Source organism: Dokdonia sp. Dokd-P16, from assembly GCF_003095655.1.
Lineage (GTDB): Bacteria > Bacteroidota > Bacteroidia > Flavobacteriales > Flavobacteriaceae > Dokdonia.
Genome location: NZ_CP029151.1, coordinates 2,649,642 through 2,880,327 on the forward strand (window position 1 = coordinate 2,649,642; position 230,686 = coordinate 2,880,327).

A 230,686-nucleotide genomic window follows, 5' to 3' on the forward strand; every position below is an offset into this window, starting at 1 on the left:
TACCAAAAAGTAGCAGATAAAGGCTATGAGTCTGCAGATTTATTCAAAAGGTTAGGAGATTCTTATTATTTAAATGCACGTTATGACAAGGCCTCTATTTACTTCGGTAAGCTGATAGAGCAATTTCCTGAAGCAGCAGAAGCAGAAGCTTACTTTAGATATGCACTCTCTTTAAGAGCAACAAAAGACTATGCATTATCAGATAGAATGATGTCTAGATTTTTTGATATCAAGGAAGATGATAAAAGAGCAGTCTTATTCAAGGAAACTCCAGATTATTTAAGGGAAATAGATTACCAAAAAGGTTCTTATGAAGTTTCAAAAACCAAGATTAACTCTGGTTATTCAGACTTTGGTCCTATGCTTTATAAGGACAAACTTATCTTCGCTTCTAACAGAGATACAGGATCTTTTACAAAGCGTATACACAAGTGGAATGGTCAGCCATTTTTAAACTTATACCAAGTAAGTTTGAATAAAGTTGATCAAGATGCTGGCAATAGATATGTTGAAAAGTTTAGCGCCCATTTAAATACACAGTACCATGAGAGTACCCCTGTATTTACAGAAGATGGTAAAACTGTTTACTTTACTCGTAATAATTATAATAACGGGAAGTATAGAGAAGATAATGATGGGACAAATAAGCTTAAGCTTTATAAAGCATCACTAGTTAATGGTAAATGGACAGATTCTCAAGAGCTTCCATTTAATAGTGATGAGTATACAGTAGCTCACCCGGCGTTAAGCGTGGATGGCAGTCGACTGTATTTTTCATCTGATATGCCTGGAAGTTTTGGACTTTCTGATTTATGGTATGTATCTATAAATGATGATGAAACCTATGGAACACCTGTAAATCTAGGTAGCGGTATTAATACGGAAGGTAGAGAGTCATTTCCTTTTATTAGTTCGGAAAATGATATTTATTTTGCATCAGACGGTCATCCTGGATTGGGAGGTTTAGATCTATTTGTTACTGCTTTAGGTAAAAATGGAGAAACTGCAGAAATACTTAACTTAGGAGAGCCTGCAAATACCTCAAAAGATGATTTTGCCTTTGTAATAAATAGTGAGTCTAATACTGGGTTTTTGTCATCTAATCGTGGTAACAGAGGAATAGATGATGATATTTATATGCTTAAGCAAATAAAGAAACCTTCTGCTCCTTGTGATATTTTATTATCAGGTATTGTTACAGATAAAAATACAGGAGCTTATCTTGAGGGTGCAACAGTAAGTTTGTATGACACGAACAATAATTTGTTCAAATCTGTTGTCACTGGAGCATCTGCAGCGTTTGCTTTCATTCCTGATTGTGATAAGATTTTCCTTATCAGAGCAGAGAAGGAAGGATACAATACTTCGGAGAAAATGGTAACCACGCCTAATGTTTCTTCTGAAATAGAAGAGATATTACAGTTAGAAAAAACATTAAAACCAGTGGTTCCTGGAGATGATATTGCAAAAATATTAGACCTTAATCCTATATACTTCAACTTTGATAAGTATGATATACGTCCAGATGCAGAGGTAGAGCTTGCTAAGGTATTAGTATATATGGAAACTTACCCTTCTGTGCGCATAGACGTACGATCTCATACAGATAGTAGAGGTAGAGATGCGTATAACCTTAATTTATCACAAAACAGAAATGTTTCTACTAGAGACTGGCTTATTTCAAAAGGGATAAGTGCATCAAGATTGACCGGAAAGGGATATGGAGAAACACAGCTTGTTAACGACTGTGGTAATGGTGTACGTTGTAGTAAGGAGCAACATCAATTAAATAGACGTAGTGAGTTTATAGTAGTAAGTAATTAGTACTAAAATCTCATATATTAATAATAAGAGCGCCTCAATAGAGGCGCTTTTTTTATGAGTTATTTGTATTTTTACAAAGCTTATGAAAGAAGAATTAGTCATCCTTGTGGATGAAAATGACAATCAAATAGGGCTTATGCCCAAAATGGAAGCTCATGAAAAAGCTGTGTTACACAGGGCTTTTTCCGTGTTTGTTTTTAACAGTAAGAATGAACTTATGTTACAGCAACGAGCATTACACAAATACCATAGTCCAGGACTCTGGACAAATACTTGCTGCAGTCACCAGCGTGAGGGGGAAAGTAATGTAGAAGCCGGTATGCGACGTCTTCAAGAAGAAATGGGCTTTTCTGTATCCTTAGAAGAGACTATCTCATTTATTTACAAAGCTCCTTTTGATAATGGTCTTACAGAGCATGAGCTAGATCATATCCTAATAGGTCATTCTGAACAATCTCCGGCTATCAATGAAGATGAAGTTGCGGCTTGGAAATGGATGGATCTAGAAGATGTGAAAACTGATATTGCAAATCATCAAGAACTATATACAGAGTGGTTTAAAATCATTTTTGATAAATTTTATACCCACATTAAGCGATGAGAATAACTGCACATAGAAAAGCGCATTTTAATGCCGCTCATAGATTGTACAGAGCAGACTGGGACGATGCAAAGAATATGCAAATATTTGGGAAGTGTAGTAACCCTAATTTTCACGGTCATAATTATGATCTCACAGTTAGTGTAAGTGGGGAAATTGATCCTGAAACAGGATTTCTCATTGACCTTAAGATTTTAAAAGATATTATAAAGGCAGAGGTAGAGGATTATTTAGACCACAAGAATCTTAATCTTGAGGTTCCAGAATTTAAATCTTTAAATCCGACAGCCGAAAATATAGCGGTTGTGATTCATAAAAAGATTAAAGCGGTTTTAGATCCTAAATTTGATTTAGAGATCACCTTATATGAGACGCCTCGTAACTTTGTAACCTATAAAGGCGAATAACTATGGCATTAAAGATAGGAGATAAGGCACCTGGTTTTACGCTTAATAATCAAGACAACGAGTCAGTAATTGTAGACGAATTGATAGGGAAGGTACCTATGGTAATCTATTTTTATCCTAAAAACTTTACACCTGGTTGTACTGCTCAAGCTTGTAGTTTTAGAGATCAGTACCAAGATTTTACAGATGCAGGAGCAAAAGTATTTGGCATAAGTGCAGATAGCGTAGAAAGTCATAAACGCTTTAGAGCAAAGCATAATTTACCATTTGATACGCTTTCAGACGCAAATAATAAGGTGCGTAAAAAATATGGTGTAAAGAATGAACTATTGGGTCTACTGCCTGGTAGAGAAACTTTCGTAGTAGATGCAAGTGGAATTATAAAGATGCGTTTCAATAGCATGATGGCTGCAAAACATATACCTAAAGCACTTGCAGTTATTAAAGGATTATAAGTCAAAGCACTTTTTCGCGAAAGCGTAACTATTAAATATCAACACAAAAATAAAAGGGAGATGCTTAGCATCTCCCTTTTTATGTTATATAGACTTTACAAAATCTAGAAATACCTTTTTATGTAAATCTAAATCTAAATCTGGTGAGAGAGAAGCTCTCACGATGTAATCTTTATCACCTTCTTTAGTGGTTCCTTGCGTCGAGGTAGCTGGAATAGTCCAGTAACAGCCTTTAAGCTGGCCGTAGCTTACACAAAATTTACTTTCATTAGGAATCTCTGTAATCATTAAGTTAATAAGCTTAAGATTAAGAGCTCTTTTGTATTGCTCTCTCTCCACGTCATTAGCTCCCTTAGTAGGTAAATCTAGAGAAAATACCGAAGGAGTAAATCCTTGTGCGGCTAGCTCTTCTGATACAAAATTGATTTTTGCACCCGGAAGTTCCTTTTCTATAAAGGTTACAAACTCACGAGTGTTTACATAAGCCGCTGCAATACGCTCGTTCATAGAAGGTAACTGTGCCGCTAGAATCTCATATTGTAAATCTGTCGCCTCGTTATCGCAAAGCTCAAGGTGAAAAAAGATGCTCTTAATGAGGTCTTCTGCTTTATTGTTTACTACGCAATAGCCTGCAGTACATTTACCGCCACTTGGAAATTTTGATCCGCTGGCATAAGAAATGGTGCGTACAGTAGATAGTATTTTATCTTCTCCTAAGAAGTGAACATTAGGACAAAACGTTTGATCGAGAATAAAAACAGGGTCTATTGCTGTTTCTCCAGTAGGCGTAGTGCGCTTTTTACTAAGCGCTTCTTTTAGTTTTAAAAGATCTGGAACTTCTACCCTTGGGTTCGTTGGTATTTCTGCAATAATATAAGGTACTGCATCCTGTGCAGCTATTTTAGTAAGTACAGTGTCTATGCTCTGTACCATATCATTATCACCATCAACAGGAAGATCCACAACTTCTACATTATCAAGGCAAGCAGCAACGCGTCTAGATTGATCATTTGTACCACCATAACAGTTAGGAGGGACAATAAATTTAATCTCCTTTCCAGGATGTTTATTGATAGCGTCATCCACTAACCCCATCATGATAGCATATTGTATAGAAAGTCCGCTAGAAGCCACGAGAGGCTCTGTATCGGTTCCATTTACTTCTTTAATGAGTTCGTGTACACGTGCTTTATCTTTTGCTACATTACCAGCCGTATATTTAATCGGAGCATTATGCACCAATGATGTTAATGCTACTAACGAATTTGAAGGTGTCATGGCAATAGTTTCCCTTCTACGCACGTGTTGAATATCTGAAACGTAGTCGTGATTGTCCTCACCGTTTATAACGAGCAAACTACCTATATTTTTATATACACTTACGTGAAAATCAATGCTGTTTGCTATAGGTTCTGCTTTTATTTGGTTCTTTTGCGAGAGATAAACAGTACTTCCGTCAAAAGCCGAAATATCTTCTGGACTGTCCACTTGGTTAAGTTCAAAGTGATAACCGTAAACGCGTTTCAGGGCTTCTACATCAAAAATAGCAGGAAGTTTTCCTGTGTAGTTGATTTGCGTCTTTTTACCGTCTAATAAATTCTTTCTCAGCACGGCAAGTACTGGAACAGTAATAGAATCAAAGCTAATAACGCTGTCTGATTCTAGGTGTAATAATCTCGCAACGCTCCATTCTAGAATACTAGAAAGTGGGTGGCCTAACCTTATGTAATCATAGGCTGTTGGAAGATTTGCAAGAGCAACAGTAGTTGCATTTTTCTCATTGTATAAAGCTTCAAATTCATCTAAAAACTCAGATTTTGCAAGCGTTTCATTATAAATATCCAATCTATGGGTAGTAAGATCTATCCAGTCGTTGGGCATATTATCGAGTACTTCTTTGATGTAGTGTAACATTTATAAGTTTTAAAAGTGTGTATTCATTACTTGAAGACACCTTGAATATTAAATTTTTTAAAAGATAATTTTAGACGCTTTTATCGGCTATTCCTAACAATAAAGACGGTTAAATAGTGCTAGTCTCTATTAGTATAAATGTGGTCAATTATAAATACTGTAGACCGTTCATTTACCTGAAAAATCAAGTAAAGTGTGAGCAGATAAAACGATTTTACAAAAGTATGCGAGTCATTTGCAATAGCAAAGACTCGCACAGTGAATTATTATTTTTTAATGAAGGTTTAACAATGAAATGACTTAGCTAGTAAATAGCCTAGGTATGATACATTGAAAACTTACAATGATGGTTGTTATCTAATCTTTGATCATTGGCAGTTCGATAGATGATGCATGTACCGCCGAGTGATGCACGTTATTATGTGCTACAACACCTTCTTTTTCATCATAATTATTTCCCCCAGTATTGAGATTGCGAGCAAAACGCGGGAAGTTACTACTTGAGATTTCTACACGAATGCGATGTCCTTTTTTAAAATAATTACTTGTAGACATCGGCGTAAGGTCTAATTTATATATTTCGCCCTTTTTCATAAATACCTCTTTGTCATATCCTTCTCGGTATCTTGCACGCTGTATCGTTTCATCCAAATTGTACGCTCTCCCGTCTGGATAAACATCAATCAGCTTGATAGTAAAGTCGGTGTCTTTCACATCAGACGACACGTATAATGTACTATTTATAAAACCAGATACTTCTACGCCTTCTTCTAATGGATCTGTAGTATACACTAAGATGTCATTTCTAGTTTCCATTTGTTGTTGGTCAAAAGCGCCACCTTGAACGGCATTTCCTGTACAACATACATTACCACCATAAGAAGGAACTGGTTGCATAGGGTCATATGTAAACCCATCTGCATTATCCGAAGTTGCTTTAGTAGTAGATAATGTCCCATCTCCAAAACGGCTATTGGCATTTCCATTACTATTTAAATAATAGGTGGTAGGTTCAGCTTTTTTAGGAGGCCAGGTTTCGGCAGCTTGCCACTTATTACTACCCATGGTATAATACTGAACTCTAGGTGTTTTTTCTTTAAAGTCATTTTTCTCACCCTTAAGCCATAAATCAAACCATCCATAAATCTGCTCTTCATAATTGAGTGTTGCATCACCTACGCTGCGCTCACCCACAATGGTATTTTCTGTTGCTCTTGTGTATGCACAATGTAGGGTAGGAGCAATAACGAGATATTGATTATCTCTCACAGTGGCATCCTTAGTATTATTTCTAACGTGGTTAAATAACGCTAGGTTAGGAGTAATGGAAACATCATACCAAGAGGCAAACCAGAAACTAGGTACACCAATATCTTTGTTATCATGATAGATACCTCCTTCAAACCATGCCTTATCATTAGGTTTGCGACGTATCATTTTGTCAAAAATCTCGTTCTTACCGTTGATGTTTTTTAAAATATCTTGAATAGGTAAGTGCTTCAAAGCCTCCGCCATATCTACTGGCGGGTTTTCTGGTGCTAGATCATAAAATCGTGAAATTCTTATTAAATCCTCTTGTCTCGCTCCTTCAGGAATACGAGGTTTAAATTTATCATGTTCCACGCCGTACAACCATGAGAAAAAGAGCATTTGCTCAACACCACCGCGATACCAGTTTCCTTGTTCTTGAATATCACCTATTCTTCCTACGCCAGCTCCATAACCTTGTGGTACCATAGCTGCATGAGAAGGATGATCTAGTGCTGCAACCGCCATTTGCCACTCAGCAGTAGAGGAGCATCCTAGTGTGCCAATTTTTCCGTTAGACCAGGATTGATTTTTCATCCATGTAAAGGCATCATACCCATCTGTGAGCGGTACGCCTAGAATATCCCATTCCCCTTCAGAGTAGTATCTTCCTCTTTCGTTTTGAACTACGTAGGCATATCCTCTTTTTACAGCTTCTAGCGCTCTTTCGGCAGTTCTTGTTCTTTGTTTTCCGTCACCCCAAGAATTAAAATTATAGGGAGTTCGCGAGAAAATAATAGGGACCTTACCACTCGTCTTTGGTCTATAAATATCAGTAGCGAGGCGTATGCCATCACGCATGGGCATCATGACTTTTTGATCTACAATAGCTATTTGTTCAAGTTCGGCGAGTACATCGTTTTGTGCGTAAAGGGTGTCGATCGATATCATAGACATCGCAAGCGCAAGAAATAGAAAAAACGTAATTTTCTTCATCGTATAGGGATATTAGCTTGTAATAAGGATTACAATAATTAATCAATAAATATGATTCTAAATATACAATGAATTTATTGGTGCTTATAATTTTTGTGGTAACAAGTGTTTAGTTTTGAGGGTAGTAAGGTGTCACTCCTCCCTAATCAAAGCAATTGCCTCCTTAATATATAAATCGCTATCATAGTGCAGCGCACGCTCTTTTAACTCGTGATCTAGTCGTAAGCCTTTACGTTGTACGCCGCGATCGTCCGGATAGAAAGCGCCCACTGCTGTAAAGTCAATTTTAGTACCGTCCATGAGTGGTACTTCGTTTCTATTCATAACGGCCCCAAAGGTTTGCTCACCCATGGTAATACAATTAGGTGATGCTTGGATTGCCATTCCTATCCATTCTGCCATGCTTGCTGTTGTTCTGTCTACTAGTAAAATCACTTTCCCTTTAAAGTAGTTCTTGTTTTTCTTTCCCGCTTTAAATGGGTCTATGATAAAGCTTGTAGCTGCATTTGCTCCATAGTTTCCATAAGCAGGTTTTTCGGCGGTTAGCGTTTTCAAAAATGTTGTTCTATCTGGATACAGATACTTCGCTATATATGCAGTACTTATATTCCTCGGATAGTTACGTAGATCTATGATAATACCTTTAAATAGTTCAAAATCACGAAAAGCTTCTTTCAGTTGGTTTTTATCAATGTTGTATAAATTTATATACCCAATCTTATCACTTACTATTTTCCAGTCCTCGCTCGCAGTAGGCTTTAAGCGCTCATACTTTTGGTAGGGATATGCTAATGGGCTTAGTTGGATATACTGCTCTTTGTTTTGACCATTTGTTTTTAATATACTAACAAGAATAGAATCCTTAGTCGATGCCAGTAAATAGGTTTTTTCAATAGCGCGTCTTAGATGATTCTTGTTTGAAGCACTTATTACATCAGAAAATTTGGTGTTGTAATAGGTGTCTAGTTTTTCTCCATTCACGGCATAAATTACGTCGCCTTTAGTTAATGAGTCCTCTTGAAATATCTTTGTATCGTACACAGACGTAATCACAAGGGAATCATTAATAATCTTTCCTCCAAAGTTTGGAAACTTGTCTAATGAATCTAGCGTGTAGCTATATTGATAATTGGAATGCGAATCGTTGAGCTTGCTAAATAAATGCTCCTTGGCTTTTTCAAAATTCTCCTTGCCTTCAGCGCTAAAAGCTGGTATTAGTTCGCTAAGAGTTTGTTCCCACGGTGTATCGGATAGGTATACATTCACATTCCAGTAATTCATCGTATTCCAGAATGAAGCAAGGAAGAGTAGCCTATGTGCGTCATTAGTGTAATCAAAATCTGCTAAAGCACTGTCATTACTAAAATCAATGGAACTGCTTAGTTTTTTAATATCAGCATAATGATTTTTATAGTTGGCGTTATTTTTTAAGTCGCTAAGTAGTTGCGATAGCTGCACACTATAACCAGACTCATTAATCCACTTAAAATTATAATTTTTGGTAAAAAGCTCTTGTTTAAAGTCCTCTTTTATGTCAAAATCTGAGGTTCCATAACTTTCTATCCAAGCAATCATTTCCTTGTCAAAAGCTTCCTTTGTAACTATTGAGGACAGTTTTTGATATTTCTTAATAAATTCTTTATTGACGTTATAGGCGCCGTTACTTATATCTGGGTGGTAATATTTTAGTAAGCCCCAGATTTTAATAAAATGATCCTCTTTTTCATGTTCCTCTATTTGACTAAATGAACTGGTAAGATTAAAGCAGAGTAGGAGTACTAAAATATATTTCATGAAGGTTTTAATTGTTACAGGTACGCTTTCGCGAAAGCGTAATTACTTAAACAGCAATGAGCTGATGAGTAAAAATTTTTCTATTCATTTTGATTTCTCACTACATCACCTTTTTTTAATGTACTTGCATCTACGGCATTGTCAAATGTATACTCGGTAGATATGAGGCCATTAGTTGCAGATGGAATTCTAACGTTAAAATGTAGATGCTCGACAGTGGTAAAACCCGTCATTCCACTAATCGCGATGGGTTGACCTTTTTCCACATAATCACCAAGCTCAACGATTGCTCCTTCATAGTTTAAGTGTACATATTGAGAGTACAAACCACTGTCAGGATGGTAAACGGTTAGGTAATTACTTCTATCATTATCTCTCCATTGCTGGCTTGTGCCATGATCTTTGTATTTATCAATTAATCCTACCACATATCCATCATCTACACTTACGATGGTATCTCCTATGCTTAGATCAAAATCAATTGCATACTTACTCGTGATTTTGTTATGAGAAAAGCTGTTGTTAAAGCCTTGTATGATTTTGTATTGTTTGCCTTTTGGAAAAGGTAATCCTATGCTGCTTTTATTAATTTTACGCTGTAAATCCCCATATTCAATGCTGTATTTTGGTTTTACAGTAGATTCTACATCAGGATAATGAATCTTAATGATGGTGTCTTGCTGTTTTCTCAAGGTTACATGCCCGAATAGTGTTGCTAGGTCAGGATACGTAGCATCTTTAACAAGCCTGACGCTTATGGGACACATAAGAGGGTTCTTTAATTGAAAAGATATGGTGTCATTTTCATACGCATCTCTAAAGCTTAATTTAGCAGAGTGCTCCAATTTAGGGAAATTATCTAGGCTATTGCAAGCTGCAAGGCAAACGATAGATAGTAAAAGAATAAGTTTTTTCAATGTTGATTTTCTTTAATGGGTTAGAAATATTTTAATCGCTGTTGTTCATAGCGTAATATTCTTTTTTTGTCACTAATTTTCCCATGTTGTAGAACTTTTCAGACCGAATACTTCCGTTGAAAATATTGTATTCACTCCAAACACTATCTTTTATGTTGTCTCTATAATATCCTTTCGTTTGAAGCCCTTTTGTTGAGGTATGATACTTTTCATATACACCATTAAGTGCTCCTTTCTTGTACATTCTTTTTATGTACAACACGCCGCCATTAGTAAATCTTGATACTAAACCATTTAGGGTATCTTTAGAATAATTTTCAATAGCATATAAGGTTCCATCTTTTAAATATTTTTTCCATTCTCCCTCTTTTAAACAGTTAACAATTTTACCCTCTAGTTTACTTGGGCCAAATACACCTTTGGGGCAAGGAGTACCATCTTCATTAACATAATTAAAAGATCCTTGAGCATAGCAGTAACTAGATAAAAGGGTAATTAAACACAGTAACACTATTTTCATTTTAATTAATTTTTTTAGTAATACAGTTGTCAACAAGTGGTAATTTATTGGGTGAATTTTAATTAAAATCAACTACCAAAGTCTGTCCATTTCTAGCATTATAATACATTATAATAGGTGTCTCAGAAGGTGAAGATCCTCCTACCCAAGAAGGAAACATATTGATGTTTGAATCAAGAGGTAACGTTAGCTCAGTTCCATCATCATTTACGGAAACAGACGACTCATTAAATTGATAAATCAAACCGTTATGTGCGACAATTCTAAGACCAGGCAATAAATTATTTCCCGTAAGGATTAACGTGTCATTATAACTATAATTTGTTTGATTAGAAGATATAATTTCTGGTGCATTTTCTGATAGGACATCGAGATTAAAAGGAGAAACAGATTTTACTTGGCCATCAACTATATATTTTAGTTTGTAGTCTATTGCGGTTACAATATCTGTAGGAAATTCAAATTGAAATGAGGTGTTTAATAAATTATTATTCTCGTAAGTAGTATAGTTATATGTCGCGATTTCATAACTATTAGTATCATTCTCTAAAATTATACTTGAATTTGGAATAGATAAATCTACATAGGTAGTCCTTACATAAGGAGTTGCATTACTATAATATCTAGTAGCAATGTCACTAGTGCTAATTGCGCTATTCACAGTATTAAATGATATCCACTTAGTCATTACAGTATAAACATTAGAGGTTTGATCCTCTGCTGTTACAGTGTATTGTATGTCACTATTAAAGTTTTGAGGTTCACTACTATCAGGTGAGATTGTAGCACCATCTGATATCGTAATTATAGGCGATACATATGATGGGTTTTTATCAGTTTCTATCTCAATTGTTAAAGAAGCATGATCGATTACTCCATCAAATACTTCGTCATCAATATTCAGTTGAAAACTTAAAATTTTCTTTTCACTCGCTATTGGAGTATTATTGGTGATTACAGTATAAGTTGTCTGTTCTCCATTCTCTGCCGTAACAACATATGTGATATTTTGACTAAAATCTTGAGCACTTGACGGGTTTGGTGATATTGTTGCGTTTTGAGAAATAGATATTTCAGGAACCAAAGTACTATTGGTCTCAAGTGCAACAGTGGTAAGCGTAATTGTTTTACTTTGTTCATTAATTACTCCATTAAAACCATCTCCATTTGAAGTGATTTTAAATGAGAGGATTTTATTTTCTGAACTCAAATCTGGACCCTCGTCCTTAGAGCAATTAATTAGTAATAAGCTTAGTATTAATAGTAATGATGCTTTTATTCTCATTTGTTAATTTTAAATAATTATTTAATTTTTTTATTATCTAATAGAAAGGACTTTGCAGATTTTCTTTGGATAGATACCAGTGATAATCCTCTTTACATTATCGTGTTCTGATATATAATCACCAGAATAGTCCAAATCAAAATTTAAGTACAGATTGACATTGTTTTGTTTTTCTTGAAGCTCCAGATGTTTTATAAATTGTGAAAACAATCTTTTTCTTGCGGTTGTACTTTTAATAATTGGTGGGATTTTTAAAAAGAAGTACAAGGTGTGATATAATCTTACTTTTTTTCTCAAGCAATTAATAGATTTCTGTTCAATAGCGTTTAAATAATTATTGTCTTCATGCATTGTGATAAAAAATTGCGTAATTCCATAATTTGAATAATCAAGTCGTGTGTATTCAATATTAATATCATCAAATTTGAAATTCAGAACCTCCTTCTTTTGAGAGTATGTAAGAGTAGTGATAAAAGAGAATAAAACTAAAAAGAGTGATTTCATAGATTATAGTATGATTGTTGTTGACAGTCAAATATATTGACTAATGTAATTTAATTACAAGGTGTTGTGAATAGCGTTTTTGCTTGCATATATTATTCATGATGTGTCTGAACTAATTTCTTCTTTTTTATTTTTTTTAGCTCTTCTCAATCTTTTTCTTTCGGCACGCTTTCTTACTCTACTTTCCTTTTTATCTTTTAGAAATGCAACGTTGGTTTTCTGGTCAATAACACCCGTAATATCAACGTCATAATTAAGGTCTTTTAAGTTAGACTGCAAAGAGGTTAATTCTTCTGTGGTAAGCTTGGTAAGTCTACAACTCACCTCTTTATATTCTTTGGTCAAATCTTCATTTACAACATAACAATAACATTTTTTTGAAAATGATCTTTCTTTCTTATAAGTGCTTTGAGACTTCACCTGATAAGAGAAAATTAATAGTAAAGTAAGGAGTATAATATTTTTCATGTATTTAATTTTCAATGATTATAATAACGTTTCTAGCTCAAAGTAAGCTTGAAAGTATGGACAGAGCAATACTCCGTAGTCTATGTTTTAATTAAACTAATTCTAAATGACACACTATCAAACATCCTAGTTCTATCATTAGACGCTCAATCTTGGAGAATTTGTGATTTTGAGGATTTCACCCTTTTTTGGATGCTTGATTTTCTTAGCTAAAAAGTAAATACAGAGTCCAATTAAACTTAGTCCAATTATAAGAGTTCCTGTAGTTCCAAGCAATTCTCCGGTAGATGCAATTATTTTCTTTAACCAGGCTCTTCTTCCTGTTATTCTCACAGTTCCTCCACTTTCTGCTTCTACTGCAGCGGCATAAGATGCTACAGTGAAAATTGAAATTATACCTAGAATAACTAGCTGAGGTATGATTTGTTTAAAAACAGAATAATTTTTTAACTCCGTTCCTTTCAAGTTGGCCTTTAAATAGTCACTAATTTCTGAATAGACATCTTTATCAAGTTGGAATTCTTCGTCGGTGGTTTTGTCATCCTTAAAATTTAATTCTATAGTAACATCTGTATCAATAAATACAATCTCTTTTAAATCTTCATAATGGATACTGTGTACCGCTCCTAAACTTTTTGAATCGATAAGGTCATTGATATTTGAACCCTTAGTTAAATCAGTTATCCATATAGCTTTTTCATTGGCTATTAGGTATTTGTCTAATAATTCAGTTTGTGAGATAATCCAATATTTCATTTGTAGTTAGTTTTTTATAATTGCGTATTCTATTCTCGTGATTGTAATGCTGTTTTTACAATCATTTTATCCCCCCTAAAACAACCCAAAAAGCTTTTTTCTTTTAGCAGTGTTAGGTCTATTAATTTCCAATATATCTGTCACTGCGTGCTTGTCAAAGCCATCAAAAAGCGCTTCTACGCCTTTTTTAATCTTTACATTAACTTCCTCGGTATAGAGAGGGATTAATGAATAAAAGTCAATGGTTTTGTTTGCCAACTTTAGAGAATGGAAATCCTCGTTAAATACTATTGTAGGTAAGAGTACCATGGTGTTAAGCTTTGTGTTTGGGGCAAAAGGCTCAGCGGGGTTACCATTGGGTATGGTGTGTCCGTAACCAACCCAAGTGTTGTATTCGTGAGGGAATCTAGCTATTTGTTTTAACCATCTAATAGGCCAGTAGTTGTTTTCATCCTTAAAGTCTTCTTCAGAGATTTTCCATTCAGCCGGTAGACAAATACTTATTTCTGCATAATCGCAATCTATAACATCCTCTGGTGTATTCATTGCCTTATCACTCATGCCAGAAGTAACGAGTGTATGAAATGGTCTTTTTTCTGTAGGTTGTACCCAGTGTACATCAATATGAACTTGATCTGATATAAGCTCATGAAACACCATATGGATCTCTCCAATATGCTTTTCAATATGATCTGATATATCATCTATATGTTCTCCTCCAGAAGCTAACTCAAAATCATTTCTATTAGACGCTGTATAACGATAAATAGGCGCACCTGATTCAGATTTTTCCATGTTGTTTAAGGTTGATTTTTTGTTTAGTTCTTTGTTGGGTGAAAATTTCTATCTCAATTTTATAGACACCTCTTTTGATGAAATATTAAATTTATCCATAATACTAGCTATTCGCTGAATACATCTTGTTGCGGAGATATTTATATGAACAAAAAGTAAATCATCATTTAAGTCTTTTACTTTGTCCCATACTTTCCCTTCAAAAGTTTTATACCTACTTGAATGATTAAAGTTTGCATCAATAATTTCCTTTAAAACACTCCATTTTAAAATAGTTTCTTCTCTACTGAATAAGTCAAGTTGGTTGTCCAAAATGAATTCAAAGTCGAACTCTGAATCACTTTTGAGGTGTTTTAGAAATCTCAAAATAACATCCTGCCAGGACTTAACTTTTATCACTTTATCACCAATGGTTAATTCATCTGGCTTGTTACCTTCCGCCATTTCACCCGCATCAGAATCTAATGGAGAAAAGTTTGCTTTTTCAACAAGCTGTGTATTCCAATTTGAGCTCTCTTTTAATTCTTCAGGTAGAGAAAATGTATTAAGCAGCCATTTAATCATATTAGATTGGTGTTCTAATATGCTATGCTCATTCCAATGAGTGTGCTTAACGATGTCCAATCTATAGTTAAGCGATGAAGTTTTAAGCTTTTCTTTCTTCTGTGAAAATGGCTTATTTCCTATTTCACTATTAAACTCTGTAAGTATTAAATTTCCAATATTATGTAAAAATGTTTTATGAACTTCCTCATAGTTATTTCCTAACTCAGTTTTCCATTCCTCACCAATTTTTTGCGGCATAATATGTTCAATAGTAACTTTTTTATTTCGGAAATCTACCGCTACCTTGGTATTGTTCTCTTCAATCTTGCCAAGAATTAGTTTTGAATACTTGCTAAGACCTTTGTAGAAATTCATAGTTTTCAAACTATTACTTAATTCTGTGTCATTCGGGAGCCTTAACCTGTAAATCATGTTAGTGAGCAACTCCATCATTGATTGTTTGCCACGAGCTATATCTGGAATTCGTTTACTTAGTGTAACTATATTTTTATTTTCACCTTGTGTAAGACCTAAAATTCTCCTGCGTATTAAGTAGGTACGTATGGATTGAAGAGTAGTAATTAGTGTCTCATCACTTAATCTGAGGTCGTTAACATCATATTGATGGTATTCTAGAAGGCCTAACACCAATGGTTTAAATGCTTCAGATTTAACGTCGTGAAATATTATTCTAAGCAATTCTTTAATGACTTTATCATTATTGCTGTCGCGAGATATAATATCAGAGTTAATTTCGGTGATAATCCACTTATAGCACTTGACATATCTAACTATGTCATCAATGAAATCATTATGTTTTTCAAAACTTTCATCTACAAAGTCCTTAAATTGTTTGTATAATTCTTTGGTGTTGTTATCACTTACTACTTTTAAGGATGTAGCCTTTTTATACTGTAGATAATCTCTAAAAAATCTCGAACTATTATTATCGAAAGCTTCTTCAATTTTTGGGTGCCATACTTTCTCATAAATGTGTGACTGACTATCACTATCCATTTTAAGCAAAACAAAATTTCTTACTAAATCTGAAAGCGATAATGGTTTGCCTAAGGAATTTAAGGTTTCAAAAATAATTTGTGGGTCTTCACCTTTAAATGGCCTTTCATCAAGGAAGATAACTGCAACGTTCATTCTTTGTATCGCAGTAATATAATGTTCAAATTTTACATCTTGATTAAGCCTCTTTTTCTCACGTATTAGCTTTTTAAATAATTCGTAAGCTATTTTGATTACGCCGGGATTTGCGTCCTCACCATTTACTAGAGATTTATAAGAATCCCAATCTCTGGTCACTTGTTTAAGCTTTATTTTGTCCTGGTATGTTGAAGTATTATTGGTTAGGAAGTTTAAATTGATGAAATCTACCTTATCTTTTTCAGTTTCAGAATCTCTTAATGCGATTAAAAAAATAAGTGTAGTTGTGAGTCTTTGCTGTCCATCGACAATTACTGATTTGTTTGCGAATCCAGACTTTTCCTCTTTAATTACGAGAGTTCCAAAGAAATGCTCGAGTTTGTCTTTTTGCTTTTCATCTAGGTCTGAATCAATAATTCTTGTAACGTCACTAAAATATCTTTCTATTTCAGGCTTTCCCCAAGCGTATGCTCGTTGAAATGGAGGTATAAAAAATGATGTTGCATTTTTTGCTAAAACATCATTTATAGAATGGCTTTCTGTTTTCATATAATGTAGTTTTTTCCGTTGTTATGACATAACAGTCTAGTGAACAAGAAGCAGAATATTAAAAAGAATATACTGACTTTCAGATAATACATAAGAGTCGCAATTTATCTAGCTTCTATTTGACATTCAAAGGATCTCTGTGACATCATGGGCGCTCATAACATCTTATAACAAAATTTTAATTTAAATGAGCTTAAAAGAATGTGCTGGGGCTTGATTGAGATCGATTTTTTTAACTCACTACTTATTGTGAATATTTTTTCTAATTATATTTTTCAAATTCCAAAACACAATCAATTAAATATTCTTCGAAATTTAATTGTATTAGATTTTCGAATTCAATTTCTTTTTCATCTAGTTTTCTTTGATATCCCGAGCTTTCTACAGAAATCCATATTGAATTTAAACTTTTATTTGGGTCTGCATCTACATATAAATAATACTGAGCAGCTTGTAGTTCTATCCAAATATTGAATTCACATTTATATTTATACGGATAGTCGTTAATTTCCTTATTCAATATTTTAAAGTCAAAATCATTCGATGTTTTTGAAATTGATTGTAGTTCACTAATCAAACCGTTCACAACTAAATTTTTAAAATTTTTCTCAAAGTCTATAAGTTCAAATTTTTGTGACAATAGATTATTTTGGTAATCTATTTGATCTTCAACTTGTGTAACCCTTTTATTTTCAACGTAATCATTTAATTTCATAATTTTCATTTTAATTCCCATTTTTAGAATAATTGATGTTGGATTAAACATCAATTATTTTCATTGTCGTATTGTGATAAGCGTTGTGTAAAGTCTGAGCATACCAATACAGTTTTAAAAAAAAATCGTTATTGTGAATAGAACACAAAAACTGTCATCCATTAACTTCAATAAAATAGCAACAAGAAGCCTTCGATATCTCAAATTCCTATACATTTCATTATAAGAATGATATTAGCTCAAACAAACTTTTTTCAACTCAATTTTTTGGGAATAAATTTTTAAATACCTTCTGGAACCATTAGATTTTCAAGTACTTCTTCTCGGTCACAATTTTTCAAAAAGAAGTAAAAAGTAGAATCGATTATCTTGACAGAAGTGGTGCTTATATCATAATCAAATATTGGTGGAGAAATATTCTTTTTGATTTGACTTGAAACAAGATTTCTCAAGAAATAACCCATATCAGAAGGTCTTACATTATCTGATCTATGGTGTATATCCTTTATCTTTTCTTGAATAGACTTTCTTTTTAAACCAAGGGTGATATTGTCAAATGATTCGTCCAATAAGACTTTGATAAAATAATAGGGAATATATAGAGGTACCTCATCAGAGCTTTTTGCTTTCTGTTCAATAAAACTTTCCAAACATCTAATATGGCGGCTCGCGTAATCATTTAATTTTTTTTCAATTGCATTATCTACATTTTCCTTTTTAATTTTTACCAGTTCATCTTGAGTTCTATTAATGTGGGCAGAGTAACAAGATTCTTTGCATATTTCTTGAAAAACTCCAACACTATCAAAGCAACTCTCAATTATATATTCTAATACTGAACTAAAATCAGCATTTAAAAGCGGTAAGCCTACATCTGTAATTTTCGCTAAATCACTCTCTTCCCAAGGTTCAACAGGCACTTCGATAACTCGGTCAACTAAATCTCCATTGAATTGAGATAATCGGTTTTTTTCTCGCCAAATACCTAAGATTATGAAAAGAATATTATAATCTTCAAATATTCGTAAATCTATAGAAAGTTGTTTTTGTACATCTTCTTCTAAGTAATGGAAATTCTCTAATATAATCCTCTTATCAAAATTAATTTCTTTTAATAACTCCGATAAGTCTTGAGCTAATGCAAGATTGTAGTCTACTACTTTAAATGAAACACCCTTTTCCTTTTCTCTTGAAGCAGTTGCCTCTGTTTCTGCATCAGTTCCTCCAAAAAAAGGTATTTTAATTTTTGCTTTTAATCCAATTTTGATCTCACCACCAACAGTAGTCCTTGTGTCTTTTGATTCGATAATGTCGACGTCTAGTTGTCTAACTATTGAATTAAATAAATCTAAAGTAGTTGAAGAAGGTGAACAATTAACTTTTACATACTCACTTTCATCTAAATGTTTGTTTGTCAGGGAAGTTTTTCCTTGCTTAGAAGCTCCATAAATTATAATATGTTTATTTTTCTGTAAGCCTTCCGTAAAGAGGTTGTCAACCTTTGGGCGGACTATATATGTGTCAATTAATTCATTTGAAACTCCAAATACTTGGTTTGTTAATCTCATGTTTTTATTTTTAGTAGCTGGCAAGCCATATAAACGCAAGCCACCATTCAAACCACCCAACCCCAGCAAAACCCAGAAACAAGATGACCTATATTATTAATTATTAAGTCTTGATATTCAAAAAGTAAAATCACTCATTCACTTTCTAAAAAGCTAATCTACAACCTCAAACTCACACTTCTTTACGCATTTCCTCATTTTGGGTAAAAAAATGTAAAATATTTAGTTTCAGCATGATAAATCTTTGTGCTAAGCATCGTCATTTACTTCTATCCAGTAGCCATCTGGATCCTGGAAGTACACTTGCTGGATCCCATCATTACGTACATAATCTTTAGTGGGCGTTCCTCGCCAGTCGGCATAATCTATATTGAGATTTTTAATGTGCGTGATAAAGGAAGCAAGGTCTGCGGTGGCAAGTGCGAGGTGTACAGCTTTGTTAGTGATTACAGTTTCGCCTGGTCTTGGGATGAGGTGCAGCTGCTTGCCATCACCTAGGGCGAGCCAGCGAGTAGGGGAGGCAGAGGCGGTGTTTTCTATTTCGGTAAGCCCAAATACTTTTTGGTAAAAGGCAACAGAGACGGCTACGTCTTGTACAGAAATGGCAATATGATTTATAAAGAAAGTGCTCATGATGATTGGTTTTGGAAGCTAAATATCTTCATTTTTAATGAAATACGCCGCTCCTCACTAGCAATAGTTATCATGGATCGCGGGAGGTGTGAGGTGTCAAATTTTCGCGAAAGCATACCTATTGTTATTGTTTACAAAAGAGCTATAAAATCATGGATTGTGGTTTTAATTCTTGGGATCAATCCGTACTTTGTACCCCTGCTATGGATTCAAAATTAGAAGTATATATTGAGGGCTTAAACGAGGCCCAACGCGCTCCCACACTACATAAAGACGGAGCATTAATTGTAATTGCAGGTGCGGGATCTGGTAAAACGCGTGTGCTTACCTTACGTATTGCTTACCTCATGTCACAGGGAGTAGACGCCTTTAACATCTTATCACTCACCTTTACAAATAAGGCGGCACGTGAGATGAAAAAGCGTATCTCTGATATTGTGGGTAGCTCTGAGGCAAAGAATTTATGGATGGGAACCTTTCACTCCATTTTTGCCAAAATATTGCGTATTGAAGCAGATAAGCTAGGGTACCCGTCTAACTTTACGATTTATGATACCCAAGACTCGCAGCGTTTAATAAGCGCGATTATCAAAGAGCTGCAGTTGGATAAGGATATCTATAAGTACAAGCAGATACAAAACCGTATTTCTTCTTTTAAAAACAGCTTGATTACGGTACGTGCGTATCAAAATGATCCTGAGCTGGTAGAGGCAGATGCGATGGCAAAACGCCCGCGTATGGGGGAGATTTATGCAGAGTATGTAGATCGCTGTTTTAAAGCAGGGGCGATGGACTTTGATGATTTACTACTACGCACAAACGAGTTGCTTAACCGTTTTCCAGAGGTGCTTAATAAATACCAAAATCGTTTTAAATACATACTGGTAGATGAGTACCAAGATACCAACCATAGCCAGTACCTGATTGTAAAGGCACTGTCTGATAAGTTTCAGAATATCTGTGTGGTGGGAGATGACTCGCAAAGTATCTACGCCTTCCGTGGGGCAAACATTAATAACATTTTGAACTTTCAGAAGGATTATGAGAATGTAGCAATGTACCGCCTAGAGCAGAACTATCGCTCCTCAAAAGTGATTGTGGAGGCTGCAAACAGTGTGATAGAAAAAAACAAAACCAGACTGGATAAAACAGTATGGACCGCAAACCCAGATGGTGGTGAGATTATCGTGCACCGCTCTCCTACAGATGGTGAGGAGGGACGCTATGTGGCGAGTTCTATTTTTGAAAATAGAATGAATCACCAGCTCATGAATGGGGATTTTGCGATTTTATATAGAACAAACGCACAGTCACGTGCGATGGAGGATGCCTTGCGTAAGCGAGATATCCCATACCGTATTTATGGAGGGTTATCCTTCTATCAGCGTAAGGAGATTAAGGATGTGCTGGGTTACCTGCGCGTGCTTATTAACCCAAAAGATGAGGAGGCACTCAAGCGTGTGATTAACTATCCTGCAAGAGGAATAGGTGGTACGACCATAGATAAGCTTACGGTGGCTGCAAAGCACTACGGGCGCTCTATGTTTGAGGTGATGGATAAAATAGAACAGCTAGGTCCGTCGATGAATATAAATCGCGGTACACAGACCAAGCTTAAGAATTTTGTCACGATGATTAAGAGTTTCCAGATTCTTAATGAGCAAAGTGATGCCTTTACGGTGGCAGAAACGGTAGCAAAGAAAACGGGACTCTTACAAGAACTTAAAAAAGATGGAACTCCAGAGGGTGTTGCTCGTATAGAAAATATAGAGGAGCTACTCAATGGTATGCGCGACTTTGTAGAGGAGCAAAGGGAACTGGCAGATACTACAGGTTCGCTAGCAGAGTTTCTAGAAGATGTGGCACTTGCCACAAGTATGGATAATGATACCGGTGATGATGATCGCGTGGCGCTTATGACCATACACCTGGCAAAGGGACTTGAGTTTCCATTTGTGTACATTGTGGGTATGGAGGAAGATCTCTTTCCTTCTGGGATGAGTATGAGCACGCGTAGTGAGCTAGAGGAGGAGCGCCGCTTGTTTTATGTGGCACTTACAAGGGCAGAGAAGCAGGCGTACCTTACCTATACAGAGTCTAGATATCGCTGGGGTAAACTGGTAGATGCAGAGCCTAGCCGTTTTATAGAGGAAATAGATGATAAGTATCTGGATTACCAGACGCCTATGATGAGAAACCGCTATAAGTCACTCATGGATATAGATGAGTATGGCGAGGTAGATAAAAGTAAATTACGATTAAAGAAGCCGGTGAGTGGTACGCCACCTAGAGTGGGTAACCCATCACAAGACCAACTACGCAAGTTGCGCAAGATAAGACCCACTAGCGGTGATGAGCCTGTCTCTTCACTCGCAGGAGCGCTGGAAGCGGGAACGGTGGTAAAGCATATCCGTTTTGGTAAAGGGATTGTGGTAGGACTGGAAGGGAAAGGCCAAGATCAAAAAGCAGAAATTAATTTTGAAAATGGCGGCCTTAAAAAGTTGTTATTACGTTTTGCTAAACTTGAGATTGTAAGCTAGTAATTGTATAAGCTGATATAAAACACAAATGCTGACGTCTAATAGATGTCAGCATTTTTTTATGGTGATACCTACGCTTTCGCGAAAGCTAAACAGTAACACTCCCTATCTCGTCATACTGTTTAATACGATGTGCTTAATCTTCTATAGGTAAGTAGAGGTTGATGTATGCGCCTATTTTTTGCTGAACATCGAGGTAGCTCGTTGCATCCCAATCTCCATGACCACCTTCATAAATAGTAAATATATGCGGAACACCAGCATTAGAAAGCGCCGTATCTAGTCGCTGACCATTAGTAAGCGGCACCAGCGGATCTTGATCTCCGTAAAACTGAAGGGTAGGGCTAGCACTTGCAGTCACTACTTTGGCAGGGCTTAATAGTTCGCTGTAATTGGCATTCTCAGGATACGCACTTTCATCAGTAAGTGCGGCTACGTAGGTTTCAAAACCTGGACCGTCAGCATAAAAAGGATCTGTAAAATCTGCAGGACCTACTATGTTGGCTACAAATTTTACTTGGTCATCCACATCATAGGTATAGTCATACATCATCGCAATATGTGCACCAGCACTAAGTCCTATAAAACCATACTCGTTATTAAATTGCAATTCGCTAGCAGTATCATTCAGCTGATTGATAACCGCCTGCACATCCAGAAACTGATTAGGGAATGCCGGTATCGCAGGAGGATCTGCCAGCACGTAATTCATATTTACCACCCCATAATCAGGATGTTGTGATTGTACAAGATTTATAAAAGCAGATACATTTTCCTTATCTCCCTCTGTCCAGCCACCACCGTGTATGAGGATAATCATCTTAGTTTTGGCAGCACTACGTCCTGCAGGTAAATAGATATCATACACCTGCGCAGGGTCATTACCGTAGGGAACATCTGTAAGCGTAATCGCCTCGAGTGCAACAGCTTCTTCCATCTCCGTATCAGGAGTAATGACATCTGTGGTAGTCTCGCCACTATCTGAGCAGCTCCAGCTCATTGCAGTCAGTAAGCATAGGATATATAGTAGTTTCATTAAGATAATTTTAAGGTATAACGCACAGATTTTACTTTTATGTTAAGGTTGCGTTAGTTTCTGCGAGTTATTTTAAGCTTATAAGTAACTTTAAATAAAAAAGTTATGATCAAAGAAGGAACAAAAGTACAGTGGAAATGGGGTAACGGTACCGCAGAAGGAAAAGTAACCGAAACATTTACAGAGAGTGTAACCCGCACTATCAAGGGCAGCGAAGTTACTCGCAATGGAGAGTCTGGTAATAAGGCGCTATACATCGAGCAAGAAGATGGAGATAAAGTACTCAAACTTGAGGACGAAGTAGAGCGCGTAGATTAGGGAAGGTATGCTTTCGCGAAAGCGTGCACGTCATATTAATTGTTACTCGTACATTCACAAAAAAAATACAGCCATGTCAAAGTTTATAAAACTCTACGAAGAGAATCCAAATCCTAAGGACTTAAAGGAAATCGTAAAAATCCTAAAAAACGGCGGACTCATTATTTATCCAAGTGATACGGTGTATGCGCTGGGCTGCGATATTACAAATACCAAAGCACTAGAACGCGTAGCACAGATAAAAGAAGTAAAGCTGGCTAAGGCAAACTTCTCCTTTGTATGTGAGGATCTAAGCAACCTATCTGATTATGTAAAGCAGATAGATACTAAGACCTTTAAAATATTGAAACGAGCACTACCTGGACCTTATACATTTATTTTACCGGGTAACAATAACTTACCTAGCGTCTTTAAGAAGAAAAAGGAGGTAGGAATCCGTGTTCCAGATAATGAGATTACAAGAGCCATCGTAAGAGCATTAGGTAATCCTATTATTTCTACGTCAATCTATGATGAAGATGAGGTGATAGAATATACCACAGATCCAGAATTAATATTCGAGAAGTGGCAAAATCGCGTTGACGTAATTGTAGACGGTGGTTATGGAGGTAATATTCCTTCTACCGTAATTGACCTTACGGGTGATGAGCCTATTCTTATAAGAGAAGGAAAAGGAAGCCCAGAATTATAAAATGTATGGATAATAGATTACTAGTTCAATACCGAATTTCTTTTATCGTTGATTAGATGAGATAGATTCAGATTACTAATATTGTAGATTTAATTATAGGAATTACCATAATGACCGGAGAGGAGATTAAATTACGTCGTAAAGAATTAGGTTTAACTCAATTAGAACTTTCGAAAAAAATTGGAGTCAGTGTTAATACTGTAGTTAATTACGAAAAAGGTAAAACTATTCCAGATAGTAAATTATCACTACTGAATTCTATATTATTAGTTGACGAAAAACCCAATTGTCATTATTCCTCATTAAATGTAAAAACAAAAACAGTTGATTTGATTCCATTATACGATATTGGATCAACTAGAAGAGAAAATTCCAGAGGAGAAATTGGAGAATTCAATCCAATAGAAATGATTGACGTAGGTGATATTCTGAGGGATAGCAAAAGCGCAATGCGAGTTTATGGTAACAGTATGATACCTAATTACCCATCTGGTTGTATAGTAGGGCTAAATGAAGTGAAGGATAATATCATTAATTTTGGTGATGTGTACGTTATTGAGACAATAGATAACAGATACATAAAAAGAATTTATGACGCAGACGATAGCTTAGAATGTTACAGCGATAATATTTCAAAATTTACAGAAGGACCAAGGGCGGGAAAGTATTGTTACGAGACTTTTAATATGCCAAAAGAGAGTGTAATTAGAGTGCACAGAGTGGTGGGTGTTATTATAAGAAATCAAAACGGATCACTGCTTAAATAGCTGTTTATGCATTTATGTCTAACAAAATTGTTGAGAATATATCGGAAAAATAATGATCTTAAAACAATGAAACCCCTATATTAAATAGGGGTTTGCAAAGCTTAACTAAATCTAATTAAAGATTTGGGGTACTTACTAATCTAACCTAAAGACTAGTAAATTATTCGCCAGCCGCAAGTAGGGTAGCAGTTTCTGTAAAGTTGTTGTTGTTGTACGTAAGCTCATCTAAGTTAAGAGTATTAAGCTTTGTAGGAAACTCACCTGTAAAGTTATTGTCAAAAAGGTTAAGCTTCTTTAATTGTGGTAATGCTGCAAGACCGTTAGGGAGTTTACCAGTAAAGTTATTACTACTTAATTGTAAGTCTGTAAGTTTTTCTAATGAAGTGATTGCTACAGGAAGCTTTCCTCTAAAATCATTATTTGCAAGACTTAGTCTTTTTAAGTTTTTTAATCCAGCTACATCGCTCTGTAACTCTCCACTTAAGTTATTAAAGAAAAGATCTAAGTACTCTAAACTTCCCATCGCAAGAATCTCATCAGGGATATTCCCCTCAAGTTTGTTTAAAGCTAAGTTGATTGTTTTAAGACCTTTTATAGTTCCTAAAGAAGCAGGTATCGCTCCTTGAAGATTATTTTTCTGAAGGTTTAATATTTTAAGCCCTGTAAGATTTGATATACTCGCTGGGATTGTACCTGTAAGGTTGTTGTCCTTAAGACTTACCGCAAATACTTTATCTCTAAAGATAGTAACACCCATCCAGTTTTCTGGAGTTTGAGAAAGATCCCAAGAATTTGTCCACTCATTTCCGTTAGTGCTATTGTATAAGTCTACAAGAGCTTGCTTTTCCTTTGGAGAAATTCCTGCAACAAGTATTGATGAGCAGAAAAGAGCTAAGATCACAAGAGTAATATTCTTCATAATGGGGCGGTTTTAATTTACTATACATACGAAAGTATTGTGAAAACCTCTATGAACCGCACAATTAAGACGATAATCGACCAAGTACACTAAATTTTAACATTTAAACGTATAAATTGTGTCTTTAAGCGGTGATTTTGACACCCAAGCGTACTTTTTGAAAACTCATTTGTGTCGTTAAACGAAAAAAGCGACTATCTTGCCGATAGTCGCTTTTCTCTGTAAGAGTAAACTAATGAGATTCTTAGTTTCCTTCTTCTACTTGTACATCTTCTCCAGACATGTTCTTCATTTCTTGCTCAATCATATCGTAAAATTGATCAATCTTAGGAAGTACATATATCTTCGTTCTACGGTTTGTAGATCTGTTTTCTGCAGTACTGTTATCTACTAGCGGTACAAACTCGCTACGTCCAGCAGCAATAAGCTGTGCAGGATTTGCTCCTAGGTCTACTAGCTTTCTTACGATAGCAGTTGCTCTTTTTGCACTTAAATCCCAGTTGTCTATAAGAACACCACCTTTATTATAAGGAACGTTATCTGTGTGACCTTCTACAAGTGCTTCAAAGTTAGGCTTACCATTAATTACAGTAGCAACCTTTCCTAAGATCTCTTCTGCTCTTGAAGTAATGTTATAGCTTCCGCTCTTAAATAATACCTTGTCAGAAAGTGATATAAATACCACACCTTTCTCAACATTGATTTCAATATCTGTATCGTTGATACCTACCTCTTTCTTAAGGCTAGTAACTAGTGCAAGTGTTACACTGTCCTTTTTAGTAAGTGCATCTTGAAGACGGTTAATCTTAAGGTCTTTTTCTTTTAAGCTCTCTAGAGACTTTTCTAAGTTAGACGCTCCTTGCTTTGTAAGCATTGTAAGGTCTTTAGAGCTTTGGATAAGATCATTTCTGTCTTTTCTCATTTCTGCAATGCGTTCCTCTAGTGACTTCACACGAGTAGTAGCACTTGCTTTTTCTTCTAGACATGAGTTTAACTTTACCGTAGCAGAGTTAAGAAGATCTTGAGTTTCTTGTTGTCTTGCTTCAAGCGCAGCATATTCTTTCTTAGAAACGCAAGAAGTAAGTAATAGGGCACTGGTAATACCAGCAATCAATAATCGTTTCATAGTTTGTGTAACTTTTAAATTTGTGATAAATGTACTAAAACGGCAATGCCATAGATACTTGTTAACAGTAATTTATGGTTTGTTACTTAAGTCCTTATACGTGTGCTTTTTCTGTACAAAATAACTCCATATAATAGAGGTTGTATCGGCATAACGTTTAGAAGATACTAGATGAAAGCGTCTTTCTAATAGCGCAGGTAAGTGTAAATAGAAACTTAAATGAGCCTTCAATATAGCCAAAAGATGCTTAGGCTGCCCAGATAATAGAAACTTTAGTGCCGCAATACCGTCAAGCACGAGCCTTGATAGTATGATAAATAGTGCTTTAAATCCTTTAATATTTTTGACAACATTAAAGAGGGTATTCCTAAAATTATAAAATGTTTTCTTCGGGTTTGCAGAGGGTAATGTTGCTCCGCCTAGATGATACACTTCGCTATCACCACACGCAAGTATGCGATATCCCTTGTTTTTAATTCGCCAGCATAAATCTATTTCTTCTTGATGAGCAAAGAATATTTCGTCTAGTGCTCCTGCTTCCCAAAAGGTAAATGCTCTCACAAAGAGACAAGCTCCGCTAGCCCATTGTACATCTATGGTAGCATCATATTGTCCTGTATCTTCCTCGCAGGTGTCAAAAAGTCTACCTCTACAATATGGATATCCTAACTTGTCTAGAAAACCTCCAGCTGCGCCTGCATATTCAAAGTGCGTAGGTTTTTTTAAATCTTTAATTTTAGGTTGTGCCGCAGATACCCTAGGATCGTCAAAAAGAGCAATCATAGGTGCTAGCCAGCCCTTAGTCACTTGCACATCACTATTAAGGAGTACATAAATATCTGCCTTTATAGTCTTAAGTGCGTCATTATAGCCTTTTGCATAACCACCGTTTACAGCATTCTTTATAATGTGAACGCTAGGGAAGTATTCTTTTACATAACCTATAGAGTTATCTGTACTTGCGTTATCGGCTACATAGATAGTTGCGAGGTCTGCGCTATGCTCAATAATTGTGGGAAGGAATCGTTCAAGTAGTTCTTTTCCGTTCCAGTTTAAGATGACGATGGCTGTATTCACGTTGCAAATAAAAGGTTTTTATGGGATTCCGCTTTCGCGAAAGCGTACTTATTTTACTTGTCGCTCATAATCTGGTAGTGATCGCAAGAAGTCATAACGCTCTGCAACTGTGTCTACTTGGCAATAATAATGAGAAAGTCCGTTGCTCACCATTAGGTAATCTGCTTGTAGTTGCAAATTATAACGAGCAATCTGGTCAAAGGTTTCTTGGGTGATTTTTACAGCAGGAGCTTTACACTCTACAATAAGTAGGAGGGTGCCGTCTTTATTAAAAATGACAATGTCATAACGTTTGCGAGTATTGCCTACTTTTATTTCTTTCTCTACATTAATAAGACTCAGCGGATATCCTTTTTCGGTAAGGAGCCATTGTAATATGTGTTGTCGCACCCATTCTTCGGGAGTAAGTACCAAGAACTTTTTACGAATGACGTCAAAAATATACCGTTTGTTTTCGCTACTTTTGAGTCTGAAAGAGTATGCAGGAAAAGAGAGTTGTTGCATACCACAATAGTACGAGTTCTGCAGGAAAACCCAAAGGTGAAGCACGCAAAAAACATAGTTGAAGACATTAAAAAAGGAATCATAAAACCTATTTACTTTTTAAGTGGGGAAGAGCCTTATTTTATAGATCAAATCTCAGATTATATAGAGCACAATCTACTCGATGAAGCCGAGAAAGGTTTTAATCAAGTGGTGCTTTATGGTCGTGATGTTACCATAGAAGATATTGTAGGTAATGCTAAGCGCTACCCTATGATGGCAGAGCGCCAGGTGGTAATTGTAAAGGAAGCGCAAGATCTCTCGCGCCAGATTGAGAAGCTAGCAGATTATGTGAAAAACCCACAACCTACAACGGTACTTGTGGTGGCTTATAAGTATAAGAAGTTAGATAAACGCAAAGGACTCGCAAAAGCCCTAAAGGAATACGGAGTTCACTATGAAAGTAAGAAACTCTATGAAAACCAAGTAGGCGACTGGTTACGTCGTGTTCTTATAGATGAGGGCTATCATATCCAACCTAAAGCAGCGCAAATTCTAGTAGATTACCTAGGTAATGATTTAGGTAAAGTAGTTAATGAACTCAATAAGTTGATGCTTATTCTTCCTAAAGGAAGCGAGATTACACCACAAGCTATAGAAGAGAATATCGGGATCAGTAAGGACTTTAATATCTTTGAGCTACGCAAAGCAATCTCAGAGAAGGATATTGTAAAAGCACAGCGCATTGCACAGTATTTTACACAGAACCCTAAGGATAACCCGCTAGTGTTGACGGTGAGCCAGCTGTTTAGTTTATTTGCGAGTATTCTCAAATATCACGGGCTTCCTCAAAAGGATAAGACTACGGTGGCTAGAGCACTCGGGGTTTCTCCATTTTTTGTGGGAGAATATATTACTGCAGGTCGCAATTATCCTATGAAAAAAGTAAGTGCATGTATCTCCTTAATAAGAGAAGTAGATGTAAAGAGTAAAGGAGTAGGAGCAAGTGCCTTTGCAAGTAACGACTTACTAAAAGAGCTGCTTGTAAAAATCATGAATTAAGATTTTACAAGCAGCTCTAAGAATTTTTTGAAGTGTGCGCTAGCTTATTCTGCTGCGATAACGCTTATTTCTACATTTACATATTTAGGTAGATTTGCAACCTCTACCGTTTCTCTTGCAGGAGCTGTAGCTTCATCAAAGTACTTTCCATAAACGCTATTGATCTTCCCGAAATTTTCCATATCACTTATAAAAATGGAAGTCTTCACCACGTTTTCAAAAGTCATTCCAGCCTCAGTAAGAATCGCTTTTACGCTTTGCATTACAAGTTCAGTTTCTTCTTCTATGCTTCCTTTAAATAGTTCGCCTGTTGCAGGTATGATGGCAATCTGTCCACTTGTGTACAGCATTCCGTTTACTAATGTTGCTTGATTGTAAGGGCCTATTGGAGCCGGAGCGTTTACTGTGGTGATTATTTTTTTCATGAGTAATGGTATTTAGTACGCTTTCGCGAAAGCGTGATTATACATTTTGTACTTATAATTGTTGATCTGGCGTACGGCGTTTGTCGTATTTAATATCACTAAGTAAGTTACCAGTAATCCCGATAAAGAAATTCCAAGAAGTTCTACTAGGATCTGAATTTACAGGAGGAACCCAACTGAAACGCATGTTCCAACTCTCAAGATCACGAGCAAAATTAAGTGAGGTAAAAGTGATACCTGGGTTTGCAAGATCATATCCAGTAGATCCACCTACCGTCCATCTATTTCCTAATTTTATATCTCCGCTTATCACGATAGAGTGGGAGCTTACATCGTTTTGACGAGCATTATTTGCGTATCCTACTTGATAACCAAAGCGTAAATTCCATGGAATTTTAAACCTATAAAATTCAATCTCTTTTTCTTCTTCGTCTTCTGGCTCTCGATTTCCAGCGTTTGTGTTTCCAGTAATGTCAACGCCTTTACCTAATAAATCATCTGGGCGTCCACCACCTGCAAAGGTTTCGTTTTCTGTTCGATCTGTATTTACGCCAGCCTTAGCATCTTTGTCAAAATCTCTACTAGAAAAACTGTACCCAAAACTCGCCTGGCCACTGGTAAGTCTAAAGAGGCTACCTCCATTATTTATGTTAAGCGTGTTTATGCGCTGGTTTGCACTATTAAGTGCGTAGAGGTCTAAGTTTGCACTGAAGTTGATGTCAAGTTTCTCTTGTATAATAGGAACAGATCCGTTTACAGAAATTGGAGAGAGTTTAAGATCATCTGCAGCAAAATTATAGGAAGTCCTTATGTTGAGGTTATTGATGAGTTTTATTTTCTTGGGTTCTGTATCTGTGCTATCCTTACTCCGTACTTTTGCTTCTAGTGTGTTTGCAAGACTAAACGAGAGCGAATTAGAAACGCGATTACTAGGGGCACCAAAGAATCCTCCATCAAATCTTGAATACTCTACTTCTACATTTTGAGGATCTGTCACGTCATTAGGATCAGGTCGAGTGTAGGTCTCGTAAAACTGATCAAAAGCAGGAGTGTATGACCAGCTTAATGATGGTCGTACTACGTGACGTATAGTTTGAATCTTGCTTGTTTCCTTAAAATTAAAAGTTCCGTAAACTGTGGTACCTAGACTTAAACCTCCTCTGTAGGTTCTATAAGCATCAAAACCATTTACAGTATCTCGTACAACAGTATTGGTTTCTTCGTCAAAATTTTGATCTATCGTCTTAAATACCCAACTTTCCTCAAGACTACCACTTACCGAAGCACTGATGTAGTTAAAGAGTTTAAAGTTGGTTGCAATAGGAATACTATGTCTTATACCGGTTTCTGCACCTTCAAACATGGCAGCTGTAAAAAACTCATCGTCGTTTGTTCTAAAGCGGTTATCTGCTCTCAAAGCATAACTCAAGTTCAAATTCTTGATAAGCCCTTTTTTTGATCCAGACTTACCAGCAAAAGGATAAATTCTATCTACGTTAAGTTGGGTAGTAGGAAGTGACATGGTGATTTCTTCCGTTCGTGAGTTTTGGCTGTGAGTTGCTGCAACAGTAAGATTTACAGGAACTGTACCAGGAAACGTACGAGAGTAAGAAACAGAAGAGCTAAAGTTGTTATTTAAGAAGTTACCAGTGTTTGCTTGATTAAGTGATTGTCTATAAAAGTTACTACTACCTAAGTTTACAGAGGCCGAAAATCTACTGTTAGGGCTAGACTTCGTGTCCTGACTGTGATTCCAGCGTATGTTATACGTATTAGTCTCAGAAAAGTCTGGAAGGCCACGCTCACTAAACAAAATACGCTCAGAGCTAAAGCTAAACCTACCATTGTACTTATAACGCACCTTATAATCTGTATCTGCTCTAAAGGCATAACTACCGTTTGTGTAATAATCACCCGTAAGCTCTAGATTAAAATACTCGCTAAGCGCAAAATAGTAACCACCATTTGTAAGAGAATATCCACGTTCTCTGCTTTCTCCAGGTCCAGGTAGTATAAAACCAGATACGCTTGTTTCTTTTTCCATAGGGAAAAAAGCAAAAGGTAGACCTATAGGAGTAGGAACATCTGCGATATACATATTAGTAAGTCCGGCAACAAGTTTCTTGCCAGGTACAAATTTTACTTTACGAGCTAGAAAATAATATTCTGGATTATCAAGATCTTCAGAGGTAGATATCTTTACGTTACTCATAAAGATTACAGAATCATTTACTCTCTTACTGCGCTCTGCTTTTAAATTTATTTGCTGTCCGCCAGCTTTTTCTACACGCGAACCATAAATAAGAGCTCGTTGTGTGTCAAAATTAAATTTTATAGAATCTGGCTTAACTTGATTAGGACCTTGAACAAAAAAGGGAATTTGAGAATAATTTCCTGCAGAATCTTTAATTCCTCGAGCAAAAACGGTGTTAGTTTCATAATCGAGAATAATCTCTCCTGCGTTTATTTTCATATCCTCATACACAATCTCAGCCTCGTTATAAAGGTAGATTTTCTTTTTGCGTTGTGATATGCGCTGGTAGTCTGTTGCCTTGTAAACAACCTTATCTGTAAGAGTTTCTGGCTTTTGTTTTATAGAATCTTGTATTGTTCTGGTAGTATCTTCTATAGCAACTACGGTAGGAGTGATAGAATCAAGCCTCGCAAAACCTTCAGTTGCCGTTTGAATCAACGTAGTATCCCTTGCAGGTACGCGTCTGGCATCATTCTTGGATGGGAGTTCTTGTGCACTTACCGTAAGCAATGGTAGCAGGCAAAGAGAGAGTACAATAAGAAAGTGTGCAGTTTTTGTTTGCAATGCGATTAGCCTATTTTTGTGCAAATAATTATCAATTAAAGTGTCAAAATTACGTATATTTTTTTCGGCTACAGCCCTAGAAATGCAATTTTGAAAATAACAAGCGTGTAAAGCACGTTACCTATTTACAGAGATCAATTTAATACCTAACGTTCAAAAGAGTCATATTTGATATAAATGATGCGTAAAAAAAACATATTTAATATTTATTTAACAACTATGCTGCTTGTAGGTAGTTGTTTTTCAGGCGCTTTCGCGAAAGCGCAATCCAATAATTCTTCTAAAAAATTTAAAGTCGTTCTTGATGCGGGACATGGAGGAGGCGATAGTGGTAACCGTGGAAATGGATACTATGAGAAAAACATTGCCCTTAATGTTGTCTTAGCATTAGGAAAAGAATTAGAAAAGCAGTCTGATGTCGAAGTAATTTATACTAGGAAAACAGATGTTTTCTTAGAATTATGGGAGCGAGCAGATATTGCAAATAATGCAAATGCAGACCTTTTTATAAGTGTACATTGTAATTCCCACTCCTCACAAGCAAAAGGAACAGAAACTTTTGTACTTGGTATAGACGGTAACGCTAAAAATATGGCAATTGCCAAAAAAGAAAACTCAGTAATCTTACTGGAGGAAAACTATGAGAAGCGATACGCAGGTTTTGATCCTAATAGTCCCGAAACGAGTATAGGTCTTGAACTCATGCAAGAAGAATACCTAGATCAAAGTATAAATCTAGCAAGCTTTGTAGAAAATGAATTTACAGGAAGCGTGAAGCGCAGCAGTCGTGGTGTAAAGCAAGCGATTTTCTGGGTATTGCACAGGTCTGTAATGCCTAGTGTGCTTATAGAAACAGGTTTCCTTACTAATAATGAGGAAGGGAAGTTTTTAAACTCTAGTGCAGGTCAAGAAAAAATGGCCAAAGCAATAAGTAAGGCAGTTACTAATTATAAGAAAAGTATACAGATAAATGAGCGTGTAGAGATTGCAGATCATGTAGTGGAAACTCCAAGTGCTCCGGTTGTTGCTACGAAGTCTAAGGTGGTAGAGGGCGTAACTTTTAAAGTACAACTGGCAGCGAGTAAACGTAAGCTAGAAACAAAGTCTTATAATTTTAAAGGACTTAAGTCAATAAGCCGTTCTAAAGATGGTCGTTTGTATAAGTATTATTATGGCGCAACCTCAGATTATAATTTAGCTCACAAGCAGCTGCAAGAAGCAAAAAGTAAAGGATACAAAGAGGCCTTTATCGTATCTTTTAATAAAGATAATATTAAAGTGCCGCTCAATCAAGTGTTAAATTAGTCTTATACGTAAGGACTGCCTTTAACAATTGACCTACATTTGTTTTAACCAATAAGCATCTTATTTAATGTCTAAAGAAATAAAAACCGCCATTCTAGTTATTGCAGCATTGCTGCTTGTAATATTTGGCTACAACTACCTCAAAGGCAATAATCTTTTAGATAAAAGTAAAATCCTTTATGCAAAGTATGATAACGTAGAAGGACTAGCGCCATCTTCACAAGTTACCATTAACGGATTACCAGTAGGTAGAGTAATGTCTATAGACTTTGCAGATAGTAGCGGTAAGCTAGTAGTTAAGTTTGTAGTGGAAAAGGATTTTGAGTTTTCAAACAATAGTCTTGCTAGAGTATATGGTGGAGGGCTTATAGGTGGTAAATCACTGGCAATTGTCCCTTCTTATGAAAAAGGTAGAAATGCAAAGACTGGAGATACCTTGCCAGGTGAAATGGGCGAAGGGATTATGGAGCTTGTAAATGAGCGCCTTACTCCATTACAAAACCAAGTTGAAAAAGTAATAGGAGATACAGATTCACTATTAGTTAATGTAAACTCAGTATTAGATAGAGATACAAGAGCCAACTTAAGAGATGCCATTGCAAACTTTACAGCAGCTTCTCTTGAGATGAAAGGGATATCTAAATCTGTAAATGGATTGTTAGCTTCTAATCAAGATAAATTAGATCGTACAATCACTAATCTAGATAAAATGAGTGGCAACTTTGCAACTTTATCAGATTCGCTTTCTAAAATTCAAATGGGACAAATGGTTGCAGATTTAGAAAAAACTATCGCAGATTTCCAAGAATTATCTAATAAGTTAAATTCTCCTGAAGGAACCGTAGGTAAACTTTTGAATGATGACCAACTTTACTTAAATTTGGATCGTACAGCAAACCAGATGGGAGATCTTCTTCAAGATATGAAGCTTAACCCAAAACGTTATGTACATTTTTCACTCTTCGGGAAAAAGCCAGGAGAGTATACTCCGCCTAAAGATTCGTTACAGTAGGCGCGAGCTTAACTAACGAATTTATATGCAATACGTACAAAACATCATTTTTCTCATTGTTCTAGTTTTAGGAGTTGGTTTTTTTGTTAAAAACATCAAGAAACTTCTACGTAATATTAATCTAGGAAAGGACGTAGATCGATCCGATAACAAGCCAAAACGCTGGCGAAACATGGCAAAAATTGCCTTGGGTCAGTACAAAATGGTAAAGAGACCAGTTTCTGGAATTTTACACGTAGTTGTTTACGTAGGTTTTATCATTATCAATATTGAAGTCCTCGAGATTATCATAGATGGACTTTTTGGTACTCACAGAATTTTTAGTTTTCTAGGCGGACTTTATGACTTCTTAATTGGAAGTTTTGAAATTCTTGCATTTCTAGTACTGGTTGCCGTAATTATTTTCTGGCTTCGTCGTAATGTGATGAACATAAAACGATTCATTAGTTCAGATCTTAAAGGATGGCCTAAGGCAGACGGTAATATCATCTTGTACTTTGAAGTGGTATTAATGGGTTTATTTCTTACAATGAACGCCGCAGATTTACAATTACAATTAATGGGAGCAGATCATTATGCTTCGGCAGATGGTAGTATCACAGGTGCATTCCCAATAAGTAGCTTTATTGCGCCACTTTTTGAAGGAATGTCTGAGAGTGCTCTTATAATAGTAGAGCGCGCAGCGTGGTGGATACATATTGTTGGTATCTTAATTTTCCTAAACTACTTATACTATTCTAAGCACCTACACATCTTACTGGCATTTCCAAATACTTGGTATGCTAAGCTGAAACCACAAGGAGAGTTTAATAATCTTAAGGCTGTAACAGATGAGGTTATGCTTATGATGGATCCAAATGCAGATCCTTTTGCAGCCCCAGCCGAAGGTGCAGAAGAAGTTGAGGTGGGTAAATTTGGAGCAAGTGATGTGACAGATCTTAACTGGGTACAACTTATGAACTCATATAGCTGTACAGAGTGTGGTCGCTGTACAAGTGAATGTCCTGCAAACCAAACTGGAAAGAAATTGAGCCCTCGTAAAATCATGATGGATACGCGTGACCGTCTTGAGGAAGTAGGTAAAAATATAGATGAAAATAATGGAGTATTTGTGATGGATAACAAGCAATTGCTTGATGATTATATCACAAAAGAGGAGCTTTGGGCCTGTACTACCTGTAATGCTTGTGTGGAGGCGTGTCCTATAGGTATCGACCCGTTAAGTATTATTATTGATATGCGTCGTTACATGGTGATGGAAGAAAGTGCAGCGCCTACAGATTTAAACAACGCGATGACAAACATCGAGAATAATGGAGCGCCATGGCCGTTTAACCAGATGGATAGAGGTAACTGGATTAATGAAGCATAGATATTTTATAATTGTAGGGTTATTGTTGAGTTTCGCTTTCGCGAAAGCGCAATCTCCTACAAAGAATTATAAAATAGATAGCTTACAATTTAAAATGTACACCCGTCTTTTTGTAAATGAACAGTTACAAATAGACAGTGTTACCGTAAAAAAAATTTTTTGTGATTATTGTAGTGACTCTCAAATGAGTGTGCTACGTGAAGAAGCAATGAGGCAATCCCTTATAGAGCGCTATAATCCGAAATATAATAAACCAGGAGAACACAGACTGGCCCTTTATGTGAGATTCAGTAAAGAAGATTTTAAGAATTTAAACGACAACCATGAATAAAGAAGACGTAGACAAGATGTTAAGTGAGAAACTAGAGGATGGTGAACACGTAAGTCCGGTGCTTCCTGAGGGAGTTAAAAATTACTTAATTGACATAGATGGTACCATTACGGAAGATGTTCCTAATGAGGAGCCAGAACGTATGGGCACATGTGAGCCATTTCCAGATGCGCTTAAAACATTAAATAAATGGCATGATGAAGGCCATATTATTTGCTTTTTTACCTCTAGAACAGAAGAGCACAGAGCAGTTACCACAGAATGGCTTAACCGTCATGGGTTTAAATTCCACAGCTTACTTATGGGGAAACCTAGAGGAGGTAACTATCACTGGGTAGATAATCACTTAGTAAAAGCAACTCGTTATAAAGGTAAGTTTACAGACCTTATCGAGAAGAAAGTAACTATTGAAGTTTTTGAAGATTAATTAAATACCGTTTTTTACACGGAATACAAGAATATGAGCGAGACACTTAAAGTACCCACTATGGCCGAGTATGTGGCGCTAGGAAAACAACCAGAAGTATTATTTTGGGTAGGTTGTGCAGGAAGTTTTGATGATAGAGCAAAGAAGATAACAAAGGCTTTTGCACGTATCTTAAATAAAGCAAATGTAGATTTTGCAGTATTAGGAGCAGAAGAAAGCTGTACTGGAGATCCAGCAAAACGTGCTGGGAACGAATTTTTATTCCAGATGCAAGCGGTAACAAACATTGAAGTGTTAAACGGATATGAAGTTAAGAAAATAGTAACGGCTTGTCCACACTGTTTCAATACACTTAAAAACGAGTATCCATCATTAGGTGGTAACTATGAAGTTGTACACCATACACAGTTTTTAAAGTCATTACTAGATGATGGCCGTCTTACGGTAGAAGGTGGTAAGTTTAAAGGAAAGCGTATCACTTTTCATGATCCTTGTTATTTAGGTCGTGCAAACGGTGTATATGAAGCGCCAAGAGATTTATTACGTAAACTTGACGTAGAGCTGGTAGAGATGCGTAAGTGCAAGACTAACGGTTTATGTTGTGGAGCTGGTGGAGCGCAAATGTTCAAAGAACCAGAACCTGGTAATAAAGATGTAAACATAGAGCGTACGGAGCAAGCACTCGAGGTAAAGCCTGATATTATTGCTGCTGGATGTCCTTTCTGTAATACAATGATGACAGATGGGATAAAAGGTAAAGAAAAAGAAGGAAGCATCGAGGTAATGGATGTTGCCGAAATGATAGCAACTGCCGAAGAATTATAGAGGCTATGAATAATAAGGATAAACCTAGTCAGAAGCCGGATTTGTTCGATAAGGTCGTTCATGTTATAGCTACTCCTGGCAGTATTGTACTCCTTATTATTATTGTTAGACTCACATATCGATACTTTAAGTACGATAGTTTAAGTTTATTTTAAAGCGGATTAATTTCCGCTTTTATTTTTAAAAAAATATAAAAATGCTCGTAGATTTTAATTCACTTTCTGACTCATCGAGAATCTGGTTATATCAATCTGATCAAAAATTTACAGAAGAACAAGTAGCTCAACTAGAGAAGGATATGGCTACTTTTTTAACAAGCTGGACTGCTCACGGAGCAAGTCTCAAAGCTGGTTTTGAAATTAAGTACAACCGCTTTATTGTTATAGGTCTAGACCAGTCTGAAGCTGCTGCAACTGGATGCTCAATTGACACACAGGTGCGCTTTATCATAGCGCAACAAGAGGAGTTAGGTGTAGATCTGTTGGATAAAATGAATGTGACCTATTATCAAAATGATCGTATTCATTATAAAACACTTCTTGAGTTTAAGAAGATGGTTAAAGATGGTGCGGTAAGTAAAAACACTATAGTTTTCAATAACCTTGTTGCAAATGTAGGTGAGTATAAAACTAATTGGGAAATTCCAGCAATAGATAGCTGGCATTCTCGTTTTCTCAAGAAAGGTAAATAGAGGTAACTTGAGGTTCTTAAGATGTTGTTAAGATTTGCACGCTTTCGCGAAAGCGTACCTCAAACCCTTTACTTTTATATTAGAATGTAATAAGCGCTATCTGGCGTCGTTATTGCAGTCGTTACTACAATTTAAAATTTTGCATTTATGGCGCCTAGACGCATTATCACCATATTATTCTTCTTATTTGTTTCCGTAATTACTTATGCTCAAGAGCGATACCCGCTCTATGCAAATGACATTATTGCTCAGCGTAAATGGGTAGATTCTGTTTATATGCAAATGACGCCAAAGGAACGTGTAGGACAGTTATTTATGGTTGATGTATTCTCTAGTGATCCAAAGGCTAAAATTGATAAGATCAAAAAGCTTATCAAAGAAGAACACATAGGCGGACTTATATTTTCTAAAGGTGGGCCTATGCGTCAAGCAAAACTCAATAATGAGTTTCAAGAATTGGCAAAAACGAAGCTGCTCATAGGGATGGATGCAGAGTGGGGACTTGCGATGAGATTAGATAGTACCTACGCTTTTCCTTGGAATATGACGCTAGGAGCTATACAAGATAATAATATCGTAAGGAAAGTAGGAAAGCGTATAGGAGAGCATTCTAAGCGTTTAGGGGTACACATTAATTTTGCTCCAGTGGTAGATATTAATATCAATCCCGCAAATCCTATTATAGGAAATAGATCTTTTGGCGAAGATAAAATCAACGTTACAGAAAAAGCAATTGCCTTCATGGAAGGAATGCAAGAAGCTGGGGTCTTAGGAAGTGCAAAACACTTCCCAGGTCATGGTGATACAGATAAAGACAGTCATAAAACGCTACCTACGCTTAACTTCACTAAAGAACGCCTCCAGAGTGTAGAGATGTATCCATATAAGCCAATTATTGAGAATGGTATTGCGAGTATTATGGTTGCACACCTTAATGTGCCAGCGCTCGTTCCAGAAGTAGGAGTGCCTACGAGTATCTCACCTACTATCGTGACAAAAATGCTTAAGGAAGATTACCGCTTTCATGGGTTGATATTTACAGATGCTTTGAATATGAAAGGCGCTGCAAATTTTAAAGAACCAGGAGATATTGATCTTGCAGCATTTGAAGCTGGAAATGATATTTTATTGATAAGTGAAGATGTCCCTTCTGCATCTGCCAAAATTATGAAGGCTCTTGAAACAGGTAAGATTACCGAAGAGAGACTAGCGCACTCAGTTAAGAAGATTTTATATGCTAAGTACAAAGTGGGCTTAAACAAATACAAGCCTGTTGTTACAAAATATCTTCTAGATGATCTCAATGCTCGTATAGATGATGTGGTTTACAGCGAGGCTATAGAAAATGCAATAACCGTTACTAAGAATAACAATAATGTACTTCCTGTTGTAAACATTGACCAAAAGAAAATTGCTTATTTAGGCTTAGGTGATGATGATGGATCTGCATTTAAATTTCAACTACGCAAGTATGCGCAGGTGGATGAGATAAAATCTAAAACACTCGAAGCTGCTCAGAAAGAATTACAAGATTTTAATTATGTCATTATAGGTTTTCACAGATCTAATGCAAACCCTTGGAAGTCCTATAAATTTTCGGCAGAAGAGATTAGATGGATTACAGAGATTGCAAAAACTAAAACTGTGGTTTTAGACCTTTTTGTAAGGCCTTATGCAATGCTAGATTTGCAAAATAGCGCAGATATTGAGGCTATAATTCATAGTTATCAAAATAGCCAGCTAGCGCAAGAGAAAAGTGCCCAACTTATTTTTGGAGCTATACCTAGTAAAGGACGTTTGCCAGTATCTCTAGGTAAAACGCCTATAAGAACCGGTTTACAATCTGGAACATTAAGAAGACTTTCATATGGAATTCCAGAAGAGGTAGGAGTAGATGCAGATACGCTTAATATCAAAATAGACTCGCTAGTGAATCTAGGTATTAAAAGAGCGATGATGCCAGGCGCCCAGGTGCTTGTGGCACGTAGAGGGAAAGTGATTTATGATAAGAGTTTTGGATATCATACCTATAATAAAAAGCGTGCTGTGCGTCCAGAAGATATGTATGACATCGCTTCTATGACAAAAATTCTTGCTTCCTTACCGTTATTAATGGAGCTTGAGAGTGAAGGGGCTATTGCGTTAGAAGATAAACTAGGCGCTTTAATTCCTGCACTTAAAGGAAGCAATAAGGCAAATATCACACTCAAAGATGCGCTATCACACTATGGAAGATTTAAGGCGTGGATTCCTTTTTATATAAGTACCCTAGACTCTGTTACAAAAAAGCCACTTGATGATTATTATAGCACAGCATACTCAGAAAATTATAATATCAAAGTTGCCGAAAAAATGTACCTCCGTACAGGATACGGCGATACACTAGTTAAGAAAATCGCAGATAGTGATCTTCGCTCTAGACTATCCTACAAGTACAGTGACCTTCCTTATTATTTGATGAAAAAATTTCTAGAAGATCATTACAATGACAACCTTGACGAAATTACAAGATCTCACTTCTACAACGCATTAGGAGCAAATTTTACTGGCTACAGACCATTGCGTAAGTATGAGAAAGATATGATAGTACCATCAGAAAATGACTCCTACTGGCGTAACCAGAAAGTACAAGGCTATGTGCATGATATGGGAGCGGCTATGCAAAGTAATATGGGTGGTCATGCTGGTTTATTTTCAAACTCAAATGACGTTGCCAAATTGATGCAAATGTATCTTCAAAATGGATATTACGGTGGTAAGCGCTACTTTTCAAAAGAGACCATGGAGCGCTTTAATACCTGTTATTACTGTGATAATAATGTGAGAAGAGGCGTAGGTTTTGATAAGCCACAGCTCAGCGGTGGTGGTCCTACCTGTGGTTGCGTGCCTATGACGAGCTTTGGTCATAGTGGTTTTACGGGAACTTACACTTGGGCAGATCCAGAAAACGAACTTGTATATGTCTTTCTATCTAATAGAACATTCCCTACAATGGATAACCGCGCACTCATAAAATCTGGTTTAAGAACCCAGATTCAAGAAGTCATTTATAATGCTTTAATTGATTAAATTTGTCGTGCTATTATATACTCGTATTGTAAGTGATATGATGTGAGTACGCTTTCGCGAAAGCAAAAAGAAATCTACCAAAAATCCTGTTATGAAAATTGCAATTGTCTGTTACCCAACCTTTGGAGGAAGTGGAGTGGTAGCAACAGAACTAGGAATCGCTTTATCAAAAAGAGGTCACGAAGTACACTTTGTAACGTATAAGCAACCTGTACGCCTAGCTTTATTAAATGACAATATTCATTTTCATGAGGTAAACGTTCCAGATTATCCACTTTTTCATTATCAGCCATATGAGCTAGCGCTTTCTAGCAAGTTGGTGAAAATCATCAAGAAAGAACAAATAGATATTTTACATGTACACTATGCGATACCTCACGCATATGCAGGCTATATGGCAAAGGAAATGCTCAAGCAAGAAGGTATTCATGTACCTATGGTAACTACGTTACACGGTACAGATATTACACTTGTAGGTAGTCATCCATTTTATCGTCCTGCAGTAAGTTTTAGTATCAATAACAGTGATGTTGTAACTTCAGTTTCAGAAAGCTTAAAACAAGACACACTGAGACTCTTTGAAATTACTAGAGAGATTGATGTGGTGCCTAATTTTATAGATTTTGGAGCAGAGACAGACACCTTTACAGATTGCCAGCGTGATTTGATGGCAAACGAAGGGGAGCGCATTGTTACACATGTGAGTAACTTTAGAAAAGTAAAACGTATCTCAGATGTGATTGAGGTGTTCTATCGTTTGCAGCTAGAAATTCCTTCTAAGCTACTTATGGTAGGTGAAGGCCCAGAAAGAGAAGCTGCAGAGGAGCGCGTAAAAGAACTTGGTATAGAAGATAAAGTACGCTTCTTAGGTAACAGTAATGAAGTAGATAAAATTTTATGTTTTTCTGATTTATTCCTGCTGCCATCTGAAGCAGAAAGCTTTGGACTTGCGGCGCTAGAAGCTATGGTAAATCGTGTGCCTGTGATTTCTAGTAATGCAGGCGGTATTCCAGAAGTAAATGTAGATGGAGTGACTGGTTACTTATCTAACGTAGGTAACATTGCAGATATGGCTCAAAATGCTATCAGAATCTTAGAAGATGATGATACGCTAGAGAAGTTTAAAACCAACGCAAGAAAAGAAGCGGCCAAGTTTGATATACAAAACATTGTGCCGCTTTATGAATCTCTTTACAAGAGAGCTTTAGAGGAAGTCTCTTAATTAAAATAGGTAACGTATTCCTAACGCTACGTCAAATTCAAGGCTGTCATCAAAGTCATTAAGTATTCCTACTTCTGGTCTAAAATCTAGAGATAATAGTAATGGGATATCAAAACGGTACTCAATACCGATGTCTCCTGCTGCATTTAGAAAAAACTCATTATCATCATCGTCAAAGAATGGAGCATCATTGTCTACATCAAAAGCACCTACAGAAGCTCCCACACCAGCATACCAGTTAAAACCGCCATCAATGTTCCATACCCACTGGTAAATCCCAGTTCCTTTTACTGCGTCAAAGTTATTTCCTGTTCTCCAAGCTAGTCCTAATTCTAATCTGTTATTTTCACTTAAAGCTCTTTGGTAATTTACTTCTGTACTGAATCCGTCATTGTCTCCAATTCTCAGTCCTATTGCATTAGGAGAGATATCTTGAGCATAAATTATTCCACTTAATCCTAGAAAAAGTAGGGCAGTAACTAGTGTTTTTTTCATTGTAATTGTTTGTTTGAATTGGCAAAACTATTAGTAATTATATAGTCATAACGTTAAGGGCTACATAAAGTTTTAGTTACTTTTATCTTAATGGAAATTAGTTTGAAAAAATTAGAAATCGAGTTTGATGGAGAGTTACATGTAGATCAACTACATAAAATTATCTATGCAACAGATGCATCTGTTTATCGCAAGATTCCGCTTGCTGTTGCATTTCCCAAAACTGTAAATGATATAAAGAAGTTATGCGCTTTCGCGAAAGCGCAACAAATTACCCTCATTCCAAGAACGGCGGGAACCTCCCTTGCAGGACAATGTGTGGGCGAGGGTATCGTAGTAGATGTGTCTAAGCATTTCACAGAGATTATTCACTTTGATAAAGAAAAGCAGCAGGTAACGGTACAACCTGGTGTTATAAGAGATGAGCTCAATTTATTTTTAAAGCCTCACGGTTTGTTTTTTGGGCCAAATACTTCTACAGCAAATAGATGTATGATAGGAGGTATGGTGGGAAACAACTCATCTGGAACCACCAGTATCAAGTATGGTGTCACCAGAAATAAAGTAGTTCGATTAAAAACGGTATTATCAGATGGTAGTGATGCTATTTTTGAAGAACTAGATGCAGTTGGCTTTCGCCAAAAATTGAACCTTGACAACTTGGAAGGTTCCATTTACAAGACTGCGAATGATTATTTTTCTCAAAGTGCCGTTCGCAGTGAGATTAAAGAGCAGTTTCCAAAACCTGAAATCCATCGCCGAAATACGGGTTACGCACTTGATGAAATTGCTAATGCCGCACCATTTGAGGAGAACGGAAAACCTTTTAATTTCTGTAAACTATTATCTGGAAGTGAAGGTACACTTGCATTTACCACAGAAATCACCTTGCAGTTAAACGTGCTGCCGCCTGCTTTTGGCGTTATGGTAGCTGGACATTACAAAGATTTAGAATCATGTTTACAAGCGGTAGTTCCTGCCATGAAGCATGATTTATATACTTGTGAGATGATGGATAAGGTGATTCTAGATTGTACAAAAAACAATCGTGAGCAAGAGAAAAACAGATTTTTTATAGAAGGCGATCCAGCAGCAATATTAATGTTTGAGTTAAGGGATGCTACTCTTGAAGGAGCCATGCAGCAAGCAGAAGCCCTTATAGATAGTTTGCAGCTAGATGGGCAAGGGTATGCATATCCTATATTACAAGGAGACCAAATTGCACAAGCGATGGATTTGCGCAAAGCTGGTCTTGGCTTGCTGGGGAATATGATAGGAGATAGAAAGGCCGTGGCATGTATAGAAGATACAGCAGTAGCGCTAGATGACCTTGCTCCATACATAAGTGAATTTACTGCGCTCATGAAAAGACATGAACAAGATGCCGTGTACTACGCTCATGCTGGCGCTGGAGAGATACACTTGCGTCCTATTCTTGATTTGAAAACGTCGCAGGATGTAGCACTTTTTAGACAGATAACTACAGACGTAGCGCATCTGGTTAAAAAATACAATGGCTCGATGAGCGGCGAGCATGGAGATGGTATCGTACGCGCAGAGTTTATCTCTATGATGGTAGGTGATGAGAATTATGAGGTAATGAAAGCTGTAAAAAAAGCTTTTGATCCCCATCAAGTATTTAATGCAGGAAAAGTAATCGATGCTTTCCCGATGGATGAAAGCTTGAGGTATGAAGTAGATCGTAAGGAGCCAGTGGTGGAGACGCTCATGAATTTTGAGGATAACCAAGGAATTCTAAGACTCGCCGAAAAATGTAATGGAAGCGGCGATTGCAGGAAATTACCAAGCGCTGGAGGTGCGATGTGCCCTAGTTATAGAGCAACACGAGATGAGAAGGATACCACTAGAGCAAGAGCAAATGCGCTAAGAGAGTTTCTAACTACATCAGATGAGCCTAATAAATACGACCACACAGAATTAAAGGAGGTCTTTGACCTTTGTTTGAGCTGTAAAGCCTGTGCTAGTGAGTGTCCTAGTAATGTGGATGTAGCTACATTAAAAGCAGAGTTTGAGTATCAATATCAGAAAACTAACGGGAGCAGCCTTCGTACAAAACTGTTTGCAAACACGACAAAAATCAACAAACTAGGAGCATTTTCTCCTAGAATATATAATACGTTACTTCGTATAACTGCGGGTATAGCAAAAGCTAGTTTAGGTATAGCAAAAGAGCGAAGTCTACCTTTATTAAATGTATTTTCAGATCCTGTAGGAGTATCTGGTATAGCTCATACTAGTGTCAATCAGAAATTCAAAAGTGAAACTAAAGTCATTTTATATATTGATGAGTTCACTCAGTATCTAGATGGAAACATTGGTCAAGATGCATTAACGTTGTTACGTCGCCTTGGTTATGAGGTGGAAGTTGTGAAAAGCCATGATAGTGGGCGCTCTTACATTTCAAAAGGATTTCTTGAGGAGGCTAAGACACTGGCAAATAAAAATATAGAGCTTTTTAAAAATGTAGACAAGGATACTGTAATTCTAGGTATTGAACCTTCGGCTATTTTGTCATTTAGAGACGAGTATCTTAGGCTTGCAGATGATGTGGAGATGGCCAAAAAGCTTTCGGAACAATCATTTTTAATTGAAGAGTTTTTACATAGTGAAATCAAACGAGGAGTTATTACCTCCAAGCAATTTTCGGCGAAAGCTAAAAGATTGAAAATTCATGGTCATTGTCATCAGAAAGCACTTTCTTCTGTGTCACATACTTTTGCCATTCTTAACCTTCCTTTAAATTATACTCCTACTATTATACCTTCGGGTTGTTGTGGTATGGCGGGCAGTTTTGGGTATGAAAAAGAACATTATGGGGTGAGTATGAAAGTGGGTGAGCAAACGCTATTTCCTGCTGTAAGAAAGGCTAGTAATGATACCATTATCGTTGCAAACGGTACAAGCTGTAGACATCAAATTAAGGACGGTACTGCACGTGTAGCTGTGCATCCTATAACGGTATTAAATGATGCGCTTTTAGTGTAATTTTAAATAAAGCTTTGATAGTATTCTATTAATTAAAAATATCTGGTTGGAACATGTTAGGCTCAAGGAGAACTTTTGAGGTATTTTGAGGCTTGTTATTTTGATTTTCTCTGTAGTAATTGAGGCTCCATTTGCGATTATTATACTCTAGGTAGCTCAGATTTTCTATCCAATCACCACTATTTAGGTAAAGTGTACTTCCTTTTTGATTGTGTACTAATCGCTTTGCGGGTTGATGTATATGACCGCAAATAACGTAATCAAATTTGTTTTCGATAGCGAGATCTGTTGCTGTTGTTTCAAAATCTTTGATAAACTTCACTGCTCCTTTTACACTGTTTTTGATCTTTTTTGAGAGAGAGTATTTCTCCCTCCCCATACTTATAAGCCATTTGTTAAGAAGCCTATTAAAGAGAATCAAAAAGTCATAACCCCAGCCGCCTAGTTTTGCAATCCACTTAGTGTGCTGTATAGAAACATCAAAAACATCACCATGAAAAAACCAAGCTTTTTTACCGTCTAGATTAAGCACAAGTTTATCGATAAGGTGAATATTTCCCATGGTAGCATCGCTAAATTTTCTGAGCATCTCATCATGATTACCCGTGATGTAATATACGTGTGTTCCTTTAGAAGCCAGTGTGATTATTTTCTTTATGACCTTGAGGTGCTCCTTAGGGAAGAAACGTTTTCTAAACTGCCAGATGTCAATGATGTCACCATTTAAGATGAGTATTTCTGGTGCGATGGAGTTTAAATATTGGCAGACTTCTGCAGCATGGCAGCCATAAGTGCCTAGATGTATGTCTGATAGTACAGCAATTTCTACGGGTCTTTTCACCGAGATTGTTTTGCTTGTAAGATCTTTAGATTTTTAAAAATTGTAGTAAACTAGACGTTAAGAAGTATAAAAGTTATAGTTATTTAATAGAGACCAAGTTAATTAATCATTAAGTCAGTTTTTAGCTTTTGATTATGGCCTTTTCAATTTACATTTGTTAAAAACACATACGATGGCAGGTAATACGTACGGAACTATATTTAAGGTCACAACTTTTGGTGAATCACACGGTAAGGCTATAGGTGGAATTATAGATGGATGTCCCGCCGGTTTAAGTATTGACTTTGATGCGATTCAGCATGATTTAGATCGTCGTAAGCCTGGTCAATCTAAAATTGTAACACAACGTAAGGAGCCAGATACCGTAGATTTCTTATCAGGAATTTTTGAGGATAAAACAACAGGAACACCTATTGGGTTTCAGATAGTAAATACTAATCAAAAATCTAAGGATTACGGTCACATTAAAGATACTTACAGACCTAGTCACGCAGATTACACCTATGATAAAAAGTATGGTAACCGTGATTACCGTGGCGGAGGAAGATCTTCGGCTAGAGAAACAGCTAGTCGCGTTGTAGCTGGAGCTATTGCAAAACAATTTTTGAAGGGTATATCATTTCACGCATTTACTAGTGCCGTGGGAGATTTATCTATGGATACACCATATCAAGATCTTGACTTTAGCGAGATTGAAAAAAATGATGTTAGGTGTGCAGATGCCGATTTCGCGAAAGCGTGTGAAAAAAAAATTAAAGAAATAAAAAAACAAGGTGACACCATAGGAGGTGTTATAACTTGTGTAATACAAAATGTGCCTGTAGGTCTTGGAGAGCCAGTTTTTGATAAGCTTCATGCAGAGCTAGGAAAAGCAATGCTATCTATAAATGCTGTAAAGGGATTTGAATACGGAAGCGGTTTTGAAGGAGCAACTATGAAAGGAAGTGACCATAACGACCATTTTAATACAGACGGAACTACTAAAACTAACCTGAGTGGCGGTGTTCAAGGAGGTATTTCTAACGGGATGGACATTTACTTCAAGGTGGCATTTAAGCCAGTTGCCACTGTAATGCAAAAGCAAGAAACTATAAATGCCGCTGGGGAAGTAGTGGAAATGCAAGGAAAGGGAAGGCACGATCCGTGTGTAGTACCTCGTGCAGTGCCTATTGTAGAGGCGATGGCAGCACTTGTTATTGCAGATTTTGTACTACGAAATAAATCTATTAGATTGTAGAAATAAATTTACGAGGAATGGTAGGTAGTAAAGCTGTTTGCCTCCGAGGGATTTATAGTATTTTGAAATAAATTTAAACATCACATAGTCAACTCACTAGTTGGGTTTTCATTCAAGAAGGAACTACTACCTATGAAAAAATTAGCACTACACTGGAAGATTATTATTGGTTTAATTTTAGGTGTGGTTTGGGCACTAGTGTCTTCTTCGGTAGGATTAAGTGATTTTACAATTAATTGGATTGCTCCTTTTGGGACTATTTTTATCAATCTTTTAAAGCTTATCGCAGTTCCTTTAGTTCTGTTTTCTATCATAGCTGGAGTTGCTGGTATAGGTGATCCTTCTAGTCTGGGTAGAATGGGTGGTAAAACATTACTAGCATATCTTATCACAACATTACTAGCTGTAGGACTAGGATTAACTCTTGTAAACATAGTAAAGCCTGGAGCGCTTGTAGATCAAGAAAGTCGTATAGATAATAGAATAAGCTATGAGCTATGGGCTCAAGAACAAGGTGTAGAAATTAAGGATGGCGTAAATTATTTACAAGATCCTCAGTTTATGGAACGCGCAGGACGTGTAAACGAACTCGTAAAATCTAAAGGAGAAGATGCTACTGTTGCAGAAAAAATGAAAACTGCAAATGCGACTAAAGACGCTGGTCCTTTACAGCCTCTTATTGATCTTGTGCCTCAAAACTTCTTTAAAGCACTTACTGATAATGGTTTAATGTTGCAAATTATCTTCTTTGCCATATTTTTTGGGATTAGCTTGTTGTTTATTCCTAAAGAAAAGTCTGGACCAGTCATTAAACTAGTAGATAGTGTGATGGAGGTCTTTTTAAAGATGGTAGATTTTGTAATGCAAGCTTCGCCATTTTTTGTGTTTGCTTTATTAGCGGGTGTCATAAGTAAGATGGCGGGTGACGATATAGGTAAGGTGGTTGAAATATTTAAAGGACTTTCATGGTATTCACTTACAGTATTCTTAGGCTTAATGCTTATGGTATTTGTGATGTACCCACTTATTATTAAAATCTTTGTGCGTACTATTCCTTACAAAGGCTTTTTCAAAGCAATGGGACTTGCACAAACTACAGCTTTTTCTACCTCAAGTAGCGCTGCGACACTTCCTGTAACGATGGAGTGTGTGGAGGATAATCTAGGAGTAGATAAGAAAATAACAAGTTTTGTACTCCCTATAGGTGCTACAGTAAATATGGATGGTACCGTTTTATATCAAGCCGTAGCTGTAGTTTTTCTTGCACAATTACACATGATTGACCTTACTATAGGGCAACAACTTACAATCGTGCTTACTGCAACGCTTGCCTCAATAGGATCGGCCGCGGTACCTAGTGCAGGACTTGTGATGCTAATTATTGTTCTAGGTTCTGTAGATTTAAATCCAGCTTGGATTGCAATAATCTTTCCTGTAGACCGTATTCTTGATATGTGTAGAACAGTTGTAAATGTTACTGGAGATGCAACGGTTTCTTCTATAATTGCAAAAACGGAAGGAATGCTCAATTATGATGATACTGTAAATCCAGACGACGCCTTTAATCCTGATAAATAGGTAGTTAGGCGAAAAGTTGGCTTATGAAAATAATGTAGGGGAAATCTTCATTACTTTCATAATCCCAGACTACTTCATTGTAAATTAATCACTTAGCTATGATATATAAAATCATAGTTATGAAAGTCTTTACGTGTTTATTGTTGCTTCTAGCAACTACATTTTTACATGCTCAAGTGGGCATAGGTACCACGACACCATCTAACGCTGCTATGCTCGAAATAAGCGGCGTTACTACAGCTGGTGCGTATAAAGGGTTTATTCCTCCTAGAGTGGCTACTACAGCAAATCAAGCAAGTATTGCACCCACCACTACAGATATTGGTCTTATGGTTTTTGTGGAAGAAACTGGCTGTCTAGACTTTTGGACTGGTACCGCATGGGAAAGTATTTATTGCTCAGGCGGACCTTCAGACATTTGGATTAATGAATTTCACTATACAAATAGCGGTACAGATGTAAATGAGTTTATAGAGATTGCGGGCCCTGCAGGCTTAGATATCTCTGGGTACTACTTGGTGAGATACCGTGCAGATACGGGTCAGCCTTATGGTGTAATTCTAACGCTCTCAGGTACCATAGATGATGAAGAAAATGGCTACGGGGCTTTATCTGTAGATGCCAATTTAAGAAATGACACCAGCGGCTTTGCGCTAGTAGGCCCTGACGGTAAGGTTATACAGTTTTTGAGTTATGAAGGGACTATCACAGCTACTGGTGGTCCAGCAAACGGACTTACATCCATTAATGTGGGTGTCGTAGAGACTACAAGTACAACAGCAACACAATCTATACATCTTACAGGAACAGGTAATTCTTTTATAGATTTTGCTTGGAGTACAAGTGCTGTAGGTCAAAGCACAGCGGGAGTAAAGAATATAGGACAAACTTTTAATTAGAAGATTATGAGTTTTTCAAAACAGTGTTTGTGTGTAATTGGAGTAATTTTCTATTCATATGTTTCAGTAGGCCAAGTAGGAGTTGGAACAAGAAATCCATCAGAAAAAGCAATGCTCGAGGTAAGTAGTCAAGTAGATGGTGTGGGAGCTTATTTAGGCTTTATGCCGCCACGAATTCCATCTGATGCAGCTAGAGATGGTATACCAACAACTATAGCAGATAAAGGTATGATGGTCTATGTAGAAGCTACTGGATGTATTGATATTTTTAATGGTGAGTTTTGGGGACATATAAAGTGTGCTTCAGAAATTCCCGCGAGAACAGATATTTGGATAAATGAGATACATTATGAGAATATAGGTACAGATACGGGAGAATTTATTGAGATCGCAGGAGCCGCCGGTTTAGATATAAACGGATATTCCATTGTGCTTTATAATGGTAATAATAACGCTGCTTACGATACCCAGTTTTTATCAGGACTTATCGCTAACGACACGGGGAATGGTTTTGGTTTTACAGTTATTAACTATCCACCTGGTGGAATTCAAAATGGTGGTCCACAGCCAGATGGGATCGCGCTTGTAAATCCAGCGGGTAAAGTTATTCAGTTTTTAAGTTATGAAGGTGCGTTTACTGCTACTGCTGGAGTGGCAGCGGGAATAACTTCGGTAGATATAGGTATAGAAGAAAATACAGATACACCCATAGGTGAATCTCTACAACTCTCAGGTGGCCCCGGAAGTGTGTATTCAAATTTTAATTGGACTTTGCCCTCCACAAGTACTTCTGGAGCAGTTAATAATGGTCAGAGTTTTAATTGATGATTGAGAAGTACTAGATAACTATAGTCTTAATACATTATATAAATTTATAATTATAGATCGCTCTTTGATTTTTATAATTGAACACTTTCTTAATAAAATGTTAGTGTGATGTACGTCTTAATTACAATCAATAGTCTCAACTATTGTTACAGTTATATTGTATTTTTAAACGGTATAAATTCACACCTTATGATCATAAAAAATGGCATCCTTCTATTATTTCTTTTTACAGCTATTGTGAGTTGTAAAGAAGCAAATCAAAGAAATCAAGACTTAGAAGGTGATGTTGAACAAACAGAGTCCTCTTCTCAGAAAGATATAGAAACTACAAAACTGAAGTGGAGTGAAGAGTTTAATGGTACTGCAATAGATACCTCGCAGTGGAATTACAAGACAGGTGCTACTGGATGGGGTAATAATGAATTACAAAATTATACAGATGGGAGTAATGTTGAGGTTGCAGACGGATCTCTCAAAATTATTGTAAAGAAAGAGGGCGAAGGTCAAAAAGTAGGCGATTATACCTCTGCTAGAATAACTAGTACTCAGAAAGTGCAATACGGTCACGTAGCCATCAGAGCAAAAATGCCAAATTATAAAGGAAAAGGTATCTGGCCTGCATTATGGATGCTGGGCGCAGATATTACAGAGATAGGATGGCCACAATGTGGGGAGATCGATGTGATGGAGTATGTGAGCAAGAATCCAGATCAAGTATTACAAACCATACATAGCATTGCAAATAACCACTCCAATGGAACGCAAATTTCAACAGATTTTATTGCGCTTCCTACTATTGAAGAGGAGTTTCATATTTATGGATTGTTGTGGAAAGAAGACCAACTTCAATTTTATATAGACAGCCCAGATAATATCACGCTTACCATAGATCGTCCAGAAGATTATAATAATGAAAACTGGCCTTTTATGAAGGAGTACTATTTTATACTCAACATTGCCGTAGGAGGTAATCTTGGAGGTGAGGTAGACGACCTTATTTTTCCAGCAGCAATGGAAATAGATTATGTACGTGTTTACGAATTAGACTAAGAGATTTACGCTTTCGCGAAAGCGTGCTTAAAACAACAACATGAACAACATTCATACGATTGCCTTTGATGCAGATGATACCTTATGGGTAAATGAAACCTTTTTCCGTGATGCCGAAGATGAGGTGTGTAAATTACTGAGCCCCTATATTAACTATGAGTCTTGCCAACAACGGCTTTTTGAAATGGAAATGCGTAATCTCTCACTTTATGGATACGGGATAAAACCCTTTACTTTATCACTAATTGAATGTGCGCAAGAAGTTTCTGAAGGGAAGGTGACTAATGAGATTATTGCAAGTATTATAGATATAGGTAAAGAGATGCTTAATGCTCCTGTAAACCTTATTGATGGCATAGAAGAGGTGCTGGACCAGCTTTCTGATAAGTATAAACTTGTAGTGGCTACTAAGGGAGATCTTCTAGATCAAGAGAGGAAATTAGAAAAATCTGGACTTTCAAAATATTTTCATCATATAGAAGTAATGTCAGATAAGCAGCCGGCAAATTATCTCAAGCTTGTAAAACACCTTGATATAGACCCAACATCTTTTCTTATGATAGGTAATTCATTAAAGTCTGACGTGCTTCCCGTCTTAGAAATAGGAGGGCATGCATTTCATATTCCTTTCCATACTACATGGGCGCATGAGCAGGTAGATATAGAGATTACTCATGAGCGTTTTAAGTCATTTAAAGCTTCTAGCGATATTCTCAAGTATTTATAATCGCTATTTTATAAGAGTCATTTTATGAGTTACTCTTCATATTTATGAAGATTATTGATGATGTGGTAAAATGAATTAATTAATTCCGCTTTCGCGAAAGCGAGACCTATCTTTTTGCTAACTTTAGATAAATCTCAACCTAAATATGATGAATTTTCACACACGTAAATGGATAAAACCAGAAGATCTAAATCCCAATGGAACACTCTTTGGCGGAAGGCTGTTAGAATGGATTGATGAAGAAGCAGCACTTTATGCTATCATCCAACTTGAAAATCCTAGGACGGTTACAAAGTATATGAGTGAGATAGACTTTCGCTCTAGTGCAAAAAAAGGTGATATTGTAGAAATAGGGATAGAAGCTACGGCGTTTGGTACTGCATCTCTCACTTTGAGATGTGAGGTGCGTAATAAGATGACTAGAGAAATTATTATTAGCATTGAGCGTATTGTAATGGTAGGTCTAGATGAAGAAGGAAAGGCGCAGGCACATGGTAAAACCCAAATAGAGTTTGTAAAAGATAGGCTAGACAAATAGCAGGGCATAAACAGTATTGTTAATACGACCGTATTCTGTTAATGTTATCTAAAATTAATCTTGCTCATTGCAGTCAATTGTTATTTTCGGAGTACTTTAAACAAACTCCATGAAAAGAATACTACTCCTTTGTCTCATTGCTACCTTTTTTAATGTTCAAGATTCTTTTGCACAACGCAAAGAATTAAGAAAACGTAAGTCAAAAAACAAGAAAGAGCAGGTTGCAACTCCTAAGAAAGCTGATAAGGATGCAATCAAATCATACACAGATGTAATTACAAAAGAAGCAGTAACAGATTCTGGTTTATTTCAAGTACATAAGGTTAAGAATAATTTCTATTATGAAATCCCATTTACGGCGCTTGAAAAAGACATGCTATGGGTCACTCGTATAGCTCAAATCCCTAATGGATTAGGTGGAGGATACATGAATGCTGGTTCAAAAACAAACGAGCAAGTTGTACACTGGCAGCGTTTTCAAGATAAGGTCTTACTTAAGATAAAGTCATACACCAACATTGCAGATAGCAGCAAGGCGATAAGTAACTCTGTACGTGTGAATAATTATGAGCCTACATTATATGCTTTTGATGTAGAAGCTTTTAATCAAGACTCTACTGCCGTAGTAATTGATGTAACAAAATTATTTTCTACAGATGTAAAAGCGATTAGCCCGCTATCTGGGCGTTTACGTAAAGAATACAAAGTAAAAAAGCTTGATGGTAGCCGTAGCTTTATCAATAGTGTTAAGAGTTTTCCAGAAAATATAGAAGTGAAGCAGGACTTTACTTATGATGCCTCAGAGCCACCTACAGAACGTTCTGCAGAGAGTATCAGTCTTCAGGTAAATCAATCTATGATTTTACTTCCAGAGGTAGCAATGCAACCTAGATTGTATGATTCACGTGTTGGTTTTTTTACTGTAAATCAGTTTGATTATGGAAGCGATGCTTTAAAAGCAGATGAGAAAACGTATATACGTCGCTGGAGACTAGAGCCTAGTGATCCAGAAGCGTATAAAAGAGGTGAGCTGGTAGATCCAGTAAAGCCTATTGTCTACTACTTAGATCCAGGAACGCCAGAAAGCCTTAAAGAGTACATTAAACAAGGAATAGAAGACTGGCAAAAGCCTTTTGAAACTGCAGGATTTAAAAATGCAATTATTGCAAAGGATGCTCCTACACCAGAAGAAGATCCAGATTTTAGCCCAGAAGATATAAGATACTCTGTGGTGAGATATGTCGCGAGCACTACGCGTAATGCAGTAGGACCAAGTGTATCAGATCCTCGAAGTGGTGAGATTATAGAAAGTGATATTATTTGGTATCATAATCACCTGCGTAGTTATAGAAATAGATACCTCCTTGAAACTGGAGCAGCAAATCCAAGCGCAAGAACCTTAGATACTCCAGAAGAAGAGATAGGAGAGATGATGCGTATGGTGATTGCTCATGAGGTAGGTCATGCATTAGGTTTTCCTCATAACATGGCAGCAAGTTATGCGTATGATGTAGAATCCTACAGAGACGGAGCTTTTACTCAAGAAAATGGGATAGCAGCTAGTCTTATGGATTATGCTAGATATAATTATATAGCGCAGCCAGGAGATACAAACATCCGTTTTGTGCGCCAGATGGGACCTTATGATCATTATGCGACTAACTGGGGTTATCGCTGGTTACCAGAAGCTTCTTCGCCGTTAATGGAAAAAGCAACTCTTAATAAATGGATTCAAGAAAAAGCTGGAGATCCCCGTTTTAAATTTGGACGACAGTCTAGTAGTTTTGATCCGCAATCACAGACGGAATCTATAGGTAATGATCCTGTTAAAGCTAGTACTTACGGAATTAAGAACTTGCGTTATGTAGCACAAAACCTTCCAAGCTGGACGTCAGATAAAACAAATGATTATGGAGATCTAGAAGAGCTTTACGGAGAACTAGTAGGTGTTTATAGCAGATTTGTAGGTCATGTGGTTACAAATATAGGAGGAGTTTTTGAAGATATTAAAATGCCTTCACAATCTGGAGTAGTGTATACTCACCTAGATAAAGCTGCACAGAAGGAATCTATGAGCTGGTTACAAAACAATCTTTTTGAAACTCCTACATGGCTAGTAGATCCAGCAATCATGCAAAACATAGATCACGCTGGATATGCAGAAAAGGTAAGAAGAACACAATCACGCTATCTTAATAGAATCTTGAGTTTTGACAGAATAGGTCGTCTTATAGATGCAGAGACTACGCAAACAGAGTATTATAGTGCTCTAGAAATGCTTTCAGATCTTAGAAATGGTATTTGGTCTGAGACTAGCAGAGGCACTTCGGTAGATCTTTATCGTCGTAATTTACAGCGTTCTTACTTAGATAGAATGGAGTTTTTAATGACAGATCAAGGTCCTAGAGCTAGATCTGGAAGATCTGGTTTTGAAGGAACTCTATATTACGATGTGAGTGTATCAGATGTAAGGCCACTAGTAAGAGGTGAGTTAGGTAAACTGCGTAGCAAACTTCGCGCAGCGCGTAATAGTAGTGTGAATACAGTTACAAAATATCACTATGAAGATGCCATTGCACGCATAGAGCAATTGCTAGATCCTAAATAAAATTACTCACAGTCAAAATCGATGTCGAGTACTTTGAGACCATAGTTCTTTGCATCATAATTAAAGTGCCACCACTCGGTACGAATAGGTGAGAACCCAAATTTTTTCATAACAGACCATAACTGCTTTCTATTTGCAGTTATGGTCTCATTATGTGGATGATCTATATGAGCAGCTTTCCCAAAAAAGTCATAGTCACTCCCCATATCTAGCGGAGTGCCATCTAGCTTAACAATAGTCATATCTATGGCAGCTCCACGATTATGTATAGAGCCACTACCATAGGGATTTCCTACGTAACCTGGATTAGGATAAATTTCCCACATTTTTTTCTGTACAGATAATGGCCTGTAGCAATCATACAGCTTTACCATGTAGCCTAACTCACAGAAGTAGTTATTTGCATCTACAAGCGCCTCTGCCACCTCGGGTATGAGTAAGCATTGCACACAGTCATAAACTGTTTGTTTTAAAAAATTATCATCTGTTGCATAACGTACATCGTATGCAAAAGTGGAGTCAAACTGGTCTATATTTACCAGCGGGCTTTCATCATCACTTTGGAAGGTCAGAAAAAAAAGGGCCGATACTACTAAAAAAAGCGTGCGATACATTCTCATACTGGAAAATTACGATTAATTTGGTTTTTTTCACGCTTTCGCGAAAGCGTAATTTCATAATACTACATCTTACATGATAGATTTACCTCAAATAAAGACAAAGAGGCTTGCAGTACACCTCACTACAAATGCCGAAAAACTTGTAAAACAAGGGCATCCGTGGATTTTTGAAAATAGTATCGCAAAGCTTAATAAAGCTGGAAGTTCTGGTGACATCGCTATTCTTTTTGATAATCGATCAGATAAAGTATTTGGAATAGGATTGTATGATCCAGATTCTCCTATACGAATAAAGGTTCTCAGTAATGTGCCGGCAACCATAAATGAAGAGTTTTTTAAAATTAGAATAAAGGAAGCATTCTCTTTGAGAAAACAACTATTGAGGACAAACACCAATAGTTATCGTCTCATTTTTGGCGAGAATGATGGTTTTCCAGGGCTCATTGCAGATGTTTATGACGATGTCATTGTTGTAAAAATTTACAGCGCCATTTGGTTTCCATACCTAGAAGAAATATTACCTGAGCTTATCGAAACCTCAAAAGCAAATACGATGGTATTGCGCTTAAGTCGAAATGTGGCCAAAGGTAAATCACATGGGTTTACAGATGGACAAGTGATCTATGGAACGCTCAAAAAAGAAGTAGTTCGTTTTGTGGAACACGGTGTGAAATTTTCGGCAAACGTGATTCATGGGCATAAAACAGGTTACTTTCTAGACCACCGTAACAATAGAAAAAGAGTAGGAGACATGGCTAAGGGTAAGACTGTGCTAGATGTCTTTAGCTATGCAGGAGGATTCTCTGTACATGCACTTGCAGGAGGAGCAACACAGGTGTTGAGTCTTGATATTAGTGCTCAGGCATTACAAGTTGCTTTAGATAATGGTAAACTCAATAAGCATGCAGGTAAACATAAAATTCTTGCTATAGATGCCTTTGTAGGTTTACAGCAACTTATAGATGCAGGTGAGAAGTATGATATCGTTGTGATAGACCCACCAAGTTTTGCAAAGAGCGCAAAGGAAGTAAATACAGCAAGAAATAGCTACGCTAGACTTGCTCAATTAGGAACCAAACTAACAGCCAAAAAAGGGATGCTTGTACTAGCTTCTTGCTCTTCTAGAGTAGAAGCAGAGGCATTTTTTGATATCTGTGAGCTCAATATTAAAAAGGCAGATCGCAAGTTTACGGTGGAAGGTAAAACTTACCATGATAGCGATCACCCTATTAGTTTTCCTGAAGGAGCATATCTTAAGTGTGGTTATTATAGATTAAATTAATTAAGATTATGGCTTTAAGATTCTTAGTACTTGTTATTTGTGTTTCATTTTTTTCTTGTAAAAAGGAAAAACCTATAGTGCCTACAAGTATTGAGAATCTTGTTCTCATCCCAATTCCTGATCAAGTTGTTGCAGCTAATTATGGTTTTCTATTTGATCAAGAAACAGTTGTTACTAGCGATACGCTGCCAGAAATTAAAGCGATAGCTTCTCAGTTTAAAAAAATATTAAAGAATACTGCTTTTCCATTAGCCTTAGATAAAGAGGTAGATGAAAATGTAGTTTCATTTAATATTGTGTCTAGTGATAGTATTTCTTCTCCAGAGGGATATGTGCTGGAGATAGATAATAATAGGTTATCACTAGCTGGATCTACACCTATTGGTGTGTTCAGAGGTATGCAGACCTTATTGCAAGTATTACCAGATGCTCTTATCGCAGGAAAGCAGATTGATAGTTTGGTAATCCCAGGAGTGAAAATTGTAGATGCACCGCAGTACGAGTATAGAGGGATGATGCTAGACGTTGCACGTCACTTTTTTACTGTAAATGAAGTAAAGCGTCTCATTGATCAAATGGCATTTTATAAACTCAATAAACTACACTTACACTTAACCGATGATCAAGGGTGGCGTATAGAAATAAAATCATGGCCTAAACTTACGGAAATAGGAGGGAGCTCGTCTGTGCGTAATGAACGCCCTGGATTTTATACTCAAGAAGATTATAAATCGATTGTAGCTTATGCTCAGTCAAAATTTATTACGGTGATCCCAGAGATTGACATGCCTGGACATACCAATGCAGCACTGGCATCTTATCCAGAACTTAACTGTAATGGTAAAGCTACTAAGTTATATAAGGGAATGCGTGTAGGTTTTAGCACCTTGTGTGTAGATAAAGATATTACATACACATTTGTAGAAGATGTGATAAAGGAAATAGCAGCAATGACCCCTGGGCCATATATACATCTAGGAGGTGATGAATCTCATGTCACTTCAAAAAAGGATTATAATATATTTCTTAATAAAGTGTTTTCTATAGTTAAGAAGTATAATAAACACGTAATAGGCTGGGAAGAGATAGAAAGTGCTGGTGTAGATAGCACCTACGTAGTACAACACTGGCAAAGAACTACTACCGCATCTCGAGGACTTGCTCAAGGTGCAAAAGTAATTTTATCTCCAGCAAAGCGCATGTACTTAGATATGAAATATACTAAGAAATCACCTATAGGGCTTACTTGGGCAGGAACGGTTGAGGTAGATAGTGCTTATATCTGGAAACCATCACAAATTTTTGAGGATGTACCGCCCTCACAAGTGTTGGGTATTGAATCTCCTTTGTGGTCTGAAACTATAAAATCTACTGGTGATATTGAGTATCTCTCTTTTCCAAGACTCATAGGTCACGCCGAGTTAGGCTGGAGTAAACCCAGTAATTATAATTGGGATTCTTACAAGGAGCGATTAATTAAACATTATAAGAGAATGGATATTCTTGAGATCAACTATTATAAATCTCCAATACTCAAAACTAAAATCAAGCTGTAGTTTTTTTAATCTTATATTCTTTTTGCTGTTCTACAGCCCATGTTACCGCTTCATTTAAGTCAAAGAATTTTTTGATTTTAGACTTAAAGAAAAGGCGTTCTATAAGGATATCAGTTTTTTCTTTTTCATTATATGAGACTACAGCAAACGCACTTACAGAATTACGTGCTTTAAAATATTTAAGCCAGTCTTGAGGTACTAAAGAATATGAATGAACACGATTTGATATGTAAGCTATCTTATTTTCTGCTCCATAATGGTTTTCGGCTAGATGGAGGAGTTCTTGTGCCATCTCCCAGTCAAAGAGCATACCTTCATTAATTTCTGAGATAATAAAGTCTTCAAAGAAATAGTAAGTCCCTGTTTTTAAGATGTAAACATCTTCTAATACGTTGTTGAGGTTTGATTCTGATACTAGCATAATACAAAGATATACTATTGTCAAAATTGTTATTTGACAATAGTATCTTGTAATCGCGTGTATCTGTAAGGCTATCTTTTAAGTCGATTAACTACTCAAATTGAGTAGTTTAAAAACCTATTCACAACCACTAGTGAATCCTGTTGCGTCAAAAGAAGTTTGAACTAGTCCATCTTGATTTCCATTAATTACTTGAATCACAAGGTTATTCATACCACTTCCATCACGTTTAGGGCTGCAGTATTCAAACAAGTAAAAACTATTTGCTTGTGCCGCTACACCATTAGATATATCATTAAATACAGATTCTAGTTCTGCTGCATTAGATGCAAATACACTTTCTGTTTGTCCTATTTTAGAAAGTATGCCTTCATCTATCTCTGAGCCAAGACCTATAGTAAAGAAGCTAACGTCATCATCTGCATCAGAAACAGCATCTACTGCCTCTTGTTCTGTATATCTAGCTGCTTGATCTGTTCCGTCTGTAAAAATTACTACAGAGGCTGCTGCAAATAGTTCTTCGTTTTCAGACACATCAATAATATCATCTGCAATCTCCGCAGCTTTAATTACGGCACCATACAAATCTGTAGATGGATCATTACTTATGTCTTCTGTAATTCCATCTATAGCTTCTTGAAGCATAGTTGCACTGGTAGTAAGAGGTTGTAGCTCGTGAAGTACATCTTCTCCATCAAACCAGTAAATAGCCATTTTAAAAGAATCTGTAGGGATTGCTGGCATCACATTAGATATAAAGCTGCTTGACGCTTGCTTAAGTTCTTGTAAGCTTGTGCTCAAGACACTGTTACTTAAATCTAACACTAGTAATGTATTATTTGAAAAAATCTGAGCATTTGGGGATATTGCTCCTGATGCTTCAGAATTTGAAATTTCATTATAACAATCATCATTACGACCTTGCTCAAAAATTGTAAAATTAGAAGGCGTTAATCCTGCTACTGGACTACCATCACTGCCATTTACTTTAAAGAAAACAGATACCTTTGAAGGTAGTGTGGTAAAAGATTCTTGAATGGTAATATCAAGCTCTTGGGTTCCTAAGTTGAGACAGTCTATATCTGTTGTGCTATTTCCATCGTCGTCCCTTGAACTACAAGAATACGATAAAGAGGTTAAGACAAAAAGAGCAAGTAGTGCGTGTAGTTTCATAAATATTCATTTGTTTGATGTGGTAAGAACGTACGACATTGAATTTTATTTCTTAATATGCTGTAATGAACTATAAATTTTGGCAACTGATATATTGACCTATAAATTTCAAATATTTTATCTTTGGATACGTTAGGTTGCTGTTACGCGTTCGCGAAAGCGTAATTTTAATCAACAATGGCATACTTTATGGTAAATAAGCATAGAAGCCATCACTCTAAAATGTTACATCGACTCACTTACTATTTGAAAAGTACTTTCCCCATATCAATTAAAGCTCTTCCATTATTAGCTTTGCTCTTAGTGTCTCTATGTGCACAAGCTCAAATAGATGCGCCTAGTGCTTCTATAGAAATTAAGGGAAAGCAGCCTAATGATGTGCCAGCGCCTGTGTTTATTGCACCTATGGCAAGAAAAAAGAGTAGTGATGTACAATCTGGTTCTCTTATTTTTAAAAGTAAAATAAAACTTAAAGATCCTTTTAAATCAAATGAGAAAAGAGAGATCAACTTTATGGAAGGCACCGACTTTGCCGAAAAAACCTATACTGCTCTTGAAAACAAGATGAATAATTCTCAAGAAAAAGATATAGAAAAACTTCGTCCAGAATATTTTAGAAATCAAAATTTAGGAGATTTTAAAAGCGGATCCAAATTTGTAAACTTTACATACAGAGATCACGGCGCAGTAGATGGAGATTTAGTGAGCGTGAGTGTAAATGATACAATTGTGCATCCTAGAATATTTCTTGAAGGTCAGTTTCAAGGGTTTTATCTCGACCTGAAAAAAGGATTTAATAAAATAGAAATTAAGGCGCTTAATCAGGGCTCTGTAGGAGCAAATACCGCACAGTTCGTGATGTACGATGATATGAAAAAAGTAATATCTTCAAATACTTGGTTTCTAGCATCTGGTTATACGGCAACCGTTGTCATTGTAAAAGAGAACGACTAGTCTAAGCTTCTTCAAAAGATTGCATCGAGACTAGTTTGTGATACATTCCCTTCTTATCAATAAGCTCTTGATGTTTCCCTTGCTCTACAATTTCTCCTTTTTGCATGACTACAATCTCATCTGCATTTTGAATAGTAGAAAGTCTGTGAGCAATTACAATAGAAGTTCTGTTCTTCATCATATTTTCTAGCGCTTTCTGTACGAGACGCTCACTCTCCGTATCTAGTGCTGAGGTAGCTTCATCTAAAATCATGATAGGAGGATTCTTAAGAACCGCTCTAGCTATTGAGAGGCGCTGCTTTTGACCTCCACTCAATTTATTACCACTATCACCTATATTAGTATCAAGCCCCTTAGGAAGGTCTTGTACAAACTCCCAAGCGTTGGCAATTTTTAATGCATCGATGATTTCTTGATCTGTGGCGTTTTCTTTACCTAGATTAATATTGTTGCGTATAGTGTCATTAAAGAGAATAGCGTCTTGAGTGACTAACCCCATGAGGTTACGTAGAGATTTTTTAGAAATATCTCTTATATCTGTATTGTCTATTTTTATGTTTCCTTCATTAACGTCATAAAAACGAGTAACTAGATTTGCAATTGTACTTTTTCCAGAACCAGATTGACCTACAAGTGCTACAGTATGTCCTTTCTTTACATTAAGTGTAAAGTTCTTTAGTACACTTTCCTCATCATACTTGAAAGAGATGCCCTCTAAATTTATACGACTGTCAAATGTATCTTTACTAATGGCCTTGGGGTTGTCTTTTATAGTTGTTTCAGTTTCTAATACTTCTAGAATACGAGCGGCAGCAGCGTCTCCCTTTTTTACCGAGTAACTAGCCTTTGCAATAGATTTTGCAGGGGTTAAAATTTGATATGCTAATCCCATATAAACAATGAACTGAGCCCCATCTAATCCTCCAGAACCATCTAACACCATATTACCTCCGTACCATAATAAGATTCCGATTACTGTAATTCCCAAAAACTCACTTACGGGAGATGCTAAGTTTTGCCTATGTGTAAGAGTATTGCTGTATTTTTCAAAATTAGTAGTAGAGGTTTGAAACTTAGTTTCCATTCTATCTTCGGCTGCAAATCCTTTTATAATTTTAAGATTGGCTAGTGTTTCTTCAACTAGAGACAAGAAATATCCCTGTTCTGTCTGTACTTGACCTGATTTCTTTTTGAGGCTTTTCCCAATTTTAGAAATTATAAATCCAGCCACAGGTATGAAAATAAATACAAAAAGAGTCAGTTGTGCACTCATAAACAACATAGTACCTATAGCAAAAAGAATAGTAAGAGGTTCTCTTATAAAAAGCTCTAGTATCGATAAGAAAGAATGTTGCACTTCAAGAACATCAGACGTGATTCTTGCAATAGTATCACCTTTCCTTTTTTCTGAGTAGAAACTTAAATTAAGATTGACGATACGGTTGTACATCTTATTACGGATGTCTTTAAGAACTCCATTCCTTAGATAGGTAATGAAGTAGTTTGCTAAGTATCCAAAGACATTTTTTAATAAAAAGGTTGCAATTACAAGTCCAACCATTATACCTAATACATACACGTCACCATGCAGATCAGTTTGCGTATTGATAAAATAGTTAAGAGAGTCATCTAAAAAGCTTTTAAAACTGCTGGAAGATTCAAGAGTAGGTTTTATTCTCACAGGGTCTACTTGTTTAAGTAGCACTGTAAGCATAGGTATAAGCGAAACGAAAGCTAGCGTACCAAAAAGAGCATATAAAATATTAAACAAAATATTTAAAAATCCGTATTTCTTATAAGGAATGGCAAACTTGAGAATCTTCTTAAAATATTCCATAGAGTGTTTCCGCTTGCGCGAAATTTTGAGTTGTTTAAACGCCTAATGCATTTTTTATACCAGCAAGACGTTTATCTAATGAAGCAGAAATTGTGTCATACTCATTTAATGAAGCTAGAGGAGCATTTACACTTATATAAAACTTTACTTTAGGTTCTGTGCCACTTGGTCGCGCGGCAACTTTACTGCCATCTTCTGTATAAAAGATAAGTACATTAGACTTTGGAACATCAATATTAGTGGTTTCTCCAGTAATAAGGTCACGACTTATAGATGATTGATAGTCCTCTACACGTATCACCTTACTTCCATTAATTTCTTTCATAGGCTCAAGACGAAGATCTTTGAGCATTTGTTTGATTTCTGCTGCGCCAGATTGTCCCTTTTTTACAAGAGCAATTAATGTTTCCTTGTAAAAACCGTGTTTTACGTACAGTGTTTTAAGTTTTTCAAACAGTGTTTGTCCTTCTTCTTTTGCTTGAGCAGCAATTGTACATGCGAGTAGGGTAGCGGTTACAGCATCCTTATCTCTTACAAAATCGCCAACCATGTACCCGAAGCTTTCTTCACCACCACCTATAAAGTGTTGGTTAGGATAATCTTCAATCATTTTGGCAATCCATTTAAAGCCTGTAAGTCCTGTTTTGCATTCTACATCATATGCTGCAGCAAGAATATCCATCATAGGTGTAGATACGATGGTGCTTCCTATAAATGGTGATGAGTGTTGATCTGCGCTTTCGCGAAAGCGTTCTAATAAATAATCTGTCATTAAGATCATGGTTTGATTACCATTTAAAATGGTAAGCTTGCCATCATCTCCTCTCACAGCAATCCCTAGTCGATCACAGTCTGGGTCTGTACCTATGACAATATCTGCATTTTTTTCTTCTCCTAGTTCAAGCGCCATTTTAAGAGCAGCAGTTTCTTCTGGATTAGGAGAAACTACGGTAGGGAAGTTACCATCTGGTACTTCTTGTTCTTTTACAATGTTAAGAGTGGTAAAACCAGCTTGTTTTAATGTATCTGGCACGAGTGTGATTGAGGTACCGTGTAACGAGGTGAAAACGATATTTAAGTTCTTTTTTACTTCATTAGTAAGGCCAAAAGATACATTTGCAACACTTGCATCTACAAAGGCTTTATCTACCTCTTCATCCACAAGTTCAATAAGGGAGTCATCTCCTTCAAATTTTATAGCGCTAAAATCAAGCGCTTCAATAATAGCTATTATTTCTGCATCTTGTGGTGGTACAAGTTGACCGCCATCTTCCCAGTATACTTTGTAACCGTTATATTCTGGCGGGTTGTGACTTGCAGTGAGGACAATACCGCACTGGCAATCTAGATGACGCACAGCAAAACTTAATTCTGGTGTAGGTCTAAGATCAGAAAATAGGAATACTTTAATCCCATTTGCCGAAAATACATTTGCAACCACCTGGGCAAGCTCCTTACTATTATGACGGCAATCATAAGCGATAGCAACCTTAATTTTCTTATCAGGAAACTGTTTGTGTAGGTAGTCAGATAGACCTTGAGTGTTTTTTCCCAAGGTATATTTATTAATTCTGTTAGTTCCAGCTCCCATGATACCGCGCATACCGCCAGTACCAAATTCTAGATTTTTATAGAAACTATCTGCAAGCTCATCTGGATTGTGAGCGATATTTTCTTTGATAGCTTGTTGAGTTTCCTCATCAAAGGTCTCTGTAAGCCATGCATTTGCTTTTTCTAAAATAGCGGGATCGTGGTATACCATAAAAATGTGTGTTGTTTACTAACAAAAATACGATTTTGTTATAATTTATAAAGCTCACTACGAGGTATGTCTACGTGTTGAGCTACTAGTTATAAAGTTTCTTTAATATTATATCTCTTTTTATCACGTTTTGATCTTAGTACGAGTTCGCCTAAGAAGCCGGCAATAAATAGTTGAATACCCATGAGCATCGCAACAAGTGATATATAAAATTGTGGTCTCTCTGTAATCAGTCTGCCCGCTCTATGAAAGAATACTTTGTCTATACCTAAGTATCCGGCAAATCCAAAACCTATAACAAACATGAGTACACCTAGTGCTCCAAAAAGGTGCATAGGTCGCTTTCCAAAACTTCCTAAAAACCAAATCGTGAGTAAATCTAAGAAGCCATTTAAAAAGCGTTCCATACCAAATTTAGTCTCACCATACTTACGAGCTTGATGTTGTACTACTTTCTCACCTATGTTTGAAAATCCTGCATTCTTAGCAAGTACGGGTATGTAACGGTGCATCTCACCATATACATCTACAGTTTTGATCACCTCTTTTTTATAAGCTTTTAAACCACAATTAAAGTCGTGTAGTTTGAGTCCGCTTGTTTTTCTTGCTGCGGCGTTAAAGAGTTTGCTAGGTAAGTTTTTTGCAATTACAGAGTCGTAGCGTTTCTTTTTCCATCCTGAGACCAGGTCATACTTATCTTGAATAATCATGCGGTATAGGTCTGGAATTTCCTCTGGATTGTCTTGCAAATCTGCATCCATGGTGATAATTACATCACCTTGAGCAGCCTCAAAACCTGCATGAAGTGCTTGTGATTTACCGTAGTTACGGTTAAAGCGAATTCCTTTGATGTTATCACGCTTTCGCGAAAGCGTTTCAATCACCTCCCATGAAGCATCTGTGCTTCCATCATCTATAAATAGGATTTCATAAGAAAAACCATTGGTTTCCAGAGTTTCTGAAATCCAATGGTGTAGTTCTTTAAGTGATTCTACCTCATTAAGTAGAGGTATGACAACAGATATTTGCATAAATAATTTTTAAGCGTCTGCGTATGGGTTTTCTTTTTTCATTATTAATCCTCCTATTAAAGAGATGATAAATCCAAAAAATAATGACAACATGATCGCAATAGGAATCATAAAGCCAATTTTAGTAAAAGGCTCTTGAAAAGAAATAGTCTGATCAATTTGTGAGTCTGTCATGTCTGGATACATCTCAATCATTTGAGTACGTAGCGCGTCAAGTGCAAGTTCTGAGTAATTAGGTTCGAGAACTTGAGTAAGTACGAGAACCCACAATGCACCTAAGAGTGCTGCTATTAGTGATACCCCAAGACCAATTTTAATTGCTTGGCCCAGTTTTAAAAAGCCACCGTTACTTTCTTTAAACGCTTTTAAAGCTAGAATAATAACGACTACGGTCATTACAAAATTGAGAACTCCTAATGACCAGTGAGGGGCAAGGAAGTTGTCTGTTACGTATAATATTACATTAAAAAGAATGGCTAGTATTCCTAGTACTAGACCAAATTTGAGCATTACATCTTTTGCAGATGTTGGTTTGTCTTCTAATATCATAATAATGGTTGTTTTGGTTATGGTCAGTTAGTAGACAAATATACAATATCGTTACGCCGAGCGCAGAAAAATCGTAACTTCGTGAAATAGGTAATATTTATTTTGAAAAATAGTTGCTCATTTTTAAAATTTATGTAAATTTGCACCTCGAAAAATAGAATAATTTTTAAGTACGATTATAATGAAAGCAGATATACACCCAGAAAATTTTAGAGTAGTAGCATTTAAAGACATGTCTAATGAAGAGGTGTTCTTAACGAAGTCTGCTGCAGATACTAAAGAAACTATTGAGATCGAAGGAACTGAGTATCCTTTAATAAAATTAGAAATTTCTAGAACTTCACATCCATTCTATACAGGTAAAGCTAAGCTTGTAGATACAGCTGGACGTATTGATAAGTTCAAAAACAAATACGCTAAGTTCAAGAAGTAATTTCTTGTTCTTATCAAGTACAAAGCCTCCTTTTATGGGAGGCTTTTTTTGTTGGTTACAACTCATGTTTAAAAGCTGTTTGTTTTTCTTATTAGAGTTGGTGCTGAGTCTATTAGCTCTTCATGTAAATAGCAGTTCTTTGCTTGTTATCACCTCTTATAAGAAGTTAAGCGCAAGCATGAATCAATAGCACTCGTGGCGCTCATTGCATTGCTTCTAGTTAATAAGTAGTTTTCTACACATTTTTATAGAATCTGTAATTATTAAAGGAGTGATAAACCACTACAAATCCTTAAATTTGCAACCTTTACAATAGCAGATAACTATGTTTGATAATTTAAGTGATAAGTTAGATAAAGCCCTACACGTACTCAAAGGTCACGGTAGCATTACGGAAGTAAACGTTGCAGAGACACTTAAGGAAGTGCGTCGTGCTCTTATAGATGCAGATGTTAACTTTAAGACTGCAAAGGAATTTACAAACCGTGTTAAAGAAAAAGCTTTAGGATCTGACGTATTAACGACCTTACAACCTGGGCAGTTAATGGTGAAGCTTGTAAAAGATGAGCTTACAGAGTTAATGGGAGGTGATGCAGAAGGGATTAATCTTTCTGGTACTCCATCTATTATATTAATGTCAGGTTTACAAGGTTCTGGTAAGACAACCTTTTCAGGTAAGCTTGCAAACTTTCTTAAAACCAAGAAAACAAAAAAACCTTTATTAGTAGCCTGTGATGTATATCGTCCAGCGGCTATTGATCAGCTACACGTAGTAGGAGATCAGATTAAGGTAGATGTATATTCTGATCGTGATGAGAAGAATCCTGTAAAGATTGCTCAAGATGGTATCGCTTTCGCGAAAGCAAACGGTCACAACGTAGTAATCATTGATACAGCAGGTCGTCTTGCTGTAGATGAGGCGATGATGAAAGAAATTGCAGATGTACATGCTGCAATACAACCACAAGAGACACTCTTTGTAGTAGACTCGATGACTGGTCAAGATGCTGTAAATACAGCAAAAGCCTTTAATGACATTCTTAACTTTGACGGGGTTATCCTTACAAAGCTAGATGGAGATACAAGAGGTGGAGCAGCAATCTCTATCAAATCTGTAGTAAACAAGCCTATTAAATTTATAGGTACAGGGGAGAAAATGGAAGCGATAGATGTATTCTATCCTTCACGTATGGCAGATCGTATTCTTGGAATGGGAGATGTTGTGTCACTTGTAGAGAGAGCACAAGAGCAGTTTGATGAAGAAGAAGCTAGAAAGCTTCAAAAGAAAATTGCAAAAAACCAATTCGGTTTTGACGATTTCTTAAAGCAAATCCAGCAAGTAAAGAAAATGGGTAACATGAAGGACCTTATGGGAATGATCCCAGGTGCCGGAAAGATGCTCAAAGATGTAGACATAGATGACGATGCATTTAAGCATATAGAAGCAATCATTCACTCCATGACGCCTGGTGAGCGAGAAAATCCTACTACGATTAACGCAAGTCGTAAAAAGCGTATAGGGAAAGGATCTGGTACCTCGGTACAACAAGTAAATCAGTTACTCAAGCAATTTAATCAAATGAGTAAGATGATGAAGATGATGCAAGGAGGCGGAGGCCGCAAGATGATGCAGATGATGAATCAAATGAAATAACAATATCCTTAAAAGGCACCCATAACGGGTGTCTTTTTAATTTATATGAACACAAACTAAACCATAACGCTATTACCTATGACTATTCTTGACGGGAAGAAAACTTCAAACGACATTAAAAACGAAATCAAAGCCGAAGTTGATAAAATGAAAGCAAACGGTGAGAAGGTTCCTCATCTTGCTGCAGTGATTGTAGGTAATGATGGAGCTTCTCTTACATACGTAGGAAGTAAAGTGCGCGCTTGTGAGCGCGTAGGTTTTGAGTCTACTATGGTACGCATGACAAACATGACTAGTGAAATTGAATTGCTAGACAAAATTGAGGAGCTTAATCAGAACGAAGATATTGATGGTTTTATAGTACAGTTACCATTACCTCCTCAAATCGATACTCAAAAAGTATTACTAGCAGTAGATCCGGATAAGGATGTAGATGGTTTTCACCCTACAAACTTTGGAAAGATGTCTCTTGATATGAGTACTTTTATACCTGCAACGCCATTTGGTATTCTTGAACTTATGGATCGTTACGGAGTAGAGACTAAAGGAAAGCATACCGTGGTTATAGGCCGTAGCCATATTGTAGGGAGACCTATGAGTATATTAATGGGACGTAAAGGCTTCCCAGGGAACTCTACTGTTACCTTAACACACAGTCATACTAAGAATATAACGCAAATTACATCACAAGCAGATATCATTATTACTGCACTAGGAGTTCCTGGATTCCTTAAAGCCGAAATGGTAAAGGATGGAGCTGTAATTGTAGATGTGGGGATCACTAGAGTACCAGATGAAACTCGTGAGAGAGGTTACTATATTACTGGAGATGTAGACTTTGAGCCTGTAAGTAAAAAGGCAAGTTTTATCACGCCAGTACCAGGAGGAGTAGGGCCTATGACAATAGCAATGTTACTTAAAAATACCTTGCTAGCTCGTGAGCGTCACAGGGCGATGTCTAAGAAAAAATAATTAAGCATGTCTTGCGGCTCCGAAGAAAATAGGAATCGCAATCATGAGCATGCTCATGATACCTAAGATTGTAACAATCCAGTTATATCGTTTACCAACGAGTCTTGATAAAACATATAACAAAGCTGTTGCAACTCCTAGAATAAGTGGAATCCCAGCAACCGAAGCTGCATTCTTGCTTAAAGTACCATAATCGCCATAGTAGAGCATTGCGGTACAGATGATAATAAAACAGCCCAGAGTGATTAAGTTCCACTTTGGGCTGTTCTTTTTTTGTTTAAAACTCATATTATTTGATGACGTTTACATCTGTAAAGTATAGTCTAAAGCTACCATCTTCACTCTTGTGATCTGTAGCTATCGAAAGTCCCTCAATATTCTTGTATTCTTGAAATGTTGTAATCATTGAGGGTTCGGTAGCATTTCCTTTTCTAAAAACCCATTCGGTGATTACATAATCATCGCCGTAGTAAAAGTCGTAGGCGTCTCCTGGCGTGTAACCTCCTTCATTTCCGTAGAGAAGGGTAAGTTTTTTAGTTTGCTTTCGCGAAAGCGGACTCATTACACTGTCGGTTACTTTTATTGAAGTTCCTTCATCCCAAACAAGTTGATAAGGAGCAAGAAGCCAGTATTTGTCATTTATAAACCCTTGGTCTGCTTGCATAGAGATGCTGTCTACGGTAGCACGATTATAAGAAATGGTATCTCCAGCGGCAATCATAGTCACATCATTTGTGACTGGTTTCCAAGACCATGAACGACTTGCTACAGTAGCGCCGTTGCGATCTACATTAAATGTAAAGTCAAGTTGTTTTACATCTTTCCAGTTTGCAAGACCGTTTGCATAAGCAACTTTTTCTGCCTCTGTGGTTGGTGTGAATGTAGCTTCAACTTCGAGCTTATTCGTATCTTCTATAGTTGTGTTATTTCCCTCTTTACAGCTTAGGATAATTAGAGAAGATGCAAGAAGCATTGAGTATAATTTCATAGTGTTATTTTTGAAGTACAAAAATAACTAAAAAAAGCCCTGTATAAGATTATACAGGGCTTTGCTATATTTAATATAGGTTACTGCACTACAAGAACATTGTCTGTAGCTGTCTTGTTAAGTGGGCAGAAGTAAACATACTCACCTTTAGCAAGTTTTGTTACATTTGAAGTACCTGTTGTATTGTTAGGTACTACTGCAGTTACATAAGCAGTTTTGATGTGATTTTCTGGATTAGAGATGTCTTTTCCTTTAGGTACTAACACAAAACCTACATCTGTACCTACATTGTTATTTGCAATCGAAAATGTGTAAGTTCCTTCACTTACTACTATTTGCTTTTGAGTAAACTCTCCTTTAGTTTGCTCTAATGCGATCACTTTATTTGAGCTTTCCTTCATCATTTTATCTTGCGCTTGTGCAGAGAAAGTTACAGTTAGAATAAGCACGAAAATTGAAATTATTTTTTTCATTGTATTGGATTTTGAGTGTAAATGTTTTTTTTTAAATCAGTTTAGTAATTTCATGGTGGTTATAGTGATCACTAAAGCTTTGCCAATTGAAATTCTTATGCTCGGTTGGACGGAGCTTTATGGAAACGCTTACATTTAAGTAGTAATATTTTTATAATAAAGTAGTAACTATCTGTATATCAAATTAAAATAAAAGTTTTTTTCTGTAATAGATGATCCAATTAAGGTAGTTCTATCGTATATAAAGCTATATAATGGTTCTTAAATGTGTTGAGTCATTTAAGATTGATAAATAGATTACCGCAAGTTTCCCAAATAAATCCCTCATTCTGAATGCGTTTTGAAGAGCAATTCTTCAAAATGCATTCTTTCTTAATATAAGAAACAAAAAAAAGCCTTTCCGTTAGGAAAGGCTTTTCTATTAAAAATTTTGATGCAATTAATCTACTGCATCCTCTACGTCATCTACTGCATTTTCTACTGCGTTTCCTACTTTTTCACCAGTAGTTTTTTCTCTACAACTTGAAAATGAAAGTGTGAAAATTGCGATTGCTGCTAGTGTTAAAAATTTCTTAGTCATTGTTCTATGGTTTATTGATTAATTTGTTTTTATAACTTTTTTCCGGTTGCTAGTCTATAGAGAATGCCTATTACAGCCAGTACGAGTAAAATGTGAATTAAACTTCCTACTGCATCTCCAAATCCAAAGTAGCCTACGAGCCAACCTATAATTAGGAGTACTACAATTAGGGATATAATATCTCTCATAACAATTGGTTTATGGTTATTTGAGAATAAAAGTAGATGGATTACTGAGATCCAGTTGTTTGCTTAACGATATTTAACAAGGCATTCTTAATAAATTGACAATTTCTCTGGAGACGTTGGGGAAATTTATCGTGCTAGTTTTGACTAGTCAACTGTAACGACCACTTTTTAAATCCTGCCTCAAGCTTATGAGCAGTATGTGCTAGTTGCTGTACACTATGACAGCGATTGCGGTAAAGGACTTCGAGCTTTTTACAAAGTTTAGAAAGTTGGCTTACGCGCTCCTCTATATGCTTTTGAAAATAAAGCTTTTTTGAATAGTCGGCAGTTATTGCGGCTTCGGCAATGGACATAGGTAGTGATAGCGCTGTGTGTGAAATAAATACAGATAGATTTGTGGCAAGTTCTTTTTCTGAGGGACAGTTTAAAACACTGTGTTGCAAATTTCCGTTAGACAGCTTTCGCGAAAGCGTAAAGAGATCCATAGCCTCATTGTATAAAGCGAGGCGCTTTATATCAAAAGATTGCTGAAACTTAGATTCTTGAGCTATTTTCATCGTAAAGTAAAAATACAATCAGAATACTTATTGTAAATTTAGTTTATTAAGGAAAATGTTATTTTTGCTTTAAGAATATTGTATTATTAACCTTGAAGTTTAAATTATATGGTGGATGCACTTAATAATCGTATTTTAAAATGTTTGCAAGAAAATGCGAGACAGTCTAATACTGCAATTGCTGCACAGGTAGGAATAAGTTCGCCAGCCGTAGGAGAACGCATAAGAAAGATGGAAGATGCAGGGATTATACTAGGTTATAAAGCAGAAGTCTCTGAGGAAGCTTTGGGGTATCAACTCAAAGCAATTATTACGATAAGAGCTTTTATGGGGAAGTTGAAACCTTTTTTAGAAAATGTAAAAGGATGGGAAGAGGTTGTAAATTGCTACCGTATTACAGGTAATGAAAATATAGTGATGGAAGTTGTGTTGCGCAATCAAAAGCACCTTGAGCAATTTATAGATAGAGTGATATCGTACGGGGAGTCAAAAACACAAATAGTGCTTTCTCACGTAGTTGCTCAAAACCCTATTCTTAAATAATAAAGAAGCTTAATTATTTAAGTTTTCGTCATCACTATCTTCCCAGTTATCATCTTCATCTAGATTATTTAAAAGTGTGTTTGGGTCTATGTTCTTTAATTGGGCCGGATCATCAAAATTTACACCTACGGGATTGAAGAGTCCCCATCTATCAATAATATATTGAGTAGCATCAAAAGTCTGAACCCAGCGAGCAAAAATTGGTCTAAGCATCTCAATAGCATCTCCTAATAAATCGAGATACTCAACATCTTTATAGCCAGAGGCTAATAAGCCTTTTGAATCCTGAATGATTTCTCTAGCCGCCTTTCTTACTACGGTGGCATTTTCCATTTTGAGGTCATAAAGATCTACTCCGTGAGCAGTGGCGATGGCAGATGGAATAAGAATCGCATTATCCATCATTTGTTGTGTATATCGCTGGTAGAGCGCTTTTTTATATTGAGAGTTAGGATTATTATCCTCTAGCTCAATACCTTCTATGATATGCTCGATAAGATGAAGAATTACAACGCCTTGTCTAAAAACAGGAAGCTTGCGCCATTCATCTATTCCGCTTTCATAGTGATTGTTTTCATCTTCGGTCATAAGGAATTATAAGAAGTTGTTTATGTGACCTTAACTTATTTTTTTAATGTAGGTAGGATTACATGTATAAAAGCAAAATTAAATCATTTGTTGCAGTTTAAAATCATAGTTTGTTAAACCCAACTACTTCTCGTTGAGGAGATAAAAATCACCGTTTATAGGCTGCTATTTTTCAGAATTTAATTGTTATCGCATGCATCATGTGTTTATTTTTTGACGCTAATTGAAATATTAAACTTGTTTGTCCTCATATCCTCTGTCTTGTAGGAGTTTTAAGCGTCTTTACGGAGCTCCCTCAAATTGTAAAAGCGCTGTAGAAAAAAATCCAAATATTTCTGCTTTTGTCTTTATAGGAACTCTATCAAATTATGCTATTTTTGTCTATGCAAAATAACGTCCTCATATTAGACTTCGGGTCTCAATACACGCAGTTAATAGCACGTAGAGTGCGAGAATTAAATATATACTGTGAGATAAAACCATTTAATAATCCTCCTAAAGATCTTTCTTCTTATAAGGCTGTAATCCTCTCGGGATCGCCGCATTCTGTAAGAGGAGAAGATGCTCCGCATCCAGATCTTTCAGAAATAAAAGGTAAAAAACCTCTTCTAGGAGTTTGTTACGGAGCGCAATACCTAGCTCATTTTTATGATGGTGAAGTAGGACAATCTAATACTCGTGAGTATGGACGAGCAAAACTTTCTGTAGTAGACGAAGGAGAACTTTTCTTAGAAGGTGTTTATGTAGGAAGTCAGGTGTGGATGAGTCATAGTGATACCATCAAGAAATTACCAGCAGGAGCAAAACGTATTGCATCTACACATGATGTAGAAAACGCTGGATACAAACTAGAGGGAGAAGAAACTTATGGGATACAGTTTCACCCAGAAGTATATCACTCTACAGACGGGAAGCAGATTTTAGAAAACTTCTTAGTGAAAATTGCAGGAGTAGCTCAGACATGGACGCCAGATGCCTTTGTAGATACTACGGTTGCAGATCTAAAAGCAAAGCTTAATGACGATCGTGTAATTTTAGGACTCTCTGGAGGTGTAGATAGTACAGTCGCAGCTACATTACTACATAAAGCAATAGGCAAGAACCTATATTGCATTTTTGTAAATAATGGATTGTTACGTAAGGATGAATATACGCAAGTACTCAAACAGTACGAAGGTATGGGGCTTAATGTAAAAGGTGTAGATGCTTCGGCACGTTTCTTGGAAGCGCTAGAGGGTGAGAGTGATCCAGAGACTAAGCGTAAAGCGATAGGTCGCGTTTTTGTAGAAGTATTTGATGACGAAAGTAAACTTGTAGAAAATGCAAAGTGGCTTGGTCAAGGTACTATCTACCCAGACGTTATTGAATCTGTAAGTGCAACGGGAGGACCTAGCGCAACTATAAAATCTCACCATAACGTGGGAGGATTGCCAGATTATATGACACTTAAGGTTGTAGAGCCGTTGAGAATGTTATTTAAAGATGAAGTACGTAGAGTAGGAGCGAGTATGGGATTATCACCTGAGCTATTAGGTAGACATCCATTTCCTGGACCTGGTCTTGCGATTAGAATATTAGGTGATATTACAGCCGAGAAAGTGCGCATCTTGCAAGAAGTAGATCATATATTTATCAGCGGTCTTCGTGAGTGGGGATTATATGATCAAGTATGGCAAGCAGGAGCGATGTTATTACCAGTAAACTCTGTAGGAGTGATGGGCGATGAACGCACGTATGAAAAATGCGTTGCACTTAGAGCTGTAGAGAGTACAGATGGAATGACGGCAGACTGGGTAAATCTTCCTTATGAATTTTTACAAAAAGTGTCTAACGATATAATTAATAAGGTAAAAGGCGTTAATAGAGTAGTCTATGACATAAGCTCTAAGCCACCTGCTACAATTGAGTGGGAATAATTCTTAACTATGAAAAAATATATTACTGTAATTGCGATAGTTGTTTTTAGCGCTTTCGCGAAAGCGTGCTCAACACCAGCAGCTACAATATCTAGCAATACGGCGATTGTTCAAAAGTTTGTTTCTCATCAGGTAAAAGCTGGAGAAACCATCAAGGACATAGCCAACAAGTTTGGTATTACTGAAAAAGAAATCACTAGGCTCAATCCAGACGCTCGTGAGGAAGTTTATGAAGGCTTGGTATTGATATTGCCATCTACGGCTACTGCTGTTAGAAATGCCGATAGTGTTACTCAGGATAACCTAAAGTTTAAAACACACAAGGTAAAACGCAAGGAAACACTTTATAGCATCTCAAAAAAGTATGGTGTTTCTCAAGAAGTGATAAAACGTTTTAATAAGTCTTTATATAGCGAAGTGTTACGTAAAGGTGATAAACTGCGCATACCTGTCAACTATAGCGAAAATAGTGTTACAGATGCAGTAGTAAATGTGCCGCAAACGCAAGCAGCGTATATAACGCACAATGTAATTGCAAAAGAGACTAAATACGGTATCGCTAGAAAGTATGGAATTACTATAGCAGAGCTTGAGAGTACAAATCCATCACTTAGAGATGGACTTAAAATAGGCGATGAGCTTAAAGTTCCTAAGGCAAATTTTGCAAAAAGCACCATCATAGATAATGATGAGTATGCCTTTTATGAAGTGCAAAAAGGAAACACTTTATACAGTTTATTACGCATTTTTAAACTAGAAGCAGATGAGTTAATCGCACTAAATCCAGCATTAGACGAAGGTCTTAAAGAGGGGATGATCCTCAAAGTGCCTAAGGGAAGTCCAGGTTCTGGTACCCCAACGCAAGCCGTTGCAGTAAACCAAGGAAATCCTGACGTTACTATTCTAGAAGGTGAAAAAGGATCTCTGGTTAATCAATTAACGGATTTCTCTCCTAAACGTGTAGCTATTATGCTTCCATTTGGTGTGGGGCGTGTAAATGCTGGTAATACTGAAGTAAATGAAAATCTACTTAGAGATGATCGTATCCTTAGACTATCACTAGATTTATATAGTGGAATGCTTATGGCAGTCCAAGATGCTAAAAAAGCTGGTATAACCACAATTGTTGATACTTATGACACATCATACAATCGCAAAGATGGCGCGGCAACAAATGCACGTAAAGTAGAAACGATTATACAGTCTAATGATTTTTCTGGTGTTAATGCAGTAATAGGGCCACTTCTAGGTAATAACATAGACAGAGCGTCTTCACTACTCAACGCACGTAAGATACCAGTAATCTCACCTATGTCTAACAAAGTAGCTGGTGGAAATAACATTTTTGTATCAAGACCAGAAGATAATTTGTTAAGTAAAAAGATGCTTTCTTACTTAAAAGCTAATGGGGCAGGAAAAAATATTGTTGTAATAGCAGACAAGAAAAATAGTGCTACATTATCAAAGATAAAGGCAATTTTTCCTAATCTAAAGACGGTAACACCTCGTTCTAACGATAAAGGATATTTCTTGTATCCAGGAGATATCCCAGCACAGCTTTCTAGCGAACTAGAAAACTGGGTGATTGTAGAGACTAACGATGTTCCTTTGATTAGTAGTGTAACCACAAGTCTTAATGGGCAGTTAGGTACTATGAAGGTAGTGATGTTTACTACTGATAGGGGTAATGCTTATGAAAGTGATGAGATACAACATGATCACCTAAAGAATCTCGCTTTTCATTTCCCATCTGCCGAGAGAGAATATAAGTACAGTCAAGCAAAAGCATTTATTGATAGTTATGAAACCATGTATGGAGTGAGTCCAAGCGAATCTGCCATAAAGGGATATGATTTGATGTATGATACTTTACTGCGTCTAGCATACTCATCAGATTTATATGCTGCGGCAGCTACCGGTGTGGAGACAGATTATGTAGAAAACAAGTTTAAGTATAGCTCCAGAGCAAAAGGCGGATTTTCAAATAACGCGGTATATCTTATGAAATATACAGATACATTAGAGCTTGAAGAAGTACCTTTTATAGAAGAATAATTGATAAAATTAAATGATATTAAAAAAGGGATTGACTTGCGTCAATCCCTTTTTTAGTTGTTGTAATAAATTTTTATAATCCTCCGTTTGCTTGTAAATCTTGAATACATAACGCGTCAAAATCTGGTAGTGACGCTGTATTGCTAGTATTAAAGATGGTTGTTACCGTTTGAAAATACATTAAGCAATCCTCAACACTGCAATGTCTACCATTCTCTTCATCATGATGGTCTGATGTGAGTGGTGTTCCACCATTTACTAGTCCAAAAATATGACCGAATTCATGTCTTATGGTAGAAGTCTCTATTAATGTTCTGCTTATGGCTGTTGTAGAGTTGTTTGCAAGTTCTAGAAAGGTTTTTTCATAGATAACCATCGATGTGTTTCTATAGGCAGTTCCTAATACTACAGAGTTGTCACTATCTCCTTCACTACTTTCATCAGAAAAGAATAGCCACACGCCCATTTCATCCCCATTATTAAAAACAGATCTGTTTGCATCTTCTATAGCTACGATGTCATTTATATCATAAGGACCTTCTGTATTTGTTGTAATTGTAGATTCTACCAGTGTAATACCATCTGGTTTGTTAAGTCGCTCTTCAAGAAATGGTATTAATAATTCTATAGTGCTATCCGTTGGTCTAAAACCCTCTGGATATGCTATCTCTACTCGTAGGCTAGTAAACTCATCACTAGATAGTAATTCATTTGCAGAGGTTCCTAGTGGTTGTTTATTTGCAGCATTCTCTGTTGGGTCAGATGATAGTGTAGTAGGATCATCATCGTCACAACTTATAATAAAAAGAAGTGATAGTATTAAAAATGCAAGCTGTTTCAATGATTTCATGTGTATAATGTTCTATATTTATGCCCTTATTAGAACAACAAAAATGATGAAAAAATTATTTATAGCCGTATTTCTCTTTACTTCTTTAGCTGGATACTCCCAGGAGAAAACGTATCACGAGCAAGTTTTGAGATATTTTCAAGTGAATGGTACTGCAGATCAGTATAGTAACGCAACTAATGGCCTTTTTGATTTATTAAAAAATCAATACGCTAGCAAGAATGTTCCAGACGCTGTGTGGAACGAATTAAAGACAGAAACACCTAAACAGGTAGATCGCATCTTAAATATGCTGGTTTCTGCTTATAGAGGAAACTATAATCAAGAGGACATTCAGAATATGCTTGCTTTTTATGAAACGGGTGCAGGACGTCAAATGCTTACAGATAAAACAGCATTAGATTATGAGCAACAGAAAGAAGTAACGGTATTTTATAATACACCTACAGGACAAAAGATCTTAACTGTAGAGCCGGATATTGCTCAGAACATAGGAGAAATATCAGAAATCTGGAGTAGAGATTTATACAGAATGATGGTAGATAAACTTGCCGAAAAAGGATATACTATGTAAGCGTAATTTTCGCTAGATATTCATAATGATCACCTTCTAAAATGAGCTCACAATTGAGCTCATTTTTTTGTGCATACCATGCAAGTCTTTCATAGTCTAGATAAAGCCAGTCAAAGCTAGAGCTCTGCTCGCCTTTATAGCTCATCGAGTACGTGACCTCTCCATAGTAGTCACGATGTGTATCCATCCAGAAGCCTCCATCTTCGTCTTCAAACATAAATGCAATATCTGATCCATCTATAAGTATCTGACCATCTTTATTAAGCAGTGTTTTAAGGTGCTTTAGGTAATCGTCTATTTTTGATATACGCTCAAAAATTCCTGTGCCATTCATGAGTAATAAAAGTGTGTCGTAGGTGTCTTTATGTTCTAGAATATTAGAGTGTACAGCTTTTTTTAAACCACGCTTTCGCGAAAGCGTAACAGCTCCCTCACTAATATCTATTCCAGTAACATCAAGTCCTTGCTCTTGTAACCACAAACTATGACTACCCGCGCCACTACCAATGTCGAGTATAGTTCCCTTAGAAAGTGATAATGCTCGTTGCTCTATCACTGGCATTTCTTCAAAAGGCCTGAATAAATATGGAATAGGGATTACATCATCTTCTGCAATAGAGGAGTGTACCACGATGTCTTCTGTGTACTTGTTTTCAATAAAATCTTGGAGCGCTGCTCCAAAAATATCTACCTCTTTTGCCATAGCTTTATGATTACCTTTGCGTCATGGAAGATTTTATTAAAGCCCTCCCTCAGCTGGCCAAAGATAAGCAGAATGAGAATAAAAAGTTCTTTGCAAAACTGCGCAGTAAACCTCCAAAAAACTTGGACTACATCATGCAAGAACTGCATGAAGATGAGTTTGAAAGAACAGATTGTCTTACGTGTGCAAACTGTTGTAAGACAACGGGACCGCTCTTTACAGATAAGGATATCCAGCGTATCTCAAAACACTTCCGCATGAAGGAATTTGACTTTATTAAAACGTATTTACGTATTGATGAAGAGAAGGATTACGTACTACAAGAAACACCATGCACTTTTCTAGGAGCAGATAACTACTGCTCTATCTATGATGTGAGACCTAAGGCTTGTAGAGAGTTCCCACATACGGATAGAAAGAAATTTCAGCAAATTTCTAAGCTTACTATGGAAAACGTAAAGATGTGTCCAGCTGCTTTTAATATCGTAGAGGAGATGAAAAAGAGAATCAAAGTATAGTTGATATACTTAAAAGTCAAAAGCTGGATATTTTAAAAACTCTTTCCTAACTCAATTCCTCCAAACACTGCAAGAATACCAAGTGTAAAACTTGCAATGGTATACAATGCAAAAGTCATAAAATCTCCAGATTTTAGAAGCACGTGATTTTCATATGCAAAGGTAGAAAAGGTGGTAAAACCTCCGCAAAAACCTGTTGCTAGTAATAATGTAGTGTTACTATTAAGTGTGTTGTTTTTGAGAGCCCATCCTAAGATAATACCTATCAACAAGCTACCTATAATGTTTGCCGCAAAAGTGCCATAGGGTATACCAGAACTAGGGTCATTTATAAACTTCCCTAGAAGGTATCTTGCAATACTTCCAGTACCACCACCTATAAAAACGAGTATAAGAGTTTTCAAGGGAGCTTATTTTAAATCTTCAATTGGCACATAAATTTCAGTAATCCAATCTGCTGGGTTAGGATGATCTTGAGGGTCTGTTACATAAACCTCAAAAGGTTTTTCATTGGAAAGTGTATATCCTTTGTCCTGCACATGTTTCATAGCAGTGCTCCATGCCTCTCCCAGATTTATATAATTACCCACTAGGGTTACTTTTACCGCAGTTACTGTAGGCATATATCCGCTAAAAACGTTTGTATCTCCAGCTACAATGATCTTCTCACGCACAGGTAATGCATTTGTCATAATAACATCACCGTTAGGGAATGTCTCATTGTAAATAGTAAAAGGCATTCCAGTTACTGCAATATTATTTTCAGACATAAATGTAGAGATGCCGTTATAATTTTGAGACATGATAGTAGGTACAGAAGGAGCTTTGGCAGAAGTAGTTCTGTAAAGATAAAAACCTCCACTGTATTGCGTTATTCCATCTATATTAACAGCGTACTTACCTATTTCCTCGCGAGCAGCCGCTTCAAGACCAGTAAGCCCTTGCTCATACATTTCTTGCATATCGGCTTCAAAGTCCATTCCTGTAAAGGCAAAATATACCTTATCCATAAGCGTATGCTCACCTTTAATTCCCCAGGTTGCTATGGTTGCAAGTTGCTCTGTAGTTTCAAATGTCCAGTACACCTCAGGTTTACGTTCACCTCCTGGTGTTTGTAGTGTCATGTCTTGCTTTAATGAAATACCCGGAACAGCTTCTGTAGTAGTCATGCTGCCGTCCACTTCACCTTGCCAGCTGTAAGAAGCTCCTTCACCAGAAGTTTTGTCAGCATAATTAAAAACCATAGTAGGCTCTTCCTTCTTCCAAGGACCCCATTCTTCCCATGTTTTGTACTCGTTTACAATATCGTAAACTACCTCTCTTGGTGCATTAATCTCTCTAGAAGCTTCTATTTGATAAGTGCCATCCTGAGTGCCAAAGTATATTGCTCCAGCAATAACAACTATAAGAATAACGAAGAGTAAAAATTTTAAAAATTTCATTGGTGATGGTTTGGTTTTGCAGTAAAGATAACAAAATTCATCGTGTGGAATTTTGCTATATTTACGTGCACAAATTATTAAATAACTTATGAGTCACAAAGGAATATACGCGCTAGCAATTGCAGCGATTCTCGCAGTAGGATGTGGAGAAGATAATAAGGATGATAACGCTTTCGCGAAAGCGGAAACAACAACTACAGATTTTGATTATACAGTTGGCCAGTTTGCCGATATTAAGATATTACGTTATCAAATTCCAGGTTTTGAAGACTTAACACTTAAGGAGCAAAAGCTGGTGTATTACATGACACAAGCAGGACTTGCAGGACGTGATATCATGTGGGCACAGAATTACCGTCACAATCTTGAGATAAGAAATGCACTAGAGACGATTTATACGTCTGACAAGGTTGCAAAAACAGGAGTAGAGTGGGAGCAGTTTGAAACATTCATGAAGCGTGTATGGTTTGCAAATGGTATACACCACCATTACAGTAACGCTAAGATGAAGCCAGATTTTTCTCAAGATTACTTAAAACAACTACTTACCGAAAGCGGAGCAACACTAGAGGGAGAAGCTTTTGAAGTACTCTTTAATGATAAGGACAGTAAGAAAGTAAACCTAGCCAAAGATGTTGATATCGTACTTGAAAGCGCGATTAACTTTTATGGTCCAGACGTAACGACAGCAGAGGCAGAAGCATTTTATGATGCTATTAAAGTAGATGAGAATGAGCCTATTGAAAAAGGACTCAACACACGCCTTGTAAAAGAAAACGGTAAACTTGTAGAACAAGTTTACAAGAGTGGAGGATTATATGGCGAGGCTATAGATAATATAATCGGTTGGTTAGAAAAAGCACAAACCGTTGCCGAAAATGAGCAGCAAGGAAAAGCTTTAGGACTGCTTATTGAATATTACAAGACGGGAAGCCTTGATACTTGGGATGATTACTGTATCGCATGGGCAACCTCTACAGAAGGAAATATAGATTGGATAAACGGTTTTATAGAAGTTTATAATGACCCTAAAGGTTATAAAGGATCTTATGAGACTGTAGTTCAAATTAAAGATTTTGACATGTCAAAAAAGATGGCAGCACTATCTGTAGATGCACAATGGTTTGAAGATAACTCGCCATTAATGCCTGAGCATAAGAAGAAGGAAGTAAAAGGAGTTTCTTATAAAACAGTGATTGTAGCGGGAGAGGCTGGAGATGCTTCACCATCTACACCTATTGGTGTAAACTTGCCTAACAATAACTGGATACGCCAAACGCATGGAAGTAAATCAGTCTCTCTAGGTAACATAATCAATGCTTATAATAACGCTGGTGGATCTGGACGTCTTAAAGAGTTTGCACATGATGCAGAGGAAGTCGAGCTAGAAGAAGCATATGGACAATTAGGAGATAAGCTTCACACTGCTTTGCACGAAGTAGTAGGTCATGCATCTGGACAGATTAATAAAGGAGTGGGAACACCTAAGGAAACTCTTAAACGTTATAAGTCTACGATAGAAGAAGGTCGCGCAGATCTTTTTGGACTATATTACCTTATGGATCCAAAACTTCAAGAAATAGGACTGGTAGAAGACTGGGAAAAAACTGGAATGGCTGCTTACGATGGTTACATTCGTAACGGATTGATGACGCAACTTATTCGTCTTGAACTAGGAGATAATGTAGAAGAAGCACACATGGTAAATCGCCAGTGGGTGAGCGCATGGGCTTTTGAGCGTGGTGCAAAAGAAAATGTGATTGAAAAAGTAACTCGTGATGGTAAGACCTACTTTAACATCACAGATTACACGAAGCTTCGTACAATCTTTGGAGAATTACTAAGAGAGACACAGCGCATTACTTCAGAAGGAGATTATGAAGCTGCAAAAGCACTTGTAGAAAATTATGGGGTGATTGTAGATCAAGATATCCATAAGGAAGTGCTGGCTCGTAATAGCCAATTCAAAAGCGCACCTTACAGTGGTTTTGTAAATCCTGTAATCGTTCCGCAAATGGAAGGTGAGGAGATTACTGGCTTTACTATTGAGCAACCAGAAAGCTTCGAAAATCAAATGCTTGATTATTCTAGCAAATACGGTCATTTAGATTAAGTATAACAAGTACGCTTTCGCGAAAGCGTAAAACTCAAAACCTCCCATCTTTGAAAAAGGATGGGAGGTTTTTTTATAGTATAATATCAAAAAAAATCTCCACTGCAATATATAGCAGTGGAGATTTTAAATAGTTGGGTAAGTTTATTTTTATAAATCTCTTAGTACTCTACTTACAGCGTGTATTACACCATTTGTAGCTTGTACATTTGTAGCAACTATTGGATTTGCATCGCCATCTGGATCAATAACCGCTGCAGGATCTGCTTGAATAGTCACATCTGCTCCTCCTAATGGAGTAACTGCAGTTCCATCAAGATCTGCAAGATCTTCTGCTCTTACATTTGAATTAGGAATCACATGCAATTCTAAAGTTGCGGCAAGTGTCTCTGTAGGGATATCTGATAAATTCTCTAACTCTAGGTCTGCTAGTAAATCTGCAAAAGCATCGTTAGTTGGCGCAAATACTGTAAACGGTGCAGGTGATGTTCCAAAAGGAGTTTGCAATGCAGCTACGTATCCGAAAGATTCATCTGCAGTTAATGCTGCAACAAGTGTAGAAAAATTAGGATCTGCAGTAGCAAATGTCGTGATATCTGGAAGTCCTATTACGGTGTCAACTACATGAATCACACCATTTACAGTTACAATATCTGCTATAATTACGTTTGAGCTTCCATTAAGCGTTACCCCATCATCTGTATTTACATAGAGACTTATAGGTGCATCTTCGTTTCCTTCAAAAGCAGCGGCTGTATTTACATATCCATTGCTTAATGTTGTAGAAATTGCAACAGCTCCTGGTACCACGTGATTAGATAAAACTTGTGCAAGCACGTCATTATCTACATCTCCAAGCATATTATCACCTAAGAAGGTAGCAAATGCATTGTTAGTAGGCGCAAAAACAGTGAAATCTGCCTCTGTATCACTTAATAAATCTGTAAAGGCTGTATTGCCTTCATCTGTAAGAGCGGCAACTAGTGATGTTAATGCAGGATTTGTAGATGCAAATGTTACGATTGTTGGTAAATCAATTACGGTATCTACAGCATGTATTACGCCGTTATCCGTTACGATATCTGCAGTTGTTACTGTAGATTGTCCATTAAGTACAACACCATCTGTGGTATCTACATATAGACTTATGTTTGCGTTAGAAGAAGGCTCGGTAGCTAGGTTACTTACGTATCCAGTCGATAGTTCGCTAGAAGTAACTGTCGAGTTTAGCACGTGATTTAATAGTACTTGTGTCAATACAGCGTCATCTACATCCTCTAGAGCAGCTCCATTTAAAAATGTTTCAAAAGCTGCATTATCAGGCGCAAATACAGTAAATGTTCCGCTTCCTGCTAGTGTAGCATCAAGATTGGTGCGTTGTAACGCAGCTAGTAAAGAGCTGTAATTTTCATTACCAGAAACAAAGTCGGCAATAGTGTTGCTTTCTCCTTCAATAATGTTTGCATTATCATCATCATCGTTACAAGAAAATGTGATAAAGAGCGTTAAAGCAATAAACGCTAGTTTTGTAATACTCATTAGATTTTTCATAAAAATGTAGTTTTTGATTTTGTTTAATGTAAAATTAAAATGACTAAACAGAATAAACTCCTAATAAATAGTTAAAATGTCAAGATTAACAATTGTTTTAATAATTATAATGGCTCAATATCAGCAGTTGAGCGTAGCGCAAAGCTATAATCAATTTGATGATGAAGGTAAGCGCCACGGGCTATGGCAGAAAACTTTTAATAATGAAAAGCAATTGCGATATACTGGAACTTTTAGTCATGGTCAAGAAGTAGGTACCTTTAATTTTTATGATATTAACGGAGGTCATCCTACGGCCGTAAAAGTATATACGCCAGATTCACCTTATATAGATGTAACTTTTTTTACAACCGATGGAAAAATGGTAAGTAAAGGGAAGATGAATGGTAGAGAACGTATAGGAGAGTGGTTATCATATCATCAAGATGGAAAATCAATAATGATAAAGGAGAATTATGATAACGGGAAGTTAGAAGGAGAGCGTACCGTTTATTTTATGAATGGCTTACTGGCTCAGCAAGAGTTTTATAAGCAAGATTTAAAAGAAGGTAAAGCCACCTATTATTCAGAAGAAAAAAAAATACTCAAGGAATTGCAATATATAAACGATAAGCTAGAAGGCCCAGTTCGATTATATAACGGTTTTGGGCAGCTAGAGGTTGAGGGTATTTACAAGAATAACCGTAAGCACGGTCTCTGGAAGTATTATAAAAATGGTGCTGTAGATAAAGAAATTAAATATCCACGTAATAAAATAGGGGTCCAGTAATCTTAGTGTAAGTTTTCTCTTTAAATATCAACTACTTCTTATGTGAAAAAATGCACTCTTATTGTGTAAATTTGCATCCTCAATTATGAGCTAGAATTATAGCTCTTACAATAGCAAAGTGAAGCTATAATTAGCCGATGTTTTGCAAACATATATCAGATAATGAAAACGGTAGTAGTAGGTCTTAGTGGTGGAGTAGATAGTAGTGTTACGGCTCACTTATTAAAGGAACAAGGATACAACGTGATAGGTCTTTTTATGAAGAACTGGCACGATGATTCTGTAACGATATCTGATGAGTGCCCGTGGCTAGATGATAGCAATGATGCAATGCTCGTTGCCGAAAAGTTAGGAATTCCTTTTCAGACTGTAGATTTAAGCGAGCAATACAGAGAGCGTATTGTAAATTACATGTTTAAAGAATATGAGATGGGACGAACTCCTAATCCAGATGTGCTGTGTAATCGTGAGATTAAGTTTGATGTGTTTATGAAAATTGCACTATCTCTCGGAGCAGATTATGTAGCGACAGGACATTACTGTCAAAAGACTTCGATTGAAGTAGACGGTAAGACAATGTATCAGCTTAAAGCCGGAGCAGACGATAATAAAGATCAATCATATTTTTTATGCCAGCTATCGCAAGAGCAATTGGCAAAGACATTATTTCCTATAGGGCATTTACAAAAGCCTAAGGTGCGCGAGATTGCCTTAGAGCAAGATCTCGTAACGGCAGGTAAGAAAGATTCTCAAGGACTTTGTTTTATAGGTAAAGTACGATTACCAGACTTTTTACAACAACAATTAAAACCTAAGGAAGGTGTGATTGTTGAGGTGATGGAAGATACTATTCCTGAAGTTGCAGGAGGTATGGAGGCTAGTAACGCTTTCGCGAAAGCGGACTTAGAAAACCTTGTAAAAAAGCCAACATATAGCGTTGCCGAAGGAAAGGTGGTAGGAAAGCACCAAGGAGCACATTACTTTACAATTGGTCAGCGTAAGGGACTCGCAGTAGGCGGAACCGTAGAGCCACTTTTTGTAATAGATACAGATGTAAATGAAAATGTGATTTACACAGGTCAAGGAAAAAATCACAGAGGATTATACCGAAAAGGACTCTTTGTAAAAGAAGAAGAAATACACTGGATACGTGAGGATCTCACGCTTGCAGTAGACGAAACTATGGAAGTTGAAGCAAGAATACGCTATAGACAACCACTAGAAAAGGCGACACTTTATAGAGTGGAAGGTGGCATGTATGTAATTTTTGACAATCCTCAAACCGCAATTGCCGAAGGTCAGTTTGTAGCATGGCATCATGGAGAAGAGTGCTTAGGTTCTGGAGTTATTTCGTAACTTACGTACTCATCTTACGGAGCTTAGCTCAACTTCTTGCTTATGAATATAAAATTACTCTTAGTACTCCTATTTATGACGGCTTATGGAAATGCTCAGCAGGATGCTTGGGTATTTTTTGTAGATAAAGAAAACGTTGCGGCAAGCCTTGATAATCCTATTTCTATACTCACACAAGATGCACTAGACCGAAAAGAACTACACGGTGTAGCTATAGATGAACGTGATGTGCCCGTAAATGAAAATTATATCACTCAAATTAAATCTGAGCCTGGTATAACTGTATTAGCAAAATCAAAGTGGATGAACTGTGTCCACGTAAGGGGTTCACTAGCGCAAATCGAAGCTTTAGAAGCATTGCAAATTGTTGATTATATAGAATATGCAGATCGAAGTTTAACAAGACAATCTACTCCATTTGAGTTTTTAAAAGATGATCCTTTACCTCCACAATCACGAGTTACATTTAATTACGGAGCAACAGATAATCAAGTAACTATGCTCTCTGTAGATGAGTTGCATGAGCAAGACTTTACGGGCGCAGGAATGGTGATAGCAATTATGGATTCTGGTTTTCCTGGAGTTGATGTGAATGCAGGATTCTCAAGATTGAGAAATGCAGGGAACTTGCTAGATGGATATGATTTTGTGGGAAGAAATGACGATGAGTTTGAATTTTTAAATAGTAGCCATGGAACTAGAGTAGCAAGTGACATTGTAGGTTTCATAGAAAACCAATTTGTAGGCACAGCTCCAGATGCTGCTATTTACTGTTTTAGAACAGAAGATGTGGCAAGTGAGAATCCAGTAGAAGAATCTTACTGGGTGGAAGCTGCAGAAAGAGCAGATAGCTTAGGAGTAGATGTAATAAATACATCACTAGGATATAGAACTTTTGATAATTCTAATTATGACTACAGCTACGATGACATGGATGGTGAGACTACTTTCATTTCTAGAGGCGCTACACTTGCTTTTGAAAAAGGGATGCTGGTAGTTACTAGTGCAGGCAATAGTGGTACTGGAATGATAAGCGCTCCAGCAGATGCCGTAGGTTCATTTACAGTAGGTGCCGTAAATGCTAGTGGAAATTATGCTAGCTTTAGTAGTATAGGACCGTCAAGTGATGGTAGGGTTAAACCAGATGTAGTCGCAAAGGGAGCGGGTAGTGCAGTTATCGATCAGAATAATAACATTACTACAAATAATGGAACGAGCTTTAGTTCGCCGATAATAGCTGGAGCAATAGCTAGCTTTTGGCAGTCAAATCCAGAGCTTACAAATGCCACTATAATGCAGCTCGTTCGGGAGAGTGCTAGTATTTATGATAATCCAACTGTGCAGTTGGGGTATGGTATTCCAGATTTTGGCGCAGCATTAGAAGAGGTTTTAAGTACCTCAGCGCTTAATGAAGCTCAAGAGTTTAAAGACTATCAAATTTTACCTAACCCAGCATCTGAGATGGCAGTATTAGTATTGCCAAAGGAAGTTACTCAAGTTGAGGTGACTATTTTTGATATTTTAGGTAAGAAGATCACGACCAAACGTATGTCACAACAAGTAAATGCACTTCCTATCTCAACACTTAGAAAAGGAGTTTATCTCATACAAATTAACGATGGTACCTCAATCGTTACTCAAAAATTTATAAAAGCATAATGAATAGAATCACATCCCTATTTAACGTTAAGTATCCACTAGTACAAGGTGGAATGATATGGAACTCTGGCTGGCGTCTCGCAAGTGCTGTGAGTAATGCTGGAGGTCTAGGATTAATAGGAGCGGCTTCTATGTATCCAGAGGTACTAGTGGAGCATGTAGAGAAGTGTAAAAAAGCTACCAATAAGCCTTTTGGGGTAAATATCCCTATGTTATATCCTAACATAGAAGAGCACATGAAAACGGTAGTAGACTACAAAGTTCCTATTGTTTTTACCAGCGCTGGTAATCCAAAGCTGTGGACTAAAGAGTTAAAGAAGCACGGAATAAAAGTGGTGCATGTAGTAAGTAGTGTAAAGTTTGCCTTAAAATCACAAGAAGCAGGAGTAGATGCGGTGGTTGCCGAAGGTTTTGAAGCTGGAGGTCACAATGGAAGAGAGGAGACTACAACATTCACGCTGATACCTATGGTGAGAGAAAAGTTAGATATCCCACTTATTGCGGCTGGTGGTATTGCAACAGGTAGAGGTATGCTCGCAGCAATGACATTAGGAGCAGATGGTGTGCAGGTAGGAAGTCGCTTTGCCGCTAGTGAAGAATCTAGTGCGCATCAATTATTTAAACAAGCTATAGTTGATACTCAGGAAGGAGATACCGTATTAACACTTAAAGAACTTGCGCCTGTAAGACTTATAAAAAATAAATTTTATAAGCAGGTAGCAGAATTATACACTACGGCACCATCAAAGGAGCAGCTGTCACAATTATTAGGACGTGCACGTGCAAAGCGAGGCATGTTTGAAGGAGATCTTGAGGATGGCGAACTAGAAATAGGTCAGATTTCTGGGCTTATACATGATATAAAACCAGCGGGGCAAATAGTGTCAGATATGATAGCAGAATATACTGAAGCAAAGAACGCTTTACTCAATTTTGACAACTGGTAGTGTTATCTAGATGAACTAAAAAATGCTCTGGTTTACCAGAGCATTTTTTTAACTTATAGAGTAATCAGTTATAGTCTAGTTACTCTTCTTTACGTATTGAGTAACTATAACAACCTGCTGTCCTTGAATGCGTCCTTCTATGTGCTCAGGATTATCATGTACAAGATTAATATTACGCATAAACTCTCCACGTTTTGCAGTAAAGTTGGCTCCTTTTACATCTAGATCTTTAATTAAAACAACACTATCACCGTTAGCCAGTCTCGTTCCATTGGAGTCTTTATGAATAATCGTGTTTTCATCTTCTTCTATGTGCTCTCCAGTAGCTTTTGCCCACTCTAACGTTTCTTCTTCAAGATACATCATGTCAAGAAGATCCTGTGGCCATCCTTCTTTGCGTAGTCTTGTAAGCATACGCCACGCTACCACTTGTACTGCAGGTTCTGTGCTCCACATGCTATCATTAAGACATCTCCAATGGTTTACATCTACTTCCTCTGGATTATTAATCTGGTTAATACATGTTTTGCAGGCAAGAATGTCGTCCTCTCTTGGTTCCACGATAAATGGAGAAAGATCGTATTCGTTGCTGCATAGTTCGCAAATAGTGGTGCGTTTGTTAAGTTCTCTTAAGCTCACAGTACTCGGTTTATGGGTTGTAAAAGCAAATTAATTTGCTGTCAATTTAAGGCATTGCCTTGATATTGCTGCGAAGTAACAAAATTTCCGTCTAAGGTGCTTTATTCCCTACGCTCTTTTTCTTGTTTGTAGATCTCACGGCCTAGTTGCGCGAGAAAAGGGATACCTATATTTTCATACTCATAGGTATCATCATTAAAAATTGCATTCTCATTTACTAGGATAGTTGCAGAGAGTATAAAGCGTATGTCATTCTCGGTGTCAACAATGTATGCAGTCTCTGTGAGCGTTCCATATGCATATCCCACTTTATTGTAAATTTTGATATTACTAGGTATATCATCTTTGGAGTCTCCATACATGAAAAACTTAACATAACTATCGTAATACTTTTGGGAAGTATACTTAGCCTCGCGAGGTAATGCTTTCATTGACGATAGTAAACGAGTTCTACTTTCTTCGGTGAGGTCAAATCGTTCTGCTTCGGGAAAGACTTCTGGTGCTATAAGCTTTTTGATTAGTAGATGTTGCTCTTCTAGTGGGAAGTAGTTTTTCTCGCTAAAGTTCATTGGAGATTCTTTTAAAACACCATCTTCTATGTATCCTTTACCTTTGTTAATTCCTTGTATAGTAACTGGAGTAATATCGCTATCTGTTTGATTTTTTAATTCAATTACGTCTTCCGTATATCCTGGAAAGAATTGAATGTTGTTCCTGCTAGCTTTATCAGCATCTGGCGTAGATAATCTATGGGCGATACGGGTGTTGTTTAGTCCTTTTTCGCGCAAGCGGTTATTAATATAATCTCTTCCTAAAATCTCATAAATTCTGTTGTAGGATGCATTGTCACTTACTGCAAAAATCTGTCTAATGTCATCAGACACTGTATGTAAATTGTCGTCATCACCTATAATATATGGGGTATCAAGATGTAGGTTCTCACGTACATCCATAAACTCTGCAGCTAGCAGTGCTACAGGGAGTTTTACCGTGCTCGCAGGGTAAAAATACTGGTCTGTATTTACGTTGTACTCGTAATCTGTAAATACCATCTCACCAGTACTTGACGTATCGATTTGTGTGAACAGTATTTGTACTTCGTGTTTTTTAATATCGCTTACAACGGTTTTTATAAGCTCATTTTTTGAGCTTAATGCTGTCTCGATAGGATTGCTGCAACTTGCAAATATTACTACTATTAATACCCAATATTTCATAGTATAAATGTACTGAGTATTCATAAAAAAGACCAGCTGTTTGCTGGCCTTTGTGATAGTTTTATGTGAAGTTATTCTTTGAGAATAACTTGGTTGCTTATGAGGTCTTCAAAGGTTTCTCGTTTACGTATTAAATGCGCTTCGCCGTTTTTGATCAACACCTCTGCAGGTCTGTAGCGACTATTATAATTGCTCGCCATCGTAAAGCAATACGCACCTGCATTATCAAAGGCAAGAATATCACCTTCAGAAATTTCTGAGATGCGACGGTTGTTTGCAAAAGTATCGGTCTCACAAATATATCCCACAACACTATAAAAACGTTCTCGCCCTTTTGGGTTGCTTATATTATGTATCTCATGCTGGCTTCCATAAAGCATAGGTCGTATTAAGTGGTTAAATCCACTATCTACTTGAGCAAATACTGTTGAGGTTGTTTGTTTTACCACATTTACTTGTACAAGAAATTTACCTGCTTCGCTTACAAGGAATTTACCAGGTTCAAAGGTTAGCGTGAGTGGTTTTCCGTACGCTTTCGCGAAAGCGTTAAAACGTTTCCCTAATTTCTCTCCTAGTTCCTCTATGTTAGTCTCAATGTCTCCTGCTTTATAAGGTACTTTAAAACCGCTACCAAAATCAATAAAAGTAAGATCGCTGAATTTTTGTGCAGCATCAAATAATATTTCTGTCGCATAAACAAATACATCAATATCAAGAATGTCACTTCCAGTGTGCATGTGAATTCCATTGATATTCATTCCGGTATTTTCCACAATGCGCAGTACATGCGGTAGCTGGTGAATACTAATCCCAAATTTACTATCGATGTGCCCTACAGAAATGTTAGTGTTTCCACCTGCCATTACGTGAGGATTCACGCGGATACACACAGGTATTTGAGGATGCTTAGTCCCAAACTGTTCTAATATAGAAAGATTGTCTATATTGATTTGAACACCCATTTGTGCTACCTCCTCTATCTCTGCAAGTGAGACACCATTAGGTGTAAAGATGATGCGATCTGGAGTAAAGCCAGCTAGAAGTCCTAGCTGTACTTCTTGAATAGAAACCGTGTCTAGTCCAGAACCCAAGCTCTTTAGATGCTGTAATATAGAAATGTTGCTTAAAGCTTTTACGGCGTAGTTAAGTCTTAACTGTTTTACATCCTTAAATGCATTAGTAAGTCTATTATATTGTGTCGTAATAGTCTCTGCATCGTATACATAAACTGGACTTCCGTGGGTGTTGACCACGTTTAAAAGATCTCTATTTTTCATCTTAACGTATTTAAAGCAAAATTAGAAGAGTTTTGTAAATTCATAAGATACAATGTCTAGAAATGTTGAACAATAAGGTTAAAAATTGTTCATTATATAACAGTAAGCAGAAGCTTTTGTATTTTTCATACATAAAACAGTGTTATGACTACAGCAATACTCCCCATGTTCCCGCTAGAAATGGTAGCCTTTCCAGGTGAGCCTCTCAATTTACATGTGTTTGAAGATAGGTACCAGCAATTACTACAAGATTGTGAATCTGGAGGAATCACCTTTGGTATTCCCACTTATATAAATAATAGTCTTGCCTATGGTACAGAAATGGAAGTTACACAGGTTGTAAAACGTTATCCTTCTGGAGCTGCAGATATTATCTGTAAGGGCTTGAGGGTTTTTAAACTGATCAACTTTTATAATACGCTAGGAGAACGATTATATGCTGGAGGGGAGGTTACATTTATTGAGGAACGTCAAGAGCCATCTTCTTCTCGTAAAATAAGACTTATTACATTGCTATCTGATTTTTATGATGAGCTTGATATGAAAACTCCTGAAATTAATGTGAACACCATACGAAGTTTTACGCTTGCTCATAAAATGGGATTGACCTTGGAGCAAGAATATGAGTTATTGCAAATATCTTCTGAGGATAAGAGGTTACAATATCTTATAGAACATCTAGAGATAGCATTACCTACACTAAAGTCTGTAAATAGGACTAAAAGACTTATAGCTCTTAATGGACATTTTAAAAACTTTGATCCTTTAGATTTTAAGGATTACAACATACAGTAATCAAGTCAAGATATAGAATATCTCATGAATGATCATATCATTGCGAAATCCTCAATAGTTGTAAAATTATTAAGGATAATGAATAAGATATTGTGAGTTTATTTGGATTTATTACATGTAAATAAGGAGGATTTGTCAATTTCATTAAAGAAATTAATTTTTTTTAGGATTTTAGTTCGCTGCTTTTCAAGTGATTGATTTCAAAAAAAGGATTCCCTTTGTCGGTTTGCGAATAATTATGGGATTTAAATAATTATATGATAAAAATAATAACGAAAACGTTGTAGTGCTATGATTACTATATTTTAATTGTTAAAAAGAGTTAAATTTGAACCAAATGTTAACCCTTATAAACAATCCAAATGAAAAATCAATTCAAATTTAGTGCTATGGCTATCGCGATGATGGCTATTACATTCACATCATGTGAAAAAGAAACAGAAGAAGCTATCGAGAATGATCTTGTAACTGAGGAACTTGTAGCAGAAACTAGAGAAGCCGTAACAGATACAGGTGTTCTAGGCAAAATTAGAGAAGATCTTAAGCTTGATGCAGGTGCAGTAACAAAAGGAGATTTCCACCTTCCTGATGGAACAGTGCAAGAACGTATCTATATAGGCGAGGATATTGTGGTAACAGCAAAGGAGCTTAAAGAAATGACAGCAAACCAAGACACAAGGCAGTTTAGAACAAACAACCTTGTGACTGGAGCAAACAGAACCATAGATATCATAGGATATACTGGTAATGACAACTTCGGACTTTCAACAAAAGGACGTACTGCATTAGAGTGGGCTGTAAATAACTATAACCGTATCTCAGGATCTGCATTACGTTTCCGTCTTACTTTTGGGACTAACTTCAATAACAGTGATATGGTAGTGTATGATAACACTGCAAATAATCCTGGAAAAAGTGGAGGTGTAGCTGGTTTTCCAAGTGCACAAGGGCTTCCTAATAAGTTTGTACAGATTTATGGTCTTGAGGGATCATCTACAAACGTAAATGAGCATGTAATTACACACGAGATAGGTCACTCTATAGGTTTCCGTCACTCAGATTACTATGATCGCGCGAGCTGTGGAAGCGGCGGAGGTGAGTCTGCTGGATCTACAGGAGCAATACAATTATCTGGAACTCCAACAAGAGATTTTGATTCTATCATGCAAGCTTGTTTCTCAAACAATGAGGATGGTGAGTTTAGCTCAAATGATGTAACAGCTTTAAGAGCTATGTACTAAATATTATAGTTTACCCACACTATAGTTTTATATGTAAACACCTCGTCTGTAAAAGGCGAGGTGTTTTTTATGTAACGCTTTCGCGAAAATGTGACAGCATTATTTTACTTCTTCCCGACCATCTGCATGTAGTGCAAAACGTCCACGCTCTTTAGGATGTGTGTGATCATAAGAACTCCAAGGCCAGCCACCAAAAGCCGTCTTTCTAAATTCGGAAATGGCTTCATGAATTTCTTGAGGGCTATTCATTACAAAAGGTCCTTGCTGCGCTACTGGCTCATTGATAGGTTTTCCTTGTAAGAGTAAGAAACTTGCAGTGGTATTGCCGTTTTTTATCTCAAGCTCTTGATCACTTAAAATATCAATACTGTGATTAACGGGTATCTGATTACCTTCTATGGTTACTTCTTTTCCATTATAAAAATATAGAGATCTATTTAGTTGAGCAGCAGCTTCGGGTAACTTCCATACGGCATTTGGTTCCATAGTAATGAGCCAGATGGCTACGTGATTACTAGCATCCATTGCCCAAGAATCTGGAGCAGCATCTGGAGCCTTTACATCATTGTAATCTCCAGATATGAGTTTTATGCTTGTACTTTTTCCATGATCATCTTGTAAGTTATGAATAGGTATGTCTTCATTCCATAGCATTTTGAAATGCGGGTCAACCAGTTTATTCTTTTTAGGAAGGTTGAGCCAAAGCTGAAATAATAACAGCGGATTTTCTTTATCGTCATGCAGTAGCGGAAACATCTCGCTATGCTGTACGCCCTTACCAGCAGTCATCCACTGTACATCTCCATTCCCAAAACGCCCAGCAGCTCCTAGAGAGTCACTATGGTCTGCAAGACCTCTCTCTACAATAGTAACAGTCTCAAAACCGCGATGAGGATGCGCAGGAAATCCTGGTACTGTAGTGCCGTGATACATATTCCATCCCTCTGCGTTGGGTTCAAAATCCATTCCTAGATTACGTCCTTGTAGTGATGCAGCCGGACCTAGCTGCTCATTACCTTTCGGGTAATTATCTAGATGATACGCACAAAAAAGAAAAGGATCTTGGGTTTCCCACTGAAAACCGAGTTGTTTGATTTTTTTAATTGCTGTCATGGTGTTTTGTTTTTACATAGCGTTACAAAGGTATGAATGAATGTTCGGCATTGTTAGCTACAGTAGAATGTCAAATTTAATTAGAGATGTATGTAAATCTGATGTGAGGTTATAATTTCCTTAAGGGCAGGGTATTCAATTTTAATTTTTTTATGTTTTTAACGTACTGTTCTAGACTGTTAAAATCCTTTTCACAACTCTATATAATTAACAAAGATTTCTGACGTTATGCTTAGGGAAGAAACTTAACTTTGAAGTGATGTAAATAGCGTGTTTTGCTTTCGCGAAAGCGTGCTTATTTTACATTTTTTAGTCTATTCCTGATAATGATCAGAACTCATAAAACAACTCTTAACTATGCATAAAATCAAGTACGTACTTGTTGCATTATTTTTATATTCAACTATTGCTGTAGCGCAACAATCGGCAATATATACGAATGATCTTGTACAATTCAATAAGGCACTTTCCTTATATAATAGCAAGCAATACCTAGCAGCGCAAACTCTTTTTGAAGAAGTAAAAGGAGATACAGATGATACAACTGTAAAAGGTGATTGTGCGTATTACATTGCAAACGCGGCAGTGCGACTCAATCAGCAAGGGGCAGATGACCTCATGACTACTTTTGTAACAGAGTATCCTACGAGTACAAAACGCAACAGTGCTTTTCTTGATGTGGCACAATATTATTTTGATAATGGCAAGTTTGCTTATGCTCGTAAATGGTATGATCGCGTAGATGAAAGCACCCTTACAGCAGGAGAAAAGGAGACTTTTTACTTTAATAATGGCTATGCTTACTTTAAAAGTAATCGTTTTGACGAGGCGAAGAAATATTTAAACCGCGTACGTGATTCAAAAAAATATGGAGCGCAGGCTAAATATTACATTGGCTTCATGGCTTATGAGGGTGATGATTATGAGGAAGCAAAAGAGCTTTTTGAAGAAGTAGAAGCAGAGACAGGAGGAGCATATAATGAGGATCTTGCATACTTTAAAGCAGACCTTAATTTTAAGTTAGGGAAATTTGACGAAGCAATTTCAGAAGGGAAGTCTCAGCTAGCAAAAGCAAACCCAACAGAAAAGTCTGAGCTTAATAAAATTATAGGAGAAAGCTATTTTAACCAAAAGAAGTATGCAGAGGCATTACCATATTTACAAGCCTACAAAGGAAAGCGTGGTAAGTGGAATAACACAGATTATTATCAGCTAGGATATACTTATTATAAGCAAGGAGATTATGCAAATGCTATCAATGAATTTAATAAAATTATTGATGGAGATAATAGTGTAGCACAAAATGGATATTACCACCTAGCAGAATCTTACCTAAAATTAGATAAAAAGCAAGAAGCGCTCAATGCATTTAAAAATGCAAGTGAAATGGACTTTAATGCACAAATCAAAGAAGATAGTGGTCTTAATTATGCAAAGCTGAGCTATGAAATAGGTAATGCTTACAAGTCTACACCTGCTGTAATTACAGATTATATAGATGCCTATCCAAAATCTCCAGCTAAGACAGAACTAGAAGCATTACTTATAGATTCTTACATCACCTCAAAAAATTACAAAGAGGCAATGCGCTTGCTAGAAAGCAACAGCAATTTTGATAATAAGGTAGCTTATCAAAAAGTAGCATTTCTTTATGGGCTTGATCTTTATAATGAAGGTAATTATCCAGAGGCTGCTGCAGCATTTAAAAAATCTCTTAAAGAACCACGCGATCCTTTATATGTGACACGTGCGACCTACTGGAAAGCAGAGAGTGATTATGTTGCAAATGATTTTAAAGAAGCAATTATAGGGTACAAGCAGTTTTTAAATAACAGTAATGCTGCAAGTACTCCAGAATATCAAGACATCAATTATAACCTTGCATATGCATATTTTTCTGATAAGCAGTATGAACAAGCAGCGACCGTTTTTGAGTCGTATGCTGCAAGTAATGTGCAAGATCAAACTAAACTTAATGATGCGTATTTACGTCTAGGTGATAGCCGTTTTATAAGCAGTAAATACTGGCCTGCGCTTGAAGCGTATAATAAGTCTATAGCGCTTAACAAGACAGATCAAGACTATGCAACTTTTCAAAAATCGATGAGTTATGGTTTTATAAAAAAGGATGAAGACAAAATAAGCGGACTTCAAACTTTTTCGACTAAGTTTCCAAACTCTACCTATCGCGATGATGCGCTTTATGAATTAGGTAACATTTATGTATCTCAAAATAAAAATGATCAAGCAATTACTGCTTATGACAAATTAGTAAGAGATTTACCTGGTAGCTCTTATGTGTCAAAAGCAATGCTTAAAAAAGCGTTGATACTTGATAATAAAAACAAGTCTGACGAGGCACTCGCACTTTTGCGCAAGGTAGCTGGTGATTATCCAGGGACTCCAGAGGCATTGCAAGCAGTGACTACGGCAAAGCTTATTTATATAGATCTAGGTCGTGTAGATGAGTATGGACAATGGGTGAGTACATTAGATTTTATCGATGTGGAGGATGCAGAGCTTGATGATGCTGCATATGCATCGGCAGAGAAGCAGTATGTGGAGAATAATGTAGGTCAAGCAGAACGACTTTTTGAGTCATACTTGAATGACTATCCTAATGGACAGCATGCATTACAGGCTCATTTTTATTTAGGGCAGCTCGCTTTCGCGAAAGCGGAATACAAAAAAACAATTCCGCATTACCAATTTGTTATAACAAAGGAGCGTAGCGAATTTACAGAGCAAGCTCTTGCACGTTTAGGGCAAGTATATCTTACAGATAAAAACTACACGGCTGCAATTCCGGTGTTAAAACGACTAGAAACAGAAGCAGACTTCCCACAGAATATTGTTTTTGCTCAGTCTAACCTGATGAAATCTTTTTATGAAGGTGAAGACTTGACAAAAGCAGTGAGCTATGCCGAAAAAGTGCTTGGAAATGCAAAAATTGACAATGCAGTAAAAAGTGATGCGCAAATAATAATTGCTCGCTCTTCTATAAAAACAGGTGATAAAGCAAGAGCTAAAACGGCGTATGCTGAGGTTCAGAAAATTGCTACAGGAGCACTAGCAGCAGAGGCTTTATATTATGATGCTTATTTTAAAAATGAGGCTCAAAACTTTGAAGCATCTAATGTCGCAGTGCAAAAACTAGCTAAAGACTACAGCGGTTTTAAAGAGTATGGAGCCAAAGGACTTGTGCTTATGGCAAAGAATTTTTATGCACTAGGAGATGCATATCAAGCAACATACATTTTAGAAAGTGTGATTACAAACTTTGCAGATTATCCAGAAACTGTAGAAAAAGCACGTGGCGAACTAGCAATTATTAAACAAGCAGAAGGAAAAACAAATGCCTCTGTAGAAAAAGGGTAATTGTTGATTAATACATCAACACATCACTTGCTTTATAAATAAGACAAACGTCTAACGAATTAAGACAATACATTATATGAATCGTTCATTCAATACATTATATAACTTAGGACTTGTTGCATTTACAATGCTTCTTGCACAGGTAGTTACTGCACAAGAAGAAGAGTCTACCATAGGTACAGAGGTGGTAAACGTTGTAAAAGCGTATACTCCTACCATAAGTGATGCTTTTAAAGTAAAAGCGACACCTGCGCTTAATGACTCTATCACTACGGCAAAAAAGAAGGTGACCTATAGTATCTTTTCTGTGCCTGTAGCGAGTACGTTTACTCCAGCCAAAGGTAAAGCTGCCGTAGTAAAGAAAACTAAAAAAGAGAAGTTGTATGACAACTATGCAACTGTTGGTTTTGGTAGCTATACATCTGTTTTAGCAGAGCTTTACAGTAATTTTCAAATAAGCCGTACAGAGGATTTTGGTGTCTTTTTAAACCATAACTCTTCTCAGGGCGGAATTGATGGAACCGTAGTAGATGATTATTTTTATGATAGCAGACTTAATTTAAGTTATGGGGCACGCGAGCGTGATATGACTTGGAGAGCAGATCTTGATGCAAAGCATCAAGTATATAACTGGTATGGAATTCCTGAGGAGCTTAAAACAATTAACGGAGCGGGTAACACACCGTTATTTAATGAAGATTTTGACGTGTCTCATTCTTTTCTCACAGCGGGATTAAATGGTAGTGTGAGTTTGCAAGATTCTTTCTTTAAGAAAGCAAATGCTACGTTGAGATATTTTGGTGATGATCAAGATAGCGGCGAACTTAGAGCGGTAGTTGCTCCTACGTTTGAGTTTCCTATTGCGGGAGAGCTTATTACTACTAAAGTAACAGCAGATTATGTAAGTGGTTCTTTTGACAACGCATTTGATACCGCAGATACAGAAATCAATTATAGCTTTCTTAATGCTGGGATTAATCCAAGTCTTGTAATTTTAAGAGATGACCTTGAAGTGACTTTAGGAGTAGAGGCAATGGTGTCGCTAGATACTGAGGCAAGTGAAACAGACTTTTTTGTGTATCCAAAAATTACAGCATCTTACCGAGTGGCTGGAGATTATTTCATTGCGTATGCAGGACTTGAAGGTGGATTACAACAAAATAACTACCATGATTTTGCACAAGAAAATCCTTTTATATCACCTACACTTACTATCAAGCCAACAGATAAACAGTACGACGGTTATTTAGGAATGAAGGGTAAATTATCTGAAGCTTTGAGTTATAACCTACGTGCAAGTTATACGGCAGAGAGTGATAAGGCTTTATTCATTCACAATCCATACTCGCAAAGTGGTAATGGTTTTGGTGCAAATGGATATGCAAACGGAAACTCTTTCTCAATCGCTTATGATGATATTAATACAGTAGGAGTATTTGCGGAGCTTAATTTTGATGTGAATGCAAACTTTAAAATGAAAGTAAACGGTCAATATTATACTTATAACACAGATAGCCAGCAAGAAGCTTGGAACCTTCCAGACTTGCAAGCATCTGTTTTTGCAGATTATCAGATTACAGAAAAATGGTTTGCTGGGGTTAATTTATTTTTTGTGGGTGAGCGCAGTGATTTAGTGTCTAGTAACGATCCTACAGATCTTTTGGTTACAAATACAGTACAAACCTTAGATAGCTATTTTGATGCAAATGCTCATGTGGGATATCGCTTTAATAATCGTTTGTCTGCATTTGCTCGTGTAAACAATATTCTAGACAGTAATTACGAGAAATGGCTTAACTATGAAGTGCAAGGCCTTCAAGGAATGGTGGGGGCTACTTATAAATTTGACTTTTAAAAGCAACCTTTCTGCAAGGACTGCATCTTCCATATAAACCCCTAAGGTTATGAAGAGATTAATAGGTGCACTAGCATTCATTATTATATTAAGTTCTTGTAGTAGTGATGTAGATAGTGCACTAGCAGACTGTAGTGCTGTATCTTGTGCGTCAGGTAATATTATTATACAATTTTTAGATGCCGAAACTGGAGAAGATGTGTTTTTTAACGATACATATTCTTTTGATGAGTTAGTAATTACAGATGTATCGAACAATGCAGACTTCCCTTTTTTTACTGGAATTTCTGCTGATTCACAAATAGCTCAAGTGGCACTTAATGCCTTTTCTGAAAGTCGCTCTAATGTGATATTGCGCATAGCCGTTCCTGATGGCTTTGAAACAGATTTGTCTTTTAACGTGGAGTTTCTAGAGGGAGAATGTTGTAATATAAACAACTACTCAGATGTACAGTTTTCAAATGTTGAAAATGTAGTACAGAGTCAGGGTGGTTTTTTCTATAATGTATATCTTTAGGCCAGTCTGTTATTAAGATATGAGCAGTTATTTAAGATATTAGAGACTATTGAATAATAATTGGCACTGCGAACTTTGTAATCACCAGCGTAAAAACTTGCGTGAGGGTTCTATTTGTAATCTCACAAAACGCAAGCCGGATTTTAATCGCACGTGCTCAAAAAAACTGTTTTCTACAAAATTTAAAAATCGGTTAAGGGAGGTTAACGTTGTTTTTGAGTATGCTAAAGCTGAAAAACACTCAAAGAATATTAGTGTTTTTATTTTTGGGATGTTAGGATTATTCTTAATAGGTGTTGGAGTTTATTTCCTATACTACATGTATACAATACTTGAATCCATGAAATCCCCTGGATATTATGTAATTTTTAAATTGTATGGATTACCTTTCTTTATTTTTATTTTCGCTTATAAGTTTTTATCATATAGCATTAAGATGTATAGTACATACGCATTAAAGCTTCACGAAGAAAAGCTCAAAAAAGATAGAATAGACGCAGTTTTGGAGCTATATAATATTACTTATGATGTAGAGATTGATCTTCACCCCAATTATAGGTCGCCTTCAAGATGCAAAAGTTAATCTTGAGGTTCATAAACCTAGATAAAAATTATCAACGTAGTAGGAGTCTTTTGTATTTTTAAACAAAAAACCAACGATGCGTAAAATTCTATATTCTTTAGCAATTCTTCCTTTATTATTCTCTTGCGAGACTAAGCAATCTGTAGATCTTATTGTCACAAATGCAAATGTGTATACGGTAGATAACGCTTTCGCGAAAGCGGAATCTTTTGCAATCAAAGATGGAAAATTTATAGCAGTAGGTACGTCTAACGACATTACTGAAAAGTATGAAGCTGCTGAAATAATAGATGCTACTGGAAAAACAGTATTGCCAGGACTTATAGACGGCCACTGTCACTTTTATGGATTAGGTCAAAACCTCCAAATTGCAGACCTCGTTGGTACTGAAAGTTATGATGAGGTAATTGCAAAAGTATCTGAGTTTGCAAAGGCAAATCCTGATGCAACAGTCTTGAGAGGAAGAGGATGGGATCAGAATGACTGGGCTGTAAAAGAATTTCCAACTAAAGATAGATTAGATGTTTTATTTCCAGATGTTCCTGTTGTTTTAGAACGTGTGGATGGTCACGCATATTTAGTAAATCAAAAAGCGTTAGATCTTGCCAGTATTGACGCTTCTACAAAGGTAAGTGGAGGAGAAGTAGTACTTGTAGATGGCAAAGTGACGGGTGTTCTTATTGACACACCGCAAACATTAGTTGACGCAGTATTACCACAACCTAGCACTGCCGAAAGTGCTCAAGTCTTACTAGAAGCACAAGAGCTTTGTTTTTCTTACGGCCTAACTACAGTAAACGATGCAGGTCTTAACAAAAACATTGTAGAACTTATAGATAGCCTTCAGCAAGCTGGAAGTTTGCAAATGAGAGTATATGCAATGTTATCTAATAATGAAGAAAATCTAGATCACTACCTAACTACAGGAAAAGTAAAAACAGATCGTCTTAATGTGCGTTCTATAAAGGTGTACGGAGATGGAGCTCTTGGTTCTCGTGGTGCAACAATGCGTGAGGCTTATAGTGATAAGGATGGGCATTTTGGAGCGATGATCACACCATCTGAAGAGATGAATGATCTTGCAAAACGTATCGCCGCTGCAGATTTCCAAATGAATACACATGCAATAGGTGATAGTGCAAATGTTGTCGTGCTTAGAGCTTATGAAAAAGTACTTGCATCTAAAACAGATCCAAGATGGAAAGTAGAACACGCACAAATAGTTTCTAGAGAAGATTTTGGCGTTTTTAGCGATAAGATTTTACCATCGGTACAGCCTACACACGCTACTAGCGATATGTATTGGGCAGAAGATAGAGTAGGAGCAGAGCGCATCAAAGGAGCATATGCATACAAAGACTTATTAAATCAATCTGGAATTGTAATCCTAGGAACAGATTTTCCTGTAGAGCAGGTAAGTCCGTTTTATACGTTTTATGCATCTGTTGCTCGTAAAGATCTTAAACAATATCCAGAAGGTGGATACCAGATGGAGAATGCACTTACTAGAGAAGAAACATTAAAAGGAATGACAATCTGGGCTGCTTATTCAAATTTTGAAGAAGATGAGAAAGGAAGTATTGAAACTGGGAAGTTTGCAGATTTCATCATCATGGATGAAGATATTATGACGGTAGAAGAGGATAAAATTCCTAACTTAAAAGTCGCTGCTACGTATGTAGATGGTGTAAAAGTGTATCAGCAGTAGGCGATACTGCTTTAGAATCCAGGTGAGGCTAGCAGTTTTTTATATTAATCACAATCACACTATAACTCTATGAGCTTCCTTACTGCAGCATGGCGACAGCTTGCCTTTATTAATTATGAGGTAGAGCCTGCTCTTTTAGAACCCTATGTCCCTTATGGAACAGAGCTAGATTTTTATGAAGGCAAATGTTATGTGAGTGTCATTGCCTTTATGTTTATGGATACACGCATAAAGGGTATTAAAATCCCCTTTCACGTAAATTTTGAAGAAGTTAATCTACGTTTTTATGTGCGCAGAAAAGATGGTGGTATTTGGAAACGTGGAGCAGTGTTTATAAAAGAAGTAGTTCCTAAACCTGCGATTTCTATTGTAGCAAACGCACTCTATAACGAGAGCTATGAAACGTTACCCATGCGACATGAGTGGGAAATTACAAATGAAGAGCGTAAGATCTCATATGGATGGAAAAAAGATGGTACCTGGCAGTCTATTGATATAGAGGCTGCTGTAGCTTCACAACCCATCGAGAAGAATAGCGAGATGGAATTTATATCAGAACATTACTGGGGATATGCGAGTCCTTCTAAGTTTAAAACGAATGAGTACGAGGTGACGCACCCGCGATGGAATCATCATCCTATAAAGAAAGCAACGTTTGATATTGACTTTAGCGCAATGTATGGTGCTAAATTTAGCTTCCTGCAAACACAGAAGCCTACCTCTATTTATTTGATAGAAGGTTCGGCAATAACGATTGAGGGTAAAACGGTGATTAAAAAATAAAAAGCATGGCAGACATACATAAAGAAGCACAAGATCACCTTATCGAGATGGCTTATTATAGAATGCCTTTTGGTAAATACAAAGGTTGGTACCTAGTAGATCTGCCAGAATCATATTTTGTATGGTTTAGACAGCAAGGTTTTCCAGAAGGTAAGCTGGGAAGGTTACTTCAAGAAATGATGGAAATAAAAGTAAATGGTCTAGAACCTATGATTAAAAAAATCCATCAAAAATACCCTAGGCCAGCTAATTTAAGGCGCTAAGTTAATACGACTTGTGAATTATAAAAATAGCAGGTCTTTTGTGTAGATCTGGTGCATTAGTTTTCCAGAAAGAAGCATTTTTTGTTACAATATATTCTGTAGGAAGCGTGATGTCACATGCAATACAAACTTGTGTTTCAGGATGAACAGTATTGCAAATGTCTTCTAGCATTTTATTATTGCGATATGGAGTCTCAATGAATAATTGCGTTTGTCCCTGCTCAGAAGATAGTCGTTCTAATCGTTTTAACTCTTGCTTGCGCTGTTGTGCGTCAATAGGTAGATATCCATTAAAAGCAAAGTTTTGACCATTCATACCGCTACTCATCATTGCCATAAGTATAGATGATGGACCTACAAGTGGCACAACTTGGATACCTTTTTGATGTGCAATTTTTACGACTTCTGCTCCGGGATCTGCGACACCTGGAACTCCAGCTTCAGATAGTAACCCTACAGATTCTCCTTGTAAACATGGCTCTAAATAAGATGGAAGCTCAGCAATATCTGTGTATTTATTTAGTGGAAATAATTTTAATGAGGGCTGCGATTTACCTGGAGATATCGCTTTAATGGAGCGACGCGCCGTTTTCTCATTTTCTACGATGTACGTATCTATAAATTCTACTACCTTTTTTACAGAGATAGGCATTACTTCTAGTGCGCTTGTGTCACCTAGAGTAGTGGGTATCAGATATAATTTTCCAGTAACAGTAAATGAACTCATAGGTACGTAGTTTATAGGTTGGGGTTATGGTATAGATTGCAATATAATTACATCGCGGGATATGGGCAATAGTTACTTTTGCAATGTCTATAATTTCTAATGAGATGTATGATGTAATAAATTACGCTAGTTCTTTTGCAATCTGGTCACAGGCTGTATCTAGCATTTCATACACTCTCTCAAAGTCTTCTGCACTTCCATGATATGGGTCTGGAACATCTACTTTTTCTCCATGAAAAACCACATCAAGAATCATTACCACTTTACGGCGTTGCTCGTCAGTAGTTGCTTTCGCTAGCACATCTTCTAGATTGTTTTGATCCATCACATAAATATGGTCAAAATCATTAAAGTCACTTTCAGATAACTGTCGTCCTCTAAGTCCTGAGATATCTACACCATGAGATAAACCTACTTTTACACTCCTAGGGTCTGGCGGATTTCCCACATGCCAGTCTCCTGTGCCTACGGAGTCTACATTAAAATGGGTTGCATCTAGTTTAGATCTTAAAATACCTTCGGCAAGGGGAGAGCGGCATATGTTTCCTAGACAAACCATCAGGATATTTGTAACTGTAGTGGGTGTTTCATTCATTACTCTAAGGTAATTAAATTTATTACGCTTTCGCGAAAGCAAAACCAAAAACCCTAAAAACAGTAAACCCCGACCAAAAATGGTCGAGGCTTACATACACATAGCACAAAACTCAATATTAATGCTCGTTTAAACGGAAATCTGGATAAGCACTCATTCCGTGTTCGTGAGGGTCAAGTCCCTCAATTTCTTCAGTTTCTGAAACTCTAATGCCAACTGTCTTCTTAAGAACAAACAGTATAATAAATGAAGTGATAATACAGAAAACAGCATAAGATCCTACACCTATAAGCTGGCTCACAAATTGAGCTCCACTAGCTAAGCTTCCAAAAATACCCACTGCAAGTGTTCCCCAAATACCACAAATTAAGTGTACTGCAATAGCTCCTACAGGATCGTCTAGTCTTAGTTTGTCTACAAGCGCAACACCAAACACAATGATAGCTCCTGCAATAGCGCCTATGGCAATCGCATCTGTAGGGCTCATTACATCTGCTCCCGCGGTAATACCTACAAGACCTCCTAGTATACCATTTAAAAACATGGTGAGGTCATAGTTTTTATACATTAAGGTAGATACAAGAAAAGCAAATACTCCTCCAGCTGCTGCTGCAAGTGAAGTTGTAACAAGTGTAAGTGAAGTAAGCGCAGGATCTGCAGATAGTACAGAACCTCCATTAAAGCCAAACCAACCTAACCATAAGATAAGTACACCTGCCGTTGCGAGTGGTACATTATGTCCAGGGATGGCTTGTGGTTTACCATTTTCATCAAACTTCCCTATACGTGATCCCAGTAAGAATACGGCAACGAGTGCAGCCCATCCTCCTACAGAGTGAACAAGTGTAGATCCAGCAAAATCATAAAAAGGTGTTTCTAATGTTTGTAAAAATCCACCTCCCCATTTCCAAGAACCAGCGATAGGGTATACAAATCCAACATAAAGTAATACGAAGATCATAAAAGGACCTATTTTAATACGCTCTGCTACGGCTCCAGATACAATGGTTGCTGCTGTTGCTGCAAACATCCCTTGAAAAAGGAAGTCTGTCCAGTAGGTGTAGCCTTCGTTATAAGTAAGATCAAGAACACCTTCTGCGTTAAGAGGTGCATTTAGGCCAAAACCTGCAAAGCCTAAAAACCCATTAAACTCTCCGGGATACATAAGATTAAAGCCTACTAAGCAATAAAGTAGTAGACCTACTGTGATGATAAAAATATTCTTAAAGAGAATGTTGATGGTGTTTTTTTGACGAGTAAGACCTATTTCTAAAAATGAAAAGCCAAGGTGCATGAAGAAAACAAGACCAGTACAGATCATCATCCATACGTTATTTACAGTTAAAATTTCCATAAGTTGTTAATGCTATATTATTATAAGTTTTTAGACTACTTGAGTGTTTGATTTCCTTTCTCTCCGGTGCGTATGCGATAGCACTCACTTATATCTGAGACAAAGATTTTACCGTCACCTACATCGCCAGTACGAGCAGACTCGATAATTGTTTTAATGGTAATCTCCTCAAATTCATTATTTACTACGATGCTTAAATAGCGTCTTTGTATGTCGCTGGTGCTATAGCTCACGCCGCGGTAAACAGAACCTTTTTTTTCGTTACCAAGTCCAGTAACATCCCAATAGGAGAAGAAGTTTACACCTACATCATGCAGTGCTTTTTTTACTGCAGAGAATTTGGATTTGCGTATGATTGCTTCTATTTTTTTCATGTTTTAGGGTATTTAAAATTTATATATGCCTGCTATTAGAAATGAAGATAATGAGCTGTTAGGTTCAAGGTCAGTATCAAGGAAGGTGTCTTCACTTGCACTGTCTAAACGAAATTCTGGTTTGATGGTTAGATCACCTACGGTATAACTTCCAGTAAGAGTAACTGCAAGTACAGATGCATCTCCTTCATCATCATAACCTCCTATGGCTCCAGCACCACCTTCTGCTTCTGCAAAGTATTCTCCTCTCAGTCCTAGTGTAAAGGATTCTGATGTTTTGTATTGTGGATATAGCGCAACACCATAAAATGAAGCTCCGTCTGTATCATTATATGTAGCGTTGAGACCTAGGTAAAAGTCATCTGATAGATCGTGACCAGTAGTAAGATCTACTTGGAACGTACTTTCTGTGCTTCCTCCTTGTTTTCCATATAGAAAGTTAAGGTAAGTGGTTTTATAACCTAATTGAGCGCCTAATGTATAGTCGTTGTCAAAATTAAATTCTGTTGCATCTGTTTGGTTGAGTACACCAAGCATTGCGCTCCAATCTTCAGACAGTGTAAAATCTGCTTTTATACCTGTATGAGAAAATGGTCCATATGAAAACATATAAGACGTAGAGTAGTTGAAGTTAAGAGTGGGAGAGATTACTTCATAACCTAAGAACGTATTGAAATTTCCTAAAGTAAGTTTTACTTTTTCCGAAACATTCCAGTAAACGTATAGTTGGTTTACAATGTTTGAAGAAGGTCCAGATAGGAAAACCGCTTCTTCACCTCTAGGGCCAAAAACTAAATCTGCGACTGCACCTACTTTTCCATTTTCACTTTCAAAAGAGCCTATCACATTTGCCATACCTATTGCAAAGCCATTGCGATTTGCAAAAGAGGTGTTTGGAGCGATAGCATCCTCACCATTTGGTCCAGAAAGATTTTGTCTAAAGTAAGTATCGACGCTTCCCTCTACACTAAATTTTTTCTTTGTTGATTCTTCTTGAGCAAATAAGGAAGTGGTGGTAATGGCCAGCACTAAGAACGTAATAATGAACTTCATAAGAGTGTGATATTTTGTTGATTAGGTCTCAAATGTATCTTAAAATTTAGTTAAGGGTGTGAAATATGCAGGTGTTTTGTAAATTTTTATGGTTTTTTTAAAATGACCCCTATAAAATTAGGGGTGTGGCAAATAAAATGTGATTTTATTGAGATATGTGTTTTGAGGTTATTGCGTTTTTTTTAAAAATCAAGCGTTATTGTTGAGGATATTGTTGATTTTAACAGTATTCATTAAAATAGCTATAACGTTTTCGTGGTTTTTAAGATAATTTAAGAATCAGAATATGATAAAATAACATACCTAATAATGAACTTTTGTGAAATATTAAGTATCTATATTTTATTAATCGTAATAATGAGATGTGATTTTTGACCCTTAGATAAGTAGGATTATCTTGTGAATAAGTAATAATGGTTTTACCATAAAAATGTAGACAATGCTTAAGGATCAGGGATTATATTTAAGAGAATTTGAACACGATGCTTGTGGAGCAGGATTCATTTGTAGTTTAAAAGGAATAAAGTCAAACGACATTATCCACAAAGCACTAGAAATTCTTGAAAAACTAGAGCATCGAGGAGCGGTAAGTGCAGATGGAAGAACGGGAGATGGTGCAGGAATACTTATAGATATCCCTCATGATTATTTTCAAGCGAGCTGTGATTTTGAGTTGCCACAAGAAGGAAGTTATGCAGTGAGTAATGTGTTTCTCCCTCGTAAACAAAATCAACGAGATTACTGTATTTCGGTGTTTGAGAAGAGTCTTACAGATCAAGGCATTCATATTATAGGATGGAGAGATGTGCCGGTAGATAAATCTATCTTAGGTGAGATTGCTCAGGTTTCTGAGCCCTTTGTAAAGCAAATCTTTGTTTCATATGACGGTGGTGATAAAAATCCCGCTTTCGCGAAAGCGCAACAAAAACCCACTCCAGAATTTGCATTCAACTTAAAGTTGTTTACTGCACGTAAAATTGCAGAACACACTATATATGATTCTAAGCTATCTGAAAGTTCATTCTTTTATGTACCTAGTTTTTCAACCAAAACAATCATTTATAAAGGGCTGTTAATGCCTCAAGACATTAAAGTTTATTATAAAGACTTGATGGATCCTAGGGTTGTGACGCGCCTGGCACTTGTGCATCAGCGTTTTTCAACAAATACATTCCCTACTTGGGATCTTGCACAGCCTTTTAGATATATGTGTCATAATGGAGAGATTAATACATTGCGAGGCAATGTAACTCGTATGTACTCCAGAGAAGAACTTATGGAAAGTCCGCTTTTTGGAGAGGATATTAAAGCTGTTCTTCCAGTGGTAATCCCAGGCAAATCTGATAGTGCTTCTATGGATATGGTGGTGGAGCTGCTATTAATGACAGGTCGCTCACTTCCAGAGGTAATGATGATGCTCGTGCCAGAAGCGTGGGAGAAAAATAAGGAGATGTCTCCTGCAAAACGTGCTTTTTATGAATTTAATTCCTGCCTTATGGAGCCTTGGGATGGTCCAGCGTCTATCCCGTTTACAGATGGTAATTATATAGGAGCGGTACTTGATCGTAATGGATTGCGTCCATCTCGTTATTCTGTGACAAAGGATGGCTACGTGATTATGGCTTCTGAAATTGGTGTGGTAGATATTGAGCCTAGCAATGTGCAGTTCCATGGTCGTCTCGAGCCTGGTAAAATGTTTCTAGTAGATATGGCGCAAGGCCGTATCATTAATGATGAGGAAATAAAAGAGGAGATTGCAACGCGTCACCCGTATCAAGAATGGCTTGATGAAAATTTAATTCACTTAAGGGATATTCCTTATAATGAGTGTCCGCTATTTTTAAATGAAGCACCACTCAAGGAGCGTTTGATCACCTTTGGGTACACACAAGAAGATATAAATACCATCATATTACCCATGGCTGCAAATGCTAAAGAACCTATAGGTTCAATGGGTAATGATGCTCCTATTGCTGCGCTTTCAGAAAGACCGCAGCTCATTTATAATTACTTTAAACAATTGTTTGCTCAAGTAACAAATCCGCCTCTTGATGGAATAAGAGAGGAGCTGATTACAGATATTTCTCTAACCCTGGGAGCCGATTATAATATTTTTGACATTAATGCTGCGCATTGTAGAAAACTTAAAATCCAAAACCCAGTTATATCAAAACAAGATTTAGACAAGATTAAAAGTCTAGATGACAAAAACTTCAAAGTAGTTTCTGTACCGATGTTATATCAGGTAGAGAGAGGTCATAATGGCCTCGAGGAGGCACTAGAAAAACTCTTGCAAAACGTAAGCAAGCAGCTTGATGAGGGAGCAAATATTGTTATTCTATCAGATAGAAATACGTCAATTACAGAGGCACCTATACCAGCATTGTTAGCATGTTCTTATGTAAACAACGGACTAGCAACTCATAAGAAGAGATCTCAATTAAGTTTAATTATTGAGTCTGCAGAGCCTAGGGAAGTGCATCACTTTGCACTATTATTTGGTTATGGTGCGAGCGCGATTAACCCATATATGGTAAATGAGATTATAGAAAATCACCCAGAAGATCTTGAGCTTGCTAGTGTAGATGTAGAGGAGGCTATTCAAAACTTCAATAAGGCTGTAGGTAAAGGCGTGCTCAAGGTGATGAATAAGATTGGTATTTCTACACTTAATTCATATCGCAGTTCGCAATTATTTGAATGTATAGGTATTAGTAAAAAAGTAGTTTCAAAATACTTTCCGCGCACAGTGACTAGAATTGAGGGTGTAGGATTGCATCAACTAGAAGGAGAAATAAGTAAGCGTCATACAGCTGCTTACGATAAAAAGGAAATTGCTGCAGACTTACCACTAGAAATAGGTGGTGAGTATAGATGGAGAAGAGATGGGGAGGCGCATTTATTTAATCCGCTTACGATTGCAAAACTTCAAGAATCTGTACGAAGCAATAAGCCAGTAATTTATAAGGAATATGCAGATCGTGTAAATAATCAAGCTAAACAACTAATGACTATTAGAGGCTTGTTTGAGTTTACAAACTATGATCCTATAGATATTGACGAAGTAGAGCCGTGGACGGATATAGTAAAACGTTTTAAAACGGGAGCAATGTCTTATGGATCTATTAGTAAAGAGGCACACGAGACACTAGCTGTAGCGATGAATCGTATAGATGGTAAATCAAATTCTGGTGAAGGAGGAGAAAATCAAGAGCGTTTTTATAAAGATGTAAATGGTGACTGGAAAAACAGTGCAATCAAGCAAGTAGCTTCTGGGCGTTTTGGTGTTACTTCAAACTACCTGACAAATGCTGCAGAGATTCAAATAAAAATGGCTCAAGGAGCAAAACCTGGTGAAGGAGGGCAGTTGCCTGGGCCTAAAGTAAATCCAGAAATTGCAAAAACACGTAATTCTACTCCATATGTAGGATTGATTTCTCCACCACCACACCATGATATTTATTCAATTGAAGATTTATCACAGCTTATTTATGACCTTAAATCTGCAAATAGAGAGGCACGTATTAATGTGAAATTAGTATCAGAAGTAGGTGTAGGGACTGTGGCCGCAGGTGTTGCAAAAGCTAAGGCAGATGTGATTTTAATCTCTGGGCATGATGGAGGTACAGGTGCAACGCCACTTACTTCATTAAAACATACGGGGCTTCCGTGGGAGTTAGGACTCGCCGAAGCACAGCAAACACTCGTTATGAATGATTTGCGTGGTCGTGTGAGGTTAGAGTGTGATGGCCAACTTAAAACCGGTAGAGACGTAGCAATCGCATGTCTTTTGGGAGCAGAGGAATTTGGATTTGCCACAGCACCACTAGTAGCTTCTGGATGTATTATGATGCGTGTATGTCATTTAAATACTTGTCCTGTGGGAATTGCAACACAAAATCCAGAGTTGCGTAAACGTTTTAAAGGAAAGCCGGAGCATGTGGTAAACTTCATGTATTTCGTAGCGCAAGAGCTTCGTGAGATTATGGCAAAGCTTGGCTTCAAGACGGTAGATGAGATGGTCGGGCAAGTACAAAAGCTAGACCGCAACAAGACTATCGATCAGTACAAAGCATTAGGACTCGATTTGTCTCCTATTCTTCATAAAGTAGAAGTTAAGGAAGGGCAATCCTTGAGAAATATCGAAAAGCAAGATCACGATTTAGAAAAGGCATTAGATTTTAAAATTATATCTCAGGCACACCCTGCATTATTCAGAAAAGAGAAAACCACGCTTGATCTTAAGATTACAAATGAAGACAGAGCAGTAGGAGCCATTTTAAGTAATGAGATTTCAAAAATTTATGGAGTTAATGGATTGCCAGAAAATACATTAAAAATCAACTTTGAAGGTTCGGCTGGGCAGAGTTTTGCGGCATTTGCAACGCATGGACTTACACTTTCGGTAACTGGAAATACAAATGATTATATAGGTAAAGGGCTTTCTGGCGCAAAAGTGATTGTAAAAGTACCTGTAGAGGCGACCATTATTCCTGAAGATAATGTCATTATTGGAAACGTAGCATTTTATGGTGCCACTGCTGGAGAGGCTTACATTAATGGAAAGGCTGGAGAGCGTTTTTGTGTACGTAACTCGGGAGCTAGAGCTGTGGTAGAAGGTATAGGTGATCATGGTTGTGAGTATATGACAGGAGGAGTAGCAGTGATTTTAGGAGCTGTGGGAAGAAACTTCGGGGCTGGAATGAGTGGCGGAATTGCATATGTGTATGATGTTGATAGCTCGCTTTCGCGAAAAGCAAACTCAGAAGGCTTAAACTTCTTAAAGGTAGAAGAAACTCAAGACCGTGAGGAGCTTAGACAGTTGGTTGAAAACCATTATAATGCCACACAATCTCCACTAGCACAACGTTTTCTAGAAAATTGGGATGTGGAAATAGGCAATTTCACGAAAGTGTTACCAGAAGAATACCGCCAGGCTTTAATTAGGTTAGAGGAAGAACAAAAATTAGCAAACTAAGAGATGGGAAAAGTAACAGGATTTTTAGAATATAAGCGTAAAGATGAGAGCTATGTAGCTCCGGAGGAACGCTTAAAAAATTATAAAGAATTTACCGTTCCTCTTGAAGAGTCAGATCTCAAAAAGCAGGGAGGAAGATGTATGGATTGCGGGATTCCGTTTTGTCATTCTGGATGCCCACTAGGGAACCTCATACCAGATTTTAACGATGCAGTGTATAAAGGTCGCTGGCAAGAGGCTGCAGGGATACTGCATGCGACAAATAATTTTCCAGAATTTACAGGAAGACTTTGTCCTGCTCCATGTGAGGAGGCTTGTGTTCTTGGTATTAATGAAGACCCTGTAAGTATTGAAAATATTGAAAAAAATATAGTAGAGCGTGCATTTGACGAAGGTTGGATTATAGCGCAACCACCTTTAAAACGTACGGGGAAATCTGTTGCTGTTATTGGATCTGGACCTTCTGGACTTGCTACAGCACAACAGCTCAATAGAGCTGGACATACGGTAACTGTTTTTGAAAGAGACGCAAAAGTAGGCGGATTATTACGTTATGGAATTCCAGATTTTAAGATGGAGAAAAATGTAATAGACCGTCGTCTTGAGGTTCTTGAAGAAGAGGGGATTACCTTTAAAACGAATGCAAATGTTGGGCAAAATATAAGTGTAGAGGCGCTCCAAGATGAGTATGATGCTATTGTACTTTGCGGTGGGGCTACTGTGAGAAGATCTATTCCCATTAAGGGTGCTCATCTCAAAGGAGTGTATCAAGCAATGGATTTTTTAAAACAAAATAATGAGCGTCAAGATGGTCTAAATGATTGGGAAGAAGAAATTGTAGCAACCGGTAAAAACGTTGTTGTAATAGGAGGGGGAGATACAGGTTCTGATTGTATAGGCACGAGTAATAGGCAAGGAGCAAGTAGTGTGACTAACTTTGAGATTCTTAATAAGCCTACTGTAGAGCGACCTACAGAACAGCCTTGGCCATATTATCCTATGCGACTGCGCACAAGTTCTTCACATAAAGAAGGGGTTGATCGTGTGTTTAGTATATCAACCAAAGAATTTGTGGGGGACGCTGCTGGAAATCTAACAGGATTAATTACTTCAGAGGTGGAGTGGATTACTCATGAAAGTGGTAGACGTGAACTAAAAGAAGTTCCTAATTCAGAAAAAAAATGGGAATGTGACATGGCATTTCTAGCATTAGGTTTCACCGGACCAGAAAAAACATTAATTGACCAATTACATCTCGACACAGATTTGAGAGGTAACATTAAGGCAACTGATTATAGCACCAATGTCTCGGGGATATTTGCAGCAGGTGATATGCGTAGAGGGCAATCACTTATCGTCTGGGCAATTTCTGAAGGGCGTCAAGCAGCACATCACGTAGATAAGTTTTTAATGGGAAGTTCTGAGCTTCCATTAAAAGATGAAGAGAGTGATTTGCCTAGGCGTTAACTATGTGTGTTGTTAGTTGTATATTGACATTTCTAACAATAGAAATAGTTTCATGAAAATTCAAAAAAGCACAAAAGGAGAATGGGTGTCAACTTTTGGTGGCGTACTTATAACTACTGGTATTATGTGTATGACATTTGAGGCTAGTAATTATTTTGTATTTGGATTTCTTTTAACGGCTATGGCTGTAACGATTTACGGTATAGTTAGTTCTTCTAGAGAAAAGGCTGCGAGTGACAAGATTAAAAAGAAATAAGTGCTTCAATAGTTTTTATTCATTCCTAAAAATTAACAAAGCCTCTACATGAAAATGTAGAGGCTTTGTTATTATAATGAATTCAAGTTAGAAGTTACACAGAGAGCTTCTTTCCTAAATCTTCTACGTATTTTCTAAACTGCTTATCTGTACTAGCAAGGTTATCTACCGTTTTACAAGCGTGTAATACGGTTGCGTGATCGCGTTGTCCTATTTGAGAACCTATACTTGCAAGTGATGCTTTAGTAAGTTTCTTTGCAAAGAACATTGCGAGCTGTCTTGCTTGTACGATGTGACGTTTACGAGTTTTAGACTGTAGTGTTTCTACATCCATCTGGAAGTAATCTGACACAATCTTTTGTATGTAGTCTATAGATACTTCGCGCTTCGTGTGCTTCACGTAGTTATCTACAATTTTCTTAGCTAGATCTAATGTGATTTCTTTCTTATTGAAAGAAGAGTGAGCAATAAGTGATATAATAGCACCTTCGAGCTCTCTTACATTTGTTTTGATGTTATTTGCAAGAAATTCTACAATTTCTTCTGGCATCTCAACACCATCTTGATAAAGCTTTTGCTTTATGATGGCTATACGTGTTTCAAAGCTTGGGTGTTGCAGCTCTGCGCTTAATCCCCATTTAAAACGAGAAAGAAGGCGTTGCTCAATGTCTTGCATATCTACTGGCGCCTTATCTGAGGTAAGAATTACTTGCTTACCATTCTGATGTAGGTGATTAAAGATATGGAAGAACACATCCTGAGTTCCTGCCTTACCACTTAGTAATTGAATATCATCTACAATAAGAACATCAATAACTTGATAGAAATGTATAAAATCATTTCTGTTGTTCTTTTTTACAGACTCAATATATTGTTGTGTAAACTTCTCAGCAGAAATATATAAAACAGTCTTTGCTGGATATTTATCTTTTATTTGAACACCTATAGCGTGTGCAAGGTGTGTTTTTCCTAAACCTACACCACCAAAAACGAGTAGTGGATTAAAAGATGTTCCTCCGGGCTTATTTGCAACTGCCATTCCAGCAGATCTTGCAAGACGGTTGGACTCACCTTCAAGGAAGTTATCAAAGTTATAGTTAGGGTTGAGCTGTGATTCGATTTGTAAATTTCGGATTCCCGGAATTACAAAAGGATTTTTGAGCTCTGGATTCTTGTTTTTAAATGGAGCATCAACATCTTGAGATTTCATGGCACTACGATTAGCGCTAGGAATCTTTTCTGTAAACGGTTGATTGTTTCCATAAGTGTTTTCCATTCTGATCACATAGACCAGTTTGGCATTTTCACCTAGTACTTTGTTAAGCGCAACTTTAAGAAGTTTAACATAGTGCTCTTCTAGCCATTCATAAAAGAATTTACTAGGCACTTGTATGCTTAATGCGTTATCTGTGAGCTTGACCGCTTTAATCGGTTCAAACCACGTCTTGTATGCCTGGGGTGTAATATTGTCCTGAATAAATGCGAGACAATTATCCCATACAGATTGCGCAGTTAGAGTCATTCGTTGAGTTAAATTATTGGTTGTTTTTTAGTACAGAATGCCTTTTAAAAAGATTATCGTATTGTTGATAATGCCCCTTTTAAAAGCTAAGCAAATATGTGAACAAAAAAAGTAATAAAAAAACGAGTGGAGGGTTGTTTTTTCGCAAATTTTGTTGCATCATATATTAGATTTAAAATTACAAAAAATTAGACCTCCCTGCCGTGAAAAACCATAATACTTTTGTTAAAGTTCGCTACTCAGAAACCGACCAGATGGGCTTTGTGCACCATAGTAACTATGCTCAATATCTTGAAATTGCGAGACTTGAATGGCTAGAACAATTCGGAATTTCTTATAAATGGATGGAAGAAAATGGTGTAATGCTACCAGTTTATAATTTAAATACAACATTTAAAAAATCTGCACTTTTCGATGATCGCCTTAAAATAGAAACCTCACTTAGGGATATTCCTACGGTGCGTATTATGTTCGATTATAAAGTTTATAACCAAAATGAAGAGTTATTAACAGTGGCGAGTACAGAATTGATCTTTATGAATACAAAAACTGGGCGACCTATGAGGTGCCCAAAATACATTTTAGAGAAGCTCTAGTTATTCGTCTTTAAGGAGGTTAATTCCATAGACTTCATTAAAAGCCTCAATGACCTTTTCAGACTCTTTTCTTCGTATGGCGAGATGAAACACACAGTCCATTTCCATCTTCTGTTCGATTATGGTCACCTTATGATCATTTATTAAGCGCATCGCTTTATTGAGTAGAGGATATTCAAATTGTACAGAAAAAGGGATGTCAATTGTTTTCTTTACGATACGAGCATTCTCAAGTGCAAGTTGTGCTCCGGTTCTATAAGCATTGATTAGACCGCCTACACCTAATTTTGTCCCACCAAAATATCGTACCACAACTACAAGCACATTAGTAACATCAAAGGATTGTAGTTGACCATATATAGGGGCACCTGCACTATTAGAAGGTTCACCATCGTCATTTGCGCGGTATTGTTCGTATTCCTTACCTAATACATACGCATAGCACCAGTGTCTGGCTTGGTAGTGCTGTTTTTTAAGTGCATCTATATGTTCCTTGACTTCTTCCTCTGTGGTAACGGGAAATGCATAGCCAAAGAATTTGCTATTACGATCCTTAAAGAGTGTTTCTTCAGAAGGTGATAAAATGGTGTTATAAGTGTCTTTTTGTTCGATATTGTAATTGTTTTAGGTACGCTTTCGCGAAAGCGTAATCACACTACTTTTTACTCTTTTTCATATGTTTCAACACTAAGAAGTTCTGAGCATTTGGTTCAAAACCTGAAATGGTCTTCTGTGTAAAGCGTACGACCTCATCATAATATAGTGGAATTATAGGAGATTGCTCTATAATAAGAGAATCCATCTTGATATAGTATTGCTTGCGCTCATCTATGTCTGTAATGCTCAAGCTTTTCTCATAAAGACTATCAAAAGTCGCACTTTTGAAGTGTGTATAGTTAGGTCCGTTAGGAGTGAAGTTTTTACTATAAAATAAACTCAAGTAGTTTTCTGCATCTGGGTAATCTGCAATCCAGCTTGCACGGAAAGCGTCTAGCTCACCACTACTTTTCATCTGGCGCAATGTAGATGGAGGCATTACATCAATTTGTACTTCCAGTCCTACTTTTTGCAGCTCTCGCTGTATGTACTCACAGATATCAAGATATTGACTATTCGTACCTATAGTGAGTTGTGGCGACTGGTCCCCAGTTTGTGCGATATACTGAGCTACAAGTTCCTTAGCAAGTGTAGGATTGTAGCTGTAGCCTTCAATATTATTAAAACCTGGAAGTCCCTTGGGAATAAAACCGTTTACTGCGGGTTTTCCTATTCCATTACGCAGGTAGGTGATCATTTTCTCGCGATCAAAACCGTAGTTTACAGCTTTGCGTAATAACGTAGATTGCACTTCTGGAGTGTTACTATCTAAAAAGAAACCTATGTACTCAGTGTTGAGCCAAGGTGTTTTTTCAAAATTCACTCGATCTTCATACTTCTCGCGTAGCGTTCCAGAGGCAGTGAGTATCTCATCTTTATAGGAAGGGTCAAGGCTATTTAAAAAATCTATATTACCTTGAGCAAACTGTAAAAATTCGCTTTGCTTGTCTGGTAAAAAAGTAATGGCAACAGCTTCTAGATAAGGGAGGTTATTCCCAGCAGCATCTTTCTCGTAATACAATTCGTTTTTACGAAGTACTAGTTTTACACCTTCTTCCCATCGCTTAAATTTAAACGGACCAGTACCTATTGGGTTTGATCGAAATTCATTACCATAAAAAGTCGTTACTTCCTTAGGAACAACAGAGCAGTATCTCATGCTGAGTAATCCTAAATATGCTGGAAAAGGCTGCTTTAATTGCACTGTAAAAGTGCTATCATTATCTGCCTTATAATGTTCCACATTACTAAGCACCCAACTTCCTGGGGATGCGATAGCTGGATCTGTAAGTCTATCAAAAGAATACACGAAGTCACTTGCAACTACGTTCCTTGTACTATCTACAGTGTAAAAAGCTTCATGTTTATGAAACTTTACATCATCACGTAGCGTAAAAGAGTAGGTAAGTGCATCTTCAGAAATAGACCAAGACTTAGCGATATCTGGCTGCACATTAAGGTCATTATCTAATTGAACAAGTCCATTAAATAGCTGATTTACCGGCCAGATAATAGGTGGATTGCGGGCAAAAGCAGGATCTAGTGTAGAAATCTGGTATTGCTCGTTGTATCTAAACACTTCATGATCTCGCTCTGTACTTTTACTATTTGAGCAGCCTACTGTACACAGACTTAAAAGCACGACAGCAAGCCATGCAGCTGCTGTCATTGTGCTAGATTTTCTTAAAAAAAGATTGTTATGATACAATATGGAAGTGTCTCTTTAATGATATTAATTATTGCGTTATTATTTCTCCCACTCTGTGTGGAAGATTCCCTCGCGGTCTAATCTCTCATAAGTATGGGATCCAAAATAATCTCGTTGTGCTTGTATAAGATTAAGTGGTAATCTCGTTGAAGTATAAGCGTCAAAATAGGTTAACGAGTTTGATACTCCAGGAAGCGGGATACCATTAATAGCTCCGTAAGCGACAAGCTCTCTAGCCGAGTCTACCGTGCTTTGTATTTTTTTGATAAATGACGGGGATAATAAAAGGTTAGGTAATTCTGTATCCTCTGTAAAAGCATCTGTGATATCTGCGAGTAGCTTTGCTCTAATGATACATCCTGCTCTCCATATTTTTGCAATTACTGCAATATCGAGGTCATAACCATATTCCTTAGAGGCATCTGCTAGCTGATGCAAACCTTGAGCATAAGTAATAATGTAAGAGAAGTAAAGCGCCTCTTCTGTAAGCTTTGTTAGCTTTTCTTTATCCATTGTTGCCACTTTTGGGCGATCGTATAGAGAATCTGCAATGGTACGCTCATCTTTAAGTGCAGAGATTTCTCTCATACTCACAGCGATATCGATAGAAGGTACGGGAATACCTAGATCCATCGCGTTTTGTGAGGTCCATTTTCCTGTTCCTTTTTGTTTTGCTTTATCGAGAATCTGATCTACAAGGTCATCACTAGTAAGGGTATCCTTTTCGGCAAAAATCTCTGATGTAATCTCTACTAAGAAGGACTGTAAACGTCCTTCATTCCATGATTTATAAGTCTCGTGTAGCTCTTGATTAGATAAGTTTCCAGCTTTTTTAAGCACGTCATATATCTCAGAGGTAAGTTGCATGAGTCCGTACTCAATACCATTGTGCACCATTTTTACATAGTTTCCAGCAGATTTAGGTCCTAAGTAAGCAACACAAGGTTCTCCATTATATTTGGCAGATACTGCTTCAAAAATGGGTTGTACCGCAGCATATCCAGGTTTGGATCCTCCAGGCATGATACTTGGTCCTATACGTGCGCCTTTGGCTCCTCCAGAAACTCCTGCTCCAAAAAAGTGAATTCCTTTTTCAGATAAGTACGCTTCTCTTCGGTCGGTATCGGTAAAGAAAGAGTTTCCTCCGTCTATGATGATGTCTCCTTTATCTAAGTGTGGCAGTAAACTTTCTATGACAATGTCCACTACTTTGCCAGCGGGAACTAGTAACATGATTTTACGTGGGGATGATAACGCTTTCGCGAAAGCGGATACATCAACCGTAGCATCTACGCGTTTTGGGTCACCGCCTTCTTCTATAAGTGCCTGCACTTTTTCTGGGTCAAGGTCATTGCCCATTGCGCTAAAGCCATTATCGGCTACATTTAATATAAAATTGCGTCCCATTACGCCCAGTCCAACTAAGCCAAAATCGTAAGAATTTTTCATAAGTAAAGTTTCATTCCCCACAAAAGAGCTCAAAAAAGCAACTCAAAATTATCAGTGGGTATTGCTCATCAAAAATAGTGGAAAAATAATTGTTTTTGTGAGTAAGTGGTGGGGAAGTCGGTTGGGAATGGACGAAAGTTTCAATACTTTTGAAGCACCTTAAATAAGTACTTCATATGCGCAAGACAGAGAATCAGTTATTAGTCATTTTTGGCGCTTCGGGAGACCTCACTGCCCGAAAATTAGTTCCTGCTCTATATAAATTATATAAAGACAAACACCTGCCAAAGCATTTTGCCGTACTCGGTGTGGCGCGTAGTTTTATGACGGATGAGGAGTTTAGAAAACGCGTAGCCCTAGAAAGTAAATATCTTGATGATAGTGAGGAGTTTATTGCCGCATTTTCTGAGAAGTTATTTTATGAAGATCTTCATAAAAAGTACGATGTAGATTACCGTGAGCTCAATGAGCGCATACAAGACATCAACACGACGTACCAGTGTGATAATAATATCATCTTCTATTTATCTACACCTCCTAGTTTATTTGAAGCCATTGCAAAAAACCTTACTGCAAAAGGACTTAATGATGAGCGTCTAGGCTGGAAACGACTTATTGTAGAAAAACCCTTTGGCTACAGTCTTGAGACTGCAAAGTCACTTAACGAGGGATTACATAGATATTTTAAAGAATCGCAGATTTATAGAATAGATCATTACTTAGGTAAAGAGACGGTTCAAAACATACTTGTTACTAGATTTGCAAATAGCATTTTTGAACCTTTATGGAATCGTGATTACATAGATCACGTTGAGATTACAAATGCAGAGAGTGGAGGCGTAGAGTCTCGTGGTGGTTATTATGACAAGTCTGGAGCTTTACGAGATATGTTTCAAAGTCACTTATTACAGCTTGTTGCATTAATAGTAATGGAACCACCATTAAGTGCAGATCCAGAAGAAATACGTAACGAAAAATTAAAAGCACTCAAGTCATTACGATTAATGACAGATCCAAAAGTGCTAGAAGAAAATACTATACGCGGGCAATATTTAAGCAGTGAGATAGATGGCGAGCGTGTAAATAGCTATCGTGAAGAAGAAGATGTAGATCCAGATAGTATTACAGAAACCTATGCAGCGGTAAAGTTTTTTGTAGATAACTGGCGCTGGGCAGATGTTCCTTTTTATGTGCGTACAGCAAAGCGTATGCCTACAAAGGTTACAGAAGTTGTGATACACTTTAAATCGCCACACCACCAGATTTTTAAAAACTCAGACATTAATAAGGATAATAAACTCATCATACGTATTCAGCCAGATGAGGGTATCTTAGTAAAGTTTGGTGTGAAAGTACCAGGTCAAGGATTTAAGGTAGAACGTGGTAATCTTGATTTTTACTACTCTAGCTTAGGTGATACAGATATTATGGAAGCTTACGAGCGACTATTACTGGATGCAATGCAAGGAGATGCTACCTTATATTCTCGTGCAGACGAGGTAGAAGCAGCATGGAGATTTACAGACCCTATACTTGAATACTGGACAAATCGAGATGTAAAGATGTATGGATATGCGGCAGGAGTCTGGGGTCCAGAATTTGCAGATGATCTCATAGAAGGTCGAGGCGGCTGGCGTAATCCAGGAGCCCATCTGGCAGATGATCCAGGATACTGTGTGATAGAATAACAATAATGAGTTTTACCCGTATTAACTAGCTTCTGCAGTTGCAGTTATAGAATAGAAAATAATGACACTACATATATCAAAAACAAAACAAGAAGTAGCTCAAGATTTTGCTACTTATTTAATGGAAGCTGCAAGCGGTAAAGAACGTTTTACTGTAGCGCTATCTGGAGGAAGCACTCCGAAAATTGTTTTTGACTTACTTGCAGAGAAGCATAAAGATGCCGACTGGTCTAAGTTTCAGTTTTACTGGGGTGATGAGCGTTGTGTTGCGCCTACAGATGAGCAAAGCAATTACAAAATGACCGTCGATCATTTGTTTTCAAAAATCAATATCCCTGCAGGAAATATACACCGTATCCTTGGCGAAAATAATCCAGAAGCAGAAGCTATACGTTATGCAGAGGTTTTAGAAAGTACGCTCGCTTCAGAAAATGAGGTGCCACAATTTGATTTAGTCATATTAGGGATGGGAGATGATGGTCATACAGCTTCTATATTTCCACATGAAATAGAACTGTGGGACTCGTCAAACTGGTGCGAAGTCGCAACACATCCAGAATCTGGGCAACAACGCGTGAGTATTACGGGCGATATTATCAACAATGCGCAAGCCGTAGCATTTCTAGTTACTGGCGCATCAAAAGAAGAAAAGATAGTGACTATCATTAATCAAGAAGAAGATTTTAGAGACTATCCAGCAAGTCTTGTGTCACCACTCTCTGGAGAACTTCGTTGGTTTATGGATGAGGAAGCAGCAAGTGGTTTAGGCCAATAGATTTACCCGAAAATAATAATATGTTGTCGTAATTTATATCTTATGAAAGTAGCTAGTTGTATTGTCTTTTTTCTTTTTGCGATAACAATACATGCTCAAGATGTAATTACGGGAACGTTACTAGCCACAAAAGATAGTCTAGCCATCGAGAATGCTTCTGTCTATTTTAATAATACTACCATTGGCGCTATATCTAATGCGCAAGGTAACTTCACGATAACAAGAGATAACAACATACAGACAGAACTAATTATAAGTGTTTTGGGTTTTGAGACGCTTATTATCCCTCACAATCAATTAGGCTCTTTAGGAACGCTTTACCTCAAGAAAAGCATCGATTCACTAGATGAAGTGATATTAGATGATGATACTTGGAGTCGCGAGCGCAAATTGAGAGCTTTTAGAAGATATTTTATCGGTCCTCTCGTTAGCGCGAGCGATGTGAAAATATTGAATGAAAAAGATATTCGGTTGAGATATAGCGCTACTAACGGGATGCTATATGCGGACAGCAAGGTGCCTATTAAGATTAAGAATAAAAACTTAGGGTATCTCGTATCTTATGACCTTATGGACTTTGAGGTTACTTATGAGAAAAGTCTCAACGGATTTAATATGGCAAGCAAGTCCTTTTTTGTGGGTACTGTATTTTTTGAAAATATTAAAGAAAAAACGAGCCGTAAGATTTTAAAAAATAGAACTGCAGAATATAATGGCTCATTACTTCACTTTCTAAGAGCCTTACGCGATCATAAACTAGTAAAAGAAAAGTATAGAGTTTTTCTAGGTAAATATGAGACTGCTCCATATGCACCTTTTAAAATAATTCCTACAGATAAAGGGCATGAAGTAACCCTTCTTGAAGAGGATATCCAGATTCTTTATAACCAAGACGAGCAATCTAAACTTGAAGCTACAGCTCCATTTTTGATTGATTCATTTGGAAATCATAGTCCTGTTGATGTCTTGTATACAGGAGGTGCGATGGCAGCACGTAAGGTAGGAGCAATGCTACCTTTGACTTTTGAACTAGCAGAAGAATAGTATGCAGATTTTTTATCTTTCCGCTTAGATTCTTATTTTGAAATTACGCTTTTGCGAAGGCATACTAATCTTCACACAGCACCACTTAATATAGTATTTTTGCAATCTTAAATTTATATTATGATTGCAGTAGATAACCTTGCCGTTGAGTTTAGCGGAGACACACTTTTTGCAGATGTTTCTTTCTCTATTAATGAGAATGATAAAATTGCCCTCATGGGTAAAAACGGAGCTGGTAAGTCTACCATGATGAAAATTATCGCAGGAGCGCTAAAACCTACTCGCGGTAACGTGCGAACTCCAAAGGATGCAGTCATAGCATACTTGCCACAGCACTTACTAACAGATGATGATTGTACGGTAATGGAGGAGGCTTCTAAGGCATTCTCTACTGTTTTTACAATGAAGGAGGAGATGGCTCGTCTTAACAAGGAACTTGAAACTCGTACAGATTATGAGTCTAAGGAATACATGGATATCATCACTAAGGTGACAGATCTTGGCGAGAAGTTCTATGCGATTGAGGAGGTGAATTATGAAGAGGAAGTTGAAAAAGCATTAAAAGGACTTGGGTTTAAACGCGAGGATTTTACAAGACCTACGAGCGAATTTTCTGGAGGATGGCGCATGCGTATTGAGCTAGCCAAAATCTTACTACAAAAACCAGATCTTATCTTACTGGATGAGCCTACAAACCACGTAGATATTGAATCGGTGATATGGTTGGAGGATTTCTTGTTGAATAAGGCAAAGGCTGTCGTTGTGATCTCTCACGACAAGGCGTTTATTGACAATATTACAAATCGTACGATAGAGGTTACGATGGGTCGTATTTACGATTACAAAGCAAATTACTCGCACTATCTTGAGCTACGTGCAGATCGTCGTACGCATCAAATTAAAGCCTACCAAGAGCAGCAAAAATTTATTGCAGATAATCAAGCATTTATAGACCGTTTTAAAGGAACGTACAGTAAGACAAATCAAGTATCTTCTCGTGAGCGCATGCTAGAAAAGCTTACCATTATTGAGATTGATGAGGTAGATAACTCGGCACTAGCATTGAGATTTCCGCCGGCGCCTAGATCTGGAGACTTTCCTGTAAAGGTGAAAGATCTTACTAAAAAGTATGACGATCATACGGTGTTTAGCGGTGCAAATATGGATATCGCTCGAGGCGAAAAAGTAAGTTTTGTAGGTAGAAATGGCGAAGGAAAATCGACGATGATTAAAGCCATTCTAGGAGAGATAGAAGTAGAAGGTGCTTGCGAACTAGGACATAATGTGAAAGTGGGTTATTTTGCTCAAAATCAGGCTGCTTTATTAGATCCAGATCTTACCGTTTTTCAAACAGTAGATGAGGTTGCCAAAGGCGATATGCGCACGCAAATTAAAAATATATTGGGTCGCTTTATGTTTTCAGGAGACAGCCTTGATAAAAAGGTAAGTGTACTTTCTGGAGGAGAGAAAACGAGACTAGCAATGGTGAAGTTACTTCTTGATCCCGTAAACTTATTAATACTGGATGAGCCTACAAACCACCTAGATATAAAGTCTAAAGATGTTTTAAAAGAAGCACTACAAACCTTTGATGGAACACTTATCCTAGTTTCTCACGATCGTGATTTCTTACAAGGACTCTCTAAGAAAGTTTTTGAGTTTAAAGAAAAACGAGTGATTGAGCACTTTGAAAGCATAGATGACTTCTTAAAAAGAAACCGTATTGAAAATCTTAAGGAAATAGATTTAATGAAGTCTTAGGTCACTCTAACTTACAAACCCCTTGATAATTAGTCGAGTACGCTCTAGGTGAGTTTGTAGATTTTATTTTGAATTAGAATATACTTAGCAATAAAACTGTATCATTGAATAAATTATGCTAATTACTTATGCGTCTAAAAACGATATTTCGAGCACGTTCATTTGCCGTTCCTTTAAAGCCATTTACTACGTTATCTTTTCTTGTGAATTCTAGAAAAAGTCGCTCACAGTTGCCTCTATCGCGAGACACCAATAATGAACTAGACAGTCCTGGAGAAAATTTTATAACTAGCTGACTATCTTTAATTAAAATAGTATAAGTTGTGTCTAGTTCTTCTGAGTAGTAATTACCAACATAATCATTGAAATTTATTTCTCCAGAGGATTTTGCTAATCTTTTGAACGTTGAAGTCGTATTATCTTGTTTGATTTCTAATTTTTGAAATTTTTCAAACTTATTTTCTAAAAATGTAAAAGAAAGAGAATTGTCTTCTGGAACTATATAGGTATTACCTTCCTTATTTTTCAATAAATAATCTTGTTCATCCCATTTCTGAAAAACTTTTAGTGTTTTGTTCTCAATAGTGATTTCCATTTCAATGCCTGGTTGTAACTCGTATGCACCTTTGAAAAATTCTAAATCTGTAATTGTAACTTCAATATCTTCTATTTGATTATTAGGTTCCTTTTTTTCTACTTTATTTATAAATAGATTTAAGATTTGATAAGTCTTCTGATATTTTTTAAAGTCATCTCTATTTGCGAAAATTATAATAGATAGATGTAGTTCAGGTACTCTTAAATATTGAGTTTTAAAACCAGCTTTATCTCCTCCATGAGATATAGTTTTATAGCCTTTGTAACTTCTAGGAAATTGACCAAAACTGTAACCTGAATCTCTGCCATCATTGAGTTTACTCTCTGATTGCATTTTATCAATAATTTCTTGATTTCCTTTTCCTAATTTATTGTCATAGAAATTTTGATCCCATAAATATATATCTTCTATTGTTGTATATATACCGCTTGGACCAACGATATCAGAGCGGATTATTTGATTTTCAAATTCACCATATTCATTATGATGGTAACTAAATACCCTGTTTTTTATCAATTTTGTATTGTCATTATAAAACACAGTATTAGACATACCCAGTGGTTTAAAAATATAATGTTGACCAAATTCATCTATCGATTTACCACTTACTTTTTCTATTATTTTTACTAATAAGAAGTAACCACTGTTGCTGTATGAGAATTCTTCTCCGGTGGGGAAGTTTAGTTCTTTCTGAGATTTTATAAGTTTATACAGATCTGCAGGATCAATATTGTCTAGACTATTGATTCCTTTCAAATATAATAATACACCGCTATCTCTAAGACCACTTGTATGATGAATGAGATGTGATAACGTTATAGGAGAAGCATATTCTGGAAAGTCAGGTAAATGTTTCTGAATAGGATCTTCTAGGTTTAATTTACCTTGCTCTTCAAGTAAGAGGATAGAAAAAGCTACAAACTGTTTTGTTATTGATGCTATGTTAAATACAGAATATTCTGTTAATGGAATACTGTGCTCTAAATCTGCATTACCATATCCTTTTTTGTAAATAAGTTTACCATCCTTAATTATGCCTACAGAAGCACCAGGAAGGTCCACATTTCCGTATTCTTTAAATAGAGAGTCAACTTTTGAAATTGAAAAATTTTGACTAAAAACAACAGTCGAAAATAAGATTAAGATAATTTTTAAAAACTTCATTAATTGTTTTTCAAATATAAGTTGCTGAGTAAATATAAGCTTCAATGTTAAGGTATCTCCATACATTCCCTATACTTTCCATTTTAATTAAACTGCTTCCCATCATTTACTTCCACCCAATATCCATCTGGATCTTGGAAGTAGAGTTGGCGCACTTTATCTGGACGTGTTGAAATTTGGTTAGCACTTCCTGGCCAGTCATAGTAGTTGAGATTTCTTTTTTCTATGCTTTCGCGAAAGCGGTCAAAATCACCTACAGCAAGCGCAATATGAACTCCTTTAGGTATTTTCTTATCAAGGCTATCTACTTGAATGATATGCAATTCTTGCGATAATCCTAGTCCAAACCATCTTATATGCGGCTGCTCTGTACCATCTTTAATTTCCTTCAAACCGAAAACCTCTTGATAAAAAGCGACACTTTGATCTAAATCTGTAACGTTAATCGCATAATGATCTATCGCAACTTGAAATCCTGACGCTGAGTCTGAATTAGTGGTTTCTGTGCTTGTTTTTTCTGCACACGAGAAAAAGCATAACGCAGTAACTACAATAGCTACTGCGTTTGTAAATAATTTATTAGTCATCATTATTTTCCTTGGTTTACTGGCGGCGGTCCTGCTGGTACAATCGCTTCGTACACGGCATCACCTTTACGTTCTTTATATTCTGCTTTCACTTCTTTTACAAGCGCAGGATCTTCAAAAAGATCAAGCATCGTCATACTCATTGCTTTACTAGCATACGTCATTCCTTTGTGACCAATAGACATCCCGCCACAAGCCACGACAGCCCATGAGTGCCATGGTGTATCCTTAGGAGCAGTGGTAACTCCAAGGTTGATGTTTGCAACATTCCAGCTTACATCTCCCACATCTGTACTACCACCACCTGGATTTTCTCTAGTCGCTTCAAGTGGTTTTATAGCACTGTCCATACCCACCTGAGGCTTCCCGGTTACTTCTTGAATTTTTTTACCAAAGGCAATTTCTTCTGGCGTGTATGTGATAGGTCCTAGAAGTTCGAGGTTATTTTGCATTACCGCTCCACCAGTTCTATTTACAAGTACTTCATAAATTCCAGAAATTAGAGAGACCTTATAATCCACATCTGCGAGGATGGCTGCGCCTTCTACCATTTCTTGTAAGCGCTCATACACAGGCATCATGCCTTTGCGTTCTGTGTCGCGCACACGCATCCAGAGACGCGAATAATCTGGTACTACATTTACCACTTGACCGCCATCTTGTATGTGGTAGTGCATGCGTACGGTAGGCTTTACGTGCTCACGATAATAGTTTACACCTGTTGTATAAATTTCAAGCGCATCAGAGGCAGAGCGTCCATTCCATGGGTCTGCACTGGCGTGTGCTGCTTGACCAAAGAATTCTATTTTAAAATCTACAAGCGCGAGAGAGCTTTGTACATCTGCTTTCATTTCTGCTGCTGGATGCCAAGAAATATTTACATCTACATCATCCCAAAGACCTTCACGCACCATCCATATTTTTCCAAAGAACTTTTCTTCAGATGGTGTTCCCATGAACTTTACGGTTCCTTTGATTTTTCCGGCTTCTATTTGTTCTTTTATGGCAATGGCAGCACCTAAACTCGCTGCGCCAAACATATTGTGACCACAGCCATGACCAGGCTCACCTTCATTGAGCGGATTCTTTGTTGGCTCTGTTTTTTGTGAAAGTCCTGGAAGTGCATCAAACTCTCCCAATACACTAATAACAGGACTGCCAGATCCATACGTAGCGACAAAAGCCGTAGGCATTCCAGCAACGCCGCGATCTACGGTAAATCCATTTTTTTCGGCATAACTAGCTAGAATTTCAGCCGACTGGGTTTCTTCAAAAGCAGTTTCGGCGATAGACCATATCTCATCAGAAATACGGATGAGTTCTTTTTCATGTTTTTCAACAGCGGCAATTACTGCTTGTTTGTTTTTTGATAGTTTTTGAGCAGAGACGCTTAGCGTGATCATACTCAAAACGTAGAGGAGTGTCAATTTTTTCATTAAAGTCTAACATTTTGGTTGGTAGCTTCTAAGATACACAAAATCAAAACTCTAGAAAATGTTATCGTTACGATAGGTTACTGCTTATCACTCCATACCATAATAACGCAGCCCACGCCCAACATATCAGCGCATATATAACTCTCAGAATATGTACAGAATGTAGTTTGTTGCGTAGAAAGTGCCAAGCAAGCCCAGCCCAAATAAAACCGAAAGACCAGAACATACCAACACCTATGGTTGCCGGCCATACCCAATCACCTGTCCAGTCATTGAGGGTAGGATAGGAGGTAAACAAGAATGAAACGGGATAATAGAGTAACGCTCCTAGAATCCCCATGCTAAAGAGTCCCATAGGAAGTATTGCGATAAAGGCTATGATGGAGAATCTTGTAGTGTATGATAATGACTTCCAGAAAGTGAGTATGGATGATAGCATGGGAGATTGTTAGCTACTAATATATAAAAAGTACGCTTTCGCGAAAGAATAATGAAAGAAGGTTACGGCAACATGCCAGTATTATTTGTAATTATGTGTAAGCTTTTTAAGGAAGCCATTACAAAGTACTTTCAAAAACTCCTTTATACTCTAAAATCTCCGTTGATTTTAATTTAGATTTGTTACTATCTATTGCCTTTTCAAATATTAAAATAAGTGCTTTCTTGTCTAGTTCTGATTTTAAATGTCTTACATTCTTTGGGTTTTGTATCATTCCACATAGATATTCAAATTTGTCACCCTCAGTAATTGTTTCAATAAAATCTCCATCCAAATAGCAGTTTAAATCAGATTTCATTTTCCATTTTGGATTACTATTTTCCCATATTTCATAATCTCTATCAGATACAGCTTCATTAGGTTCAGTCTCCCAATATGATTCAGTATAAGATGTCGCATCTTTTCTAGTTTCAAACTCTCCTAAAAAAACGTGTACTTTCATTTATTTGACATTTTTTCAAATTTATGACAACAGCCCATCACACAAAGCAAATACACCTTCAAATAGCTATAAGAATTGCGACTTGCTTTAATATCTGGTCTTATTTATTCGACCTAAATATACAATGAATTTGCAGACAGAGCGTAGCGCTTCAAAAGGCGCTTGAACAAATACGCTTTCGCGAAAGCGAAAACTATACGATACCACCATTTGTGTATAGCACTTGGCTAGACACCCATTTTGAATCATCGCTTACCATAAAAAGAACTGCTTTTGCAATATCTTCTGGTTGTGCAAGTCTGTTAATTGGGATTTATTTTTAAGTTGGCCTATTAATATTTTATAATTATGCCACCGCTTCTTTATACTTCTTTAGACAACGCTCTCTAGCTTCCTTGTGGTCCACCATTTTCTCAGGATACTTATCTGTATCATGCTCTGGAATCCACTTTGAGATGTATTCTTTTTGCTTGTCAAATTTATCCACCTGCGTTATGGGATTAAAAATGCGGAAGTATGGTGCTGCATCAACCCCAGAACCTGCTGCCCACTGCCAGTTTCCTACATTTGAGCTCATCTCATAGTCCAATAACTTTTCGGCAAAATAAGTTTCTCCCCATCTCCAGTCTATAAGTAAGTGCTTACACAAAAAGCTCGCCACCAGCATACGCACTCTATTGTGCATATATCCCGTAGTGTTGAGTTCGCGCATACCAGCATCTACAAGTAAATAACCAGTCTCGCCATTTTTCCACTTTTCAAATTCGTCTTCATTATTTCGCCATTCTATGCGGTCGTATTTTGATCTAAATGCTTCATCTTTTGTATGTGGAAAGTGATACAGAATTTGCATAAAAAACTCCCGCCATATGAGTTCGCTCCAGAAAATCTCGTTGGTTTCTGCAATAGCTTTTTTCATCATCTTGCGCACACTTACGGTTCCAAAACGCAAATGCGGACCTAAATGTGAGGTACCATCTTGCGCAGGGAAGTTGCGAGTGTCTTCATAATTTTGAATAAGGGTAGGAGTAACTTCATACTCAGGGACCTCAATAGAAGATTTTTCAAACCCCATGTCTGATAAACTCAGATTAGGCAATCGACTATGCTCAATAAGATTATCAATGTGTTGTGAGGTGTAGTGTATTTTGAGATCCTTGTCTTCATCAAAATGTTCTTTCCACTTATTCTTAAACGGTGTGTAAACTACGTATGGATCGCCATCACCTTTAACCACCTCGTCTTTTTCAAATATCACCTGATCCTTGAAGGTCTTAAAATCAATATCATTATCCATGAGCAATGATGTAATCGCCTCATCTCTCTCCTTTGCATATGGCTCATAATCACGATTTGTAAAAACCGTAGCAATCTCATAATCTTTACTGAGCTGCTTGAAAACTTTTTCTGGCGTATTGTAATACATGGCTAGCGAACTACCATGCTCGTCCTGCAAGGTGCTACGCATTTTTTGAAGCGTTTCAAAAATGAACGTCACGCGGGCATCATCTTTTGGTAATTTATCGAGAATTTCTTTGTCAAAAATAAAGATAGGAAGCACCGGTAAGTCACCTTTAAGTGCTTCTAGAAATCCTACGTTATCATCTAATCGTAAATCACGACGAAACCAAAAAATATTTACTTTATTACTGCTCATAGTTGTTGCATAAGAAAGCCCAAAGATACTAATCGCATCTTTGAGCCCTGTGATAATGAGTTCCACGCTTTCGCGAAAGCGCACCATCCATAATTGTTAAATGTAGGGGTTTAATTTACGTTAAGCGTACTCATTCCTCCGTCTACACCAATCACTTGCCCAGTAATCCAAGAGCTCTCATCGCCTAATAAAAAGGCAGCAATGTTTGCAATGTCTTGGCTAGTCCCTACGCGTTTAAGAGGGTGACGAGCATCCATCATTTCTTTTTTCTTGTCATTACTTAATAATCTTTTGGCAAGAGGAGTATCTGTAAGTGATGGTGCGATTACATTTACTCTTAGTTTAGGAGCATACTCTGCTGCTAGTGCTTTTGCAAAACCTTCGATAGCGCCTTTTGCCGCAGCTACACTGGTGTGGAAAGGCATACCAACCTTAACCGCTACAGTACTAAAGAAGACTAAACTCGCTTGCTTAGATTTTTTTAAGTGCTCCATAATCTGGTGAACTACTTTAATCATGCTCAAAAAGTTGAGTTCCATATCATCTCTAAAGGTATCTACGCTTAGCATTTTAAAAGGCTTAAGGTTAATAGTCCCAGGACAGAACACAAAACCATCGATATGATCTGGCAGCTGGCTCAAATCTAGTTCGTCTTTTTCTGTGTCGTACTCGATGTAGTTTACATCAAGATTTCCTAGATTTTCATTAGTACGCGATGCTACGTAAACTGTGTGATCGTGGTGTAATTTGCTGGCTATTTCAAAACCAATTCCGTGACTTCCTCCTATTAAAAGTATGTTTTTGCCCATAATGTTATTTGTTATTGTGGTGATGCAGTTATGCGATTATATCTTGTTTTAAGGTTGTGGTAGTATCTGAAGGAGCTTTGTACACTCCAAATTTTTCTTCAAGCGCTTTCTTTCTATATTCAAAAATCTCATCAAGCTTAGGTTGTACTAGATATGGATGTGCAAGTCTACCTAAGAATCCTGCAGGTACCGCATAGTCTACAATATCTTCCATCTCTACACCACCAGGAATTGCTTTGATAAAGTGTTTGTGATGCCACAATGCGTATGGACCATACTTTTGCTCATCTACAAAGTATTCTCCTTCCTTTACACTTATAATTTCTGTCACCCATTTCATTTTAATATTAGAAATAGGAGTCACCGTATATTGTATAAGCTGTCCCGCATACACTGGTCTATCGGCACCAGATAGAATGTTGAAATTCATATATGATGGCGTGATAGTACCTAGGTTACGTGCATTTGATAAGAAATTCCAAGCTTCTTCCACCGTGATAGGAACATTTTGCTTGGTATGTATTTGATAGATTTTCATAGTCGCTTTATTGAGAGTTTAAAAATACAATCAAAATGTTTAATAACAAGTGACTAAAGGTTAAACAAAAATTAAAATAAAGTTGTATTGAGTTATGGGAATCTGTCTTGAGAATAGCTTAAGGAAAGAGCAGATTAAGTAAATGTATATAGAGTAAGCGCAGACAATCGGTAATGTTTACAGAAAGAAACAGCATCAAGCCATTTAAGAGAATGCGCTGATATTAAGATTTTGTTAACATTTGCCCTTTAAGAACGCCTTATTTTTGTGAAAGATATTTTCGCGAAAGCGTAAAAATCACCTTAACTAAAAAAACAACAACAATGAAAAAATTACTTTTTGTAGCCTTCTTGGGGCTCATGACAGCGGGCGTTAATGCGCAAATTGACACACCAGCACCAAGCCCAGCGGCTAAAGTGATGCAAGTAGTAGGTCTTACAGATGTGACATTAGAATACTCACGTCCAGCAATGAAAGGACGTACTATTATGGGCGATCTTGTGCCTTATGGAGCAATGTGGCGTACAGGAGCAAATGCAAATACTACGGTAAGTTTTTCTACTCCAGTAACAGTAGGAGGGAAGGAACTTAAAGCAGGTTCTTATGCAGTATACACAAAGCCTATGCAAGATGCGTGGGAAGTATATTTTTATACAGATACTAGCAACTGGGGAACTCCAGCAACTTGGGATGATAGTAAAGTAGCAGCGACTGTTACAGCAAAAGTACAGACTACAAATATGGCAGCAGAGTCATTTACTATGGGAATCAACCATATTAATAATGATGGTGCACACTTAACTATGCAGTGGGATAAAACGTATGTTGCAGTACCTTTTAACGTACCAGCAAACGAGACTGTAATGGCGCAAATTGATAAGATTATGGCTGGACCAGCAATGGGCGATTATTATGCAGCAGCAGTATATCTTTCTAGCACTGGGCAATCTCTAGAAAAAGCAAACACCTACATGGAGAAAGCAATGGCGATGAACAAAGAACCTAAGTTCTGGCAATTACGCCAGCAGTCTTTATTACTTGCAAAAGTAGGCAACAAGAAAGGCGCTATCAAAGCTGCACAAGCATCTCTAGAAGGAGCAAAGGAGGCAAATAATCAAGATTACATTAAGATGAACATGGACTCTCTAAAAGAATGGGGAGCAATGTAAGTGATAATTTTTCGCTTTCGCGAAAATTTTAAAGCCCTCACTAGAGGGCTTTTTTTATGGAAAATTAGTACTGGATATTATGATGATTTTATACAAAAAAGGAGTCTTGTTTATGTTTTAAACTACTGCTCATATTTGTATCTTTGAATAACTTTTAAAAATAAATTATGAGTTCATACGATGTAGCCGTTATAGGCTCTGGTCCTGGAGGATATGTTGCAGCAATACGCTGTGCACAACTAGGAATGAAAACTGCAATTATAGAGAAATATAGTACACTAGGAGGAACATGTCTTAACGTAGGGTGTATCCCTTCTAAGGCGCTTCTAGACTCATCACACCACTATGAAGATGCTATCAAGCACTTTGAAGAGCACGGTATCGAAGTAGGTGATGTAAAATTTAACCTAGAGAAAATGATTTCTCGCAAGCAAGGAGTTGTAGATACTACTACAAAGGGTATCGAGTTCTTGATGGGTAAAAATAACATAGACGTTTATCAAGGTGTAGGTTCTTTTAAAGATGCTACACACATCAATATCGCTGGTGAAAAGAACGAAACTATTGAGGCAAAAAACACCATTATTGCCACAGGTTCTAAGCCTAGTACATTACCTTTTATCACGCTAGATAAAGAACGTATCATTACTTCTACAGAGGCGTTAAAACTTCCAGAAGTACCTAAACATCTAGTTGTAATAGGTGGAGGAGTAATAGGTCTTGAGCTTGGTCAAGTATATAAGCGTCTAGGCGCAGAAGTAACAGTAGTCGAGTATATGGATCGCATTATCCCAACTATGGATGGCGCGCAAAGTAAAGAACTACTTAAAGTCTTCAAGAAGCAAAAAATGAAATTTGCACTTTCTCACGGTGTTACTGCTGTGGAGAGAAATGGAGATGAAGTAACTGTAAAAGCCACAGATAAGAAAGGACAAGAAGTTGAGTTTAAGGCAGATTACGTGCTTGTAGCCGTAGGTCGTCGTGCTTATACAGATGGTCTTAATCTTGATGCTGTAGGTATAAAGACAGATGAGAGAGGAAAAGTTGAGGTAAACGAGCACTTGCAGACTAATGTGTCAAACATTTATGCAATAGGTGACGTGATTAAAGGAGCAATGCTTGCTCACAAAGCAGAGGAAGAAGGAACACTCGTTGCCGAAATCATGGCAGGTCAAAAACCTCACATTGATTATAACTTAATTCCAGGTGTTGTATACACATGGCCAGAAGTTGCCTCTGTAGGTAAAACTGAGGAGCAACTTAAAGAAGCTGGTGTAGCCTACAAGTCTGGGCAGTTCCCTATGCGTGCACTAGGACGTAGCCGCGCAAGTGGTGATACCGATGGATTTGTAAAAATCCTTGCAGACAAGGAAACAGATGAAGTACTAGGAGTACACATGGTAGGAGCTCGTGTAGCAGACTTAATTGCTGAAGGTGTAACCGCAATGGAATTCCGTGCAAGTGCAGAAGATATTGCACGCATGAGCCACGCACACCCTACGTATGCAGAAGCTGTAAAGGAAGCAGCACTAGCCGCAACCGAAGATCGCCCGATACATATCTAAAAGACATTAGAATGATACAAAAAAAACCTGCTAGTGATAGCAGGTTTTTTTGGTTTGTGGGGTATTTCCCGGGTTAGTAAAAATCCGTTGAAGGATTATCTAAATGTATATGGAAGTTTTTAGGATGCAACATCCGTATTTCTCAATTATATGGAGAATCGAGACTTAAGTTATCTTATGCTAATTTTTATCTTTTAAAATTTGTAATAATCTTTTTGGATTTTGCCTATTATCCCAAAATGCGGTAATTAATATTTCCTTATCGGTCACTTTATAAAAAATACTAAAGTTTCCAATCGACGATACTCTTGTTTCTTTGAAGGGAGCTTCTTTATATATAAAAGGTGTTTCCGCAATTAGAGTTGTTCGTTTAGCTACAGTTTGAATAAGCTTTTTTGAGTATATCGCAGATTTGTTATGTTTTACCCAATATTCAAGTATTCCAACATATTGAATATCGGCTGTACTAGTCCATCTTACATTTCGTTTAGCCATTCAAGATTCCGTTTATCCATTGCTTCCTGTGAAATCAATCGTCCGTACTTTATGTCAGCTTCGCTCATTTCAAGCATTTCTTTTTGTTCATCAGTTAACTCTACAATATTATTTTCTGCTGAGCTGGAAGAAATTATATTATCCAGCGCTACCAAAAAGTCTTTATTCTGGATAGACAAAATTTTGTCAATCAGTTTACTACGTATTTTATCAACTGTTGCCATAATTGTTCAATTTATATTACAATTTCGGAAATTTAAGTGAAGTTTCATAATATTTGACAACAAGACATTGTAAAAGGTAAATTTGGCATTTCACGGTTGAGGCTGTAAATTTCCCTCATTCTAATTGTTTCTTTTAATACAACATACAATTAATTCTTAAATAGTCTTTTACTTTCAAAGTTATCAACATCTTATGCGCTGAGGAGACTGTTGCCAACTTTCATCCACCTCAAAAAACCTTACCAAATAAAAGAGCTAAACACAATGTGTTTAGCTCTTTTATTACGTCGTTCTCAAACTGTAATAGCAGCTTGAGTTTGTATCGAATTATTTAATAGTCTTTACTGTAAAAATCAAACCATCTGTATCAATCGCAGCATTAGTTACATTTGCTATTCGTATTCTTACGGTGTCATCTCCTGTAATAAAGCAGTTCCACATTAATCCTATTGAAGGTAGTGTTTGAGGTGTGCAATTACAAGTCATTCCTACTCTAGCACCCGTAACAGTAATATCTCCGGAATCAAAAGTGCTTTGTGGATTAACTGTTTCAGTTATACTTGGTGAATCAATACTTCTACCTACGTTTACTATGTTGCGAGTACCAGTATTATCCGTAAAATAAAGATTAGTTCCACTATACTCAAGAGCTCCAGCTTCTGGTGTATTCATGATATTACCTTGACTAAACTTTATAGGTGCAGATTGAGCAGCTGTTGTTCCAGGTCTTATGTGTAAAGTAGCAGTAGGGTTTGCTTCAGAAAGTCCAGTATTACCTGTACTTTTTACAATAAGACGTTTTTCTCTTGATGTGTTGGTTTCTGATGCTAAATCTAATTCAAAACGTGTAGGTACACTTCCAGGTGATCCTGTATCGTCCATATAAAATCTCAAACCACCTATTTCTTGTACAACATTGTTATCGTGAGTTTTTGCTATGAATGAACCTACTTCTTGATCTAAAGGTAATGCCGTTGGTGCATCTAGTGTACCTCCTGAGTTATAAACAATTACGTTAGGCGGATTTGAATTTGCACTTGTAATTTGAAAATCATTATCTCCAGGGCCTCTAAACTCAAAACGCTCTATAGGATCTTCTGTCCCAAAACCTATACGACCATCATCGGTGATTACGATTTGTGTGCCTGTAGTGCTGGCTTGAGATGCAAAAATTAAATCATCTCCAGATGCGTTCATACCATCTCTCCACTCATCTGCAAAACCCACCCACCTAGTTTGCGAGTGATCCCAGTAATAAAACCCACGATTATCTGTGCCGTCTGTAGTATTTAAAAAGACTAGAATACCATCTTGGTCTGCTGTAGGATCTATAACAGGAAAAGCTTGTACTCTCGGGATTAAAATTCCATCTGTGTTACTTGGGAGGGCTTCGTTACTAGCTGTAATATCAAGAGTACTAGCAGGTGACGTAGTATTTATTCCTACCTGTCCAAAAGAGGGGATAGAACAAAGTAATAAAGCACCTAAAAGAGCTGTTGTGATAAATTTCATAGCAATAGATTTGGGTTAACCAGTAGTAAAAATAGTAATTGACTGTAAGTCAGTAATTCAAAATTGAGTTTTTTCGATATAATCATAATTACTCACGATTAACGACCTAGGTCGCTGCTATATAGGGCTTAAGAGAAATGGATAGAAGGTTGTAGAAGAGGCAAAAGCTTTTAGTTAAAGTGTAAATAAGACCAGAAAATGAATATTAAAAGTAGTCTCAATTTTCAAGTATTTTGAACACCAAACAAGATTTAAAATAGGGTTGTTTTGTATTTTTGCACTTCGTAAAAAGAGCATTTATGTGGTACAGACGTCTCCTTAAAATATCCATTATATTTTTATACTTAATTATCATTGCTGGAGCGGTGGTACGTATGACGGGAAGTGGAATGGGATGTCCAGACTGGCCGCAATGTTTTGGATATTTAGTACCGCCTACAGAGGAGAGTGAGCTACGATGGGAGCCTAACCATCTGTATGAAGATGGACAAGTAATCATACTGGAGGAATCATTGCGTATTGCTCCTACAGATTTTACTTCTGGAGATTCTTATAATGAAGCCAACTGGGAAACCTATGATAAACATGATTACGCTAGTTTTAATGTATGGCATACGTGGATTGAGTATATAAATAGACTCGTGACTGCACTTGCAGGAATCCCTATGTTACTCATGGTTATCCTAGCTTTCTGGTATTGGAAAGGTAATAAATGGCTCATCTTTGCCACGTTTATGGTGTTACCTCTCATGCTTTTTCAAGCATGGCTAGGTAAGCAAGTGGTAGACTCAAATTTACTTCCAGTAAAGATTACCATTCACATGATTGCGGCGTTATTTATTGTAGCCCTATTACTGTTTTTATGGTATAAATCTCAAATAAAGGAGGGTATGCAGGATACGCTTTCGCGAAAGCGTACCTACGACCCACGTTTTAAAAATCTAATTATTATTGCTAGTCTATTGACACTTGTCCAAATAGCGTTAGGAACCCAAGTGCGTCAATATGTAGACGAGCGCGTTGCCGAAGTAGGCTATGAAGCAAAAGAATTATGGCTTAACCCTGCGACCATATGGTTTTATGTGCATAGATCTTTTTCTATACTTGTCACGCTCCTCAACCTTTATATTTTCTGGCGTAACAGAAGTTTAGTCTTAGGTCATACTAGGTTGCTCAACTGGGTGCTTATTTTTATAGGGCTTGAGGTAGTAACTGGGATTGCTATGTATTATATAGATTTCCCATTTGGTACACAGCCTTTACACTTAGTGATATCGTCATTATTATTTGGCGCACAATTCTACGTATTGTTAGAAAGTTTCCCAAAAAGGGAAGTAGTCTCTCCTGCGTAGTTGTTTAAAACCAATTATCTTTACCATCTTAAAATTTTTACAATGATTTACCGTTTTAGAGCAATTCTAGACACAGAAGAAGACGTTTTTCGCGATCTTGAAATTGAAGCAACAGATACCTTAGAAGATTTACATAATGCTATAAATCAGTCTTTTGGATTTGATGGGGCAGAGGTTGCCGCTTTTTACTTAAGTGATGATACATGGATGCAAGGAGAGGAGTTTGCACAATTTGATATGGGAGAAGGTGAGAGCCAGCTACGTATTATGAATGAGACTTCGCTGGATGGTCTTTTAGGAGAACACCAGACGCGTCTTATCTATGTATATGACTTTTTAAATATGTGGCGTTTTCTAGTAGAACTGGCTGAAATTACAGAACCAGAAGATGGAATGACATATCCTAACCTGATGTTTGTGCAAGGGCAAGTGCCAGATCAAGCACCAGAGTTTGAAATGGAAGATCAGGAGCTAGGAGCAGAGGACGACGATGATGATGAGTTTAATGATGACTATAACATCGACGATTTTGACAATCTTAGTTTTGATGAAAACTGGAACTAGTCTGCTTTAAATTTTACGTATTATCTTGAGCCAGCTATCGCAAGCTCATAACTAACAACCTATACCTACAAATGATAAACTTATACAGTGCCCAGATAGAATCACTTTCCATTCACCGTATTGGAAATAAAGGTAAAGCAGAAGGGCTTTTTGTATCTCAAGATCCATATCCATTAAGTGACGAACTTACACCACTTATTAAGGAGTTTTTCTTTAAGCCTTTTCGTGAGAAAGAGGAGAATTATTATAAATTCTTCCATGAGCAAGATATAGAGTTTAACACGCTCTTTAGTCTAGCTAAGAAAATCTTTGATAATCCAAGTGGTACACACTTACTTTCTGAAGATATCGCAAAGCATCTTTATGCACAAAGTGATCACCCGCATATCAAGCCAGGAGAATTATACATCGTACACTTAGATGGTGTGCAGATTGATAATATTAAAACAGATGCGATAGGAATCTTTAAGAGCGAACTTAAACAGGATTTCTTACAGTTTCGCGAAAGCGGGACAAACCTACAGATGATTCTTGAGCAAGGGATTAATCTTAATAAACTAGACAAAGGGTGTTTGATTTTTAACCATAAAGAAGAAGAAGGTTATAAAGTGCTCTCTATAGATTCTAACCGCTATGATACAAAGTACTGGCTAGAAAATTTCTTAGGCGTAGAGATTTTTGAAGATGAGACTTTCTACACTAAAAAGTACTTGAAGTTCTGTCAAGACTTTGCAAAAGACGTTGTTTTACCTGCAGAGGATAAGAAGGAAGAAGTCCTTTTTATGAACCGTGCGGTTAATCACTTTGCAAAGAACGATACGTTTGACGAGTCTGCTTTTATGAATGAGGTGATTGAAAATCCAGATTTGATACCTGAGTTTAGAAACTATAAAACTGAGCAATCTCCAAAATATAAAATAGAGGATCTTACCGATTTTTCTATAAGCAACAAAGCGGTAACAGCACAGCGTAAGAAGATCAAGAGTGTTATAAATCTTGATACTAATATTCAGATAAAATTAGATTTTATCAATGGAGAAAGCGCAGAGAAGTTTGTTGAAAAAGGATGGGATGAAGAAAAACAGATGTACTATTACTTAGTGTACTTTAATAAAGAACAGAAATAGTAATAACTACTTCTTATACAAAAAAAGCGTAGCACTGTGTGCTACGCTTTTTTTTATGTTTTAAAATTATAGGGCGTTATATATCCTTTATGAGTCTCTTCAAGCTGATATCCTCGTAATTGCGTTTTACAAATTCTAAGGCTGCTCTAAGTATTGCTCCCATATTTGCTGCACGTCTAAATTTCATATCGTTTGTAAAATCATAAATATCTGCTCTCAATTGTTTTACATGGTCGCGTGGTGAGATATTATCAGTTGCCATTACTCTTAGTAATCTCGTGAGGCGTTTTTTGCCATTTATGATTCGCTTTGCTAGTAAAGCTCTTTCCTCATTGCGATATTGTTCTATTGAGCGGTTATCTAGACGTTTTGCAACTAGCCGTACAAGTTTTATATTTTCTTTAAAAATTGCTGGTTGGTATACTTTAAAGTTACCTTCATAACACTGCTGGTCAAAATCTATCGCGCGTATTTTGTAGCGTACTAAATCAAAATCGTGTGTAGGTATAATTACAAAATTGTAGGATCTCATGTCGCCTAATAGGGTAATCATACAGCTTTCATTAAACTTTACAAACTCCTTTGCTATTTGTGCAAGTCCTAAGTCATCACAATCTTTAAGGTGTTCATTGATAAATTCGTCACCAGGAATACCAGCAATATGCTCTTCAATGAGAGTATTTTTATAAACTAAAAAATTAATTCTGTTAGGAGAAAGTATGTGCTCTAGTTCTAGTCCATAAATTCTACTCGCGTCTGCCTGTTTTACATAAAAGTATACGTAGTTATTATTGTACACATTTAAAACTTTGATGCGAAAAGGCTTAGAGTTTCCAAATGTACAGTAGTCTATGCCGGCTATTTTTAAGTAGTCAAAGATGTTTTCATTACCATCAGAGTGCAGTTGGGTATATATACTTTTGAGATTGTATTCAATTTCATTTTGTTCAAACTCGGGGTAGTACACGCGTATCCATAGCGTGTCATTATCTTCCTTATCATAAACAGTAATACCACCAGAAAAGCGTAAAAGATCTTCATAAGAAATAGAAACCTTAGTAGTCCTTCCGTAATTGTCTAAATAAGCTAGTAGCTTTTCATTTACGGGAAATGAGGGTTTCTTTTTAGACATCAGTTTACTTTCCATTGGGGTGTATTTTATGTAAAGATACTAAAGGCTTGTAACAAATACCGGAGACAGACGTCTTGTAAACACTAGCAATCAAAAAACAACCAATACATTGGAAACTATATTAACGATTAACAATCTCACGAAGCATTACGGCCATGTGAAGGCGGTAAATGACCTCTCGTTTACGATAGAAAAAGGAAACGTGTACGGAATTCTAGGACCTAACGGAAGTGGTAAATCTACGACCTTAGGAATGGTTCTCAATGTGGTAAATCCCACAGCAGGAACCTTTCACTGGTTTGATGGGACAGATACTACACACAATGCCTTAAAGAAAGTAGGAGCAATTATAGAGCGTCCTAACTTTTACCCATACATGACAGCGGCGCAAAATCTTGCTTTAGTTTGTAAGATTAAAGATGTCTCACCAGATAAAATTCAAGAAAAACTTACTATTGTAGGTCTGCTAGATCGTATGCACAGCAAGTTTAGTACGTATTCTCTAGGGATGAAACAACGTCTTGCTATCGCCTCTGCATTGCTTAATGATCCAGAGATTTTAATTCTTGACGAACCTACTAATGGTTTAGATCCTCAAGGAATACACCAGATCAGAGAGATTATAAAGAATATTGCAGCAGGTGGTACTACTATTCTCTTAGCATCTCACTTACTAGACGAGGTAGAAAAAGTGTGTACACATGTCGTGATCTTACGTAAAGGAGTAAAACTTTATGCTGGTCGTGTAGATGCTATGAATGCAAGTCATGGATTCTTTGAGCTACGTTCTGACAATCTTGCGCTATTGAAAACGTATTTAGAGAGTCATTCAGACTTTGGAGAAGTAAGTATAAAAGATGATCTTCTCACGGGATTTTTAACAAATCCGCTTGACGCGAAAACGTTAAATACCCAACTACACCAGCAAGGAATTGTACTTACGCACCTAGTAAAGCGTAAAGAAAGCCTTGAAGAGCAATTCCTTGAATTAACTAAAAACTAAACCTACTACCTATGTTACGATTATTTAGTTTTTTCTATGACAAAATAAAAAGTAGAGAAACACCAACCATTCAGAAAGTCATTTTTTTTAGTTTACTTTTTAGTTTATTAGGGTTTCTAAGCTTAAAATTCTTAATTTTTATTGATAAAGAACCAGAGTCGTTCGATTCTTTTGCAATAGCTTACTTCTCAATAGTAATTTTGTTGTTCTCTATTTTTGCTTATTTTAAATATCAAACTTTAATAGCAATAGAATATCATAAACTCAAGCACAGTAAAACGTCGCGAGTACTCATCATAGGCTACTTTATTTTACTATCGGCAATAGCATTACTTGCCTCTATAAAATTTAATCTTTTTGGAGCCGAGTTCCGCCTGGCAGATCAGGGTATTTTTAATTTTCCTTACATCTGGCATTTTAATACCTACGTTGCGGCAATACTTAAGTTCTTTCTTGCCGTGGTGATTGTCTCCATGACGGCAAATGAATATAGTAATAGAACCCTCAAGCAAAACCTTATAGATGGATTAAGTAAGAAAGAGTTTATACTCTCTAAGTTTCTCACAGTGGTTGTGTTTTCGGCAGTGTCTACCATATTTGTAGCAGTAATGAGTCTTATTTTAGGCTTTGCTTTTTCAGACTTTACAGAGGCTTCTATCGTTTTTTCTGATATGGAGTACTTACTGGCATTTTTCATAAAGCTAGTTGCATTCTTTTCATTTTGTCTCTTTTTAGGAATACTTATAAAGCGTTCGGCCTTTGCGTTAGGATTTTTATTGATGTGGTATTTCTTTGAAGGCGTAGTACAATTAGTGTGCTTGTTCTTTCAAGAGAAGTATGACATGGAAGGCTTACGCAGTAATGTAACACAGTTTTTGCCGCTAGAGTCTATGAGTAATCTAATAGAACAACCTATTACAAGATTAAACGTAGTACAGTCTGCAGCAAATCAGATTCAGGCAGATGTACTTTCAGATTACACGGTATATTTCCATGAGATAGCCATTGTATCTGTATGGATTTTTATATTTATTTATGCGAGTCTTGCTTTACTTAAAAAGAGGGATTTATAAGATCTCGCTTTCGCGAAAGCGTACATACATCAAAGCGTTCACTTCATTGTGAGCGCTTTTTTTATGGAGTAACCTCATATTTTAAGGCGTAATCTAGTCCTAAATTTTCTATTTAAAAAGAAGGTTATTAATCATTTGTGGTGTGACCAAATTTTAAAAAGGGGCAATACCCATAAATGATGTACTTTTAAGCGATAATACGCTCTAAAGTACTGTCAATCTTTAAAAAAGAGGTATTTTCGCGTTTATAGCTATGACTTTTAAAGACCTCAATCTCGATAAATTTTTGTGGAATGCCCTAGACGATATGGGATTCACTCAACCTACTCCTATACAGGTGGATGCACTCGCTCCAGTTATGTCTGGTGGAGATGTGGTTGGGATTGCACAAACTGGTACGGGTAAAACCTACGCGTATTTACTTCCTATACTTAGAACACTTCCATATTCTCGCCAAGAGAATCCGCGTGTGCTTATCCTTGTCCCTACAAGAGAATTAGTGCTGCAAGTGGTGAGTGAACTAGAAAAGCTTACAACGTACATAGATGTGCGCGTGGCTGGTGTATATGGAGGAGCAAATATTAATATACAAAAAACACTTATTGCTCAAGGGCAAGATATTATTGTAGCTACTCCGGGAAGGTTATATGACCTTGCGGTGAGTAGGGTATTACAGCTCAAGAGTATCCAGAAAGTGGTGATTGACGAGGTAGATGTGATGCTAGATCTAGGTTTTAGACCGCAACTCATGAATATTTTTGATATTCTACCTAAGCGTCGCCAGCATATCATGTTTAGTGCAACGATGACAGAAGATGTGGATGCACTTATAAAAGATTTCTTTAGCACACCTCAATTTATTAGGGTTGCAAAAAGTGGTACACCGCTAGAAAATATCACGCAGATAGGTTATAAAATGCCTAACTTTTATACAAAGGTAAATTTCCTTTTAGAAGAACTTGCTTTTTCAAAGAAGTATCCTAAAGTGCTGTTATTTGTGCGTGATAAACGTATGGCAGACAGGCTTTATTTAAAATTAGAAGAAGCATTTCCGGGTGATGTAGATCTTATACACTCAAATAAAACGCAAAACTACCGTATCAATAGTATCAATGCCTTTGCAAAAGGGAAGGTACGTATGATGGTAGCTACAGATGTGATGGCGCGTGGTCTTGATATAGACGATATCACACATGTAATAAACATCAACACTCCACGTTTTCCTGAAAATTACCTGCACAGAATAGGTCGTACAGGTCGTGCTCAGAAAGAAGGAGTTTCTATTGTGTTGAGTACTCCAGAAGAAGATGAATACCTAGCAGAAATCGAAACATTAATGGGAGTAAAGGTTGCAATTCAACCGCTGCCAGAAGGTGTCGCGATTTCTAAGGAACTTACTCCAGAGGAGCGTCCAGAGGCAAAGGAGATTTTTAACCCGCATCGATGGAATAAAAATGACGACGATGCTCCAGGACCTGCCTTTCATGAGAAAAGTGAGAAAAACTCTAAAGTCAATTTAGGTGGTGCTTATAGAAGAGAAATAGCCCAAAAATATAAGAAACCTAAGACTAGGGGAGATAAGAACTACAACAAAAGAAATAAACGTAAATAAGTAAAGAAATGTGTCGACTACTACAGATGTTAGGGATCTGTCTAGCCGTACTACTATTAAACTCCTGTTTTGATAATAGTAAGTATGATCCAGAACCATATGTGAGATCTTTGGAGATCATAAAATTATCAGAGCAAGATTACATACATGTATCTTACCTAAAAGATAGTTATGGTGGTTATATTCCTTGCAATGGTTACATACGATTAGAAGGAAGCGAAGCTTTTATTTTTGACACACCTCTTAACGATACACTTTCTGAGCAGCTTATCACATTTGTACAAGAAGACTTAAAGGCAACTATAAAAGGGGTGCAAGTGAGTCACTCTCATATAGATGGAGCTGGTGGTATTAACGCTTTCGCGAAAGCAAAAATACCCACCTACGCATCTACCAAAACAGCAGCATTACTAGTCAAAGATTCTTTAGCAATAAGTAATCCTTTCTCACAAAAAGACAGCATACAGATAGCCAAAAAATTTGTTGTGATGGAGTATTTAGGTCCTGCTCACAGTGATGATAATTCTATTGCATACATACGAGCATCAGATATTTTATTAGGTGGTTGCATGATAAAGCCGCTAGATGGAACTAAAGGCAATCTCGCAGATGCAAATCTCGATGAGTGGGCAAACACGGTAACTACTTTGCAAAACCGTTATCCAAAAGTTTTACAAGTGATTCCTGGACATGGCAGGAGAGGAGATAAAGAATTACTGGATTATACAATCAGTATGTTCCAAAAGGATAGTCCTGAAAATAATACTACAGCCGAAACTGTGGCCGTAGTTAAAAATTAATAATATAAAACATCATCACCCTTACGGTGATTATCAAATAAATTATGGAAGACAATAAAAAGGTAGCAGGTATTGCACCAATAGCTGTAGAGCTAGAAGAAGGAAAGAAATATTCATGGTGTACTTGTGGTCACTCTGAGAAGCAACCTTTTTGCGACGGAGGACATAAAGCAGCAGAAAGTACGCCTAGCTTACGTTTTGAAGCAGAAAAGACAGGAACAGCATACTTATGTAACTGTAAGATGACAAAGAATCCTCCATACTGTGATGGAAGTCACAAGACGTGTGAGATAGGTTAATAGCATAACTAACTATTATTAAAAAGCCCTTAGTATATCTACGATATGCTAAGGGCTTTTTAGTTGAATGAAAACCTTCTCTATTTAATAAGTTTTATGTCTTTTGCTTTTTTGATCATAAAAGCAATGGCAGCTTCCTTTTCGTTAGGGATATCGCCTTCTAAGATAGCTTCTTTAATTGCTTCCTTAAGTATACCTATCTCACGACCTGGCTTAAGATTAAAAGCTTCCATAATTTCCTCTCCAGATACTGGCGGCTGAAAGTTGCGCACGTGGTCACGCTCTTCAACTTCCTTCATCTTCTCACGTACCACTTTAAAATTATTGTGGTATCTCTTAAAGCGTTTTGGGTTCTTGGTAGTGATGTCTGCCTCACATAGCGTCATGAGATCTTCAATGTGATCTCCTGCGTCAAAAATGAGCCTTCTTACAGCGCTATCTGTCACATGATCTTCTGAGATAACGATAGGTCGCGAACTCATAAGTACCATTTTTTGAACAAACTTCATTTTGTCATTTAATGGCATTTTGAGGCGTTTAAATAATTTGTAAACCATTTTTGAGCCTACAAACTCGTGCCCATGAAAGGTCCAGCCCACTTTTTTTGAAAACTTCTTTGTTGGCGCTTTTCCTATGTCATGTAACAATGCAGCCCAGCGTAACCAGAGATCATCAGTATGTTCTGAGATGTTATCTACCACTTCAAGGGTGTGGTAAAAGTTGTCTTTATGCTTTTGCCCCTCAATCTCATCTATACCTTTTAACGCCATGAGCTCCGGTAAGATATATGGGAGTAGTCCTGTCTTTTCCAGCAGTAAAAAACCTTTAGAAGGAGTAGGGCTCAACATTATTTTATTAAGCTCATCTACAATGCGCTCGTTTGTAATAATCTTAATGCGCTCTGCATTTTTAGTTATAGACTCAAGCGATGTGCGCTCAATCATGAAGTCTAGCTGTGAAGCAAAACGGATTGCACGCATCATACGAAGCGGGTCATCACTGTATGTGATATCTGGATCTAGAGGTGTTCTTATAATCTTGCGCTCAAGATCGCTTATTCCATCAAAGGGATCAATCACATCGCCATAACCGTTGTCATTGAGTTTAATAGCAAGTGCGTTTATTGTAAAATCACGACGGTTTTGGTCATCTTCTAGTGTACCATCTTCTACTACCGGATTACGACTGTCTGTCGCATAAGATTCTTTACGAGCACCCACAAACTCAATATCCATATTACCTGAACGTAACATAGCAGTGCCGTATGTTTTGAATACTTGTACTTTAGGTTTGTTTGGTAAAATTTGCGATACTTTACGAGCCAGTGCAATACCACTTCCTACAGCTACAACATCAATATCTTTTACTTCTTTATTACGTTTTAAAAGGTAATCACGCACAAATCCACCTATGACGTAGGTTTCTAGTTCAAGTGCATCTGCGGCATTAGAAATGGTGTTAAAGATAGGAAGGGAGAGTGCGTTCTTTAGATTCATTACTAGAATTTAAATAGAGGTAAAGGTGTGATTTTGGCACATTTTCGCGAAAGCGAGATAATGCCAAGCATATTTTTATAAAAATAGAGATAGGCTTACTTAATTAAAAGTAGGTACTTAAATGAATTATTCTCTAATGATGGTTACTTTACCATCTTCTGTAAGTTTTATAATTGCGCTAGGTTTTGTTGATGTGCGATCACGATCTAAATTCACTACATAATCTACACCGTCTATAATTTCTTGAGAAATCTCACTAAAACTTTGAGGAGTAGGCTTTCCAGTTACATTTGCACTTGTAGAAACGATAGGTTTTCTAAACTTCTTAAGTAAGAAGTTACAAAACTGATTACGACACACTCTAAAGGCAGTGCTATTATCTGGTGCAATCACATTAGTCGCTATACGTATAGGATCATCATAGATGATTGTAGTAGGTTTTGCAGCATATTTGAGTATGTCATAAGCTACCTCAGGAATATTTTCAATATACTGGTTAAGCATTTTAAAATCACTTACAAGACAGATAAGAGATTTGCTCTCTGCGCGCTTTTTAAGTGCATAAACTTTATCTACGGCATCTGGGTTTGTAGCATCACAACCTATTCCCCATACAGTATCTGTAGGGTAAAGAATAAGGCCACCTCTTTTTAAAACGGCTAGTGCTGCGTCGTGTTCTTGTTTCATCAAATAAATTTAACTGCAAAAATAACCTATTCTTTTTTTATTAGTATACTCTAAGGCACTTTGTAAAGGGAAGGATAGCAATTTTATATATTTGCGTGATATAATGTACGAATGTCTATTGCTATCAACGGTAATCGTAATAGTAACTTCTTATAGATTTATAACGCAAGGACATTTAATATTATCTTAACGAACTCATATCTGTGAATATAGTTTTCTCTAAAAATTTTAAGGGTGATACAGAAGCAATCAAGCAATGTATCACAGATTTTGATACTTCCGGTAAGAAGTTTGATGAGCGCAAGCGCAATTCTTTAAAGCTTTTTGAAGTAGGAGGAAGCGTGATTAATGTGAAGTCCTTTAAGGTGCCTAATCTTATTAATAGAGTAGCTTATAAATATTTACGTAGCTCTAAAGCAGCAAGATCTTTTGAGTATGCTCATAAACTTTTAGAAAACGGTATTCTTACACCACAGCCCATTGCTTATTTTGAGGAAGAAGGACTGTTGTTTGGACATAGTTTTTACGTGAGTAATCATCTTAACTATGACCTTACGTATAGGGAGCTATGTGAAGCATCTCCTTACTTAGGAAATAAAGATATATTGAGTGCTTTTGCAAGGTTTACGTATAATTTACATGAAAAGGGAATACACTTCCTTGATCACTCCTTAGGTAATACCTTAATTGTAATTACGGATAAAGGATATGATTTTTACCTAGTAGATCTTAATAGGATGAACTTTGGCCCTATGGATTTTGAAACGCGTATGAATAATTTTGCGCGATTATCTCCACGTCCAGAGGATATTGCAGTAATGGCTAGTGCTTATGCTGCAGAGAGTGGTGATAATGAGAAAAAAGTATTTGATGCGATGCTGGCATCGGTACAAAATTTTCAAGAAGCATTTTACAAAAAGAAACGACTTAAAAAGCGTTTAAAATTCTGGAAACGCTAGTGACAGGTAAATCTTTCTGTGCAAAGAAGGCATATAGTCACAACACTTTGCTAATAGCGGAGTAAGTAATTAAATAAGCCCTACCTTCGCGACTTTAAGGAAGTGACTACATTTAGGTCATTTCACAAAACCTTTATATGTCATTTAAATCTTTAGGGCTCTCTGATGCCCTGCTCAAAGCTGTGAGCGAAAAAGGCTATACAACGCCATCACCTATCCAACAAAAAGCAATTCCAGAAGTACTCAAAGGCAAAGATGTCCTTGCAAGTGCACAAACAGGAACAGGAAAAACCGCAGGATTCACACTGCCTATGATCCATAGGCTTATAAATAACCCAAAACAAGGACGCCGTAAGATAAGAGCACTAGTACTTACACCTACAAGAGAGCTTGCTGCTCAAATACAAGAGAATGTATTAGAGTACAGTAAGTACGTAGATATAAAATCTATGGTCATCTTTGGTGGAGTAAACCAGAACCCACAAGTACGCACCTTACGTCAAGGAGTAGATATTCTAGTTGCCACTCCTGGTAGACTATTAGATTTACAGAACCAAGGTTTATTGAGCCTTTCTGATGTAGAGTTTCTAGTACTTGATGAAGCAGACCGTATGCTTGATATGGGCTTTATACACGATATAAAGAAAGTATTAAAAATGGTTCCGGCGAAAAGGCAGAACCTCCTTTTTAGTGCAACCTTTAATACAGATATTAAGAAGTTTGCAAGTAGCATTCTTACTAATCCTGTATTAGTAGAAGCAACACCAGAAAATACTACTGCAGAGAAAGTTGATCAAAAATCGTATAGAGTAGATAAGTCTCGTAAAACAGAAATGCTTATCAAATTTATAAGAGAAGGAAACTGGGATCAAGTGCTGGTGTTTACAAGAACTAAGCACGGTGCAAACAGACTTTCTCAAAAATTAGAGAAAGACGGAATCTCATCTGCAGCAATACACGGTAATAAAACACAAAACGCAAGAGTAAAAGCACTTGCTGGTTTTAAGAGTGGGAAAGTTCGCGTACTTGTAGCAACAGACATTGCTGCTCGTGGTCTTGATATTCCTTTATTACCTTATGTAATTAACTACGAGCTTCCTAATGTGCCAGAAGATTATGTACACCGTATAGGTCGTACTGGTAGGGCAGGAGCAAGTGGTCAAGCAATATCACTAGTAGGAGTAGATGAGGTAGATTATGTAAGAGGAATAGAAAAACTATTAGGAGAAAAGCTACATAGCGAAGTATTAGAAGGTTTTCAGCCAACAGACACCCTAGCGCAGATCAAAAAAGAAGCTGCCGAAAATAAAGCAAGACACCAACAAGGACGTCGTAACGCACGTAATGGTGGAGCACGAGGAAAAAGTACTGGAGGGAACAAAGGTTCTGATAGTAGAAACAAAAATTCAAGAAGACGTTAATAGTTTTCTTTAATAAATATGATACCTCTTATCTACATGGATAAGGGGTTTTTTTATGCTTTCGCGAAAGCGTAAGTTAAGTAATCTTTATTATTCTTAAACTTATTTAGAATAATTAAAGATAAGGTTGTCTCTTTTTCAACTACGTATTATTTTTGCCGCATGATACAAACAACCATATTATGAAGATTCTTCGATATTTTTTGATCATTGCACTTATAGCGCTTGTAGTTATTCAATTTATTAGGCCAGATAAACAAGAAGGGAATTATCTCGCTATAGAAGAATTTGAAACAGAAACTAATATGCCTGCAGAGGTTAGAGCGATATTCAGCAACAATTGTTATGATTGTCATAGTGGTGTGACCACATATCCTTGGTATGCAGATATTGCACCTTTATCTTATTGGCTAAATGATCATATTAAAGATGGTAAAAGACATTTTGATGTAGAAGACTGGAATAACTATTCCCTTAAGAAAAAAGACCATAAACTAGATGAGCTCATAGAAGAAGTTGAAGAGGGAGAAATGCCTCTAAAATCATATACATTGGTTCATGGAGACTTATCTGACGAAGAAAAAGAGCTTTTAGAAAATTGGGCAAAAGAAGTTCGAGACCAGATACAGAGCGAGATGGTGGTGCAGTAAAAACAGCAAAAATCAATTTTAACACATTCTTATTCTTATTTATTCTAAATAAGCTTGCGAGAATTAGAAATGACTATTATTTTTGCCGTCGTAAACAAATTCACTATTTATATTAAGTCTAAATAAAAATGAAAAACTTCTTACCAATAGCATTAGCTATTACGACAATCGCCTTTACATCATGTGAAGATGACGATAGCCCAGTAATCGAACAAGAAATTGAAGTAGTTGCACCAGCAACTTATTCTTTTGAAAGAAATGGAGAAAGCACTGTAAGCTTCTCAGGACAAACAACACGCATCGCAATGGCACAAGAAATTGTGAGCGAGATGAGTGATTTTGATAATGCTTCTATAGCATCATTAACAGACATGTTTGCAAATGAAAATAACCCTTTTGAGAATGCAGATTTAAATGCATCTGACAAGAGTGTAAAAAGTAAAGTAGCTGCTTCTACAGATTATTTTTCTACAAATGCGGCAGCCTCTGCTGAAATTAAAGCATATATAGAGTCACACTTCACAACACAAATAAATGAAGTATTTCCAGCTCGAAATACACAAGCATCTGTAGGTGTTGCTGGACAAATAGCAGATGGAGAAAGTACTCGCTACGTAGCCGGAAATGGTTTTGAATATAACCAAGTAGTAGGAAAGAGTCTTATAGGTGCTTTGATGGTAGATCAAATGCTTAACAATTACCTAGGTACAAACGTACTAGACGCAGGTACTAACGTAGCAGATAATGATGCAGATGTACTTGTAGAAGGTAAAGTTTATACAGACATGGAGCACAAGTGGGATGAGGCTTTCGGTTACCTTTTTGGTAACAGTGTAGATCCAGCAAATGCAAATGCTACTATAGGATCAGATGACTTCTTTTTAAATAGATATTTAGGCCGTGTAGAAGGAGATGAAGACTTTGCAGGTATTGCTCAAGATGTTTTTGATGCTTTTAAACTAGGTCGTGCAGCTATCGTTGCAAAGGATTACGAATTAAGAGATGAACAGGCAGAAATCTTAAGAACAAAAATCTCTGAAGTTATTGGAGTACGTGCAGTTTATTACTTACAGCAAGGTAAAAATGCAGTAGAGCAGGGTAATTATGGAACTGCATTTCATGATCTATCAGAAGGTTTTGGATTTGTATATAGCTTACAATTTACACGTAACCCTGATACAGATGCACCATACTTATCTAGAGAAGAAGTACAAGGAATCGTAAGCCAACTAACAGCTGGTAACGGACTTTGGGAAGTTACACCAGCAACCCTTGATTTGATTTCAACTACGATAACAGATCGTTTTGACTTTACGGTAGAACAAGCGGGAAGCTAATAAAGAGTAATAGCCACTTACAGGGAGCTCATTTGCTCCCTTTTGGTGGTAAAAAGAAGAATTAATTATGAAAAATATTTTTGGAATTATAGCAATTGCTTTGTTCTTTTATGCATGTGGTAGTGATGATACAACCATTACAACAGACGATACTGGGACAGAAAACACAAGTAACTTTGATCGTAGCGCGATGCTTACTAACTGGGCAGATAATATAATTGTACCAGGTTATGTAGACTTTAATGCAAAGGTAAATACGCTAGAAAGCGCAACAGCAGCATTTACAGCAGATGCTAGTGATCTTACTGCAGTGCGTGCCGCATGGTTAGACGCTTATACAACATGGCAACGTGTTTCTATGTTTGAAATAGGCCCAGCCGAAACGGTGAACCTACGTCTTAACGTAAATATTTACCCAGCAAATGTTACAACCATAGAGAGTAACATTACTAACGGTTCTTATGATTTTGGACTTTCATCCAATCGCGCTGCCAAAGGTTTTCCAGCAATCGATTACTTGTTGTATGGTCTTGGAGCAGACGATGCTGCGATTCTTGCAGTTTATAATGGAACAGAAGGAGCAGATTATAAGCAATATTTAAATGATGTTGTGGCAGATATGAAGCAACTTACGGCATCAGTATTAAGCGAGTGGCAAGGTTCATACAGAGCTGCTTTTGTAGAAAATGATGGAGCTTCGGCGACGGCGTCTACAGATCGTTTTGTAAATGATTATATCTTTTACTTTGAGAAGCACTTAAGAGCAGGAAAAATGGGAATTCCTGGAGGCGTATTTTCTGGTAATGTAGAAGTTGGCAATCTTGAAGCACTGTATGCAGGCAACCTTTCTAAAGAATTATTTTTAGTAGGTCTAGACGCAACTCAAGACTTCTTTAATGGAAAAGCATACAATACTAGCGCTCAGGGCGAAAGCTTATCATCTTATCTTGATGAACTTAATGCTATAGAAGGGGATGTATTTTTAAGTTCGATTATTAATGCTCAATTTGATGTTGCACGTGCTTCGGTAAGTGCATTGGGTAGTTTTGAAAGCGAACTTTCTCAAAATCCTCCTTCTACATTCTTAGAGTCTTATAATGAAGTACAGCGCCTTGTACCACTTCTTAAAGTAGATATGGTAAGCGCAATGAGCATAAGTATTGATTTTGCAGATGCAGACGGAGATTAGATCTTAGATGATACAGCAAGTCAAAAGATATTTAAATACACAAAGAGAGGCCGCACCACTAGCGGTCTTTCGTGTGTCTTTTGGGTTGCTCATGCTAGCCAGTCTCATCAGATTCTGGAGCTACGGTTGGATTGAAAAATTTTACATTGCACCATCCTTCAATTTTACATTTTACGGTTTTGAATGGGTGCGTCCCTTAGGGAATTATACCTACTTATTATTTGCGATATGTGCGTTAAGTACAATCATGATAACCATAGGTTATAAATACCGTTTGGCTATCATTGTCTTCTTTTTGAGCTTCACGTATATAGAGCTCATGGATAAAACCATGTATCTCAATCACTACTACTTCATCAGCATGCTTAGCTTCCTGATGATTTTTATACCTGCTGGCTCTTATTTTTCTATAGATGCGTTACAGCTTTCGCGAAAGCGTACAGCTACATCCATCCAGTTTGTGCCTCGCTGGACAATTGATAGCATCAAACTACTGCTGGGGATAGTGTATGTGTATGCTGGCCTAGCAAAACTTAATAGCGATTGGCTCATTAAGGCAATGCCGCTTAAAATCTGGTTGCCTTCTAAATTTGATATTCCGTTTATAGGTGATTTATTGGGTCAAGAATGGGTGCATTATGCCTTTAGTTGGTTTGGAGCGGGATATGATTTGTTGATTCCTTTTTTCTTGCTCTGGCGTAAGTCGAGGCCTGTTGCATTTATCATGGTTATTATTTTCCATGTGCTTACACGAGTGCTGTTTCCTATCGGGATGTTTCCGTATGTGATGATAGTGAGTGCGTTGATTTTCTTTGATGCAGCTTTTCATAAAAAGATTATTTACGCTTTCGCGAAAGCGGTAAAATATCCACAACAGTTATTAGAAACTACACAGCGTTATACATCAAGAAACCCTAGTCTAGCAAAGACTTCTATAGTTATTGTAGCCATGTTTTTTACAGTCCAACTACTCTTGCCATGGCGTTACCTAGCATATCCTGGTGAGTTATTCTGGACAGAAGAGGGCTATAGATTCTCATGGCGAGTGATGCTCATGGAGAAATCTGGCTATGCACAATTTAAAATAGTAGATGGCGTAAGCGGAAAGCGATTTTATGTAGATAACACAGATTTCTTAACGCCACTACAAGAAAAGCAAATGAGCTTCCAGCCAGACTTTATTTTAGAATATGCTCACTATCTTCGCGACCATTTTGAGAGTCAGGGTCACCAAGAGGTAGAAGTCTACGTGGAGTCTTATGTTGCTCTTAATGGAAGGTTGAGTACCGCATATATTGATCCCAAAGTGGATCTTGCGCAAATAGAAGATTCTTTTGCTCATAAAAATTGGATTATACCATTTACAGATGAAATTAAAGGTTTATAGTACGTTGTTATTGATGTTATGTGCGCTTTCTATGAGTGCACAATTTACATTCTCAGGAAAAGTCACAGACGCTACAGGTGCTGGTGTTGCTGAGGTTGAGGTATATGTGCGCCAGGCAAATATGGTCGTTACTACAGATGCTTCTGGAGCGTTTACATTTGATAATGTGCCATCTGGAAGCTACGCGGTAGTTGTTTTTGGCTTTGCTTATGAGCTTGTAGAAGATCAAGTTTCAATTACCAATAATGTTACTAAGAATTATACCCTTCAAGAGCTAGGGGAATCACTTTCTGAAGTGGTACTTACAAGCCGTCGTGAGAAGATTTTTGCACTTCGCTCACTTAAAAAAGTAGAGGGAACAGCAATTTATGCTGGTAAAAAAAGTGAAGTAGTACTTGTAGATCAACTTACGGCAAATCTAGCGGCAAATGCACCTAGACAGATTTATAGTCAGGTAGTAGGACTCAACATTTACGAGAATGGAGATGCAGGATTGCAACTCAACATTGGAGGAAGAGGATTAGACCCTAATCGCTCTGCCAACTTTAATATTAGACAGAATAACTATGATATAAGTGCAGACGTTCTTGGATATCCAGAGAGTTACTACACGCCACCGGCAGAGGCTCTTAAAGAAATTCAAGTAGTACGTGGAGCAGCATCATTGCAATATGGAACACAGTTTGGCGGGTTGATAAATTTTAAATTTAGAGAGCCAGTAAAAGACAAAAAAATAGAATTGATATCAAGACAGACAGCAGGTTCTTATGGGTTGCTTACCTCTTTTAATAGTTTAAGTGGTACGGTAGGGAAATTCAGTTATTACACCTACTTCAATTACAAAGAAGGAGACGGCTGGAGACCTAACTCTCAGTTTAATAGCCGTAATTACTTTGCGCACGCAGCATACCAGCTTAGTGAGAACACTAAAATAACGGGAGAATTAACATTGTTTAATTATCTAGCCAAACAGGCTGGAGGTCTTACAGATGCTCAATTTATAGAAGACCCTAATTTTAGTAACCGTGGTCGTAACTGGTTTGATGTAGACTGGAAAGTATATTCTTTACGCCTTGATCACGCCTTTAGTAATAAAACAGATTTTAGTTTAAATGTTTTTGGTCTAGACGCACAACGTAGTGCCGTAGGTTTTAGAACAAACAGAGTATCACAGCCAGATGATTTAGAAGAACCTAGAGAATTGCTAGTGGATAACTTTACAAACTGGGGAGCAGAGGCACGCTTGCTTACGAGATATAAGATAGGAGAGAAGGATGCTGTTTTCTTAATAGGAAGTAAATATTATGATGCAAGTAACAGTCAGCAGCAAGGACCTGGAACTACTGCAGATGATGCAGATTTTAGTTTTGCTAAAGAGCAGTTTCCTAATTATGAGCGTCAAGCAGAATTTGATTTTCCTAATAGAAATCTCGCAATTTTTGGAGAAAACATTTTTAATGTGACAGACAGACTTTCTATAACTCCAGGTTTTAGATATGAGCAAATCAAAACAGAGAGTGCAGGTTCTTTTAATAATGTGGTGGTTGACCTAGCGGGTAATTTACTTGTAAATGAGGATATAGCAGATAATAGAGTTTTTGACCGTGATTTTTTACTGTTAGGTGCAGGCGTAACGTATGATCTATCTCCAGCAGTTGAATTGTATGGGAACTTTAGCCAGAATTATCGTTCTGTTACATTTAATGATATTAGAATTACAAATCCATCATTTGTAGTTGATGAGAATATAACTGATGAGGAGGGTTTTACCGTTGACTTAGGTGCTAGGGGTCGCATAGTTAATAAGTTTGCTTACGACTTTAGTTTATTTGGTGTGCGATATGATGACCGCTTAGGGGAAGTGCTTTTTGTAGATACAGATAATAGTATAAAGAGACGTCGTGGCAATATAGGAGATGCATTTATTTACGGCCTAGAATTTTTTACCGATTGGAATATAAAAAACACATTTTTTGAAGAACAATCAGATTATAAACTTAAGCTCTTTACAAACCTAGCGCTTACGAGCTCAGAATATTTAAGTTCTGATGCAAATGGTGTAGAGGGTAATGAAGTAGAGTTTATTCCAGATGTAAACTTTAAAACTGGGGTAAATTTTGGATATAAAAATTTTACAGGAAGTGTACAGTACACATACCTTACAGAACAATTTACAGACGCATCAAATGCTCCACAAGACGTAAATGATAATCAACGTGGTATAGAGGGGACAATACCTTCATACGGAGTGCTAGATATTTCTGCAGCTTATACTTGGAAACGTTTTAAACTAGAGGCTGGATTAAATAATGCGCTGGATGAGTCTTACTTTACAAGACGTGCTACAGGATATCCTGGCCCAGGGATTATACCTGCAGAGCCGGTTACTTTTTACACTACGCTACAGATTAAGTTATAATTATTCGTTGAGTAGTCTTAACGGGGGATTGTGAACTTTAAATAAGGCACTATTTTTTGGCTTCAGCTAGAGGGTGCTCATTGTATAATATAGGTTGCAGTTCTTAAATATGATTTTTGACTCGCAAGGTTTACATATTATCTGTATTTTTGCACGCAATTAATTGTTAGCGTGGATTTATACTTTATTCGCTTTCGCGAAAGCGTAATAATCCACTCTCACTTCTTAAAACAATAATTGCGATGACTGCACACGAGAATAAAATCTTAGGAGAAGGACTTACGTACGATGACGTACTTTTAGTACCAGCATTTTCTGAAGTACTTCCAAGAGAGGTTAGTATACAATCAAAATTTACCCGAAACATCACACTTAATGTACCTATTGTCTCTGCGGCAATGGACACAGTGACAGAAAGCCGTATGGCAATAGCTATAGCGCAAGAGGGTGGAATAGGCGTGTTGCATAAAAACATGACGATTGAGGAGCAAGCTATTAAAGTGCGCAAAGTAAAGCGTGCCGAAAGTGGAATGATTATCGATCCAGTTACATTACCTCTTGAATCAAATGTAGGCGATGCAAAAGCAGCCATGAAAGAGCATAGCATAGGAGGTATTCCTATTGTAGACGATGCCGGGAAATTGATAGGTATTGTGACCAACAGAGATTTACGTTTTGAGAAAAACAATGATCGTCCGGTAAGCGAGGTAATGACTTCAGAAAACCTCGTTACAGCTGCCGAAGGAACGTCACTACAACAAGCAGAAGAAATTCTTCAAAATCATAAAATTGAAAAGCTACCTGTAGTTACAGATAGCAATACACTTATAGGTCTCATCACTTTTAGAGATATTACAAAACTTACTTTAAAGCCTAACGCAAATAAAGATATCTACGGGAGACTGCGAGTTGCAGCTGCGATAGGTGTTACTGGAGATGCTGTTGAGCGCGCAGGAGCTTTAGTAAAAGCAGGAGTAGATGCTATTGTTATAGATACTGCTCACGGTCACACTAAAGGAGTGGTGGAAGTACTTAAAGCTGTAAAGAAAGAATATCCTACACTTGATTGTGTAGTAGGAAACATTGCAACTGGAGCTGCTGCAAAATATCTTGTAGAAGCAGGAGCAGATGCGGTAAAAGTAGGTATAGGTCCGGGATCTATATGTACTACGCGTGTAGTGGCAGGTGTTGGTTTTCCACAATTTAGTGCAGTACTTGAATGTGCCGCAGCTATTAAAGGAACAGGAGTTCCAGTAATTGCAGATGGTGGAATACGTTATACAGGTGATATCCCTAAAGCAATTGCTGCAGGAGCAGATTGTGTGATGCTAGGATCATTACTTGCAGGAACTAAAGAATCTCCAGGAGAGACTATCATCTATGAAGGGCGTAAGTTTAAATCTTATCGTGGAATGGGTTCTGTAGAAGCAATGAAGCAAGGATCAAAAGATCGTTACTTCCAAGATGTAGAAGATGATATTAAAAAACTAGTCCCAGAAGGAATAGTAGGTCGCGTACCATATAAAGGCGAACTGAATGAGAGTATCCACCAGTTTGTAGGTGGTCTTAGAGCAGGAATGGGATATTGCGGAGCTGGAAGTGTAGATGCACTAAAGGAAAATGGACAATTTGTAAAAATTACGGCTAGTGGTATTAACGAAAGTCACCCACACGATGTGACAATTACAAAAGAAGCACCTAATTACTCTAGATAAATAGGCTGCTTTTATTAAAGCTTAACTTAATTTACAAAAGGCAATCCAGCTTAGGATTGCCTTTTGTTTTGATTAAATAAACGGGTCAAGTGTCTTAAAGTCTCCTTAAAATCTTGTACTTTTACACCCCGTAAACGAACTACAGAAAAACCTTCAATGGCATCTACAAAATACATCTTCGTAACGGGCGGAGTTTCTTCTTCTCTAGGTAAAGGTATCATCGCTGCATCGCTAGCTAAATTACTTCAAGCCAGAGGCTACAGAGTTACTATCCAAAAATTAGATCCTTATATAAATATTGATCCAGGTACTTTAAATCCTTACGAGCACGGTGAGTGTTATGTAACAGATGACGGTGCTGAGACAGACTTAGACCTAGGTCACTATGAACGTTTTCTTAACGTTCCTACATCACAAGCAAATAATGTCACTACAGGACGCATTTACCAAAGCGTTATCGATAAAGAACGTCGAGGAGAATTCCTAGGTAAAACGGTTCAAGTAATCCCACACATTACCAATGAAATCAAGGAGCGTATCCAGATTTTAGGTAAAAGTGGAGATTATGATATCGTTATAACAGAAATAGGTGGAACCGTAGGTGATATAGAATCACTTCCATATATAGAGAGCATCAGACAACTTAAGTGGGAATTAGGAAAGCAGAATTCGTTAGTAATTCACTTAACGCTTATTCCTTTCCTTGCAGCAGCAGGAGAGCTTAAGACTAAGCCTACACAACATAGTGTGAAAACACTTATGGAAAGTGGTATCATGGCAGATATCTTAGTATGTCGTACTGAGCATGAACTAGGATATGAGCTCAAGTCAAAACTTGCTCGTTTTTGTAATGTAGAGCAAGAGGCAGTGATAGAGTCTAGAGATGCAAGTACTATTTATGATGTACCTAATCTTATGCTAGAGGAAGGGCTTGATGTAATTTCCCTTAAGAAATTAGATCTCTCAGATACTACACAACCAGAGCTCACTGGATGGAATGAGTTTATTGCAAAACATAAGAACCCAAAATCTACAGTTACTATTGGATTGATAGGGAAGTATGTAGAGTTACAAGATTCTTATAAATCTATACTTGAATCATTCATTCATGCAGGTGCAGAAAATGAGGTAAAAGTAAAGATAGAAAGTATACATAGTGAGCATATTACTCCAGACGTCATCAAAAATAAAATAGCAAAACTAGACGGTGTTCTTGTGGCGCCAGGTTTTGGAGAACGTGGCATAGAAGGAAAAATTAAAGCGGTACAGTACGCTAGAGAGCACAAAATTCCGTTTTTAGGAATCTGTCTTGGGATGCAAATGGCGGTGATAGAATATGGTAGAAACGTTTGTAATCTAGAGAAAGCAAACTCTACAGAGATGGACGCAAATACTCCGCATCCAGTTATTGGATTAATGGACGAGCAAAAGAACATCACAGAGATGGGAGGTACCATGCGTTTGGGAGCTTGGGCTTGTAAATTGGAGTCTAACAGTATTGTGAGTGATGTTTATGGTGAGGAAGTAATTATGGAGCGTCACCGTCATAGATATGAATTTAACGATGCATACCGCGAGCAGCTAGAAAAGGCTGGAATGAAAATCACGGGGACAAATCCAGACACTGGACTTGTAGAAATTATAGAATTAGAAGACCATCCATGGTTTGTGGGAGTGCAATATCACCCAGAATATAAGAGTACGGTATCTAATCCACATCCGTTATTTGTGGCATTTGTAAGAGCAGCTGTAAGTTATGCTCAAGATAGTACGCGTGCCACTATGTCATAATTTACAATAATGGAGGCAGAATTGCTTTGAGAAAATCACGCTTTCGCGAAAGCGTAATAAAAACACTACCTAAATACAATTGATGAAAAAGAACTTCGACACAAATTCTCTTATCGGAATGCTCCTAATGGGAGGGATTCTAGTATGGATTATCTATTTTAATAAGCCTACTCCAGAAGAAATAGAAGCACAAAAGGCAGCACAAACAGAACAACTTCAAGAAACTGAGGATGATGTTGCCGCACTGCCAGTAATGGATGCTACGCCTGCAATTGCGACAGATTCTTTAAGTAATGTAGCATTACAAAATAGATTAGGAACATTTGCTTACTCTGGTTCGCTACCATCTGCAAAGGAAGGAGCAACCACTACGATTGCAAATGATGTATTGGAGCTTAAAGTAAGTAATAAAGGAGGATATATAACAGAAGTAAAACTGCTTAAACACAGTACTTTTGATTCAATTCCTGTATATCTTATTAAGGATGGAAATAGCCAATTCAATGTAAGTTTTAGCACGGCAGATAATCGTAATCTTAATACTAAGGACTTATTTTTTGAGCCTACCTTATCAAAAAATGGAGGGAATGATGTCCTGTCTATGAAGCTTAAGGTTTCTCCAAGTGAATACTTAGAGTATCGTTATGAGCTTAAAGAAGGAGATTATATGATGGATTTTGGGATGAAGTCTCAAGGGCTTTCTTCTCGTTTAAATACGTCTAACCCTATGCGTATGCAGTGGGATTTTAAAGGAATGCGTCACGCACGTAGCCAGTCTTATGAAAATAGATACACACGTCTTACTTACAAGTATGAGGAAGATAAGACAGATAAGTTATCTCCAGCAGGAGATGACGATGAGATAGAAGAAGATCTTGTGTGGATGAATTACCGCCAGCACTTCTTTAGCTCGATGCTTATTTCTGAGACTCCATTTAAAGAAGCAAGATTATCATCTACAGATTTATATAAGGAGGCAGATGATAGAGATGAGGTGACTATTTTTACAAAAGAATACAAGTCTGATGTATTGCTAGAAGCAAAAAATGGTGAGATAGACTATGCCATGCAGATGTACTACGGTCCTACAGATTATACAATCCTAAAATCTTATGATCAAGGCCTAGATGAAGCAATGCCTTTAGGATGGGGGATCTTCGGGTTCTTAAACAAATACTTAGTAATTCCGTTTTTTGCATTCTTAACTGGATTCTTACCAGCGGGAATTGCAATTATCGTAATGACTATTTCAATCAAGTTATTATTATCACCTGTACAGTACAAGCAATATACTTCTCAAGCTAAGATGAAAATCTTAAAGCCAGAGATTGCAGCAATTTCTGAGAAGCATAAGGACAATGCAATGAAGAAGCAGCAGGAAACAATGGCGCTTTACAGCAAAGCGGGGGCAAGTCCCGCCGCAGGTTGTTTACCAGCATTATTACAGATTCCTGTGTTTTATGCACTATTTACGTTCTTCCCATCTGCGTTTGATTTAAGAGGAAAGAGCTTCTTGTGGGCAGATGATTTATCTAGCTATGATGAGATTGCAAAGCTTCCGTTTGAAATTCCTTTTTATGGAGATCACGTGAGTTTATTCCCAATACTTGCAGCAGTTACTATTTTCTTCTCAATGAGATTAACTACAGGTAACCAGCAAATGCAACAGCCTACGCAAGAAGGAATGCCAGATATGAGTAAGATGATGAAGTACATGATGTATTTCTCTCCACTACTTATGCTTGTTTTCTTTAACCAGTATGCAAGTGGGTTGAGTTTGTATTACTTCATATCAAACCTTCTTACGATTGGTATTATTTTGGTAATCAAAAACTTCATCATTGATGAGGAAAAGATTAAAGCAAAAATCGAAGTGAAGAAAGCTAAGCCTAAAAAGCAAGGTAAATTTGCTAAGAAAATGCAACAGATGATGGAGCAGGCAGAGCAACAACAAAAAGGAAAGAAATAATACACCTGTAGTATTACTACTTCATATTTACTTAGAAATCCCGTCTTTATTGAGACGGGATTTCTTGTTTTTAAATGAGAGGTGTGTAATTATATAATGTCTATGTGCTGAAAACTAAAATTTGAATCGCAATCTATAGGTTGAGATTTAAACTTTTATTTAACTCTGCTAAGTGTTCTGGAGGAATAAGTAGATATCTTTTTGATGCCGAATCATCACTTATATTGAGAAAACGATTTCTTTTTGTAGAGTCCTTCAAAATGGAATTTATAGTTTGAACAATACTCTTATCTGCATAAAAATCATCTGTGTCTGCGAGATTAATTTTATATGTTTTATTTGAATTTTTTAGCTGTAAATAGATTTCATAATGGTCTATTTTATTTTCATTCTTGTAAACTACTACTTGTTTATAAAGTAGTTCAAGTGAAAATTTTTCTTTTAGACATGTAGAGAATTTCTCAAGAATACTTTCATAATTGTTGGGAAACTCTCCTGACTCTGCTTCATAATCAACTACACATATATTATTTACGTCTATAAAATTATCTAATAGTAATTGTTTTGGATATTCGCGTTCATAGGGTAAATAACTCTCATAAATTAATTCATGTTTCAGAGAATCTTTTTTGGGAGAATTTGTGTATCCAAGGGAATTGAAGAGTCCATTGAAATAGTCCAAAGAATTATGTTTTTTTTGATAAGTTTCTATTTTATGACTAAATAGATTGAAATTTTCGGGGTTATTCGTTTTAATTTGTTTCTTATTTTTCGTGTAATATTCTTTAATTCTTACAACTTCATTTTCACTTTGTGAACCCATCAATATTGTTAAAAGATCTAATGCATTGATATCTTTATTATTTTCTATAAAGGATTTCCTCAAATGAAAGGCCTCATATTTTCTACCTATATTTTTTATATTATCATCATTACTTTTGGCTAAGAAAGGTATTAGTGTAGCCCATTCTTCTGTATTTAACAATTCACTTCTGTGAATTACATCAAATAGGATAAATACTTTATTGTAACTGTAGATGTCCTTATTAAAAAGCTCTAGCGTCAAGTTTGAAAAATCACTTTGAATTGTAGAATCTTCAGATAGGGCGTATCTAATTAAAGTTCGTTTTGAAGGAAATCTTATATTTTTGTCGACATTTTTTTCGAGGAGAATTTTGGATAAATAATTGAGGCTAGCCATCAAATCGCTTTGAGATAGAATTTCTACTAATTGGATTTGAATATTCTTCTTCAGTGGCTGTTCTTTATTTAAGTTAAACAAAATAGAATCTTTAACATTTCCATAATTTGCTTCACTCATAAACTGAAAAGCAGAGATGAAATAGGCATCCTTTATTCTGTTGTTACGAATATCTTTCGCATACTTTGAAATGTCTGAATAAAACAACTCTTTGAATTCGAGTTTCAATTTAGATAAATCTTCTTTGCTATTTCTAACCTTAAAGAAATCGATTTTTCTTTGATCATCATTTTTAGATAGATATTCATTTTGAAAACTATCGTCAAGTATACTTTCGACTTCAGCTTTAGAGATAATTGATTTAGATTTTTTTGTAAAATCAGGATAACTATTTACTATACTTATTTCGCCATTTGTTTCATTAGCTAAATTGAGTGAAGCTAGTTCTTCATTAAATAAATCCTCATAATCTAAATCATCGGCGGTATACTGTTTGTCGTAAGTATACTCGGTTTGTTTATCTTCCTTTTTGCATGAGAATAAGAAAATTAAAAGTAGTAGGGGATAGGTTTTCGATAACTTCATAAGCAATGGTAAAGTGTTTTTTAAGAGATCAATATAATCATATTTGAGTTTTTTTTTCTGTGATTGTATCACGTTTTCGCGAAAGCGAAATAAAAATTCTTATTCTCATTGTAACAAAAGTAATACTGCTTCGTCTTCCTTATAACTAACCAATTAATCGATGGACCAACATAAGTTCATAAATCTTGTAACTCCTTTTAAGGATAAAGTGTACCGCGTTGCAAAGCGGTTGCTCGTATCTGATGATGAAGCTCAAGATGCCACGCAGGAAGTACTACTGCGTTTATGGACAAAGAGGTCCGAAATTAAAAAATATCGAAGTGTTGAAGCATTTGCGATGACGATGACAAAAAATTATTGCTACGATAAGCTCAAGGCAAAAGGAAGTAATAATCTTAAAATCGTTCATAATAATTATGAAGATCACTCAGGTAATACAAGTAAGCATATAGAAGTTGCAGATGAGGTAGCTTGGGTTTTTAAACTCATCGAAGATTTACCAGAGCAACAACGACTTATTGTACAAATGAGAGATGTTGAGCAAATGGACAATGCAGAGATTGCTGTGATACTCGAGATGAATGAAACTGCTGTAAGAGTTGCATTGTCAAGAGCTCGCAAAAAACTAAGAGAAGAATTGATTAAAAAACGAAACTATGGAATCTCATAATATAGAGAAGCTACTAGATGGTTACTTTGAAGGAGCAACTACGCTTAAGGAAGAGCAGGAGTTGAGAACTTATTTTGCAAGTGATCAAGTGGCGCCGCACTTAGAAGAATATGCTAGCATGTTTACGGCATTTAGTGTCGCTTCAAAGGAAACTTATGATGCACCAATAGTGCTACCTCAAAAACAACGATCAAAGTCTATTTATAGATTTGCAGCCAGTGCTGCAGCTGCAGTTATTGTGGGACTAGTATTATGGACGCAAAGTACACAAGTAGATGCTAGTATTTCTACTAATTATGAGAATGAAGAACTAGCCATCTTAAAAACAAAACAAGCACTTGGGATGATGTCCCAAATGATTAATCAAAGTACGACACAGCTGGAGGTGGTGCAAGAATTTGATAAGGCATCCAGCACTTTATTTAAATAAAAATTCAAATTAAAAATATTATGAAAAAGTCAATAATGTTAGTGGCATTTGCCCTCGTAACTTTAGTAGGTTACGCACAAAGTCCTTTTGATAAATACGAGGATGTAAAAGGAGTTACTTCTATAGTAATGAATCAAAAGATGTTCAAGCTGCTTAGTAAAGTAGATCTCAACTCATCTGACCCAGAAATGCAAAAGTATATCAACCTTGTAGACAATCTTGAGAATGTAAAGATGTACACAAGTGCAAATACGGGAGTAATGGACCAGATGAATGGTACAATGAAGAGTTATATCTCAAGTAGCAATCTTCAAGAGCTCATGAGAGTAAAGGACGATGGTAAGAATGTAAAATTTTATTACAAGGAAGGAAGTAGTGAAGATTATGTAAAAGAATTTGTAATGTTCTTAAATGGAGATATGGATGGTGAGAAACGTGCTGTATTCTTTCAAGTAACAGGAAACATTGATCTCAAGCAAATCTCAAAACTTGCACAAGATTTAGACTTTAAAGGTAGTGATGCTCTTAAAGAAGTAGGTAATGCAAAAAAATCTTAAGATGAACACATTTATAAAAGTAACCATCACTGCAGTGCTAGCTGTTATTACACTTGCCAGTTGTAGTAATAAGCAGTCTTTACAAGAATATTATGTAGATAATCAAGAGAATGGAGATTTCATTCTTGTAGATGTACCTACAAGCCTACTTGGTAAGAATGTAGAGGCATTAACAGAGGAGCAGCAAAAGGTTTTTAAGACCGTGCGTAAGATCAATCTTATGGCATATCAAACAAAATCTGGAGACACTGCAGCCATGCAGATAGAGCGTGATAAAGTAAAAGATATCCTCACCTCAGATGATTATGAAGAGCTTATGAAAGCTTCTGGCGATATGGGTCAAATGCGCCTTTATTTTAAAGGAGAAGAAGAGGCTATTGATGAAGTAATTTTCTTTGGTGCAGATGAGAATAAAGGCTTTGTCTTAGCTCGTCTATTGGGTAATGACATGAATATAGGAGATATGATGCGTATGGCAGAGTCGCTTAATAAGAGCGATATAGATGTATCTCAATTTGGTAGTATTATGGAAGTTTTTGAAAATCAGTAATGATCAAAAAATGTTGAACGCATGAGTCCTATTTGGCGATAGGCTTTCCATATATAAAGAGCATCCCTTGGGGTGCTCTTTTTTTGTTTGGAGCATATGGGTATTGTGTATTATGCATCTGGGTTTCCCGCTTTCTGTTGCAATTCCTTGCGCCGGCTGCGCCAGGCAGCTGTGGGATTTACACGACAATCGGGGCTAGCTTGTAGGGTATTGTGTGTCTCTACTATATTTAGCCAGATGATATTGGCTATTTTGATATTTGGATTTACTTTTTTGAGCTAAACACGTATCTTAGACAACCTTAACAACAATCCATGAAAAAATATCTAATTCTTACCGTTAGCCTGCTTGTCGCAAGCTCTGCGTTTGCACAATTTTTAGAAACAAAAAAAGACCTCGTTACAGAAAAGGGTTTTTTCACTCTTCACTATGATGAGAGCGAGGATAAAGTATATGTCGAAGTTGACAAGTTGGATGAAGAGTTTTTATACGTTCACTCCCTTCGTACAGGTTTAGGAAGTAATGATATCGGGATAGATAGAGGACAACTAGGAGGAACTGCTGTGGTAAAATTTCAAAAGGCAGGTAATAAATTATTATTAGTCCAACCTAATTTAAAGTATCGAGCAAATACTGATAACGCCTTAGAGCGTAGATCTATAGAGGAAGCATTTGCAAAGTCGGTGTTGTTTGGATTCTCTATTAAGGAAACAAAAGGAGGGAAGTACCTCATTGATTTTACACCATTTTTACTAGAAGATACTCATGGAGTGGCTGCTAGATTAAAGCGAAGCAAGGAAGGAACCTATAAACTTGATAAAACCAGAAGCGCGATGTATATGGAACGCACAAAAGCGTTTCCAGAAAACACAGAGTTTGAAGCGCTACTTACGTTTAAGGGAACTCCTACTGGCAGAAACATAAGAAGTGTAGCTCCAGATGCGAGTGCACTTACAGTGGTACAACATTACTCTTTTGTGAAATTACCAGATGACAATTATACGCCTAGACGTTTTGATCCAAGAGCTGGAAATATCTCAACAACATATCTAGATTATGCAACACCTATACAAGAGCCTATTGTAAAGCGTTATGCAAATCGTCATCGTTTAGAAAAGAAAGATCCTACGGCAGTAGTAAGTGAGGCGGTGGAACCTATCATATATTATCTAGATCCAGGTACTCCAGAACCTGTTCGTTCTGCACTATTAGAAGGTGCTAGCTGGTGGAATCAAGCCTATGAAGCTGCTGGTTTTAAGGATGCTTTTCAAGTAAAAATGTTACCAGAAAATGCAGATCCTATGGACGTGCGATATAACGTGATACAATGGGTTCATCGCAGTACAAGAGGATGGAGTTATGGAGCGAGTGTTACAGATCCACGCACGGGTGAGATTATCAAAGGTCACGTGAGTTTGGGTAGTCTGCGTATTCGTCAAGATTTCCTTATTGCTCAAGCGCTTATGAATAAACCTTTTGCCGAAAGAGATGATAATTATAAGCCTATGCTAGAAATGGCACTAGCTAGAATACGCCAGCTAAGCGCCCATGAGGTTGGTCACACGATTGGTTTTGCACATAACTTTGCTGCTAGCACAGAAAATAGAGCAAGTTTGATGGATTACCCACACCCTACGCTTACCTGGTCTGGTGACAAAGTAGATTTTTCTAATGCCTACGCCACAGGTATAGGAGCTTGGGATAAAGTAACGGTTAACTATAGTTACGGAGTGGCACCTCAGGGAACATCAGAAGAGTTTTTTCTTGATAATATACTTACTACCGCAGAAAAGGCAGGATTGCGATACATTACAGATAGCGATGCAAGAGCCCAAGGAGGAGCACATTATAAGGCACACTTATGGGATAATGGAACAGATGCTGCAGAGGAGTTAGAAAAAATGCTTGTTCTTAGAAAAGGTGCGATTTCAAACTTTTCTCTAGACAATATTCGTACAAACGAGCCATACTCGATGCTTGAAGATGTATTTGTCCCTTTATATTTCTATCATAGATATCAAACCGAAGGAGCAGTAAAGATGATAGGAGGTCTTGATTATAACTATGCAGTAAAAGGTGATAATAATCTTAAAGTAACAGAAACACTTGCCCCCAAAGAGCAGCAGAGAGCTTTAAAAAGTGTTTTAAAAACTCTTACTGCTAGTGAACTAGCAATTCCCAAAGATAAATTAGCTTTATTTCCACCTAGAGCGCAGGGATATTCTCGCTCTAGAGAAAGCTTTAAAAGTAATGATGGAGTAGCATTTGATGCACTAGGTGCAGCAGCAACAGCTAGTGATATGACTTTAAGCTTGCTATTACATCCAGAACGTGCAAACAGGTTAGTACAACAGAAGGCTTTAGATAATAAGCAAATGGGGTTAGATGGTATGCTAGATACTTTGGTTGAGACTACACTTTTTTCAAAAGAATCAGATAGTTACCGCAAGGAGGTACAGCAAACTATAAATTACAATGTACTAAAGCACTTAATGAACCTTGCAAATCATACAAAGGCAATACCTCAAACTAAGGCTTTTGCAAAAGCACAGTTAAAAGAGATAATGTCAAAACTAGGTTCAAATTCTCCTGATGCTAATGCAGTATTTATGGTCGATGAAATTAAAGACTTTTTAAAATCACCAGAGAAGTTCAAAGTTATTCCTTCGCCTAAGATTCCTGATGGATCACCGATAGGGTGTTTTGAGTAACATTTTCGCGAAAGCGTATACATTTATAAAACAATCATAATGGAGATTAACCAATGGTCTCTATAATTAATACCTATATTTTTTGATGAAAATAGATTTACGTTCTGATACAATTACAAAGCCTACGCCTGAAATGCTTGATTATATGATGCGCGCAGAAGTGGGTGACGATGTTTATAAAGAAGATCCTACGGTAAATGAGCTCGAACAGCGCATTGCTGAGATGTTTGGGATGGATAGTGCACTTTATTTTCCTACGGGAAGTATGACTAATCAAGCTGCAATAAAAATTCATACACAACCTGGTGAACAACTCATTGCAGATAAGTATGCTCATGTTTACAATTATGAAGGTGGAGGAGTATCTTTTAATAGTGGCGTGTCGTGTAAGCTTATAGATGGTAATCGTGGTTTAATAACTGCAGCACAAGTCGAGGAGTCCATAAATCCACCAGATTTTTATCATAGTCCGCTCACAACCTTGGTATGTCTAGAAAACACTACAAATAAAGGAGGAGGCGCTTGTTATGATCTAGATGAGATTGTGAAAATAAAAGAGGTTTGTGATACACATGGATTAGGGTTACACCTAGATGGTGCACGTTTATGGAATGCGCTTGTTGCTACGGGACAAACGGCTAGCTCTTATGGCGAACTGTTTGATACTATTTCTGTGTGCTTATCAAAGGGGCTAGGAGCACCTATGGGTTCTGTTTTAGTGGGGAAGCAACAATTTATGGACAAAGCGATGCGCGTGCGCAAGGTTTTAGGCGGAGGTATGAGGCAAGTGGGCTTTATGGCAGCTGCGGGATTATATGGGCTAGATCATCATATTGATAGAATGAATGATGATCATGTTAAAGCAAAAGAACTTGCAATGTTATTAGAATCACTCTCCTATGTTAAATCTGTTGAGAAAACAGAGACCAATATTTTAATTTTTAATCTAAAAGAAACGACCGATGAAGCTACTTTTGTTAGTTATCTTTTGATAATGATGTAATTATAAGTGACATGGGGCAGGGTAAGTTGAGGATTGTAACTCATTATGACTACAGTAATGCGTCTCACAAGCTTGTTTTAGACGTTTTGAAGAAATTTGAGAGTATCTAGTTTTAGAGGATTTATGCATTAATATCATAACAATTGCTAAGTTTCAATTTATTTATGTATTTCATCGATAAAAGATGTGATTTCGTCAGAAATAAAAATTCTTAAAAAAAAGTTAACGCATTTGTTAGGGAAAGCTCTTATTTTTGTACTTTGAAATTGAAATTCACAACAATTACTTTTAAAATCAACATTATGAAGAAAATTTTATTTTTATGTGCCTTTGTAGGTTTTGCATTTGCAAATGTGCAAGCACAAGATTTACCAACAAACCCAGAGCCAGGAAAGTGTTACGTACGTTGTACTACTCCTGATATCTATGAGACTCAAAGTGTACAAATCCAGAAGACTCCTGCTTACAAGGTTCTTAAGGTAGTTCCTGCTCAATACGATACAGTAACTGAGCGTGTTATGGTGAAAGAAGCTTCTAAGCGTCTTCGAGTAATTCCAGCAACTTACAAAACTGAGACAGTAACTTACGTGAAAAGTACTTCAGGTTCTTCTTTAAGAATTGTTCCTGCAACTTTCTCTAACGATACTGAAACTATTGAAGTAAAATCTGCATATGCGCAGTGGGAATTAGGTGCTCCAGCTCCTGATTGTGCTTCTTCTAACCCTGACGATTGTCGTTACTGGTGTTACAAAGGATACCCAGCAGAATATACTACGGTATCTAAACGTACTTTAGCTTCTGACGCTGCTGTTCAATCTACTCCAGGAGGTTCTGCAAATGGAACTTATACTGTAAGAGTAATTGATCAACCAGCACGTGTAGTTGATGAAGAAATCCCAGCTGAATTTGCAACTATTACTAAAACTGTAATGGTTAAAGATGCAACTACAACTGAAGATGTTGTTGCTGCTACTTTCTCTACTGTTTCTAAAGAAGTTCTTAAGCAAAAAGGTGGTCTTACTACTTGGAGAGAAGTTGAGTGTGCTCTTGTTGAGTACCAGGCACTTCCTATCAACTGGAATACTAACTCTGCTACATTAACCCCTGCTGCTAAAAGCATCATTGACACACGTCTTATGCCATTATTAGCTCAAAACCCAGGTGTAAAATTAGAGATTGCTTCACATACTGATTCTAGAGGAGCTTCTGCTTCTAACCAAGATCTTTCTGAGCGTCGTGCACAATCTGTTGCAAACTACCTTATTTCTAAAGGAGTAAACAACAGCTTACTTGTTGCAAACGGTTTCGGAGAAAACAAACTTAAGAATCGTTGTGCAGATGGTGTTTCTTGTACTGAGCGTCAGCATGCTGACAACCGTCGTACTGAATTCCGTCTTATCAATAACTAAGACTCTATAAAACATTAGCTAACCAGCCCAATGTTAAAGCGCCTTCGAAAGAAGGCGCTTTTTTTTGTTTATCATTTTTCTTTTGCAGCATTTCTATTAAGTTTACAGTTATGAATGATTACTACCTCAATTCTTTATTAATAGCGCTATTGTTTGTAATGCCGTTTAGTGCTCAGGCACAATTTTTTCAATCAACACAACAGAATGTATTTGTACCATTACAAAATTCTCAATCATCCGTAGGAGACTACGATAGGGATGGGGATATGGATATTGTAGTTATGGGAATTGATAACTCAGCTGGAAGTCAATATCGAATTATATTATATAATAATGATGGTCAAGGGATTTTTCAAGAAAGTGAAATTATATTTACTGAGCAGTTTACTAATGGAGATATAACATTTGTTAATATAGATAGAGATGATGATCTTGATATATTTATAACAGGTTTATCAAATAATGGAGAAGCTAAGACATTATTTTTCGTTAATGACGGAGCTACTTTTATCCAAGATGATTATTTATTTAATAATACAATAACTAACGGACAATTTGCTTGGGGTGATCTCAATAATGATAAATATGCAGATCTATTATTATTAGGAGAGGTGGATGCATTATATGAAGAAGCTTATTTATTCAAGGGTTCACGAGACGGCACCTTTGAAAGTATTACACATGATTTTTTACCATCATTACAGGGGGTTACAGCTTTTGCAGATTTTGATCGTGATGGAGACCTCGATGTAGCTACGTCTGGAGCGTCACTTGGTGCAGCAAACTATCCATTATATGTCTACGAAAATTTAGGTGATTTTAACTTTCAAATCGCAGCGCAACTTGAAGGCTTCTCTAACGGCTCAATGAAATTAAGGGATATTAACGAAGATGGTTTTGTAGATATCATTAAGACAGGGTCCCTTAATAATGATAGTGAATCAGGTTCTAAGGTCTATTTAAATAATACCAACTTTGATTTTTTATTAGCAGAGAACATTAATCTTCAGGGAGTAGGAGATGAGTCCAACTTGTTAGTAGCAGATTTCACAGGAAATGGTAGTTTAGATTTGTTAAATATAGGTAGAGTTCCTCCATTTACACAGGTTTTATTTTATAATGAATTATTAGAAAATGATGGCGACTTTACATTTGTTGAAAACACTAATACGGGATTACCATTAACATCTTATAATGATATGGAAGTTGCAGATTTTGACTTAGATGGTGATTTAGACCTATTTGTAGTTAATTCTCAAGAAAGTGACATTTACCTTAATACACAGGCAACTCCGAACGAGATGCCCAGTTCGCCACCGGTTTTAGAAAGTGCTGTAGCTGGAAGTACAGTGTTATTATCATGGGAAGCTGGAACAGCTACCAAAACAGCCGTTGATAACTTAAGCTATAATCTTTATATAGGCACTGAGCCCAATACAAGTAATATACTAAGTCCTAATGCAAATATTGAAACGGGTTTAAGATATATTGTAGAATTAGGAAATAATCAGTATAGCACAAGTTATAATCTAGCTGATTTTGAGATAGGAACTTATTATTGGTCTGTGCAGACTATTGATAATCAGTATGTAGGTTCATCATTTTCACAAGAACAATCATTTGAGATTAAAACCCTAGGTTTAAACGACGATACAACATCGCTAGTTATGGTCGCAAATGATTATGATAATAGTCAATGGAAAGTAAACGCTTCATCACATATTGAGATAATCTCGCTGTATACTTTGAGTGGACAAGCCATAAATCAATACAGACCTAACGCCATTGATTTTACAATAGACTATTCAGAATTATCTAGTGGTATTTATATCTTAAGCTTGAAAACTGAAAACGGTTCTCAAGCTTTTAAGGTAATAAAGAATTAATTTACTTAAACATATCCATACCAGGTATGTTAGGCATACCTTCTTTGGCAACTGCTGCCATTTCTGTATCGTGGATGTTTTGTGCTTTCTCTAGCGCTTTATTAAGCGTTAAGATTAAATAATCTTCTAGTTGCTCTTTATCTTCAAGTAGACTATCATCAAGACTGATTTCCTTTAATCGCCCGCTTGCAGTTACTGTAAGTTTTAATAAATTATCTGATGACGACTCATCTACAAGTACTGTTTTAAGACGTTCTTTTGTTTCTTCTGCTTTTACTTTTGCTTCCTGGAGTTTGCCCATTAAGCCCATCATATCTCCAAACATAGTTTTGTGTTTTGTATTAAGAAGACAAAGTTATTAAATGATTATGAAGCTATTTACAAGAACGGAAAATAGTTAAGCCTGTGCGTTGTATTTTTGTGAGCATTTTATAAAATAAATTACTTTGACAAAGCACATATTACCTCCAGTAGCCAAAAAGATTTCAGTACAATTAGAGAAGCATGGAGATATCCGTACTGATGACTATTTCTGGATGAAAGAGCGCGATGCTCCTGAGGTTCTTGATTATTTAAATCAAGAGAATGAATATTATCATAAACTTACAGCGAATACAAAGGACTTTCAGAAATCACTTTTTGAAGAAATGAAAGCGCGTATTAAGGAAGATGATTCCTCGGTGCCTTATAAGCATAATGGTTTCTGGTACTATCGTCGTTTTGAGACTGGAAAAGACTATCCACTATATTGTAGAAAAGAAGCCACCTTAGATAGTGAAGAAATTATAGTTTTTGACAATAATAAAATGGCAGAAGGTTATTCTTATTTTAGTCAAGCTAGTTATGCCGTATCTGAGGATAATATGATTGCTGCTTTTGGGATTGACACGGTAAGTAGAAGGCAATATACAATCAGATTTAAAAATCTTAAGACTGGAGAAATTTATCCAGCTGAAATCAAAAACACTACTGGTGGCGCCGTTTGGTCTAACGATAATAAAACAGTTTATTACACTCGAAAAGACGAAGAAACCCTACGATCTAATCAAATATTTAAGCACACCCTAGGAACAGATCCAAGCCAAGACGAACTTGTTTATCAAGAAAATGACGAGACATTCTATACTTATGTTTTTAAGTCGAAGTCTAAGGATTACATCATGATAGGTTCTGATAGTACGATGACGAGCGAATTTCGTTTTGCATCTGCGGCAAAGGGTACTACAGATTTTAAGGTTTTTCAAGAACGTACAAGAGGGCTGGAGTATGCAGTATCTCATTATGACGATTCTTTTTATATACAGACTAATAAAGATAAAGCGACCAACTTTAAACTCATGAAAACGCCAGTATCTGCTACTGGAATGGAAAATTGGGTTGACATAATCCCTCATCGAGATGATACCTTGCTAGAAGATGTAGAGATTTTTAAGGATTTTCTTGTGGTAAGTGAGCGTAGCAATGGGTTGAATAAAATACACATCAAGCGATGGGATAATTCAGAAAGCTATTATTTGCCTTTTGATAATGAAACATACGACGCTTATCCTACCACAAATATCGATTTTGATACTCAGATTTTACGATATGCTTATAATGCGCTTAATACACCTGCGTCTGTTATAGATTTTGATATGGTCACTCAAGAAAAAGTGGTCCTTAAAGAGCAAGAGGTATTAGGCGGAAACTTTGATAAAGATAATTATAACATGGAGCGCATCTGGGCAACTGCTCAAGATGGAGTTAAGGTTCCAGTATCTATAATCTACCACAAAGACACACAACTAGATGGTACAGCTCCTTTGTTACAGTATGCCTATGGAAGTTACGGTAGTACTACAGATCCTTCTTTCTCAACAATAAGATTATCTCTTTTAGATCGTGGTTTTATATATGCAATCGCACACGTGAGAGGAGGTGAGTATTTAGGCAGAAAGTGGTATGAGGATGGAAAGTTGCTCAAGAAAAGAAATACGTTTACAGATTTTATTGATGTTTCAAAACATTTGATAAGTAACTCTTACACTTCGGCGAGTCATTTATATGCTTACGGAGGTTCGGCAGGAGGATTATTGATGGGTGCAATTGTTAATATGGCACCAGAGCTTTACAATGGTATTATTGCGGCCGTACCTTTTGTAGATGTAGTAACAACGATGCTTGACGATACTATTCCGCTTACCACAGGTGAGTATGATGAGTGGGGAAATCCTAATGAAAAGGAGTCCTATGAGTATATGAAGAGCTACAGTCCTTATGATAACGCTTTCGCGAAAGCGTACCCAAACATATTTGTTACCACGGGATACCATGATAGTCAAGTACAGTACTGGGAACCTGCAAAATGGGTGGCAAAGTTGCGAGAAATGAACCAAGCAGATACAAAAATCATGTTTCATTGTAATATGGATGCAGGTCATGGTGGTGCTTCTGGACGTTTTGAAGCATTAAAAGAAATCGCCGAAGATTATGCCTTTTTACTTGACTTAGAGTCTATTACTCAGTAAGTGGGTAAAACGCTGTTTATAACAGTATGATATTGAACTAGTGTAGAGGAAACACGTTCCATATTTTTATGTTACTTTTGCTCTGTTTTGCACGTCTCATTTTTGAGATTGTGTAGCGCTTTAACCAAGATATATGAATAAGGATTTAAACGTGTATGATAACGTGTTACAACTAGTAGGTAACACACCACTCATCAAGTTAAATAAAATTACAGAAGGCTTTGAAGGTCAGTTTTACGCAAAGGTAGAGGCTTTTAACCCGGGACACTCATCAAAAGATCGTATCGCTCTTCATATTATAGAAGAGGCAGAACGTACAGGAGTTCTTAAACCTGGTGATACTATTATTGAAACTACATCTGGAAACACAGGGTTTAGTATCGCAATGGTAAGTATTATTAAAGGATATGAATGTATCCTTGCAGTGAGCTCAAAATCATCACCAGATAAGATTGATGCTTTAAAAGCGATGGGAGCAAAGGTGTATGTATGTCCTGCAAATGTAAAGGCAGACGACCCGAGATCTTATTATAGTGTGGCAAAGCGTTTACATGAAGAAAATAAGGGCTCTGTTTATATCAACCAATATTTTAATGAGTTGAATATAGACGCTCACTTTAATACTACAGGACCAGAAATCTGGAATCAAACAGAAGGTAACATTACACACTTAATTGCTTGTAGTGGAACTGGAGGTACCATATCTGGTACTGCACGTTTTTTAAAGCAACAAAATCCAGCAATAAAAATTATAGGTATAGATGCTTATGGATCTGTGATTCAAAAGTATCATCAAACCCGTGAGTTTGACGCAGCAGAAATTTATCCGTACCGTATTGAAGGACTAGGAAAAAACTTAATACCCTCTGCAACAGACTTTGATTCAATAGATAAATTTGAAAAAGTAAGTGATCAAGAGAGTGCTCACAGTGCGAGAGAGATTGCTACTACAGAAGGTCTATTTGTAGGATATACAAGTGGTGCTGCTATTCAAGGAGTAAAACAACTTGCAGCTCAAGGAGAGTTTGACGAGAATAGCAAGGTGGTAGTTATTTTTCCAGATCATGGAAGTCGCTATATGAGTAAAGTGTTTTCTGATAAGTGGATGAATGATCAAGGTTTTTTTGATAGTCAAAATGAAGAGACTGTAGCAACTATAGAATACATCAAATAAACGTTTAAAATATTACGTATATTTAAGCTCCTACCTATGTAGGAGCTTTTTGATTTTGGGCATCATATTACAATTATTTTTGTATTTGTTCAAAATATCAAAAATGTGTACTTTTGCACCTGTTTTCAAAACAAGTTTATGAGAGATTTATTTGATAAAATTTACAAGGATAAGGGGCCATTAGGTAAATGGGCTTCAGTGGCAGAGGGATACTTTGTTTTTCCTAAACTAGAAGGACCTATTTCTAACCGAATGAAGTTCCAAGGAAAGGAAGTAATTACATGGAGTGTAAATGATTATTTAGGTCTTGCAAATCGTCCAGAAATACGTGAGGTAGATGCGCAAGCAGCAGCAGATTATGGTGCGGCTTACCCTATGGGAGCTCGTATGATGTCTGGTCATACTTCATTACATGAACAATTACAAAATGAGTGTGCGGAGTTTGTACAAAAAGAAGCTGCATATCTTTTAAACTTTGGATACCAAGGTATCATGTCTACTATTGACGCATTAGTTGGTAAAGATGATATTATCGTATATGACGTAGATACTCATGCTTGTATTATAGATGGTGTTCGTTTGCATATGGGTAAACGTTTTACCTACAAGCATAACGATATGGCAAGTATCGAAAAAAATCTTGAGCGTGCTACTAAGATGGCAGAGCAAACAGGAGGAGGAATCCTCGTGATTTCTGAAGGTGTTTTTGGAATGCGTGGAGAACAAGGGAAGCTTAAAGAAATAGTAGCCCTTAAGAAAAAATTTAACTTCCGTTTACTTGTTGACGATGCACATGGTTTTGGAACTTTAGGAGCAACGGGAGCTGGAGCTGGAGAAGAGCAAGGAGTACAAGATGACATTGATGTGTATTTTGCAACATTTGCAAAGTCTATGGCATCAACAGGAGCTTTTATTGCTGGAGATCAAGAAATCATTGATTACTTAAAATATAACCTAAGATCACAAATGTTTGCAAAGTCATTGCAAATGCAACTTGTGGTAGGAGCGCTCAAACGTCTTGATATGTTACGCACAATGCCAGAACTTCGTGAGAAGTTATGGGAGAATGTAAACGCACTTCAAGGAGGATTAAAAGAAAGAGGTTTTGATATAGGGACTACACAATCATGTGTAACTCCTGTATATCTTAAAGGAAGTGTACCAGAAGCAATGGCACTTGTAAAAGATCTTCGTGAGAATCACGGTGTATTTTGTTCTATTGTGGTGTATCCAGTGATTCCTAAAGGACTTATTTTACTTAGAATGATACCTACAGCTTCACACACTCTTACAGATGTAGAAGAGACTTTAAATGCTTTTGAAGCAATTCGTGAGCGATTAGATAATGGAACTTATAAAAGACTTTCTGCTAAAGTAGCAGAAGCTTTTGGAGCATAAAACTCCACTATATATTTAAAAAATAAGCCGTTACTTTTAAAAGTAACGGCTTATTTTTTTTTACACTATTTAAAATCTATACTTGACTATCATTAGAAGAAGCCATTTGTAGTTGATTATCAAATTGCAGTGTTCTAATAGGGAACGGAATATTTACATCATTTGCGTCAAAAGCTTTCTTTATCGCTAGCATTCCTTGGTGCTTGGCAGTTAGTTTTTCTTTTCCATTTACACAATCTACCCAGTATCTACATATAAAGTCAATTGAACTTCCTCCAAAGGAAGTGTAGAAAAATTCTACCTCCTCCTTGTCACCTTCTTGAGGAAATTTACTTGAGATGGTATCCTTAGTTAGTTTTTCTACCATTTCCAAGTCAGATTCATAACCTACACCACATTCTATTATAATGCGCATACGCTCTGTAACCGAATAATTTTTCATCGGGTTGTCAGTAATCGTTTTGTTTGGTATCACAACAATATTATTATCTGGCTCCCTTATGCTAAAGTTATTGAGCTTAATATCTTCTATAAAACCTACATATCCACTAGTTTCTACCCAGTCTCCTATATTTACCCTTTTTCTAAATGATAAAATAATACCTGCGATCCCATTTGCAAGAGCTCCTTGAAGTGCAAGACCTATTACAAGTCCAGAAACTCCTGCTCCAGCAATTAGCGTATTCAGTGTTTTATCTAGATTTAATACACCTAATGCGAGAAATATACCTACGAGTACTACAAATACAGCGAGGGCTCTACCTATGAGTTTTGTGATAGATTGTTGTGGGACGTATCGTTTTACTATTTTCTGCGAGTACTTATTTACAAATCTCGATACGAAATAAGCAATTAATAGCACTAGGAGAGCGACTCCTAAGTTTGGTAAGTTCCTTATGAAAGCTTCTACCCATCCCCAGAGTTTTTCTGAGAGATTATTTAATGATTCAGTAATCTTATCCATGTCTTTTTTTTGGTTGGATTTCAATTTACCTCTGCTTGCTATGGTGAACAAGGGCTTTAACCATCATTAACGCATGGAATAAGATATTTTGAGTAAATATTAAGAAGTTATATGAGAATGTTACGCTTTCGCGAAAGCGTGAAAAAAACAATAATTCTCCGCCTAATGATTCTCTGAAACTCTAGCCGAAAGAATCCCATCGCCTATTATCTCCTGAATGTTTTCCTTGTCCTCTGTTGTGATTTCAGGATTTGCAACATCAATATTTACCATAGGAAATGCTATGTTATAGTACATAGCAAAATGATCTGACCCAAAATAAGCTAGTCGCTTCATGTTTGTTACATGAAGATCTTTTGAGTAAAATAAATGGTCAAGAGGGAATCTGAGTAACCAATAATTTGCATGAAAGGAAGGGTAGAGACCACGGCCTACGCGTGGATCTAGATACCCAGTGATTTTACTAAAAAGTCTAGAAGTCTTAGACCATACCACATCATTGAGATCACCGCAAACTACGGTTGCATCTTTGGATTCTCTACATTGCTTACCTACAAGCATCAACTCTGCATCACGTTCTTTTGAAGTCTCGTTTTCTGATGGACTAGGAGGAGCAGGATGTATTGCTATAAGATTAAAAGGCTGCTCTGCATACGTTATCTCGCAGTGTATGGATGGGATATCCTTTTCTACAAGATATTTTATCTCTGATGATTGAAACGGAATTTTTGAATATACATGCATTCCATAAAAATTATCTAGTGTAGCTTTTACGGTGTGAGTATACTCTGGAAAAGCTTGAGATATTTCGTTGTCCCACTTTTCGTCAGACTCCATGGTGATAAATATGTGAGGATTGCTCTCCTTTATGATTGTTATAAATTTATCGTAGTTCGTGTTGGTCTGTAATACATTTGCGGTCACAAGAGTGAGCTGTTTTTTGTGGAACTCTGCCTGAGGTTTACGTCTATGATAGAAAGGTGTGTAGGGTCTTATAAGCCATAATTGAAATAAAAGAACCGCTATCATTACAGCTATAAAAATAATATGTGTGACAGTGAAGACCTCCCAAGATATAAATGCAACTCCCAATAATAGTAGCTGAATAACTACTGTTTGAATTCTCACAAAATCAAAAAAGCGTATACTCCAGTGCGTAGCCGGAAGCAAGGGCAGTAGTGGCCCTATGATGAATATTGAGAAGAGTAGTAGTAGTATCATTATAGTAAATGTAAAAAAGCATCGCGATAGGAGCGATGCTTTTTTAGAATAGTTTGTGATTTAAAACGCTATATTTCTCCTAATAGCTCTTTCATTTTTGCTCCTAGTGCAGGACCTCTTAGGTCTTTTGCTATAATAACTCCATTTTCATCTAGTAAAAATGTCGCAGGGATTGCTCTTACTCCATAACTTCTAGGGATAGGATCTTGCCAAAATTGTAGGTTTGAGACATGGTACCAGTCCATTTTATCTTTTTCTATAGCTTGTAGCCATCTTTCTTTTTGATCTGGTCTATCAAGGGATACACTTATGATGTTAAGACCTTTATCATGATATTGATTATACACATTTACAACATTAGGATTTTCCATGCGACAAGGGCGACACCATGAAGCCCAAAAGTCAATGATGGTGTACTTGCCTAAAGTTTCAGAAAGGGAAAGTTCTTTACCTTCTGGAGTTTTTGCGCTAAACTCTGGAGCTTTATTTCCAATACTAGCAAGACCGCTAGCGATACGTTGTGACTTGAGCTGTGCTATATAGTTCTCTACACTTTCTCCCACAGTGGAGTTTTGAATATCTTCAGAAAGACTATTGTAATATGCTTCTGACTCTTCAATCTTTAAAACTTTCTCATTTATTAAGTCAGATAGTGCAATTACCGAGACCATTTTATCTGTATTATCCTCTACGACTGCTTTTTTATCAGTAATAAATTGCGCATCCATCGTTGCTATTTGGTCGCGTATCATGTTTACCTTAATTCCATCTGTTTCTCTTTGTGCCTTTTGCATCTCTTGAATAAGTTGTTGCCTTTTCTTATTGCTCTGCATTGCAGTCTTACGATAATTATTAAACAACTCATTTTCTATACTACCTGTGACTAAAGAGCTAGATAAGCTATCTTTGTAAAGTGTTAAGGTAAGTGGCTGCACATCTTTTACTAGTAAAAGTTGGCTAGTAGCTGTTGCTTCACTTAATATTAATAATCCAGTACCCTGGGTTATGGCCTTTGTAAATGCAAATGCACCAGCATTTACAACGGCAGTATCTAAAGGAATACGTCTATTGTTAGGACCTAATTCCTCTAAGATAAGTGAAGTGCCATCAGCCATACCAGCTGCTGTACCTTTTATAGGAGTACTATTATTATCTCCGCAGGAGTATAAAGAGAATAAAATTACAAGAATTAGTAATTGTTTCATGAGATCATATTTTTATAGTAACAAAAATAAGGTTTACAATTATTAATATAGAGAAGTAGAGGAGTTTTGAAGACCCAATTTATGAAAACCGGAGTACATTTTAAAGATCAAGAGTTTCCACTAGAATTAAATTTTAGTGTAGGGAAGTTAATGAGTCATTATAAAAACAATCTTACCTCTAATAATTTAAGATTGAAAAGGCGTGCTACAGAAGTAATGGAAATTATTTCTACCTATCCAGAATTAGAATCAGGAATAAATAAGCTGGATACCCTAGAAAATTATAGTGATCAGATAGATGAACTTTTAAGTGATCTATTTCCAGATGCACTGCAACAGAACGAAATAAAAATTGCGTCTATGCCTTTTCAAGAGGCTGTGCTACAATCTACCCAGAGATACGACAATATACTTCTCAATGCTGGAGATAATTTTATTCCAGAAATTAAGAATTTTAATGAAGACCACTATTACCTTATGGGCTGCAGTATTATTCTTATGCAGTACTATGGATTTAAAATAGACTTTAGACGTCCTTTTTACTATGAAATTCCTGACGGTCTTAAAATGACACGTTTTTATAGAATGCTCTATAATGGAGATTATATAGACATAGAACGCAAGGAAGGAACCCCTCAAATAACAGAGGACGAGGTAAACATACTATTAGATAACTTTGATAATATAGAAATGTGGAAAGAAAAGTTTCCTCCACATAGCTATGTTTTTAAAGGGTTTGTAATAGCAAATTTATATGATGCCACAACAGAAGTAGCGATATCTGACTTCAAATCTGGCTTGCTACGTTATGAGGAAGAAGACATCAACTTTACAGACGATTTTCATAGAATTTTTCAAGCAATTTTTGATCTTCCAGAACTTCAAATTGGTTTTTCAAATTACAATCAAGAAGATGAGGCTTTTGAACTTGTTCCTTTTAAAGATATAAGCAGTTACCTTTTATATGGTGACACAGAGGCCTCTTGTAACACCATACTTTGTAAGGGCTCTTATGATGCAGTTTTTAATACAGGCGATTATTTTGCTGTATCAGATATTGCAAAGCAGCATAAAAAGGATAAAGGCATAAAGATGTATCAAAATCTATATGACCAGGGCATAAAAAGTGTTATTCTAGCTCCTATTCGTCATAAAGGTGTGTTACTTGGTATCTTAGAACTTGCCTCTCCTAATAAAGGAGCGCTTAATAGCATAAACGCAAATAAGCTTGCAGATGTAATGCCTTATCTTATTGATGCCGTTTTACGTAACAAAGAGCAGCAAGAAAATGAGATAGATCTTATCATTCAAAACGAATGTACTTCTATTCATAAAAGTGTGTACTGGAAGTTTGAAAAGGAAGCTAAACGTTATTTAAGACTGCAAATAGAAGGCGATAGCAATGTGCAGTATAGGGATGTAGTGTTTAAAGATATTTATCCATTATTTGGACAGATTGATATAAAGGGCTCATCTGAGTCTCGTAATGCTGCTACCCAAAAAGATATTCTACTGCAGTTACATAATGCTATTGCAATACTAGAAGCGGCTAAGACTAATGAAAGTCTACCTATTTATGAACAGCTTATATTTAATCTAAATGTATTTTTAGATAAGACAAAAGAAAAGTTAGAAGTAGATAGCGAACGCAAGATTTTAAATTTCTTGAGTGAGAATATTAGACCATTATTCACCCATTTACTTAAGAAAAGTGACGAGCTTAATGAATTAATTACAGCATATAGAAGTCAGATAGAAGATAGTCTTGGCCTTGTGTATCGCCATCGTAAATTTTATGATGAATCTGTAATGTTATTAAATAAGCGTCTAGCATCAGTATTGCAGCGCAAACAAAAAGAGGCACAGATGATGTACCCTCACTTTTTTGAACTCTTTAAAACAGATGGAGTAGAGCATAATATGTATATAGGTGAGTCTATAACCAAGCATAATAGCTTTAATAAGATTTATCTCTATAACTTACGTTTATGGCAACTTCAAGTAATGTGTGAGATGGAAAATGAGCATTTCTCGCTTGCGCAAAAAATGGATCACCCACTTGAGGTAGCTTCTATGATTCTAGTCTTTAATACTTCCTTATCTGTACGATACCGTATGGATGAGAAGAGATTTGATGTAGATGGAACCTATAATGCTCGTTACGAAGTAGTAAAGAAACGTGTAGATAAGGCCTTTATTAAAGGGACAACAGAGCGTATTACACAACCTGGCAAAATCACTATTGTTTATTCACAAGAAGCAGATGAGCAAGAGTACCTTAGATACATTAACTTCTTACAGTTAAAAAATCACCTTGGTACCGAAGTAGAAATTCTAGAGCTAGAAGATTTACAAGCCGTTACTGGTCTTAAGGCTATACGAGTAAACATACTATACAAAAAAGTGATAGGTAAGAAGACAAAAGAGTTTTACACCTATGAAGATCTCATTGAAGAAATAAAAAATTAGTATTGCATAAAAAAAACGGGTTGTGTAAAGAACCCGTTTTGATGTTATAAAAGTGTTGACATCACATTAGTGAGGCCTTCTACATCCTCCATGACTTCTACCGCTTTATCTCTGTATGCAAAGAACACCGCAAATGTGAGTACGGATATAATGATGCCCACCATAAATATATTGTAGGTAATTCTTAATAGCTTGTATTTTCTATCGAGTACAACTCCGAGAAAGTATAAATCTTTAGTAAGGGCAGAATATATGTATTCTTTATCTTGAAGCATTTCTCCTATAGCCCATTCATAATCTTCAAGTTTCATTTTATGAAAATTGCCAAAAAATAATAGGTTTACTTTTTTAAGCTTTACATCCTCTCTATCAAACTCTCCCCTCGTGACATTAGGTCGCGTAGCAATGATTGACATAATCATTGATATCATGGCAAAAAGAACAAATACTGCTGTAGGGTAAATAAGGTGAGCATTACTAGGAGACTCTAGTTTAGGAATCAGGTTTGCAAGAGCAAGGGAAATCACAATGGCATTTACAGATAGAAGGATGTTTGCCTTAGTATCTGCAATGTCACTTAACTTAATGTGATTACGCAGCGCAATACGATACATAGATTGTATTCCTTTTTCTGGGCTTGCATCTTTGAGCTGTACTTTTAGTTTCTCCTTTTTGCGTGCCTTTTTAGCCTTTTTTCTTGCTTTGGTAAGGTCGTTTAGGTTGTTATCTTTTTTCGGTTTCCAGTTTTCTTGAGCATAATGCGTATAATATCGATGTTTTATAGTGAACATCTCAATATTTGCTTTATTCCATTCTTCTGTAGTAAACTCCTTTATGCCTTTAATTTTCAATTCTTGACGCAAGTATTCACTAGCCTCAGGAAAATAATCCTTAGCAAAATGTGAGGCATCTGCATCTCTTAAAACTTGTTCAAGGTACGTTTGAGGTTCTACACGCATGTCTGTGGCAAGAATCACTTTTTTAACCTCTTCTATAATAGAAGTCTCAACGCCTTGTTCTTTTAAAAAAGTTTCAGCCATTTCGGCGCTACGCGCTTCGTGATCTTTTGTACCATCTACATATCCTATGTCATGTAGTAGTGCGCTAAGCTGTAAAATTAGCTTTTCTTCATCTTTAAGACTTTCTTCACTATTATCAATTATTTCTTGGGTACTTTTAAGTACTCGTTTGGTATGGACATAGTTATGATATATACATGTCTTAGGTAGTTCATTATCAAATAGTTCAGAAATAAATCTATCTGTCTTTTCTAGTAGTTCAGTCATAGTTACTATAAGCCTGTTAGACCTCTAATGTACATTAAAAACAAGGACATGAACAAATATTACCGTTTTCTTAACTTCTCAGTAGCAATTTTGCTCAGTAGTTGTGCGACTTATTCTCCCAAATATGCAGAGAAATCAAGTGAGCCTTCTCGTTTTGATAATAGTTCGCTTTCGCGAAAGCGTATACATAAAACCTTCTATCTTATAGGAGATGCAGGAGGAGATAAAGATGGTGGTAGTACTTATGCTCTAGATGCTTTCAAAAAGGTAATAGACACTGCACAAACAGAAAACGATTATGCAATCTTTTTAGGTGATAACATTTATGATGCTGGACTTCCATCAAAAAACAACCCAGAAAGAGCCGAAGCTGAGCGCAGGTTAGACATACAAGTAGCAGCAGTCGAAAATTTTAAGGGTAAAACTATTTTTATTCCTGGAAATCATGACTGGTACGCAGATGGTGTAGAAGGTGTAAAGCGTCAAGAGAAATATATAGAGGATGCGCTAGATGATAAGGAAGCATTTCAACCAGAAAATGGATGTCCTATTGAAATGAAAAGCATAAGCGACTCTGTAGAATTGATGATCATTGACACACAGTGGTATCTAGAAGACTGGGACAAACATCCTACAATTAATGATAATTGTGATATTAGAAATAGAACCGATTTATTTTTAGAAATAGAAAATGAGTTCAAAAAGAATAACGAAAAGACAATTCTTGTAGCGATGCACCACCCTATGTACACAAATGGGATACATGGTGGTAAATATGGTATAAGAAAGCAGTTGTATCCTTCTCAAAGTAATCTACCGCTTCCAGTACTTGCGTCTCTTGTTACTCAAGTAAGATCACAGGGAGGAGTATCAATCCAAGATCGTTATAACAAGCAGTATAATGAGTTAATGCAACGCATATCTGTACTTGCGAGAGATACAGACAAAGTAATTTTTGCATCAGGACATGAGCATAGTATCCAGTATATAGAGCATGATGGTATAAAGCAGATTGTGAGTGGAGCAGGAGCAAAGAACAGTGCCGCGGCTTTAGGAGACGACGGTTTGTTTTCTTACGGAGGTCAGGGATTTGCTATTTTAGACATATATGAAGATGAGTCTTCATCTGTAAGATTTTATGCAGCAAATCAAGGAGAACCTACGTTACTATACACAAAAGAAGTTTTTGCACCTCGCAAGGAAGTAAACTTAGATTCGTTACCAGAAATATATCCAGAGACTGTTATGGCTACGGTATATGCACAGAATAATACAGATGTGTCTGATGTACATGAGTCATTATGGGGAGATCATTACAGAGCGGTTTATGGAACACCCGTAACTGCTAAGGTTGCAACACTTGATACACTCATGGGCGAATTTACAGTGGATCGTAAAGGTGGAGGTCACCAGACGAGATCATTAAGACTTAAGGATAAAGACGGGAGAGCTTATAATTTAAGAGCAGTGAGAAAAAGCGCCGTGCAGTTCTTGCAAAGTGTTGCCTTTAAGGAGGTTTTTGTTCAAGAAGAATTCAGAGATACATTTACAGAGGATTTGATTTTAGACTTCTATACATCTGCACATCCATATGCTTCCCTTGCGGTGGCAGAGCTGTCTGATGCTGTGGGTATTTATCATACAAACCCAAGCTTAATTTATGTTCCAAAACATGAGGCACTAGGCAAGTACAATGCAGATTACGGGAATGAACTATATATTATAGAAGAACGCCCAGACGAAGATTTTCTAGATGTACCATCTTTTGGAAACCCTGATAGTATTGACAGTACAGATGATCTTTATGAAAACCTACGTAAGGATGAGAAGTATCAAGTAGATGAAAACTCTTATTTACGAGCACGTATTTTTGATATGCTTATAGGTGACTGGGATCGCCATGCAGACCAGTGGAGGTGGGCGCGTTTTGATAGTGATGGAAAGAAAATATACAAGCCTATTCCAAGAGATAGAGATCAGGTTTTTTCAAAATTTGATGGTGCTATTTTAGGTTTACTCAAAACATTAATTCCAGCGTCTAGACAGTTTCAAAATTATGATGGAGACCTTGAAAACGTAAAGTGGATAAACGAGGCAGGTATAAAAATGGATAGAGCGCTCACAAAGAATTCTGTAAAGAGAGATTGGATTGCACAAGCTCAATACATTCAAGATAACCTTAGTGATGAAGACATCGCGAGAGCATTTACAAAACTACCTCTCGAAGTACAAGACGTAGGTGTAGATGAGATTAAGAAAAGCCTTAAAGAACGTAGAGGTAACATTGTTGACATCGCAGGTGAGTATTATGATTATCTAGCGTCGCTAGTGGTACTTACGGGAACAGATAAGGATGATCATTTTGAAATAACTCGTAACGATAAGGAGACTAGAGTGCAAATCTCAAGAATTAAAGATGGAGAAGTTCAAACTCCTTTTGTAGATCGTGTTATAAACTCTGATGAGACTGGTGAGATATGGATTTACGGACTTGATGATGATGATAGTTTTAAAGTAAGCGGAGAAGGTAAGTCGCCTATAAGAATGAAAATTGTAGGAGGGCAAAACAACGATATTTATGAGATAAAAGATGGACGTCGTCTTAAAGTATATGAACATAAGACGCTTCCTAATACAATTAAAGAAAAAGGGGGAGCAAGTTTTAAAATGTCAAATATCTATTCATTTAACACCTATGATCCTTTAAAGAAAAAGAGTTATGCAAATAACATTTTACCAGCCATAGGTTTTAATCCTGATGACGGTTTTTTAATAGGAATAAATGACGTCTTTACAACTAATGGATTTAAAGATGATCCATTTAGTAGTAAGCACACGGTAAATGGAACTTACTCTTTTGCTACGGAGTCACTCAACTTGAAGTATGAAGGAAGTTTTGCAAACGCCTTTGGACAATGGAATTTAATAGTAGGAGGGAAGTTTACAAACGAAGCTTTCTCTCGTAACTTCTTTGGTTTTGGTAACGAAACTGTAAACAACGATGATGATTTAGGGCTTGACTTTAATAGAGTTCGTAATGGAGAAATAGGCGCACATATAGGGGTAGAGAGTGATAATACCTTTGGGAGTAGATTACGATTTGTATTTAATTATGAGCGTATTGAAATAGAACCTACAGGTGGCCGAGTGATAGATGACGCTAGTTTATTTTCACCAGACCGCAGTAATTTCTTTGGAGGACAATCTTTTATAGGCGTAGAAGGAGCTTACACTTATGTAAGTGCAGATAACCAAGCTAACCCTACGAGAGGGATGGATTTTGCAACTATAATTGGAGCAAAGCGCAACATAAGCGATGGCAGTAGAATGTATGCTTATGTAAATCCTAAACTAGGTTTCTACAATGCACTATCTAAAAACAGAAAATTAGTTCTCAAAACACTTGTACAAGCTCAAGTGCGTATAGGTGACGATTATGAATTTTATCAAGCTGCATCATTAGGTGCAAATTCTGGTTTGAGAGGATATAGATTTAATAGATTTACCGGAGAATCAGCACTCGCTGGTTCGGCAGATTTGAGGTATAGTTTTAATAGATTTTCTACAGGTTTAATTCCTATCCAAATAGGTGTTTTTGGTGGAGGAGATGTAGGTCGTGTATGGCTTGATGCAGAAGATAGCGAGAAGTGGCACAATGACTTTGGTGGAGGTTTCTGGTTAAATATGATAGATACCGTATCTGGACAAATAGGTGCTTTTTCTGGTGAAGATGGCGTGAGAATTGATTTTAGATTTGGTGTAAGATTGTAATAATCTTTAATAGCAAGACTCTAAGATCTCGCTATAATGCATAAAAAAAGCTCCCTATTTGGGAGCTTTTTTTATGCGTAATATTTTTCAACCTGTAGGTTGTGCAAGATTAAGATTTAACTTTTTACTAGTGGGTGAATTTTTTATTCACGCTTTCGCGAAAGCGTTATTTTAAAACAGGTAATCAATTATAATCCTAGTGAAATTCCGAAGCCTAGTCGCCCACCTTCTGGTCCGTTAAAATAGTTTAGAGTTCCTTTTAGTGCACCAGCAGTAGACACATTAAGACCGCCACCGTAGCTATAATGTAGTGTGTTGCTTTCCATGAGCTCACTCCATACTCTTCCTGTATCATATCCAGCATAGGTATCAATTCTTATTGGAAAGAAAGCTGTTTTTATAGGCTTAAATAAGTAGGCTATATCTACCGAGCCTGCTAGTGATTGCTGGCCAATGAAACGGCTTTGTCTGTAAGATCTCAATCCATTGTTTGCTCCTAAGGTTGCCGCTTTGTAAAAAGGTATTTGATCTCCTATACGTAGCTGACTCGTCACAGTTGTTTTAATCACAAGATTTCTTGATCTATCAATGGCATTCCATAAACTTATACTCGGATCTATAATCCCAACAGTATTTGTATTTGTAAGTTCATCAAGGAACCCTCCTTTTAATGATACTTCCATACCTCGAGTGGGAAATTGCTCATTGTCTATACTGCGATAGTTATAATAACCACTCACTCCTAAGTATTGCACAGCTGTTATTAAGGGCTCATTATTTAATACTGTATCTATATTTTCATAAGTGATGTTTACACCTGTGCTGGTTCCATACTCTCCATCGTAATAGAGACTAACACCACCTGTAAGATATTGCGTATTGATACGATTATCATCAAATGATCTGTTCTCATTAGTACTACTGTTTCCTAAGCCAAAAAAGTTCTCTGTAAAATTTGCTGTAGTCGCTCGTCCAAAAGCTTTAAAATTCCAATCGTGGAAGAGGTGTGCTTTATGCCAAGCTATTCTTACATCTGCGGCTTGAGTAAGAGAAATATAGCGCGCATCTAATTCAAATTTTGTTGTAAACGGATTTCCTTCAAAGCCTATTGTAGATTTACTGAATTTGAACCTTGGAGTAATTCCTTCGTCAGGGTTATAAGATGTTTGGAGTGCAAAGCGACCCGCCTTATCTGGTCTACGCTCTGTATCAAAAATGCGATTCTCATAAATGTCATCTATGTGCCTAGTTGCCTTTCCTTTATTTATGATATTATTTTTAGAAGATTTTTGGTCATAGAGCGTGACATTTTTTCCTCCTTCAATAGTATAACTATCATTATCCAGTCCTCCTGATAAGACAATATTTATAGGACTCTTTAATAATCCTTGAACATTAAAGACATCTTTGTCATCAAGACCATAAATCCAGATATCATTTGTGGTTTCTGATGAAAATGTGCGGTCAAAAAGTAATGCGCCTTTTTCACCATCTTTTATTCTATATCCCATTATGTGCACATCACCATTATCAAGATTTGTGATGTCAAAATGGTCATCTTTATCTGTTCCTTTTAATACTTGAAATTTAAGGAAATGATTGTAGTATCTATCTACGATATCGCCTAGGCGATCCTTACGAGCTAGTAAATCTGCCTGAATACCTTTCCATATATTATCTTGAATTTCTATCGGTGCTTCGCTAAATGCTTTTGAAACAACTTCTGGCGTAATATGCTGTTGAATGTATGCAACTTCTTCAAGCCACACAGACTTATCTGATCGCAAAACCAAAGAGCGATCAAGATTAATTGCACTCTCACTAAATTGCTCTACATAAGGAATATCTGGACCATAATTTCCAAACTGTCTCATGCCGCTCATTATACCTTGCATACGAGTTAAAAACTCACCGTCAAACTTTGCAAAAACTTGATCTCGATCACGAGGTACTGCACTATAAATCGTTACACCTTCCTCTTCGTCAACTTGGCTTTGTGCCCAGCGCCATTGATCTTCATGTCTATCCCAGTCACCTATGAGCATATCAAAAATACGAGCTCTTATGTAGGTTCTCTCATCTAGTTTGTGCTGCTCATCCTCTCTAAGTTCTTTAAAGAGATCTTGGGTACTTTCTACCTCTTTGCTAAATTTAAACATATGTGATTTATCAAAATCACCATCAGGCTTTTCTACAATCATATATAACTGATCACCGTGTACTTTATTAAAATCACCCAGTAACTTTTGCTTAGGTACATAGAATAACTTAGGATGCGTATGTGGTAATTTTATCGCACCAGCTAATCTTGGAATGGCAAAAGCACCATAAGGATGTGCAGCCGTGTAAAAATCTTGAATAATAGTTGCTGGAACAGTGCCAGCAAAATAATCATCTGCATCAAGGTCATTATACCCAGCAGATTTTAGAAAGGCGATAGGGTCTTTTGCAATGGCTCGCATATTATATTCTTTATCGTCCTTTGTTACAAGACGTAACCCATTAGTCTGGTTTCCACCACCGGCTCTTTCTACCGTAAGTCCTCCATATAAGGTATCAAGTAATACTACAGGCGCCTCAATTTGTACTCCATATACGTAGCGATAATGTTTACCCCAAAATTTTTCATACTTCTCAGATTTCTTTACAGCCTCTGCAGGATACACAGATGCTGTCATTGTTTTTGGAAACACAGTAGGAAGAGCATCAAGGTTGTAAGGTTCCGGTTGTTTAAAAGCTTGCTGACTAAAGGCTTCTTTAAAAGCACCGTTTTGTAATGTAAAGAAGTGAACAGAAGATGAGTTATCTTCATAAATCCTTACTTCTGTATATCCAGGCTTTGTTGAGGTAAACAGCCCTCTTTTACTTAATCTAGCAGGCTTAACACTACTTCCGGTTCCTGATATTACTTGCTTTATTGCACCATGATTTATATACTGTAGGGAGCGCTCGTGACCAGAGACTATAATAACTTTAGGAACATCAAATGCAGCTTGCTCTATAGAGGTCATTAATTCATTCATGAGCGGATTGTTACGATCTTGCTTAGATAATCCTCCTTGAGCTCTTAAAAATGACCAGGCAGCTCCAGCAAATGGTATAAATGCATTTTCTGACGTGGGCTTATAAACTACACTTGACGGGATTTCTCCTCCATATATTCCATTTGAGTATAGAGGATGATGCATAGCAATAAGCACTGTTTTATGTCGTGCTTTACGCATTTCGCTAGCAAGTAATACATTAAATTGAGTGCGCGTTTTTAATTCGCATTTGTCATTAATTCCTGCCGTTTTACTCCAGTCCTCAATATACCATTGTGAGTTTATGAGTATAAGCTCTATTTCATCGTTAACACTGATAACCTCTAGCGGACAACCATTTTTAGGTAAGAAGTGATCTTCTTCCTTGTAAAAGTCTTCAATGTAGGTTTCAATATCTTCAAGTCCTTCCACACCGCGCTCATTCCATTCTTGTTCTCCAGTGAGAAATAAGGAAGTTCCTTTGAAAGACTTAGATAATGACAATTGTGCATCAAGTTGAGGAGCTACTCGGCTATCTTCTAGATTGCTGTTGTGTACATTATCTCCTAAAAATAAGAGGTAGTCATCTTCCTTTGATGATGACACAATGTTCTCTTTTAATGCATCTAGCAGCTTGTCATTTGGACCACCTAATGCTGCACCAGCATTGGCTATAGAAAATATGCTCGTGTATTCTCTAGAATTGGAGTCAAAAAAAATGCTATTCTCCTTATCTCTATAATTATCACGATGGACAGCGCAGGCTATAAATAGCAGTGACAAAGTAGATAAGGACAAGGATTTACTAAGGCAGCGTAATTTTTTATTCACGGAAATTGTTTTTTCTAATGTACATTTCTTTTCTGCTAAATAGTTGCCATAGTACTATTAAAGTATGTTAATAAAAAAGGGTCTTGCTTATATAAGCAAGACCCTTTAAGTAATTGTACTGTATTAATATTTATATGCGAATGAAATCTTTATTGAGATTAGTATCTGCAATCATATCTCTTGTAAAGCTAAGGTGTCCTTTGGTGGTTATAATTCTAAAGCGGTAATCTTTCATTCTAGTTAATGTATCTAGAAGTAACCACTTAGATTTTAATAATTTTGGTTTCGAACTTTTTAAACTCACTTCAAAAAAGTATTTGATACCGCGTTTTTCGGCTACGATATCTGGAGTAAGAGAATTTCCTGTTTCCTGTCTTTTAAAGGAAATAGGAGTTTCATAACCTTCGGCATCTGCCTTAATATTCTCGAATCCCTTGTTTTCTAGATATTCGATAGTTTCTGTTAAAAAAGCGTTGTTCTTGTTTTCTGTTTTATCTGAGTATATCATAATCAGTAAGATACAAGATAGAGGAGCCTTTAAGTATTAAGCTCGGGTTAAAATAGTTACAATTAATGTTAAAGCTAGGATTGAGGATAGGTACGCTTTCGCGAAAGCGTAACATAATGCAATTCACATCATCGAAAAATTATAACGCTATTGATAAGACATACCTACATAAGCCACCCAGTGCGTGCTATCTGCCTGTGCGGTGTGTCCCATGCGCAAATCGTTCACTTCAATATGAGGGCTGTGTAGACTAGATCGCCAGTCTATAAATGTGCCAGTAAGGTTAGAAAATTGTCCATCTTTACTAGGTGCTGCCGTAAGTTGCTCTATGCGATTTGCAAGCAGTAAGCCAAAAGGAGTGGAATATCTACCACACCAAGTCCATTTATAAGCCTTATAATCATCCTCCATAATGGTGATGTCATTGAACTTTTTAACCCTTTTTGTCGTTAATTCTCCCTGGAGTGTCTCGTTTACAATATCAAGATCTTTCTGCCTAGCCTGGGCTGTCCCTGTACTGTCTGTGCCAAAGGGAGCGAGATTACCGCTTCCCCAGCCATCAGAACCATAATGTATGGCATCATTAGAAATCACAACAGCTATATCTGTACCATAGGTGAGTTTTTCCTCCTCCATAAGTGCAGCAATACCACTTCCTATATCATTAGAAAAGGACTGCATGTTTTGAAACGTGTTGTAAGGAACGAGCATAGGTATGATTTCTAAAGCAGGGTTTTTACGTTTCAAAAAAGGGGTTATAGCTTCTAGAGAATGCTCTAACTGCATCATAGAATCATGTACAACGTATGTTTCTTTATTAAGTTTGGTGAGCAGTTTATCTCTTAGGTTACTTACCGGAATGAGACCATCTGGAGATTGCCAACTATCATAACTCCCAAAAATGATACGATCTTGTAAGTCAAAATTTCTTGCTCTGTGAGCTACGCCCACAAGAATAATTGTTTTGGCTTTTATTCCAGAGAGCGTTTTGTAATATAAACCTCCGGCATATCCATAATCATCATGTGGGCATATAACGGCTTTATAGGTTTCAGGATTTGGTACCTTATCTGCATCATCCATTCTACTTATGATACTATCCATTTGCCATGAATATTGAGCAAAACCAATGGTGTCTTCTTGATGCCTAATATGATTTTTGAGAGTTACAGTCTTTACTTCAGGCGTTTTACTGCAAGAAATAATTACTACAGAGCAAATAAATAATAATAGAACAAAACGCATGAGCTGTTAGTTAGACTATAAATATAGAAAATCTTTAATCACTAGAAATTATAGGCATTTCCATATTGAGGAGATTTTGTTCTTTTAATTGTGACTGTGCTCTGTCTAGAATTTCCTGAGATGGTTTTTCTGCTTTTTGTTCTTTTGCTTTCTCTGGTTCAAAAGTAAGTTCTGTGTACATGGGAAAATGGTCAGACTTAATATCTTTTGTACGGTTTAATGTTTGCACGCGAAACTCTTCCGAAATAAATAAATGGTCAAGTGGCCATCTCATCAATACATTTTTTGCATTAAAAGTATTATAAAAACCACGACCTATGCGAGGGTCGAGTAATGTGCTTGTTTTTCTAAAGAGTGAAGTAGTTTCAGACCATGCGACATCATTAAAATCACCCATGACAATCACTGGCATTTTTCTTTTATAAACGCGCAATGCAGTGGTCATCATTTCTGTATCCCTGTCTGAGCTCATTGGGTTATGCTGTGGCATAGGTGGCGTAGGGTGGATGGCAAATAATTGAAATTGATTACCACTCTCCAAGGTAACAATCGCCTCCATAGACGGTATTTCCTTGTCTACTAGGTGTCTTATGTGTTCATCACTTATAGGTAATCGCGAGTATAGCAACATTCCATACGTATTGTCTAGCGGCTCCAGCATAAAATAAGGATGTGATGCAGATAAAGTGTTATGCACAGCATCTTGCCACTTCTGGTCTGTTTCCATGAGCAATACGATGTCTGGATTTTTTTCTTTTACTTGATTGAGAAGTAAATGATACTCTTCATTCTTCTGTAATACATTGGCTGTATAAATTTTTAATGTATTTGACGAGTCAGTAATTGTGCTTTCTTGAGCTTCAAAATCTGCAAACGGCGTATAAGCATAAATCTTACTTAGCTGAAATAAGAAACAACCTATAAGAATAACTACAAAGAGATAATCTTTATAGTACTTAATGTCAAATTTTATAAAGTATGTGATAATTGCAATAAGCGTTAATCCCGTAAGCTGTGCATGCGGAAAATCAAAAATGCGTATCCACCAGTAATCTATAGCGATGAGTGGTAACAATGTTAAAACAACAGCGGTAATGCCAAATCCCTGAAGAAAACTCTTTAATTTCAAAATATGATAGGTTGGTTAGTATAAGCTAAAGTACTCGATATGTTAAAATAGCTATCTTAAAATCATATTAAATGGGATATATTTAAGATTTGAAACATCAGCTACCACTAGGTCACTAATCAAGTAAATAGCGCCTATTGTAATTCTTGAGAGTTAATGTGACACATTTTACCTTGACACTACTTTAACGCAACCGCAGTTCCCATTGCCGAAATCCCCAATCTAGAGTTTTCAATGATCACCTCTACATCCATACTAACACCTACAACTGCGTGGGCTCCTAGCTCTTTTGCCTTTGCCTCAAGTTTTTTGAGGACTTCTTGTTTTGCAGCATTTATTCCGTCTTCACCGCTTTTATAGATTTTTTCACTATCAAGTGAATCTCTAAAGCTAAGTCCTTTGGTATCGTAAATTTTGGCATAGACGAAGCTAGTAATAATACTTAAGTATTCTATAACCTCTCTGCCCTGTATACTGTTTGTAGTTGTTGTTATCATTTGATGGTTTTATATGTAAGTAGCTTTTAAAAGGGTTTTGTTACGCTTTCGCGAAAGCAATAAATATTACATTGGTGGTTTTATGAAGACAACCAATCCTTTCTAAATTACACCTTCGATGCATTTTCTATTGCCTGTTCAACCGCAATGGAAGGTTCTTGGATATTGGCATTTATAATCTTACCATCTTTGCCAATGAGTATGTATTTAGGAATAAAGTTGATATTGTATTGTTGACCATATTCTTCACTTCGTCCATCTTTAATAAATAAATTGTAACCAAGTTTTGAGTTTTCTTTACCTAAAAACTCTAGCCATTTCTCTTTAGAACTATCTACAGACATTAGCAAAATCTCTACATCGCTATTATTTTTATACTTATTAGCAAGTTCTAAAACATTATGCCTGTGATTAAGACAAGCCCTACACCATGTGGCCCAATTGTCTATAAAAATTACTTTCCCTAGATGATCTTCAAGTTTATATTGATTTCCAGATGCATCTTCTGCTGTAAATAAGTAAGCTTTTTCTCCACTTTGAGAAGCATAAAAAGAGTTCGATGACTTTTCAAGTAAGTACTTGTATGGGTTTTCTTTTTCTGATATGAGGGCTTGAGTAAGTACCTCAGTGTTAAATAATCTCTCATGCTTTTCCCAATAAGTAGGTGATTCTATCAAACCTTTGATATAGCTCGCTCTGAGATAATCAGCAAGCTCCTTGTTACTCGTCTGTCTATCTATGAACGCTAAAAAATCAGTAATACTTTCAATAGCATCATTTTCTCGCAAATATTCAATTTCATATTTGTAGAGATAAATATCGGGAAGAGATTTTGCTGATAGCGTAAGCTTCGGAATTCTATGGACGAAATCAAAATAGCTGTTATTTGGTTTTAATTCTTTCATTATTCTGCCATAATAGAATAGGAATGAATAAATTCTCGCATCATTCTGATAGTGTAGCAATTCTAAAATATTAGGGCCTATTTCACCCTTTAGTAAGTTAATGTTATTTGCTCTCTCCTGTCTGAAAGTTTTAAATACAAGCGGAATTGTATCTATGTTATTAGAGCCAAAAAGTAAATTACTGTTTTCACTTATAAACTTGTTGTTGCTGTGCCATAGATAGTTGAGCAATGAATCTACTTTATCATGAGTGTTTATAATACCATCTTGATTAAGAAAAATGTTTAAATTTTTATTATCAGCTAGAATAGCCAGATAGGGATCATCATTATTTTTGTGATTTATAGTTACTGCCGTAGGATGTGGCAAGTCTACAATTTGTATTCTGCTGCTATTTCAAATTTTAGCAATGAGCTTATCAGTATTAAATTCTGAAATATAGATGGTATCTATAGAAGTCTCAGTTTGCAAACTTATTTGTGCAGGGTTGTTTTGGTTTTGACAGCCAACTAATGAACATATAACTACAACTAGTAAAAGACTTTTTAGATTCATGCTTGTCTAAGTTTTGTAAATACTTAATTATTAAAGTACTAAATATACTTCTCGTCTATTTGTTTTACGAGTAATTAAACTTAAAACCTTAGGTTAATCTACGATTTCGCGAAAGCGTATTATAAAAACATGATAAACTTCTAAATAACCCGTGATTAAAACTGCATAGGCACCTCGATAAGTAATATTTTAGAGTCAGATTGTGCGGTAATTTCTAGCTCGGCAACGTCATAAACTCCTATGGCATCACGTCTGTTTAGTAGTTCGCCAGCGGCGTGCGCGCTACCTTCAAGTACAAAAACAAAAAGGCCATTCTTTTCTTTATGAAGTTTATGTACAATCGTTTGCTCTTGAGTAAACTCACCCATGTGAGCCCAAGCATCTTGGTAAATCCATACTCCCTCATCATCTTGATTTGGTGAGAGTATTTGCACAAATTCATTTTTGAGGTGATGTTCGTTTATTTTAATTTGGTCATAACGAGGTGCCACAAGGCGCTGGTTAGGCATAATCCAGATTTGTAAAAACTGTACCTCACGATCATTATTTTTATTATACTCACTGTGATCAATTCCCGTCCCTGCGCTCATCACTTGGATGTCACCTTGCTGTATCACCGTCTGGTTACCCATACTATCTTTATGCTCTAGATCGCCAGAGAGAGGGATAGATACGATTTCCATGTTAAGATGCCTGTGCATATCAAAACCTCTACCGGCCGCCACGGTATCATCATTGAGCACGCGCATCGCCCCAAAGTTCATACGTTCTGGATTATGGTAACTAGCAAAGCTAAAGGTGTGAAAACTCTGCAACCAGCCGTGGTTTGCGTTTCCTCGAGTGTTTGCTTTATATAGAATCGTTTTCATAGGTGATAAATTAGGGAGTGAGTAGCTTTATTTTTGATGATAAAGTTACGATATGTGATTTTGTTTTTAAACGTATTTATGACGCTTTCGCGAAAGCGTCATTCTATTTCTAAACAGTGTAAACTATATTTTTAATAGTAAGTTTCCTCTCCTTATTACCCAGCTGAAATGTAGTTGTTTCATCTATTCTTTTTCCGATAAGTGCTTTTGCAATAGGAGCGGTAAAGGCGATCTTTTTATCTTTAACACTGGCCTCATCTACACCCACAATTTGGATGGTAATGGGCTTAGGCATACCAGCGATGGTATAGGTGACTGTGGCGCCAAAACGTATTTCTCCCTCATCCTTTATGTGATCAAGTAGTCTTGCGCTCTGTATGCGTTCCAGTAGTAAATTGCGCTTCCCATTAAGAACTGCGAGTGCGCGCCTGCGCTCGCGCTCATCTGTTTCATCTAGGGTGGAGATTTTAGTATCTAGCGTACTAAGTTCATCCTTAAGCTGGGTTAACCCGTGGCTTGTGACGTAGTTTGTTACACCATCTGGCAGTGCCGCCCTCGGTGGAATTATAGGAGTTTCTTCTTGGTCATCTTCTTTTACAAATCCTCTACTCATCTTCTTTATTTTTCGTTCTTCATTAAATCTATGCTGCGCTCAGACCAGCTTACAGTGCGGGGTCCAAAGCATTCTAAAATTGCATCTACACCTATCACACTTCCTTTAGATAGTCTGCCTAATACCGCTAGTGGCACAAAACTTTTACCTTCAGGCACTTCTACATAACCATAATCGTCTGTGCGTATGCCTAGATCTGTATGTTTAGGCTCAATCATCTCGTTGTGTAGTAAGTTTTTTATAATTGGTGTATCTACCGTAACAAGTTGTGGAGAGTTTAGTACAGCATTAAGCATTACATCTACGGTAATTTTTTTACCATCAGATTCAAGTTGCCAGCCTCCGTCTACACAAGTGATTGCTGGATTATTTACCAAGTTAAGATCTAACAATCCAGCTTTTGCAAGTGCAATAAGCTGTTGTATACTTTCAACTGGAGGACCGTAAGAATATCTTTTTGATGCTTCGTCTAGTGCAATAACTTCTGCCACCACATCATCTGCAATTTCTGGATATGAGAACTCTCTATAGATGGTAGGCTGGCAGTGTCGCCATACTTGCCCTATAACGTAGTCAAGGCTTACAGGTGCTTCTCCTACTGCCATTTCCACTTGCTGTTGCATCATTTGTAATACCGGTTTTTGATGCGATAGGAGTAGGGGATGCGCTAGTGATTTATTGTTGAGGTAATTTATGCTTAAGAAATAAACTTCCTCTTCAGATAAGTCGTGTGAAAGTGCCTTGTCTTCTAATCTTAAAAATAATGGAGCTACCACAGCTGCCATTGCCTCTAGCAAGAAATACTGATCTTTTGCTGGGTGATCGCCGCAGGCGCCTTGGTGTATCGCTTTCGCGAAAGCGTCTATAGTATCATCACTGGGCATAAACCACTTATCTACCGCTTTGTTTATAGGTTTAGGCACCATAGGAAGCCCGTCTAATGAAAAGGGAACAAACCGCTGCGGATGGTTTTCTCCAGCGTGAAAAGCTACTTCTTTTGAATCATTATCAAGGATCTCGAAATGTGCACCGCGTTGCAAGGTAAGCGCACGTATCTGGTCTATCATAGCAAGCCCGAAACCTCGAAAAGCAACTACGCTCTCTGAAGTTATGTTTGCTTGCATTATTTTTTCTACTGGGTATGCTTCTGTAAAGAGAATGGTGTTGTCTTTTTGCGCTACATGGTCTTGCCACTCTTGCAACTGATCTGAAAGTATCGTGTCTTGATGTCCTATCGTGAGGACTACTTCTTCTATTTGTTTTACAGATTGTGTTGATGTCTCTGCTGTAAAGTATGGCGCTACGTAAGTGAGTTCGTTTACGGTCTCTGTTATGGTTTCTAGCAATCCAAAACCATGAAGTGCCGCGGCGAGGACTTCAAAACGAGCATTAAGGTAGGTTCCCATTTTTGCCCGTGGAGGGAACTGGTCTGGATGTGTGGAAGGAGGGTTTTGTTGTTCTTTTGGTAACCATTCTGTATAAGAGGGAAATGCAGGGATGATATCATCACCTAGTTTTATTTCTGGTCTGCCAGGCAAGTCTTGTAAGGCACGCTCAGTAATATTAAGCCAGTTATTTTCTACTTGTTCTGGATTCCACACCCATCCAGCACCAGGATACTTAAATGGTTCAAATAAAGTGACTTTTATTTGAGCTTCTGGAGCGTTATTGTAAAGCGCAATAAAAAGACTTTCAAGAGCAAAAAGTCCTCTAGGACCTCCTCCTATTATGGCGTAGTGTTTCATAGGTTGGTTGTTATACTTAGACCTTTAAGAAAGGGAAGTATAACAAAGCTATAAGATGACTAGCGCTTGCGTATAGAGTTTAAGATTGTGTTAGGAGTTATTTAAGACCCCATACTGATAGTGACATCGTTTGCAAAGCGCTCGTTATGAACTACAAACCGTGTATGGAACTCTTTAAATAAATCTATAAGGGGAAGCACAGGACTGTTCCAGTTATCAAATTCTAGATGATACTTTGCTATTATTATGTAGTGATTATCCTCATTGCTTCCTGTAATAATAGGCTGGAAGCTATCTTCTTGAGCAATTTCTTTTAAGCTCGCAATATGGCTGTTGTTTCTTAAAAACTCAGTCATTTGAGAGCTGGCGCTATTGATGTTAAAGCGTTTTGATTTCCCTATGAAAAGAGATTTAATATGCGAGTTTGTAATGAGTTCAAAAGTGTGACTTTCTGGCTGTATAGGCAACTTCATAGAGATATGACCAGAAAATTCTTTTCCAGTGATATTAATGATGTTTATCTCCGTGTCCCCTACAGGTATTTTTAATAAATACTGAACCTTAGGAAGGCGTATGCCGCCACCTATGCCTATATCTTTATCGTGATATAAAAATGTACCACCTTGCTCTGTCGCTATATTTTGAAAAAATGATTTATACATACCCTATATGTAGGAAAGTATTCCACTTTGTTACATTAACTACTTTTTTTAATCTATTAGAGTCTAAAAACCAGCGCATACGCAAACTCAAGGTACTTTATCAAGTATTATAATCGCTAGTAGCTAAAACATTTTTACAAATCTAGCCTGAAGTATTATTAGGATTGTGAACTGGGTGGTTATGAAATATTTTATTCTACTTAAATTTTTGAGTAAACTCTTTTAGATTCTTTAGATCTGTTTCATTTTTAATAAACGCTTGTGCGTCCTCAAGAATGAGTTGGGCTTGTGTATTTATGACCTTTTTGTAACTATCATCTATGGTCTCCACATTTTTGAGATAATAAAGCGAGGTCAACATTTTTGTCATCATTATAAAATCTGCCTTGCAATACTGACGCAAACTAGCAAATATGTAATAAATAAGCTCATCAAAGTCAACCGTATCTAGCGACACAACAGCTTTATTATCATCATTTACTACGTAGCTATTATCTTTCTTGAGCATTCTCAATGCAAAAAGCTCTGTAAGGTAATCAATACAAGTTATGGCAGTTCCAGGGTCATTTATACCTGGACTCATCGCTTTTACAGCAATCTCTGTAAGTTGTTTAAAACCTAATACATAATTGAGTTTCACTATCTCACTACGAGAAAACCCAAAACATGATTGAAGCATGTCTTGATTTTCTTCATCAAGCTCTTTATTTACCTTTACTATAGGGACATCTACTAGTACAAACTCTCCTTTAGAAACGAGCATCTTTATAGAGATATCCTGGTCTTTTGCAAGTTTTGACAGTGAATCAAAGGCAATATCATTAAGATACCCAGATGAGGTACTTTTATAGCCATGCCAATCAGAAACATCGTCAAAAATGTCAAGGCCTTCCACTTCATTTTCCTTATCAATGAGTGTTTGTAGTCTCTTTCGTGCTGCTCCAAAAATGCGGTCAGTAATATTGTTAATCTGTATTGCTTGCGAGATAGAGTGAATAAAGTAGATAAATGCTGCTAGTACATGGATACTTAAAATAATCCCCACAAGAACTGCAAAACCTGGTAATTGATGTTTATCATCTGTAGGAACTATACTCAATAATATGATAATACAATAGATAATTACAGCAATGTAAAAACCTAACACATACTGGTGTTTTTTATTTGATATAAGTCCTGGGAGAATACGAGGGGAATAATTATTAGATGCTTGATTGAGTAATAACATCACCATAGAAAAGCTAAAAACCATAAGAGAGATAATACCTCCTATAAATGTGCTTAATAGTGTGCGTGCAGTATCTGCATTATTAATAACGAGCCACGGGAAATTGTCAATAAAGTATTTGGAAACTCCTTGTTCCTCTATGTAGAGCATTAAAAAAGCAAAGGCAAGTCCCATCAATGCTATAAGACTTGGAAAGAAACCTATGTTTCCTGTGACTTGACTATATAGCAATTTGAGTTTTGTGTAAATTTTATTCATCGTTGCAATTTCCGTAAAATAGTTTGAGTAGGTTGCTATTTTAATATTAGTTAACAGTGATAGTAGGGTGTTGAGGTGTTACGCTTTCGCGAAAGCGTAAAAATAAAATTGGTTTACCCGTATTATGAGACTATTCCATATTGAAGAATTCTAATAACCCGATCTCACAAACGCTATATGTAAATTAAGAATTTCAAAATTAATAGATGCGCAAGGGTAAACAGACAATAATTTAAGAATCTCATCTTCTACAATCTAGGCCGTCAATATATTTTAACATTTTTTAAAAGTTGGCGTTAATTGTATGGTAAAAAGAATATTTTCGCTAAAGCGTTTATAATAAAATCCAATTCTTTGCATTAAACGTATAACCATTAAAACAACTATTAAATTATGGATAACGAAAAAAGTGGAAACGGGATTAAGATTATTGCAGGAATCCTTGCAGTACTTCTTGTCGTGGCCGGTGCCTTTGCTGTAAAATTGTATAATCAAGAGAAGGATACAAAGAGCCAACTCACAAAGGAAAAAAACGTAGTACTCTCAGATCTTAAAGAAATGGTGAGTAAATACGATGTAGTCATTGAGGAGAATAACCTTAAGGACACAGAACTTAATGATGCGCGTGATAGAATCCAAAAGCTTATAGGTGATATTGAGGCAAAAGATGCAACTATTGCTAGCTTAGGAAAGTATAGAGCAGAGGTATTTAAATTACGTAATGAACGTGATTTCTTATTTGCTCAAAACGACTCACTACGAGGAAGTAACCAGATGCTCGCTATGCGCATAGATAGCACAACTTATGAACTTGAAGTACAGCGCGGGGTAGGGGACTCACTTACGCTAGAGAATTCTGCCCTAGCAGAAAGAGTAACGTTAGGATCTGCACTTGCAGCAAACAAGCTAAGAGCGGTAGGTGTTATAGAACGTTCTTCTGGTAAGCTGGTAGAAAACTCAAATAATAAGCGTGTCGATAAGCTAAGAGCATGTTATACAGTACCACAAAACAGACTTGCCGAAGCTGGTGACCGTGTGTTATATGTACAAATCATTGATCCTTCTGGAGCAACACTAGGAGAAAATAAGCAAGTTGCCTTTGATGGTAAGGTTGTTAATTATAGTGCAATTTCAAAGTTTTACTATGAGAATACCGCACTTGATATTTGTGAGAATATAGGTAAAACAACAAAGGATTTTCTTGAAGGGAAATATGAAGTAAACGTGTTTGATAAAGGAGTACTTATTGCTCAAACATCATTCAGTTTAAAATAGAAGAAACTTAAGTAGGTTAAGTAAGAAGCCGCAATGCGACCTAGGTCCATTGCGGCTTTCTTTTGTTATAAACGCTACTATTAAAATGTGTTTTTAGCTACGATTAGGATACCAATCTAGTTGTACAACCTCAATAGCATCACTTCCTTTATTTACAAGCGATTTAAATGTGTCAACATCACTTAAACCTTCTGACCCTCTATAATGAAATGGATATACTTGTGTAGGTTTAAAATCTAAAACTGCACTAGCAGCACTCTCTACCGTCATTGTATAAGGTAAGTTCATACAAACAAAGGCAATGTCAATATCTTGTAAATTGCGCATCTCTGGAATATCTTCTGTATCTCCAGAAAAGTAAACTCTCTTACCGTCTTTCTCTAGTACATAACCATTACCCCATCCCTTTTTGTGACGGCGTTCCTCTTCTGGACCTAGATTATACATAGGTACAGCGTTTGTCGTGATGCCTAAAGTTTCTGTTTTTTCTCCGTTATTTAAGATATCTAGCTTTGAGCTAAAGGCTTCTGGCATCTTATCTGCTACAGATTGTGGCACGACGATTCTCGCGGTTGAGGTGTCTAGACCTTCGAGCGTTTTTACATTGAGGTGATCTCCATGAAGGTGAGTAATTACAATAAGATCTGGCTTTTTATAACCTCCGTAGAGCTCAGGTTTTCCGACTGGATCTACATAAACGGTTCTACCATCCCAGTTAAGAATTGTAGATGCATGCTCAATAGGGATAATTTCAAATTCTTTTACCTCTCCATCTGTTGTTGCAGTTCCTTCTTCCACACGTTCTACTTCGAGAACAGTTTCCGTTTCTTTTGCGGTTTCTTTACAACTAGAAATCGTAAAAGCAATTAAAAAAAGAGTACATAAATGTTTCATAAATCTGTCTTATTAGGCTACTTGAATGAAAGGGTAGCATTGTTATTACTTAAAGTTATTTGAGTGGTAATTCCATCTTAATATTCGCACGTTCGTAAGCCGAGTTTTCTTCGAGTGGAATTTCCTTAAAATCCCATTTTTTATAAATATAAATAGCATTTTCAAGCTTACGGTGTGAGTATAAAATGAGTTTGTTGAGATGTTGCGCTTTCGCGAAAGCGATACAATGTGCGATCAATTGCTGTCCAATTCCCATCCCTCTAGCCGAAGGTGAGACTGCCATTTTTGTAAGTTCTAACACAGCAGTATTTCCAGTTGGCATAAGCGCTACCGTACCTAGAATTTGATCATCTTTTGATGCAAAGAAGATAAAACCTCCTTTGTCAATGATGTATTCTTCGGGATTACTCAACACTTTGAGATCATAAGGCTCCACATAGAAAAAGGCCTCGAGCCATTCTATATTAAGAGTTTTAAAATCTGCAGCAAATTGAGAATTATATGGAATGATGTTCACGGTAGTTTCTTATAAAATCTGTTACTAAATAGGTGAGTGCCTTACCTATCTGGGATTTGTTCTTTTTTGATGGTGAAGCTTCACAAATATGAAGGTAAGCAGGCAATGGTAATTGTGCAAGCTCGGTCAAATAATAGCGCATCATTTCCAGACTAAAACCAGTAGAGGACTGCGCACTACTTGAAAAGTGTGCAATACTATCACAATCTACCTCAATACCAAGACTCTTTTTTGAAAGTGTGCTTTTTACTTTTGTAAATTGGCTTACTTGAGCAGCTTCTAAGAGCATGTCTTCCATAAGGAAGAGACTCACGCTGTCTTTATATGAACCTCCCTCTATAGCATCAAGAATATATTGTGGTGTATAATTTTCATGAAGTCCAAATACAGTATAGTGATTCAAGTAAGCGTTCTTTTCTTGCTTAAATGCATAAGAGAAACCATTACCACTATGTCTATAATCTGTACTTCTTAAATCTGTATGCGCATCAAAATTAATGATGTCAATAGGCTTCTTTAGGGCACTAGCAGTACCTTTAATAATTCCGTACGCGTTATTATGACCACCACCTATAATTATTGGTATTTTGCCAGACTCAATAATGCGTTGCACTACAGCAGCTACCTTGCTATCAATTCTATTTACAATGGTTCCGAGAGAATCTGCTGGCTCCTGCGCGATGTCTTTAATATCTGGAGATACAGAGATGTGACCTAAGAGAATAATATCTGCTCCTTTATTAAATTTGTTTTCTTGTATGTTTACAAATGTGGTCAAAAAGCTATCCCAAGCCTTTCTTGCTCCAGGCTTACCGTAATTTGCTTGAACTCCAATATCCTCACAAATACCAAAGACTACAAAAGTTCCAGAAGTTGTTGCCATATCATCAAGGCTATCACATATTTGCACAGTCTCACCTAGTTTAGTCTCGCCTTCTCTTACAGAAGTACAAGTACGTATAAGGTCTCGTGTGGCTATGTGAAGTTGAATCATGGTGCTATAATATTTTTACGCTAGCTAACTCTTCAATACATTGCTCGCGTATGTTCCAGATTTCGTCTAGGGAATATGCTAGCTCGTCTCTTTTTATCCAGTCTTCTAGAACAGATTTGTGATATTCCACTTTAAAATCTTCTATTTGATCTGTATCAATAGTAGTTTGCATGAGTACAGCCTCTCTCCAGCTCATATTATGAGTGCCTGCAAAGGTGTAATCATACATTTCATCGTCATATGCTAAGACAGTGTGTGCCTCTAGCATGTATGGTAAATTATACTTCTCAAGTATATTTCCTATGCCAGGAGTATTTTTATTATCCATTGCATAAATTACTAGTTCTAGCTGTAAGCCATAGATTGCGTGCTCATCTGTGAGTGTCTTAAGCGTTGCATGCTTGGTACTGCAAGTACCTCGTCCCTCAGTAATAATGTTACCAAAATCAAGTGGGTTATCAATACGTCCATAAGGCAATTTATGTATAGCGCGTATGGCGTCATAAAATGTTTGTATTCCTTTTTCTATAAAAATATCGCTTACGGTGTTTCCTGCTGTGATGTTAAAGTTAGGTATGATCATAAAATGTCTCCGTTTACGATAAGGGTATCTATCTGGCTTTCGCCAAAATGATAAGGTATCGCATTATAAGAAGGTAGGGGTTTTGTGATTATTAAATTAGCTTTTTTTCCTTTGGTAATACTTCCAGTTTCGGCTGCTACGTCCATGGCAAAAGCGCCATTAATGGTGGCCGCTACAATTGCCTCTGCTGGTGTCATTCTTAAATTTATACAAGCCTGAGAGACCACAAAATTCATAGATGAACTAGGGGATGAACCAGGATTATAATCTGTTGCAATCGCAAGTGGCAACCCAGCATCTATAATACTACGTGCTGGTGTATATGGTATATTCAGGAAGAAAGAACAGCCAGGCAATGCAACAGGTATCGTGGTTGAACCTTGTAAAGCCGATATATCAGCGTCTGTTAATTCTTCTAGATGATCTACAGAAAGTGCATTTAGAGCTACTGCTTTTTGGATACCGCCTATACTATTAAACTGATTGACGTGAACTTTTGCTTTGAGACCATGTGATTTTCCTGCCGTAACAATACTGTCCATTTCCTCAACTGTAAAATAGCCAGTCTCACAGAAAATATCTATAAAATCACACAAGCCTGCTTTCGCGAAAGCGGGAATCATCTCCTCTACAATTTCTTTGATATAGCCTTCTCGATTATGTATATAATTCTCAGGAAACGCATGTGCAGCAAGTAATGTAGCCTTAACAGGTATATTTACTTCTTTACGCAATCGTTGTATTACCTTGAGCATTTTTAGTTCTGCATCTTTTGTAAGACCATAACCGGTTTTAATTTCAATAGCGCCAGTACCGCTTGCAATAGCAGTATTAAGTCTTACTAGGGCGTCTTTATAAAGATCATCTTCACTCATCTCACGCAAGGTTCTTGCGCTATTTAATATTCCGCCGCCTTTGGTAGCAATTTCTTGATAGGTAAGACCTTTAATACGATCTACAAACTCATCTTCGCGCGTTGCTGCATATACAAGATGTGTGTGTGAGTCACACCACATAGGGAGCACTATTTGTCCAGAGGCATCAATTACCTCCTCTACAGCTATAGGATGGAGGTCTTCCATAAGACCATATTCATAAATAAGATCTTCATCAATAACGAGGTATGCATTCTCGAGATAAGGCATTGCCTCCATATTTTTTCCAGATAGGGGAGTTGTAAAATCACCTGTTACAAGAAGCTGATGTATGTTTGTTATTAATTTCATTGTCTTAAAGGTAGTTACTTTAACTGATAGTTTCTGTGATTTTTTGCGGATTATTTGAATTTTGCAGCTAAGATATTGGACTTTAGATTTGTAAGAATTGTCTTGATTACCGACCTAATAATCTATTATAATTGAGTCGCAAGCTGTGACCCTTTTTTGTACTTTTAGATTTGAAAAAAAAACACGACTATGAGTAAATCACATAAAGGCCTTAATACAATTTGTACACATACAGGAGAGATTAAAGACGAGCAGTTTCAAGGAGCTGTATCTCCTATTTATTTATCATCTTCTTATGCCTTTATGGATGTAGATGTAAAGCGCTACCCTCGCTATTTTAATACTCCTAATCAAGAAGGATTAAGCAAGAAAATTGCAGCCCTTGAGAAGACAGAGGCTGGGATGATCTTTGGTAGTGGTATGGCGGCAGTAAGTACTGCATTGCTGGCTTTTTTGAGAAGTGGCGACCATGTTGTGCTTCAAGAAACATTATATGGAGGTACGTATAACCTAGTGGTAGAGGAGTTTGAGAAGTACGGTATTACGTATTCTTTTACGGAGGATTTGAGTGAGGCCGCTTTCGCGAAAGCGATAACTCCACAAACTAAAGTGATTTACATTGAGACGCCTTCTAATCCACTTATGAAGGTTACAGACATGAAGATGGTTGCTGCACTTGCCAAAAAGCACGGCATTGTGACCATGATTGATAATACGTTTGCCTCTCCGGTAAACCAGAATCCAGCAGATTTTGGGATTGATATTATACTTCACTCTGCGACAAAATATATGGGAGGGCACAGTGACATCTGTGCAGGAGCAATTGCTGCGAGTCAAGAACATATGGATCGCATCTGGGGTCTAGCAAAAAATCTAGGAGGAAGTCTAAGTGACCTAACCGTATGGATGCTTGAACGCAGTATGAAGACCATGGCATTACGTGTAAAAGCACAAAATAGAAATGCAAAGAAAATAGCCAAATGGCTTGATAAGAAAGACGAAATAAGCCGCGTGTACTATCCAGGGTTAAAATCTCATCCAGACTACAAACTTGCCAAAAAGCAGATGAGCGGTTTTGGAGGGATGATGTCTTTTGAACTTGCAGCACATATTGATGCCGAAGATTTTCAAAAAGCACTACAACTTATCAAACCTTCTATGAGTCTAGCGGGTGTAGAGAGCACCATGCTTTGTCCAGCACAAACTTCGCATTCATTACTAGGAGAAGAAGAACGAGCAAAACAAGGTATCGCAGATGGATTAATTCGCTTTTCTGTAGGAATAGAGGAGAAGGAAGACCTCATGGAAGATATCGATCAAGCGCTAAAGGCAGTATTAAAAAAGACAGTACTAGTTGCGGATTAAAACTCGATTGAGCATAGCTTTCTTGGTTTGTTTTTTTTAGGAATGAAAAAATGACCAAGTGCACATGTAATTTATGAGTGAATCCGATTACTATATAATTATAATCAAAAAGATACTCGCCTAGCGAGCATACATATGAAACTAGATATACTTGCCATAGGAGCACATCCAGATGATGTAGAATTAGGTTGTGGTGCAACCCTAGCAAAGGAGATAGCAAATGGAAAAAATGTAGGAATACTTGATCTCACAAGAGGCGAACTAGGAACTCGAGGGAGTGCAGAGATACGCGATGAGGAAGCAGCTGCGGCAGCAAAGATTCTAGGTGTAGCAGTACGTGAGAATCTTGCACTTGCAGATGGTTTCTTTGTGAATGATAAAGAGAGCCAACTTAAAATAATCGAAGTAATAAGAAAGTATCAACCGGAAATGGTGCTTTGTAATGCAATTACAGATAGGCATATAGACCACGGAAAAGGCAGTAAACTAGCGAGTGATGCTTGCTTCTTGAGCGGATTGAAAAAGATAGAAACTTCTGTAGACGGAAAGTCACAAGAAAAATGGCGCCCTAAAACGGTATATCACTATATTCAATGGCAACACATAGAGCCAGATGTAGTGGTAGACGTAAGTGGGTTTATAGATAAAAAGTGTGATGCTGTCTTTGCATATAGCTCACAGTTTCACGATCCGAACAATAAAGATGGTGACACTCCTATTTCTAGCGAAACCTTTAAAGAGAGTATTAATTATCGCTCTAGAGACCTAGGACGTCTCATAGGTACAGAATATGGAGAAGGTTTTACCGTAGAGCGTTATCCGGCGGTAGATAGTTTGTTCGATTTAAAATAATTAGTGATGATACAGCGGGTATTGATTGTTGGCTTTGTAATGTTTGGAGTTGTAGTCATAGGGCAGACGCCTTTGTTTCATTTAGATAGTATACCCACTTCGGTGCGTTTTAAACACGCGCCTAACCTAACTAGTTTTGATAGTCTTAAGAAGTTACCATCACAACTGCTTAAGAGGTATGATATGTCAGGTGATATCATGATTGATGAAAAGTTTGCGTCTAGTAAACAGAAAGCCTATACCATGAGGGTTTATCCTGTTAAATCAAATGACGAGATGAGAGTCGTTATCTCAGATACCACCACGAAGCAATACTTAAGAGTATATGGAGTAGATAAGATTACATTAAGCAACTAGGGAATAAATACTCTGAGTTATAAAAAAGCCACCTAAGGGTGGTTTTTTTGTGCTTATTGCTTTCAGCTAAGCGATGAGTCGCCCACTTATGCGCATAAAAAAAGTCTTCAGAGAAATCTGAAGACTTGAATAAGGGTGGAAGACCGGGTTCGAACCGGCGACCTCTGGTACCACAAACCAGCGCTCTAACCAACTGAGCTACAACCACCATTTTAATTGCGAGTGCAAAGATAATTAATATTAGAAGATGTGCAACTTTTTCTAATAAAAAAAGGAGTGAAATTTTTCACTCCTTTTTCAAAGTGTTGATTATTAGGTGAATTTACTTAAATAAAACACATATTTTTTTTAAAATAATTTATTCTTCTTTTTCCGCTTTGTCTACCACAGGTCTATCCTTACGATTTGCAAGTTCCCAAGCAGTTGCAAAGACAAGTTTTGTGCGCTTTTCAAGTAAAGGGTAGTTAATCTTATCTGGTGTATCACCTATTTTGTGATAATCTTCATGAGTACCATTAAAGTAAAAAATGATAGGCACATTCATTTTTGCAAAGTTGTAGTGATCTGAGCGGTAGTAAAAACGGTTAGGCTCATTTTCTACGTTGTATCGATAATCTAGATTAATATCAAAATACTTAGCATTTACTGCAGATGATACATTGTGTAAATCTGTACTTAATTTATCTGACCCTATTAAATAAACATAGTTGTTGTCTTCTAAGTGTGCATCATCATTGCGACCTATCATATCGATGTTAAGGTCTGCAATGGTGTTTGCTAATGGGTACACTGGATTTTCTGAGTAGAATCTAGACCCGTATAAGCCTTTCTCTTCTCCTGTAACGTGTAAAAAGAGGATAGAGCGCTTAGGTCCTTTTCCGTCTTTTACAGCTTGTTTAAAAGCCTCGGCGATCTCAAGTAAAGCAACAGTACCAGATCCATCATCATCTGCTCCGTTAAAGACATTTCCCTTTGAGTCCATTCCTACGTGGTCGAGATGTGCAGAGAGTACAAGTACTTCATTAGGCTTCTCTGATCCTTCTATAAAAGCTAGCACGTTTTCTGAGTCGTTTAATTCGCTTCCTTTTCTAAAAAAAGTCTTAGGTACAATCTGGTAATAATCACCATTATTTCCTGGAGCTACTTCTAATTGCTTATAGTAGTTTACTAGGTATGCTGCTGCTTTCTTTTGCCCTGGATCTCCTGTGTTACGACCTTCAAAATCATCTCCTGCAAATACGTAGAGCATGTCTTGCAGCTCATTTGCAGTAATAGTATTGGTGTATTTACGTACGTCGTTCTCATTGCTTTCCAATGAGGTGACATCTATAAGTACAGGTTCTGGAGGAGCAGCAGGTGCTACTACTTTTTTAGATTCGTTACAAGAAAGGGCAATGAGTCCCAATCCCATGAGGGCAATATATTTTTTCATTTATGAGGAGTTGTTTATTATGCTAAAAGTACTGATTTCAGTTGAATAAAAACGCAGGTAATTATATTGTGTTTTTTTGCTTTCGCGAAAGCGTAACTATCCATTATCCCTTAGAAGAGATCCAAAAAGGGTATAAAAAAAGGTCACTCTATTGCTAGAGTGACCTCGTTATTATAAAGATATTAAATCTTAGTTGTTAAGCATTACTGGCATAACAAGCATTGTTACTTGCTCTCCTTCATCTAGTCCATCTACTGGAGTAAGGATACCTGCTCTATTAGGTAGTGACATTTCTAGTGAAACATCATTTGCATTCATATTATTAAGCATCTCCGTTAAGAAACGAGAATTGAAGCCTATTTGCATATCATCACCTTGATAATCACAAGTAAGACGCTCTTCTGCTTTATTACTGTAATCAATATCTTCTGCAGAAATGTTAAGCTCTGCTCCAGCGATTTTTAAACGAATCTGGTGTGTAGTCTTATTAGAGAAAATAGAAACACGACGTACAGAATTTAAAAACTGGTTACGGTCTATAGTTAATCTATTTGGATTCTCTTTTGGGATTACCGCTTCATAGTTAGGGTATTTACCATCAATAAGACGACATACAAGCTCGACATTGTCAAATGTAAATTTTGCATTACTCTCATTATATTCTACGGCGATTTCATCATCAGAAGTAGAAAGTATTCCCTTAAGTAAGTTAAGTGGTTTCTTAGGCATGATAAACTCTGCTGCTTGAGAAGCTACCACATCTGTGCGGCCATACTTTACAAGCTTGTGAGCATCTGTTGCTACAAAGGTTAGTCCATCTGTACCAAACTGAAAAAATACACCACTCATTACTGGGCGTAAATCATCATTTCCTGTAGCAAAAATTGTATTACTTATTGCTGTAGCTAGTACACTTCCAGGTATTTTTACAACACTAGGATCTTCTAGTGATACTGCATTAGGAAACTCTGCTCCATCTGCATATGCAAGTGCATATTTACCATGGTTTGAGCTTATCTCTACGGTATTGTTCTCATGTTGTGTAAACGTAAGTGGTTGCTCTGGAAACGTCTTAAGCGTGTCAAGAAGTAAACGAGCTGGTAACGCAATAGCGCCATTATCACTAGACTCAACATCTAATTTTGATGTCATCGTAGTTTCTAGATCTGATGCAGAAACTGTAAGAGTATTTCCGTCTAATTCAAAAAGGAAATTATCGAGTATAGGTAAGGTGTTGCTGTTATTTATCACACCACCCAATACTTGTAATTGTTTAAGGAGGTATGTACTAGAGACTATAAATTTCATAGAAAGTTAGGTTTTGCAATACAATAAAATGGTACTGAAAGTGGCGCAATGTAAGCTCCACTCACTACTTACAAATATATTTTAAATGCGACGGCTTTTATAATTAACTTATCAACATCTAGCGTGTGTAACGACGTTTCCTAATTGCGTTGTAGATGAGTCCAAAGATAAACAAAATAGCTAGCGGAAGCCCAATAGTCAAGACTTGCCACGTGCTCATACTTTGTGCCGTCTTTTTCATATCAAGAAAAGGAAGCGCAATTTCTTTACTACGTATGTTAATAAGCCCAGTGTCATCAAGGAGATAGTTAATCGCATTGAGCAAAAACTCCTTATTCCCATAGCTGGTTCTTGTATAATAATCAAATCCTAATTCTAGTGGTTGCCCGCGTGCATCAAGATTATTTGAGATTATATCACCATCTGCTATGAGTATAAGCTTAGGATTTTTTTGTGCGCTTTCGCGAAAATTACTTTTATCACTTCCATCTGGTAATACTCTATTAGTAAAAGCCGAATGAAACGAGCCTTCTAGCAAAACGGCCAGTGGTTGTTGCCCATTTTGAAAATCACTTTCTAAAGGTTCAATATCTACCTGACCGAGAGAGATTTCTCGTGGCGTGCTTTCTATTTTAGTATAAATACTAGACTGCAATAAGACTATTTTATTTACGCCACTATTATTATCTAATAAGGTGATAGGATTTGCATAATTGAAAAGAACAGGCTTTTCAATATTAGTATTGATGGGGTTTGTGTTCATACTAGGTACTTGTGGTCTATATAACCATGGCAACTGTATATATTGAGCATCACTGCCATCACCAGAGGCAACACTAAGTGGGGCAGAGTAGAGGTCTACTACTAAGGATGGGTCTACTCTAATCCCGTATTTAAAAAGTTGGTCATCTAGATTAATATCTCTAGGGAAGGCAATAGTTTTACCTTGATCATTGCGCAGGCTATCATCTTCCATAGCTACAGCATCTAGCATCCAAAGGCTGTTACCGCCATTCATGATATATTGATCAATCACATACTTCTGCTTGTCTGTAAATGCTTTTGTAGGCTTTGCAATAACTACTAGATCAAAGGTGTTTTGTAACGCTTTGAGTGCTTTATCTGGATCTTGATTTGCAAATTCCATTGGGAAAGGTGCAATATTGTAAGTGTCACCTAGTTTACGGAACATATCTGCAATATTTGCATCTGGTAGCTCTCCATTATCTCTCAATACTGCAATACGCTTAGACTTTGCATTTAATGTGCTGTGTAAACTTTCGGCAAAGACGTATTCAAGGTTTTGTATTGAGGCATATACGAGTTGCTCTGGAGAAGCACCTACTACATTCTTTACAAGTCCTACTGGTACAGCCTTGACATTGAAATTTATAGTAGCCCAAGGAAAAATAGTTTGCGTGGTCTCCTTTCCATTTTCTTTTACTTTGAGAGGAATGGTGGTCATCCCAAACTCATTGAATTGACCCGCAACTTCGGCTACATTTTCCCCTTCTTCTACTGGGTTTGAAAATTCGAACCTAATGTTATCATTATAGGCTTGCATTTCCTCTAGCAGGTAGCGCGTCTCGTTTTGAAGTTTCTTAAACTCCGCAGGAAAATTACCTTCTAGAAAAACATCAATAATCAGCGGACTGTCAATCTGATCTAATAAATCAAGCGTAGGATTACTTAAACTGTAGCGTTGATCTTGTGTTAGGTCATAGCGTTTGTGAACTAGCGAACCTATAACGTTAATTATAAATAGGCCGATAATTACAAGAAGAAGTGATAGTATGTATTTTAAATTTTTCACGAAAGTGTACTCCTTTTATGCAGTCTCATCATCGTAATAATGATAAAGAATGTGGTTACACTAATAAAGTAAATGAGATCCCTAGTATCTACCACACCACGGCTTATGCTGGTATAATGCGATTGTATGCCCATTAAATTTATGAAATCTCTCGCGCTGCTTGTGGTACTAAATGCTGCTATGCCTTCAAGTCCAAAATATAAAAAGAAGCTCAAAAATACGGCGATTATAAAAGCTATGATTTGATTATCTGTAAGGCTTGAGGCAAATATGCCTATTGCCGTAAATATTGCAGCTAGAAGCATTAATCCTATGTAGCTACCTATGGTTACTCCTACATCGAGGTTGCCCACGGGATTACCTAGTTGGTAAATTGCGACTACATAAATAAGTGTGGGTATGATAGCGAGAATGATAAGAGCAAATGCTCCTAGAAATTTCCCTAACGTTAACTGAAGTTTTGAGATGGGTTTTGTGAGTAATAGTTCTAAGGTACCTACTTTTTGTTCCTCACTAAAACTGCGCATGGTTATCGCAGGGATAAGAAATATAAATATCCATGGTGCAATCTGGAAGAACGGTGCGAGATCTGCAAATCCGGTCTCTGTGATATTAAAAGGCCCTTTAAAAACCCATAAAAATAACCCAGTAACTATGAGAAATAACCCAATAACCAGATACCCAATTGCCGAGGAAAAAAATGAAGATATTTCTTTTTTAAGTATAGCGAACAAAGTGGTTTGTTTTAAAAAGTAAATGTACAGTAGTTTTTGAATTCCATAAAAATTATTTATTGAGGATAGTTTGACTGTGGCGGTCCATCAATTGGGATTTTTGGACCTAAGTACGTAGGTTCTTTATTTATAGTCAACTCCAGAAAAGCTTTTACATTTGCTAGTAATTCTCTGCGCTTATTTGCGCTTTCTCTCTGGTAGGTGCGTTTGTCACCCACAAATCCATAGTACGTAAGGTCTAACTTATTTGCAATATATAGTGCGCGTGGCAAGTGAAACTCTTGAGTAACGACGATAGCTTCTTTTACATTAAATACAGAACTTGCTCTATACATACTATCATAAGTGTCAAACCCGGCATAATCTAGAAAGATATCATCCTCTGGAACGCCTTTGTCCATAAGGTATGCTTTCATTGCTTTAGGCTCATTATAAGAAGCAGTGCCATTATCTCCAGACAGCAGAAAACGTGTTACTCTACCTTCATTATATAATTTGAGAGCACTAGCAACACGATCTTCTAGCATCGTTGATAGATTACCATTTGCTCTCACACTAGCACCTAGCACTATAACAGTGTAAACTTCTGGTACTTTTGAGCTACGAGTAAAAGTTTGATCCTTCGTACTTGATTCAATATGGTGAGAAAGCGCGTACACTCCGCAAATAAGGAGGATAATCCCAATGAGAGCGACGGCAATAAATTTCTTTAGATGTTTGAGCACTAAGCGTTATCTATTATTTTAATAGGTTTCTTTTCATCATTGATAGCAACAAAGGTAAATGTACCAGCTACTGCAAGTTCGCGGTCATAATTGTACATATCTTCTTTATAGATCTCAACGCGTACTACGCAGCTTGTATTGCCCACTTTTTCAATACGAGCAATTAATTCTACAATAGTTCCTTGTGGGATGGCTTTAGTAAAGTCTATTTGGCTGGTAGATATGGTAACTACTTTCTTTCGGCTAAAGCGTGTGGCGCATATAAATGCTGCTTCATCCATCATATGCATTGCAGTCCCTCCAAAAAGGGTGTCGTAATGATTTGTAGTATTAGGAAACACCGCTTTAAAGATGCGAGTTTCAGAGTTTTCAATACGTTCTTCAAGAGTAATCATGCTTGTTTAATGATTTTATATAATTACTAGACAAAATATGTGCAGTACTTACTTCTAAGTGTATCTTTGCAAGGTCTTAAAATAGAACAGATGCCACAAGTAATAGAAGCTTTAAAATGGAGATATGCGACTAAAAAGTTTGACAACTCGCGCATACTTCCAGAATCAAAAATAGCGATTGTAAAAAACGCCTTTAACCTTACTGCTACTAGCTTTGGGTTACAGCCAGTACGATTAGTTGTAGTAAGTAATAAAGAGAAACAAGAAGCTCTCGTTCCATTATCAATGAACCAGCGACAAGTAGCAGATGCTTCACATGTGCTAATTTTCTGTATTGAAAAGCAGGTGGATGAACATTATGTAGAAAACTATTTTGATAACGTAAAAGAAATCAGAAACACGCCAGAGGAAATTATAAAGCCATTTAAGAATTATCTTCTTGATCATTTTAAAAAAGCTACAAATGCAGAAAATGACTTGTGGGCTTCAAAACAAGCATATCTTGCTATGGGTAATTTGCTTACCGTCTGTGCGATTGAAGAAATAGATGCGTGCCCTATGGAAGGTTTTTCTCCAGAAGGATATGATGAGTTTTTTGATCTTGCTAATAAAGGATTACAGTCTGTATTAGTAATGCCCATAGGCTATAGAGCAGAAGATGATATATTTTCTACTATGAAAAAAGTGCGCAAAACATTGGACAATGCGGTTCTTGATTTGTAACTTTCCACAGAATATAGGGCTGTAATACAATTTTGTGGCAGGATTCTTGTTATTTTCTAAAAGTTTATAACTTTGCGGTAGCCCTAAATTTAGTACAATGAAACATATAGTATTTTTATTATTCTTTATTTCGACAGTATCATTACAAGCTCAGGAAGCTAAATGGCATACTGATTTTGACAAAGCAAAAAAGGTAGCGCAGCGCCAGGGAAAGCCTATTATCATGTATTTTACAGGCAGCGATTGGTGTGGACCTTGCAAAATGCTTAAGAAAGACCTCTGGGAGACGGATGAGTTTATACAACAAGCAGACGACTTTGTGTTGCTTGAGGTAGATATCCCTTTTAGAGAAGATATCATTTCTCCAGAACAAAAGAAGAAGAATATGAAGCTTCAAGACAAATACAATAAGGATAAATCTTTTCCTACTGTACTCTTACTAGACTCAAATGGTAGAAGAAAGGATGAAGTTTCTGGTTATAGTATGCTTAGAGATACAGCACCTTACTACGCATTTTTTAATAAAGCAAGACGTTCGAGATAATACACGCTTTTACAATCATATATAAAACGTTCGGCATATGCTGAGCGTTTTTTTTTTATGCTTTCGCGAAAGCGTAACCCTCAAATTACCCTATAGAAAGATACTACTAACAAAATCCCGCTTGTTCTAATTAACAATAAGCGAACTTCTTATCTTTGACCACCTTTAAATAGATTTATGTCAAAAGTAGTTTTAATCACTGGGGCTTCCTCAGGAATAGGTTTAGCCATTGCTCAGTATCTTGTAAACCAGTCGTATACTGTATATGGAACCAGCCGAAACCCAAAAAATAATATAGAAAAAGGAGTGCATATGGTTGCGCTAGATGTTACAAAACCAGCGACTATTGCGGCTGTGGTAACCTCTGTATTAGAAAAGGAAGGGAGAATAGACTACCTAATTAACAATGCTGGAATGGGGATTACGGGTCCTCTAGAGGAAACACCAGATGCCGAAATTAAAAGAGTCTTTGAAACTAATTATTTTGGAGCTTTAGAAGTAATAAAAGCTGTCTTGCCTACGATGCGTAAACAGCGCAGTGGTATGGTAATTAATATAACCTCGATAGCAGGATATATGGGATTACCATATAGAGGTATTTACTCTGCGACCAAGGGTGCATTGGGAATTACTACAGAGGCGTACCGTATGGAGCTTAGAGAATTTAATGTAAAGATGACTACGGTTGCGCCAGGTGACTTTGCGACTAATATTGCTGCAGGCCGTTACCACGCACCAGTGCTCGAAAACTCTCCATATAAAGAGAATTATAAGAATACCCTTTCATTAATGGATGCACATGTAGATGAAGGAATGGACACGGTAGTCATGGCCAAAGTGGTAAAACGTGTGATGGAGTCAAAAAACCCTAAAGTGCATTATCGAGTAGGTTTCTTTATGCAGCGTTTCAGTATTGCGCTCAAGCGCATACTACCTGATACTTGGTATGAAAAACTACTTCTTAATCATTATAAACTTTAGTTAACAAACAATTAAACACCCTCTTAGCTTCTGCACATCACTTTTAGCTACATTTGTGTATAATCATAAAAAGAAAAGACTATGAAATTTTTTATAGATACAGCAAACCTTGACCAAATTAAAGAAGCACAAGATCTAGGAGTTCTTGATGGTGTTACTACAAATCCATCATTAATGGCCAAAGAAGGCATTACTGGACGTGAAAATATATTACAACATTACGTAGATATCTGTGAGATTGTAACAGGAGATGTAAGTGCAGAGGTAATTGCTACCACCTATGACGAGATGGTAAAAGAAGGGGAGGAGCTTGCTGCATTACACGAGCAAATCGTAGTAAAGGTACCTATGATTAAAGATGGTATTAAGGCTATAAAATATTTTTCTGATAAAGGAATACGCACAAATTGTACACTGGTATTCTCTTGTGGACAAGCTTTACTAGCGGCTAAGGCTGGTGCAACATATGTTTCTCCATTTATAGGAAGACTAGATGATATCTCTACAGATGGATTAAACCTTATTGCAGAGATTCGTCACATTTATGATAACTATATGTTTGAAACTCAAATTTTAGCAGCATCTGTGCGTCACACAATGCACGTAATAGATTGTGCAAAAATAGGAGCAGATGTAATGACGGGACCTTTATCATCTATAGAAGGATTATTAAAACACCCACTTACAGATAGCGGTCTTGCAAAATTCTTAGCAGACTACGAGAAGGGTAATAACTAATACTTATCTCACACCAATAAAAAGCCCCTTTTACTGTAAAGTAAAAGGGGCTTTTTCGTTGCTATAAATTAGTGGCTATTGATTTAAATAAGCCAGTAGTTCGTTTTCAAATTTAGAGTTGTGCAAGTTTGCGTGACTGTTTAGAATTTTTCCGTCTTTGTCAAGAACGATGGTCTTGTTAATATCATTGAGCACAAGTTGCTTTCTAGCTTGTTCTGGTCTTGAAAGTCTATATTCTTTAGACTCATCAAAGTCATTTTTCTTTAAGTGAAGCATCCATTTGTTGTGCTCTGTATTCACATTAATAGCAATAAAATTAAACTCAGGATACTTTACTTGCAACTCTCGAGCTTTAGCATGAGAATTGTCCATGTGAGCCATTCTTAAATAAGACCAGAAAAATAATACTGTAGGCTTTGTGATGCGACTAGATAAGGTGTTCATTCCAGAGTCGGCACCTACAATCATGACATCAGGAATCATATTTCCTGCTTGCATAGATTTATTATTGTCATATAATGCATCGACTAGCGCTACCGTTTCATCAGAAGTAGAGACTTCCTTTATTTCGTCAAAAAGCTTATCAACTTCGTCTAGATTATTACTGTTAGCAATAAAAATACGTGACATTTGAGATAAAAGTCGCTCCTTAAGGTCTTTGTTATTGATAAGGCTATCTATAACCGCTATCTGGTGATGGTTGTGTATGTATGAAGTGCGATTATAATCGTTTTCCTTTCCATAACGAAGGTAGGTTAGATTATTAATGTAAGAAGCAAGGTATCTTCTAAAACTGTAAAGTTCTTCAAGATTAGGATTGTTTACATTTATGCTTTCGCGAAAGCTATAAAAGTCATTAGGTAAGCTATCAATAAATGATAACTTGTCTTTACCATAATGAGCAAATGGATACCATTCTTTGCGCTGATAATTATCAAATTCTGTAACAGATGTTGCTATTTCAATAAATTCATCCGAATAATCCTTATCAAGCAAAAACTTATCTAGTTCTTCTTTATGAGTAATCGCCATGGAATCTAGCGTCTTCTGAAAATTCTTTGGATTTTTTTGATATTTTTTCTTGATGCCTTCGTTTTCACTCTCCCAGTGTAAATACATGTCTAGTAAAAAAGTGCTTTTTCCTGACCCATAACCAGAAAAACTAAGCGACTCATCAAAATCCTTAGTGTTAACTCTCAATAATATACTATCTCCTTCTTCTATATGAACTAATTGATGTTCTCCATGCTCTAGTCTATAAAGTCCAGGTTGAAAATTGTCAAATTTATATAGAAACCTATTTCTTCTGTCTAGTGGAATACTGTCTGTCACTACTTCTCCCTTACGTAGCAACACATAGCTCTGTACAGGGTTAATAATCTGCCCTCCTAGGTAAGTCCCTTGAGCTTTGTCATTTTCTTCAAAAACGCAGCTAGTAAGGGTGGTAGATAGAATAACTAAGAGTAGGAGGTACTTCATAAAAGGTCAATTTACACTAAATAAGATAGCTTATGGCGCTATTTCCAAAAGTAACTTTAATGACTTTTGCATATTGTTAACATATCGTTAAAAGCATTTTGTGTTTGTTATCATTATAATTTCTTTAATTATAGGTATTTTTGCACGCTCAAAATAGAAGTTTTTTATGTTATCAGTCTCTAATCTTTCAGTTCAATTTGGTAAGCGCGTTTTATTTGATGAAGTTAATACTTCATTTCTTAACGGTAACTGCTATGGCATCATAGGTGCAAACGGTGCAGGAAAGTCTACCTTTTTAAAAATACTTACAGGTCAACAAGACCCTACCTCTGGTCACGTGCATCTAGAGGCTGGAAAGCGTATGTCTGTACTAGAGCAAAACCACTATGCTTATGATGAGTACAATGTACTTGAGACAGTGGTGATGGGTAACAAGCCTTTATATGAAATCAAAGCAGAAATCGATGCACTGTATGCAGACTATACAGATGAAAATGCAGATCGTATCGGAGAGCTTCAAGTAAAATTTGAAGAAATGAATGGGTGGAATGCAGATAGTAATGCTGCAACCATGCTTTCTAACCTAGGAATCAAAGAAGAGCATCATTATACAATGATGGCAGATCTTGATGGTAAGCAACGTGTACGTGTGCTTATTGCACAAGCACTTTTTGGAAATCCAGATGTGCTTATCATGGATGAGCCTACAAACGACCTGGATTATGAAACAATTTCTTGGTTAGAAAATTTCCTTGCAAACTATGATAACTGTGTTATTGTTGTATCGCATGACCGTCACTTCCTAGATGCTGTGTGTACGCATATCTCAGATATTGATCACAATAAAATCACACACTACAGTGGTAACTATACTTTCTGGTATGAGTCTTCTCAACTAGCGGCAAGACAACGTGCACAGCAGAATAAAAAGTCTGAAGAGAAGAAAAAGGAACTTCAAGAATTTATTGCTCGTTTCTCTGCAAACGTTGCAAAGTCTAAGCAAGCAACTTCTCGTAAGAAGATGATTGATAAGCTAGATATAGAAGAGATTAGACCTTCTAGTCGTCGTTACCCTGGTATTATTTTCGATAGAGATCGTGAGGCTGGAGATCAGATTTTTAACTGTGCTGGTCTAACCGCTACTTTAGATGGTGAAGTCCTATTTAAGGGAGTAGATATGAACTTAAATAAAGGAGATAAGGCAGTGTTGTTCTCAAGAGATAGCCGTGCAACATCTGCTTTTTATGAGATTATCAATGGTAACCAGCAAGCAGATAGTGGGACTTTTGATTTTGGAGTAACTACTACACAATCTTACTTGCCTCTAGATAACGCATCTTACTTTCAAGATGGAACGCTTAATCTTGTAGACTGGCTGCGTCAGTATGCGCAAACAGAAGAAGAAAGAGAGGAAGTTTTCTTGAGAGGTTTCCTAGGGAAAATGATTTTCTCTGGTGAGGAAGCGCTTAAAATGTCAAATGTACTTTCAGGAGGAGAAAAGGTACGTTGCATGATTTCAAAAATGATGATGAAGCGTGCAAATATCCTTATGGTAGATGAACCTACTAACCACTTGGATCTAGAATCAATTACAGCGTTTAACAATGCACTTAAGAACTTCAAGGGCACTGTGATGCTTACAACGCATGATCATGAGTTTGCGAGCACGGTAGGTAACCGTGTGATAGAATTAACGCCTAAGGGAGTTATAGATCGCTACATGAACTTTGATGAGTACATGAGTGACAAGAGCATAAAAGAACAACGTATGGCAATGTATGAGTAAGGCTAAGCCTTACTCTTGTTCATAAAGTGTGTAATGAGCATATAGCTACAAAAAACAATAAGGCCTCCACTTAGCACAATGCGCAAAGTAGGGAGCTCTTCACCTTGAAGTAACGGTGAGAGTCTCCAGATGGAGAGTCCTAAGAAAAAGACATATAATAGAAGGCGGCCAGAAGATAATTCTGGCTTTTTCTTTTCTGGTGCTGTTCTTGTGATTCTATTGATTGTTACTTTAGGCGCTTCTTGTTGCGAGAGATTGTTTAATTCCTCGTCAGATAGTGCGTTGTTTGAAAAGTCTTCAAGAGCAATCTCTACAATATGTTTTGCCTTTACCAGATACTCTTTATCAACAAGCAATCTAGATTGGTCAGGAGAGCCTAGCGCATAGCCTGCAAGCTTTGCACTCTCATTATCATCTCTCACTATACTAGGAATGTCTTTCTCCTCTAAAATGGCCTGTAATCTTTTAGTTTCTATGATAGACCCAGTGTGGATTTTTTCATAACGAGAGTCTGGAAGTATGCTCATATATTATATTGGTAAAGTTATCTTGTTTTGTCGTATTTACTATTCCATATCGCTTTGTTAAAGTTCTTACCTAATGCAAATGCATAAAATAGTACTACCGCTCCGATGGATTTAAACATAAAGAAAAATACCATAATATCTTGACCAAAATCCTGATTCTTTGCAAAAAGACCGTCTGGGGTTAACAGCGTAGCGATGAAGCTGATAAGTACTGTCGTGATTATTAAGTTCTCGACAGACTTAAATGACCATGCCCATTGCTTTCTAAAAGGATTAAGATCATTACCCCACTGGTGTATTAGATAGTAATATCCATTACCCATAGGTGCAAATAATAATGGGTCATCTGCTTTTTCTAATACAAACATTTTTGAAGGAGCAATGATTTTAAAACCATCAAGCTCCGTGTGATGTGTGTTTTCTAGGTATTTGATATTATCCAGTACTTCTTGAGGATATTTTCCTTTAAAGTATTTGGTATCGAGAAAACGTAGTCTGTAGTCTACGCAAATTTTCTCTATTTGTTTAATGTGGAAGATTTTTGAGGTTTCAAGTAAGTCAAAGTCAAACTCGTTATAACCTGCCTCAGAAGCTCCGTTTAGGGTTTTGAGGATTCCGCTTTCGCGAAAGCGGTCTTGATCAAAAACCTGTTGTACTTGTGCTAGGATATCTTGTTCTTGCTCACTTTTACTGCGCTCACGAAGTAACTTATCGTAAATGTTGGTTCTGGATAATAGCATCTTTTTTTCTTTTAAAGATACAATACAAATGCGATAATGTCAATGGGAATAATTGA

At 36.9% G+C, this 230,686-nt stretch carries 201 protein-coding genes, 1 tRNA gene and 1 pseudogene (1 of these 203 running past the window's edge); 101 read left to right on the forward strand and 102 right to left on the reverse strand.

Annotated elements, in window-relative coordinates:
* The 4 genes from DCS32_RS11830 to DCS32_RS11845 form a co-directional block, all read left to right on the forward strand.
* Positions 1-1,824, forward strand: partial view of an OmpA family protein gene (locus DCS32_RS11830; RefSeq protein WP_108878451.1) — the 3' portion only. 123 nt of this gene lie to the left of the window's left edge; only the last 1,824 of its 1,947 coding nucleotides appear in the window; its start codon lies beyond the left edge, outside the window; it ends in the stop codon at positions 1,822-1,824.
* Between the two features lie 82 nt (positions 1,825-1,906).
* Positions 1,907-2,425 carry an isopentenyl-diphosphate Delta-isomerase gene (gene idi, locus DCS32_RS11835; protein ID WP_108878452.1) on the forward strand — a complete coding sequence of 173 codons (519 nt, stop codon included), beginning with the start codon at positions 1,907-1,909 and terminating at the stop codon, positions 2,423-2,425.
* Positions 2,422-2,832, forward strand: coding sequence for a 6-pyruvoyl trahydropterin synthase family protein (locus DCS32_RS11840; RefSeq protein ID WP_108878453.1), 411 nt, complete (start codon positions 2,422-2,424; stop codon positions 2,830-2,832). Before idi ends, DCS32_RS11840 begins: the two co-directional genes overlap by 4 nt.
* Positions 2,833-2,834: 2 nt before the next feature.
* Positions 2,835-3,287 carry a peroxiredoxin gene (locus tag DCS32_RS11845; RefSeq protein WP_108878454.1) on the forward strand — a complete coding sequence of 151 codons (453 nt, stop codon included), beginning with the start codon at positions 2,835-2,837 and terminating at the stop codon, positions 3,285-3,287.
* 84 nt (positions 3,288-3,371) lie between these two features.
* Here DCS32_RS11845 and DCS32_RS11850 read toward each other — a convergent pair whose 3' ends face one another.
* The 14 genes from DCS32_RS11850 to DCS32_RS11915 form a co-directional block, all read right to left on the reverse strand.
* Entirely contained in the window at positions 3,372-5,201 is a 1,830-nt protein-coding gene (locus tag DCS32_RS11850; protein ID WP_108878455.1) for a PLP-dependent transferase, read from the reverse strand.
* Positions 5,202-5,558: 357 nt separating this feature from the next.
* Positions 5,559-7,445: a CocE/NonD family hydrolase gene (locus DCS32_RS11855; RefSeq protein WP_108878456.1), complete on the reverse strand. Its 1,887-nt coding sequence runs from the start codon at positions 7,443-7,445 to the stop codon at positions 5,559-5,561.
* Between the two features lie 132 nt (positions 7,446-7,577).
* Entirely contained in the window at positions 7,578-9,239 is a 1,662-nt protein-coding gene (locus DCS32_RS11860; protein ID WP_108878457.1) for a S41 family peptidase, read from the reverse strand.
* A gap of 80 nt (positions 9,240-9,319) precedes the next feature.
* Positions 9,320-10,156, reverse strand: a complete 837-nt coding sequence (locus DCS32_RS11865; protein WP_108878458.1) for a M23 family metallopeptidase — start codon at positions 10,154-10,156, stop codon at positions 9,320-9,322.
* Between the two features lie 31 nt (positions 10,157-10,187).
* Positions 10,188-10,676 carry a toxin-antitoxin system YwqK family antitoxin gene (locus tag DCS32_RS11870; RefSeq protein ID WP_108878459.1) on the reverse strand — a complete coding sequence of 163 codons (489 nt, stop codon included), beginning with the start codon at positions 10,674-10,676 and terminating at the stop codon, positions 10,188-10,190.
* A 58-nt stretch (positions 10,677-10,734) separates the two neighbouring features.
* On the reverse strand, positions 10,735-11,961 hold the full coding sequence (locus DCS32_RS11875) for a DUF5018 domain-containing protein (protein ID WP_108878460.1): 1,227 nt from the start codon (positions 11,959-11,961) through the stop codon (positions 10,735-10,737).
* 33 nt (positions 11,962-11,994) lie between these two features.
* Complete coding sequence (locus tag DCS32_RS11880) at positions 11,995-12,465, reverse strand: hypothetical protein (RefSeq protein WP_108878461.1); 471 nt, start codon at positions 12,463-12,465, stop codon at positions 11,995-11,997.
* A 96-nt stretch (positions 12,466-12,561) separates the two neighbouring features.
* Positions 12,562-12,933 carry a hypothetical protein gene (locus tag DCS32_RS11885; RefSeq protein WP_108878462.1) on the reverse strand — a complete coding sequence of 124 codons (372 nt, stop codon included), beginning with the start codon at positions 12,931-12,933 and terminating at the stop codon, positions 12,562-12,564.
* A 138-nt stretch (positions 12,934-13,071) separates the two neighbouring features.
* Positions 13,072-13,689: a hypothetical protein gene (locus tag DCS32_RS11890; protein ID WP_108878463.1), complete on the reverse strand. Its 618-nt coding sequence runs from the start codon at positions 13,687-13,689 to the stop codon at positions 13,072-13,074.
* Between the two features lie 75 nt (positions 13,690-13,764).
* Positions 13,765-14,484, reverse strand: coding sequence for a suppressor of fused domain protein (locus tag DCS32_RS11895; RefSeq protein WP_108878464.1), 720 nt, complete (start codon positions 14,482-14,484; stop codon positions 13,765-13,767).
* Positions 14,485-14,532: 48 nt separating this feature from the next.
* Positions 14,533-16,734 carry a DUF262 domain-containing protein gene (locus tag DCS32_RS11900; RefSeq protein ID WP_108878465.1) on the reverse strand — a complete coding sequence of 734 codons (2,202 nt, stop codon included), beginning with the start codon at positions 16,732-16,734 and terminating at the stop codon, positions 14,533-14,535.
* A gap of 262 nt (positions 16,735-16,996) precedes the next feature.
* Positions 16,997-17,449: a hypothetical protein gene (locus DCS32_RS11905; RefSeq protein ID WP_162533649.1), complete on the reverse strand. Its 453-nt coding sequence runs from the start codon at positions 17,447-17,449 to the stop codon at positions 16,997-16,999.
* Between the two features lie 281 nt (positions 17,450-17,730).
* Positions 17,731-19,017 (reverse strand): ATP-binding protein, encoded by a 1,287-nt coding sequence (locus DCS32_RS11910; RefSeq protein ID WP_162533650.1) that lies wholly within the window; start codon positions 19,015-19,017, stop codon positions 17,731-17,733.
* A 249-nt stretch (positions 19,018-19,266) separates the two neighbouring features.
* Positions 19,267-19,650 carry a VOC family protein gene (locus DCS32_RS11915; RefSeq protein WP_108878468.1) on the reverse strand — a complete coding sequence of 128 codons (384 nt, stop codon included), beginning with the start codon at positions 19,648-19,650 and terminating at the stop codon, positions 19,267-19,269.
* Positions 19,651-19,853: 203 nt separating this feature from the next.
* Here DCS32_RS11915 and DCS32_RS11925 point away from each other — a divergent pair, with 203 nt between their 5' ends.
* On the forward strand, positions 19,854-22,190 hold the full coding sequence (locus tag DCS32_RS11925) for an ATP-dependent helicase (protein ID WP_108878470.1): 2,337 nt from the start codon (positions 19,854-19,856) through the stop codon (positions 22,188-22,190).
* 136 nt (positions 22,191-22,326) lie between these two features.
* Here the strand turns inward: DCS32_RS11925 and DCS32_RS11930 are convergent, their stop codons facing one another.
* Positions 22,327-23,226 carry an alpha/beta hydrolase gene (locus DCS32_RS11930; RefSeq protein WP_108878471.1) on the reverse strand — a complete coding sequence of 300 codons (900 nt, stop codon included), beginning with the start codon at positions 23,224-23,226 and terminating at the stop codon, positions 22,327-22,329.
* 105 nt (positions 23,227-23,331) lie between these two features.
* Here DCS32_RS11930 and DCS32_RS11935 point away from each other — a divergent pair, with 105 nt between their 5' ends.
* The 3 genes from DCS32_RS11935 (at position 23,332) to DCS32_RS11945 (ending at position 25,002) form a co-directional block, all read left to right on the forward strand.
* Positions 23,332-23,544 (forward strand): DUF2945 domain-containing protein, encoded by a 213-nt coding sequence (locus DCS32_RS11935; protein ID WP_108878472.1) that lies wholly within the window; start codon positions 23,332-23,334, stop codon positions 23,542-23,544.
* 73 nt (positions 23,545-23,617) lie between these two features.
* Positions 23,618-24,235, forward strand: a complete 618-nt coding sequence (locus DCS32_RS11940) for an L-threonylcarbamoyladenylate synthase (protein ID WP_108878473.1) — start codon at positions 23,618-23,620, stop codon at positions 24,233-24,235.
* Between the two features lie 110 nt (positions 24,236-24,345).
* The gene (locus DCS32_RS11945) at positions 24,346-25,002 is read left to right on the forward strand and encodes a LexA family transcriptional regulator (protein ID WP_108878474.1); all 657 of its coding nucleotides are present in this window, start codon (positions 24,346-24,348) and stop codon (positions 25,000-25,002) included.
* 160 nt (positions 25,003-25,162) lie between these two features.
* Here DCS32_RS11945 and DCS32_RS11950 read toward each other — a convergent pair whose 3' ends face one another.
* The 4 genes from DCS32_RS11950 to DCS32_RS11965 all read right to left on the reverse strand — a co-directional run bounded on the left by DCS32_RS11950 (position 25,163) and on the right by DCS32_RS11965 (position 28,628).
* Positions 25,163-25,921 (reverse strand): Two component regulator three Y domain protein, encoded by a 759-nt coding sequence (locus tag DCS32_RS11950; RefSeq protein ID WP_108878475.1) that lies wholly within the window; start codon positions 25,919-25,921, stop codon positions 25,163-25,165.
* 244 nt (positions 25,922-26,165) lie between these two features.
* Entirely contained in the window at positions 26,166-27,047 is an 882-nt protein-coding gene (locus DCS32_RS11955) for a flagellar motor protein MotB (RefSeq protein WP_108878476.1), read from the reverse strand.
* 72 nt (positions 27,048-27,119) lie between these two features.
* On the reverse strand, positions 27,120-28,124 hold the full coding sequence (locus DCS32_RS11960; RefSeq protein WP_108878477.1) for a glycosyltransferase family 2 protein: 1,005 nt from the start codon (positions 28,122-28,124) through the stop codon (positions 27,120-27,122).
* 48 nt (positions 28,125-28,172) lie between these two features.
* Positions 28,173-28,628, reverse strand: a complete 456-nt coding sequence (locus tag DCS32_RS11965; protein ID WP_108878478.1) for a type I restriction enzyme HsdR N-terminal domain-containing protein — start codon at positions 28,626-28,628, stop codon at positions 28,173-28,175.
* A 36-nt stretch (positions 28,629-28,664) separates the two neighbouring features.
* On the opposite strand from DCS32_RS11965, the gene holA reads away from it, so the two are divergent.
* Positions 28,665-29,669: a DNA polymerase III subunit delta gene (holA, locus tag DCS32_RS11970; RefSeq protein WP_108878479.1), complete on the forward strand. Its 1,005-nt coding sequence runs from the start codon at positions 28,665-28,667 to the stop codon at positions 29,667-29,669.
* Positions 29,670-29,713: 44 nt separating this feature from the next.
* Here holA and DCS32_RS11975 read toward each other — a convergent pair whose 3' ends face one another.
* Both DCS32_RS11975 and DCS32_RS11980 read right to left on the reverse strand, forming a co-directional pair.
* Entirely contained in the window at positions 29,714-30,094 is a 381-nt protein-coding gene (locus tag DCS32_RS11975) for a Rid family detoxifying hydrolase (RefSeq protein WP_108878480.1), read from the reverse strand.
* 52 nt (positions 30,095-30,146) lie between these two features.
* Entirely contained in the window at positions 30,147-32,912 is a 2,766-nt protein-coding gene (locus DCS32_RS11980; RefSeq protein WP_108878481.1) for a putative LPS assembly protein LptD, read from the reverse strand.
* A gap of 177 nt (positions 32,913-33,089) precedes the next feature.
* On the opposite strand from DCS32_RS11980, the gene DCS32_RS11985 reads away from it, so the two are divergent.
* From DCS32_RS11985 to bshA, 9 genes are all read left to right on the forward strand, one after another.
* Entirely contained in the window at positions 33,090-34,217 is a 1,128-nt protein-coding gene (locus DCS32_RS11985) for an N-acetylmuramoyl-L-alanine amidase (RefSeq protein WP_108878482.1), read from the forward strand.
* Between the two features lie 67 nt (positions 34,218-34,284).
* Positions 34,285-35,229 carry an MlaD family protein gene (locus DCS32_RS11990; protein WP_108878483.1) on the forward strand — a complete coding sequence of 315 codons (945 nt, stop codon included), beginning with the start codon at positions 34,285-34,287 and terminating at the stop codon, positions 35,227-35,229.
* 25 nt (positions 35,230-35,254) lie between these two features.
* Positions 35,255-36,601 (forward strand): (Fe-S)-binding protein, encoded by a 1,347-nt coding sequence (locus DCS32_RS11995; protein ID WP_108878484.1) that lies wholly within the window; start codon positions 35,255-35,257, stop codon positions 36,599-36,601.
* On the forward strand, positions 36,591-36,932 hold the full coding sequence (locus DCS32_RS12000) for a hypothetical protein (protein WP_108878485.1): 342 nt from the start codon (positions 36,591-36,593) through the stop codon (positions 36,930-36,932). Before DCS32_RS11995 ends, DCS32_RS12000 begins: the two co-directional genes overlap by 11 nt.
* Positions 36,925-37,359, forward strand: coding sequence for a phosphoheptose isomerase (locus DCS32_RS12005; RefSeq protein ID WP_013749573.1), 435 nt, complete (start codon positions 36,925-36,927; stop codon positions 37,357-37,359). Before DCS32_RS12000 ends, DCS32_RS12005 begins: the two co-directional genes overlap by 8 nt.
* A 33-nt stretch (positions 37,360-37,392) precedes the next feature.
* Positions 37,393-38,184: a (Fe-S)-binding protein gene (locus tag DCS32_RS12010; protein ID WP_108878486.1), complete on the forward strand. Its 792-nt coding sequence runs from the start codon at positions 37,393-37,395 to the stop codon at positions 38,182-38,184.
* A 196-nt stretch (positions 38,185-38,380) separates the two neighbouring features.
* Entirely contained in the window at positions 38,381-38,875 is a 495-nt protein-coding gene (locus DCS32_RS12015) for an ABC transporter ATPase (RefSeq protein ID WP_108878487.1), read from the forward strand.
* A 147-nt stretch (positions 38,876-39,022) separates the two neighbouring features.
* A complete protein-coding gene (locus tag DCS32_RS12020; RefSeq protein ID WP_108878488.1) occupies positions 39,023-41,944 on the forward strand; it encodes a glycoside hydrolase family 3 N-terminal domain-containing protein in 2,922 nt (973 codons plus the stop codon).
* 91 nt (positions 41,945-42,035) lie between these two features.
* Positions 42,036-43,166 (forward strand): N-acetyl-alpha-D-glucosaminyl L-malate synthase BshA, encoded by a 1,131-nt coding sequence (bshA, locus tag DCS32_RS12025; RefSeq protein WP_108878489.1) that lies wholly within the window; start codon positions 42,036-42,038, stop codon positions 43,164-43,166.
* On the opposite strand, the gene DCS32_RS12030 is transcribed toward bshA, so the two are convergent.
* Entirely contained in the window at positions 43,167-43,661 is a 495-nt protein-coding gene (locus DCS32_RS12030; RefSeq protein WP_108878490.1) for a hypothetical protein, read from the reverse strand. It lies immediately after the preceding gene.
* Between the two features lie 90 nt (positions 43,662-43,751).
* Between DCS32_RS12030 and DCS32_RS12035 the strand changes: the two genes are divergently transcribed.
* Entirely contained in the window at positions 43,752-46,667 is a 2,916-nt protein-coding gene (locus DCS32_RS12035; RefSeq protein ID WP_108878491.1) for an FAD-binding and (Fe-S)-binding domain-containing protein, read from the forward strand.
* A 28-nt stretch (positions 46,668-46,695) separates the two neighbouring features.
* Here the strand turns inward: DCS32_RS12035 and DCS32_RS12040 are convergent, their stop codons facing one another.
* Positions 46,696-47,508, reverse strand: a complete 813-nt coding sequence (locus DCS32_RS12040) for a UDP-2,3-diacylglucosamine diphosphatase (RefSeq protein ID WP_108878492.1) — start codon at positions 47,506-47,508, stop codon at positions 46,696-46,698.
* 172 nt (positions 47,509-47,680) lie between these two features.
* Between DCS32_RS12040 and aroC the strand changes: the two genes are divergently transcribed.
* The 8 genes from aroC to DCS32_RS12080 all read left to right on the forward strand — a co-directional run bounded on the left by aroC (position 47,681) and on the right by DCS32_RS12080 (position 56,973).
* Positions 47,681-48,745, forward strand: a complete 1,065-nt coding sequence (gene aroC, locus DCS32_RS12045) for a chorismate synthase (RefSeq protein WP_108878493.1) — start codon at positions 47,681-47,683, stop codon at positions 48,743-48,745.
* A 132-nt stretch (positions 48,746-48,877) separates the two neighbouring features.
* Entirely contained in the window at positions 48,878-50,323 is a 1,446-nt protein-coding gene (locus DCS32_RS12050; protein WP_108878494.1) for a dicarboxylate/amino acid:cation symporter, read from the forward strand.
* A 119-nt stretch (positions 50,324-50,442) separates the two neighbouring features.
* Complete coding sequence (locus DCS32_RS12055; protein WP_108878495.1) at positions 50,443-51,222, forward strand: hypothetical protein; 780 nt, start codon at positions 50,443-50,445, stop codon at positions 51,220-51,222.
* A 6-nt stretch (positions 51,223-51,228) separates the two neighbouring features.
* Positions 51,229-52,047: a lamin tail domain-containing protein gene (locus DCS32_RS12060; protein WP_108878496.1), complete on the forward strand. Its 819-nt coding sequence runs from the start codon at positions 51,229-51,231 to the stop codon at positions 52,045-52,047.
* A gap of 192 nt (positions 52,048-52,239) precedes the next feature.
* Positions 52,240-53,100: a family 16 glycosylhydrolase gene (locus tag DCS32_RS12065; protein ID WP_239057523.1), complete on the forward strand. Its 861-nt coding sequence runs from the start codon at positions 52,240-52,242 to the stop codon at positions 53,098-53,100.
* 40 nt (positions 53,101-53,140) lie between these two features.
* On the forward strand, positions 53,141-53,827 hold the full coding sequence (locus DCS32_RS12070) for an HAD family hydrolase (protein ID WP_108878497.1): 687 nt from the start codon (positions 53,141-53,143) through the stop codon (positions 53,825-53,827).
* 148 nt (positions 53,828-53,975) lie between these two features.
* On the forward strand, positions 53,976-54,365 hold the full coding sequence (locus DCS32_RS12075) for an acyl-CoA thioesterase (protein WP_108878498.1): 390 nt from the start codon (positions 53,976-53,978) through the stop codon (positions 54,363-54,365).
* 109 nt (positions 54,366-54,474) lie between these two features.
* Positions 54,475-56,973 (forward strand): zinc-dependent metalloprotease, encoded by a 2,499-nt coding sequence (locus DCS32_RS12080; RefSeq protein WP_108878499.1) that lies wholly within the window; start codon positions 54,475-54,477, stop codon positions 56,971-56,973.
* Between the two features lie 2 nt (positions 56,974-56,975).
* On the opposite strand, the gene DCS32_RS12085 is transcribed toward DCS32_RS12080, so the two are convergent.
* Positions 56,976-57,593 (reverse strand): M15 family metallopeptidase, encoded by a 618-nt coding sequence (locus tag DCS32_RS12085; RefSeq protein WP_108878500.1) that lies wholly within the window; start codon positions 57,591-57,593, stop codon positions 56,976-56,978.
* A gap of 73 nt (positions 57,594-57,666) precedes the next feature.
* Between DCS32_RS12085 and DCS32_RS12090 the strand changes: the two genes are divergently transcribed.
* Positions 57,667-58,875, forward strand: a complete 1,209-nt coding sequence (locus tag DCS32_RS12090) for a class I SAM-dependent rRNA methyltransferase (RefSeq protein WP_108878501.1) — start codon at positions 57,667-57,669, stop codon at positions 58,873-58,875.
* 8 nt (positions 58,876-58,883) lie between these two features.
* Complete coding sequence (locus DCS32_RS12095; protein ID WP_108878502.1) at positions 58,884-60,431, forward strand: family 20 glycosylhydrolase; 1,548 nt, start codon at positions 58,884-58,886, stop codon at positions 60,429-60,431.
* Here the strand turns inward: DCS32_RS12095 and DCS32_RS12100 are convergent.
* Positions 60,421-60,852, reverse strand: a complete 432-nt coding sequence (locus DCS32_RS12100; RefSeq protein ID WP_108878503.1) for a hypothetical protein — start codon at positions 60,850-60,852, stop codon at positions 60,421-60,423. The genes DCS32_RS12095 and DCS32_RS12100 overlap by 11 nt on opposite strands.
* 117 nt (positions 60,853-60,969) lie before the next feature.
* On the reverse strand, positions 60,970-62,025 hold the full coding sequence (locus tag DCS32_RS12105) for a vWA domain-containing protein (RefSeq protein ID WP_108878504.1): 1,056 nt from the start codon (positions 62,023-62,025) through the stop codon (positions 60,970-60,972).
* 294 nt (positions 62,026-62,319) lie between these two features.
* On the opposite strand from DCS32_RS12105, the gene DCS32_RS12110 reads away from it, so the two are divergent.
* Positions 62,320-62,979 carry a hypothetical protein gene (locus DCS32_RS12110; RefSeq protein ID WP_162533651.1) on the forward strand — a complete coding sequence of 220 codons (660 nt, stop codon included), beginning with the start codon at positions 62,320-62,322 and terminating at the stop codon, positions 62,977-62,979.
* 1 nt (position 62,980) lies between these two features.
* Here the strand turns inward: DCS32_RS12110 and DCS32_RS12115 are convergent, their stop codons facing one another.
* From DCS32_RS12115 to DCS32_RS12130, 4 genes are all read right to left on the reverse strand, one after another.
* Positions 62,981-64,816, reverse strand: a complete 1,836-nt coding sequence (locus tag DCS32_RS12115) for an ABC transporter ATP-binding protein (protein WP_108878506.1) — start codon at positions 64,814-64,816, stop codon at positions 62,981-62,983.
* A 34-nt stretch (positions 64,817-64,850) separates the two neighbouring features.
* The gene (locus tag DCS32_RS12120; RefSeq protein ID WP_108878507.1) at positions 64,851-66,578 is read right to left on the reverse strand and encodes a phospho-sugar mutase; all 1,728 of its coding nucleotides are present in this window, start codon (positions 66,576-66,578) and stop codon (positions 64,851-64,853) included.
* An 89-nt stretch (positions 66,579-66,667) separates the two neighbouring features.
* Entirely contained in the window at positions 66,668-67,609 is a 942-nt protein-coding gene (locus DCS32_RS12125; RefSeq protein ID WP_108878508.1) for a glycosyltransferase family 2 protein, read from the reverse strand.
* Between the two features lie 9 nt (positions 67,610-67,618).
* Complete coding sequence (locus DCS32_RS12130; protein WP_108878509.1) at positions 67,619-68,158, reverse strand: DUF4199 domain-containing protein; 540 nt, start codon at positions 68,156-68,158, stop codon at positions 67,619-67,621.
* Positions 68,159-68,339: 181 nt separating this feature from the next.
* On the opposite strand from DCS32_RS12130, the gene DCS32_RS12135 reads away from it, so the two are divergent.
* The 3 genes from DCS32_RS12135 to DCS32_RS12145 all read left to right on the forward strand — a co-directional run bounded on the left by DCS32_RS12135 (position 68,340) and on the right by DCS32_RS12145 (position 71,217).
* Positions 68,340-68,591: a type B 50S ribosomal protein L31 gene (locus tag DCS32_RS12135; RefSeq protein WP_013749546.1), complete on the forward strand. Its 252-nt coding sequence runs from the start codon at positions 68,340-68,342 to the stop codon at positions 68,589-68,591.
* 325 nt (positions 68,592-68,916) lie between these two features.
* Positions 68,917-70,245 carry a signal recognition particle protein gene (gene ffh / locus DCS32_RS12140; protein WP_108878510.1) on the forward strand — a complete coding sequence of 443 codons (1,329 nt, stop codon included), beginning with the start codon at positions 68,917-68,919 and terminating at the stop codon, positions 70,243-70,245.
* A 78-nt stretch (positions 70,246-70,323) separates the two neighbouring features.
* A complete protein-coding gene (locus DCS32_RS12145; RefSeq protein ID WP_108878511.1) occupies positions 70,324-71,217 on the forward strand; it encodes a bifunctional 5,10-methylenetetrahydrofolate dehydrogenase/5,10-methenyltetrahydrofolate cyclohydrolase in 894 nt (297 codons plus the stop codon).
* Here DCS32_RS12145 and DCS32_RS12150 read toward each other — a convergent pair whose 3' ends face one another.
* The 6 genes from DCS32_RS12150 to DCS32_RS12170 all read right to left on the reverse strand — a co-directional run bounded on the left by DCS32_RS12150 (position 71,218) and on the right by DCS32_RS12170 (position 74,003).
* Positions 71,218-71,505 carry a hypothetical protein gene (locus DCS32_RS12150; protein ID WP_108878512.1) on the reverse strand — a complete coding sequence of 96 codons (288 nt, stop codon included), beginning with the start codon at positions 71,503-71,505 and terminating at the stop codon, positions 71,218-71,220.
* Position 71,506: 1 nt separating this feature from the next.
* A complete protein-coding gene (locus DCS32_RS12155) occupies positions 71,507-72,205 on the reverse strand; it encodes a hypothetical protein (RefSeq protein ID WP_108878513.1) in 699 nt (232 codons plus the stop codon).
* A gap of 80 nt (positions 72,206-72,285) precedes the next feature.
* Positions 72,286-72,678 (reverse strand): cupredoxin domain-containing protein, encoded by a 393-nt coding sequence (locus tag DCS32_RS12160; protein ID WP_108878514.1) that lies wholly within the window; start codon positions 72,676-72,678, stop codon positions 72,286-72,288.
* A 439-nt stretch (positions 72,679-73,117) separates the two neighbouring features.
* A complete protein-coding gene (locus DCS32_RS16150) occupies positions 73,118-73,258 on the reverse strand; it encodes a hypothetical protein (RefSeq protein WP_013749540.1) in 141 nt (46 codons plus the stop codon).
* Between the two features lie 29 nt (positions 73,259-73,287).
* Positions 73,288-73,446, reverse strand: coding sequence for a lmo0937 family membrane protein (locus DCS32_RS12165; protein WP_108878515.1), 159 nt, complete (start codon positions 73,444-73,446; stop codon positions 73,288-73,290).
* 134 nt (positions 73,447-73,580) lie between these two features.
* On the reverse strand, positions 73,581-74,003 hold the full coding sequence (locus DCS32_RS12170; protein ID WP_108878516.1) for a hypothetical protein: 423 nt from the start codon (positions 74,001-74,003) through the stop codon (positions 73,581-73,583).
* Between the two features lie 108 nt (positions 74,004-74,111).
* On the opposite strand from DCS32_RS12170, the gene DCS32_RS12175 reads away from it, so the two are divergent.
* Positions 74,112-74,546, forward strand: a complete 435-nt coding sequence (locus DCS32_RS12175; protein WP_108878517.1) for an Lrp/AsnC family transcriptional regulator — start codon at positions 74,112-74,114, stop codon at positions 74,544-74,546.
* A 9-nt stretch (positions 74,547-74,555) separates the two neighbouring features.
* Here the strand turns inward: DCS32_RS12175 and DCS32_RS12180 are convergent, their stop codons facing one another.
* Complete coding sequence (locus DCS32_RS12180) at positions 74,556-75,134, reverse strand: hypothetical protein (RefSeq protein ID WP_108878518.1); 579 nt, start codon at positions 75,132-75,134, stop codon at positions 74,556-74,558.
* 383 nt (positions 75,135-75,517) lie between these two features.
* Between DCS32_RS12180 and guaA the strand changes: the two genes are divergently transcribed.
* A complete protein-coding gene (gene guaA / locus DCS32_RS12185) occupies positions 75,518-77,050 on the forward strand; it encodes a glutamine-hydrolyzing GMP synthase (protein WP_108878519.1) in 1,533 nt (510 codons plus the stop codon).
* A 9-nt stretch (positions 77,051-77,059) separates the two neighbouring features.
* The gene (locus DCS32_RS12190; protein WP_108878520.1) at positions 77,060-79,105 is read left to right on the forward strand and encodes a LysM peptidoglycan-binding domain-containing protein; all 2,046 of its coding nucleotides are present in this window, start codon (positions 77,060-77,062) and stop codon (positions 79,103-79,105) included.
* Between the two features lie 73 nt (positions 79,106-79,178).
* Here the strand turns inward: DCS32_RS12190 and DCS32_RS12195 are convergent, their stop codons facing one another.
* Positions 79,179-79,955 (reverse strand): membrane metalloprotease, encoded by a 777-nt coding sequence (locus DCS32_RS12195; RefSeq protein ID WP_108878521.1) that lies wholly within the window; start codon positions 79,953-79,955, stop codon positions 79,179-79,181.
* A 43-nt stretch (positions 79,956-79,998) separates the two neighbouring features.
* Here DCS32_RS12195 and DCS32_RS12200 point away from each other — a divergent pair, with 43 nt between their 5' ends.
* Positions 79,999-80,529: a DUF2059 domain-containing protein gene (locus DCS32_RS12200; RefSeq protein ID WP_162533652.1), complete on the forward strand. Its 531-nt coding sequence runs from the start codon at positions 79,999-80,001 to the stop codon at positions 80,527-80,529.
* Here the strand turns inward: DCS32_RS12200 and DCS32_RS12205 are convergent.
* On the reverse strand, positions 80,522-81,232 hold the full coding sequence (locus DCS32_RS12205) for a class I SAM-dependent methyltransferase (RefSeq protein WP_108878523.1): 711 nt from the start codon (positions 81,230-81,232) through the stop codon (positions 80,522-80,524). The genes DCS32_RS12200 and DCS32_RS12205 overlap by 8 nt on opposite strands.
* Positions 81,233-81,255: 23 nt before the next feature.
* On the opposite strand from DCS32_RS12205, the gene DCS32_RS12210 reads away from it, so the two are divergent.
* On the forward strand, positions 81,256-81,750 hold the full coding sequence (locus DCS32_RS12210) for a YkgJ family cysteine cluster protein (protein ID WP_013749530.1): 495 nt from the start codon (positions 81,256-81,258) through the stop codon (positions 81,748-81,750).
* Between the two features lie 32 nt (positions 81,751-81,782).
* On the opposite strand, the gene crcB is transcribed toward DCS32_RS12210, so the two are convergent.
* Both crcB and DCS32_RS12220 read right to left on the reverse strand, forming a co-directional pair.
* The gene (crcB, locus tag DCS32_RS12215; protein ID WP_108878524.1) at positions 81,783-82,154 is read right to left on the reverse strand and encodes a fluoride efflux transporter CrcB; all 372 of its coding nucleotides are present in this window, start codon (positions 82,152-82,154) and stop codon (positions 81,783-81,785) included.
* A 6-nt stretch (positions 82,155-82,160) separates the two neighbouring features.
* Entirely contained in the window at positions 82,161-83,192 is a 1,032-nt protein-coding gene (locus tag DCS32_RS12220; RefSeq protein WP_108878525.1) for an SRPBCC family protein, read from the reverse strand.
* An 88-nt stretch (positions 83,193-83,280) separates the two neighbouring features.
* Here DCS32_RS12220 and DCS32_RS12225 point away from each other — a divergent pair, with 88 nt between their 5' ends.
* Complete coding sequence (locus DCS32_RS12225; RefSeq protein WP_108878526.1) at positions 83,281-85,305, forward strand: dipeptidyl-peptidase 3 family protein; 2,025 nt, start codon at positions 83,281-83,283, stop codon at positions 85,303-85,305.
* Positions 85,306-85,455: 150 nt separating this feature from the next.
* On the opposite strand, the gene DCS32_RS12230 is transcribed toward DCS32_RS12225, so the two are convergent.
* The gene (locus tag DCS32_RS12230) at positions 85,456-86,856 is read right to left on the reverse strand and encodes a fasciclin domain-containing protein (RefSeq protein WP_108878527.1); all 1,401 of its coding nucleotides are present in this window, start codon (positions 86,854-86,856) and stop codon (positions 85,456-85,458) included.
* Between the two features lie 76 nt (positions 86,857-86,932).
* On the opposite strand from DCS32_RS12230, the gene DCS32_RS12235 reads away from it, so the two are divergent.
* The 4 genes from DCS32_RS12235 (at position 86,933) to DCS32_RS12250 (ending at position 91,587) form a co-directional block, all read left to right on the forward strand.
* Positions 86,933-87,625, forward strand: a complete 693-nt coding sequence (locus tag DCS32_RS12235) for a toxin-antitoxin system YwqK family antitoxin (RefSeq protein ID WP_108878528.1) — start codon at positions 86,933-86,935, stop codon at positions 87,623-87,625.
* 162 nt (positions 87,626-87,787) lie between these two features.
* Entirely contained in the window at positions 87,788-88,981 is a 1,194-nt protein-coding gene (mnmA, locus tag DCS32_RS12240; protein ID WP_108878529.1) for a tRNA 2-thiouridine(34) synthase MnmA, read from the forward strand.
* 42 nt (positions 88,982-89,023) lie between these two features.
* A complete protein-coding gene (locus DCS32_RS12245) occupies positions 89,024-90,640 on the forward strand; it encodes a S8 family serine peptidase (RefSeq protein WP_239057524.1) in 1,617 nt (538 codons plus the stop codon).
* Positions 90,640-91,587, forward strand: coding sequence for an NAD(P)H-dependent flavin oxidoreductase (locus DCS32_RS12250; RefSeq protein ID WP_108878531.1), 948 nt, complete (start codon positions 90,640-90,642; stop codon positions 91,585-91,587). The genes DCS32_RS12245 and DCS32_RS12250 overlap by 1 nt, the downstream gene beginning before the upstream one ends.
* 75 nt (positions 91,588-91,662) lie before the next feature.
* Here the strand turns inward: DCS32_RS12250 and DCS32_RS12255 are convergent, their stop codons facing one another.
* The 3 genes from DCS32_RS12255 to lysA all read right to left on the reverse strand — a co-directional run bounded on the left by DCS32_RS12255 (position 91,663) and on the right by lysA (position 94,720).
* Positions 91,663-92,226, reverse strand: a complete 564-nt coding sequence (locus DCS32_RS12255; RefSeq protein ID WP_108878532.1) for a PhnA domain-containing protein — start codon at positions 92,224-92,226, stop codon at positions 91,663-91,665.
* Between the two features lie 101 nt (positions 92,227-92,327).
* Positions 92,328-93,443, reverse strand: coding sequence for a serine hydrolase (locus tag DCS32_RS12260; protein WP_162533653.1), 1,116 nt, complete (start codon positions 93,441-93,443; stop codon positions 92,328-92,330).
* A 71-nt stretch (positions 93,444-93,514) separates the two neighbouring features.
* Positions 93,515-94,720, reverse strand: coding sequence for a diaminopimelate decarboxylase (gene lysA / locus DCS32_RS12265; protein WP_108878534.1), 1,206 nt, complete (start codon positions 94,718-94,720; stop codon positions 93,515-93,517).
* Between the two features lie 144 nt (positions 94,721-94,864).
* Between lysA and DCS32_RS12270 the strand changes: the two genes are divergently transcribed.
* Both DCS32_RS12270 and DCS32_RS12275 read left to right on the forward strand, forming a co-directional pair.
* A complete protein-coding gene (locus DCS32_RS12270) occupies positions 94,865-95,515 on the forward strand; it encodes an LON peptidase substrate-binding domain-containing protein (protein ID WP_108878535.1) in 651 nt (216 codons plus the stop codon).
* 362 nt (positions 95,516-95,877) lie between these two features.
* On the forward strand, positions 95,878-96,756 hold the full coding sequence (locus DCS32_RS12275; RefSeq protein ID WP_108878536.1) for a zinc-dependent metalloprotease: 879 nt from the start codon (positions 95,878-95,880) through the stop codon (positions 96,754-96,756).
* 99 nt (positions 96,757-96,855) lie between these two features.
* Here the strand turns inward: DCS32_RS12275 and DCS32_RS12280 are convergent, their stop codons facing one another.
* Positions 96,856-97,869 (reverse strand): pirin family protein, encoded by a 1,014-nt coding sequence (locus tag DCS32_RS12280; RefSeq protein ID WP_108878537.1) that lies wholly within the window; start codon positions 97,867-97,869, stop codon positions 96,856-96,858.
* A gap of 357 nt (positions 97,870-98,226) precedes the next feature.
* On the opposite strand from DCS32_RS12280, the gene DCS32_RS12285 reads away from it, so the two are divergent.
* The 6 genes from DCS32_RS12285 (at position 98,227) to DCS32_RS12315 (ending at position 106,956) form a co-directional block, all read left to right on the forward strand.
* The gene (locus DCS32_RS12285; RefSeq protein ID WP_108878538.1) at positions 98,227-101,247 is read left to right on the forward strand and encodes a tetratricopeptide repeat protein; all 3,021 of its coding nucleotides are present in this window, start codon (positions 98,227-98,229) and stop codon (positions 101,245-101,247) included.
* A gap of 76 nt (positions 101,248-101,323) precedes the next feature.
* A complete protein-coding gene (locus tag DCS32_RS12290; RefSeq protein WP_108878539.1) occupies positions 101,324-103,102 on the forward strand; it encodes a TonB-dependent receptor in 1,779 nt (592 codons plus the stop codon).
* 49 nt (positions 103,103-103,151) lie between these two features.
* The gene (locus DCS32_RS12295) at positions 103,152-103,619 is read left to right on the forward strand and encodes a hypothetical protein (RefSeq protein ID WP_108878540.1); all 468 of its coding nucleotides are present in this window, start codon (positions 103,152-103,154) and stop codon (positions 103,617-103,619) included.
* Between the two features lie 659 nt (positions 103,620-104,278).
* Positions 104,279-105,910 (forward strand): amidohydrolase, encoded by a 1,632-nt coding sequence (locus tag DCS32_RS12305; RefSeq protein WP_108878542.1) that lies wholly within the window; start codon positions 104,279-104,281, stop codon positions 105,908-105,910.
* A 69-nt stretch (positions 105,911-105,979) separates the two neighbouring features.
* Positions 105,980-106,693: a YqjF family protein gene (locus DCS32_RS12310; RefSeq protein ID WP_108878543.1), complete on the forward strand. Its 714-nt coding sequence runs from the start codon at positions 105,980-105,982 to the stop codon at positions 106,691-106,693.
* Between the two features lie 5 nt (positions 106,694-106,698).
* Positions 106,699-106,956 carry a DUF3820 family protein gene (locus DCS32_RS12315; RefSeq protein WP_108878544.1) on the forward strand — a complete coding sequence of 86 codons (258 nt, stop codon included), beginning with the start codon at positions 106,699-106,701 and terminating at the stop codon, positions 106,954-106,956.
* Position 106,957: 1 nt separating this feature from the next.
* Here the strand turns inward: DCS32_RS12315 and DCS32_RS12320 are convergent, their stop codons facing one another.
* The 5 genes from DCS32_RS12320 to DCS32_RS12340 form a co-directional block, all read right to left on the reverse strand.
* Positions 106,958-107,683, reverse strand: coding sequence for an SAM-dependent methyltransferase (locus DCS32_RS12320; RefSeq protein ID WP_108878545.1), 726 nt, complete (start codon positions 107,681-107,683; stop codon positions 106,958-106,960).
* Between the two features lie 121 nt (positions 107,684-107,804).
* The gene (locus DCS32_RS12325; RefSeq protein WP_108878546.1) at positions 107,805-108,278 is read right to left on the reverse strand and encodes a low molecular weight protein-tyrosine-phosphatase; all 474 of its coding nucleotides are present in this window, start codon (positions 108,276-108,278) and stop codon (positions 107,805-107,807) included.
* A 118-nt stretch (positions 108,279-108,396) separates the two neighbouring features.
* On the reverse strand, positions 108,397-109,632 hold the full coding sequence (locus DCS32_RS12330) for an ammonium transporter (RefSeq protein WP_108878547.1): 1,236 nt from the start codon (positions 109,630-109,632) through the stop codon (positions 108,397-108,399).
* 35 nt (positions 109,633-109,667) lie between these two features.
* On the reverse strand, positions 109,668-110,006 hold the full coding sequence (locus DCS32_RS12335) for a P-II family nitrogen regulator (protein ID WP_013749505.1): 339 nt from the start codon (positions 110,004-110,006) through the stop codon (positions 109,668-109,670).
* Between the two features lie 12 nt (positions 110,007-110,018).
* Positions 110,019-111,059 (reverse strand): porin, encoded by a 1,041-nt coding sequence (locus DCS32_RS12340; RefSeq protein ID WP_108878548.1) that lies wholly within the window; start codon positions 111,057-111,059, stop codon positions 110,019-110,021.
* 439 nt (positions 111,060-111,498) lie between these two features.
* On the opposite strand from DCS32_RS12340, the gene gltB reads away from it, so the two are divergent.
* Genes gltB through DCS32_RS12355 form a run of 3 tightly spaced genes read left to right on the forward strand, consistent with a single transcriptional unit; the run spans position 111,499 to position 117,760 of the window.
* Positions 111,499-116,037 carry a glutamate synthase large subunit gene (gltB, locus tag DCS32_RS12345; protein WP_108878549.1) on the forward strand — a complete coding sequence of 1,513 codons (4,539 nt, stop codon included), beginning with the start codon at positions 111,499-111,501 and terminating at the stop codon, positions 116,035-116,037.
* A gap of 3 nt (positions 116,038-116,040) precedes the next feature.
* Positions 116,041-117,504 (forward strand): glutamate synthase subunit beta, encoded by a 1,464-nt coding sequence (locus DCS32_RS12350; protein ID WP_108878550.1) that lies wholly within the window; start codon positions 116,041-116,043, stop codon positions 117,502-117,504.
* Positions 117,505-117,556: 52 nt separating this feature from the next.
* The gene (locus tag DCS32_RS12355; protein ID WP_108878551.1) at positions 117,557-117,760 is read left to right on the forward strand and encodes a hypothetical protein; all 204 of its coding nucleotides are present in this window, start codon (positions 117,557-117,559) and stop codon (positions 117,758-117,760) included.
* A gap of 94 nt (positions 117,761-117,854) precedes the next feature.
* Here DCS32_RS12355 and dnaA read toward each other — a convergent pair whose 3' ends face one another.
* Complete coding sequence (gene dnaA / locus DCS32_RS12360; RefSeq protein ID WP_108878552.1) at positions 117,855-119,282, reverse strand: chromosomal replication initiator protein DnaA; 1,428 nt, start codon at positions 119,280-119,282, stop codon at positions 117,855-117,857.
* Positions 119,283-119,485: 203 nt separating this feature from the next.
* Between dnaA and DCS32_RS12365 the strand changes: the two genes are divergently transcribed.
* A complete protein-coding gene (locus DCS32_RS12365; RefSeq protein WP_108878553.1) occupies positions 119,486-119,878 on the forward strand; it encodes an acyl-CoA thioesterase in 393 nt (130 codons plus the stop codon).
* Here the strand turns inward: DCS32_RS12365 and DCS32_RS12370 are convergent, their stop codons facing one another.
* The 3 genes from DCS32_RS12370 to gndA form a co-directional block, all read right to left on the reverse strand.
* Positions 119,879-120,490, reverse strand: coding sequence for an IMPACT family protein (locus DCS32_RS12370; protein ID WP_108878554.1), 612 nt, complete (start codon positions 120,488-120,490; stop codon positions 119,879-119,881).
* Between the two features lie 43 nt (positions 120,491-120,533).
* Positions 120,534-122,144, reverse strand: a complete 1,611-nt coding sequence (locus DCS32_RS12375; protein ID WP_108878555.1) for an ABC transporter substrate-binding protein — start codon at positions 122,142-122,144, stop codon at positions 120,534-120,536.
* A gap of 78 nt (positions 122,145-122,222) precedes the next feature.
* Positions 122,223-123,632: an NADP-dependent phosphogluconate dehydrogenase gene (gndA, locus tag DCS32_RS12380; RefSeq protein WP_108878556.1), complete on the reverse strand. Its 1,410-nt coding sequence runs from the start codon at positions 123,630-123,632 to the stop codon at positions 122,223-122,225.
* A 176-nt stretch (positions 123,633-123,808) separates the two neighbouring features.
* Between gndA and zwf the strand changes: the two genes are divergently transcribed.
* The 4 genes from zwf to DCS32_RS12400 all read left to right on the forward strand — a co-directional run bounded on the left by zwf (position 123,809) and on the right by DCS32_RS12400 (position 128,900).
* Positions 123,809-125,320 carry a glucose-6-phosphate dehydrogenase gene (gene zwf / locus DCS32_RS12385; RefSeq protein ID WP_108878557.1) on the forward strand — a complete coding sequence of 504 codons (1,512 nt, stop codon included), beginning with the start codon at positions 123,809-123,811 and terminating at the stop codon, positions 125,318-125,320.
* A gap of 61 nt (positions 125,321-125,381) precedes the next feature.
* Positions 125,382-126,095: a 6-phosphogluconolactonase gene (gene pgl / locus DCS32_RS12390; RefSeq protein WP_108878558.1), complete on the forward strand. Its 714-nt coding sequence runs from the start codon at positions 125,382-125,384 to the stop codon at positions 126,093-126,095.
* Positions 126,096-126,137: 42 nt separating this feature from the next.
* Positions 126,138-127,139 carry a carboxypeptidase-like regulatory domain-containing protein gene (locus DCS32_RS12395; protein WP_108878559.1) on the forward strand — a complete coding sequence of 334 codons (1,002 nt, stop codon included), beginning with the start codon at positions 126,138-126,140 and terminating at the stop codon, positions 127,137-127,139.
* Positions 127,140-127,259: 120 nt separating this feature from the next.
* Positions 127,260-128,900, forward strand: coding sequence for an ABC-F family ATP-binding cassette domain-containing protein (locus DCS32_RS12400; RefSeq protein ID WP_108878560.1), 1,641 nt, complete (start codon positions 127,260-127,262; stop codon positions 128,898-128,900).
* Between the two features lie 118 nt (positions 128,901-129,018).
* On the opposite strand, the gene DCS32_RS12405 is transcribed toward DCS32_RS12400, so the two are convergent.
* From DCS32_RS12405 to DCS32_RS12445, 9 genes are all read right to left on the reverse strand, one after another.
* Positions 129,019-130,728 carry a serine hydrolase domain-containing protein gene (locus DCS32_RS12405; RefSeq protein ID WP_108878561.1) on the reverse strand — a complete coding sequence of 570 codons (1,710 nt, stop codon included), beginning with the start codon at positions 130,726-130,728 and terminating at the stop codon, positions 129,019-129,021.
* A gap of 17 nt (positions 130,729-130,745) precedes the next feature.
* Entirely contained in the window at positions 130,746-131,252 is a 507-nt protein-coding gene (locus DCS32_RS12410) for a VOC family protein (protein ID WP_108878562.1), read from the reverse strand.
* Positions 131,252-132,685 (reverse strand): amidohydrolase, encoded by a 1,434-nt coding sequence (locus DCS32_RS12415; protein WP_108878563.1) that lies wholly within the window; start codon positions 132,683-132,685, stop codon positions 131,252-131,254. The genes DCS32_RS12410 and DCS32_RS12415 overlap by 1 nt, the downstream gene beginning before the upstream one ends.
* A 67-nt stretch (positions 132,686-132,752) precedes the next feature.
* Positions 132,753-133,124: a hypothetical protein gene (locus tag DCS32_RS12420; RefSeq protein ID WP_108878564.1), complete on the reverse strand. Its 372-nt coding sequence runs from the start codon at positions 133,122-133,124 to the stop codon at positions 132,753-132,755.
* Positions 133,125-133,242: 118 nt separating this feature from the next.
* Positions 133,243-133,626 carry a hypothetical protein gene (locus DCS32_RS12425; RefSeq protein ID WP_108878565.1) on the reverse strand — a complete coding sequence of 128 codons (384 nt, stop codon included), beginning with the start codon at positions 133,624-133,626 and terminating at the stop codon, positions 133,243-133,245.
* Positions 133,627-133,819: 193 nt separating this feature from the next.
* Entirely contained in the window at positions 133,820-133,885 is a 66-nt protein-coding gene (locus DCS32_RS16325) for a hypothetical protein (RefSeq protein ID WP_317047400.1), read from the reverse strand.
* Positions 133,886-133,972: 87 nt separating this feature from the next.
* Positions 133,973-135,283 carry a cryptochrome/photolyase family protein gene (locus DCS32_RS12435; RefSeq protein WP_108879290.1) on the reverse strand — a complete coding sequence of 437 codons (1,311 nt, stop codon included), beginning with the start codon at positions 135,281-135,283 and terminating at the stop codon, positions 133,973-133,975.
* Between the two features lie 110 nt (positions 135,284-135,393).
* Positions 135,394-136,092 (reverse strand): SDR family NAD(P)-dependent oxidoreductase, encoded by a 699-nt coding sequence (locus tag DCS32_RS12440; protein WP_108878566.1) that lies wholly within the window; start codon positions 136,090-136,092, stop codon positions 135,394-135,396.
* Between the two features lie 28 nt (positions 136,093-136,120).
* Positions 136,121-136,630 (reverse strand): SRPBCC family protein, encoded by a 510-nt coding sequence (locus DCS32_RS12445; protein WP_108878567.1) that lies wholly within the window; start codon positions 136,628-136,630, stop codon positions 136,121-136,123.
* A 323-nt stretch (positions 136,631-136,953) separates the two neighbouring features.
* On the opposite strand from DCS32_RS12445, the gene DCS32_RS12450 reads away from it, so the two are divergent.
* A complete protein-coding gene (locus tag DCS32_RS12450; protein ID WP_108878568.1) occupies positions 136,954-137,799 on the forward strand; it encodes a DUF2911 domain-containing protein in 846 nt (281 codons plus the stop codon).
* Positions 137,800-137,966: 167 nt separating this feature from the next.
* Entirely contained in the window at positions 137,967-139,364 is a 1,398-nt protein-coding gene (gene lpdA / locus DCS32_RS12455) for a dihydrolipoyl dehydrogenase (protein ID WP_108878569.1), read from the forward strand.
* Positions 139,365-139,544: 180 nt separating this feature from the next.
* Here lpdA and DCS32_RS12460 read toward each other — a convergent pair whose 3' ends face one another.
* The 3 genes from DCS32_RS12460 to DCS32_RS12470 form a co-directional block, all read right to left on the reverse strand.
* Complete coding sequence (locus DCS32_RS12460) at positions 139,545-139,859, reverse strand: type II toxin-antitoxin system RelE/ParE family toxin (protein WP_108878570.1); 315 nt, start codon at positions 139,857-139,859, stop codon at positions 139,545-139,547.
* On the reverse strand, positions 139,841-140,083 hold the full coding sequence (locus tag DCS32_RS12465) for a hypothetical protein (RefSeq protein WP_108878571.1): 243 nt from the start codon (positions 140,081-140,083) through the stop codon (positions 139,841-139,843). The genes DCS32_RS12460 and DCS32_RS12465 overlap by 19 nt, the downstream gene beginning before the upstream one ends.
* 327 nt (positions 140,084-140,410) lie before the next feature.
* On the reverse strand, positions 140,411-141,595 hold the full coding sequence (locus tag DCS32_RS12470) for a hypothetical protein (protein WP_108878572.1): 1,185 nt from the start codon (positions 141,593-141,595) through the stop codon (positions 140,411-140,413).
* A gap of 299 nt (positions 141,596-141,894) precedes the next feature.
* On the opposite strand from DCS32_RS12470, the gene DCS32_RS12475 reads away from it, so the two are divergent.
* The 3 genes from DCS32_RS12475 (at position 141,895) to DCS32_RS12485 (ending at position 144,638) form a co-directional block, all read left to right on the forward strand.
* The gene (locus DCS32_RS12475; protein ID WP_108878573.1) at positions 141,895-142,947 is read left to right on the forward strand and encodes a COX15/CtaA family protein; all 1,053 of its coding nucleotides are present in this window, start codon (positions 141,895-141,897) and stop codon (positions 142,945-142,947) included.
* A 42-nt stretch (positions 142,948-142,989) separates the two neighbouring features.
* Positions 142,990-143,511, forward strand: a complete 522-nt coding sequence (locus tag DCS32_RS12480; protein WP_108878574.1) for an IS1096 element passenger TnpR family protein — start codon at positions 142,990-142,992, stop codon at positions 143,509-143,511.
* A 71-nt stretch (positions 143,512-143,582) separates the two neighbouring features.
* Entirely contained in the window at positions 143,583-144,638 is a 1,056-nt protein-coding gene (locus tag DCS32_RS12485) for a nucleoid-associated protein (protein ID WP_108878575.1), read from the forward strand.
* A 76-nt stretch (positions 144,639-144,714) separates the two neighbouring features.
* Here DCS32_RS12485 and DCS32_RS12490 read toward each other — a convergent pair whose 3' ends face one another.
* Positions 144,715-145,785 (reverse strand): hypothetical protein, encoded by a 1,071-nt coding sequence (locus DCS32_RS12490; RefSeq protein ID WP_108878576.1) that lies wholly within the window; start codon positions 145,783-145,785, stop codon positions 144,715-144,717.
* A gap of 94 nt (positions 145,786-145,879) precedes the next feature.
* Between DCS32_RS12490 and DCS32_RS12495 the strand changes: the two genes are divergently transcribed.
* The 5 genes from DCS32_RS12495 (at position 145,880) to DCS32_RS12515 (ending at position 150,557) form a co-directional block, all read left to right on the forward strand.
* Positions 145,880-146,773, forward strand: coding sequence for an ABC transporter ATP-binding protein (locus DCS32_RS12495; protein WP_013752452.1), 894 nt, complete (start codon positions 145,880-145,882; stop codon positions 146,771-146,773).
* Positions 146,774-146,985: 212 nt separating this feature from the next.
* Positions 146,986-147,846, forward strand: a complete 861-nt coding sequence (locus tag DCS32_RS12500) for an ABC transporter permease (RefSeq protein WP_108879291.1) — start codon at positions 146,986-146,988, stop codon at positions 147,844-147,846.
* A 253-nt stretch (positions 147,847-148,099) separates the two neighbouring features.
* The gene (locus DCS32_RS12505; protein ID WP_108878577.1) at positions 148,100-149,458 is read left to right on the forward strand and encodes a DEAD/DEAH box helicase; all 1,359 of its coding nucleotides are present in this window, start codon (positions 148,100-148,102) and stop codon (positions 149,456-149,458) included.
* 8 nt (positions 149,459-149,466) lie between these two features.
* On the forward strand, positions 149,467-150,258 hold the full coding sequence (gene bla, locus DCS32_RS12510; RefSeq protein ID WP_108878578.1) for a subclass B1 metallo-beta-lactamase: 792 nt from the start codon (positions 149,467-149,469) through the stop codon (positions 150,256-150,258).
* Between the two features lie 44 nt (positions 150,259-150,302).
* On the forward strand, positions 150,303-150,557 hold the full coding sequence (locus DCS32_RS12515) for a CDGSH iron-sulfur domain-containing protein (RefSeq protein WP_013752448.1): 255 nt from the start codon (positions 150,303-150,305) through the stop codon (positions 150,555-150,557).
* A gap of 80 nt (positions 150,558-150,637) precedes the next feature.
* Here DCS32_RS12515 and DCS32_RS12520 read toward each other — a convergent pair whose 3' ends face one another.
* Complete coding sequence (locus DCS32_RS12520; protein WP_108878579.1) at positions 150,638-152,053, reverse strand: CCA tRNA nucleotidyltransferase; 1,416 nt, start codon at positions 152,051-152,053, stop codon at positions 150,638-150,640.
* 126 nt (positions 152,054-152,179) lie between these two features.
* Complete coding sequence (locus tag DCS32_RS12525; protein WP_108878580.1) at positions 152,180-152,740, reverse strand: L-threonylcarbamoyladenylate synthase; 561 nt, start codon at positions 152,738-152,740, stop codon at positions 152,180-152,182.
* A gap of 203 nt (positions 152,741-152,943) precedes the next feature.
* Between DCS32_RS12525 and DCS32_RS12530 the strand changes: the two genes are divergently transcribed.
* The 10 genes from DCS32_RS12530 to yidC all read left to right on the forward strand — a co-directional run bounded on the left by DCS32_RS12530 (position 152,944) and on the right by yidC (position 167,577).
* Positions 152,944-153,699: a Kdo domain containing protein gene (locus DCS32_RS12530; protein WP_108878581.1), complete on the forward strand. Its 756-nt coding sequence runs from the start codon at positions 152,944-152,946 to the stop codon at positions 153,697-153,699.
* 137 nt (positions 153,700-153,836) lie between these two features.
* Positions 153,837-155,120 (forward strand): DEAD/DEAH box helicase, encoded by a 1,284-nt coding sequence (locus DCS32_RS12535; RefSeq protein WP_108878582.1) that lies wholly within the window; start codon positions 153,837-153,839, stop codon positions 155,118-155,120.
* A gap of 182 nt (positions 155,121-155,302) precedes the next feature.
* Positions 155,303-155,770: a heme-binding domain-containing protein gene (locus tag DCS32_RS12540; protein ID WP_108878583.1), complete on the forward strand. Its 468-nt coding sequence runs from the start codon at positions 155,303-155,305 to the stop codon at positions 155,768-155,770.
* Positions 155,771-155,898: 128 nt separating this feature from the next.
* Positions 155,899-157,107 carry a DUF4856 domain-containing protein gene (locus DCS32_RS12545; protein WP_108878584.1) on the forward strand — a complete coding sequence of 403 codons (1,209 nt, stop codon included), beginning with the start codon at positions 155,899-155,901 and terminating at the stop codon, positions 157,105-157,107.
* A gap of 67 nt (positions 157,108-157,174) precedes the next feature.
* Positions 157,175-158,296: an imelysin family protein gene (locus DCS32_RS12550; protein ID WP_108878585.1), complete on the forward strand. Its 1,122-nt coding sequence runs from the start codon at positions 157,175-157,177 to the stop codon at positions 158,294-158,296.
* Positions 158,297-158,303: 7 nt separating this feature from the next.
* On the forward strand, positions 158,304-159,683 hold the full coding sequence (locus tag DCS32_RS12555) for an HTTM domain-containing protein (RefSeq protein ID WP_108878586.1): 1,380 nt from the start codon (positions 158,304-158,306) through the stop codon (positions 159,681-159,683).
* Complete coding sequence (locus DCS32_RS12560; RefSeq protein ID WP_204161778.1) at positions 159,664-162,102, forward strand: TonB-dependent receptor; 2,439 nt, start codon at positions 159,664-159,666, stop codon at positions 162,100-162,102. The genes DCS32_RS12555 and DCS32_RS12560 overlap by 20 nt, the downstream gene beginning before the upstream one ends.
* A gap of 242 nt (positions 162,103-162,344) precedes the next feature.
* The gene (guaB, locus tag DCS32_RS12565; protein ID WP_108878587.1) at positions 162,345-163,817 is read left to right on the forward strand and encodes an IMP dehydrogenase; all 1,473 of its coding nucleotides are present in this window, start codon (positions 162,345-162,347) and stop codon (positions 163,815-163,817) included.
* Positions 163,818-163,973: 156 nt separating this feature from the next.
* Positions 163,974-165,608, forward strand: coding sequence for a CTP synthase (locus tag DCS32_RS12570; RefSeq protein WP_108878588.1), 1,635 nt, complete (start codon positions 163,974-163,976; stop codon positions 165,606-165,608).
* A gap of 82 nt (positions 165,609-165,690) precedes the next feature.
* Positions 165,691-167,577, forward strand: coding sequence for a membrane protein insertase YidC (gene yidC / locus DCS32_RS12575; RefSeq protein WP_108878589.1), 1,887 nt, complete (start codon positions 165,691-165,693; stop codon positions 167,575-167,577).
* A gap of 133 nt (positions 167,578-167,710) precedes the next feature.
* On the opposite strand, the gene DCS32_RS12580 is transcribed toward yidC, so the two are convergent.
* Positions 167,711-169,363 carry a hypothetical protein gene (locus DCS32_RS12580; RefSeq protein WP_162533654.1) on the reverse strand — a complete coding sequence of 551 codons (1,653 nt, stop codon included), beginning with the start codon at positions 169,361-169,363 and terminating at the stop codon, positions 167,711-167,713.
* A 160-nt stretch (positions 169,364-169,523) separates the two neighbouring features.
* On the opposite strand from DCS32_RS12580, the gene DCS32_RS12585 reads away from it, so the two are divergent.
* From DCS32_RS12585 to DCS32_RS12620, 8 genes and pseudogenes are all read left to right on the forward strand, one after another.
* On the forward strand, positions 169,524-170,033 hold the full coding sequence (locus tag DCS32_RS12585; protein ID WP_108878591.1) for an RNA polymerase sigma factor: 510 nt from the start codon (positions 169,524-169,526) through the stop codon (positions 170,031-170,033).
* Positions 170,020-170,463 (forward strand): hypothetical protein, encoded by a 444-nt coding sequence (locus DCS32_RS12590; RefSeq protein ID WP_108878592.1) that lies wholly within the window; start codon positions 170,020-170,022, stop codon positions 170,461-170,463. Before DCS32_RS12585 ends, DCS32_RS12590 begins: the two co-directional genes overlap by 14 nt.
* 20 nt (positions 170,464-170,483) lie before the next feature.
* Positions 170,484-171,020, forward strand: coding sequence for a DUF4252 domain-containing protein (locus DCS32_RS12595; RefSeq protein WP_239057525.1), 537 nt, complete (start codon positions 170,484-170,486; stop codon positions 171,018-171,020).
* Position 171,021: 1 nt separating this feature from the next.
* Positions 171,022-171,570: a DUF4252 domain-containing protein gene (locus DCS32_RS12600; protein WP_108879293.1), complete on the forward strand. Its 549-nt coding sequence runs from the start codon at positions 171,022-171,024 to the stop codon at positions 171,568-171,570.
* Positions 171,571-171,884: 314 nt separating this feature from the next.
* The gene (locus DCS32_RS12605) at positions 171,885-174,281 is read left to right on the forward strand and encodes a zinc-dependent metalloprotease (protein ID WP_108878594.1); all 2,397 of its coding nucleotides are present in this window, start codon (positions 171,885-171,887) and stop codon (positions 174,279-174,281) included.
* Positions 174,282-174,366: 85 nt separating this feature from the next.
* Positions 174,367-175,394, forward strand: a pseudogene (locus tag DCS32_RS12610) (threonine aldolase family protein).
* Positions 175,395-175,586: 192 nt separating this feature from the next.
* Positions 175,587-176,693 carry an OmpA family protein gene (locus DCS32_RS12615; protein ID WP_108878595.1) on the forward strand — a complete coding sequence of 369 codons (1,107 nt, stop codon included), beginning with the start codon at positions 175,587-175,589 and terminating at the stop codon, positions 176,691-176,693.
* A gap of 110 nt (positions 176,694-176,803) precedes the next feature.
* Positions 176,804-178,579 (forward strand): T9SS type A sorting domain-containing protein, encoded by a 1,776-nt coding sequence (locus tag DCS32_RS12620; RefSeq protein ID WP_108878596.1) that lies wholly within the window; start codon positions 176,804-176,806, stop codon positions 178,577-178,579.
* A gap of 1 nt (position 178,580) precedes the next feature.
* On the opposite strand, the gene DCS32_RS12625 is transcribed toward DCS32_RS12620, so the two are convergent.
* Positions 178,581-178,904, reverse strand: a complete 324-nt coding sequence (locus DCS32_RS12625) for a YbaB/EbfC family nucleoid-associated protein (protein WP_108878597.1) — start codon at positions 178,902-178,904, stop codon at positions 178,581-178,583.
* Positions 178,905-179,025: 121 nt separating this feature from the next.
* On the opposite strand from DCS32_RS12625, the gene DCS32_RS12630 reads away from it, so the two are divergent.
* The 3 genes from DCS32_RS12630 to DCS32_RS12640 all read left to right on the forward strand — a co-directional run bounded on the left by DCS32_RS12630 (position 179,026) and on the right by DCS32_RS12640 (position 183,658).
* Positions 179,026-181,086, forward strand: coding sequence for a S9 family peptidase (locus DCS32_RS12630; protein WP_108878598.1), 2,061 nt, complete (start codon positions 179,026-179,028; stop codon positions 181,084-181,086).
* A 133-nt stretch (positions 181,087-181,219) separates the two neighbouring features.
* Positions 181,220-182,260 carry a PLP-dependent cysteine synthase family protein gene (locus DCS32_RS12635; protein ID WP_108878599.1) on the forward strand — a complete coding sequence of 347 codons (1,041 nt, stop codon included), beginning with the start codon at positions 181,220-181,222 and terminating at the stop codon, positions 182,258-182,260.
* Between the two features lie 138 nt (positions 182,261-182,398).
* On the forward strand, positions 182,399-183,658 hold the full coding sequence (locus DCS32_RS12640; protein WP_108878600.1) for an aminotransferase class I/II-fold pyridoxal phosphate-dependent enzyme: 1,260 nt from the start codon (positions 182,399-182,401) through the stop codon (positions 183,656-183,658).
* Positions 183,659-183,734: 76 nt separating this feature from the next.
* On the opposite strand, the gene DCS32_RS12645 is transcribed toward DCS32_RS12640, so the two are convergent.
* The 3 genes from DCS32_RS12645 to DCS32_RS12655 all read right to left on the reverse strand — a co-directional run bounded on the left by DCS32_RS12645 (position 183,735) and on the right by DCS32_RS12655 (position 187,048).
* Positions 183,735-184,622 (reverse strand): mechanosensitive ion channel family protein, encoded by an 888-nt coding sequence (locus tag DCS32_RS12645; protein WP_108878601.1) that lies wholly within the window; start codon positions 184,620-184,622, stop codon positions 183,735-183,737.
* Positions 184,623-184,784: 162 nt separating this feature from the next.
* The gene (locus DCS32_RS12650; protein WP_108878602.1) at positions 184,785-185,843 is read right to left on the reverse strand and encodes an endonuclease/exonuclease/phosphatase family protein; all 1,059 of its coding nucleotides are present in this window, start codon (positions 185,841-185,843) and stop codon (positions 184,785-184,787) included.
* Positions 185,844-185,911: 68 nt separating this feature from the next.
* Positions 185,912-187,048: a TlpA disulfide reductase family protein gene (locus tag DCS32_RS12655; protein WP_108878603.1), complete on the reverse strand. Its 1,137-nt coding sequence runs from the start codon at positions 187,046-187,048 to the stop codon at positions 185,912-185,914.
* 81 nt (positions 187,049-187,129) lie between these two features.
* On the opposite strand from DCS32_RS12655, the gene DCS32_RS12660 reads away from it, so the two are divergent.
* Positions 187,130-189,517, forward strand: a complete 2,388-nt coding sequence (locus DCS32_RS12660; RefSeq protein ID WP_108878604.1) for a GAF domain-containing protein — start codon at positions 187,130-187,132, stop codon at positions 189,515-189,517.
* A gap of 44 nt (positions 189,518-189,561) precedes the next feature.
* On the opposite strand, the gene DCS32_RS12665 is transcribed toward DCS32_RS12660, so the two are convergent.
* Positions 189,562-190,803, reverse strand: coding sequence for a Pycsar system effector family protein (locus DCS32_RS12665; protein WP_108878605.1), 1,242 nt, complete (start codon positions 190,801-190,803; stop codon positions 189,562-189,564).
* 48 nt (positions 190,804-190,851) lie between these two features.
* Here DCS32_RS12665 and DCS32_RS12670 point away from each other — a divergent pair, with 48 nt between their 5' ends.
* Complete coding sequence (locus tag DCS32_RS12670) at positions 190,852-194,574, forward strand: metallophosphoesterase (RefSeq protein WP_108878606.1); 3,723 nt, start codon at positions 190,852-190,854, stop codon at positions 194,572-194,574.
* A 188-nt stretch (positions 194,575-194,762) separates the two neighbouring features.
* Here the strand turns inward: DCS32_RS12670 and DCS32_RS12675 are convergent, their stop codons facing one another.
* The 11 genes from DCS32_RS12675 to DCS32_RS12725 all read right to left on the reverse strand — a co-directional run bounded on the left by DCS32_RS12675 (position 194,763) and on the right by DCS32_RS12725 (position 208,642).
* A complete protein-coding gene (locus tag DCS32_RS12675) occupies positions 194,763-198,428 on the reverse strand; it encodes a hypothetical protein (protein WP_108878607.1) in 3,666 nt (1,221 codons plus the stop codon).
* Between the two features lie 130 nt (positions 198,429-198,558).
* A complete protein-coding gene (locus DCS32_RS12680) occupies positions 198,559-198,936 on the reverse strand; it encodes a hypothetical protein (protein ID WP_108878608.1) in 378 nt (125 codons plus the stop codon).
* Positions 198,937-199,083: 147 nt separating this feature from the next.
* On the reverse strand, positions 199,084-200,181 hold the full coding sequence (amrB, locus tag DCS32_RS12685) for an AmmeMemoRadiSam system protein B (protein ID WP_108878609.1): 1,098 nt from the start codon (positions 200,179-200,181) through the stop codon (positions 199,084-199,086).
* Positions 200,182-200,215: 34 nt separating this feature from the next.
* Positions 200,216-201,310 (reverse strand): endonuclease/exonuclease/phosphatase family protein, encoded by a 1,095-nt coding sequence (locus DCS32_RS12690; protein ID WP_108878610.1) that lies wholly within the window; start codon positions 201,308-201,310, stop codon positions 200,216-200,218.
* Positions 201,311-201,489: 179 nt separating this feature from the next.
* Complete coding sequence (locus DCS32_RS12695) at positions 201,490-201,807, reverse strand: YbjQ family protein (protein WP_108878611.1); 318 nt, start codon at positions 201,805-201,807, stop codon at positions 201,490-201,492.
* A 107-nt stretch (positions 201,808-201,914) separates the two neighbouring features.
* Entirely contained in the window at positions 201,915-203,081 is a 1,167-nt protein-coding gene (locus tag DCS32_RS12700) for a TlpA family protein disulfide reductase (protein ID WP_108878612.1), read from the reverse strand.
* A gap of 341 nt (positions 203,082-203,422) precedes the next feature.
* Entirely contained in the window at positions 203,423-204,136 is a 714-nt protein-coding gene (locus DCS32_RS12705; protein WP_108878613.1) for a pirin family protein, read from the reverse strand.
* Positions 204,137-204,245: 109 nt separating this feature from the next.
* Entirely contained in the window at positions 204,246-204,749 is a 504-nt protein-coding gene (locus DCS32_RS12710; RefSeq protein ID WP_108878614.1) for a GreA/GreB family elongation factor, read from the reverse strand.
* Between the two features lie 5 nt (positions 204,750-204,754).
* Positions 204,755-206,494, reverse strand: coding sequence for an FAD/NAD(P)-binding protein (locus DCS32_RS12715; protein ID WP_108878615.1), 1,740 nt, complete (start codon positions 206,492-206,494; stop codon positions 204,755-204,757).
* A 101-nt stretch (positions 206,495-206,595) separates the two neighbouring features.
* Complete coding sequence (locus DCS32_RS12720; RefSeq protein WP_108878616.1) at positions 206,596-207,156, reverse strand: hypothetical protein; 561 nt, start codon at positions 207,154-207,156, stop codon at positions 206,596-206,598.
* A 196-nt stretch (positions 207,157-207,352) separates the two neighbouring features.
* Complete coding sequence (locus DCS32_RS12725) at positions 207,353-208,642, reverse strand: DUF2254 domain-containing protein (protein WP_108878617.1); 1,290 nt, start codon at positions 208,640-208,642, stop codon at positions 207,353-207,355.
* Between the two features lie 393 nt (positions 208,643-209,035).
* Between DCS32_RS12725 and DCS32_RS12730 the strand changes: the two genes are divergently transcribed.
* Entirely contained in the window at positions 209,036-209,917 is an 882-nt protein-coding gene (locus tag DCS32_RS12730) for a hypothetical protein (RefSeq protein ID WP_108878618.1), read from the forward strand.
* 93 nt (positions 209,918-210,010) lie between these two features.
* Here the strand turns inward: DCS32_RS12730 and DCS32_RS12735 are convergent, their stop codons facing one another.
* From DCS32_RS12735 to hutI, 5 genes are read right to left on the reverse strand one after another with little or no spacing between them, the layout of a single operon-like run.
* Positions 210,011-210,811, reverse strand: a complete 801-nt coding sequence (locus tag DCS32_RS12735) for an MBL fold metallo-hydrolase (RefSeq protein WP_108878619.1) — start codon at positions 210,809-210,811, stop codon at positions 210,011-210,013.
* 55 nt (positions 210,812-210,866) lie between these two features.
* Positions 210,867-211,328 (reverse strand): GNAT family N-acetyltransferase, encoded by a 462-nt coding sequence (locus tag DCS32_RS12740; RefSeq protein WP_108878620.1) that lies wholly within the window; start codon positions 211,326-211,328, stop codon positions 210,867-210,869.
* Positions 211,309-212,322 (reverse strand): formimidoylglutamase, encoded by a 1,014-nt coding sequence (locus DCS32_RS12745; RefSeq protein ID WP_108878621.1) that lies wholly within the window; start codon positions 212,320-212,322, stop codon positions 211,309-211,311. Before DCS32_RS12745 ends, DCS32_RS12740 begins: the two co-directional genes overlap by 20 nt.
* Before the next feature lie 4 nt (positions 212,323-212,326).
* Complete coding sequence (locus DCS32_RS12750) at positions 212,327-212,905, reverse strand: hypothetical protein (protein ID WP_108878622.1); 579 nt, start codon at positions 212,903-212,905, stop codon at positions 212,327-212,329.
* Positions 212,902-214,131, reverse strand: a complete 1,230-nt coding sequence (gene hutI, locus DCS32_RS12755) for an imidazolonepropionase (protein ID WP_108878623.1) — start codon at positions 214,129-214,131, stop codon at positions 212,902-212,904. Before hutI ends, DCS32_RS12750 begins: the two co-directional genes overlap by 4 nt.
* A 189-nt stretch (positions 214,132-214,320) precedes the next feature.
* On the opposite strand from hutI, the gene DCS32_RS12760 reads away from it, so the two are divergent.
* The 3 genes from DCS32_RS12760 to DCS32_RS12770 all read left to right on the forward strand — a co-directional run bounded on the left by DCS32_RS12760 (position 214,321) and on the right by DCS32_RS12770 (position 216,705).
* Positions 214,321-215,496: a trans-sulfuration enzyme family protein gene (locus tag DCS32_RS12760; protein ID WP_108878624.1), complete on the forward strand. Its 1,176-nt coding sequence runs from the start codon at positions 214,321-214,323 to the stop codon at positions 215,494-215,496.
* A 135-nt stretch (positions 215,497-215,631) separates the two neighbouring features.
* Positions 215,632-216,348, forward strand: coding sequence for a bacillithiol biosynthesis deacetylase BshB1 (bshB1, locus tag DCS32_RS12765; RefSeq protein ID WP_108878625.1), 717 nt, complete (start codon positions 215,632-215,634; stop codon positions 216,346-216,348).
* A gap of 6 nt (positions 216,349-216,354) precedes the next feature.
* Positions 216,355-216,705, forward strand: a complete 351-nt coding sequence (locus DCS32_RS12770; RefSeq protein WP_108878626.1) for a hypothetical protein — start codon at positions 216,355-216,357, stop codon at positions 216,703-216,705.
* Positions 216,706-216,838: 133 nt separating this feature from the next.
* On the opposite strand, the gene DCS32_RS12775 is transcribed toward DCS32_RS12770, so the two are convergent.
* The 7 genes from DCS32_RS12775 to DCS32_RS12805 form a co-directional block, all read right to left on the reverse strand.
* Positions 216,839-216,914, reverse strand: a tRNA-His gene (locus DCS32_RS12775).
* A 149-nt stretch (positions 216,915-217,063) separates the two neighbouring features.
* Positions 217,064-218,137, reverse strand: coding sequence for a M28 family metallopeptidase (locus DCS32_RS12780; protein WP_108878627.1), 1,074 nt, complete (start codon positions 218,135-218,137; stop codon positions 217,064-217,066).
* Positions 218,138-218,326: 189 nt separating this feature from the next.
* On the reverse strand, positions 218,327-219,445 hold the full coding sequence (gene dnaN, locus DCS32_RS12785; RefSeq protein ID WP_108878628.1) for a DNA polymerase III subunit beta: 1,119 nt from the start codon (positions 219,443-219,445) through the stop codon (positions 218,327-218,329).
* Between the two features lie 118 nt (positions 219,446-219,563).
* The gene (gene gldG, locus DCS32_RS12790; protein ID WP_108878629.1) at positions 219,564-221,258 is read right to left on the reverse strand and encodes a gliding motility-associated ABC transporter substrate-binding protein GldG; all 1,695 of its coding nucleotides are present in this window, start codon (positions 221,256-221,258) and stop codon (positions 219,564-219,566) included.
* Positions 221,255-221,992 (reverse strand): gliding motility-associated ABC transporter permease subunit GldF, encoded by a 738-nt coding sequence (gene gldF, locus DCS32_RS12795; RefSeq protein WP_108878630.1) that lies wholly within the window; start codon positions 221,990-221,992, stop codon positions 221,255-221,257. The genes gldG and gldF overlap by 4 nt, the downstream gene beginning before the upstream one ends.
* A gap of 56 nt (positions 221,993-222,048) precedes the next feature.
* Entirely contained in the window at positions 222,049-222,717 is a 669-nt protein-coding gene (locus DCS32_RS12800; RefSeq protein ID WP_108878631.1) for a vancomycin high temperature exclusion protein, read from the reverse strand.
* Complete coding sequence (locus DCS32_RS12805) at positions 222,717-223,112, reverse strand: acyl-CoA thioesterase (protein ID WP_108878632.1); 396 nt, start codon at positions 223,110-223,112, stop codon at positions 222,717-222,719. Before DCS32_RS12805 ends, DCS32_RS12800 begins: the two co-directional genes overlap by 1 nt.
* Before the next feature lie 90 nt (positions 223,113-223,202).
* Between DCS32_RS12805 and DCS32_RS12810 the strand changes: the two genes are divergently transcribed.
* The 4 genes from DCS32_RS12810 (at position 223,203) to fsa (ending at position 226,098) form a co-directional block, all read left to right on the forward strand.
* A complete protein-coding gene (locus DCS32_RS12810; RefSeq protein ID WP_108879294.1) occupies positions 223,203-223,835 on the forward strand; it encodes an NAD(P)H-dependent oxidoreductase in 633 nt (210 codons plus the stop codon).
* Positions 223,836-223,932: 97 nt separating this feature from the next.
* The gene (locus DCS32_RS12815) at positions 223,933-224,379 is read left to right on the forward strand and encodes a thioredoxin family protein (RefSeq protein WP_108878633.1); all 447 of its coding nucleotides are present in this window, start codon (positions 223,933-223,935) and stop codon (positions 224,377-224,379) included.
* Positions 224,380-224,556: 177 nt separating this feature from the next.
* Positions 224,557-225,360, forward strand: a complete 804-nt coding sequence (locus DCS32_RS12820; protein ID WP_108878634.1) for an SDR family oxidoreductase — start codon at positions 224,557-224,559, stop codon at positions 225,358-225,360.
* 81 nt (positions 225,361-225,441) lie between these two features.
* A complete protein-coding gene (fsa, locus tag DCS32_RS12825; RefSeq protein WP_108878635.1) occupies positions 225,442-226,098 on the forward strand; it encodes a fructose-6-phosphate aldolase in 657 nt (218 codons plus the stop codon).
* 75 nt (positions 226,099-226,173) lie between these two features.
* Here fsa and DCS32_RS12830 read toward each other — a convergent pair whose 3' ends face one another.
* On the reverse strand, positions 226,174-227,577 hold the full coding sequence (locus DCS32_RS12830; protein WP_108878636.1) for a TlpA family protein disulfide reductase: 1,404 nt from the start codon (positions 227,575-227,577) through the stop codon (positions 226,174-226,176).
* Positions 227,578-227,743: 166 nt separating this feature from the next.
* Here DCS32_RS12830 and DCS32_RS12835 point away from each other — a divergent pair, with 166 nt between their 5' ends.
* Positions 227,744-229,363: an ABC-F family ATP-binding cassette domain-containing protein gene (locus DCS32_RS12835; RefSeq protein ID WP_108878637.1), complete on the forward strand. Its 1,620-nt coding sequence runs from the start codon at positions 227,744-227,746 to the stop codon at positions 229,361-229,363.
* Positions 229,364-229,365: 2 nt separating this feature from the next.
* On the opposite strand, the gene DCS32_RS12840 is transcribed toward DCS32_RS12835, so the two are convergent.
* Both DCS32_RS12840 and DCS32_RS12845 read right to left on the reverse strand, forming a co-directional pair.
* Positions 229,366-229,890, reverse strand: coding sequence for a putative signal transducing protein (locus tag DCS32_RS12840; RefSeq protein WP_108878638.1), 525 nt, complete (start codon positions 229,888-229,890; stop codon positions 229,366-229,368).
* Between the two features lie 17 nt (positions 229,891-229,907).
* Positions 229,908-230,630, reverse strand: coding sequence for a hypothetical protein (locus DCS32_RS12845; protein WP_108878639.1), 723 nt, complete (start codon positions 230,628-230,630; stop codon positions 229,908-229,910).
* Between the last annotated feature and the right edge of the window lie 56 nt (positions 230,631-230,686).

Coding starts and splice junctions, on each gene's coding strand:
- idi (WP_108878452.1), top strand. CDS start 1,907: ATGAAAGAAGAATTAGTCATCCTTGTGGATGAAAATGACAATCAAATA.
- DCS32_RS11840 (WP_108878453.1), top strand. CDS start 2,422: ATGAGAATAACTGCACATAGAAAAGCGCATTTTAATGCCGCTCATAGA.
- DCS32_RS11845 (WP_108878454.1), top strand. CDS start 2,835: ATGGCATTAAAGATAGGAGATAAGGCACCTGGTTTTACGCTTAATAAT.
- DCS32_RS11850 (WP_108878455.1), bottom strand. CDS start 5,201: ATGTTACACTACATCAAAGAAGTACTCGATAATATGCCCAACGACTGG.
- DCS32_RS11855 (WP_108878456.1), bottom strand. CDS start 7,445: ATGAAGAAAATTACGTTTTTTCTATTTCTTGCGCTTGCGATGTCTATG.
- DCS32_RS11860 (WP_108878457.1), bottom strand. CDS start 9,239: ATGAAATATATTTTAGTACTCCTACTCTGCTTTAATCTTACCAGTTCA.
- DCS32_RS11870 (WP_108878459.1), bottom strand. CDS start 10,676: ATGAAAATAGTGTTACTGTGTTTAATTACCCTTTTATCTAGTTACTGC.
- DCS32_RS11875 (WP_108878460.1), bottom strand. CDS start 11,961: ATGAGAATAAAAGCATCATTACTATTAATACTAAGCTTATTACTAATT.
- DCS32_RS11880 (WP_108878461.1), bottom strand. CDS start 12,465: ATGAAATCACTCTTTTTAGTTTTATTCTCTTTTATCACTACTCTTACA.
- DCS32_RS11885 (WP_108878462.1), bottom strand. CDS start 12,933: ATGAAAAATATTATACTCCTTACTTTACTATTAATTTTCTCTTATCAG.
- DCS32_RS11890 (WP_108878463.1), bottom strand. CDS start 13,689: ATGAAATATTGGATTATCTCACAAACTGAATTATTAGACAAATACCTA.
- DCS32_RS11895 (WP_108878464.1), bottom strand. CDS start 14,484: ATGGAAAAATCTGAATCAGGTGCGCCTATTTATCGTTATACAGCGTCT.
- DCS32_RS11900 (WP_108878465.1), bottom strand. CDS start 16,734: ATGAAAACAGAAAGCCATTCTATAAATGATGTTTTAGCAAAAAATGCA.
- DCS32_RS11905 (WP_162533649.1), bottom strand. CDS start 17,449: ATGAAATTAAATGATTACGTTGAAAATAAAAGGGTTACACAAGTTGAA.
- DCS32_RS11910 (WP_162533650.1), bottom strand. CDS start 19,017: ATGAGATTAACAAACCAAGTATTTGGAGTTTCAAATGAATTAATTGAC.
- DCS32_RS11915 (WP_108878468.1), bottom strand. CDS start 19,650: ATGAGCACTTTCTTTATAAATCATATTGCCATTTCTGTACAAGACGTA.
- DCS32_RS11925 (WP_108878470.1), top strand. CDS start 19,854: ATGGATTCAAAATTAGAAGTATATATTGAGGGCTTAAACGAGGCCCAA.
- DCS32_RS11930 (WP_108878471.1), bottom strand. CDS start 23,226: ATGAAACTACTATATATCCTATGCTTACTGACTGCAATGAGCTGGAGC.
- DCS32_RS11935 (WP_108878472.1), top strand. CDS start 23,332: ATGATCAAAGAAGGAACAAAAGTACAGTGGAAATGGGGTAACGGTACC.
- DCS32_RS11940 (WP_108878473.1), top strand. CDS start 23,618: ATGTCAAAGTTTATAAAACTCTACGAAGAGAATCCAAATCCTAAGGAC.
- DCS32_RS11945 (WP_108878474.1), top strand. CDS start 24,346: ATGACCGGAGAGGAGATTAAATTACGTCGTAAAGAATTAGGTTTAACT.
- DCS32_RS11950 (WP_108878475.1), bottom strand. CDS start 25,921: ATGAAGAATATTACTCTTGTGATCTTAGCTCTTTTCTGCTCATCAATA.
- DCS32_RS11955 (WP_108878476.1), bottom strand. CDS start 27,047: ATGAAACGATTATTGATTGCTGGTATTACCAGTGCCCTATTACTTACT.
- DCS32_RS11965 (WP_108878478.1), bottom strand. CDS start 28,628: ATGCAACAACTCTCTTTTCCTGCATACTCTTTCAGACTCAAAAGTAGC.
- DCS32_RS11975 (WP_108878480.1), bottom strand. CDS start 30,094: ATGAAAAAAATAATCACCACAGTAAACGCTCCGGCTCCAATAGGCCCT.
- DCS32_RS11985 (WP_108878482.1), top strand. CDS start 33,090: ATGATGCGTAAAAAAAACATATTTAATATTTATTTAACAACTATGCTG.
- DCS32_RS11990 (WP_108878483.1), top strand. CDS start 34,285: ATGTCTAAAGAAATAAAAACCGCCATTCTAGTTATTGCAGCATTGCTG.
- DCS32_RS11995 (WP_108878484.1), top strand. CDS start 35,255: ATGCAATACGTACAAAACATCATTTTTCTCATTGTTCTAGTTTTAGGA.
- DCS32_RS12000 (WP_108878485.1), top strand. CDS start 36,591: ATGAAGCATAGATATTTTATAATTGTAGGGTTATTGTTGAGTTTCGCT.
- DCS32_RS12005 (WP_013749573.1), top strand. CDS start 36,925: ATGAATAAAGAAGACGTAGACAAGATGTTAAGTGAGAAACTAGAGGAT.
- DCS32_RS12010 (WP_108878486.1), top strand. CDS start 37,393: ATGAGCGAGACACTTAAAGTACCCACTATGGCCGAGTATGTGGCGCTA.
- DCS32_RS12015 (WP_108878487.1), top strand. CDS start 38,381: ATGCTCGTAGATTTTAATTCACTTTCTGACTCATCGAGAATCTGGTTA.
- DCS32_RS12020 (WP_108878488.1), top strand. CDS start 39,023: ATGGCGCCTAGACGCATTATCACCATATTATTCTTCTTATTTGTTTCC.
- bshA (WP_108878489.1), top strand. CDS start 42,036: ATGAAAATTGCAATTGTCTGTTACCCAACCTTTGGAGGAAGTGGAGTG.
- DCS32_RS12030 (WP_108878490.1), bottom strand. CDS start 43,661: ATGAAAAAAACACTAGTTACTGCCCTACTTTTTCTAGGATTAAGTGGA.
- DCS32_RS12035 (WP_108878491.1), top strand. CDS start 43,752: ATGGAAATTAGTTTGAAAAAATTAGAAATCGAGTTTGATGGAGAGTTA.
- aroC (WP_108878493.1), top strand. CDS start 47,681: ATGGCAGGTAATACGTACGGAACTATATTTAAGGTCACAACTTTTGGT.
- DCS32_RS12050 (WP_108878494.1), top strand. CDS start 48,878: ATGAAAAAATTAGCACTACACTGGAAGATTATTATTGGTTTAATTTTA.
- DCS32_RS12055 (WP_108878495.1), top strand. CDS start 50,443: ATGAAAGTCTTTACGTGTTTATTGTTGCTTCTAGCAACTACATTTTTA.
- DCS32_RS12060 (WP_108878496.1), top strand. CDS start 51,229: ATGAGTTTTTCAAAACAGTGTTTGTGTGTAATTGGAGTAATTTTCTAT.
- DCS32_RS12065 (WP_239057523.1), top strand. CDS start 52,240: ATGATCATAAAAAATGGCATCCTTCTATTATTTCTTTTTACAGCTATT.
- DCS32_RS12070 (WP_108878497.1), top strand. CDS start 53,141: ATGAACAACATTCATACGATTGCCTTTGATGCAGATGATACCTTATGG.
- DCS32_RS12075 (WP_108878498.1), top strand. CDS start 53,976: ATGAATTTTCACACACGTAAATGGATAAAACCAGAAGATCTAAATCCC.
- DCS32_RS12080 (WP_108878499.1), top strand. CDS start 54,475: ATGAAAAGAATACTACTCCTTTGTCTCATTGCTACCTTTTTTAATGTT.
- DCS32_RS12085 (WP_108878500.1), bottom strand. CDS start 57,593: ATGAGAATGTATCGCACGCTTTTTTTAGTAGTATCGGCCCTTTTTTTT.
- DCS32_RS12090 (WP_108878501.1), top strand. CDS start 57,667: ATGATAGATTTACCTCAAATAAAGACAAAGAGGCTTGCAGTACACCTC.
- DCS32_RS12095 (WP_108878502.1), top strand. CDS start 58,884: ATGGCTTTAAGATTCTTAGTACTTGTTATTTGTGTTTCATTTTTTTCT.
- DCS32_RS12100 (WP_108878503.1), bottom strand. CDS start 60,852: ATGCTAGTATCAGAATCAAACCTCAACAACGTATTAGAAGATGTTTAC.
- DCS32_RS12105 (WP_108878504.1), bottom strand. CDS start 62,025: ATGAAACTACACGCACTACTTGCTCTTTTTGTCTTAACCTCTTTATCG.
- DCS32_RS12115 (WP_108878506.1), bottom strand. CDS start 64,816: ATGGAATATTTTAAGAAGATTCTCAAGTTTGCCATTCCTTATAAGAAA.
- DCS32_RS12120 (WP_108878507.1), bottom strand. CDS start 66,578: ATGGTATACCACGATCCCGCTATTTTAGAAAAAGCAAATGCATGGCTT.
- DCS32_RS12125 (WP_108878508.1), bottom strand. CDS start 67,609: ATGCAAATATCTGTTGTCATACCTCTACTTAATGAGGTAGAATCACTT.
- DCS32_RS12130 (WP_108878509.1), bottom strand. CDS start 68,158: ATGATATTAGAAGACAAACCAACATCTGCAAAAGATGTAATGCTCAAA.
- DCS32_RS12135 (WP_013749546.1), top strand. CDS start 68,340: ATGAAAGCAGATATACACCCAGAAAATTTTAGAGTAGTAGCATTTAAA.
- ffh (WP_108878510.1), top strand. CDS start 68,917: ATGTTTGATAATTTAAGTGATAAGTTAGATAAAGCCCTACACGTACTC.
- DCS32_RS12145 (WP_108878511.1), top strand. CDS start 70,324: ATGACTATTCTTGACGGGAAGAAAACTTCAAACGACATTAAAAACGAA.
- DCS32_RS12150 (WP_108878512.1), bottom strand. CDS start 71,505: ATGAGTTTTAAACAAAAAAAGAACAGCCCAAAGTGGAACTTAATCACT.
- DCS32_RS12155 (WP_108878513.1), bottom strand. CDS start 72,205: ATGAAATTATACTCAATGCTTCTTGCATCTTCTCTAATTATCCTAAGC.
- DCS32_RS12160 (WP_108878514.1), bottom strand. CDS start 72,678: ATGAAAAAAATAATTTCAATTTTCGTGCTTATTCTAACTGTAACTTTC.
- DCS32_RS16150 (WP_013749540.1), bottom strand. CDS start 73,258: ATGACTAAGAAATTTTTAACACTAGCAGCAATCGCAATTTTCACACTT.
- DCS32_RS12165 (WP_108878515.1), bottom strand. CDS start 73,446: ATGAGAGATATTATATCCCTAATTGTAGTACTCCTAATTATAGGTTGG.
- DCS32_RS12170 (WP_108878516.1), bottom strand. CDS start 74,003: ATGAAAATAGCTCAAGAATCTAAGTTTCAGCAATCTTTTGATATAAAG.
- DCS32_RS12175 (WP_108878517.1), top strand. CDS start 74,112: ATGGTGGATGCACTTAATAATCGTATTTTAAAATGTTTGCAAGAAAAT.
- DCS32_RS12180 (WP_108878518.1), bottom strand. CDS start 75,134: ATGACCGAAGATGAAAACAATCACTATGAAAGCGGAATAGATGAATGG.
- guaA (WP_108878519.1), top strand. CDS start 75,518: ATGCAAAATAACGTCCTCATATTAGACTTCGGGTCTCAATACACGCAG.
- DCS32_RS12190 (WP_108878520.1), top strand. CDS start 77,060: ATGAAAAAATATATTACTGTAATTGCGATAGTTGTTTTTAGCGCTTTC.
- DCS32_RS12195 (WP_108878521.1), bottom strand. CDS start 79,955: ATGAAATCATTGAAACAGCTTGCATTTTTAATACTATCACTTCTTTTT.
- DCS32_RS12200 (WP_162533652.1), top strand. CDS start 79,999: ATGATGAAAAAATTATTTATAGCCGTATTTCTCTTTACTTCTTTAGCT.
- DCS32_RS12205 (WP_108878523.1), bottom strand. CDS start 81,232: ATGGCAAAAGAGGTAGATATTTTTGGAGCAGCGCTCCAAGATTTTATT.
- DCS32_RS12210 (WP_013749530.1), top strand. CDS start 81,256: ATGGAAGATTTTATTAAAGCCCTCCCTCAGCTGGCCAAAGATAAGCAG.
- DCS32_RS12220 (WP_108878525.1), bottom strand. CDS start 83,192: ATGAAATTTTTAAAATTTTTACTCTTCGTTATTCTTATAGTTGTTATT.
- DCS32_RS12225 (WP_108878526.1), top strand. CDS start 83,281: ATGAGTCACAAAGGAATATACGCGCTAGCAATTGCAGCGATTCTCGCA.
- DCS32_RS12230 (WP_108878527.1), bottom strand. CDS start 86,856: ATGAAAAATCTAATGAGTATTACAAAACTAGCGTTTATTGCTTTAACG.
- DCS32_RS12235 (WP_108878528.1), top strand. CDS start 86,933: ATGTCAAGATTAACAATTGTTTTAATAATTATAATGGCTCAATATCAG.
- mnmA (WP_108878529.1), top strand. CDS start 87,788: ATGAAAACGGTAGTAGTAGGTCTTAGTGGTGGAGTAGATAGTAGTGTT.
- DCS32_RS12245 (WP_239057524.1), top strand. CDS start 89,024: ATGAATATAAAATTACTCTTAGTACTCCTATTTATGACGGCTTATGGA.
- DCS32_RS12250 (WP_108878531.1), top strand. CDS start 90,640: ATGAATAGAATCACATCCCTATTTAACGTTAAGTATCCACTAGTACAA.
- DCS32_RS12260 (WP_162533653.1), bottom strand. CDS start 93,443: ATGAAATATTGGGTATTAATAGTAGTAATATTTGCAAGTTGCAGCAAT.
- lysA (WP_108878534.1), bottom strand. CDS start 94,720: ATGAAAAATAGAGATCTTTTAAACGTGGTCAACACCCACGGAAGTCCA.
- DCS32_RS12270 (WP_108878535.1), top strand. CDS start 94,865: ATGACTACAGCAATACTCCCCATGTTCCCGCTAGAAATGGTAGCCTTT.
- DCS32_RS12275 (WP_108878536.1), top strand. CDS start 95,878: ATGAAAAATCAATTCAAATTTAGTGCTATGGCTATCGCGATGATGGCT.
- DCS32_RS12280 (WP_108878537.1), bottom strand. CDS start 97,869: ATGACAGCAATTAAAAAAATCAAACAACTCGGTTTTCAGTGGGAAACC.
- DCS32_RS12285 (WP_108878538.1), top strand. CDS start 98,227: ATGCATAAAATCAAGTACGTACTTGTTGCATTATTTTTATATTCAACT.
- DCS32_RS12290 (WP_108878539.1), top strand. CDS start 101,324: ATGAATCGTTCATTCAATACATTATATAACTTAGGACTTGTTGCATTT.
- DCS32_RS12295 (WP_108878540.1), top strand. CDS start 103,152: ATGAAGAGATTAATAGGTGCACTAGCATTCATTATTATATTAAGTTCT.
- DCS32_RS12305 (WP_108878542.1), top strand. CDS start 104,279: ATGCGTAAAATTCTATATTCTTTAGCAATTCTTCCTTTATTATTCTCT.
- DCS32_RS12310 (WP_108878543.1), top strand. CDS start 105,980: ATGAGCTTCCTTACTGCAGCATGGCGACAGCTTGCCTTTATTAATTAT.
- DCS32_RS12315 (WP_108878544.1), top strand. CDS start 106,699: ATGGCAGACATACATAAAGAAGCACAAGATCACCTTATCGAGATGGCT.
- DCS32_RS12320 (WP_108878545.1), bottom strand. CDS start 107,683: ATGAGTTCATTTACTGTTACTGGAAAATTATATCTGATACCCACTACT.
- DCS32_RS12325 (WP_108878546.1), bottom strand. CDS start 108,278: ATGAATGAAACACCCACTACAGTTACAAATATCCTGATGGTTTGTCTA.
- DCS32_RS12330 (WP_108878547.1), bottom strand. CDS start 109,632: ATGGAAATTTTAACTGTAAATAACGTATGGATGATGATCTGTACTGGT.
- DCS32_RS12335 (WP_013749505.1), bottom strand. CDS start 110,006: ATGAAAAAAATAGAAGCAATCATACGCAAATCCAAATTCTCTGCAGTA.
- DCS32_RS12340 (WP_108878548.1), bottom strand. CDS start 111,059: ATGAAGTTCATTATTACGTTCTTAGTGCTGGCCATTACCACCACTTCC.
- gltB (WP_108878549.1), top strand. CDS start 111,499: ATGCTTAAGGATCAGGGATTATATTTAAGAGAATTTGAACACGATGCT.
- DCS32_RS12350 (WP_108878550.1), top strand. CDS start 116,041: ATGGGAAAAGTAACAGGATTTTTAGAATATAAGCGTAAAGATGAGAGC.
- DCS32_RS12355 (WP_108878551.1), top strand. CDS start 117,557: ATGAAAATTCAAAAAAGCACAAAAGGAGAATGGGTGTCAACTTTTGGT.
- dnaA (WP_108878552.1), bottom strand. CDS start 119,282: ATGACTCTAACTGCGCAATCTGTATGGGATAATTGTCTCGCATTTATT.
- DCS32_RS12375 (WP_108878555.1), bottom strand. CDS start 122,144: ATGACAGCAGCTGCATGGCTTGCTGTCGTGCTTTTAAGTCTGTGTACA.
- gndA (WP_108878556.1), bottom strand. CDS start 123,632: ATGAAAAATTCTTACGATTTTGGCTTAGTTGGACTGGGCGTAATGGGA.
- zwf (WP_108878557.1), top strand. CDS start 123,809: ATGCGCAAGACAGAGAATCAGTTATTAGTCATTTTTGGCGCTTCGGGA.
- pgl (WP_108878558.1), top strand. CDS start 125,382: ATGACACTACATATATCAAAAACAAAACAAGAAGTAGCTCAAGATTTT.
- DCS32_RS12395 (WP_108878559.1), top strand. CDS start 126,138: ATGAAAGTAGCTAGTTGTATTGTCTTTTTTCTTTTTGCGATAACAATA.
- DCS32_RS12400 (WP_108878560.1), top strand. CDS start 127,260: ATGATTGCAGTAGATAACCTTGCCGTTGAGTTTAGCGGAGACACACTT.
- DCS32_RS12405 (WP_108878561.1), bottom strand. CDS start 130,728: ATGTATGGAGATACCTTAACATTGAAGCTTATATTTACTCAGCAACTT.
- DCS32_RS12410 (WP_108878562.1), bottom strand. CDS start 131,252: ATGATGACTAATAAATTATTTACAAACGCAGTAGCTATTGTAGTTACT.
- DCS32_RS12415 (WP_108878563.1), bottom strand. CDS start 132,685: ATGAAAAAATTGACACTCCTCTACGTTTTGAGTATGATCACGCTAAGC.
- DCS32_RS12420 (WP_108878564.1), bottom strand. CDS start 133,124: ATGCTATCATCCATACTCACTTTCTGGAAGTCATTATCATACACTACA.
- DCS32_RS12425 (WP_108878565.1), bottom strand. CDS start 133,626: ATGAAAGTACACGTTTTTTTAGGAGAGTTTGAAACTAGAAAAGATGCG.
- DCS32_RS12435 (WP_108879290.1), bottom strand. CDS start 135,283: ATGAGCAGTAATAAAGTAAATATTTTTTGGTTTCGTCGTGATTTACGA.
- DCS32_RS12440 (WP_108878566.1), bottom strand. CDS start 136,092: ATGGGCAAAAACATACTTTTAATAGGAGGAAGTCACGGAATTGGTTTT.
- DCS32_RS12445 (WP_108878567.1), bottom strand. CDS start 136,630: ATGAAAATCTATCAAATACATACCAAGCAAAATGTTCCTATCACGGTG.
- DCS32_RS12450 (WP_108878568.1), top strand. CDS start 136,954: ATGAAAAAATTACTTTTTGTAGCCTTCTTGGGGCTCATGACAGCGGGC.
- lpdA (WP_108878569.1), top strand. CDS start 137,967: ATGAGTTCATACGATGTAGCCGTTATAGGCTCTGGTCCTGGAGGATAT.
- DCS32_RS12460 (WP_108878570.1), bottom strand. CDS start 139,859: ATGGCTAAACGAAATGTAAGATGGACTAGTACAGCCGATATTCAATAT.
- DCS32_RS12465 (WP_108878571.1), bottom strand. CDS start 140,083: ATGGCAACAGTTGATAAAATACGTAGTAAACTGATTGACAAAATTTTG.
- DCS32_RS12470 (WP_108878572.1), bottom strand. CDS start 141,595: ATGAAATTTATCACAACAGCTCTTTTAGGTGCTTTATTACTTTGTTCT.
- DCS32_RS12475 (WP_108878573.1), top strand. CDS start 141,895: ATGTGGTACAGACGTCTCCTTAAAATATCCATTATATTTTTATACTTA.
- DCS32_RS12480 (WP_108878574.1), top strand. CDS start 142,990: ATGATTTACCGTTTTAGAGCAATTCTAGACACAGAAGAAGACGTTTTT.
- DCS32_RS12485 (WP_108878575.1), top strand. CDS start 143,583: ATGATAAACTTATACAGTGCCCAGATAGAATCACTTTCCATTCACCGT.
- DCS32_RS12490 (WP_108878576.1), bottom strand. CDS start 145,785: ATGGAAAGTAAACTGATGTCTAAAAAGAAACCCTCATTTCCCGTAAAT.
- DCS32_RS12505 (WP_108878577.1), top strand. CDS start 148,100: ATGACTTTTAAAGACCTCAATCTCGATAAATTTTTGTGGAATGCCCTA.
- bla (WP_108878578.1), top strand. CDS start 149,467: ATGTGTCGACTACTACAGATGTTAGGGATCTGTCTAGCCGTACTACTA.
- DCS32_RS12515 (WP_013752448.1), top strand. CDS start 150,303: ATGGAAGACAATAAAAAGGTAGCAGGTATTGCACCAATAGCTGTAGAG.
- DCS32_RS12520 (WP_108878579.1), bottom strand. CDS start 152,053: ATGAATCTAAAGAACGCACTCTCCCTTCCTATCTTTAACACCATTTCT.
- DCS32_RS12525 (WP_108878580.1), bottom strand. CDS start 152,740: ATGAAACAAGAACACGACGCAGCACTAGCCGTTTTAAAAAGAGGTGGC.
- DCS32_RS12535 (WP_108878582.1), top strand. CDS start 153,837: ATGTCATTTAAATCTTTAGGGCTCTCTGATGCCCTGCTCAAAGCTGTG.
- DCS32_RS12540 (WP_108878583.1), top strand. CDS start 155,303: ATGAAGATTCTTCGATATTTTTTGATCATTGCACTTATAGCGCTTGTA.
- DCS32_RS12545 (WP_108878584.1), top strand. CDS start 155,899: ATGAAAAACTTCTTACCAATAGCATTAGCTATTACGACAATCGCCTTT.
- DCS32_RS12550 (WP_108878585.1), top strand. CDS start 157,175: ATGAAAAATATTTTTGGAATTATAGCAATTGCTTTGTTCTTTTATGCA.
- DCS32_RS12555 (WP_108878586.1), top strand. CDS start 158,304: ATGATACAGCAAGTCAAAAGATATTTAAATACACAAAGAGAGGCCGCA.
- DCS32_RS12560 (WP_204161778.1), top strand. CDS start 159,664: ATGAAATTAAAGGTTTATAGTACGTTGTTATTGATGTTATGTGCGCTT.
- guaB (WP_108878587.1), top strand. CDS start 162,345: ATGACTGCACACGAGAATAAAATCTTAGGAGAAGGACTTACGTACGAT.
- DCS32_RS12570 (WP_108878588.1), top strand. CDS start 163,974: ATGGCATCTACAAAATACATCTTCGTAACGGGCGGAGTTTCTTCTTCT.
- yidC (WP_108878589.1), top strand. CDS start 165,691: ATGAAAAAGAACTTCGACACAAATTCTCTTATCGGAATGCTCCTAATG.
- DCS32_RS12580 (WP_162533654.1), bottom strand. CDS start 169,363: ATGAAGTTATCGAAAACCTATCCCCTACTACTTTTAATTTTCTTATTC.
- DCS32_RS12585 (WP_108878591.1), top strand. CDS start 169,524: ATGGACCAACATAAGTTCATAAATCTTGTAACTCCTTTTAAGGATAAA.
- DCS32_RS12590 (WP_108878592.1), top strand. CDS start 170,020: ATGGAATCTCATAATATAGAGAAGCTACTAGATGGTTACTTTGAAGGA.
- DCS32_RS12595 (WP_239057525.1), top strand. CDS start 170,484: ATGAAAAAGTCAATAATGTTAGTGGCATTTGCCCTCGTAACTTTAGTA.
- DCS32_RS12600 (WP_108879293.1), top strand. CDS start 171,022: ATGAACACATTTATAAAAGTAACCATCACTGCAGTGCTAGCTGTTATT.
- DCS32_RS12605 (WP_108878594.1), top strand. CDS start 171,885: ATGAAAAAATATCTAATTCTTACCGTTAGCCTGCTTGTCGCAAGCTCT.
- DCS32_RS12615 (WP_108878595.1), top strand. CDS start 175,587: ATGAAGAAAATTTTATTTTTATGTGCCTTTGTAGGTTTTGCATTTGCA.
- DCS32_RS12620 (WP_108878596.1), top strand. CDS start 176,804: ATGAATGATTACTACCTCAATTCTTTATTAATAGCGCTATTGTTTGTA.
- DCS32_RS12625 (WP_108878597.1), bottom strand. CDS start 178,904: ATGTTTGGAGATATGATGGGCTTAATGGGCAAACTCCAGGAAGCAAAA.
- DCS32_RS12635 (WP_108878599.1), top strand. CDS start 181,220: ATGAATAAGGATTTAAACGTGTATGATAACGTGTTACAACTAGTAGGT.
- DCS32_RS12640 (WP_108878600.1), top strand. CDS start 182,399: ATGAGAGATTTATTTGATAAAATTTACAAGGATAAGGGGCCATTAGGT.
- DCS32_RS12645 (WP_108878601.1), bottom strand. CDS start 184,622: ATGGATAAGATTACTGAATCATTAAATAATCTCTCAGAAAAACTCTGG.
- DCS32_RS12650 (WP_108878602.1), bottom strand. CDS start 185,843: ATGATACTACTACTACTCTTCTCAATATTCATCATAGGGCCACTACTG.
- DCS32_RS12655 (WP_108878603.1), bottom strand. CDS start 187,048: ATGAAACAATTACTAATTCTTGTAATTTTATTCTCTTTATACTCCTGC.
- DCS32_RS12660 (WP_108878604.1), top strand. CDS start 187,130: ATGAAAACCGGAGTACATTTTAAAGATCAAGAGTTTCCACTAGAATTA.
- DCS32_RS12665 (WP_108878605.1), bottom strand. CDS start 190,803: ATGACTGAACTACTAGAAAAGACAGATAGATTTATTTCTGAACTATTT.
- DCS32_RS12670 (WP_108878606.1), top strand. CDS start 190,852: ATGAACAAATATTACCGTTTTCTTAACTTCTCAGTAGCAATTTTGCTC.
- DCS32_RS12680 (WP_108878608.1), bottom strand. CDS start 198,936: ATGATATACTCAGATAAAACAGAAAACAAGAACAACGCTTTTTTAACA.
- amrB (WP_108878609.1), bottom strand. CDS start 200,181: ATGCGTTTTGTTCTATTATTATTTATTTGCTCTGTAGTAATTATTTCT.
- DCS32_RS12695 (WP_108878611.1), bottom strand. CDS start 201,807: ATGATAACAACAACTACAAACAGTATACAGGGCAGAGAGGTTATAGAA.
- DCS32_RS12705 (WP_108878613.1), bottom strand. CDS start 204,136: ATGAAAACGATTCTATATAAAGCAAACACTCGAGGAAACGCAAACCAC.
- DCS32_RS12710 (WP_108878614.1), bottom strand. CDS start 204,749: ATGAGTAGAGGATTTGTAAAAGAAGATGACCAAGAAGAAACTCCTATA.
- DCS32_RS12715 (WP_108878615.1), bottom strand. CDS start 206,494: ATGAAACACTACGCCATAATAGGAGGAGGTCCTAGAGGACTTTTTGCT.
- DCS32_RS12720 (WP_108878616.1), bottom strand. CDS start 207,156: ATGTATAAATCATTTTTTCAAAATATAGCGACAGAGCAAGGTGGTACA.
- DCS32_RS12725 (WP_108878617.1), bottom strand. CDS start 208,642: ATGAATAAAATTTACACAAAACTCAAATTGCTATATAGTCAAGTCACA.
- DCS32_RS12730 (WP_108878618.1), top strand. CDS start 209,036: ATGGATAACGAAAAAAGTGGAAACGGGATTAAGATTATTGCAGGAATC.
- DCS32_RS12735 (WP_108878619.1), bottom strand. CDS start 210,811: ATGAAACATTTATGTACTCTTTTTTTAATTGCTTTTACGATTTCTAGT.
- DCS32_RS12745 (WP_108878621.1), bottom strand. CDS start 212,322: ATGATTCAACTTCACATAGCCACACGAGACCTTATACGTACTTGTACT.
- DCS32_RS12750 (WP_108878622.1), bottom strand. CDS start 212,905: ATGATCATACCTAACTTTAACATCACAGCAGGAAACACCGTAAGCGAT.
- hutI (WP_108878623.1), bottom strand. CDS start 214,131: ATGAAATTAATAACAAACATACATCAGCTTCTTGTAACAGGTGATTTT.
- DCS32_RS12760 (WP_108878624.1), top strand. CDS start 214,321: ATGAGTAAATCACATAAAGGCCTTAATACAATTTGTACACATACAGGA.
- bshB1 (WP_108878625.1), top strand. CDS start 215,632: ATGAAACTAGATATACTTGCCATAGGAGCACATCCAGATGATGTAGAA.
- DCS32_RS12770 (WP_108878626.1), top strand. CDS start 216,355: ATGATACAGCGGGTATTGATTGTTGGCTTTGTAATGTTTGGAGTTGTA.
- DCS32_RS12780 (WP_108878627.1), bottom strand. CDS start 218,137: ATGAAAAAATATATTGCCCTCATGGGATTGGGACTCATTGCCCTTTCT.
- dnaN (WP_108878628.1), bottom strand. CDS start 219,445: ATGAAATTTATAGTCTCTAGTACATACCTCCTTAAACAATTACAAGTA.
- DCS32_RS12805 (WP_108878632.1), bottom strand. CDS start 223,112: ATGATTACTCTTGAAGAACGTATTGAAAACTCTGAAACTCGCATCTTT.
- DCS32_RS12810 (WP_108879294.1), top strand. CDS start 223,203: ATGCCACAAGTAATAGAAGCTTTAAAATGGAGATATGCGACTAAAAAG.
- DCS32_RS12815 (WP_108878633.1), top strand. CDS start 223,933: ATGAAACATATAGTATTTTTATTATTCTTTATTTCGACAGTATCATTA.
- DCS32_RS12820 (WP_108878634.1), top strand. CDS start 224,557: ATGTCAAAAGTAGTTTTAATCACTGGGGCTTCCTCAGGAATAGGTTTA.
- fsa (WP_108878635.1), top strand. CDS start 225,442: ATGAAATTTTTTATAGATACAGCAAACCTTGACCAAATTAAAGAAGCA.
- DCS32_RS12830 (WP_108878636.1), bottom strand. CDS start 227,577: ATGAAGTACCTCCTACTCTTAGTTATTCTATCTACCACCCTTACTAGC.
- DCS32_RS12835 (WP_108878637.1), top strand. CDS start 227,744: ATGTTATCAGTCTCTAATCTTTCAGTTCAATTTGGTAAGCGCGTTTTA.
- DCS32_RS12840 (WP_108878638.1), bottom strand. CDS start 229,890: ATGAGCATACTTCCAGACTCTCGTTATGAAAAAATCCACACTGGGTCT.
- DCS32_RS12845 (WP_108878639.1), bottom strand. CDS start 230,630: ATGCTATTATCCAGAACCAACATTTACGATAAGTTACTTCGTGAGCGC.